This window comes from Oceanibacterium hippocampi (assembly GCF_900172325.1).
Lineage (GTDB): Bacteria > Pseudomonadota > Alphaproteobacteria > Sneathiellales > Sneathiellaceae > Oceanibacterium > Oceanibacterium hippocampi.
On sequence record NZ_FWFR01000001.1, the window covers coordinates 507,984 to 734,317 of the forward strand.

208 protein-coding genes and 3 tRNA genes (2 of these 211 cut by a window edge) are annotated in these 226,334 nt (G+C 66.5%); 116 read left to right on the forward strand and 95 right to left on the reverse strand.

Going from position 1 to position 226,334, the window contains the following annotated elements:
* The 4 genes in view from OCH7691_RS02350 to OCH7691_RS02365 are tightly spaced (at most 30 nt apart) and all read left to right on the forward strand, a layout consistent with a single transcriptional unit that may run on beyond the window.
* Positions 1–1,225: the 3' portion of an ABC transporter substrate-binding protein gene (locus OCH7691_RS02350; protein ID WP_085881812.1), read on the forward strand. Its footprint begins 698 nt before the window's first position; 1,225 of the gene's 1,923 nt are visible here — the last part of the coding sequence; the start codon falls outside the window, past its left edge; it ends in the stop codon at positions 1,223–1,225.
* Between the two features lie 9 nt (positions 1,226–1,234).
* Positions 1,235–3,199 carry an ABC transporter substrate-binding protein gene (locus OCH7691_RS02355; protein ID WP_085881813.1) on the forward strand — a complete coding sequence of 655 codons (1,965 nt, stop codon included), beginning with the start codon at positions 1,235–1,237 and terminating at the stop codon, positions 3,197–3,199.
* A 30-nt stretch (positions 3,200–3,229) separates the two neighbouring features.
* Positions 3,230–4,258 (forward strand): ABC transporter permease, encoded by a 1,029-nt coding sequence (locus OCH7691_RS02360; RefSeq protein WP_085881814.1) that lies wholly within the window; start codon positions 3,230–3,232, stop codon positions 4,256–4,258.
* Positions 4,255–5,427, forward strand: coding sequence for an ABC transporter permease (locus OCH7691_RS02365; protein ID WP_085881815.1), 1,173 nt, complete (start codon positions 4,255–4,257; stop codon positions 5,425–5,427). The genes OCH7691_RS02360 and OCH7691_RS02365 overlap by 4 nt, the downstream gene beginning before the upstream one ends.
* 9 nt (positions 5,428–5,436) lie before the next feature.
* Here OCH7691_RS02365 and OCH7691_RS02370 read toward each other — a convergent pair whose 3' ends face one another.
* From OCH7691_RS02370 to OCH7691_RS02380, 3 genes are all read right to left on the reverse strand, one after another.
* Positions 5,437–6,786, reverse strand: a complete 1,350-nt coding sequence (locus tag OCH7691_RS02370; protein WP_085881816.1) for an adenylate/guanylate cyclase domain-containing protein — start codon at positions 6,784–6,786, stop codon at positions 5,437–5,439.
* 64 nt (positions 6,787–6,850) lie between these two features.
* Positions 6,851–7,717 carry a class I SAM-dependent methyltransferase gene (locus tag OCH7691_RS02375; protein WP_085881817.1) on the reverse strand — a complete coding sequence of 289 codons (867 nt, stop codon included), beginning with the start codon at positions 7,715–7,717 and terminating at the stop codon, positions 6,851–6,853.
* Positions 7,718–7,735: 18 nt separating this feature from the next.
* A complete protein-coding gene (locus OCH7691_RS02380) occupies positions 7,736–8,572 on the reverse strand; it encodes an MBL fold metallo-hydrolase (protein ID WP_217807751.1) in 837 nt (278 codons plus the stop codon).
* A gap of 182 nt (positions 8,573–8,754) precedes the next feature.
* On the opposite strand from OCH7691_RS02380, the gene OCH7691_RS02385 reads away from it, so the two are divergent.
* Positions 8,755–9,513, forward strand: coding sequence for an enoyl-CoA hydratase/isomerase family protein (locus OCH7691_RS02385; RefSeq protein ID WP_085883453.1), 759 nt, complete (start codon positions 8,755–8,757; stop codon positions 9,511–9,513).
* A gap of 24 nt (positions 9,514–9,537) precedes the next feature.
* Here OCH7691_RS02385 and OCH7691_RS02390 read toward each other — a convergent pair whose 3' ends face one another.
* Both OCH7691_RS02390 and OCH7691_RS02395 read right to left on the reverse strand, forming a co-directional pair.
* A complete protein-coding gene (locus OCH7691_RS02390) occupies positions 9,538–10,227 on the reverse strand; it encodes a response regulator transcription factor (protein ID WP_085883454.1) in 690 nt (229 codons plus the stop codon).
* A gap of 62 nt (positions 10,228–10,289) precedes the next feature.
* The gene (locus tag OCH7691_RS02395) at positions 10,290–11,150 is read right to left on the reverse strand and encodes an alpha/beta hydrolase (RefSeq protein WP_176244895.1); all 861 of its coding nucleotides are present in this window, start codon (positions 11,148–11,150) and stop codon (positions 10,290–10,292) included.
* A 110-nt stretch (positions 11,151–11,260) separates the two neighbouring features.
* Here OCH7691_RS02395 and ribA point away from each other — a divergent pair, with 110 nt between their 5' ends.
* The 4 genes from ribA (at position 11,261) to OCH7691_RS02415 (ending at position 14,387) form a co-directional block, all read left to right on the forward strand.
* The gene (gene ribA / locus OCH7691_RS02400) at positions 11,261–12,385 is read left to right on the forward strand and encodes a GTP cyclohydrolase II (protein WP_085881819.1); all 1,125 of its coding nucleotides are present in this window, start codon (positions 11,261–11,263) and stop codon (positions 12,383–12,385) included.
* A gap of 119 nt (positions 12,386–12,504) precedes the next feature.
* Positions 12,505–13,047, forward strand: a complete 543-nt coding sequence (locus OCH7691_RS02405; protein ID WP_085881820.1) for a hypothetical protein — start codon at positions 12,505–12,507, stop codon at positions 13,045–13,047.
* 39 nt (positions 13,048–13,086) lie between these two features.
* Positions 13,087–13,878, forward strand: coding sequence for an SDR family oxidoreductase (locus tag OCH7691_RS02410; protein ID WP_085881821.1), 792 nt, complete (start codon positions 13,087–13,089; stop codon positions 13,876–13,878).
* Positions 13,878–14,387: a L,D-transpeptidase family protein gene (locus OCH7691_RS02415; RefSeq protein ID WP_085881822.1), complete on the forward strand. Its 510-nt coding sequence runs from the start codon at positions 13,878–13,880 to the stop codon at positions 14,385–14,387. Before OCH7691_RS02410 ends, OCH7691_RS02415 begins: the two co-directional genes overlap by 1 nt.
* Here OCH7691_RS02415 and OCH7691_RS02420 read toward each other — a convergent pair.
* Both OCH7691_RS02420 and OCH7691_RS02425 read right to left on the reverse strand, forming a co-directional pair.
* The gene (locus tag OCH7691_RS02420; protein ID WP_085881823.1) at positions 14,384–14,926 is read right to left on the reverse strand and encodes a 2'-5' RNA ligase family protein; all 543 of its coding nucleotides are present in this window, start codon (positions 14,924–14,926) and stop codon (positions 14,384–14,386) included. The two genes, OCH7691_RS02415 and OCH7691_RS02420, sit on opposite strands and share 4 nt — an antisense overlap.
* The gene (locus OCH7691_RS02425) at positions 14,927–15,634 is read right to left on the reverse strand and encodes a YggS family pyridoxal phosphate-dependent enzyme (RefSeq protein WP_085881824.1); all 708 of its coding nucleotides are present in this window, start codon (positions 15,632–15,634) and stop codon (positions 14,927–14,929) included.
* Between OCH7691_RS02425 and OCH7691_RS02430 the strand changes: the two genes are divergently transcribed.
* The 3 genes from OCH7691_RS02430 to OCH7691_RS02440 all read left to right on the forward strand — a co-directional run bounded on the left by OCH7691_RS02430 (position 15,633) and on the right by OCH7691_RS02440 (position 18,155).
* A complete protein-coding gene (locus OCH7691_RS02430; protein WP_139839489.1) occupies positions 15,633–16,268 on the forward strand; it encodes a thiamine phosphate synthase in 636 nt (211 codons plus the stop codon). The two genes, OCH7691_RS02425 and OCH7691_RS02430, sit on opposite strands and share 2 nt — an antisense overlap.
* 78 nt (positions 16,269–16,346) lie before the next feature.
* Positions 16,347–16,916, forward strand: a complete 570-nt coding sequence (locus OCH7691_RS02435; RefSeq protein WP_085881826.1) for a class I SAM-dependent methyltransferase — start codon at positions 16,347–16,349, stop codon at positions 16,914–16,916.
* The gene (locus tag OCH7691_RS02440; RefSeq protein WP_085881827.1) at positions 16,917–18,155 is read left to right on the forward strand and encodes a glycosyltransferase family 9 protein; all 1,239 of its coding nucleotides are present in this window, start codon (positions 16,917–16,919) and stop codon (positions 18,153–18,155) included. It abuts the gene before it with no gap.
* Here OCH7691_RS02440 and OCH7691_RS02445 read toward each other — a convergent pair.
* The 4 genes from OCH7691_RS02445 to OCH7691_RS02460 form a co-directional block, all read right to left on the reverse strand.
* Positions 18,116–18,967: a sulfotransferase domain-containing protein gene (locus tag OCH7691_RS02445; protein ID WP_085881828.1), complete on the reverse strand. Its 852-nt coding sequence runs from the start codon at positions 18,965–18,967 to the stop codon at positions 18,116–18,118. The genes OCH7691_RS02440 and OCH7691_RS02445 overlap by 40 nt on opposite strands.
* A gap of 41 nt (positions 18,968–19,008) precedes the next feature.
* Positions 19,009–20,751: a tetratricopeptide repeat-containing sulfotransferase family protein gene (locus OCH7691_RS02450; protein ID WP_085881829.1), complete on the reverse strand. Its 1,743-nt coding sequence runs from the start codon at positions 20,749–20,751 to the stop codon at positions 19,009–19,011.
* 114 nt (positions 20,752–20,865) lie between these two features.
* Positions 20,866–21,921, reverse strand: coding sequence for a porin (locus OCH7691_RS02455; protein ID WP_176244896.1), 1,056 nt, complete (start codon positions 21,919–21,921; stop codon positions 20,866–20,868).
* A 384-nt stretch (positions 21,922–22,305) separates the two neighbouring features.
* Positions 22,306–23,379 (reverse strand): porin, encoded by a 1,074-nt coding sequence (locus OCH7691_RS02460; protein ID WP_085881831.1) that lies wholly within the window; start codon positions 23,377–23,379, stop codon positions 22,306–22,308.
* A 497-nt stretch (positions 23,380–23,876) separates the two neighbouring features.
* Between OCH7691_RS02460 and OCH7691_RS02465 the strand changes: the two genes are divergently transcribed.
* Genes OCH7691_RS02465 through holA form a run of 4 tightly spaced genes read left to right on the forward strand, consistent with a single transcriptional unit; the run spans position 23,877 to position 28,626 of the window.
* Complete coding sequence (locus OCH7691_RS02465; protein WP_085881832.1) at positions 23,877–24,449, forward strand: DUF3576 domain-containing protein; 573 nt, start codon at positions 23,877–23,879, stop codon at positions 24,447–24,449.
* 45 nt (positions 24,450–24,494) lie between these two features.
* Complete coding sequence (gene leuS, locus OCH7691_RS02470) at positions 24,495–27,080, forward strand: leucine--tRNA ligase (RefSeq protein WP_370853100.1); 2,586 nt, start codon at positions 24,495–24,497, stop codon at positions 27,078–27,080.
* Positions 27,067–27,591 (forward strand): LPS assembly lipoprotein LptE, encoded by a 525-nt coding sequence (gene lptE, locus OCH7691_RS02475; protein WP_176244897.1) that lies wholly within the window; start codon positions 27,067–27,069, stop codon positions 27,589–27,591. Before leuS ends, lptE begins: the two co-directional genes overlap by 14 nt.
* Before the next feature lie 3 nt (positions 27,592–27,594).
* The gene (gene holA, locus OCH7691_RS02480; protein ID WP_085881835.1) at positions 27,595–28,626 is read left to right on the forward strand and encodes a DNA polymerase III subunit delta; all 1,032 of its coding nucleotides are present in this window, start codon (positions 27,595–27,597) and stop codon (positions 28,624–28,626) included.
* Between the two features lie 21 nt (positions 28,627–28,647).
* Here holA and OCH7691_RS02485 read toward each other — a convergent pair whose 3' ends face one another.
* From OCH7691_RS02485 to OCH7691_RS02510, 6 genes are all read right to left on the reverse strand, one after another.
* Positions 28,648–29,631, reverse strand: a complete 984-nt coding sequence (locus OCH7691_RS02485) for a ParB/RepB/Spo0J family partition protein (protein WP_085881836.1) — start codon at positions 29,629–29,631, stop codon at positions 28,648–28,650.
* Between the two features lie 71 nt (positions 29,632–29,702).
* Positions 29,703–30,524, reverse strand: coding sequence for a ParA family protein (locus OCH7691_RS02490; RefSeq protein WP_085881837.1), 822 nt, complete (start codon positions 30,522–30,524; stop codon positions 29,703–29,705).
* The gene (rsmG, locus tag OCH7691_RS02495) at positions 30,496–31,134 is read right to left on the reverse strand and encodes a 16S rRNA (guanine(527)-N(7))-methyltransferase RsmG (protein WP_085883455.1); all 639 of its coding nucleotides are present in this window, start codon (positions 31,132–31,134) and stop codon (positions 30,496–30,498) included. Before rsmG ends, OCH7691_RS02490 begins: the two co-directional genes overlap by 29 nt.
* Positions 31,135–31,144: 10 nt before the next feature.
* A complete protein-coding gene (gene mnmG / locus OCH7691_RS02500; RefSeq protein ID WP_085881838.1) occupies positions 31,145–33,016 on the reverse strand; it encodes a tRNA uridine-5-carboxymethylaminomethyl(34) synthesis enzyme MnmG in 1,872 nt (623 codons plus the stop codon).
* Between the two features lie 77 nt (positions 33,017–33,093).
* Entirely contained in the window at positions 33,094–34,416 is a 1,323-nt protein-coding gene (mnmE, locus tag OCH7691_RS02505) for a tRNA uridine-5-carboxymethylaminomethyl(34) synthesis GTPase MnmE (protein ID WP_085881839.1), read from the reverse strand.
* A gap of 31 nt (positions 34,417–34,447) precedes the next feature.
* Positions 34,448–34,699 carry a DUF6489 family protein gene (locus OCH7691_RS02510; RefSeq protein ID WP_085881840.1) on the reverse strand — a complete coding sequence of 84 codons (252 nt, stop codon included), beginning with the start codon at positions 34,697–34,699 and terminating at the stop codon, positions 34,448–34,450.
* Between the two features lie 138 nt (positions 34,700–34,837).
* On the opposite strand from OCH7691_RS02510, the gene OCH7691_RS02515 reads away from it, so the two are divergent.
* The 4 genes from OCH7691_RS02515 to OCH7691_RS02530 are packed head-to-tail and all read left to right on the forward strand — an operon-like array spanning position 34,838 to position 39,100.
* A complete protein-coding gene (locus tag OCH7691_RS02515; protein WP_085881841.1) occupies positions 34,838–36,880 on the forward strand; it encodes a thioredoxin domain-containing protein in 2,043 nt (680 codons plus the stop codon).
* On the forward strand, positions 36,873–37,367 hold the full coding sequence (locus OCH7691_RS02520) for a methylated-DNA--[protein]-cysteine S-methyltransferase (RefSeq protein ID WP_085881842.1): 495 nt from the start codon (positions 36,873–36,875) through the stop codon (positions 37,365–37,367). The genes OCH7691_RS02515 and OCH7691_RS02520 overlap by 8 nt, the downstream gene beginning before the upstream one ends.
* A gap of 32 nt (positions 37,368–37,399) precedes the next feature.
* On the forward strand, positions 37,400–38,104 hold the full coding sequence (locus tag OCH7691_RS02525; protein WP_085881843.1) for a dienelactone hydrolase family protein: 705 nt from the start codon (positions 37,400–37,402) through the stop codon (positions 38,102–38,104).
* Between the two features lie 21 nt (positions 38,105–38,125).
* Complete coding sequence (locus tag OCH7691_RS02530; RefSeq protein WP_085881844.1) at positions 38,126–39,100, forward strand: quinone oxidoreductase family protein; 975 nt, start codon at positions 38,126–38,128, stop codon at positions 39,098–39,100.
* Positions 39,101–39,190: 90 nt separating this feature from the next.
* On the opposite strand, the gene rho is transcribed toward OCH7691_RS02530, so the two are convergent.
* The 4 genes from rho to hemE form a co-directional block, all read right to left on the reverse strand.
* Positions 39,191–40,447, reverse strand: coding sequence for a transcription termination factor Rho (gene rho, locus OCH7691_RS02535; RefSeq protein ID WP_085881845.1), 1,257 nt, complete (start codon positions 40,445–40,447; stop codon positions 39,191–39,193).
* 212 nt (positions 40,448–40,659) lie between these two features.
* Complete coding sequence (gene hemJ, locus OCH7691_RS02540) at positions 40,660–41,109, reverse strand: protoporphyrinogen oxidase HemJ (protein WP_085881846.1); 450 nt, start codon at positions 41,107–41,109, stop codon at positions 40,660–40,662.
* The gene (gene hemH, locus OCH7691_RS02545) at positions 41,106–42,167 is read right to left on the reverse strand and encodes a ferrochelatase (RefSeq protein ID WP_085881847.1); all 1,062 of its coding nucleotides are present in this window, start codon (positions 42,165–42,167) and stop codon (positions 41,106–41,108) included. Before hemH ends, hemJ begins: the two co-directional genes overlap by 4 nt.
* Positions 42,164–43,243 (reverse strand): uroporphyrinogen decarboxylase, encoded by a 1,080-nt coding sequence (gene hemE, locus OCH7691_RS02550; RefSeq protein ID WP_085881848.1) that lies wholly within the window; start codon positions 43,241–43,243, stop codon positions 42,164–42,166. Before hemE ends, hemH begins: the two co-directional genes overlap by 4 nt.
* 548 nt (positions 43,244–43,791) lie before the next feature.
* On the opposite strand from hemE, the gene OCH7691_RS02555 reads away from it, so the two are divergent.
* Entirely contained in the window at positions 43,792–44,622 is an 831-nt protein-coding gene (locus OCH7691_RS02555; protein WP_085881849.1) for a pyruvate, water dikinase regulatory protein, read from the forward strand.
* An 18-nt stretch (positions 44,623–44,640) separates the two neighbouring features.
* On the opposite strand, the gene OCH7691_RS02560 is transcribed toward OCH7691_RS02555, so the two are convergent.
* Positions 44,641–45,678, reverse strand: a complete 1,038-nt coding sequence (locus tag OCH7691_RS02560; RefSeq protein ID WP_085881850.1) for a hypothetical protein — start codon at positions 45,676–45,678, stop codon at positions 44,641–44,643.
* 93 nt (positions 45,679–45,771) lie between these two features.
* Between OCH7691_RS02560 and OCH7691_RS02565 the strand changes: the two genes are divergently transcribed.
* The 4 genes from OCH7691_RS02565 to dnaQ are packed head-to-tail and all read left to right on the forward strand — an operon-like array spanning position 45,772 to position 48,551.
* Positions 45,772–46,416: a Maf family protein gene (locus OCH7691_RS02565; RefSeq protein WP_085881851.1), complete on the forward strand. Its 645-nt coding sequence runs from the start codon at positions 45,772–45,774 to the stop codon at positions 46,414–46,416.
* A gap of 32 nt (positions 46,417–46,448) precedes the next feature.
* A complete protein-coding gene (locus tag OCH7691_RS02570; RefSeq protein ID WP_370853101.1) occupies positions 46,449–47,267 on the forward strand; it encodes a shikimate dehydrogenase in 819 nt (272 codons plus the stop codon).
* Entirely contained in the window at positions 47,264–47,875 is a 612-nt protein-coding gene (gene coaE, locus OCH7691_RS02575; RefSeq protein WP_085881853.1) for a dephospho-CoA kinase, read from the forward strand. Before OCH7691_RS02570 ends, coaE begins: the two co-directional genes overlap by 4 nt.
* 4 nt (positions 47,876–47,879) lie before the next feature.
* On the forward strand, positions 47,880–48,551 hold the full coding sequence (gene dnaQ, locus OCH7691_RS02580) for a DNA polymerase III subunit epsilon (RefSeq protein ID WP_085881854.1): 672 nt from the start codon (positions 47,880–47,882) through the stop codon (positions 48,549–48,551).
* A 37-nt stretch (positions 48,552–48,588) separates the two neighbouring features.
* Here dnaQ and secB read toward each other — a convergent pair whose 3' ends face one another.
* Both secB and OCH7691_RS02590 read right to left on the reverse strand, forming a co-directional pair.
* On the reverse strand, positions 48,589–49,107 hold the full coding sequence (gene secB, locus OCH7691_RS02585; RefSeq protein ID WP_085881855.1) for a protein-export chaperone SecB: 519 nt from the start codon (positions 49,105–49,107) through the stop codon (positions 48,589–48,591).
* Positions 49,108–49,203: 96 nt separating this feature from the next.
* Positions 49,204–49,734 carry an FxsA family protein gene (locus tag OCH7691_RS02590; protein WP_085881856.1) on the reverse strand — a complete coding sequence of 177 codons (531 nt, stop codon included), beginning with the start codon at positions 49,732–49,734 and terminating at the stop codon, positions 49,204–49,206.
* Between the two features lie 192 nt (positions 49,735–49,926).
* Here OCH7691_RS02590 and OCH7691_RS02595 point away from each other — a divergent pair, with 192 nt between their 5' ends.
* The 7 genes from OCH7691_RS02595 (at position 49,927) to OCH7691_RS02625 (ending at position 55,924) form a co-directional block, all read left to right on the forward strand.
* Positions 49,927–50,583 (forward strand): Tim44/TimA family putative adaptor protein, encoded by a 657-nt coding sequence (locus OCH7691_RS02595; RefSeq protein WP_085881857.1) that lies wholly within the window; start codon positions 49,927–49,929, stop codon positions 50,581–50,583.
* Between the two features lie 5 nt (positions 50,584–50,588).
* Positions 50,589–51,827, forward strand: coding sequence for a murein transglycosylase A (gene mltA / locus OCH7691_RS02600; protein ID WP_085881858.1), 1,239 nt, complete (start codon positions 50,589–50,591; stop codon positions 51,825–51,827).
* A 92-nt stretch (positions 51,828–51,919) separates the two neighbouring features.
* On the forward strand, positions 51,920–52,684 hold the full coding sequence (locus OCH7691_RS02605) for a (Fe-S)-binding protein (protein WP_085881859.1): 765 nt from the start codon (positions 51,920–51,922) through the stop codon (positions 52,682–52,684).
* Positions 52,685–52,687: 3 nt separating this feature from the next.
* Entirely contained in the window at positions 52,688–54,109 is a 1,422-nt protein-coding gene (locus tag OCH7691_RS02610) for a LutB/LldF family L-lactate oxidation iron-sulfur protein (RefSeq protein ID WP_085881860.1), read from the forward strand.
* Positions 54,106–54,801 (forward strand): LutC/YkgG family protein, encoded by a 696-nt coding sequence (locus OCH7691_RS02615; RefSeq protein WP_085881861.1) that lies wholly within the window; start codon positions 54,106–54,108, stop codon positions 54,799–54,801. The genes OCH7691_RS02610 and OCH7691_RS02615 overlap by 4 nt, the downstream gene beginning before the upstream one ends.
* A 199-nt stretch (positions 54,802–55,000) precedes the next feature.
* Complete coding sequence (locus OCH7691_RS02620) at positions 55,001–55,414, forward strand: Smr/MutS family protein (protein WP_176244898.1); 414 nt, start codon at positions 55,001–55,003, stop codon at positions 55,412–55,414.
* 9 nt (positions 55,415–55,423) lie between these two features.
* On the forward strand, positions 55,424–55,924 hold the full coding sequence (locus tag OCH7691_RS02625) for an MmcB family DNA repair protein (protein ID WP_085881863.1): 501 nt from the start codon (positions 55,424–55,426) through the stop codon (positions 55,922–55,924).
* On the opposite strand, the gene rfaD is transcribed toward OCH7691_RS02625, so the two are convergent.
* From rfaD to OCH7691_RS02645, 4 genes are all read right to left on the reverse strand, one after another.
* A complete protein-coding gene (rfaD, locus tag OCH7691_RS02630; protein ID WP_085881864.1) occupies positions 55,915–56,910 on the reverse strand; it encodes an ADP-glyceromanno-heptose 6-epimerase in 996 nt (331 codons plus the stop codon). The genes OCH7691_RS02625 and rfaD overlap by 10 nt on opposite strands.
* A complete protein-coding gene (rfaE1, locus tag OCH7691_RS02635; protein ID WP_085883456.1) occupies positions 56,907–58,376 on the reverse strand; it encodes a D-glycero-beta-D-manno-heptose-7-phosphate kinase in 1,470 nt (489 codons plus the stop codon). Before rfaE1 ends, rfaD begins: the two co-directional genes overlap by 4 nt.
* A gap of 10 nt (positions 58,377–58,386) precedes the next feature.
* A complete protein-coding gene (locus OCH7691_RS02640) occupies positions 58,387–58,986 on the reverse strand; it encodes a D-sedoheptulose 7-phosphate isomerase (RefSeq protein ID WP_085883457.1) in 600 nt (199 codons plus the stop codon).
* Positions 58,987–59,086: 100 nt separating this feature from the next.
* Positions 59,087–60,370 (reverse strand): glycosyltransferase family 4 protein, encoded by a 1,284-nt coding sequence (locus OCH7691_RS02645; RefSeq protein WP_085881865.1) that lies wholly within the window; start codon positions 60,368–60,370, stop codon positions 59,087–59,089.
* A gap of 178 nt (positions 60,371–60,548) precedes the next feature.
* Between OCH7691_RS02645 and OCH7691_RS02650 the strand changes: the two genes are divergently transcribed.
* The gene (locus tag OCH7691_RS02650) at positions 60,549–61,739 is read left to right on the forward strand and encodes a hypothetical protein (protein WP_139839492.1); all 1,191 of its coding nucleotides are present in this window, start codon (positions 60,549–60,551) and stop codon (positions 61,737–61,739) included.
* A 30-nt stretch (positions 61,740–61,769) separates the two neighbouring features.
* On the opposite strand, the gene OCH7691_RS02655 is transcribed toward OCH7691_RS02650, so the two are convergent.
* From OCH7691_RS02655 to OCH7691_RS02665, 3 genes are all read right to left on the reverse strand, one after another.
* Entirely contained in the window at positions 61,770–62,525 is a 756-nt protein-coding gene (locus OCH7691_RS02655) for a DNA-methyltransferase (protein ID WP_085881867.1), read from the reverse strand.
* Between the two features lie 67 nt (positions 62,526–62,592).
* Entirely contained in the window at positions 62,593–63,153 is a 561-nt protein-coding gene (locus tag OCH7691_RS02660) for an ActR/PrrA/RegA family redox response regulator transcription factor (protein WP_085881868.1), read from the reverse strand.
* A 40-nt stretch (positions 63,154–63,193) separates the two neighbouring features.
* Positions 63,194–64,552: an ActS/PrrB/RegB family redox-sensitive histidine kinase gene (locus OCH7691_RS02665; RefSeq protein WP_217807753.1), complete on the reverse strand. Its 1,359-nt coding sequence runs from the start codon at positions 64,550–64,552 to the stop codon at positions 63,194–63,196.
* Between the two features lie 62 nt (positions 64,553–64,614).
* On the opposite strand from OCH7691_RS02665, the gene OCH7691_RS02670 reads away from it, so the two are divergent.
* From OCH7691_RS02670 to OCH7691_RS02680, 3 genes are all read left to right on the forward strand, one after another.
* Entirely contained in the window at positions 64,615–65,424 is an 810-nt protein-coding gene (locus tag OCH7691_RS02670; RefSeq protein WP_085881870.1) for an ABC transporter ATP-binding protein, read from the forward strand.
* Positions 65,421–66,269, forward strand: coding sequence for an ABC transporter permease (locus tag OCH7691_RS02675; RefSeq protein WP_139839493.1), 849 nt, complete (start codon positions 65,421–65,423; stop codon positions 66,267–66,269). Before OCH7691_RS02670 ends, OCH7691_RS02675 begins: the two co-directional genes overlap by 4 nt.
* A 71-nt stretch (positions 66,270–66,340) precedes the next feature.
* Positions 66,341–67,018 (forward strand): lipid-binding SYLF domain-containing protein, encoded by a 678-nt coding sequence (locus tag OCH7691_RS02680; RefSeq protein WP_176244899.1) that lies wholly within the window; start codon positions 66,341–66,343, stop codon positions 67,016–67,018.
* A gap of 16 nt (positions 67,019–67,034) precedes the next feature.
* On the opposite strand, the gene OCH7691_RS02685 is transcribed toward OCH7691_RS02680, so the two are convergent.
* On the reverse strand, positions 67,035–67,634 hold the full coding sequence (locus tag OCH7691_RS02685) for an ankyrin repeat domain-containing protein (protein WP_085881872.1): 600 nt from the start codon (positions 67,632–67,634) through the stop codon (positions 67,035–67,037).
* A 208-nt stretch (positions 67,635–67,842) separates the two neighbouring features.
* Here OCH7691_RS02685 and OCH7691_RS02690 point away from each other — a divergent pair, with 208 nt between their 5' ends.
* Both OCH7691_RS02690 and OCH7691_RS02695 read left to right on the forward strand, forming a co-directional pair.
* Entirely contained in the window at positions 67,843–69,063 is a 1,221-nt protein-coding gene (locus OCH7691_RS02690; RefSeq protein ID WP_085881873.1) for a polyhydroxyalkanoate depolymerase, read from the forward strand.
* Between the two features lies 1 nt (position 69,064).
* On the forward strand, positions 69,065–69,505 hold the full coding sequence (locus OCH7691_RS02695; RefSeq protein ID WP_085881874.1) for a YcgN family cysteine cluster protein: 441 nt from the start codon (positions 69,065–69,067) through the stop codon (positions 69,503–69,505).
* A gap of 34 nt (positions 69,506–69,539) precedes the next feature.
* On the opposite strand, the gene OCH7691_RS02700 is transcribed toward OCH7691_RS02695, so the two are convergent.
* The 4 genes from OCH7691_RS02700 to ugpB all read right to left on the reverse strand — a co-directional run bounded on the left by OCH7691_RS02700 (position 69,540) and on the right by ugpB (position 73,750).
* On the reverse strand, positions 69,540–70,613 hold the full coding sequence (locus tag OCH7691_RS02700; protein WP_085881875.1) for a sn-glycerol-3-phosphate import ATP-binding protein UgpC: 1,074 nt from the start codon (positions 70,611–70,613) through the stop codon (positions 69,540–69,542).
* 14 nt (positions 70,614–70,627) lie between these two features.
* Positions 70,628–71,473 carry a sn-glycerol-3-phosphate ABC transporter permease UgpE gene (gene ugpE, locus OCH7691_RS02705; RefSeq protein ID WP_085881876.1) on the reverse strand — a complete coding sequence of 282 codons (846 nt, stop codon included), beginning with the start codon at positions 71,471–71,473 and terminating at the stop codon, positions 70,628–70,630.
* A complete protein-coding gene (gene ugpA / locus OCH7691_RS02710) occupies positions 71,473–72,354 on the reverse strand; it encodes a sn-glycerol-3-phosphate ABC transporter permease UgpA (RefSeq protein ID WP_085881877.1) in 882 nt (293 codons plus the stop codon). Before ugpA ends, ugpE begins: the two co-directional genes overlap by 1 nt.
* Positions 72,355–72,430: 76 nt before the next feature.
* The gene (ugpB, locus tag OCH7691_RS02715) at positions 72,431–73,750 is read right to left on the reverse strand and encodes a sn-glycerol-3-phosphate ABC transporter substrate-binding protein UgpB (protein ID WP_085881878.1); all 1,320 of its coding nucleotides are present in this window, start codon (positions 73,748–73,750) and stop codon (positions 72,431–72,433) included.
* 345 nt (positions 73,751–74,095) lie between these two features.
* Here ugpB and OCH7691_RS02720 point away from each other — a divergent pair, with 345 nt between their 5' ends.
* A complete protein-coding gene (locus OCH7691_RS02720; protein ID WP_085881879.1) occupies positions 74,096–74,821 on the forward strand; it encodes a M48 family metallopeptidase in 726 nt (241 codons plus the stop codon).
* 28 nt (positions 74,822–74,849) lie between these two features.
* On the opposite strand, the gene OCH7691_RS02725 is transcribed toward OCH7691_RS02720, so the two are convergent.
* The 9 genes from OCH7691_RS02725 to mutM form a co-directional block, all read right to left on the reverse strand.
* Positions 74,850–76,910, reverse strand: coding sequence for a transglycosylase domain-containing protein (locus OCH7691_RS02725; protein ID WP_085881880.1), 2,061 nt, complete (start codon positions 76,908–76,910; stop codon positions 74,850–74,852).
* Positions 76,911–77,056: 146 nt separating this feature from the next.
* Complete coding sequence (gyrB, locus tag OCH7691_RS02730) at positions 77,057–79,489, reverse strand: DNA topoisomerase (ATP-hydrolyzing) subunit B (protein WP_085881881.1); 2,433 nt, start codon at positions 79,487–79,489, stop codon at positions 77,057–77,059.
* 17 nt (positions 79,490–79,506) lie between these two features.
* On the reverse strand, positions 79,507–80,766 hold the full coding sequence (recF, locus tag OCH7691_RS02735; RefSeq protein ID WP_217807755.1) for a DNA replication/repair protein RecF: 1,260 nt from the start codon (positions 80,764–80,766) through the stop codon (positions 79,507–79,509).
* Positions 80,763–81,881 carry a DNA polymerase III subunit beta gene (gene dnaN, locus OCH7691_RS02740; protein WP_085881883.1) on the reverse strand — a complete coding sequence of 373 codons (1,119 nt, stop codon included), beginning with the start codon at positions 81,879–81,881 and terminating at the stop codon, positions 80,763–80,765. The genes recF and dnaN overlap by 4 nt, the downstream gene beginning before the upstream one ends.
* 334 nt (positions 81,882–82,215) lie before the next feature.
* On the reverse strand, positions 82,216–83,640 hold the full coding sequence (dnaA, locus tag OCH7691_RS02745; protein WP_139839494.1) for a chromosomal replication initiator protein DnaA: 1,425 nt from the start codon (positions 83,638–83,640) through the stop codon (positions 82,216–82,218).
* A 4-nt stretch (positions 83,641–83,644) separates the two neighbouring features.
* A complete protein-coding gene (locus tag OCH7691_RS02750; protein WP_085881885.1) occupies positions 83,645–84,091 on the reverse strand; it encodes a rhodanese-like domain-containing protein in 447 nt (148 codons plus the stop codon).
* A gap of 548 nt (positions 84,092–84,639) precedes the next feature.
* Entirely contained in the window at positions 84,640–84,906 is a 267-nt protein-coding gene (gene rpsT, locus OCH7691_RS02755) for a 30S ribosomal protein S20 (protein ID WP_085881886.1), read from the reverse strand.
* A gap of 92 nt (positions 84,907–84,998) precedes the next feature.
* Complete coding sequence (locus OCH7691_RS02760; protein WP_085881887.1) at positions 84,999–85,775, reverse strand: enoyl-CoA hydratase; 777 nt, start codon at positions 85,773–85,775, stop codon at positions 84,999–85,001.
* 141 nt (positions 85,776–85,916) lie between these two features.
* Positions 85,917–86,747, reverse strand: coding sequence for a bifunctional DNA-formamidopyrimidine glycosylase/DNA-(apurinic or apyrimidinic site) lyase (gene mutM, locus OCH7691_RS02765; RefSeq protein WP_085881888.1), 831 nt, complete (start codon positions 86,745–86,747; stop codon positions 85,917–85,919).
* 17 nt (positions 86,748–86,764) lie between these two features.
* Here mutM and OCH7691_RS02770 point away from each other — a divergent pair, with 17 nt between their 5' ends.
* The 11 genes from OCH7691_RS02770 (at position 86,765) to OCH7691_RS02820 (ending at position 98,269) form a co-directional block, all read left to right on the forward strand.
* Complete coding sequence (locus OCH7691_RS02770; protein WP_085881889.1) at positions 86,765–87,574, forward strand: class I SAM-dependent methyltransferase; 810 nt, start codon at positions 86,765–86,767, stop codon at positions 87,572–87,574.
* A gap of 7 nt (positions 87,575–87,581) precedes the next feature.
* The gene (ubiB, locus tag OCH7691_RS02775) at positions 87,582–89,147 is read left to right on the forward strand and encodes a 2-polyprenylphenol 6-hydroxylase (RefSeq protein WP_085881890.1); all 1,566 of its coding nucleotides are present in this window, start codon (positions 87,582–87,584) and stop codon (positions 89,145–89,147) included.
* 101 nt (positions 89,148–89,248) lie between these two features.
* Complete coding sequence (gene coaBC, locus OCH7691_RS02780) at positions 89,249–90,454, forward strand: bifunctional phosphopantothenoylcysteine decarboxylase/phosphopantothenate--cysteine ligase CoaBC (protein ID WP_085881891.1); 1,206 nt, start codon at positions 89,249–89,251, stop codon at positions 90,452–90,454.
* Positions 90,454–90,924, forward strand: coding sequence for a dUTP diphosphatase (gene dut / locus OCH7691_RS02785; protein WP_085881892.1), 471 nt, complete (start codon positions 90,454–90,456; stop codon positions 90,922–90,924). Before coaBC ends, dut begins: the two co-directional genes overlap by 1 nt.
* Before the next feature lie 15 nt (positions 90,925–90,939).
* Positions 90,940–91,395 carry an RrF2 family transcriptional regulator gene (locus OCH7691_RS02790; protein WP_085881893.1) on the forward strand — a complete coding sequence of 152 codons (456 nt, stop codon included), beginning with the start codon at positions 90,940–90,942 and terminating at the stop codon, positions 91,393–91,395.
* Between the two features lie 78 nt (positions 91,396–91,473).
* Complete coding sequence (gene cysK / locus OCH7691_RS02795) at positions 91,474–92,454, forward strand: cysteine synthase A (protein ID WP_281251877.1); 981 nt, start codon at positions 91,474–91,476, stop codon at positions 92,452–92,454.
* Between the two features lie 8 nt (positions 92,455–92,462).
* On the forward strand, positions 92,463–93,257 hold the full coding sequence (locus OCH7691_RS02800; RefSeq protein WP_085881894.1) for a HesA/MoeB/ThiF family protein: 795 nt from the start codon (positions 92,463–92,465) through the stop codon (positions 93,255–93,257).
* A gap of 157 nt (positions 93,258–93,414) precedes the next feature.
* The gene (locus tag OCH7691_RS02805) at positions 93,415–94,428 is read left to right on the forward strand and encodes a zinc-dependent alcohol dehydrogenase family protein (RefSeq protein ID WP_085881895.1); all 1,014 of its coding nucleotides are present in this window, start codon (positions 93,415–93,417) and stop codon (positions 94,426–94,428) included.
* A gap of 42 nt (positions 94,429–94,470) precedes the next feature.
* The gene (locus OCH7691_RS02810; RefSeq protein ID WP_085883460.1) at positions 94,471–95,913 is read left to right on the forward strand and encodes an OB-fold domain-containing protein; all 1,443 of its coding nucleotides are present in this window, start codon (positions 94,471–94,473) and stop codon (positions 95,911–95,913) included.
* Between the two features lie 11 nt (positions 95,914–95,924).
* Positions 95,925–97,127 (forward strand): acetyl-CoA acetyltransferase, encoded by a 1,203-nt coding sequence (locus OCH7691_RS02815; protein ID WP_085883461.1) that lies wholly within the window; start codon positions 95,925–95,927, stop codon positions 97,125–97,127.
* Between the two features lie 218 nt (positions 97,128–97,345).
* A complete protein-coding gene (locus OCH7691_RS02820; RefSeq protein ID WP_085881896.1) occupies positions 97,346–98,269 on the forward strand; it encodes a DMT family transporter in 924 nt (307 codons plus the stop codon).
* A gap of 45 nt (positions 98,270–98,314) precedes the next feature.
* Here OCH7691_RS02820 and OCH7691_RS02825 read toward each other — a convergent pair whose 3' ends face one another.
* The gene (locus OCH7691_RS02825) at positions 98,315–99,943 is read right to left on the reverse strand and encodes a phosphoenolpyruvate carboxykinase (RefSeq protein WP_085881897.1); all 1,629 of its coding nucleotides are present in this window, start codon (positions 99,941–99,943) and stop codon (positions 98,315–98,317) included.
* Positions 99,944–100,105: 162 nt separating this feature from the next.
* Complete coding sequence (locus OCH7691_RS02830) at positions 100,106–100,840, reverse strand: HugZ family pyridoxamine 5'-phosphate oxidase (protein WP_085881898.1); 735 nt, start codon at positions 100,838–100,840, stop codon at positions 100,106–100,108.
* 233 nt (positions 100,841–101,073) lie between these two features.
* Between OCH7691_RS02830 and OCH7691_RS02835 the strand changes: the two genes are divergently transcribed.
* The 16 genes from OCH7691_RS02835 to OCH7691_RS02910 all read left to right on the forward strand — a co-directional run bounded on the left by OCH7691_RS02835 (position 101,074) and on the right by OCH7691_RS02910 (position 121,423).
* Positions 101,074–102,459 (forward strand): MATE family efflux transporter, encoded by a 1,386-nt coding sequence (locus OCH7691_RS02835; RefSeq protein ID WP_085881899.1) that lies wholly within the window; start codon positions 101,074–101,076, stop codon positions 102,457–102,459.
* Positions 102,460–102,550: 91 nt separating this feature from the next.
* A complete protein-coding gene (locus OCH7691_RS02840; RefSeq protein ID WP_085881900.1) occupies positions 102,551–103,243 on the forward strand; it encodes a response regulator transcription factor in 693 nt (230 codons plus the stop codon).
* Positions 103,244–103,252: 9 nt separating this feature from the next.
* Entirely contained in the window at positions 103,253–104,917 is a 1,665-nt protein-coding gene (locus tag OCH7691_RS02845; protein ID WP_085881901.1) for a sensor histidine kinase, read from the forward strand.
* A gap of 89 nt (positions 104,918–105,006) precedes the next feature.
* Positions 105,007–105,480: an HPr kinase/phosphorylase gene (locus OCH7691_RS02850; RefSeq protein WP_085881902.1), complete on the forward strand. Its 474-nt coding sequence runs from the start codon at positions 105,007–105,009 to the stop codon at positions 105,478–105,480.
* Positions 105,477–106,382 carry an RNase adapter RapZ gene (gene rapZ / locus OCH7691_RS02855; RefSeq protein WP_085881903.1) on the forward strand — a complete coding sequence of 302 codons (906 nt, stop codon included), beginning with the start codon at positions 105,477–105,479 and terminating at the stop codon, positions 106,380–106,382. The genes OCH7691_RS02850 and rapZ overlap by 4 nt, the downstream gene beginning before the upstream one ends.
* 62 nt (positions 106,383–106,444) lie before the next feature.
* Positions 106,445–106,852, forward strand: coding sequence for a PTS sugar transporter subunit IIA (locus tag OCH7691_RS02860; RefSeq protein ID WP_085881904.1), 408 nt, complete (start codon positions 106,445–106,447; stop codon positions 106,850–106,852).
* Positions 106,845–107,144: an HPr family phosphocarrier protein gene (locus OCH7691_RS02865; RefSeq protein ID WP_217807759.1), complete on the forward strand. Its 300-nt coding sequence runs from the start codon at positions 106,845–106,847 to the stop codon at positions 107,142–107,144. The genes OCH7691_RS02860 and OCH7691_RS02865 overlap by 8 nt, the downstream gene beginning before the upstream one ends.
* Positions 107,145–107,299: 155 nt before the next feature.
* Positions 107,300–108,595 carry an adenosylhomocysteinase gene (gene ahcY / locus OCH7691_RS02870; protein ID WP_085881906.1) on the forward strand — a complete coding sequence of 432 codons (1,296 nt, stop codon included), beginning with the start codon at positions 107,300–107,302 and terminating at the stop codon, positions 108,593–108,595.
* 139 nt (positions 108,596–108,734) lie between these two features.
* On the forward strand, positions 108,735–110,903 hold the full coding sequence (locus tag OCH7691_RS02875; RefSeq protein ID WP_217807760.1) for a PAS domain-containing sensor histidine kinase: 2,169 nt from the start codon (positions 108,735–108,737) through the stop codon (positions 110,901–110,903).
* Between the two features lie 14 nt (positions 110,904–110,917).
* Positions 110,918–111,391, forward strand: a complete 474-nt coding sequence (tsaE, locus tag OCH7691_RS02880; RefSeq protein WP_217807761.1) for a tRNA (adenosine(37)-N6)-threonylcarbamoyltransferase complex ATPase subunit type 1 TsaE — start codon at positions 110,918–110,920, stop codon at positions 111,389–111,391.
* Entirely contained in the window at positions 111,388–112,392 is a 1,005-nt protein-coding gene (locus tag OCH7691_RS02885) for an aminoglycoside phosphotransferase family protein (RefSeq protein ID WP_176244900.1), read from the forward strand. The genes tsaE and OCH7691_RS02885 overlap by 4 nt, the downstream gene beginning before the upstream one ends.
* A gap of 7 nt (positions 112,393–112,399) precedes the next feature.
* Positions 112,400–113,122 carry a nucleotidyltransferase family protein gene (locus tag OCH7691_RS02890; RefSeq protein ID WP_085881908.1) on the forward strand — a complete coding sequence of 241 codons (723 nt, stop codon included), beginning with the start codon at positions 112,400–112,402 and terminating at the stop codon, positions 113,120–113,122.
* Positions 113,119–116,115, forward strand: a complete 2,997-nt coding sequence (addB, locus tag OCH7691_RS02895) for a double-strand break repair protein AddB (RefSeq protein ID WP_085881909.1) — start codon at positions 113,119–113,121, stop codon at positions 116,113–116,115. Before OCH7691_RS02890 ends, addB begins: the two co-directional genes overlap by 4 nt.
* The gene (gene addA / locus OCH7691_RS02900; protein ID WP_217807762.1) at positions 116,112–119,504 is read left to right on the forward strand and encodes a double-strand break repair helicase AddA; all 3,393 of its coding nucleotides are present in this window, start codon (positions 116,112–116,114) and stop codon (positions 119,502–119,504) included. Before addB ends, addA begins: the two co-directional genes overlap by 4 nt.
* A gap of 86 nt (positions 119,505–119,590) precedes the next feature.
* Complete coding sequence (gene trxA, locus OCH7691_RS02905; protein WP_085883464.1) at positions 119,591–119,911, forward strand: thioredoxin TrxA; 321 nt, start codon at positions 119,591–119,593, stop codon at positions 119,909–119,911.
* A gap of 108 nt (positions 119,912–120,019) precedes the next feature.
* The gene (locus tag OCH7691_RS02910; protein ID WP_085881911.1) at positions 120,020–121,423 is read left to right on the forward strand and encodes a glutamine synthetase family protein; all 1,404 of its coding nucleotides are present in this window, start codon (positions 120,020–120,022) and stop codon (positions 121,421–121,423) included.
* Here OCH7691_RS02910 and OCH7691_RS02915 read toward each other — a convergent pair.
* From OCH7691_RS02915 to aroA, 12 genes are all read right to left on the reverse strand, one after another.
* Positions 121,408–122,739: a bifunctional folylpolyglutamate synthase/dihydrofolate synthase gene (locus OCH7691_RS02915; protein ID WP_085881912.1), complete on the reverse strand. Its 1,332-nt coding sequence runs from the start codon at positions 122,737–122,739 to the stop codon at positions 121,408–121,410. The genes OCH7691_RS02910 and OCH7691_RS02915 overlap by 16 nt on opposite strands.
* On the reverse strand, positions 122,705–123,781 hold the full coding sequence (gene accD, locus OCH7691_RS02920; RefSeq protein WP_085881913.1) for an acetyl-CoA carboxylase, carboxyltransferase subunit beta: 1,077 nt from the start codon (positions 123,779–123,781) through the stop codon (positions 122,705–122,707). The genes OCH7691_RS02915 and accD overlap by 35 nt, the downstream gene beginning before the upstream one ends.
* Before the next feature lie 10 nt (positions 123,782–123,791).
* On the reverse strand, positions 123,792–124,631 hold the full coding sequence (gene trpA, locus OCH7691_RS02925) for a tryptophan synthase subunit alpha (RefSeq protein WP_085881914.1): 840 nt from the start codon (positions 124,629–124,631) through the stop codon (positions 123,792–123,794).
* The gene (trpB, locus tag OCH7691_RS02930) at positions 124,628–125,839 is read right to left on the reverse strand and encodes a tryptophan synthase subunit beta (protein ID WP_085881915.1); all 1,212 of its coding nucleotides are present in this window, start codon (positions 125,837–125,839) and stop codon (positions 124,628–124,630) included. The genes trpA and trpB overlap by 4 nt, the downstream gene beginning before the upstream one ends.
* A gap of 11 nt (positions 125,840–125,850) precedes the next feature.
* Positions 125,851–126,510, reverse strand: a complete 660-nt coding sequence (locus tag OCH7691_RS02935) for a phosphoribosylanthranilate isomerase (RefSeq protein WP_085881916.1) — start codon at positions 126,508–126,510, stop codon at positions 125,851–125,853.
* A gap of 4 nt (positions 126,511–126,514) precedes the next feature.
* Positions 126,515–127,228, reverse strand: coding sequence for an orotidine-5'-phosphate decarboxylase (gene pyrF, locus OCH7691_RS02940; RefSeq protein WP_085881917.1), 714 nt, complete (start codon positions 127,226–127,228; stop codon positions 126,515–126,517).
* 76 nt (positions 127,229–127,304) lie between these two features.
* On the reverse strand, positions 127,305–127,670 hold the full coding sequence (locus OCH7691_RS02945) for a lipopolysaccharide assembly protein LapA domain-containing protein (protein ID WP_085881918.1): 366 nt from the start codon (positions 127,668–127,670) through the stop codon (positions 127,305–127,307).
* An 83-nt stretch (positions 127,671–127,753) separates the two neighbouring features.
* On the reverse strand, positions 127,754–128,044 hold the full coding sequence (gene ihfB, locus OCH7691_RS02950) for an integration host factor subunit beta (protein ID WP_085881919.1): 291 nt from the start codon (positions 128,042–128,044) through the stop codon (positions 127,754–127,756).
* A 69-nt stretch (positions 128,045–128,113) separates the two neighbouring features.
* The gene (gene sppA, locus OCH7691_RS02955) at positions 128,114–129,040 is read right to left on the reverse strand and encodes a signal peptide peptidase SppA (protein WP_085881920.1); all 927 of its coding nucleotides are present in this window, start codon (positions 129,038–129,040) and stop codon (positions 128,114–128,116) included.
* A gap of 40 nt (positions 129,041–129,080) precedes the next feature.
* A complete protein-coding gene (gene rpsA, locus OCH7691_RS02960) occupies positions 129,081–130,820 on the reverse strand; it encodes a 30S ribosomal protein S1 (protein ID WP_085881921.1) in 1,740 nt (579 codons plus the stop codon).
* A 171-nt stretch (positions 130,821–130,991) separates the two neighbouring features.
* Positions 130,992–131,639, reverse strand: a complete 648-nt coding sequence (gene cmk, locus OCH7691_RS02965) for a (d)CMP kinase (RefSeq protein ID WP_085881922.1) — start codon at positions 131,637–131,639, stop codon at positions 130,992–130,994.
* The gene (aroA, locus tag OCH7691_RS02970; RefSeq protein ID WP_085883465.1) at positions 131,636–132,973 is read right to left on the reverse strand and encodes a 3-phosphoshikimate 1-carboxyvinyltransferase; all 1,338 of its coding nucleotides are present in this window, start codon (positions 132,971–132,973) and stop codon (positions 131,636–131,638) included. The genes cmk and aroA overlap by 4 nt, the downstream gene beginning before the upstream one ends.
* 244 nt (positions 132,974–133,217) lie before the next feature.
* Here aroA and OCH7691_RS02975 point away from each other — a divergent pair, with 244 nt between their 5' ends.
* From OCH7691_RS02975 to OCH7691_RS02995, 5 genes are all read left to right on the forward strand, one after another.
* On the forward strand, positions 133,218–133,586 hold the full coding sequence (locus OCH7691_RS02975; protein ID WP_085881923.1) for an FYDLN acid domain-containing protein: 369 nt from the start codon (positions 133,218–133,220) through the stop codon (positions 133,584–133,586).
* Between the two features lie 115 nt (positions 133,587–133,701).
* Positions 133,702–133,777, forward strand: a tRNA-Ala gene (locus tag OCH7691_RS02980).
* 182 nt (positions 133,778–133,959) lie between these two features.
* A complete protein-coding gene (locus OCH7691_RS02985) occupies positions 133,960–135,474 on the forward strand; it encodes a hypothetical protein (protein ID WP_139839495.1) in 1,515 nt (504 codons plus the stop codon).
* An 83-nt stretch (positions 135,475–135,557) separates the two neighbouring features.
* Positions 135,558–136,196 (forward strand): maleylacetoacetate isomerase, encoded by a 639-nt coding sequence (gene maiA / locus OCH7691_RS02990; protein WP_085881925.1) that lies wholly within the window; start codon positions 135,558–135,560, stop codon positions 136,194–136,196.
* Between the two features lie 11 nt (positions 136,197–136,207).
* Positions 136,208–136,444, forward strand: a complete 237-nt coding sequence (locus tag OCH7691_RS02995) for a DUF1272 domain-containing protein (RefSeq protein WP_085881926.1) — start codon at positions 136,208–136,210, stop codon at positions 136,442–136,444.
* 23 nt (positions 136,445–136,467) lie between these two features.
* On the opposite strand, the gene OCH7691_RS03000 is transcribed toward OCH7691_RS02995, so the two are convergent.
* A complete protein-coding gene (locus OCH7691_RS03000) occupies positions 136,468–137,391 on the reverse strand; it encodes an acyl-CoA thioesterase (RefSeq protein WP_085881927.1) in 924 nt (307 codons plus the stop codon).
* A gap of 240 nt (positions 137,392–137,631) precedes the next feature.
* On the opposite strand from OCH7691_RS03000, the gene OCH7691_RS03005 reads away from it, so the two are divergent.
* The gene (locus OCH7691_RS03005) at positions 137,632–138,405 is read left to right on the forward strand and encodes a hypothetical protein (protein WP_085881928.1); all 774 of its coding nucleotides are present in this window, start codon (positions 137,632–137,634) and stop codon (positions 138,403–138,405) included.
* Positions 138,406–138,427: 22 nt separating this feature from the next.
* Here the strand turns inward: OCH7691_RS03005 and OCH7691_RS03010 are convergent, their stop codons facing one another.
* From OCH7691_RS03010 to OCH7691_RS03035, 6 genes are all read right to left on the reverse strand, one after another.
* The gene (locus OCH7691_RS03010) at positions 138,428–139,606 is read right to left on the reverse strand and encodes an ATP-grasp domain-containing protein (RefSeq protein ID WP_085881929.1); all 1,179 of its coding nucleotides are present in this window, start codon (positions 139,604–139,606) and stop codon (positions 138,428–138,430) included.
* Positions 139,603–140,202, reverse strand: a complete 600-nt coding sequence (locus OCH7691_RS03015; protein ID WP_085881930.1) for a histidine phosphatase family protein — start codon at positions 140,200–140,202, stop codon at positions 139,603–139,605. The genes OCH7691_RS03010 and OCH7691_RS03015 overlap by 4 nt, the downstream gene beginning before the upstream one ends.
* Before the next feature lie 35 nt (positions 140,203–140,237).
* Positions 140,238–140,651 carry a VOC family protein gene (locus OCH7691_RS03020; RefSeq protein WP_085881931.1) on the reverse strand — a complete coding sequence of 138 codons (414 nt, stop codon included), beginning with the start codon at positions 140,649–140,651 and terminating at the stop codon, positions 140,238–140,240.
* Positions 140,652–140,672: 21 nt separating this feature from the next.
* On the reverse strand, positions 140,673–141,449 hold the full coding sequence (locus tag OCH7691_RS03025; protein WP_085881932.1) for a phosphosulfolactate synthase: 777 nt from the start codon (positions 141,447–141,449) through the stop codon (positions 140,673–140,675).
* Positions 141,450–141,562: 113 nt separating this feature from the next.
* On the reverse strand, positions 141,563–143,476 hold the full coding sequence (locus OCH7691_RS03030; protein ID WP_176244901.1) for a hypothetical protein: 1,914 nt from the start codon (positions 143,474–143,476) through the stop codon (positions 141,563–141,565).
* A 106-nt stretch (positions 143,477–143,582) separates the two neighbouring features.
* Positions 143,583–145,556: a glycosyltransferase family protein gene (locus tag OCH7691_RS03035; RefSeq protein WP_085881934.1), complete on the reverse strand. Its 1,974-nt coding sequence runs from the start codon at positions 145,554–145,556 to the stop codon at positions 143,583–143,585.
* Positions 145,557–145,756: 200 nt separating this feature from the next.
* Here OCH7691_RS03035 and OCH7691_RS03040 point away from each other — a divergent pair, with 200 nt between their 5' ends.
* Positions 145,757–147,079 carry an oligosaccharide flippase family protein gene (locus OCH7691_RS03040; protein WP_085881935.1) on the forward strand — a complete coding sequence of 441 codons (1,323 nt, stop codon included), beginning with the start codon at positions 145,757–145,759 and terminating at the stop codon, positions 147,077–147,079.
* On the opposite strand, the gene OCH7691_RS03045 is transcribed toward OCH7691_RS03040, so the two are convergent.
* The 8 genes from OCH7691_RS03045 to OCH7691_RS03080 all read right to left on the reverse strand — a co-directional run bounded on the left by OCH7691_RS03045 (position 147,069) and on the right by OCH7691_RS03080 (position 158,884).
* Positions 147,069–149,558, reverse strand: coding sequence for a glycosyltransferase family protein (locus OCH7691_RS03045; RefSeq protein WP_085881936.1), 2,490 nt, complete (start codon positions 149,556–149,558; stop codon positions 147,069–147,071). The two genes, OCH7691_RS03040 and OCH7691_RS03045, sit on opposite strands and share 11 nt — an antisense overlap.
* A gap of 48 nt (positions 149,559–149,606) precedes the next feature.
* Positions 149,607–150,965 (reverse strand): nucleotide sugar dehydrogenase, encoded by a 1,359-nt coding sequence (locus OCH7691_RS03050; RefSeq protein WP_139839497.1) that lies wholly within the window; start codon positions 150,963–150,965, stop codon positions 149,607–149,609.
* Complete coding sequence (locus tag OCH7691_RS03055; RefSeq protein WP_085881937.1) at positions 150,962–152,092, reverse strand: DegT/DnrJ/EryC1/StrS family aminotransferase; 1,131 nt, start codon at positions 152,090–152,092, stop codon at positions 150,962–150,964. The genes OCH7691_RS03050 and OCH7691_RS03055 overlap by 4 nt, the downstream gene beginning before the upstream one ends.
* Positions 152,093–152,123: 31 nt before the next feature.
* Positions 152,124–153,716: a Gfo/Idh/MocA family oxidoreductase gene (locus OCH7691_RS23740; protein ID WP_085881938.1), complete on the reverse strand. Its 1,593-nt coding sequence runs from the start codon at positions 153,714–153,716 to the stop codon at positions 152,124–152,126.
* Between the two features lie 63 nt (positions 153,717–153,779).
* Positions 153,780–154,754 (reverse strand): glycosyltransferase family 2 protein, encoded by a 975-nt coding sequence (locus OCH7691_RS03065; RefSeq protein ID WP_085881939.1) that lies wholly within the window; start codon positions 154,752–154,754, stop codon positions 153,780–153,782.
* A gap of 89 nt (positions 154,755–154,843) precedes the next feature.
* Positions 154,844–155,923, reverse strand: coding sequence for a non-hydrolyzing UDP-N-acetylglucosamine 2-epimerase (wecB, locus tag OCH7691_RS03070; RefSeq protein ID WP_085881940.1), 1,080 nt, complete (start codon positions 155,921–155,923; stop codon positions 154,844–154,846).
* A 10-nt stretch (positions 155,924–155,933) separates the two neighbouring features.
* On the reverse strand, positions 155,934–157,820 hold the full coding sequence (gene asnB, locus OCH7691_RS03075; protein WP_085881941.1) for an asparagine synthase (glutamine-hydrolyzing): 1,887 nt from the start codon (positions 157,818–157,820) through the stop codon (positions 155,934–155,936).
* A complete protein-coding gene (locus OCH7691_RS03080; RefSeq protein WP_085881942.1) occupies positions 157,820–158,884 on the reverse strand; it encodes a glycosyltransferase family 2 protein in 1,065 nt (354 codons plus the stop codon). The genes asnB and OCH7691_RS03080 overlap by 1 nt, the downstream gene beginning before the upstream one ends.
* Positions 158,885–159,124: 240 nt before the next feature.
* On the opposite strand from OCH7691_RS03080, the gene OCH7691_RS03085 reads away from it, so the two are divergent.
* Positions 159,125–159,391 carry a hypothetical protein gene (locus tag OCH7691_RS03085; RefSeq protein WP_085881943.1) on the forward strand — a complete coding sequence of 89 codons (267 nt, stop codon included), beginning with the start codon at positions 159,125–159,127 and terminating at the stop codon, positions 159,389–159,391.
* A 15-nt stretch (positions 159,392–159,406) separates the two neighbouring features.
* Here OCH7691_RS03085 and OCH7691_RS03090 read toward each other — a convergent pair whose 3' ends face one another.
* Positions 159,407–160,918, reverse strand: a complete 1,512-nt coding sequence (locus OCH7691_RS03090; RefSeq protein WP_085881944.1) for a 3-hydroxyacyl-CoA dehydrogenase — start codon at positions 160,916–160,918, stop codon at positions 159,407–159,409.
* 174 nt (positions 160,919–161,092) lie between these two features.
* Between OCH7691_RS03090 and OCH7691_RS03095 the strand changes: the two genes are divergently transcribed.
* Complete coding sequence (locus tag OCH7691_RS03095) at positions 161,093–161,551, forward strand: Hsp20 family protein (RefSeq protein ID WP_085883467.1); 459 nt, start codon at positions 161,093–161,095, stop codon at positions 161,549–161,551.
* An 18-nt stretch (positions 161,552–161,569) separates the two neighbouring features.
* The gene (locus OCH7691_RS03100; protein ID WP_085881945.1) at positions 161,570–161,788 is read left to right on the forward strand and encodes a DUF1150 family protein; all 219 of its coding nucleotides are present in this window, start codon (positions 161,570–161,572) and stop codon (positions 161,786–161,788) included.
* Positions 161,789–161,868: 80 nt separating this feature from the next.
* Here the strand turns inward: OCH7691_RS03100 and ptsN are convergent, their stop codons facing one another.
* The 9 genes from ptsN to OCH7691_RS03145 all read right to left on the reverse strand — a co-directional run bounded on the left by ptsN (position 161,869) and on the right by OCH7691_RS03145 (position 168,768).
* The gene (gene ptsN / locus OCH7691_RS03105; RefSeq protein WP_085881946.1) at positions 161,869–162,333 is read right to left on the reverse strand and encodes a PTS IIA-like nitrogen regulatory protein PtsN; all 465 of its coding nucleotides are present in this window, start codon (positions 162,331–162,333) and stop codon (positions 161,869–161,871) included.
* Between the two features lie 30 nt (positions 162,334–162,363).
* Positions 162,364–162,954, reverse strand: a complete 591-nt coding sequence (hpf, locus tag OCH7691_RS03110) for a ribosome hibernation-promoting factor, HPF/YfiA family (protein WP_085881947.1) — start codon at positions 162,952–162,954, stop codon at positions 162,364–162,366.
* 184 nt (positions 162,955–163,138) lie between these two features.
* Positions 163,139–164,665 (reverse strand): RNA polymerase factor sigma-54, encoded by a 1,527-nt coding sequence (rpoN, locus tag OCH7691_RS03115; protein ID WP_085881948.1) that lies wholly within the window; start codon positions 164,663–164,665, stop codon positions 163,139–163,141.
* A 20-nt stretch (positions 164,666–164,685) separates the two neighbouring features.
* Positions 164,686–165,477 (reverse strand): LPS export ABC transporter ATP-binding protein, encoded by a 792-nt coding sequence (gene lptB / locus OCH7691_RS03120; protein ID WP_085881949.1) that lies wholly within the window; start codon positions 165,475–165,477, stop codon positions 164,686–164,688.
* 38 nt (positions 165,478–165,515) lie between these two features.
* Positions 165,516–166,142 carry an LptA/OstA family protein gene (locus OCH7691_RS03125; protein WP_085881950.1) on the reverse strand — a complete coding sequence of 209 codons (627 nt, stop codon included), beginning with the start codon at positions 166,140–166,142 and terminating at the stop codon, positions 165,516–165,518.
* A complete protein-coding gene (gene lptC, locus OCH7691_RS03130; protein ID WP_085881951.1) occupies positions 166,126–166,794 on the reverse strand; it encodes an LPS export ABC transporter periplasmic protein LptC in 669 nt (222 codons plus the stop codon). The genes OCH7691_RS03125 and lptC overlap by 17 nt, the downstream gene beginning before the upstream one ends.
* Before the next feature lie 38 nt (positions 166,795–166,832).
* Complete coding sequence (locus tag OCH7691_RS03135) at positions 166,833–167,813, reverse strand: KpsF/GutQ family sugar-phosphate isomerase (RefSeq protein WP_085881952.1); 981 nt, start codon at positions 167,811–167,813, stop codon at positions 166,833–166,835.
* Positions 167,814–167,974: 161 nt separating this feature from the next.
* Positions 167,975–168,589, reverse strand: coding sequence for a ribonuclease D (locus OCH7691_RS03140; protein WP_085881953.1), 615 nt, complete (start codon positions 168,587–168,589; stop codon positions 167,975–167,977).
* A 92-nt stretch (positions 168,590–168,681) separates the two neighbouring features.
* Positions 168,682–168,768: transfer RNA gene (locus OCH7691_RS03145), tRNA-Leu, on the reverse strand.
* Between the two features lie 143 nt (positions 168,769–168,911).
* Here OCH7691_RS03145 and OCH7691_RS03150 point away from each other — a divergent pair.
* Entirely contained in the window at positions 168,912–169,859 is a 948-nt protein-coding gene (locus tag OCH7691_RS03150) for a complex I NDUFA9 subunit family protein (protein ID WP_085881954.1), read from the forward strand.
* 6 nt (positions 169,860–169,865) lie between these two features.
* On the opposite strand, the gene OCH7691_RS03155 is transcribed toward OCH7691_RS03150, so the two are convergent.
* The gene (locus OCH7691_RS03155; protein ID WP_085881955.1) at positions 169,866–170,666 is read right to left on the reverse strand and encodes an undecaprenyl-diphosphate phosphatase; all 801 of its coding nucleotides are present in this window, start codon (positions 170,664–170,666) and stop codon (positions 169,866–169,868) included.
* 406 nt (positions 170,667–171,072) lie between these two features.
* On the opposite strand from OCH7691_RS03155, the gene OCH7691_RS03160 reads away from it, so the two are divergent.
* The 5 genes from OCH7691_RS03160 (at position 171,073) to queG (ending at position 179,471) form a co-directional block, all read left to right on the forward strand.
* On the forward strand, positions 171,073–172,530 hold the full coding sequence (locus tag OCH7691_RS03160) for an NAD(P)-dependent oxidoreductase (protein ID WP_085881956.1): 1,458 nt from the start codon (positions 171,073–171,075) through the stop codon (positions 172,528–172,530).
* 14 nt (positions 172,531–172,544) lie between these two features.
* Positions 172,545–177,086, forward strand: a complete 4,542-nt coding sequence (gene gltB, locus OCH7691_RS03165; protein ID WP_085881957.1) for a glutamate synthase large subunit — start codon at positions 172,545–172,547, stop codon at positions 177,084–177,086.
* 163 nt (positions 177,087–177,249) lie between these two features.
* Positions 177,250–177,525 carry a hypothetical protein gene (locus tag OCH7691_RS03170; protein WP_085881958.1) on the forward strand — a complete coding sequence of 92 codons (276 nt, stop codon included), beginning with the start codon at positions 177,250–177,252 and terminating at the stop codon, positions 177,523–177,525.
* 119 nt (positions 177,526–177,644) lie between these two features.
* Positions 177,645–178,313 (forward strand): FtsZ-binding protein FzlA, encoded by a 669-nt coding sequence (gene fzlA / locus OCH7691_RS03175; RefSeq protein ID WP_085881959.1) that lies wholly within the window; start codon positions 177,645–177,647, stop codon positions 178,311–178,313.
* A gap of 9 nt (positions 178,314–178,322) precedes the next feature.
* Positions 178,323–179,471 (forward strand): tRNA epoxyqueuosine(34) reductase QueG, encoded by a 1,149-nt coding sequence (gene queG / locus OCH7691_RS03180; protein WP_085881960.1) that lies wholly within the window; start codon positions 178,323–178,325, stop codon positions 179,469–179,471.
* Here the strand turns inward: queG and OCH7691_RS03185 are convergent.
* Positions 179,468–180,235, reverse strand: a complete 768-nt coding sequence (locus OCH7691_RS03185; RefSeq protein WP_085881961.1) for a tetratricopeptide repeat protein — start codon at positions 180,233–180,235, stop codon at positions 179,468–179,470. The two genes, queG and OCH7691_RS03185, sit on opposite strands and share 4 nt — an antisense overlap.
* 161 nt (positions 180,236–180,396) lie before the next feature.
* On the opposite strand from OCH7691_RS03185, the gene OCH7691_RS03190 reads away from it, so the two are divergent.
* From OCH7691_RS03190 to OCH7691_RS03200, 3 genes are read left to right on the forward strand one after another with little or no spacing between them, the layout of a single operon-like run.
* Positions 180,397–181,083: a hypothetical protein gene (locus OCH7691_RS03190; RefSeq protein WP_085881962.1), complete on the forward strand. Its 687-nt coding sequence runs from the start codon at positions 180,397–180,399 to the stop codon at positions 181,081–181,083.
* Positions 181,080–181,970: an SDR family oxidoreductase gene (locus OCH7691_RS03195; protein WP_085881963.1), complete on the forward strand. Its 891-nt coding sequence runs from the start codon at positions 181,080–181,082 to the stop codon at positions 181,968–181,970. Before OCH7691_RS03190 ends, OCH7691_RS03195 begins: the two co-directional genes overlap by 4 nt.
* Positions 181,971–182,001: 31 nt before the next feature.
* Entirely contained in the window at positions 182,002–182,511 is a 510-nt protein-coding gene (locus OCH7691_RS03200; protein ID WP_085881964.1) for a peroxiredoxin-like family protein, read from the forward strand.
* Between the two features lie 4 nt (positions 182,512–182,515).
* Here the strand turns inward: OCH7691_RS03200 and OCH7691_RS03205 are convergent, their stop codons facing one another.
* Entirely contained in the window at positions 182,516–183,280 is a 765-nt protein-coding gene (locus OCH7691_RS03205; RefSeq protein WP_217807764.1) for an alpha/beta hydrolase, read from the reverse strand.
* A gap of 25 nt (positions 183,281–183,305) precedes the next feature.
* On the opposite strand from OCH7691_RS03205, the gene OCH7691_RS03210 reads away from it, so the two are divergent.
* From OCH7691_RS03210 to lepA, 9 genes are all read left to right on the forward strand, one after another.
* Positions 183,306–184,493, forward strand: a complete 1,188-nt coding sequence (locus tag OCH7691_RS03210; protein ID WP_085881965.1) for a glycosyltransferase family 4 protein — start codon at positions 183,306–183,308, stop codon at positions 184,491–184,493.
* Positions 184,490–185,425 (forward strand): glycosyltransferase family 9 protein, encoded by a 936-nt coding sequence (locus OCH7691_RS03215; protein WP_085881966.1) that lies wholly within the window; start codon positions 184,490–184,492, stop codon positions 185,423–185,425. Before OCH7691_RS03210 ends, OCH7691_RS03215 begins: the two co-directional genes overlap by 4 nt.
* Before the next feature lie 229 nt (positions 185,426–185,654).
* Positions 185,655–186,173, forward strand: a complete 519-nt coding sequence (infC, locus tag OCH7691_RS03220; protein WP_217807910.1) for a translation initiation factor IF-3 — start codon at positions 185,655–185,657, stop codon at positions 186,171–186,173.
* Between the two features lie 197 nt (positions 186,174–186,370).
* The gene (gene rpmI / locus OCH7691_RS03225) at positions 186,371–186,568 is read left to right on the forward strand and encodes a 50S ribosomal protein L35 (protein WP_085881968.1); all 198 of its coding nucleotides are present in this window, start codon (positions 186,371–186,373) and stop codon (positions 186,566–186,568) included.
* 12 nt (positions 186,569–186,580) lie between these two features.
* Positions 186,581–186,943 (forward strand): 50S ribosomal protein L20, encoded by a 363-nt coding sequence (gene rplT / locus OCH7691_RS03230; protein ID WP_085881969.1) that lies wholly within the window; start codon positions 186,581–186,583, stop codon positions 186,941–186,943.
* Between the two features lie 84 nt (positions 186,944–187,027).
* Positions 187,028–188,104: a phenylalanine--tRNA ligase subunit alpha gene (gene pheS, locus OCH7691_RS03235; RefSeq protein ID WP_085881970.1), complete on the forward strand. Its 1,077-nt coding sequence runs from the start codon at positions 187,028–187,030 to the stop codon at positions 188,102–188,104.
* Positions 188,101–190,506: a phenylalanine--tRNA ligase subunit beta gene (gene pheT / locus OCH7691_RS03240; RefSeq protein ID WP_085881971.1), complete on the forward strand. Its 2,406-nt coding sequence runs from the start codon at positions 188,101–188,103 to the stop codon at positions 190,504–190,506. Before pheS ends, pheT begins: the two co-directional genes overlap by 4 nt.
* A gap of 29 nt (positions 190,507–190,535) precedes the next feature.
* Positions 190,536–191,000 carry a PaaI family thioesterase gene (locus OCH7691_RS03245; protein ID WP_217807765.1) on the forward strand — a complete coding sequence of 155 codons (465 nt, stop codon included), beginning with the start codon at positions 190,536–190,538 and terminating at the stop codon, positions 190,998–191,000.
* Positions 191,001–191,068: 68 nt separating this feature from the next.
* Positions 191,069–192,874, forward strand: coding sequence for a translation elongation factor 4 (lepA, locus tag OCH7691_RS03250; RefSeq protein ID WP_085881973.1), 1,806 nt, complete (start codon positions 191,069–191,071; stop codon positions 192,872–192,874).
* A gap of 20 nt (positions 192,875–192,894) precedes the next feature.
* Here the strand turns inward: lepA and OCH7691_RS03255 are convergent, their stop codons facing one another.
* Both OCH7691_RS03255 and OCH7691_RS03260 read right to left on the reverse strand, forming a co-directional pair.
* A complete protein-coding gene (locus OCH7691_RS03255) occupies positions 192,895–193,209 on the reverse strand; it encodes a hypothetical protein (RefSeq protein WP_217807766.1) in 315 nt (104 codons plus the stop codon).
* Between the two features lie 117 nt (positions 193,210–193,326).
* Positions 193,327–193,971 carry a TetR/AcrR family transcriptional regulator gene (locus OCH7691_RS03260; protein WP_176244903.1) on the reverse strand — a complete coding sequence of 215 codons (645 nt, stop codon included), beginning with the start codon at positions 193,969–193,971 and terminating at the stop codon, positions 193,327–193,329.
* Between the two features lie 408 nt (positions 193,972–194,379).
* Between OCH7691_RS03260 and OCH7691_RS03265 the strand changes: the two genes are divergently transcribed.
* The 10 genes from OCH7691_RS03265 (at position 194,380) to OCH7691_RS03310 (ending at position 204,707) form a co-directional block, all read left to right on the forward strand.
* The gene (locus OCH7691_RS03265) at positions 194,380–195,570 is read left to right on the forward strand and encodes an ABC transporter substrate-binding protein (protein ID WP_085881976.1); all 1,191 of its coding nucleotides are present in this window, start codon (positions 194,380–194,382) and stop codon (positions 195,568–195,570) included.
* 79 nt (positions 195,571–195,649) lie between these two features.
* Positions 195,650–196,507 carry a branched-chain amino acid ABC transporter permease gene (locus tag OCH7691_RS03270; protein ID WP_085881977.1) on the forward strand — a complete coding sequence of 286 codons (858 nt, stop codon included), beginning with the start codon at positions 195,650–195,652 and terminating at the stop codon, positions 196,505–196,507.
* Positions 196,504–197,463: a branched-chain amino acid ABC transporter permease gene (locus tag OCH7691_RS03275; protein WP_085881978.1), complete on the forward strand. Its 960-nt coding sequence runs from the start codon at positions 196,504–196,506 to the stop codon at positions 197,461–197,463. The genes OCH7691_RS03270 and OCH7691_RS03275 overlap by 4 nt, the downstream gene beginning before the upstream one ends.
* On the forward strand, positions 197,460–198,224 hold the full coding sequence (locus tag OCH7691_RS03280; RefSeq protein WP_085881979.1) for an ABC transporter ATP-binding protein: 765 nt from the start codon (positions 197,460–197,462) through the stop codon (positions 198,222–198,224). Before OCH7691_RS03275 ends, OCH7691_RS03280 begins: the two co-directional genes overlap by 4 nt.
* Entirely contained in the window at positions 198,221–198,922 is a 702-nt protein-coding gene (locus OCH7691_RS03285) for an ABC transporter ATP-binding protein (RefSeq protein ID WP_085881980.1), read from the forward strand. The genes OCH7691_RS03280 and OCH7691_RS03285 overlap by 4 nt, the downstream gene beginning before the upstream one ends.
* Positions 198,923–198,936: 14 nt before the next feature.
* Positions 198,937–200,175 carry a thiolase family protein gene (locus OCH7691_RS03290; RefSeq protein WP_085881981.1) on the forward strand — a complete coding sequence of 413 codons (1,239 nt, stop codon included), beginning with the start codon at positions 198,937–198,939 and terminating at the stop codon, positions 200,173–200,175.
* A 22-nt stretch (positions 200,176–200,197) separates the two neighbouring features.
* Entirely contained in the window at positions 200,198–201,748 is a 1,551-nt protein-coding gene (locus OCH7691_RS03295; RefSeq protein ID WP_085881982.1) for an AMP-binding protein, read from the forward strand.
* A 7-nt stretch (positions 201,749–201,755) separates the two neighbouring features.
* Positions 201,756–203,285 carry an acyl-CoA synthetase gene (locus OCH7691_RS03300; protein ID WP_085881983.1) on the forward strand — a complete coding sequence of 510 codons (1,530 nt, stop codon included), beginning with the start codon at positions 201,756–201,758 and terminating at the stop codon, positions 203,283–203,285.
* A 15-nt stretch (positions 203,286–203,300) separates the two neighbouring features.
* Positions 203,301–204,482: a lipid-transfer protein gene (locus OCH7691_RS03305; RefSeq protein ID WP_085881984.1), complete on the forward strand. Its 1,182-nt coding sequence runs from the start codon at positions 203,301–203,303 to the stop codon at positions 204,480–204,482.
* 137 nt (positions 204,483–204,619) lie between these two features.
* A tRNA-Ser gene (locus OCH7691_RS03310) sits at positions 204,620–204,707 on the forward strand.
* 18 nt (positions 204,708–204,725) lie between these two features.
* On the opposite strand, the gene OCH7691_RS03315 is transcribed toward OCH7691_RS03310, so the two are convergent.
* The gene (locus OCH7691_RS03315; RefSeq protein WP_217807767.1) at positions 204,726–205,595 is read right to left on the reverse strand and encodes a DMT family transporter; all 870 of its coding nucleotides are present in this window, start codon (positions 205,593–205,595) and stop codon (positions 204,726–204,728) included.
* 105 nt (positions 205,596–205,700) lie between these two features.
* On the opposite strand from OCH7691_RS03315, the gene OCH7691_RS03320 reads away from it, so the two are divergent.
* Together OCH7691_RS03320 and OCH7691_RS03325 are read left to right on the forward strand one after the other, a co-directional pair.
* The gene (locus tag OCH7691_RS03320; protein WP_217807768.1) at positions 205,701–207,182 is read left to right on the forward strand and encodes an aminotransferase-like domain-containing protein; all 1,482 of its coding nucleotides are present in this window, start codon (positions 205,701–205,703) and stop codon (positions 207,180–207,182) included.
* Between the two features lie 55 nt (positions 207,183–207,237).
* On the forward strand, positions 207,238–208,035 hold the full coding sequence (locus OCH7691_RS03325) for a glutathione S-transferase family protein (RefSeq protein WP_085881985.1): 798 nt from the start codon (positions 207,238–207,240) through the stop codon (positions 208,033–208,035).
* 55 nt (positions 208,036–208,090) lie between these two features.
* On the opposite strand, the gene OCH7691_RS03330 is transcribed toward OCH7691_RS03325, so the two are convergent.
* Entirely contained in the window at positions 208,091–209,635 is a 1,545-nt protein-coding gene (locus OCH7691_RS03330; protein ID WP_085881986.1) for an acetolactate synthase large subunit, read from the reverse strand.
* 473 nt (positions 209,636–210,108) lie between these two features.
* Here OCH7691_RS03330 and OCH7691_RS03335 point away from each other — a divergent pair, with 473 nt between their 5' ends.
* The 10 genes from OCH7691_RS03335 to OCH7691_RS03380 all read left to right on the forward strand — a co-directional run bounded on the left by OCH7691_RS03335 (position 210,109) and on the right by OCH7691_RS03380 (position 220,841).
* Positions 210,109–211,365, forward strand: a complete 1,257-nt coding sequence (locus tag OCH7691_RS03335) for an aromatic ring-hydroxylating dioxygenase subunit alpha (protein WP_085881987.1) — start codon at positions 210,109–210,111, stop codon at positions 211,363–211,365.
* 151 nt (positions 211,366–211,516) lie between these two features.
* Complete coding sequence (locus OCH7691_RS03340; RefSeq protein WP_085881988.1) at positions 211,517–213,142, forward strand: ABC transporter substrate-binding protein; 1,626 nt, start codon at positions 211,517–211,519, stop codon at positions 213,140–213,142.
* 92 nt (positions 213,143–213,234) lie between these two features.
* Positions 213,235–214,215: an ABC transporter permease gene (locus OCH7691_RS03345; RefSeq protein WP_085881989.1), complete on the forward strand. Its 981-nt coding sequence runs from the start codon at positions 213,235–213,237 to the stop codon at positions 214,213–214,215.
* Complete coding sequence (locus OCH7691_RS03350) at positions 214,212–215,054, forward strand: ABC transporter permease (RefSeq protein ID WP_085881990.1); 843 nt, start codon at positions 214,212–214,214, stop codon at positions 215,052–215,054. The genes OCH7691_RS03345 and OCH7691_RS03350 overlap by 4 nt, the downstream gene beginning before the upstream one ends.
* 9 nt (positions 215,055–215,063) lie before the next feature.
* A complete protein-coding gene (locus tag OCH7691_RS03355) occupies positions 215,064–216,050 on the forward strand; it encodes an ABC transporter ATP-binding protein (protein ID WP_085881991.1) in 987 nt (328 codons plus the stop codon).
* On the forward strand, positions 216,047–217,075 hold the full coding sequence (locus tag OCH7691_RS03360; protein ID WP_217807770.1) for an ABC transporter ATP-binding protein: 1,029 nt from the start codon (positions 216,047–216,049) through the stop codon (positions 217,073–217,075). The genes OCH7691_RS03355 and OCH7691_RS03360 overlap by 4 nt, the downstream gene beginning before the upstream one ends.
* 52 nt (positions 217,076–217,127) lie before the next feature.
* On the forward strand, positions 217,128–218,042 hold the full coding sequence (locus tag OCH7691_RS03365) for a LysR substrate-binding domain-containing protein (RefSeq protein ID WP_139839499.1): 915 nt from the start codon (positions 217,128–217,130) through the stop codon (positions 218,040–218,042).
* Between the two features lie 28 nt (positions 218,043–218,070).
* Entirely contained in the window at positions 218,071–219,030 is a 960-nt protein-coding gene (locus tag OCH7691_RS03370) for a PDR/VanB family oxidoreductase (RefSeq protein WP_085881994.1), read from the forward strand.
* Between the two features lie 111 nt (positions 219,031–219,141).
* The gene (locus OCH7691_RS03375) at positions 219,142–219,621 is read left to right on the forward strand and encodes a MarR family winged helix-turn-helix transcriptional regulator (protein ID WP_085881995.1); all 480 of its coding nucleotides are present in this window, start codon (positions 219,142–219,144) and stop codon (positions 219,619–219,621) included.
* Between the two features lie 20 nt (positions 219,622–219,641).
* Entirely contained in the window at positions 219,642–220,841 is a 1,200-nt protein-coding gene (locus OCH7691_RS03380; protein ID WP_085881996.1) for a 3-hydroxybenzoate 6-monooxygenase, read from the forward strand.
* Positions 220,842–220,864: 23 nt separating this feature from the next.
* On the opposite strand, the gene OCH7691_RS03385 is transcribed toward OCH7691_RS03380, so the two are convergent.
* The 4 genes from OCH7691_RS03385 to OCH7691_RS03400 all read right to left on the reverse strand — a co-directional run.
* Positions 220,865–221,596: a hypothetical protein gene (locus OCH7691_RS03385; protein ID WP_176244904.1), complete on the reverse strand. Its 732-nt coding sequence runs from the start codon at positions 221,594–221,596 to the stop codon at positions 220,865–220,867.
* Positions 221,596–224,034: a Lon protease family protein gene (locus tag OCH7691_RS03390; RefSeq protein ID WP_085881998.1), complete on the reverse strand. Its 2,439-nt coding sequence runs from the start codon at positions 224,032–224,034 to the stop codon at positions 221,596–221,598. The genes OCH7691_RS03385 and OCH7691_RS03390 overlap by 1 nt, the downstream gene beginning before the upstream one ends.
* Positions 224,035–224,209: 175 nt before the next feature.
* Positions 224,210–225,760 (reverse strand): DHA2 family efflux MFS transporter permease subunit, encoded by a 1,551-nt coding sequence (locus OCH7691_RS03395; RefSeq protein WP_085881999.1) that lies wholly within the window; start codon positions 225,758–225,760, stop codon positions 224,210–224,212.
* A protein-coding gene (locus OCH7691_RS03400) for an HlyD family secretion protein (RefSeq protein WP_085883471.1) crosses the window boundary here: on the reverse strand, positions 225,757–226,334 show its final stretch. Its footprint extends 595 nt past the window's final position; 578 of the gene's 1,173 nt are visible here — the last part of the coding sequence; the start codon falls outside the window, past its right edge; it ends in the stop codon at positions 225,757–225,759. Before OCH7691_RS03400 ends, OCH7691_RS03395 begins: the two co-directional genes overlap by 4 nt.

A 226,334-nucleotide genomic window follows, 5' to 3' on the forward strand; every position in this document is an offset into this window, starting at 1 on the left:
CCGCGTCCGCTCCTGGGCGGCGCAACACAACCAGCTCGACAATCTCTACAAGTTCGACAATCCGTCGCTGCCGACCCTGCAGCCCTGGATGAACACGACCGAACCGCCGGCAACCCGCTTCGTAGGCGAGCGCAACCCGTATTTCCACCGGGTCGACAAGAACGGCCACCAGCTGCCCTATATCGACCGCCTGATCTTCCATACCTCGGATACCAAGCTGGTGCCGCCTAAGGCTGCCGCCGGCGAGGCGGACCTGCAGGCCCGCTACCTCTACCTCAGCGACATCACCTTCCTGCGCGAGAACGAGGAGCGCTCCGGCTACCGGACCCTGCTCTGGCATACCGTGAGCGGCGCCCATCTGGCGCTCTTTCCCAATCTGACCTGCGAGGATCCGGTCTGGCATAGCCTGTTCAGGGACGTCCGCTTCCGGCGCGCCCTGTCGCTCGGCATCGACCGGAGCGAGATCAACGAGGCGCTGTTCTTCGGCCTCGCGATCGAGGGCAACAATACCGTCCAGCCGGCAAGCCCGCTCTACGAAGACAGGTACACGACGACCTGGGCAACCCACGACAGCAAGCGCGCGAATGCGCTTCTGGACGAGATCGGACTGACCACCCGGGACGGGGACGGCATCCGCAAGCTCCCCGACGGGCGTCCACTTGAGATCATCGTCGAGACCGCCGGGGAGAGCCCGGAGCAGAGCGATGTCCTCGAGCTGATCGGCGCGAGCTGGCGCAAGATCGGCGTCAAGCTGTTCACCAAGCCGTCGCAACGTGACGCGCTCCGCAACCGGGTGTTCTCCGGCGAGGCCATGATGACCATCTGGTCCGGTTTCGAGAACGGTGTCCCCAATGCGGATACCAGCCCGCGGGAACTCGCGCCGACCTCGCAGCAGCAGTATCAGTGGCCCAAATGGGGTCAGTATCACGAGACCAAGGGCGCGGCCGGTGAACCGCCGGACCTGCCGGAGGCGGTGGCGCTCGACCAGCTTTACCGCGACTGGTACGCGGCCGGCGATGAAGCGTCCCGGACCGCGATCTGGCACGAGATGCTGGACATTCATGTCGAGCAGCAATTCACGATCGGCATCGTCAGTGGCGTCGTCCAGCCGGTCGTCGTCCGGAACGGACTCCGGAACGTCCCCGAGGAAGGCATTTACAACTGGGACCCGGGGGCACTTTTCGGGATATACGGCATCGATCGTTTCTGGTTCGACAAGGGCTGATCGGTACGTATGTCTTTCCAACGCAACTCCGTTTTCCCGGGCCTGCGCCCGGCACGCGTCATTGTTGGCGCGATCGCGCTGGTACTCGGCTGCACGAATGTCACGGCCGCCGCCCGCGCGGCCGATTATCTCGAACCGCCGCTGTTCGCCGAGCGGGTAGCCGCCGGCGAACTGCCACCTGTCGCAGCGCGGCTGCCCGACATGCCGAGCGTGGCCGCGATCGACGGGCCGGGACGGGAACCCGGGCAATATGGCGGCACGCTGCGCATGCTGGCGCCAACTGCTCGTGACATCCGCCTGCTGGCGGTCTACGGCTATGCGCGGCTGGTCGCCTACAACGAGCAGCTCGAACTGGTGCCGGACCTTCTCGAAGCGGTCGAAGTCAAGGAAGGCCGCCGCTTCACCTTCCGGCTCCGGGCCAACCATCGCTGGTCCGACGGGCATCCCTTCACGACCGAGGACTTCCGCTACTGGTGGGAGGACGTCGCCGGCAACAGGACGCTGTCGCCGGCCGGCCCGCCGCGCGAACTGGCCCCGGACGGCAAGCTGCCGCAGTTCGAGGTGATCGACGACCGCACGGTACGCTTCACCTGGCCGGCGCCCAATCCGTATTTCCTGCCGGCCCTGGCCGGCGCGGCACCGCTGTTCATCTACCGGCCGGCACACTACCTGAAGCAGTTCCATGTCCGCTACGCGGCGCCGGAGGCGCTGGCCAGGGCGGTCTCGGAGGCACGCACGCACAACTGGGCGGCGCTGCATAACCGCTACGACAATCTCTACAAGTTCGACAACCCGGCCCTGCCGACCCTGCAACCCTGGCGCAACACCACGGCCTCCCCGGCTACTCGTTTCGTGGCCGAACGGAATCCCTATTTCCATAGGGTGGACGAGGCCGGCCACCAGCTGCCCTACATCGACAGAGTGATCGTGACGATCTCCGAGGGCAACCTGATCCCGCCGCGCACCAGCGCCGGGGAGGCCGATCTGCAGGCCCGCGGCCTGAGCTTCAAGGACATCACCTTCCTGAAGGAGAACGAGGAGCGTTCGGGTTACGACACGCTGCTCTGGCCTACCGCGCGCGGCGCGCACCGGGCCCTCTTTCCCAACCTGAACAACGGCGACCCGGCATTCCGCAAGCTGTTCCGGGATGTCCGCTTTCGCCGCGCGCTGTCGCTCGCCATCGATCGCGAGCTGATCAACGAGGCGCTCTACTTCGGCGTCGCGCTGCAGGCCAACAACGGCGTCCTGCCGCAGAGCCCGCTTTACGACCCCGAGGTTGCCTCCGAATGGACGACGTTCGATCCGGCGCGTGCCTCGGCGCTGCTTGACGAGCTCGGCCTCGACAAGCGCGGCGGCGACGGCATCCGCCTGCTTCCCGACGGGCGGCCGCTCAACCTGATCGTCGAGAGCGCCGGCGAGGGATCGGAGGAAAGCGACCTGCTGGAGCTCGTCGGCACGACCTGGGCCGAAGTCGGCATCAAGCTGTTCATCAAGCCGCAACAGCGCGCCAATTTCCGCAACCGGGTCTTTTCCGGCGCGACCCAGGTCTCGATCTGGTCGGGCTTCGAGAACGGCATTCCGACGGCGGAAATGAGCCCCGACGAACTGGCGCCGACCAGCCAGCAGCAATATCAGTGGCCGAAATGGGGGCAGTATTACGAGACCCGCGGCGCCAGCGGCGAAGCGCCGGATCTCGAGGCGGCGACACATCTGCTGGCGCTCAACGCAGCCTGGCGGGTAGCGACGGAACAGTCCGAACGGGCGAAGATCTGGCGGGAAATGCTGTCGATCCACGCCGAGCAGCAATTCGCGATCAGCCTGATCAGCGGCGTGCTGCAGCCGGTCGTGGTCCGCCGCGGCCTGATGAATGTGCCGACGGATGCGGTCTATAACTGGGATCCCGGCGCCCATTTCGGCATCTACCGACCCGATACCTTCTGGTTCGCCGGTGACGATGCGGCCGGGAAAGAGTAGCGTCGCCAAGGAAAGCGGACCGAGCGAGCCATGTTCAGTTACCTGATCCATCGATTGTTGATCATGATCCCGACGCTGCTGGTCATCAGCGTCCTGGTCTTCGTGATCATCCAGCTGCCGCCGGGCGACTTCCTGAGCAACCAGATGGACGAGCTCAAGGCGCAGGGCGAATCGGCCGCGGCACTGGCCAAGATCGAGTTCTACCGGGAGCTCTACAGCCTCGACAAACCGCTGATCCAGCAATACGCGATCTGGATGGGCTTCATGCCGGGGCCGGAAGGCTATGCCGGCATGCTGCAGGGCGAATGGGGGATGTCGTTCGAGCACAACCTGCCGGTCAGCGAGGTCATCGGCGACCGCATGGCGCTGACCATGCTGCTTAATTTCTCGACCATCATCTTCATCTATATCGTCGCCTTCCCGATCGGGGTCTATTCGGCGACCCGGCAATATTCGGTTGGCGATTACGGGTTCACCTTCATTGGCTATATCGGCCTGGCAACCCCGAATTTCCTGCTCGGCCTCGTCCTGCTCTACTATTTCAATGTCTATTTCGGGATTTCGATCGGCGGCCTGATGGACCCGGAATATCTCGATCAGCCGTGGAGCTGGGGCAAGGTGCAGTCGATCGTCGAGCATCTCGCGGTGCCGGTGATCGTGATCGGCACCGCCGGCACGGCGGCGATGATCCGCAAGCTCCGCGCCAACCTGCTCGATGAGCTGCAGAAGCAGTATGTCGTCACCGCGCGGGCCAAGGGGCTCGGCACCACCCGGCTGCTGATCAAGTATCCGATCCGGATGGCCCTCAATCCGTTCGTCGCCGACATCGGCAACCTGATCCCGTCGGTGGTTTCGGGCTCGGTCATCGTCTCGGCGGTGCTCAGCCTGCCGACCGTGGGCCCGACCCTGCTCGACGCGCTCAGGAGCCAGGACCAGTACCTGGCCGGCTCCTTCCTGATGTTCCTGGCGCTGCTCACCGTCGTCGGCGTCTTCATATCGGATCTGCTGCTCGCCATGCTCGATCCGCGTATCCGGCTTGGCGGAGGAACAGGGCGATGAGCGTGACCGAACAGCCCGAACGCCGCCTGAAGCACTGGGTCAACCGCGACCCGTTCGATCCCAATTCGGTCGATTCGCTTTCGGCCGAGCAGGAACGCTTCTACATGGCGTCGCAGTGGCGGATGATGTGGTGGAAGTTCCGCCGCCACAAGCTCGGCGTGATCAGCGCGGTGGTGCTGGCAATCTTCTACCTGTCCACGCTGTTCAGCGAGGCCATTGCGCCTTACGACCTGCACAGCCGCGACGCCAAGCATATCTACGCGCCGCCGCAGGCGATCCACTTGTTCCACGAGGGCGAGTTCGTCGGTCCCTTCGTCTATGGCTACAAGCGGACCCTGAACACCAAGACCTTCAAGCGCGAATACACCGACGACCCGAGCAAGGTGCAGCCGCTGCGCTTCTTCTGCCTCGGCGATTCCTACGAGTTCTGGGGTGCCATACCGGGCTCCTTCCATCTGGTCTGCCCGGCCGAGGGCGGTAATTTCTTCCTGATGGGGACCGACCGCCTCGGCCGCGACATCTTTTCGCGGGTTGTCTACGGCGCGCGGATCTCGCTCACAATCGGGCTGATCGGGATCGCCATCTCGTTCATCATCGGCATCGTGCTGGGCGGGATTTCCGGCTATTACGGCGGCTGGATCGACAGCGTCGTCCAGCGGCTGATCGAGATCATGCGGTCGCTCCCGGAACTGCCGCTCTGGCTTGCCCTGTCCGCCGCCCTGCCTGTGACCTGGTCGCCGATCATGGTCTTCTTCGGCCTCACGATCATCCTCGGCCTGCTCGACTGGCCCGGCCTCGCGCGCGCTGTCCGCTCGAAGCTGCTGGCGCTCCGCGAGGAGGATTTCTGCGTGGCCGCAGAACTCATGGGGGCGAGCACCGGCCGGGTCATCGGCCGCCATCTGCTGCCCTCCTTCGCCTCGCACCTGATTGCCTCGGCGACGCTGTCGATCCCGAGCATGATCCTCGGCGAGACCGCGCTTTCCTTCCTCGGCCTCGGGCTCCGGCCGCCGATCACCTCGTGGGGCGTGCTGCTGAACGAGGCACAGGATATCAACGCCGTGGCGGTCTTCCCCTGGCTGATGTTCCCGGCCCTGCCGGTCCTGCTGATCGTGCTCGCCTTCAACTTCTTCGGCGATGGGCTTCGCGACGCGGCCGATCCCTACAAGTAGCGTCGACGTTCAGCCGACGAAGGCGACGAGGTCGCGGGTCTCGGCCGTGCCGGGAACATTGACCGCCCGGCGTTCGTCGAGGGCGCGGGTCGGCAAGTAGCCCTGGGCTCGGGCAAGATCGAGCGCCTCCGCCGTGACGAGCGCGCGGACACCATCATTGCGGGCCTGCGCGTCGAGTTTGACGGCGAGATTGACCGGATCGCCAATGACGGTGAATTCGAGCCGGCTTTCGTCGCCGATCGCGCCGAAGACGACGGTCCCGGCGGTGACCGTGAAGCGAAGCACGAGCGGCGTTAGCCCGCGCGCTTCCCGTTCCCTCCGCCAGTCTTCGGCCGCGCCAAGCAGCGATTCCACTGCCCGCAAGGCGTCCGCGGCATAGCTGCCGGTTGCCATGGCCGCGCCGAAGCTCACCAGGATGCCGTCGCCGATGAACTTGTCGACCGATCCGCCGTGGCCCTGGATGACCGGCACCATGCGGGCCTCGTAATCGGCCAGCAGCCGCATCAGGTCGTTCGGCGAAAGCTGCCTCGACAACCGGGTGAAACCCTGGATGTCGCAATGCAGGATCGCCGCGTCGCGCAGTTCTCCCTCGCCGGGACGAAGCGGTTCGGCCGATCCGGTGATCGCCAACGCCACCTCGGGCGCGAAGAAGCGCGACAGTTCGGCCGCCGCCGCCGCCTCCTTTGCCGAGCGGACCAGCAGCGACCGGGCTCTCAGGATCACCACCGCGACGATCAGCGTGACCAGCGCGATCGGGATCATCTTGTCGATCTCCGCCCCGATCAGGAGCTTGTGGGTCAGCGTGTATTCGACGAAGTCGCGCGTGATCAGGTCGCCCACCATTGCCTCGCGGAGCGCGTAGAGGACCAGGACCAGCCAACCGGCGAGCGCCGCGACGCCGGCCAGCACGACGTAGCGGGCCTCGAAGCGGAGCGCCCCGAGGGCGATGAAGATGAAGACATAGAGCAGCGTCGTCGCCCGCAGGTAGAAGCCCGGCGGTTGCTCGTACTGCAGATGGTAGCTCCAGATCAGCAGCATCAGCAGCGTGACTTCCGCGATGGTTGCCAGCGCGATGAACCAGCCGGCCGGCCGGGCGCGCCGGACGATCAGATAACGGATGGCGGCGAAGGCGAAATAGATGGCGAGGACATAGGGCACCGGCTCCAGCATCACGTCGCCGGAAAAGCCCTTCGGCGTGAAGGTATAGAGAGCCGCGAAAACGGCGACGATCAGCAGGTGAGCCCAGGCGATGATCCGCTCAGACTGGGCCTGCTGTTCCTCGATTACGCGCTGCACGCGTGCCGGAAGAGCCCGCGTCCGGGTGACCGAGAAGAAGCGTCGCCTGAGTTCCTGCCACATGGCGGAACTCTATCACCTCGCGCGATCACCGCGTTTGAAATGGACGTGAACGGCCAACCGAACCTCAGGCGATCGCCGGCGCCCGCTTGCGCAGCCAGAGGCTGGATTCCAGCGCACCCTCCAGCAGCGGGATCCGCCCGGCCGGGCGCGCCGCGAGCGCCCCGCCCATCCGTGACCGGACATAGTGACTGGCAAAGACGAGATCGAAGCCGCCGCCCGCGAGCAGCGGCGCCACGCCCTGTTGCTCGTTGTAGCCGCGCCAGGCCCAGGCGGGCGGATAATCATCGGGCAGAAAGATGTCGTGGACATGCAGGATCAGCCCGGCCGGTAGTGTGGGCAGAACCTCGTTGAGCAGCAGATCGACATCGCTGCCCGGCATCAGGATATGGCTCGAATCGATGAACAGCAGATCGCCCGACTGGAGCGCCGCGAGCGGCGTCCGGTCGGCGGCGTGGATCGTTTCCCGGCGTACCTCGATCGGCAACGTCCCGATCGCCGCCCGGGGCGCCGGATCGATCGCCGTGAAGGCGCAGTCGAAACCGCCATCGGCAATTGCCCGGGCGAGGAAACGGGTCGAATGCCCCGAGCCGATCTCGACCGCGCGGCGCGGCCGCAAGCGCCGCATCAGCGCATAGGCCGCGGCACCGTCCAGGCCCGGGAACCAGTCCTGTCGCCAGCGTGGCTCGGGCGGGGGCGCGCTGCCGAAACCGCCGAGCACGGCCTCATGACCGTCGATCTCGTCGAGGATCTCGGTGAAGGCCGGCTCGGCAGCGCGAAACAGCCGCTCGAGCGCCGCATAGGGCCCCGCTTCGCCCGCGGCCGGCAGGCCGCCCGCATAGCGGTAGGGAATGAAATAGCCCTGTCGGCCGAGACCGGTCAGGGTCATCAGGCCCATGCGCAAACGCCGCGCCGCGATCCTCCAGTCGCCCATGTCGGAATCCTGACTCTCTCAAGGTCTGAGCACGAGACCTTCACGGGCGACGATCGAACCCGGACGCCTGGCCTCCAGAGCCTCGGCGATCCCGTCCATGAAGGTATCGTCGTGGTCCGGGTCGTGATGGAAGGCGACGAAGGTCTTCACGCCGGCGGCATCAGCGAGCCGGACCCCCTCCTGCCAGGTGGAATGGCCCCAGCCGATCTTCGGCTTGAAGGTCTCGTCGGTATACATGCTGTCGTAGATCACGATATCGGCGCCCTCGATGAGGGCAAGGATCCGCGGATCGGGATGGCCGAGCACATGTTCGGTGTCGGTCAGGTAGCAGATCGACTTGCCCTGGAACTCGACGCGATAGCCGGTCGCCCCGTCCGGGTGGTTGAGGCGCGCGGTGCGCACCGTGATCCCGGGCTTGGGCTCGACCGTTTCCCCGGCGTGAAAATCCCGGAAGGCGATATCCGCCTGCAGGATCTCGATCGGCACCGGAAACAGCGGCGCCATCATCAGCTCCTTCAGGACCCGCTTCAGCGTCAGGCGGGGCAGCAGATGGCCGCTCCAGAAGCGGAAACTGTTCCCCGGCACGAAGAAGGGCACGAAAAACGGAATGCCGCAGACATGGTCGAAATGGGTATGGGTCAGGAACAGGTCGATATCGACCGGACCGCCGCGACGCATCAGGTCGTTGCCGAGGTAGCGCATGCCGGAACCGGCATCGAACATGAGGATGTGATCGCCACAGCGGATTTCCAGCGACGAGGTGTTGCCGCCATACTTGCAGACATTCGGAGCGCTGCACGCGATCGAACCGCGGACACCCCAGAAGCGCACATGGAAATCTTCGGTCGCGGTCAACGCGCCCCCCGTTCCTTTTTCATACAATCGCCCAGCTAACCAATTACACGAAGCGCGTCGCACATGGTTATGAACCGGATCACAATGGGCGGTATCGACCTGGATCGCAATCGACTAGGATCCGCCGCGATCGCCCTGCCGGCATGCTCGGGCCGCCACGACAATACAAGCATTGGGACATCATGACCGCCAGCCATCTTCTCAACCATACGGGAAATCGCGTCACGCTGACGCTCAACCGGCCGGAACGGCATAACCTGCTGCAACTTGCCGACCTCACAGCGCTCACGGCAACCTTCGACGACCTCGCCGCACGCGACGATGTCCGCGTCCTCGTGCTGACCGGCGCCGGTGATCGCAGTTTCTGCGCCGGGGTCGATCTTGACGGGCTCGGCGACTATGATTTCGACGACAATCCGCTGGAAAAACTCACCGACCGGCTCGAAAGCCTGCCGTTTCCGACGATCTGCGCACTCAACGGCGGGGTCTACGGCGGCGGCTCGGACCTGGCCCTGGCCTGCGACTTCCGCGTCGGTGTGGACAGCATGCGCTGCTTCGTACCGCCGGCCCGCTTCGGCATCCACTATCACCCGGCCGGCCTGCAACGGATGGTGACGCGACTCGGCCTCGGGCCGGCAAAGCGTCTCCTGCTTGCCGCCGAAACGATGGAAGCGGACGAATTGCTGCGGATCGGCTTCGTCGACCAGCTCGTACCCGCCACCGATCTCGAACTTCGCGTCGACACGATGGCCAACGAGATAGCCGGGCTCGCTCCGCTCGCGGTCAGCGGCATGAAGGCCGCGCTGAACGAGATCGCCCGCGGCACGCTCGACCGGGCGGCGGCGCTGGAGCGATTGCGCGCCTGCATGCAAAGCGCCGATTTTGCCGAAGGCCGGCAGGCCCGGGCGGAGAAGCGCAAGCCGGTCTTCCGGGGCCGCTGAGCGACAGGCCGCCTCGTCCGCCCCTCAGGGCGAGAGCCGGTAGCCCCCGGGCTCGGTCAGCAGCAGTTCCGAATTGGTAGGATCCTGCTCGATCTTCTGGCGCAGCCGGTAGATATGGGTTTCCAGCGTGTGCGTGGTGACACCCGCGTTGTAGCCCCAGACCTCGTTCAGCAGGACGTCCCGGGTCACGACCTTGTCGCCGGAACGATAGAGATACTTCAGGATCGCGGTTTCCTTCTCGGTCAACCGGACCTTCTGGTTGGTGTCGTTGTGCAGCAACAGCTTGGCGCTTGGCTTGAAGGTGTAGGGACCGATCCCGAAAACCGCGTCCTCGCTCTGTTCGTGCTGGCGCAGCTGAGCGCGGATCCGGGCCAGCAGGACGCCGATCCGGAATGGCTTGGTGACATAGTCGTTCGCACCGGATTCCAGCCCGAGAATCGTGTCCGCGTCGCTTTCCAGCGCGGTCAGCAGGATGATCGGCGCCTTCACGCCGTTCCGCCGCATCAGCTTGCAGACCTCCCGCCCGTCCATGTCCGGCAGGCCGACATCGAGCAGCACGAGGTCGCAATGCTCGTGCCGCGCCATCTCCAGACCGGCACCGCCGGTCCCGGCACAGGCCGTGCTGAATTCCTCGTGCAGCTCCAGCTGTTCGGCGAGCGAGGTCCGCAATGCCTCGTCGTCATCGATCAGCAGGATCTTCTTGCTGCCACTTATGGTGCCCCGGATCGCCGTCAAGCTGTCCCCCTTCAGGTCTTTTTCGGTCGTCCGACCAACGATCAAGCGGAAATTTGCCCGATCACGGCTCGATTCAAGAGACTATCCGGCCTGGCAAGCTCGTCTATCACCGAGAAGTGATGATAGCCGGGCATCTCCAGGATGTCGACGCGACGGCCCGCAGCGCGCCAGACGCGCACGAATTCGGCCTGCTGGCGGTGATATTCGTCGGTTTCGAGGCCGCCGGTCGTGACGATCAACGGCGCGTTGCCGTGGCTGGCAAGATGGAGCGGGCTGTTCTCCGCCGCCGCCGCCGCGTCGAGCCCGAGCTTCTCGTTCAGATAGCAGAGACGGATCGGCTCCAGGTCATAGATCCCCGAGATCGAGGTTCCCGCCTTGACCAGATCCGCCGGCAGGTCCGGATCCAGCCGACTCCAGTCGGTCGCGCAGACCATCGCGGTCAGATGGCCGCCGGCCGAATGGCCCGACACGGTGATCCGCGCCGGGTCGCCGCCGAATCCGGCGATATTCTGCCAGACCCAGATCAGCGCCGCGCGCACCTGGCGGACGATCTCGCCGACGCCGACCAGCGGTGCCAGGTCATAATTCACGACCACGGTCGTCACCCCGGCCGGGACCAGCCCGTCGGCCACGTAGTCGAAGTCGCTCTTGTCCATGCTCTGCCAGTAGCCGCCATGGATGAAGACATGGACCGGCGCCGGGCCATCGCCGGCGGTGAAGATGTCGAGCTTCTCGCCCGGCCGTGGCCCGTAGGGGATGTCCAGCTTTCCTGGCAGGCGTTCCCGCGTCAGCGCGCTCTTGCGGGCATATCCGTCGAAGAAGGTCTGGAAATCGGGGACACGGGGCCTCAGGAAATACTGCCCGTCGAGCCCTTCCCGATCATATTCGCCATATAGCGCCATCCCGTGATCCCCCGTTCGCCCGTCGCCCGCTTGGGCTGGCCTTTTGCCGCGCCACCAACTACTTATCTGGTGTCTCGGACATAATTCCACCCGTTTCATAATCGGTGCCCATGGGCGAAAGCAAGGAGAGCCTCCAGACGCTCGAACGTGCGCAGCGGCGAGTTGACCGCGCCGTCGCCGAGCTTCGACGGCGAATGCCGGTGATCGTCCGCGGGCCGGACGGCGACTGGCTGGCACGCGCCGCCGAGCTGCTCGACGACCGCGGCATCGAGCGGTTCGCCGAATGGGTCGGCGAGACCCCGAAGCTCGCCCTGACCGAACATCGCGCCGCGATCCTGCATGTCCGCCCTACCGGCGACAGGGCGATCCTGCTGCCGTTGCGACGCTGGATGGACGCCGGCATGCTGCGCCAACTCGCCGACCCCGCCTTCGATCTCGCCAGTCCCGGACGCGGCCCGCTCGACAGGGTGATGGCGCCGGCCCCGGCGGCGGTTCATGGCGCGATCAAGCTCTGCAAGCTCGGCCGCCTGTTGCCGGCGGCACTGGTCGCCCCGATCCCCGGCGACCCGGCGACGCTCGCCGCGAAGGAAGATCTGCTGACCGTCGATGTCCGGGATATCGAAGGCTACGAGGACACCACGGCGGCGCTGCTCGAGCCGGTCGCGCGCGCGCATGTGCCGCTCGCCGATATCGAGAACTGCCGGATCCAGGCATTCCGCCCGACCGACGGCGGCATCGAGCATCTTGCACTCCTCATCGGCGACCCCAAGCCGCATGAACCCGTCCTCGTCCGGCTCCATTCGGAATGCTTCACAGGCGACCTGCTCGGCTCGCTGAAATGCGATTGCGGCGAGCAGCTGCGCGGCGCGATCCGGATCATCCAGGCCGATCCGAAGGGCGGCATCCTGCTCTACCTGGCCCAGGAAGGACGCGGCATCGGCCTGGTCAACAAGTTGCGCGCCTATCGCCTGCAGGAACAGGGCTTCGACACCGTCGATGCCAACGAACGCCTCGGTTTCGACGCCGACGAACGGCTCTTCCGGCCAGCCGCGGAAATGCTGAAACGTCTTGGCTTCACCGCGATCCGCCTGCTCACCAACAATCCCGAGAAGATCGAGGGCCTGGCACGTCACGGCATCACCGTGACCGATCGGGTCGCCCATGCCTTTCCCGCCAACAGCCACAACGAGGACTACCTGGCGACCAAGCGGAAACGCAGCGGCCATTATCTCTGACCGGCGAAATCTGCCGGGCAGCATTTCCCCGGCAACCGAAGGCGGCCGTCAAAAGTCGCGCAACTCCGGGCTTTCCGGGTGGCATGTCCCTTGCTTCATGATTGGCGAAAGGGGCACGGATGGCGACGGAAGTCTACGGATCGTTGTACCAGCAGGATCGCGACTGGGTCGCGCCGCGGGGTCAGACCCGCGCGGCACATGATGCCGCGCGCGTCGGCGATTCCGCCGAAGTCAGCCGCGCCACGCCCGAGAACGATACGGTCAAGACCGCCACGGCCGACGAATTCACCTTCGGCGACCTGATCGACATCATCAATCCGCTCCAGCATATCCCCGTCATATCCTCGATCTATCGCGAGCTCACCGGCGACGAGATACGCCCGGTCGCGCGGATCATTGGCGACGGCATCTATGGCGGCCCGATCGGCCTCGCCGGCAGCGTCGCCAATGCCATGCTCGAGGAGCACAGTGGCAGAGACGTGATGGGGCACGCGATGGCACTGGTCTTCGACGATGGCGCCCTGTCCGGCACCGTCGTCGCCGAACGGACGCCGGACCCGGCGCGCAGCGCGGAAGTCTACCAGCGAGCCCAGTCGCTCGCCCTGCCGGCGTCGGCGGATCCGGACCCCCGCCCGTTATCGTTCCATGGCGTCAGCCGATAGCGGCTGACGCCGGACCGCTTCTTGCGCTATCACTCGGCCATGAGCAGCGATCCTGACAAGGCGGCCCCCGCCACCGTGCCCGCGCGGAAGCTTCTGGTGACCGGCGGCAGCCGCGGCATCGGCGCGGCGATCGCCTCGCTGTTCGCCGCGCGCGGCTGGCAGGTGGCGCTGACCTACCGGGAACGGGCCGACACCGCCCGGGCCGTGGTCGCGGAAATAGAGGCCGACGGCGGCACGGCCGCCGCGTTTCGTGTCGACGTCTCCGACGAGGCCGAAATCGTCGCCCTGTTCGACGAACTCGACCGGGCCGGCTTCACGCCCGACGCTGTCGTCAACAATGCCGGTATTACCGGGCCGAGGACCGCGCTGATGGATCTCGACGGCGGGGTCCTCGACCGGGTTCTCCGCACCAACATCGCCGGGACCATGCTGATCGCCCGCGAAGCAGCCTGGCGGATGGCCCGCTCGCGTGGCGGCAAGGGCGGAGCGATCGTCAATATCTCGTCGACCGCGACGCGCCTCGGCAGCCCCGGCCAGTGGGTTCACTACGCCGCCTCGAAGGCCGCCGTCGACATGTTCACCCAGGGTCTCGCACGCGAACTCGCGGCCGAGGGAATCCGCGTCAACGCGGTCAGCCCCGGCCACACCATGACGACCGCCGATCCGGCGGAACAGGCGCGGATCGAGGCGCGTTTCGAAGGCGAGCGGCATAGCGTGCCGCTCGGCCGCATCGGCAAGGCCGAGGAAGTCGCGGAAGCGGTCTACTGGCTTGCCGACGATGCCGCGTCCTATGTCACCGGTGCGCTGCTGCCGGCGGCGGGAGGACGCTGATGGCCCGGCGCGACCTCATCGTCCGGGACGGCACCCTCGAATTCGCGGGCCGGCGCTACCGCTGCGCCATCGGTTGCGGCGGCATCGTCAGCGACAAGCATGAAGGCGACGGCGGCACCCCGGTCGGGCGCTTTCCGCTGCGCCGGGTCTACTACCGGCCGGACCGCATCGCCACCCCGGCAATACTGCTGCCGGTCCTGGCGCTGGAGCCCGATGACGGCTGGTGCGACGATCCCGCCGATCCGGCCTACAACCAGCCCGTACGCCTGCCGTTCGCGGCCAGTCACGAGCGGCTGTGGCGCGATGACGAACTCTACGACCTGATCGTCGTGGTCGGACACAACGACGACCCGGTGGTCCCGGGTGCCGGCAGCGCGATCTTCCTGCATGTGGCGCGCCGCGACTACAGCCCGACGGAAGGCTGCGTCGCGCTGGCGCGCGAGGATCTCGCGGAGCTTCTCGGGATGCTCGGTCCCGATTGCGACCTGGTGATCGCGCCGGCCGACTAGGCCTTCCTCAGATCGCCGCGCCAGAGCCGCTCGACCGGCGGGAAGCGCAGAAGTTCAACGCTCCGAAATTCCGCGTCGATCGGCCGCCAGCGCCGCCGCAGCAGCGCCAGCGCGGTGCCGAGCCGGTCATCGCCGATTGCGACGGCCAGCGTGCAATGGGGCGTCCAGATGCCCGGCCGGTAATGCTCCCGCACCGGCCCGCCGGCTGCCCCGACGATCGTCTTGTGAAGGCCGGCCAGGGTCGCGTCCGCCGCCATCGCGAGCCAGAGGACGTTCGGTTCGCCCGGAAATATGCCGAATCCCGTCAGGGTGACGCGAATTCGCGGCGTATCGGCGACGAGCCCGGCAATCGCCGCCTCGGTTCGCGACGGATCGAGTGCATCGAACAGGCCGAGACTGACATGGGGCGGGTAGCCGAGCGCGCTTTCCGCATCGCCGAGACCAGCGGCGTCGAGCGCCGCGACCATCGTTTCGATCCGCGCCGTCGTCCGTGAATCGAACCGGAGCGTCAGGGCATAGGGCAGCGGCTGAACCGACATTCAGACGGGCCTGGCGCCGAAAATCGCCGTTCCGACACGGACATAGGTCGCACCGAACTGGACCGCGATTTCGTAGTCGCCGCTCATGCCCATGCTGAGCTCGGCGAGCCCGTTGCGTTCCGCGATGACCTTCAGGAAGGCGAAATGAGGCGCCGGGTCCTCCTCTGCGGGGGGAATGCACATCAGGCCCTGGACCGGCAGCCGGTATTCATCCCGACATTGCCGGATGAAGGCATCGGCTTCCGCCGGCACGACGCCCGCCTTCTGCGTCTCCTCTCCGGTATTGACCTGGACGAAACAGGGAAGCTCGCGACCTTCGCGGTCCATCTCGTCGCGAAGCACACGGGCAAGCTTCGGCCGGTCGACCGTCTCGATCGCGTCGAACAGGCGGACCGCGTCGCGCGCCTTGTTGGTCTGCAGCGGCCCGATCAGGTGCAACCTGGCATCGGGGAAGGCGTCCTTCAGGGCCGGCCATTTGGCCTGCGCCTCCTGCACCCGGTTCTCCCCGAACAGCCTGTGCCCGGCTTCCAGGACCGGGCGGATCGCCTCCGCGTCATGGGTCTTGCTCACCGCGACCAACCGGACCGTTGCCGGATCGCGTTGCCAGCGCCTGGCCGAGATCTCGATCCGCCGGCGAACATGGTCGAGGCGGGCCGTGGCCGAGGCGGCGCCCGGCGAAACGGTGGATTGCGGATCGGGCTCGGTCATGGCAAGAGCATCGCTGGTGATGGAAACGCGGCGGACGTTAGCAGACTGGGCAGAGAGCCTCAATCGCGCAGCCGGCGACGGTTCGGGGCTGCCGCCCTGCCTGTTGCTGACCGACCGGGCCCGGATCGCCGATCCGCGACCGGCAATCGCCGCCCTGCCCCGCGGCAGCGCCATCATCTTTCGCGACTACGACCTTGCCGACAGGGCCGAGGCCGCGATCCTGATCGGACGCCATTGCCGGCAGCACGGCCACCGTTTCCTGGTCGCCGGCGACGCCCGCCTCGCCCGGACGGTCGAAGCAGACGGCATGCATTTTCCGGAGGCACTGGTCGGCGAGGCCCAGGCTATCCGTCGCCGCCATCCGGGCTGGCTGATGACCGCGGCCGCCCATGACCGCCGAGCCCTTGACCGGGCCTCGGCCTGCGGGATCGACGCGGCCCTGCTCTCGCCGGTGTTCCCGACCGAGAGTCATCAGGGCGCGCCCGCGCTCGGTCTCCGGCGCTTTGCCGGGCTTGTCCGCATGGCCCGCCTGCCCGTCTATGCGCTGGGCGGCGTCAATCGCGGCAATGCCGGCCTCCTGGTCATGAGCGGTGCTGTCGGGATCGCCGCGATCGGCGGCTGGGAGGACGACTGAGCGGGATTCCCGCCATTGCGGGGCGACAGCGGCGGCCTATAGACTGCGCGCCATTCCCAACGGCCCGGACAAAGTTGCATGCGATTGAATCTTGGATGCGGAAGCGACCGCCGCGACGGCTGGCTCAATGTCGACAGCCAGGCGGCGTGCGAGCCCGATGCCGTCGTCGACCTGGAAACATTGCCCTGGCCCTGGCCGGACAATGCCGCGGCCGAGGTCGCGATGCGCCATGTCCTTGAACATCTCGGTGCCGAAACGAGCGTTTACCTCGGTATTATCAAGGAGCTCTACAGGGTGATGAAGCCGGACGCGACCGCGACCATCACCGTGCCGCATCCGCGGCACGATCACTATCTCAACGACCCGACCCATGTCCGTCCGATCACGCCGCAAGGGCTCGAGATGTTCTCCAAGTCGCGCAATCTGAAATGGCGGGCGAGCGGCAACCCGGCGACACCGCTCGGTCTTTATCTGGATGTCGATTTCGAGATCCAGTCGGTCAACGTCCTGCCGGACGAGCCCTGGAGAAGCCGATTCCAGAAGAAGGAAATCAACGGCAACCAGCTGGCCGAGGCGGCCCGACTCTACAACAACGTGATCATGGAGACGACGATCGTCCTCCGCGCAATCAAGACGGGCGACGCCTGAATGTTTCCGACACAGGATACCGTCACCGCGCTGCTGGAATTCATCGCGCGGGCCGAGTTCCGCTTTCGCCAGCACAACTCGAGCGAGGCGGCGACCCAGGCAGGCGTCAAGGGCGAGCGCTACTACACCACCTCGCAGCAGTTCCTCGACCAGGCCGTCGCGCCCAACCCGGCCGTGTTCCGCGTCACCAGACCGCAAGCCCGGCTCGCCGCGCTCAGCCGCGCCGCCTGGGCCGATGCCGATGTGGCCGGCAAGCGGGTACTGTTCCTGCTGCCGAGCCAGGCGCTCGGCTCGAATGTCGCGACGCTCCTGTTCCTGCATGCATTCGCCGAACAGCGGAGGCCGGCGAAGATCGGCGTCTTCTGCGCCCGCTCGACCGCCGACATTTATGACCGGAGCGCGATCATCCAGAACTACCCGCTCTGGGTTTCGCGCCGCGACCTGAAGCGCTGGGACCTGATCGTCGATCTCGGCCATCTGGAATCGCGGCGCAATATCGATCTCTGGCCGGTCGACATGGAGGCCGAGCTGCTCGAGGCGTTCGGGCTCGAACCGGCCGAGGGTTATCCGGCCGATGCACGCGCGCTGCCAACCGATCGGCCGCTGCGGATCGGCATCCTGCCGCTCGCCTCCTCGCCGATCAGGACATTGCCGCCCGAAGCGACGGTTGCGCTGGCGCACTACCTGTCCGGCGAAGGCGATCTGTCGATCGCGCTCAACCGGGACCAGCAGCAGGGCCGTCTGCATGCCCAGTCTGTCGCCGGGAAGCTCCCCGAGACGGCCCATGTGATCGACGGCTTCGACAGCATCGGCGCCCTGCTCGACTATCTGTCCGGGCTCGATTACGCGGTGCTGGCAGATTCAGGCCCGGCCCATATGACAAAGCTGTTCGGGACGCCCGGCGTCGCGGTCTATTCCTCCGCCCCGGCCGACATATTGCAGGGTCGGTTCCGCAATCTTTCCGCCTGGACCGTCCCCTATTCGGGACCGCATTGCGCGACCCCCTGCGGTCTCGCGAAGATCCGCCAGACCGCGAGCGGGCGGATCGGCTGCATGGGCTCGCTCGGCGTTTCCGTCGACCAGTTGCCGACGACGCCGACCCGGCCGGACCCGGCGGCGGTGACACGGCTGATGCGCGAGCCGGTTCCCTGTATCGCCGCACTCGCCGCCGAACCGGCGGCGCTGGTCGACTTCGTCCGTCAGGATTTGTCGAGCCAGCGGCGCGCCGCGTCGAGATAGCCGAACCTGGCCATCAGGTCCTCATGCGCCTCGACGAGGGCGCGGACCTGGTCGGGGGTAAGGACACGACGCCATTCGCCGGCCCGTCCGGAGCGGAAGAAACGCTCGGCGCTTTCCGACTTTTCCTTGAATCCGTGCCGTGCCTCCTGCCCGGCCAGGACCTTGAAAGAGGCCGCGTTGATCGCCTTCCGCAATCGTTCCGGAGTCGGATTGAGGCCCAGAAACCTTGCCGCCTTGCCGAAAGTCGCCTTCGGTTTGTCGGTCATATCCTCATAGCGAACGACATGCAGGTTGGCCTTCAGATTGAGCCAGCTCCGGGCGTGGCCCGACCAGGAGCCGAAGATCTGTGGCAGATTTACGGCGTCGGGGGCGGAGCCGCCGGTCGGCGAGTTCAGCAGTTCCACCGCCCCGTCCATGTCGATCCCGAAATGGTGCGCGGCGGAAATGCAGACGTCGAGCGGGTTGCGGATCACGTAGATCGCGCCCGCCGTATATTCCATCGTGATCAGCGGAACGTCCCAGTTCAGGCCGATCATGTTGTGGGTTTTCACGAAGACCGAATCCGGAGTTGCCTCCGCCATCGCCCGATGGACAACCGGCGTCAGCGCGGCGAGTGCTTCCGGCGCCATGTCGTCGAGCGGCTTCGGCGCGATCTTTTCGTACCAGCGCTTCTGGGAATCGCCGAACGCGAACTGGTCGAGCTCGTTGATGTTCACCGGCTGGGCTGGATTGCGCAGCAGGTTGTGAAGGAAGGCGCGCAACCAGGTATTACCGGATTTCGGATAGGATGCGAGCCAGACGATACCGCCCATTATCTCTTCTTCCCGTCGTCTAGTTGGATCCGCGGCGCGATTCAGTCGACGCGTTCATAGCCGAATTCCGCGATATACGGGGAAAGGATTTCCATCAAGGGGGCGAGCGCCCTGGCATAATGGCGATGGCGCGCGACCCGGCCCGCCGTGATCGGCCGGTTGACCGCGTCGCGGCTCGGCGTCGCCACGTGCCGGGCAGCGACCTCGCCCCGCCGCTCGAGCAGGTCCGAATCCCACGCGAGCCCGAGCCATTCGAAGAGCGGCCCGAGCACGGCCTGGGGATCCCGTACCAGATCCTCGTATCGATATTCGAAGTGATCCAGGCGAAGATCGCGCCGGTAACGCAGCCAGAGCCCCATCACCCCGTCGTATAGCGCCGCGGTGGCGCCGAGGTCGGTGAAATTCGCCATCGCGTCGTTCTGGGCGAAATGCTGCATGAAGGCGCTCAGGCAGACATCCCGGGGATCGCGGAGCGCGACAATGACCTTCGCGTTCGGAAAGAGCCGCCGGACCAGCGGCAGTTCGACGATATTGAGCGGCAGCTTGTCGAGCAGCCGCCTGCCCTCCAGAGTGGCCCCGAACTCATCCGCCGCGATCTCGGCAAACAGGGCGCGGAGTCGCCCGATCGCTTCGGCTGGCAAATCCGGGACGATGTCAGGGTAGCGGGCGGAAGGGCCGGCAGTCCGCGCAATCTCCGGCCGGAGCATCTGCAACGGGCTTCGCTCGCCACTGGTCACGAGGTCCGGATGGGCGGCCAGCACCGTCTCCAGCAGTGTCGTTCCAGAACGTGGGAAGCCGACGAAGAAGATCGGCGCCACGGCAGTCCCGGCCGGTGCCTCTTCCGCTGCCAGTCCCGTCAGCCGTTTCGGCGTGAAAACCGCCGCGGCGCGGCGGAGCTCGGCCATGTAGCGACGCCGGTCGACACCGGCCCGCGCGCCCAGCGTCCGTCGACGGGCACCGGCCTCCTTGAATGCGGCGAGTGCGGCGTCGTAGTCGCCCTGGCGGTCGAGCAGGTGGCCTTTCAGGTTGATCGCCTCGGCCAGCACTGTCGGATCGGCCGCACCGGCGATCAGGGTTTCGACCGCATCCAGCGCTTCCGCCGGCTTTCCCTCGCGGAAGTCGATCTGGGCAAGCAATAGCCGCATGACCGGCTGGTCCTGTTGCACCGATAGCGCCCGCCCGGCGGCATCGCGAGCGCCGCCGAGATCGTTCAGCATTTCGCGCACAAGGGCGAGGTTCGCCCAGGCCCGCGCGTTCGTCGGGTCGTCCGCGACGATCGACTGGAAAAGTTCGGCCGCTTCGCCGGCCCGGCCGCGCTGCTGCAGGACCCCGGCCAGGTTGTTGACGGCGGCCGCGGAACCGGGTTCCAGGTCGAGCGCCCGGCGATAGGCCCGCTCGGCGATCCCAAGCGCGCCGGCCCGGGTCGCGGCGTAGCCCAGCGCGATCTGGCAGTCGGCATCGACGGGGGCGAGATCGGCAATCCGCCGGGCGGCATCGAGCGCGGCATCGGCACGGCCGGCGCGGTCCTCGATATCGGCGAGCAGACGCCAGCCGTCGAGGAGGGCCGGATCGCGTTGCAGCGCCTCGCGGACGGCATTGCGGGCGGCGGCCATATTACCCTGGCGGGCGGCGAGAATCGCGAGGCCGAGTCCGGCACGCGCGGCGATCTCGGGCGAGCCCGCCGGCTGGGTGAGCAGGGATCGATAAAGTTGTGCCGCCGCCGGGATTCGGTTCCGGGCGGCGAGGCCATCGGCCTTGGCAAGCGTCCGTGACTGGTCGGTCATGGCTTCGGCAATAGCGCCGGGCGGCGTCGGACGCAACTGTCCGGGATGGGCATGTGCCCAAAAAAGAAGAGGCGGGCCGAAGCCCGCCTCTCCCCAACCTGAAGGTCGGTTCGATCAGAACGCGAAGTGCGTACCAACGAAGCCGGCCCAAGTCTCTTCGGTCGCGATCGTGACGCCGTTGTCGCCATCCCAGTACTGGATGCCGCCAAAGAGGACCACGCCCGGGCCGAGGGTGTAGGATCCGCCAACTTCGACGGCCTTCACGTCCCGGTCGCCGCCAGCAGCCGGCTCGATCTCGAACTGGGCATACTGGATGCCGACGCCCCACGGGCCCATGGCGTAACGAACGCCAACGTTCCAGTCGGTGGTGTCGGTGTTCGCGGCGCTCTCGGCCTGGTGGAACGCACCACCAACCGTGAAGCCGGCGAAGGTCACGTTCAGACCAGCGCTCCACTCTTCCGGCTCGTTGCCAACGCCTTCATCGTCGCCCTGGCCGTAGGAACCGGAGGCCTGGATCTCGATGGCGTCCCACTTGCCGGTGTAGTTCACACCCACTTCGAAGATGTCACCGGTGGTGCCATCGGCGAAGGTGTCGAACTCGGAACCGCTGTACGTGCCGCCGCAGCCGGACTCTTCGCAGTTGTCAGGCGTGTAGGACACACCGAACTGGAAGCCGGAGAAACGCGGCGTGAAGTACGTGATCTTCTCGGAGTCGCCCGAGAGGTTCACCGGGTTCGTGTGCGGGAAGTTGCCGGTGATGCTGATGTTCGGCGAGTTCAGGCCGAATGCCCAGTAGGACGGCGCCGGGGAGGCGACGGCCATCAGGTAAGCAGCGGAGTTCTCGGAACCGATGTTCACACGACCCCAGTTGCCGGCGAGGAACACGAAGCTCTCGTCGATCTGGTCGCCGCAGGTCTCGGCTTCGAGCTGCACCTGGACACCGACCTGCAGGCCGTTATCAAGGGTGGTGGAACCACCGAAGATAATTTCAGCTTCACGCTGCAGGGTACGGGAACGACGGCCGGCGTCGTTGTCATAGTCGACAAAGACGAAGGCAGTCTGGAAATAGCCACCAACCGAGACCTGGATGGGCTCGGCAGCCTGAGAGCCGGTGGCCGCGAAAGCGCCGACAGCGACGAGCGCCGTGGTGCCGTAAAGGATCTTTTTCATGGGCTCCCCTCTAGGAACATTATGAAAATCACAATGATTCATGAGGCCTCTTGACCCCATTGATCGAGGGAATAGAGCCATTCGCGCCCTGATGGGTCAAGCGATATGCTGATGTAAGCGATGCGAAATTCGCGCACTGTGGCAATATCGGCACACCACGCCCGGCGAATTTGCCGCCAACACCGCGAAATCTTTGATTCCAGAGGGTTGCGAGTAATGGCTTCAGTAAGAACTCAGAAAGATCTGTCGTTGCGCCAGGTCTCCGGTCAGTTTGCCATGTGATGGGACACACGCGGGCATCGGATCATGGAACGATCGTGAATCGGGGCGCACCGGGAGAGAGACGAGCCAGCCCCCGTCTCTCTCCGCTGCACATGTCGACGATCAGAACGAGAACATCGTCCCTATGAAGCCGACCCAGGTTTCGTCGTCGGCGATCGTCCCCGCTCTGGCGCTGGCACTGTCGTAATCGCCTTCCCAATACTGGACGCCTCCGAACAGGACGACGCCCGGCCCGAGATCGTAGGATCCGCCAACCTCCACCGCCTGGACATCGCTTCTGTTGCCATTGTTCGGATCGATCTCTATCGCGGCATACTGAATACCGACACCCCAGGGGCCTGTTGCGTAGCGAACGCCGACATTCCAGTCCGTCGTTTCGTCACCGATAACGCTGTCGAATTCGCGGTAACCGGCACCGATGGTGAATCCCGCGTAGCCGACGCGCACACCGGCGGACCATTCTTCCGGACCGTCACCCGTGCTTTCATCGTCGGCCGTGCCATACGAACCCGAGGCTGCAAACTCGATCTCGTTCCACTTGCCGGTGTAGTTCACACCGATCTCGATCACATCGCCGACACTGCCGTCGGACCCGTCGTCGAACTCGGAGCCGCTGAAGGTACCGCCGCATCCGCCTTCCTCACAGGCGTCGGGTGCGTAGGACGCACCAAGCTGGAAGCCGGCGAAACGCGGGGTGAAATAGGTGACCTTCTCGGCGTCGCTGGTCAGCGAGACCGGACTGGTATGGGGAAAGTTGCCGGTCAGGCTGATGTTCGGCGAGTTCAGGCCGAATGCCCAGTGCGAGGGCGGCGCCGATGCGACATGCATCAGGTAGGCCGCCGAGTTTTCCGAACCGATATTCAGACGACCCCAGTTGCCCGCCAGATAGATGAAGCTTTCGTCGATCTGGTCAGCGCAGGTCTCGGCTTCGAGCTGCACCTGGACACCGACCTGCAGGCCGTTGTCGAGAGTTGTGGAACCGCCGAAGATGAGCTCGGCTTCACGCTGCAGGGTACGGGAGCGTCGGCCATCGTCGTTGTCATAATCGACGAACACGAAGGCCGCCTGGAAATAACCACCGACCGTGACCTGGATGGGCTCGGCCGCCTGGGCGCCGGTGGCCGCGAAAGCGCCGACAGCGACAAGCGCCGTGGTGCCGTACAGGATCTTTTTCATGGGCTCCCCACTCCGAAAATGAGTCGTTCCTAAAAAGTCGACTACAGCATGACCTCATGTTGCGTCGACAGTTGAGCGAACCGGGGTTGTAACGGTCAATTAACGACCTCGTGAGCCATTCTCAAGTTCTTTTCAAAAACTCGTGACTGAATGCCTAGACAAAGTTGGCATCGACAACAAACATATTCATTAGACATACGAACGAGACCGGGTTTATCCGCCATTCCTTAAGTACAACACTTTGCATGTATATACTTTGGAGTAATATTGTCTGTCGGTGACTTGCATAGCCGCCCGGACGCTGGTCCGGGAAGGTCGATCATCCGGACAGTTGCCGGTTCCGGGGATACCGGTCAGACCGGCGTCTGCGGCCTGCGCATCCTGCCCGATTATCAAGCGTTGCGACGACGAGGTTGTTGAGCGGCGACGGCACGCCATCTATAACGGCCATTGATGTTCGTCGAGAACAAGTACCCAGACACGGACCCTTTCGAATCATGACCAGTGGCACCGAGCCGGCAAAGCAAGGCCGATGGTTTTCCGTTTTGGCGATCGTCCTGGCAGTGGCCGGAACGCTGACCCTCGGCGGCTGCGAGAATTTCGACACCACCGACACCGCGCCGGCGCCGAAAGGCCGGCAGACGGCGACCGATATCAACGACCCGAACCGGCAGACGATTTTCGGGCTGGGCGGCATCCTGGGCGGCGAAAATCGCGACAAGGAACAGGGGACGGCCGGCGGGATCGGCGTCAACAGCTTCCTGTGGCGCGCCTCTCTCGACACCCTGGCCTTCATGCCCCTGACCTCGGCCGACCCGTTCGGCGGCGTGATCATCACCGACTGGTACAGCCCGCCGGAAACCCCGGGCGAGCGCTTCAAGCTCACGGTCTACATTCTCGACCGGCGGCTTCGCGCCGATGGCCTCAAAGTCTCGGTATTCCGCCAGGTCCGCGACCAGGGCGATTCCGGCTGGGTCGACAGCGCGACCAGCGAGGAAACCTCGGTCAGCCTCGAGAACGCCATCCTGACCCGCGCGCGCCAGCTCCGCATCGACCAGATCGGCGAATAGTCCCGTTACCAGTGCCGGTCCGGTCCGACCCGGACCAAGGGTCACATTTCAATTCAGGCAGCTTTTAACATGTCGCGTTACAATGCCAAGGAAGTCGAGGCCAAGTGGCAGCAGGCCTGGTCCGAGCAGCGGATATTCGAGGCCAGGGCTGAGCCCGGCCGCCCGAAATACTACGTGCTGGAGATGTTCCCCTACCCGTCCGGGCGCATCCACATGGGGCATGTACGGAACTATACCCTCGGCGACGTGGTTGCCCGCTATCGCCGCGCGCGCGGTTTCAATGTCATTCACCCTATGGGCTGGGACGCGTTCGGACTGCCGGCCGAGAATGCCGCCCGGGACAAGGGCATCCATCCGGCCCGGTGGACCTACGACAATATCGCCAACATGCGGGCCGAGCTGAAAAGCATGGGCCTGGCGATCGACTGGACCCGCGAGATCGCGACCTGCCACCCCGGTTACTATGGCCATCAGCAGAAGCTGTTCCTCGATTTCCTGAAGGCCGGGCTGGTCGACCGCAAGGAATCGGCCGTCAACTGGGATCCGGTGGACCAGACGGTGCTCGCCAACGAACAGGTCATCGATGGCCGGGGCTGGCGGTCGGGCGCACTCGTGGAGAAGCGCAAGCTGGCCCAGTGGGTGTTCAGGATCACCGCCTTTGCCGATGAGCTCCTGGAGAGCCTGGGCGAACTCGAGCGCTGGCCCGCGCGTGTCCGCCTGATGCAGGAGAACTGGATCGGCCGCTCGGAAGGCGCCTATGTGAACTTTCCGATCGTCGGGCGGGACAGCGCGCTCAAGATCTTCACGACGCGGCACGACACGCTGTTCGGGGCGAGCTTCATGGCCCTCTCGGCAGATCATCCGCTGGCCCGCCAGGCCGGCGAGAAGGATCCGGCTGTCGCCGACTTCATCGCAGAATGCCAGCGCATGGGGACCACCGAGGAGGCGATCGAGAAGGCCGAGAAGCGCGGCATTGACATCGGACTGCGGGTTCGCCATCCGATCGACCCGAGCCGCGAATTGCCGGTCTATATCGCCAATTTCGTCCTCATGGATTACGGCACCGGGGCGATCTTCGGCTGCCCGGCCCACGATCAGCGCGACTTCGATTTCGCCACCCGCTACGGCCTGCCGATCGTTCCAGTCGTGGCGCCCAAGGGCGACGCGGCGGCGGTCGCATCCCTCGATACGGCTTACGTGGGCGATGGCCTGCTGATAAATTCCGGATTCCTCGATGGCATGACGGTCGCCGACGCGAAGGCGGCGATGGCCGAGAAGCTCCGCGAACTCGACGCCGGCGAGCCGACTGTGACGTTCCGCCTGCGCGACTGGGGATTGTCGCGCCAGCGTTACTGGGGCTGTCCGATCCCCGTCATTCATTGCGAAAGCTGCGGCATCGTACCGGTGCCCGAGTCTGACCTGCCGGTGATTCTTCCCGACGACGTGACGTTTGACCGGCCCGGCAACCCACTCGACCATCATCCGACCTGGAAACATGTCGATTGCCCGTCCTGCGGCCGGGCAGCCCGACGCGAAACCGACACCATGGACACTTTCGTCGATTCGTCCTGGTACTTCGCACGCTTCTGCTCGCCGCGGGCGGATGTCCCGATCGTTCGGGAAGAAGTCGATTACTGGCTTCCGGTCGACCAGTATATCGGCGGTATCGAGCATGCGATCCTGCACCTGCTTTATTCCCGCTTCTATTCCCGGGCGATGAAGCAATGCGACTGGGTTTCGGTCGACGAACCGTTCGACGGCCTGTTCACCCAGGGCATGGTCTGCCACGAGACGTACAAGAGCGCCGACGGCGCCTGGCTCTATCCGGAAGAGCTCGAATGGCTCGAGGATGGCGGCGTGCGCGAGCGTCAGTCCGGCAAGCCGGTCACGGTCGGCCGTTCGGAATCGATGTCGAAGTCGAAAAAGAACGTCATCGACCCGGGCGCCATCATCGACAAGTACGGCGCGGACACCGCGCGCTGGTTCATGCTGTCCGACAGCCCGCCGGAACGGGACATGGAATGGACCGACGCCGGGGTCAGCGGCGCCTGGCGGTTCAGCCAGCGGCTGTGGCGGCAGATCGTCGAATCCGCGCCCCGTCACGCGGCGGCCCCGGATGCCCTGCCGAACGACATCGACGATGCCGGGCTCGCCGTTCGTCGGGCCACGCACAAGACGATCCGGGATGTCGGCGCGGCGATCGATGGTTTCCATTTCAACGTCGCGGTCGCCCGCATCCACGAATTCTCCCGCGTCCTCGGCAGCTATGAGGGTGAGGGTCCGTCGGCCGACTGGGTAATCCGGGAAGCGCTCGATGCGCTGGTTCGCCTGTTCGCGCCGATGATGCCGCATCTGGCCGAAGAAGCCTGGTCAACCCTAGGGCATTCAGGGCTTGTTGCGGAGGCGGAATGGCCGGCTTTCGACCCGCAACTGGTGGTCGACGACACGGTTACCATCGTCGTCCAGGTCGGCGGCAAGACGCGCGCCAAGCTCGAACTGGCACGCGATCTGGACGAACGTGCCGTGCGTGAAGCGGCCTTCGCCAGTGACAATGTCGTCCGGGCGATGGCCGGCAAGACGGCACGCAAGGTCATCGTCGTACCGAATCGGCTCGTCAATGTCGTGGTCTAGACGGCAGGTTCTCGGCGCTCTCGCGCTGCTGCCACTCGGCGCCTGCGGTTTCCAGCCGCTCTATGGCGAGCGTGGAATCGCCGGCGGCAAGGTGGCCCCCCTCCTCGGCGCCATCAAGATCCAGAACGTGTCGATCGCGGGCGAATTCTCGCGATTCGGCTTCGAGCTTCAGGAGCGGCTGATCGATCGGCTGACACCGAAAGGCCAGCCGGCCGCGCCACTTTATGCGCTCAAGGTGGACGCCGCGGTGTCACGGTCGAACCTGCTGATCCAGCTCGACAATACCGTGCGACGGCGAAACCTGACCATCCGCGCGAATTTCGAACTCGTCGATCTCAGCGACAACAAGGTGGTCTATTCGAGCCAGACCCGCGCGTTGTCGAGCTACAACATCGTCGATTCCGATTTTGCCAACCTGATCAGCGAACGGGATGCCGGCCTTCGCGCCGCCAAGTCGGTCAGCGAGGAAATCACCATCCAGCTCGCCAGCCACTTCTCGCGCGTCGGCTGAGCCATGCGTTTCCGGCCCGCCGACTTCAACGCCCTCCTCCGCGACGGCCGCGGCGACATTCGGGCGCTGCTGCTCTACGGGCCGGACGAGGGACTTGTGCGCGAACGCGCCCGGGCCATTGTCCAGTGGGTTCTCGGCGCCCCGGACGATCCGTTCCGACTCGCCCGTATCGACGCGTCGGAACTGGCGGACGACCCCGCACGGCTCGCCGACGAGGCGGCGGCGCTGGCCTTCACCGGCGGCCGGCGGCTCGTGCATGTCCGCGACGGCTCCAACCGGCTGACACCGCTCTTCAAGGACTTCTTCGCCGATGCGCCGGGCCAGGCCTTCGTGCTCGTCGAGGCGGGCGCGCTCAGGACGCGGGACAGCCTGCCGACCCTGTTCGAGAAGGAAGGAACGGCGGCCGTCCTGCCCTGCTACCCGGATGAGCCCGCCGACCTGGCCGAACTGCTGCGAGACGAGCTGCGGCGCGCCGGTATCGGCGCCGATCCGGATGCGCTCGCCTTCCTGCAGACCGTCCTCGGGCAGGATCGGGCCTTCGCCAGGAATGCACTGGAGAAACTCAGGCTCTACAAGCATGGCGATGACGGCCCGCTCACCCTGCAGGAAGCGCGGGATTGCGTGGCCGACTCGAACGAGTTCCGCTTCGACGCCATAGTCCGCGCGGCGATGGAAGGTGATCAGCCGGCGCTCGATCGGGCGCTCGATACGGCGTTCGGCGAAGGCATGTCGCCGGTGGCGATCTTCCGCGTTACCCAGAACCAGGTGCAGCGCCTGCTGGAACTGGCGAGTAGCGGGCGGAACCCGAGCGAGGCAATCGGCAAGCTGCGACCGCCCCTGCCGCCGCGCGCGAAGCAGGAAATGGCCCGGCAACTGCGACTATGGCCACGCGACAAGCTGGCCGGCGCGCTGCGGCTGTTGCTCGAGGCCGAGCTCGACGCGAAGTCCTCCGGACTTCCCGACCAGGCGATCTGCCGGCACGCGCTGATGCGACTCGCCACCGCAGGCCGCGTCTTCGCCAGCGGGCGCCGCTGAACCGGGCACCCGGGTCGTCGGTCAATGATCGGATTTGTCGTCCAGATCGGCGAGGTCGGCCGCGATCGCCGCCGTCGGATCGATATCGCCCAGGGCCTCTTCCTCGTATGACCCACCGTCGTTCCGGTAGTCTATGTGGCGGGAAAGCCGGCGGCAGATCTCGTCCAGATCCTCGAGCGTCTCGTAGTGAATTGTCAGCAGTCCGCCGGCCATGCCGCGATGCTCCAGCGTCACCTTCATGCCGAGCGTCGCCGACAGGTCGCCCTCGAGAGCGGCCGTATCGGAATCCTTTTGTGGCCGGGGCTTTCGCGGTGCCTTGGGCTTGTGGCCTTCCGCCAGCTTCTCGACCTGCCGGACATTCAGGCCCTTGGCAACGATCTGCCTGGCGAGCCCCTCCGGATCGTCCGCGGTAATGATCGCCCGCGCCGCGCCGGCCGAGATCTTGCCCTCGTCCACCAGCGCCAGGACACTGTCCGGCAGGCTCAGGAGCCGCAGCATGTTGGCGACATGGGAACGGCTCTTGCCGAGGCCCTTGCTCAGTTGCTCCTGGGTATACTTGAACGATTCGATCAGCGCGTGGTAGCCGCGCGCCTCTTCGACCGGGCTCAGATCCTCGCGCTGGATATTCTCGATGAGGGCGATTTCGAGGGTATCGGCATCGCTGAGATCGCGGATGACGACCGGGACCTCATGAACCTCTGCCCGTTGGGCCGCCCGCCAGCGCCGTTCGCCGGCGACGATCTCGTAAACGTCTTCCTCGTTTGCGATCCGGCGCACCAGGATCGGCTGCAGGATGCCCTTCTCGCGGATCGATTCGACGAGACCCTGCAGGCTCTCTTCCTCGAAGCGCCGACGTGGCTGATTGGCGTTCGGCCGAATCTGGCCGATCGGCACCAGTTTGCCGGAGCGGATCCGCTCGAGACTGGCCATGTCCGCCGCGTCATCGTCGCCGAGCAGCGCCGACAGGCCACGGCCCAGTTTGCGCTTTCCGATATCCTCGATCATGGATGCCAATCCTCTGCCCCGACCCGGATATATGGTCGCATTATCGGGGGAGCAATCAAATACGGGATGGTTCAGGCGGCCTGCAATGCGCCCTCGCGGCGGATCATTTCACGGGCGAGCCGAATATAGGCCTGGCTGCCGGCGCATTTGTAGTCATACACCAGTGCCGGCTTGCCGTGGCTCGGCGCCTCGGAAATTCGTACGTTTCGCGGAATGATCGTTTCGTAGACCTTGCTTCCGAGATACGCGCGAACATCTTGGGCGACCTGGTCGGAAAGATTGTTCCGGCGGTCAAACATCGTCAGGACGACACCTTGTATCTCCAGACCCGGATTGAGCGAATGGCGAACCCGCTCCAATGTCCGGATGAGAAGGCTCAGGCCTTCGAGCGCGAAGAACTCGCATTGCAGCGGCACCAGGACCGCGTCAGCCGCGACCATCGCGTTCAACGTCAGCAGGCTCAGCGACGGCGGGCAATCGATCAGGATGAAGTCGTACAGCGACCGGACTGGGTCGATCGCTTCCTTCAGACGATGGCTGCGGCGCGGCACGTCGACCAGCTCGAGTTCGGCGCCGCTCAGATCGGTGGTGGAGGGCACCACCTCCAGGTTCGGAATGCCGCAGCGGACCGTCGCCCGCGAGATCGGCGTATCACCCAGAAGGCAATGGTAGATGTTCTCGCCGACGGCGCGGCGGTCGATGCCGAGCCCCGTGCCGGCATTGCCCTGCGGATCGAGATCGACGATCAATACGCGGCGGCCGATTGCCGCCAGTCCGGTCGCCAGGTTGATGGCGGTCGTGGTCTTGCCGACCCCACCCTTCTGATTGGCAACGGCGAGCACGCGCGCGCGGGCGGGCGTCTCGTCAGGGATCCCGTCGATCGAATGCAACATTGTCATGTCGGCGAAGGCCCTTCCAGCGGAGGATGACTCCGTCCGTTGCCGTTTGGCTGGGGAGTCGGTCAGGCGTGATATTCCAATATTTAGCGGCTTCGGTCAACTCAGCGTCTACATCTTGACCCTTCGGAAAGAGAAAGATCGTGTCCTCCCGGGCAAGCGGCTCGGCCAGTTCCAGCAGGCGCGCGACCGGCGCCAGTGCCCGCGCCGATATCACCGCCGCCCCGGTTACGGGGACCTCCTCGATCCGGCAGTTATGGACCGTCACGACGGTTTCGGTCTCACGGGCTACCTGACGGAGAAAAATGCATTTCCGGAGGTCCGATTCGACAAGATGAACATCACTGGCGCCCAGGATGGCCATGACCAGACCGGGAAAACCGGCACCGCTGCCCAGGTCAACCCAGGGTCCGGCCGACATCTCGGGGACATGCGACAGGAGTTGCGCGGAGTCGAGAAAGTGACGGCGCCAGACATCCTCAAGAGTACGCTTTCCGACGAGATTGATGGCCCCCTGCCACTGCCGGAGAAGGATCTCGTAGCGCTCGAGGCGCTCCATTGTTTCACGTGAAACATCGGCGCGGGCAGAGAACGCCTCCGCCGTCAGGGACCGGACATCAGGCCGACTGGTCATAGGAGCGCTTTTCGGCGCGACGAATATGTCCGAGTATCGCCGTGAGCGCCGCGGGCGTGACGCCGGGAATGCGACCGGCCTGTCCGAGACTCGCCGGCCGGGCCGATTTCAGTTTCTCCCGCACCTCGTTGGAAAGCCCCGTAACCGCATCAAAATCGAGATCCGGGCTGAGCCGGAGCGCCTCGTCCCGGCGGAAGGCGACGATATCCGCCGATTGCCGGTTCAGATAGGTCGCGTAGACCGCCTCGATCTCCAGGCATTCGGCGACCTGGGCCGGGAGGTCTCCGAGCTCCGGCCAGATCTTGTGAAGCGCCGAAATCCCGATCCCCGGGTAGGACAGGAGCTGAAACGCCGACCGGTTGACCCCGTCCTGGTTGATCGGGAGACCCGCCCTGGCAGCAACAGAGGGCGATACCGTCAGCGAGCGCATCAGCGTCAGTGCTCCCTCGATCGCCGCCGCCTGGTCCCGAAAACGCGCCGCGCGGTCGCTCCCGACAAGTCCGAGATCGATACCCTTCTGCGTCAGGCGGCGGTCCGCGTTATCCGCCCGCAGACTGAGCCGATACTCGGCGCGGGAGGTGAACATGCGATAGGGTTCGCTCGTTCCCTTGGTGACGAGATCGTCGATCATCACCCCGATGTAGGACTCGCTTCGGTCGAATACGACCGGGTCCGACCCGGCGGCCGATCGTGCCGCGTTCAGCCCGGCGACCAGACCCTGGGCGGCCGCTTCCTCATAGCCCGTGGTACCGTTGATCTGGCCGGCAAGATAGAGGCCGGGCAGACGCTTCGTCTCCAGCGAGGGCAGCAACTCGCGCGGATCGACGAAGTCATACTCTATGGCATAACCCGGGCGGATAATCTCCGTTCGAGCGAGGCCGGGGATCGTGGCCACCAACGCCTTCTGGATCTCGGCGGGCAGAGACGTCGAAATCCCGTTGGGATAGACGGTGTCGTCGTCAATACCTTCCGGCTCGAGAAATATCTGGTGTCGATCACGATCCCCGAAGCGGACAACCTTGTCCTCGATGGACGGGCAATATCGCGGCCCCGTCCCCTCGATCTGGCCCGAATAGATCGCTGCGACATGAAGATTCGCGCGGATGATGTCGTGGGTCGCGCGCGTCGTTCCGGTTATATGGCATGGCACTTGTGGCGCCGTAACCCGCTCGGTCAGAAACGACAGGAACTCCGGGGCCTCATCGCCGTCCTGAACGTCAAGCCCAGCCCAGTCGATTGTCGACCCGCGCAGACGGGGCGGCGTCCCGGTCTTGAGACGCCCAAGGCGAAACTCGAGCCGTTCAAGCGTGAGGGCCATTCCCACCGATGGCGCGTCACCGACGCGACCGGCCGGCCAGGTTTCGGAACCCAGATGGATAAGGCCGCGCAGGAATGTCCCGGTGGTCAGAATAACCCGTTCAGCAGTGAAGCGCCGGCCATCCTCGGTGACTATACCTGTAACCCGCCCGTTCCGGATCGCCAGATCCTCTGCGGCGGCCGCCACCACCTCAAGATTCGCGGTCCCGGAGATCTCCGCCTGCATCGCCGCGCGATAGCGGGCCCGGTCCGACTGGGTACGCGGCCCGCGGACCGCTGGTCCCTTGCGACGGTTCAAGAGGCGATACTGGATGGCCGCCGCGTCCCCGATCCGGCCCATGAGGCCATCGAGGGCATCGATCTCGCGCACAAGATGTCCCTTGCCCAGTCCGCCGATAGCCGGATTGCAGGACATCTCCCCGATGGTTTCCGGCTTGTGGGTAATGAGCAGCGTGCGCGCGCCAATGCGCGCCGAAGCCGCAGCGGCTTCGGTACCGGCATGGCCGCCCCCGATGACGATGACATCATATGCACTCACCCCGGCTTTTTATGGACCTCCGTTGCCGCTGTCAAAGCCGTTGATGCCGCGCGATGTTTCACGTGAAACAATTCACGTCATTTGCCGATGCAGAAATCCCTGAACACCACATCCAGAAGCTCTTCGATATCGACCGCCCCGGTCACACGCCCTATCTCACGAACTGCCATCCGCAGATCCTCGGCCACGAGCTCCAGGGGCTTCTCCTCGGCAAGCGAGCCCATCGCCTCGACCGCCCGTTCCAGTGCCTCCCGGTGCCGGGCGCGTGTCAGGGCTGGCGCATCCCCAACGGCGAAACGAAACGCGATCGCTTCCGAAAGCCCGTCCAGCAGGGCAGATAATCCGGCTCCGCTCCGCGCCGAAATGGCAAACGCCTTCCCCGTCAGGACGTCCACCGTGTCTTCCCCGAGGCAATCGATCTTGTTCCAGACGACAATCCGGTCAGGATCGTCGCCCGACGGCGGCGGGACCGGATCGGTCGCGTCGACAACGAAAAGCCGGATATCCGACTCGGCCGCCCGCCACCGCGCCCGCCGAACCCCCTCGATCTCGACCGGGTCCGTGCTCTCCCGAAGTCCGGCGGTGTCGGTCATGAGAACCGGATAACCGCCGAGATCGAGATAGACTTCCAGGATATCCCGGGTGGTGCCGGGACGATCGGCGACGATGGCCACGTCCCGTCGAGCCAAGGCATTGAGAAGGCTCGACTTCCCGGCATTGGGAGCGCCGACGATCGTCACGCGGATCCCCTCCCGAAGCCGTTCCCCCCTGTGCCCGTCGTCAAGATGGGCGCGTATCTCCGCCTTGACCGATGCCGCATCCGATAGAGCTGAAAGAGCCGCTGTGTCCGGCACTTCCTCGTCGGGAAAATCGAGAACCGCCTCGACATAAGCCAGAACCCTGAGCAACCGTCTCCGCCAATCCTCGTAAAGACCGGCAGTCGTCCCGCTCATCTGCCGCAGGGCCTGCTCGCGCTGCCGCGCGGTTTCCGCATCCACCAGATCGGCGACCGCCTCCGCCGCCGTCAGGTCGAGTTTTCCGTATTCGACGGCCCGCCGGGTGAATTCCCCGGGCTCGGCTGCGCGCAGTCCTTCGATCGCAGAGAGCGCGGACAGGATCCCCTCGGTAACCGCCCGACCACCATGACCATGAAGCTCGACCAGGTCCTCGCCGGTAGCGCTCGCCGGACCCGGGAACCAGAGCGCAAGCCCCCGATCGACAACGCCGTCGCCGTCCCGGCCCAGGAAATCCGCAAGCACCGCCCGCCGCGGAATCGGCAACGCCCGCCCGGTCACGGTCTCAAGCGCCCGTCCGGCTGCCGGCCCGGAGATCCGAAACACGGCAATGCCGGCCCGTCCCCGTCCGCTCGACAGGGCGTATATTGTCTCGTCACGTCTCATCGAATGGCCACCGACATCGAAAGCCGGGCGCTCACTTCTCGCGCGATCCTCCACCGGCTCCACCGAACTGGGTCCAGAACGCCTTCTGCATCTGCTCCCAACCCTGGATCCCGGCCGGAAGCCAGGTCTTCAGAAGGCTCTCCGGGTCCATGCCACTCATCGCCTCGACCATGCGCTTCTGCATCTCCCGCATCACCTCCTCCTGCATCGGCTTGACGTCGGGGAGACCGAAGAAGCTCCGCGCCTCTTCCGGGGTGCAATCCACATCGACCGTGATCTTCATATCAACGCCTTTCCCGCGATTAGCCCTTGTCTGTCCGATCGAGAAAACTAGGCTAAAGAGCAGGCTGCGGCAATCGCCGCGCCGGCCTGACCCTACCCGCCGCAGCGTCGTCGGAACGCCCGGACCGAAGGACCCTCAATGCGCAACGTGCTCGACCAGGAAACCAGCCCGTACCTCCTCCAGCATGCGGACAACCCGGTACACTGGCAGGCCTGGAACGCCGACAGCCTTGACCGGGCCCGGCAGGAGAACAAGCCGATCCTGCTCAGCGTCGGCTATGCCGCCTGCCACTGGTGCCATGTCATGGCCCACGAAAGCTTCGAGAATCCGGATATCGCGGCGGTCATGAACGAGCTCTTCGTGAGCATCAAGGTCGACCGCGAGGAACGTCCGGACATCGACCAGATCTACCAGGCGGCGCTCGCCCATCTCGGCCAGCAGGGCGGCTGGCCGCTCACCATGTTCCTCACGCCCGATGGCGAGCCATTCTGGGGCGGCACCTACTTCCCGAGCGAACCGAAGTACGGGCGGCCGGGCTTTACCGACGTCCTCCGTGCCGTCCGCCGGATCTATGACGAGGAACCCGACAAGGTCGAAAGCAACCGCTTCGCCCTTCAGCATGCCTTGATCCAGCAGAACGCCGCCGGCGACGCCGAGCCGGCGAACATCGGGCCCGAGCTGCTCGACCGAATTGCCGAGCGTATCCTGCAGGAAGTCGACCCGGTGAACGGCGGGATCGGCGGCGCACCGAAGTTTCCGCAAACCTATATTCTCGAACTGCTCTGGCGCGCCTACCGCCGCACGGGACGGAACGAATTCGCGGCCGCGGTGACGCTGACCCTCGATCGCATGTGCCAGGGCGGCATCTATGATCATCTCGGCGGCGGTTTCGCGCGCTATTCCACCGACGCCGCCTGGCTCGCCCCGCATTTCGAGAAAATGCTTTACGACAACGCGCAACTTCTACGCCTTCTTCTCCTTGTCCATGACGAGACCGGCTCAAGCCTCTACGAGGCCCGGATACGCGAGACCATCGAATGGCTGCTGCGCGAGATGATTGCCGACGGCGGCGCCTTCGCCGCCACCCTCGACGCCGATTCGGAAGGCGAGGAAGGACGTTTCTATGTCTGGCGCGAAGCCGAGATCGACGCCATCCTCGGGACCGATGCCGCGCTGTTCAAGACTGCCTATGACGTGACACCGGACGGCAACTGGGAAGGCAAGACAATCCTCAACCGGAATGCCGACCCGACGGACCGGACGCCGGAAGAGGAAGCGACCCTCGCCCGCTGCCGCCAGACCCTGCTCTCCTTTCGCGATCGCCGCGTCCGGCCCGGCTGGGACGACAAGGTACTCGCCGACTGGAACGGCCTGGCGATCGGCAGCATGGCACTGGCGGCTGCGCGCTTCCGGGAACCTTCCTGGCTGGAAGCAGCGGAAGAGGCTTTCGACTTCGTCCGCACCGGAATGACCGTCGACGGCCGGATTTGCCACAGCGCGCGGGCCGGCCGGCTTCTGCGTGCCGCCATGCTGGACGATTACGCGAACATGGCAGACGCCGCCCTCCTGCTCTACGAAACCACCGGAAAGGACGGCTACCTGGAGGCCGCACAGGACTGGGCCGAGACAGTCGAAGCCCACTACCGGGACGAGGCCAATGGCGGCTATTTCTTCACCGCCGACGACGCGGAGGCCCTCATCGTCCGCAGCCGCCAGATCAGCGACAATGCGACCCCCTCGGGCAACGGGGTGATGCTTGCCGTACTCGCCCGCCTCTACCTGCATACCGGCGCCGAACGCTGTCGCGCCCGCGCGGAAACGCTCATCGATGCCTTTTCCGGCCTTGTCCGGCAGAATTTCTTCCCGCTCGCGACCTTCCTCAATGCCGTCGAATTCTTCCACGCGCCGGTCCAGGTTGCCATCATCGGAGATCCCGACGCCGCAGGCACCTGGGCCCTCCGCAATGCCGCGCTCGGTTCCGGTGAACCCAATCTGTCGCTCACCGTCATCCCACCGGACCGTGACCTGCCACCGGCGCACCCGGCCAGGGGCAAGGCGCCGAAAGACGACGGCGAACCGACCGCCTATGTCTGCGTCGGGCCGGTTTGCTCGCTGCCCGTGACCAGCGCCGCGGCACTCATCGAGGCCTTGCCCAAACCAGGACAGACAAGACATGGGTGAAAATCACGCGGTTCGCCAACGCACGGTGATGAGCCCGCTCGGGCCACTCACGATCACCGAAGAGGACGCACATATCGTCGCGCTCGACTGGGGTTCGGGGCCGCCGGAATGTCAGGCAGACACGCCTCTACTCACCCGTGCCGCCGCACAAATCAACGCTTATTTCGATAACGTAATAAAAAACTTCTCATTGCCGCTGAAACCCGCAGGCACTGCGTTCCAGCGCGCGGTCTGGGCCGCGATGCTTGAGATCCCGCCCGGGCGAACCGAAACCTATGGCAGCCTCGCCGCCCGCATCGACGGCATCGCGCGCGCCGTCGGCACCGCCTGTGGCGCCAATCCGATCCCGATCATCATCCCCTGTCACCGGGTCGTGGCCGCAAAGCATCTGGGCGGCTACAGCGGGGACGGAGGTCTGGACACGAAGCGCTATCTGCTGACACTCGAAGGCTGCGCGGACTTCTCCGATCAGCCGACATTGATCTGACACCAACGACAATCCATCCAGGGAGACAAGACATGGCCGGACAGGACATTTCCATCAAGACGGACACGGGCGAGTCCTTCGTGGGCTACCTGTCACTGCCCGCGTCGGGACAGGGCCCCGGCGTTGTCGTCATCCAGGAAATCTTCGGCGTGAACAAGGTCATGCGCGACATCGCCGACACCTACGCCGCCCAGGGCTATGTCGCCCTCTGCCCCGACCTGTTCTGGCGCATCGAACCCGGCATATCGATCACCGACCAGACCGAGGCGGAATGGAAACAGGCCTTCGACCTGTTCCAGAAATTCGACGTCCCGGCCGGCGTCAAGGATATCCAGGCAACGATCTCGCATCTCAGGAAGCAGTCCGCCTGCACCGGAAAGGTCGGCGCGGTCGGTTTCTGCCTGGGCGGCCTGCTCGCTTACTTGAGCGCCACCCGCACCGATTCCGATGCCTCCGTCGGCTATTACGGGGTCGGCATCGAGAGCAAGCTGGACGAGGCGGCGAAAATCAGCCGCCCATTGATGCTCCATATCGCCGGCGAGGACGAATATTGCGGCAAGGAAGCGCAGGCGCAGATCCATGCCGGGCTCGACAGCCATTCCAGGGTAACCCTGCACGACTATCCCGGCATGAACCATGCCTTTGCCCGGAACGGCGGCGCCCACTATGACAGCGCCGCCGCGACCCTCGCCAACAAGCGGACCGGCGATTTCTTTTCCGCCCATCTCAGCGCCTGAACCGACGGAGCAGACACGACAATGACCAAGGCATTCACCTACGACCGTTTCGGCGGGCCCGAAGTCCTGAAATGGGCCGACGTCACGATCGGCAATCCCGGCCCCGGCGAAGCCCTGGTCCGCCACGACCATGTCGGGCTCAATTTCATCGACACCTACCACCGCACCGGCCTCTACCCGGTCGAGCTCCCGTCGGGGATCGGCATGGAAGCCGCCGGAACGGTCGAGGCCGTTGGCGACGGGGTGACCGAGGTCGCGCCCGGCGACCGGGTCGCCTATGCCGGCGGACCGCTCGGCGCTTACGCGGAAGCGCGCCTGATCCCTGCCCACCGCCTGGTCAGAATGCCGGCCGTCGTTGATACGAGGACCGCGGCGGCGGCCATGCTGCAGGGCATGACCGCGGAATATCTGCTGCGCAGGACCTTTGCCGTCCAGCCCGGCCAGACGATCCTCTTCCATGCCGCGGCCGGCGGCGTTGGCCTGATCGCCTGCCAGTGGGCCAAGCATCTGGGCGCCACCGTCATCGGTACCGTCGGCAGCGACGAGAAGGCCGAGATCGCGCGGGCGAACGGCTGCGACCATGTCATCGTCTACAGCCGCGAGAATTTCACCGACCGGGTCCGCGAGATCACTGGCGGTGCTGGCGTGCCGGTGGTTTACGACGGGGTTGGCAAATCGACTTTCATGGGGTCGCTGGACTGCCTGAGCCCGCGCGGCATGATGGTCAGCTTCGGAAATGCCTCGGGTGCCGTGGAGCCGTTCAATCTCGGCCTCCTGTCACAGAAGGGTTCACTTTACGTGACCCGGCCGACGATGATGACCTATACGGCAAAGCGCGAGGACCTGGTGGCAACCGCCAGCGCGCTCTTCGACGTGATCGCGAATGGCGCGGTCAAGATCACCGTTGGGCACAGCTATCCGCTGGCCGAGGCTGCCGAGGCACAGCGCGCGCTCGAAGCCCGCGAAACCACAGGTTCCGTCGTCTTCGAAGTCTGATCGGGAAAGCAGGACGCAGGGTCCCGGCGACGGGAACGGCGGGGGCGGCAGCCGGCGAAAAACGCAAGGGCCGACCCCCGACCCGTTCGGTCAGGTATTCATCGAATCGAAGAATTCGTCGTTCGACTTGGTGTTCTTGAGCTTGTCGAGCAGGAACTCCATGGCGTCGACCGTGCCCATCGGGGACAGGATCCGCCGCAGCACCCACATTTTCGACAGCGTCGAACGGTCGACCAGCAGCTCTTCCTTGCGGGTTCCGGACCGGGTGATGTCGATTGCCGGGAAGGTGCGCTTGTCGGCCAGCTTGCGGTCGAGGATGATCTCGGAATTGCCGGTACCCTTGAATTCCTCGAAGATCACCTCGTCCATGCGGCTACCGGTATCGATCAGCGCGGTGGCGATGATGGTGAGCGAGCCACCCTCCTCGATATTCCGCGCCGCGCCGAAGAAGCGCTTCGGCCGCTGCAGGGCGTTCGCATCGACACCACCGGTCAGCACCTTGCCCGAAGACGGCACGACGGTGTTGTAGGCACGCGCCAGGCGGGTGATCGAATCCAGAAGGATCACCACGTCGCGCTTGTGTTCGACCAGGCGCTTGGCCTTCTCGATCACCATTTCCGCCACCTGGACGTGGCGCTGCGCCGGCTCGTCGAAGGTCGACGAAATCACCTCGCCCTTCACCGAGCGCGCCATGTCGGTCACTTCTTCCGGGCGCTCGTCGATCAGCAGGACGATCAGGTAGACTTCCGGGTTATTCGCCGCGATCGAATGGGCGATATTCTGCAACAGCATCGTCTTGCCGGTCCGGGGCGGCGCGACGATCAGCCCGCGCTGGCCCTTGCCGAGCGGCGAGACGAGTTCGATCACCCGAACGCTCGGAACCTTGAGCGTCGGATCGGCCAGCTCGAGCCGGATCTTCTCGTCCGGATAGAGCGGCGTCAGGTTGTCGAAATGGACCTTGTGTCGGACATTGTCCGGGTCCTCGAAATTGATCTGGTTGACCTTGAGGAGCGCGAAATAGCGTTCACCCTCCTTCGGGCTGCGGATCTGGCCTTCGACGGTATCGCCAGTGCGCAGCGAGAAGCGGCGGATCTGCGACGGACTGACGTAGATGTCGTCCGGTCCCGGAAGATAGTTCGCTTCCGGCGAGCGCAGGAAACCGAAGCCGTCCTGCAGGATTTCCAGCACGCCATCGCCAGTGATGTCGACATTCTGGTCGGCGAGCGACTTCAGGATGGCGAACATCATGTCCTGCTTGCGCAAAGTCGAGGCGTTCTCGACCTGCAATTCTTCGGCGAATTCGAGCAATTCGGTCGGCGATTTGCTCTTGAGCTCCATCAAGTTCATGACTGTGGCGTCTGTTTTTTTGGCGGGCTAAGGGAGGCGCATCAGGAGAGGGAAGACTCCAAGACGCATGCGATAAAGGCGGCGTACCGGACGCAATCCTTGCGGAAAAACGTTGATTTCAGATGAAAGGAAACGTGTTTGCCCGAAGATGACCGGCAGCGACCTTTACCATGAACGCCGAATCTTCCCGAGTCAAACGGAAAGTCCGGAGTTTAAAAGGGTTTGACGACGACCATGACGACGACAAGCACCATCAGAACGGTCGGAACTTCGTTCATCAACCGGTAGAATCGGGCGCTGTGACGGTTCCGGTCAGCGGCGAAATCGCGCCGCCAGCGGGAGAAGGCGCCATGCACGCCGGACAGCACCAGAACCGCGCCGAGCTTGGTCCAGATCCAGCCGCTTCCCCAGTCCACGACGCCCGGCGTCGCCAGCAGCATGCCGCCAAACAGAAAGGTTGCGATCATCGCCGGGTTGATGATGGCGCGCAGAAGCCGCCGTTCCATCACCTTGAAGGTCTCGAACTGGGGCGAGTTCGGTTCGGCATCGCAATGATACACGTAAAGCCTGGGCAGATAGAACATGCCGGCCATCCAGGCTATCACGCTGATGACGTGCAGCGCCTTGGTCCAGGGATAGATCCCGGCGAGAAAATCGGTCATCGCAAGGCTCCGGAAACTGCCTGAAGCGGGCATTGTCCATGATCTGCCGGGCAGCGCCGCACCCCGTCCTGGCTGGCGATCCCGGCCGGCCCGGCGAGTGAGCGTCTGACCAGCCCGGCGAGCGCCGACACATAGGTCTCCGAGGCATTCAACGCCGGAACCCGGAAATAGCCCGGCACGCCGCTTTTCCGGGCGAGTTCGCGATACTCTATATCGAGTTCGACGAGGGTCTCGGAATGCTCCGAAACGAAGGCGATCGGCACGATTACCAGGGAGGTACCGCTCTCACCCGCCCGGCGGATCTCGTCGTCGGTCGAGGGGCCGATCCATTCAAGCGGCCCGACCCGACTCTGGTAGCAGACCTTCCAGTCGAGTCCTTCCCGGTCGAGCCCGCGAACCACGGCGGCGGCTGTTTCCTCGACCTGCCACTGGTAGGGATCGCCGCCGGCGATGACCTTCTTCGGCAGCCCATGCGCGGAGAACAGGACGCGGACCGGACCATCGCCCGCCTCTCGGAGCATGGCGGAGAGCGCGTCGACGTGACCGGCGATGAAGTCCGGCTCGACCGGGTAGCAGCAGATGCCGCTGGTCGCCACGGTCAGCCCCGCCTTCGCCGCCTCGTAATGCCATTCCAGGAGCGACGAGCCGGTCGTCGTGGTGGAATATTGCGGATATAGCGGCAGCAACACGATGCGATCGGGCGCGAAGGCCTTCACCCGGGCAACCATCTCGGCCGCCCGCGGATGCCAGTATCGCATGGCGACAAAGACACCGACGTCGCCAAGTTCGCCGAGCGCGGCCTGCAGGGCCTCGGCTTGCGTTTCGGTAATCTCGCGCAGCGGCGAACGGCCGCCGATCTCCGCATAGATCGCCTGGGCTGTCCTTTCGCGCCGCGAGGATATCAGTTTCGCCAGCACCCAGCGGAACGGGTTCGGCAGCGAAATGATCGCCGGGTCATTGAAGAGATTGAACAGGAACGGCTTCACCGATTCCGGCCGGTCGGGGCCGCCGAGATTGAACAGAACGACGGCAATCCGTTCGTTCGCCCTGCCGTTCATCCGTTCCTGCCTGCCAATTCGCGCACCGTCGCGACAAGCTCGCCGACATGTTCCGGCGGCGTCGGCGGCACGATCCCGTGCCCGAGATTGAAGATGTGCGAACGGCCTTTCATGGCCTCCAGGATCGTCGCGATACCCTCCCGCATCGGCTGGCCACCTGCGACCAGCAGGGCCGGATCGAGATTGCCCTGCAGCACCCGCGCATCGTTCAGATTCTCGCGGGCCCAGGCAAGCGGCATCGCCGAATCGAGGCTCACGCCATCGACCCCCGTCTCGGCGGCATAGCCGAGCAGCAGCGGACCGGCGCCGCGTGGAAAGGCAATCACGGGAACAGTCGGACATTGTGCGCGGAAACGCTCGACAATCGCCTTGACCGGGGCAACGCACCAGCGACGGAAGGCCGCTTCCGGCAGGACGCCGGCCCAGGTATCGAAGATCTGCACCACTTCCGCCCCGGCCCGTACCTGGGCAACCAGGTAGTCGGCGGTCGCCTCGACCAGCCGGTCGATGAGGGCGGCAAAGCCCGGCTCCTCCCCGAATGCCCAGCGCTTGACAGTCAGGTAATCCTTCGATGAGCCGCCCTCGACCATGTAGGTTGCGACGGTCCACGGCGCCCCGGCAAAGCCGATCAGCGCGCACTCGGACGGCAGTTCGCGGGCCAGGATACGCAGCGTTCCCATGACCGGTTCGAGCTTCTCGAGCATGCCCTCCGGACGCAGCACTGCAAGATCGCCGGCCTTGCGGATCGGTTCCAGGCAGGGGCCCTCGCCTTGCTTGAAGGCGACATCCTGGCCAAGCGCGTGCGGGATCAGGAGAATGTCGGCGAAAACGATCGCGGCATCGAAACCGTAACGCCGGATCGGCTGGAGCGTGACCTCGGCGGACCGCTCGGAATCGTAGCAGAGATCGAGAAAACCACCCGCATCGGCGCGGACAGCCCGGTATTCCGGGAGATAGCGTCCGGCCTGGCGCATCAGCCAGATCGGCGGCGGTGTGCGCTGATCACCGGCCAGGACCCGAAGCAGTGGCTTCGCGACACGTTCGGCGGTCGATTTCACCTGTTCGGCGTTCGGCATGGGACAGGGATTCCAGCGCTTCGTGGTCCGGGCCGAGTTCCGGCCGGTGTCTCGTCTGCCATCCGGGTCTAGCCGCTAATGCGCCCAAGTTCCAGCCCGTTCTGTCATTCATCCAAGGCAACTCGATGGTTATCGCGCACGCCGGCATGGCCGGCATGAACGCGCCGTTCTACCTTTCTTGTTTTTTAGATTCTTAAGGGGGTAGAGGTAGTGAATCCCTGTGGATAACGAGGATTGTTTGCTGCCCACAGATTCGTCCCGGTCGGCGTCGGATGACGTCGGGGGCGCGCCGCGGTCTGTGCACGGATCGCTGCAAAGCGAGGCCCGGTGCCGCGTGGAAAACCGGGAATCACGGTGAGAAGTGTTCGGCGCGCGATGGCTCTGCCGGTTATCCCGGTGATGCGCACGGCGACATTCGGTATTTGCAGAAGGGGACGATGCCGACTACAGAAAATGCAAGACGTGCATCCTTTCCCCGAGCGAACGCGCGGCGGCACGGTTATCCACGTCCAGGACGTTTCATACACAGGTTCCGTGAAAATCCCGCCATGGCCCAATTCCACCTGCATCTGATCTCGGACGCGACCGGAGAGACCCTGCACGCGATTTCGAAGGCCGTTCTCGTGCAGTTCGAACAAGCGAGCGCGATCGAACATGTCTGGTCGCTGGTTCGCAGCGAACGCCAGCTCAAGGCGGTGATCGATACCATTGCCGGTCGGCCGGGCATCGTCATGTTCACGCTGGTGGATTTCAAACTGCGCGAGATTCTCGAAGAGGCCTGCAAGAAACTGGCGATGCCCTGTGTCTCGGTGCTCGATCCGGCGATGGCTGTGGTTTCCGCCTATCTCGGCGCGACAAGCCGCGGCCTGCCCGGCCGCCAGCACGAGATCGGCGACGAATATTTCAACCGAATCGAGGCGATGAATTTCGCCATGACCCATGACGACGGGCAGTTTCCCCAGCGTCTTGCGGAATCCGACATCATTCTGGTCGGTGTATCGCGGACTTCTAAGACACCGACCTCGATCTATCTCGCCAATCGTGGCGTGAAAGTCGCGAACGTGCCGTTCGTCCCGAACATCCCCCTGCCACCGGAATTGTTCGAGCTGACCCGCCCACTCATCGTCGGGCTCACGACCAACCCGGAAGTCCTCATCGAGATTCGCCGGAACAGGCTGCTGTCGCTCAAGGAACGCAGCGTCACCGATTATGTCGATCCGGAAATCGTGCGCGAGGAAGTGGCGACGGCCAAGCGTCTCTTCGCCCGTCATGGCTGGCCGACCATCAATGTCGCGCGGCGCTCGATCGAGGAAACCGCGGCGACGATCCTCAATCTTTATAATCGCCGCGCCGAGGAACGTCTCAACGGCGGCAAGTGACGCGGGGCCGGATGCTGTCTATTCGAGCCAGCTGAACGGCACCGCTTCGCCGTTTCCGTCGATCAGGTATTCGCCGGCGACCCGCAGCCAGGCGCTGGTCAAGCTATGATCGATGACGCCGCCCTTGCGCCCGAAGGCCTCGGGCGTGCGCTCCAGTTCAAGGCGGAACACGACGATCGACAGATCGTCTTCCGGCTCGCTGGCGACTGCAAGGCTGTGTCCGGTTGCCTGCTCGATCGCGGCGAGCCGCTCGCTCGGAACGGCCAGCAGCATGTGCTGGCGGATGCGCGATGTCTCGTCGAGCACGGTGAGCCGGCAATCCTCCTGGCTGGAAACAAAGACCGAAAAGCGCTCCAGATGGGCACTGAGCAATTGCGTGGCCATCGCGGCCGCGCCCTTCCGGCCCGACGCCGTCGGCCCAAAACCGTGATATTCGAAGAACTTGGTCTCCAGCGCCTCGACAAAATCCTCGCCACGCTCGAACAGGCGCCGTTCCAGGTAACCGAGCTCGATGCCGAGCTGTTTGATGGCGTTGTCGGTCAGCCGCTCGACCTTGACATGCATGTGGCTGATCCGTGCCGGACCGACCGGCTGGCCCTGGAGAATCTCGCGATCCAGCATCAGTGCATAGTCGAGGGTGGACAGCCGCGCCAGCAGGTCGTCCGCCCGGTCGTGGTCGAAGGACGCGTCTTCCGCCTTGTAATGCGGGACAATGACCGGCGAAGCGAGCCGCTTGATATTGCTCCAGGTTACGCGATTGCTGTTCCGCAGCCGGAAATGCTTGTTCAGGCTGCGCGGCATCTGGCCGTCGAGCAACAGGACCAGCGCGGTATTCTGGAAACGCTGCTCTGCAGCCGGTTGCTGTTCCCAGGGAAGGATTTGGTTCGGGGCCGGGAAGGGATAGGGCTTGCCGTGGCGACGAAAGTTGTCGTAGCTCTCAATCAGGGTGTGCTGGATCAGGCGCGAGGTGACGCGCGCCTTGGCCGCCAGGAAGTGATCCGCGACGCGTCCGGGGAAGGCGACAACCTTCGGTTCTTCTGACTGCGGATCGTCCATCGTCACCTGAGTGCTGAAGTTGCGCGACGTGTTTTGTACATAGGTTGGTTATCGCCCATTAAGGCCCTGAAATACAAGTCATATTACTGGATCATGACGGATATATCGGAACAGTTATCCACAAATTTTTCCCAATCGGGTGCAACCCGCGTCGTCCTGGCGTCGGCCAGCATCGCGCGCGCGCGCCTGCTTTCGTCGGCCGGTATCGAGGTGACCCGGCAACCGGCCGCCGTCGACGAGGAAACGATCAAGGAAAGCTTCCGTCATTCCGGCGCCGCGGCGATCGACGCGGCCCAGGCACTGGCCGAACTGAAGGCGCGCAAGATCTCTGCCCGGGAACCCGACGCGCTGGTGATCGGCGCCGACCAGATACTCCGTGCCGGCGAGGACTGGTTCGACAAGCCTGCAGATCGTGCCGCCGCGCGGGCGCAATTGCTCCTGCTCCGCGGCCGGGAACACCGCCTGGAAACAGCCGTGGCGGTTGCCCGCGGCGGCACGGTCATCTGGCATCATCGCGAAAGTCCGAAACTCGTCATGCGGGATTTCTCCGAACAGTTCCTCGACGCGTATCTCGCCCATGCGGGTGATGCGATCCTGCAAAGCGTGGGCGCCTATCACCTGGAGGGGATCGGCGTGCAGCTCTTCGGCAGGATCGAGGGCGATTATTTCAGCATTCTCGGGCTGCCGCTACTGGCTCTTCTGGGCTTTCTGCGCCAGAACCGGGTCGTCGGCCAGTGAGGTTGTCCGGAAAGGCCCGTGTCGCCGGCGTCATGGGTTGGCCGGTCGCGCACTCCCGTTCGCCGCGGCTGCACGGCTACTGGCTCGCGCATTACCGGATCGACGGCGCCTACATCCCGCTGGCGGTCAGGCCCGAAGCGCGGGAAGCCGCTTTCGCCGGTCTGCGTGCGCTGGGCCTTGCCGGCTGCAACGTGACCATTCCCCACAAGGAGGCGGCGCTTGGCCTGGTCGACGAGCTTGACGATCAGGCCCGACGGATCGGCGCGGTCAATACCGTCATCGTCGGCGACGACGGCCGGCTGATCGGGCGGAACACCGATGCCTTCGGCTTTCGCGAGGCCCTGCTGGAAGGCGCTCCTGCCCTGGCGCCGGAAGGCGGCGTCGCGACCGTGCTGGGTGCCGGCGGAGCCGCCCGGGCGATCATCGTCGCGCTGCAGGATCTCGGGCTCGGCGAAATCCGCGTCGTCAATCGCGGTCTTGACCGCGCGCGTGCGCTGGCCGCGGAATTCGGCCGGCCGGTTGAGGCGGTCGTCTGGGATGAGCGGGCCGGCGCGCTGGACGGCGCCGGTCTCCTGGTCAACAGCACCAGCCTCGGCATGGCCGGATCTGCGCCGCTCGAACTGGCGCTCGATGCCCTGCCGCCTGCCGCGACCGTCATGGATATCGTCTATACGCCGCTGGAAACACCGCTGCTGGCCGAGGCGCGGGCGCGCGGCCATCGGGCGGTCGACGGCCTCGGCATGCTGCTGCACCAGGCGCGGCCCGGGTTCGAGGCCTGGTTTGGCCACCGCCCCGAGGTGACGGCTGCGCTGCGCGCCCATGTTCTGGACGACGGGAACGAGACGGCATGAAGACGATCGGCCTGACAGGCTCCATCGGCATGGGCAAGAGCACCGTCGCCGGCATGTTCCGCGCGCTTGGCGTGCCGACGTATGACAGTGATGCCGCCGTCCACGCGATCTATGCCAGGGGCGGCACGGCGGTCGGGCCGATCGGCGCGGCCTTCCCGGGCACGATCCGCGACGGTGCTGTCGACCGCGCGGCGCTGAGCGCCTGCGTCATCGGCAAGCCGGAGGAACTTGCCCGGCTCGAGAAAATCATCCATCCGCTGCTGTCGGAGGGCCGCAAGGCCTTTCTCCGCGACGCCGAGGCGTCCGGCAAGGCGCTCGCCCTGCTCGACATCCCGCTGCTCTTCGAAACCGGCGGCGAGGCCCGCGTCGATATCGTGGTCGTGGTCAGCGCTCCGGCTGATATCCAGCGCGAGCGGGTGATGAAACGGCCGGGCATGACGGCGGAGAAGTTGGACGCCATTCTCGCCCGCCAGACACCCGACGCCGAGAAGCGGGCTCGCGCCGACTGGGTGATCGAGACCGGCGGCTCGCTCGATGATACCCTGAACCAGGTCACCTCACTCGTGCGACGCCTGACCGGCGCCGACGACCAACGGCAGGAAAGCTGACAACGTGCGCGAAATCGTCCTCGATACCGAAACAACCGGCCTCGATCCGCGATCGGGCCATCGCATCGTCGAGATCGGCTGTGTGGAGCTGGTCAACCTGATGCCGACCGGCCGGACCTTCCACCGCTATATCGACCCGGAGCGGGACATGCCGGCCGAGGCCTTCGCCGTGCACGGCCTGAGCCGGGAATTCCTGAGCCAGCACAAGGTCTTCGCTGCCGAGGTCGACGCCTTCATTGACTTCGTCGGCGATGCCCGTCTGGTCATCCACAACGCCAGTTTCGACATGAAGTTCATCAATGCCGAGCTGGAACGCCTCGCCCGGCCGCAACTGCCGATGTCCCAGGCGCTCGACACCGTCCAGATGGCGCGCGAGCGCTTCCGTGGTGCGCAGGTAAGCCTCGACGCCCTCTGCCGGCGCTTCAATATCGAGAGCTCGCACCGCGTCAAGCACGGGGCGCTGCTCGACGCCGAGTTGCTCGCCGAGGTTTACCTGGAACTGACCGGCGGCCGCCAGCCGGGCCTGTTGCTGGGCGCCAAGGCCGGCGACACTGAGACAACCACGACGGCGCCGCGCCGCGAATGGCCGCGCCGCCAGTTCGCGCCGGCCGAGGCGGAAATCGCCGCCCACGATGCCTTCGTGGAGAAGCTCAGCGATCCGATCTGGCGGCGCTGAGCCTGCCCGCGGCCGGATCCGCGTTCGCCGTTGTCTCTCAGGCGTCGGCGCTCGGCGTGCCGGCACCCGTCTGCTGGGCCTGCTGCAGTTTCTGCTGGCGATAGAGCGAGGTGAAATCGATCGTTTCCAGCATCAGCGGCGGGAAGCCGCCGTCGCGCGTGACATCCGACAGGATGCGCCGGGCGAAGGGAAACAGGATGCGCGGGCACTCGACCATGCAGATCGGCTCGATCGCCTCGTTCGGGAAATTCTCCAGCGAGAACAGCCCGGCATACTGAAGCTCGGCGAGAAAGCCGACATCGTCACCCTGCTCCGCACGGGCATTGACCGTCAGCACGACCTCGAAGGTGCTCTTGTCGTCTAGCTTCTGCGCCTTGACGTCGACATTGACGAGTATCTGCGGCTGCGGCTGGCCCTGGCGAAGGCTGTGCGGCGCCCGGGGATTCTCGAAACTCAGATCCTTGACATACTGCGCCAGAACCGCCAGCCGGGGCTGCTGCTGCGGTTGCCCGCCCGTCGCTGCCGCGGCGGCGCCGTTTGCATGCTCGTCGCTCATGGAATGGTCCGCTCCTTGTCCGTATGGATGACGCCTGCCCCGCTCGGGCGCGGCCGTTGGCTAGCATGATTGGACGCTGCTCACAAGCCGCCGGGTTCAGCCGCGGGGCGGAAGCGTCGGACGTTCGTCCGCATCGTCCTTCCCGCCGGCGCCGTCCGGCCCGGTCTCGTCGACGACGTCATACTCGCCGTCGATCACGCCCGGCCGCCGCTGGCCGTCCGGGCGTTGCGGTCCGCCCGGGCGGAATTCACCGGCCACGAACACGTTGCCGCGTGCCATCAGCCGCCGCATCAGGAAACCGCCGATCGCCTGCCGGAGACCCGGCACGAACAGCAGTAGGCCGAGGGTGTCGGTAACGAAACCCGGCGTGAGCAGCAACGCGCCGGCGAAAATCAGGCAAAGCCCGTCGAAAACCTCGCGTACCGGCATCTCGCCGCGGGCGATCACGGCCTGCGCCTTGCCGAGCGTCGCCAGACCCTGGTGGCGCAGCAGCGCGGTCCCGACGACGGCGGTCGCGATGACGATGGCAAGCGTCGGCCAGAGGCCGATCCGCTCACCGACCTGGATGAATGCGGCGATCTCGATCAGCGGCACCGCGACAAATGCCAGCAGAATGATGGGTGCCACGCTTGTTGAACCTCACTTTTCGATTATCTATCAACTGTCTGCCGATGGTGTTGTACGGTGCGCGCCACTGGACCGCTATCGACGGAAGAGATAGGCTTTCCAGTAGCAGACTAGGGGTCGCCAGTCGTCTTTCGCAAGGGCGGCCGGGATCTCTCTGCCGGATCAAGGGCATAGGGACGCAAGGGCCAAGCTTTGCAATATCTCGACATCATACTGCTGGCCATGGTGGCGGCATTCATCTTTCTTCGCCTGCGCAGCGTCCTCGGCAAGCGGACCGGTCATGAGCAGCCGCCTCCGGAGCGTTATTCCGGCAAGCCGCTGGAGGATGACGCGGCCACGGACGAGAAAGTCGTCAAGCTGCCGCATCGCAAGGGATCGCAGGATACCCTGTCGCCCGAACTCCGTGCCGTGCTCACCCGCGTCCATGTCGCCGACCGCGGTTTCGACGAGGCGCATTTCATGCAGGGCGCCCAGTGGGCCTATGAAACGATCGTCAACGGCTTCGCGAAAGGCGACCGGGAAGCGCTTCGGCCGCTGCTGACCGACGATGTCTTCGCCAGCTTCAACGCCGCGATCGAGGCTCGCGAGGCGGCCGGACATGACATGCATACCGAGATCACCGACTATCGTTCGGCCGAGATCGAGGAAGCCACTTTCGAGGACAATGTCGCGGATATCACGGTACGTTTCGTTACCGAAATGGTGACCTTCACCAAGAATAGCGACGGTGTCGTGATCTCCGGCGATCCGACGACCGGAAAACCGGTCATCGACATCTGGACCTTCCGGCGCGATACCGGCAGCAAGGATCCGACCTGGTATCTGTCGGCGACCCGTTCCGAGACCTGACACCGATGCGCCAGAGACTGCGCCGCTGGCTCTTTCCGGTCTTCAACCTCGCCATCGTCATCGCCATCGTCTACGGCTTCCTGCTCTGGTTCGAGAAACCGGAAGTACCCGAACCGGTCGAGGCGATGCTGACCCTGGTACCGGTTTCCTTCGCCGATCTGCCGGGCTGGGACGACGATGACGGCGTAGGCGCGCTCGATGCCTTCGGGCGCTCCTGCGCCAGGCTGATGGCGCAGCCGGCCGACCGAAGCATGGGCGGCACGGGCGAGGCCGGGACGCTGGCCGACTGGCAGCCGGTCTGCGCCGCCCTCGACACGGATCCGCCGCCGCAGGCAGCCCGGGCGTTCTTCGAAAGCCATTTCACGCCCTACATGGCCCGGTTCGGCGATGATCCGGAGGCCCAGCTTACCGGCTATTTCGAGCCGACCTATCCCGGCAGCCTGACGCGTTCGGAAACCTTCGACGTGCCGCTCTATCGTCGTCCGCCGGATCTGGTGAATGTCGATCTGGGCGCGTTCCGCGAGGAATTGCGCGGCGAACGTATTGCCGGTCGCGTTGTCGGCGGGGAATTGCGGCCTTACGCCGACCGGGCCGCCATCGATACCGGCGCGCTCGCCGAGAAGGGTCTCGAACTCGCCTGGCTTGCCGATCCGGTCGATGCCTTCTTCCTGCAGATACAGGGGTCGGGACGGGTCGCGTTCGACGACGGCACGGAAATGCGGGTCGGCTACGCGGCCCAGAACGGACATCCCTATTTCGCCATCGGCCGGGAGCTGATCGCCAGTGGCGCGATCCCGAAGGAAGAGATGTCGATGCAGGCGATCAGGGCCTGGCTGGCAACGCACGGCACCGAGGCGGCCCGGGTCATGCAGCTCAACAAGTCCTACGTGTTCTTCCGCGAACTCGAGGGCGAGGGGCCGATCGGCGCCCAGGGAGTCGCGCTCACGGCGGAGCGGAGCCTCGCCGTCGACCGCAAGTGGCTGCCGCTCGGCGTGCCCCTGTGGCTCGAGACGACGATCCCGGCCGAGGCCGTTCCCGGGTCCGCGCCGGCTTCCGGCGAGCCCTATCGGCGGCTCATGGTTGCCCAGGATACCGGCGGCGCGATCCGAGGTGCGCTGCGTGGGGACATCTTCTTCGGTCACGGCCCGCTTGCCGCCGACCGGGCCGGGCGGATGAATGCCACGGGCCGGTTCTGGCTGCTGCTCCCGAAGACCCTCGCGGCGCGGACGGCGCCGAGCGGCTGAACGGCTGCTGTGCCCCGGGCCCGTCTGGTCAAGCGGGAGGCGGCATCCTATAGTCGCCGCATCACCGGAACGCGCATGAAACGGGGCGACAGATGACGAAGCAATCGGTACGGGTCGGGCTGTTTGTCACCTGCCTTGTCGACCTGTTCCGGCCGAGCGTCGGTTTCGCCGCGGTGAAGCTCCTGGAAGCGGCCGGATGTGTAGTCGAGGTACCGGCGGCACAGACCTGTTGCGGCCAGCCGGCCTACAACAGTGGCGACCGGGCAGATACCGCGGCGCTCGCCCGCAACGTCATCGCCGCCTTCGAGGGCTTCGACCATGTGGTTGCGCCGTCCGGTTCCTGCGCCGGCATGCTGAAACATCATTATCCGCGCCTGTTCGACGATGACCCGGCGATGAAGGCGCGCGCCGAGCGTTTTGCCGACAAGGTCCATGAACTGGTCTCCTTCCTCGTTGACGTGATGGAGATGCCGGACCAGGGAGTGCGCTGGGAAGCGACCGCGACCTACCACGATTCCTGCAGCGGCCTGCGCGAACTGAAGGTCAGGGAGCAGCCCCGCGCGCTGCTCGGCAAGGTCGAGGGCCTGACCCTCACGCCGTTGCCCGGCGCCGAGACCTGCTGCGGCTTCGGCGGGACCTTTGCGGTCAAGTACGGCGAGGTCTCGACCGACATGGTGAGCCGGAAATGCGACGATGTCGCCGCGACCGGCGCCGACCTCTTGCTGGCGGGCGATCTCGGCTGCCTGATGAACATCGCCGGCCGCTTCCGCCGCGAGGGAAAGCGCGTCGAATGCCGCCATGTCGCGGAAGTGCTGGCTGGCCTCCGCGATGTGCCGGCGATCGGCGAGGGGGGCTGAGCGATGCAGACGACCAGTCACGCCTTCAAGGACAATGCCCGCAAGGCCATGGCCGACGTCGATCTCCGGACGGCGCTGAAGCGAGTCGAGACCGGGTTCACGACGGCGCGCCGAAAGGCCGCCGACCGATTGCCGGAGTTCGAGGACCTGCGCGACGCCGGGCGCGACATCAAGAACCATGTGCTGGAGAATCTCGACTTCTATCTCGAGCGTTTCGAGGAGCGCGTGATCGCCCAGGGCGGCAAGGTCCATTGGTGCAGCACGCCGCGCGAGGCCCGGGAGACGATCCTCAAGCTTTGCCGCAGCGTCGATGCCCGGACCGCGACCAAGGGCAAGTCGATGATCGCCGAGGAAATCGCCCTCAATCCCTTCCTCGAGGCGAACGGGATCGAGCCGATCGAGACCGATCTCGGCGAATATATCATCCAGCTCGCCGACGAGCCGCCGAGCCATATCATCGGACCGGCGGTGCACAAGACCAAGGACCAGGTCTCGGACCTGTTCCTTGAACATCACTGGAAATACGGCCGCACCGAGCGTCAGACCGACCCGCAGGCGCTGGTCAACGAGGCCCGCGAGATCCTGCGCCAGAAGTATGTCGATGCCGACGTCGGCATCACCGGCGCCAATTTCCTGGTCGCCGAAACCGGCTCGACGATCATCGTGACCAACGAGGGCAACGGCGATCTGACGCAGATGCTGCCGAAGATGCATATCGTGATCGCCAGCCTGGAAAAGATCGTCCCGACCCTCGATGACATGGCGACCATCATGCGGGTCCTGGCGCGCTCCGCGACCGGGCAGGAAATGTCGGTCTATACCACGCTGTCGACCGGGACCCGGCGCGAGGGCGATCTGGACGGGCCGGAGGAATTCCACGTCGTGCTGCTCGACAACGGGCGCAGCGAAATGGTCGGGACCGAGCTCCAGGAACTGCTGCGCTGCATCCGCTGCGGCGCCTGCATGAACCATTGCCCGGTCTATCACACCGTCGGCGGCCATGCCTACGGATGGGTCTATCCGGGCCCGATCGGGGCGGCGCTCGATCCGCATTTCCTCGGTATCGAGGAGGCCCGTCACCTGCCCAGCGCCTCGACCTTCTGCGGCAAGTGCGAGGAGGTCTGCCCGATGCGCATCCCCTTGCCCCGGATCATGCGCTACTGGCGGGAACAGGCCTTCGAGCGTCGGGTCGGACCCCCGCTCGAACGCGCCGGGATCCGTTTCTGGGCCTTCTTCGCGCGCCGTCCGGCGCTCTACCGGCTCGCGACACGGCTGGCGATCCGTGTTCTCCGACGCCTTGCCGGCCGGCGAGGCGTGCTCACCGCCCTGCCCTTCGCCGGCGGCTGGACCGACGGTCGCGACCTGCCGGCGCCCGAGGGACGGACCTTCCAGGAACTCTGGAAAAGCGGCCGGAGGAGCCCGTGACCGTGTCGAGCCGCGAGAAGATCCTGTCCGGCATTCGGCGCGGACTGAAACGGGGACCGCTCGAAGGGTCGGCGCGCGACGCGGTCGAGGCCCGGCTTGCCGACCTGAAACGAAACCTGATCCCGGCCCGTGGTCAGCTCGACAGGGCGGGCCAGCTTCGGCTGTTCCGGGAAATGGCCGAGATGCTCGATGCGACCGTCGAGATCGTCGACGGGCCGGATGCGGTGCCGGCGGCGGTCGACGGCTTTCTCGGTCGCCACAACCTGCCGAAAACGCTGCGCATGGCGCCGCACGAGACCCTCGAGGCACTGCCCTGGGCGGAGAAGGCGCCGCTCCTCGAACTCAATCGTGGCGCTGCCCGGGTCGAGGACCAGGCGGGTCTCGGGATGGCCTTCGCCGGCGTTGCCGAGACCGGGACGCTGGTCTTCCTGTCCGGCGGCAACTCCCCGGCGACGGTCAATTTCCTTCCGGACAATCATGTCGCGGTGCTGCGCGCCTCGGACATCGCCGGTGCCTACGAGGAGGTCTGGACGCGGATCCGCGCCGATCGCGAGCCCGGCACCCTGCCGCGCACCGTGAACCTGATCAGCGGTCCCTCGCGAACCGCGGATATCGAACAGATGCTGATCAAGGGTGCGCACGGACCCCGGCGGCTCCACATCATCATCGTTCCGGATGACGAGGCCGCCTAGGCGCCGGCTGCCGACGGCCGCCGAGTACGAGCTCTGGCTGCGCGCAATGCGCGACACGCAGCCATTGCCGAAGCGGTCGCCCGAGCCTGCGTCGGAAAAACCTGCCCTGCCTGACCGGGAGGGGCCAACAAGCACCGCCCGCCCGGCGCGTGAGCCCGGTCCGCCGCCGCCGGCGCCGCGGCTGCCGGCCGGCGCTTCCGTGCCGGACGGGCCCGAACCCGGCACCGCGGGTGTCGACCGGCGCACTGCAGACCGGCTGCGCAAGGGCAAGATGACCGTCGAGGGCGTCGTCGACCTGCACGGCCTGACCCGCGACGAGGCGCACCAGATGCTGACCCGTTATCTCGCCCGCGCCCAGGCTACCGGCAAGCGCTGCATCCTGGTGGTCACGGGCAAGGGCGGTGCGCGCAAGGATTTGTCCGACGCGGAGAATGCCGACTGGATGAGCGCGCGGGAACGCGGGGTGCTGAAGCGCGAGGTGCCGATCTGGCTCAGCCAGTCGCCGAACCGCGAACGGATCGTGATGACGGCCGCCGCCCGGGCCGGGCATGGCGGTTCCGGCGCGATATATGTCCTCCTGCGCCGCCGCCGCGCAACCGGGGCCGGGAAGTGAGCCAGGACAATGGGTGACGAAACCACGGTTCCGGACTGGGATGGGCTCGGCGGCCGCGAGGTCGCGCCGGCGCTGGCCCGCGCGGTGCTCCGGCTGCTCGCTGCGCTCGGCGCGCATGGGATCGCCGAGGTGCCGCTGCGCAGCGGCCGGCGGGTCGATGTCATGGCGCTCGACCGGAACGGCGCGATCACCGTGGTCGAGATCAAGTCGAGCATCGCCGATTTCCGGAGCGACCGGAAATGGCCGGAATATCTCGATTACTGCGAGCGCTTCTTCTTCGCCGTGCCGGCCGGCTTCCCCGTGGAGATCCTGCCCGCCGAACAGGGCCTGATCGTGGCCGACCGCTTCGAGGCCGCCATCGTCCGGGAGGCGCCGCTCCGTGTCCTGAACCCGGCGCGGCGGAAGAACCTGACGCTCCGCTTCGCCCGGACAGCGGCCGAACGGCTGCGCCAGCGCGACGATCCGGGACCGGCTTTCCAGGGTGCTACCCTGTCCGGGGTTCAGCGATAGGGGTCGTCTGCCTCCAGGTAGCGCCGGACATAGTCGGCCACGCCGTCCTCCAGACTGGTGAAGGGCGCGTTGTATCCCGCCTTGCGAAGCCGCTCCATGCGCGCCTCGGTGAAATACTGGTATTTCGGACGGATTTCCTCGGGCATCGGGATGAAGCGGATGTCCGCCGGCAGGCCAAGCGCTGCGTAGACCGCGTTCGCGAGATCGTGAAAGCTGCGCGCCCGGCCGGTCCCGACATTGAAGAGCCCGCTCGCGGCGGGATTATCGAGCAGCCAGAGCACGATATCGACGCAATCCCCGACGTGGACGAAATCACGCCTCTGGCCGCCGTCCGGATAATCCGGATGATGCGAGGTGAAGAGTTCGACCGGGCCGCCGTCCCGAATGGCGCGGTGGGCCTTGGCGACGACAGACTGCATGGCGCCCTTGTGGCCCTCGTTCGGGCCATAGACGTTGAAGAATTTCAGGCCCGCCCAGCGCGGCGGGGTCGGTCCGCCATCGGCGACGATGCGGGCGACGCGGCGGTCGAAGAGATGCTTGCTCCAGCCGTAGACATTCATCGGGCGGAGCGTCGCCAGGCCTTCGATCGAGCCGTCGTCGTCGAAACCGCGGCTGCCGTCGCCGTAGGTCGCCGCCGACGAGGCATAGATGAGCGGGGCTTCCGCCTCCGCGCACCATTGCCAGAGCATCAGCGAGAGCGAAAAATTGCTGTCGACAACGAGATCGGCGTCGCGCTCGGTGGTCGACGAGATCGCGCCCATATGGACAACGGCCTCGACCCGGTCGCCTTCGACATCCAGCCAGTCGCCGAGCAGTTCCGGCAGGACGAAATCGGCCAGCTCCCGCTTGGCCAGGTTCCGCCACTTGTCGTCGGTGCCCAGGCGATCGCAGATCGCGACCCGACGGCCGCGATCGACGAGGCCGGCGACGATGTTGGAGCCGATGAAGCCGGCACCGCCGGTGACGAGGACGAGTTTGTCGTTCATGGGCTCTGTCTGTTCATCCGCGCGATGGTTCGGGTCGTGCTGTAGCCGTCCTCGAGCCGGGCGAGCATCACCTTGCCGCCATTGGCGCGGACGATGTCGCCACCGACGACCTGATCGGGAGCATAGTCGGCTCCCTTGACCAGCACGTCCGGCTTCAGCGTCTCGATCAGCCGGATCGGCGTGTCCTCGGCGAAGACGATCACGAGGTCGACGCTGGCCAGCGAGGCCAGCACGATGGCGCGCGCCGCCTCCGCCTGGATTGGCCGGTCCGGGCCTTTCAGGCGGGCGATGCTCTGGTCGCTGTTGAGGCCGACGATCAGCCGGTCGCAGGCCGCCCTGGCCTGGCCGAGCAGCGAGACATGGCCCGGGTGGACGAGGTCGAAGCAGCCATTGGTGAAGCCGACGCGCAGGCCCTGGGCGCGCCACTTCCGGACCCGTTCGAGCGCGCTTTCCAGGCCGACGATCTTGATCTCGGCCGCGTGCATGTCGGCGGCATGGACGGCCGCGCCGAGCTCGTCGAGGCCAACCGTCGCGGTCCCCGCCTTGCCGACCGCGATACCGCCCGCGAGATTGGCGATCGCCGCCGCCTCCGGCGAACCGACGCCGGCGGCGAGCGCGATGGCGAGTGCCGCCGCCACCGTGTCACCGGCACCCGACACATCGAACACTTCCCGCGCCTGTGTCGCCACGTGACGTACTTCGCCTTCCGTGACGAGGGTCATTCCGGCACCGGATCGTGTTACCAGGAGCGCCGGGATGTTCAGCCGGGCGCGCAGCATCTCGGCCGCATCGGCGACCTCGGCATCGCTGCCGCAGGGCGCGCCGGTGAAGTCAGCGAGCTCCTTGAGGTTCGGTTTCAGCAGGGTGACGCCACGATAGCGTTCCACGTCGGCGCCCTTCGGATCGGCGATCACAGGGATCCCGGCGGCACGGCCGAGACGGATTGCCTCGGCCAGCACCGGCGCGGACAGGACACCCTTGCCATAATCGGAAAGCACCATCGCCTGCACCGTTGGCAGCGCGGCGCGCACCGCCTCGATCAGCGCCCCGGCGGTTGCCTCATCGACCGCGCCGGCCTCTTCCCGGTCGGCCCGGAGAAGCTGCTGGGCACCCGCGACGAAGCGGGTCTTGAGCGTCGTCGGCCGCTTCGGGGACACGATGAAACGAGTTTCGAGTCGGGTGTCGGCCCGGGCCGCCTCGCGCAACGTTTCCGCCGCCTGATCCGCGCCGACGGCGGCGATCAGGGTCGCTGAGGCGCCGAGTGCGGTGATGTTGCGCGCGACGTTGCCGGCGCCGCCCATCATCGCCTCTTCGCGCTGGACATGGACCACCGGGATCGGTGCCTCGGGCGAGATCCGCGAAACCCTTCCATAGACGAAGCGGTCGAGCATGACGTCGCCGAGGCAGAGGACGCGGAGTCCCGGGGCGGCCTCCTCGAAGGCCGCGAACGCGGCGAATTCGTTCATCGGTCCCGTCTCACAGCAGGCCGAGGCGGCGTTCGAGCGCACCGCAGAGGATATGGCCGATCAGGATATGCATCTCCTGTATGCGCGCGGTGTCGTCGTCCGGAATGACCAGCAGCGGATCGGCGAGCCCGGTCATGGCGCCGCCGTCGCGGCCAGAAAGGCCGGCCGCAACCATGCCGCCGGTCTTCGCCGCGCTCAGCCCGGCCAGGATATTGGGGCTGGAGCCTGAGGTCGAAATCCCGATCGCGAGATCGCCGGGCCGGCCGAGCGCCGCGATCTGGCGGGCGAACACGGCCTCGAATCCGTAATCGTTGGCGATCGCCGTCAGCGCCGAACTGTCGGTCGTCAGCGCGATCGCCGGGATCGGCGCGCGGTCGGCCGCCAGCCGCCCGACCAGTTCGGCGGCAATATGCTGGGCGTCCGAGGCGCTGCCGCCATTGCCGAACAGGAGGATCTTGCCGCCCTTCCCGATCGTCCGGGCGGCGATATCGACCAGCGCGGGGAGGCGGTGTTGAAGGGCGCTCCGGGTGGCGGAAAAGGCGGCCTGGTGGGCGTCGAAGATCGTCGCGCAGTAAGCAGCGATGGCGTCCGGGTCGCTCGGCGGGGTCATGCGGGGGGCATCCATGATCGCCGGGTTTTAGACCAGCAATCGTCCGGCCGCAACGGAACGACGGGCGTGCGGGCCGGGCTCGTCGCCTCGGCGGCCGTGTTCATTCCGCGCCGCCGGTACCGGTCGCCATCGTTTCCTGCTCCGGCGCCAGCGGCACGCGGGGCGGAATGCGTCCGGCGGCGATCTCGCCGATCAGCGACAGATGGCGCGGCAGCAGCCTGGAAAGGGCGTATTGCTCGACGATCGTCCGCCGGGCGTTGCGGCGGAGACGTTCGAACTCGGCCTTCTTCTCGAGTGCGAGGTCGATCCCTTCGGCCAGTGCCTCGACGTCGAAGAAATCGACGAGCAGGCCGTTGTGGCCGTCGCGCAGCACCTCGCGAACCGGCGGCGTGTCGGACGCGACGATCATGCAGCCCGTGGCCATCGCCTCCATCAGTGACCATGAGAGCACGAACGGCACCGTCAGGTAGACATGCACGGTCGAGGCCTGCAGGACCTTCAGATAGTCGCTGTAGGGCAGGAGCCCGGTGAAATGAATGCGCTTCGGGTCGAGCTCGAGTTCGAGTTCGCTCAGCATGCGCTTCTTCCAGCTTTCGCCGTCGGGCAGGCGTTTGCCATAGGCGACCCGGTCGTCGCCGACCACGACCACATGGGCGCCCGGGCGCATTTCCAGTAGCTGGGCGGCGGCACGCATGAACTCGGGAAAGCCGCGGTAGGGCTCCATTCCGCGCGTCGCGTAGGTGATGATCTCGTCGACCCCGCTGAGGTCGAGGCCGTCAAGCTTGAGGGTGGCGTCGCGTGCCGGGCGGAAGAAATCGGTGTCGACCCCGTCATGCAGCACCGACATGCGCGGGCGGAAAATGTCGGGAAACTGCGACTGCTGCCACATAGTCGGGGTCAGGCCCCAGTCGCACTGGGCGAGGTCGAGCAGGATCGGTGCGTTTCGCGTGCGGATCCGGCAGGCGTCGTCGTGGGTGATCACCGAATCGATCAGGAAGTCCGCATCGCTGCCGCGGGCGTGGTAATACCACTCGAAGTAGCAGAGCAGCCGGGCTTCCGGGAAGATATCCTTCACGTAGAGCGTCGGGCCCCAGCCCGAATGACCGCAAATCACATCCGGTATGAAGCCGCGCTTGCGCAGTTCGATGCAGGCGCGAAAGACCGCCTGGCCGTTCAGGACCGCCGATTCCGTGCCGCGAAGATAGTGATGGGTCTCCTTCGCCGGCTCGCGGCTGGGCTTGAACAGCAGCTTGCCGACGCCCGGCAGGTTGCCCTGCCGGTTATGCGTCGCGAAGACCACGGAATTAGCCGGATCCTGCGCGAGCGCTGCCGCGACATGCCGATACTGGGCGGGAAAGTTGTTATGGAGAAACAGGACCTTCATCGCACCGCTTCTGCAAAACCGTCATTGCTCCATACCTGTATAACGCCAATCGGAAGGGGGCGGCAGCCCGATTGCGGGAAAGTTTTCACGGTTCACTAACTCTTTGCCATTACGGTGATGGCCGTTGGACAGAAGGCCGGTTTCAGTAAGGTACGTCAAGGACGGGACGGAACGCTCCATGTTGCCCAATCAGGATTCAGTTCTCGAAGAAGTGACCCGCAGGCTGGCCAAGGCACCTTCCGGCTTCCGCGCCGTACAGGTTCATCTGGCACGGCTCGACCCGTGGAATTGCCGCGACCATCATCGGCGGATCGCCGCCGAGTGCTTCGATGTCCTGAAACGACACCGGGATGGCCAGCTCTTTCACCTGTCCAACAGCGATATCGTCTTTATTTGCCGGCGACCCGCCGACGGCGAGCTCGAGGCTGTCATCGGCCACCTCTCGAAACTCTTTGCCGACGACCCGCTGCTCGAGCATCCCGAACAGTTCCGGACCTTCTTCAATCTGGAAACCAATATCGGCGCTTTCGCGCTCATTCCGGTGAAGCTCCGGGAAGAGAACCTGGCGCGTGGCGGCGCGGTCGCGAATGCGATCGAGCTCGAGCCGCTCGATCCGCGCCGCCTCGGACTGCTCGAGGATCAGCTCATGGGAGTTGATCTGGAGAATATCGTCCGGCGACAGGCGGTCTGCTCGGTCGACGAGGCCGGCGTGGTCAAGCCGCTGTTCAACGAACTTTACGTGGCGATCGCGGAGCTGGCGCGCTCGCTCATGCCGAATGTCGACCTGGCCGCCGATCCGTGGCTGTTCCGCCGGCTCACCGCCACACTCGATCGTCGGATGCTCAAGCTCATTCCCAAGCTGCAGAGCGTCACGTCGATGCCGACGTCGATCAACGTCAACGTCTCCTCCGTGATCACCGAGGATTTCCTGGCCTTCGACCAGGTCATGCGGTCCCGCAACGAACAGCGGATGATCATGGAATTCCAGCCGGTCGACGTCTGTGCGGACTACCAGAGCTTTTCGTTTGCCTGCGCCTTCCTGCGGGAGAAGCAGTACCGCGTCTGTCTCGATGCATTGACCAGCAAGAACCTTCCGTTCCTCCGCCCCGGGCGCCTTGGCGTCGACATGTGCAAGCTGTTCTGGAGCCCCGAGCTCGAGGGCAAGACGCCGGAGACCCTGGCCAAGGATCTGCTCGGCGCGATCCAGGAAGTCGGCAAGCAGCGCCTGATCCTTGCGCGCTGCGACGGGCCGGAGGCGATCGCGTTCGGTCACACGCTCGGACTCAGGCTGTTCCAGGGCCGCCATGTCGACGTGCTGCTCCGGAAGCATCTTGCCGAACAGCGCGTGAAGCAGGCGGCGAACGGCTGAGCCGCGGGTCGGCGCCGGACTTTCCTGTCTTCAGATCAGGTCCGCCTGCCGGTCTTCGCCCGGCTGGTCGCGAGACACCCGGCCGGCGCGCGGGTCTTCCGAATCGAAGCCCGTGAAGGGACGCGCGAGCCGCGCCTCGGTCAGCGCGACATAGTCCGGATTGATATCGAAGCCCAGATAATCGCGGCCGAGCGCCTTGGCGACCCGCGCGGTCGTGCCGCTGCCGACGAAGGGGTCGAGGACCAGTTCGCCCGGCCGCGAGCTCGCCCGAACGATCCGGGCGATCAGCGCCTCCGGTTTCTGGGTCGGATGGGGCTCCCGCTCCTCGGCGCAATAATGCACATGGCTGAACTGCCAGACGTCGCCAGGATTGGCGCCGGCCATGTTGTTCCGTTTGCGGAAATATTTCTGCGGGATCCGGACATCGTCGAGATTGAAGGGCGGCCGCTCGGCCGGCGAGAACCACAGGATATCCTCGTGGCGCGGCGAGAAACCGCGCTTGCGGCCCATGCCCTGCGTGTAGTGCCAGGTGATCCAGCCCTGCGGATGCAGGCCGAAATCCTCTTCCAGCATCAGATAGAGCCGGGCGATGAAACGCACGCCCATGAAGACGTAGATCGAGCCGTCCGGCCGGATCACGCGGGTCGCCTCGGCCAGCCAGTCGCGGCAGAAGCCGGTGTAGGCGTCGCGTTCGCGGAGGTCGATGTTGTTGCCGAAATTCTTCCCGAGATTGTAAGGCGGGTCGGCGATCAGCAGGTCGACCGAGGCATCGGGCAGGGTCTTCATGAGTGCCGCCGCGTCGCCGACAAGAACGCGGTTGCGGGGCGGAGGTGCGGTAGCGGTCGGCACCGGTTCAGCGCGGCGAATGCTTGGCGAGGATCCGCTGGAGGGTCCGCCGGTGCATGTTTAGCCGTCGCGCGGTTTCCGAAACGTTGCGGTCGCAGAGCTCGAACACGCGCTGGATATGTTCCCAGCGGACCCGGTCGGCGGACATCGGATTCTCCGGCGGGACCGGCATCTCGCTGTCGGATTCGAGCAGCGCGGCCTCGATCGCATCGGCATCGGCCGGCTTGGCGAGATAGTCCACCGCGCCCGCCTTGATCGCCGCGACCGTGGTTGCGATGTTGCCGTAGCCGGTCAGCATCACGATCCGCATCGACGGATTGATGGCGCGGAGCTCCGGCACCATGTCGAGGCCGCTAGCCTGGCCGAGCTTGAGGTCGATGACGGCGAAGTCCGGCTGCTCCCGCCGTGCCGCGCCAAGGGCCTCCTCGACCGAACTGGCAAGCGCCACGGTGAATTCCCGACGTTCCATGGCGCGGCCGAGGCGGCGCAGGAAGATCTCGTCGTCGTCGACGATGAGCAGCCGGCGCTCGCCGATCGCCCCGTCGTCTGTCGCCTTGCCCTCAGACATTGCCTCTCCACTTGCAAAGACGGCACAACCCATAGTCGCCTCAGGGGCTGCCCGGCTCCTCTAATATCCCACGCGGCCAGACGATGACAACCTTGGCGCCCCGGTCCCTTTCGTTGCCGAAACGGATCTCCGCGCCGGTCCGCTCCAGCAAGGTCTTGGCGATGAAGACGCCAAGACCCATGCCGCCGTTGCCGGTTCGCGTCGAGACATAGGGCTCGCCGAGCTTCTGCATGATGTCGAACGGGATGCCGGGCCCGTCGTCGGCGATCTCGATGCGGGCCTCCCGATCGTCCCAGGACAGGCGGATCTCGACCAGGCCGGCGGCGAAATCGAGCGCATTCTCGATCAGGTTTCCGAGCCCGTGCTCGGTCTCGGGCAGGCGGACGAAGCGGGGTTCGGGTCCCTGGTTGTCGGCAGCGGTGACGATCCGGAGAACGATGCCGTTCGGCTGATGGCGTTCGGCCGCGCTGGCCACCAGGGCCCTGAGGCCCAGGACGGCAAGCGGGCGCTCGTGGCCGCTCTCCGGCTGTTGCGTGAGCTCCGCCAGCAGCCGGGCGCAACGGTCCGCCTCGGTCGCCAGTATGGAGATGTCCTCGCGATAGGGACTTCCCGGTTCCACATCGCGGACCAGTTCGTGGCTGATCAGCTTGATCGTGCCGAGCGGCGTGCCAAGCTCATGCGCCGTTGCCGCCGCCAGCGCGCCGAGCGCGGAGAGTTGCTGTTCGCGGGCGAGCGCGAGGTGGGTGGCGGCCAGCGCGTCCTGCATGCGCCGGGCCTCGGCCGCGACCCGCCAGGCATAGACGGTGATGAAGACCACGCCGAGGGTAAGCGCCGACGCGATTCCGGCGACATAGAGCCCCGGCAGCGCGAAGCCCTCGGCGACCCAGGGAAGCGGCTGGTGGCGGACCGAGAGCAGAAGAATGATGGCGACCGCGATGGTGACCAGGAGGAGCGTCGAGGAGAACGACAGCACGGTCGCGGAAATCGTCACCGGGACGATGAGGAGAAGCGCGAACGGGTTGTCGAGACCACCGGTCAGGTAGAGCAATGCCGCGAGCTGCAGCACGTCGTAGCAGAGCGAGAGCGTGGCGCCGCGGTTGCTGAGCCGGGCGCCGGTCGGATAACTGAGCGAGACCGCGAGGTTCAGCACCGCGCTCGCGGCGACGATGCCGAGGCACAGGAAGAAGGCGAACTCGAACTCGAGGGCGACGCGCACGAACAGCAGCGCGAAGGTCTGCCCGGCGACGGCGATCCAGCGGCTGATGACAAGTGTCTGCAGACGGACGCGACGCTCGTGGTCGGGCAGAGGCGGCGAACCGGAGCGCGTACCCGACTGATCGGGCCCGGCGAGCGAAGGCTGGCCGCCGCCGGGATCGCCAGATGTCGACGGGTCGCTCACGTTCCCTCCTGTGCTGCGGACGATGCTTGGCAACGGCATAGAACCCGAACCATATTAGGTCAATGTCCACAAACGAACCTATTCCGCCCTCGGCGGTCGCCGTCGACCGACTGAGCAAGAACTACGACGGCATTCTCGCGGTCGACGAGATTTCCTTCACCGTCCCCGCGGGCAGCGTGATGGCGCTGCTCGGCGGCAACGGCGCCGGCAAGACGACGACGATCTCGATGCTGCTCGGGCTGCTGACCCCGACCAGCGGTGGCATCACCGTGCTCGGACACGACATGCTGGCCGATCGCTATGCGGTGCTGCCGCGGATGAACTTCTCCTCGCCCTATGTCGATCTGCCCCATCGCCTGTCGGTGCGCCAGAACCTGCTGGTCTATGCCCGCCTTTATGGCATCGCCAGGCCGCGGGAGCGGGTCGAGCAACTTGCCGAGGCGCTCGACCTGACCGGCTTTCTCGGTCGCTGGACCGGTCAGCTCTCGGCCGGCCAGAAGACCCGGGTGGCGCTGGCCAAGGCGCTGATCAATCAGCCCGACCTGCTCCTGCTCGACGAGCCGACGGCGTCGCTGGACCCGGATACCGGCGACTGGGTGCGGCAGTATCTCAAGGATTACCAGGCCAAGACCCGGGCGACGATCCTGCTTGCGAGCCACAACATGGCGGAGGTCGAGCGGCTTGCGGACCACGTCCTGATGATGCGGGCGGGGCGGATCGTCGATCGCGGGGCGCCGGCGGCCCTGCTCGCGCGCTACGGCCGCAACAACCTGGAGGAGGTCTTCCTCGACATTGCCCGCGACCGGCGGCGCGCCGTCGCGACGGTCTCCGCGGCCGGGCTGGCGGCGGACGACGACGTGAGCGTGCTATGAGTGCCGGAGCCCCCGAATATACCCCGCAGGCGCTGCGACAGAACAATCCCGCCTTCAGCGCCGGCCGCGTGCTCGCCATGGTGTCGCGGCATGTCTACCTGATCAGGAGTTCCTGGCCGCGGCTGCTGGAGATGGCCTACTGGCCGACCGTGCAGATGATCATGTGGGGCTTCATGACCCAGTATCTGGCCGGGCATGCGAATTTCTTCGCGCAGTCGTTCGGGTTGTTGCTTGCGGCGGTGCTCCTCTGGGACGTGCTGTTCCGTGGCCAGATCAGCTTCTCGGTCTCGTTTTTCGAGGAAATGTGGTCGCGCAATCTCGGTCATCTGTTCGTCAGCCCGTTGCGTCCGGCGGAGATGGTCGCGGCGCTCATGACGATGAGCCTGCTCCGGACGATCCTCGGCGTCGTCCCGGCGAGCCTGCTCGCGATCGCCTTCTTCGGGTTCTCCATCTACGAACTCGGCCTGTCGCTGGCCGCCTTCTTCTTCTCGCTGATCATGTTCGGCTGGGCGATCGGAATGGTGGTTTCGGGCCTCGTGATGCGCTTCGGTCTCGGCGCGGAGAACCTCGCGTGGGCGGCGATTTTCGCGCTGCTTCCGATCAGCGGAGTCTATTATCCGATCGCGATACTGCCGGAATGGGTGCAGCATGTTTCCTATGCCCTGCCGTCGGCCTATGCCTTCGAGGGCATGCGGAGCGTTATGATCGACGGCACGGTGCCCTGGGGCCTGATGCTTCGGGGCTTCCTGCTGAACGCGGTCTATCTCGCGATCGGCGCATGGATTTTCTCGCTCTTCTTCCAGGCCGCCCGGCGACGCGGCCTCTTGCTGCAGATCGGAGAATGAAGCCCGGGCCTTTCTTCCGACATCATTGGACATTAAATGCCGACGAACCGGCACCGAAAGGGAGCGACACGATGCTTAGAGCGTTGACCACCGCCATCGCCGCGATGGCCGTCCTGATATCCGGCGCCATATCGGCGCAGGCCAACGATCAGCAGGTCCTGATCGACCAGTCCAAAGCGACCATGGAAAGCCTGGCCGGCCAGTCGGACCTGGAAGGCATGCGGATCCTGCTGAAGCAGGCCAAGGGTGTTCTCATCGTCCCGCAGCTCCTCAAGGCCGGCTTCATCATCGGTGGCGAGGGCGGCAGCGGCGTGCTGCTGGCCCGACAGGCCGACGGCAGCTGGTCGGCCCCGGCCTTCTATACGCTTGGCGCCGCGAGCCTCGGCCTGCAGATCGGCGCGGAGGCGAAGGAAGTCGTGCTCCTGATCATGAATACCGAGGCGCTGAACGCGGTCATCAACAACCAGGTGAAGCTCGGCGCGGACGCCAGCGTCGCGGTCGGCCCGGTCGGCAAGAATGTCGAGGCGGCCACGACCACCAACCTGAATGCGGATATCTATTCCTACGCGCGCGCCAAGGGGCTGTTCGGCGGCGTCTCGGTTGAAGGCGCGGTCATTGCCGCCCGTGACAAGTGGAACCAAGCCTACTACGGGCAGGCGGTCACGACCGGCGATATCGTGGCCCGCGGCAAGGTCGATGCCGAAGGCACGAAGGCGCTTCGCATGACGGTCAGGAATTCGGAACTCTGATCCGGCGGCCGATGCGCTAGTTCTTCAGTCTCTCGAGCAGCTTGGCGACCCGGTAGCGGCGTGCCGCGGCGGCATAGTCGAGTGCGGTCCGGCCGGTGAAGTCGGCCGCGTCGATATCAACCCCGGCCTCGACCAGAAGCTTGGTCACGTCGACCGCGCCGAACCGGGCGGCGCGGATCAGCGCGGTTTCGCCCTGGCGATTGGTGCGGCGCGGATCGGCGCCCTTGGCGATCAGCAGCGAAACGCTTTCCGCCTGGCCGCGACCGGCGGCGCGGATGATCGCGGTATTGCCTTCCCGGTCCTGCAGGTCGACGGCCGCGCCGCGCTCGATCAGCAGCTTGGCGATGTCCACCAGACCCGCCTCGGCGGCCAGCACGAGAGCCGGGGAACCGTCGGAATTGCGGACGTTGACGCTCGACCCCCGGAGCAGCGCCTGCAGCGCCTCGTTCTTGCTGCCGTCCTGGATCGCCTCGAGAAGGGGGTCCTGGCCGAAGAGCTGGGCAAGGAGAACCGGCCCCGCTTCGTCCGCCCGGGCGCCGGAAGAAGGCGTGAATCCGCCGGCCACGAAGAGCAGCGTGGCAGCGAGGCCGAGGCGAATGATAGTGCGGTGCCGCATCGCTCCCCTCCCTTGCAAGCGAACGCCGACGAAGGAACATGATCGCCGATCCTGCCCGTCGCACTCAAGACCTTATCGTAAATGAAAGCTTAGCGAATATGTCCGATGATGCGAGGGCCAGAATATCTGTGCTATTGTTTTCGCAATTGCGAAGGTCAATGTTAACATTGGTGCGTTGCGAAATCGGAAAGTGAGTGGGATAGTGGGTATGCTTTATCAGATGCATGAGTTCCAGCGTGTTGCCCTCGAACCCCTGAGGCTGATGGCCGGAGCGCAGCAGCAGTTCCTCCAGAATCCCTTCAATCCCGTGTCTTACCTGCCACCGGCGCGCGCGATGTCGGCGGCCTTCGAACTGTTCGACGATGTGACGCGGGCTTACGGAAAGCCGGCATTCGGCCTCGATCGGGTGACCGACGACGGCATCGTCTACCCGATCCAGGAAACGATCGTCGCCCGCAAGAATTTCTGCCAGCTCAAGCATTTCGAACGTCCGAATGCCGGGCGCCATCCGCGCATGCTGGTGGTCGCACCGCTGTCCGGTCATTACGCGACGCTGCTGCGCGGCACGGTCGAGGCCCTGCTCCCCGATCACGACGTCTATATCACCGACTGGCGGGACGCCCGGATGGTGCCGGTGATGAAGGGTCATTTCGACCTCGACGATTACATCGATTACGTGATCGAGTTTCTCCAGGTGCTGGGTCCGGATACCCATGTCATGGCGGTCTGCCAGCCGAGCGTGCCGGTTCTTGCCGCCGTTGCGCTGATGGCCGAGGCCGGCGATCCCTGCGCACCGGCCAGCATGACACTGATGGGTGGCCCGATCGATACCCGGCGCAACCCGACGCAACCCTGCAAGCTCGCCGAGGAGCATTCGATCGAGTGGTTCGAGAACTCGGTCGTGCAGCGCGTACCGTTCGCCTATCCGGGTTTTCTCCGGCGCGTCTATCCGGGCTTCCTGCAGCTTTCCGGTTTCATGGCGATGAACCTCGACCGCCATGTCGACGCCCACATGCAGTTCTTCCAGCATCTCGTCGAGGGCGACGGCGAAAGCGCCGACAAGCATCGGGAATTCTATAACGAGTACCGCTCGGTCATGGATCTGCCGGCGGAATATTACCTGCAGACCGTCGAGGCGGTTTTCCAGCGCCAGGCGCTGGCCAAGGGCGAACTGACCCATCGCGGACATCGCGTCGATACCGGCGCCATCGAGAAGACCGCGCTGATGACCGTCGAGGGTGAACTCGACGATATCTCGGGAGTCGGCCAGACCCAGGCCGCCCATGACATCTGCACACGGATTCCCGACAAGAAGCGCGTCCACTTCCTGCAGGAGAAGGTCGGCCACTACGGTGTCTTCAACGGATCGCGCTGGCGCACCTCGATTTATCCGCGCATCCGCGAGTTCGTGAAGAACAACGTCGGCTGACATGGACGGCGAGGAACCGTTCTGGCGCCGGAAGGGGCTCCGCGAACTGGACGCGCAGGAATGGGAAAGCCTGTGTGACGGCTGCGGAAAATGCTGTCTGCACAAGCTCGAGGATGTCGACAGCGGCGAGATTGCCTTCACGAACGTCGCCTGTCGGCTGCTCGACCTGGGAAGCTGCCGCTGCAGCAACTATCCGGAACGCCGGCGACTGGTTCCCGATTGCCTCGTGCTCACCCCCGACATGTTCGATGACCTGAGCTGGCTGCCCGGTACCTGTGCCTATCGGCTGATTGCCGAAGGCAAGGATCTCGCCTGGTGGCACCCGCTGGTCTCGGGCGATCCGGAAACCGTGCACCAGGCCGGGATCTCGGTTCGCGGCCGGGTCGTCTCGGAACGCCGGGTGCGCGATCTCGAGGACCATATCGTCGACTGGCCGGCCTGAGCGAGCGGCCGAGGTCGCACGGTGCGCCCGCCGATCAGAGGCGTCGCCCGCTCTCCGAATCGAAGAGATGCAGAAGCTCCGCCCGGGTGTCGAGCAGCACGCTCGCGCCGGCGGCGATATGCCGGCCGCCGGGCAGCCGCGCGGTCAGCGGAGTGTCGCCGAGGCGGCCATGGACCAGGGTGTCTGCGCCGAGCTCCTCGGCGATCTCGACCTCGACCTGGAAGGTTTCCGGCCCCCTTTCCTGCACGACCGAGAGATGCTCGGGCCGGATGCCGAGCGTCACGCGGCCGCTGGCATGGTCCGGCACGCCGCCGTTGGGTAGGGCGATGGTCTCGCCCGATGGCAGGCGCACGGCCTTGCCGCCCTCGACCGCCTGGCATTCGATCAGATTCATCGATGGCGAGCCTATGAAGCCGGCGACGAAGGTCGTGGCCGGCCGCTCGTAGACCTCCATCGGCGTCCCGACATGCTCGGCGACACCTGAATTCATGACCACCAGCCGGTCGGCGAGGGTCATCGCCTCGACCTGGTCATGGGTGACATAGACCGAGGTGACGCCGAAGGTGCGATGCAGCCGCTTGATCTCGATCCGCATCTGCACGCGCAGCTTGGCGTCGAGATTGGAGAGCGGTTCGTCGAACAGGAACACCGACGGCTGGCGGACGATCGCCCGGCCCATTGCCACGCGCTGGCGCTGGCCGCCGGAGAGCTGGCGCGGCTTGCGCTGCAGATAGTCGCCGAGCTGCAGCGTTTCGGCGGCGACATTCACCCGCGCCTCGATCTCGGCCTTCGACATGCCGCGAATCTTCAGCCCGTAGGCCATGTTGTCGTAAACCGACATATGCGGGTAGAGCGCATAGTTCTGGAACACCATGGCGATATCGCGGTCGCCGGGCTCGACCTCGTTGACCACGCGTTCGCCGATCATGATCTCGCCGGCGCTGATCCGCTCCAGCCCGGCGATCATGCGCAGGAGGGTCGACTTGCCGCAGCCGGACGGCCCGACGATCACCACGAATTCGCCGTCGGCGATCCGCAGATCGACGCCGTGGATCACTTCCAGTTCGCTGTACGATTTTCGAACGCCCGCCAGGGTCACTTCGGCCATGTTCTGAATCCCTGTTATTTCTCGACTTCGACGAGGCCCTTGACGAACAGCCGCTGCATGAACACGACCACCGCGACCGGTGGCAGCAGCGCGAGGATCGCCGTCGCCATCGTCAGGTTCCATTCGGCAACCGTGTCGGCAACGTTCACCATGCGCTGGATGCCCATCACGATGGTGTTCATGCTTTCATCGGTGGTGACCAGCAGCGGCCAGAGATACTGGTTCCAGCCGTAAATGAAGAGAATGACGAACAGCGCCGCGATATTCGTCCGCGACAGCGGTATCACCACATCGAAGAAGAAGCGCAGCGGCCCGGCCCCGTCGATCCGCGCTGCCTCGGTCAGCTCGTCCGGGATCGTCAGGAAGAACTGCCGGAACAGGAAGGTCGCCGTCGCCGAGGCGATCAGCGGCAGGATCAGGCCGGCGTAGGAATTCAGCATGTTGAGCTGGGCGACGACTGCAAAGGTCGGGATGATCCGGACCTCGACCGGCAGCATCAGCGTAATGAAGATCAGCCAGAAGCAAAGCATGCGGAAGGGGAACCGGAAATAGACGATTGCATAGGCCGACATCAGCGAGATGATGATCTTGCCGACGGCGATGCCGATCGCCATGACCAGGCTGTTCAGCATCATGATGCCGACCGGCGAGCCGCCGGCGGACACCATGCCCTGCCCGAGCACGGTCGTGTAGTTCTCGTAGGCATTGCTCCCGAACCAGCCGGGCACCCGCGCGATCAGGTCGTTGGCCTCGTGTGTCGAGGCGACCAGCGCGATGTAGAGCGGGAAGCAGACGATCCCGATGCCGCCGATCAGCACGGCATGGGAGAGGAAGGTGAGCCAGGGGCGGTTCTCGACCATCAGTATTCCACCCGCCGTTCGATGTACTTGAACTGCACCACCGTCAGCGTGATGACGATCGCCATCAGGATCACCGACTGCGCCGCCGAGCCGCCCAGATCCTGGGCGATGAAGCCGTCGTTGAAGACCTTGTAGACAAGGATCTCGGTCGAGCCCGCGGGCCCGCCCTGGGTGATGCCGTGGATGATCCCGAAGGTGTCGAAGAAGGCATAGACGATGTTGACGACCAGCAGGAAGAAGGTCGTCGGCGAAAGCAGCGGGAAGACGATCGTCCAGAAACGCCGCGACGGCGAGGCGCCGTCGATCGCCGCCGCCTCGATCAGGCTTTTCGGGATCGCCTGCAGGCCGGCAAGGAAGAACAGGAAATTGTAGGAGATCTGTTTCCAGGTGGCCGAGATGATTACCAGCACCATCGCCTGGTTGCCGTTCAGCACATGGTTCCAGTCAACCCCAACCGCGCGCAGCGAGAGCGCCAGAATGCCGTTGCTCGGGTTGAACATGAAGAGCCAGAGCACGCCGGCGATCACCGGGGCGACCGCGTAGGGCCAGATCAGCAATGTCTTGTAGATCGTCGCGTTCTTGATGGCGCGGTCGGCCATGACGGCGAACAGCAGCGACACCAGGAGACCGAGCGCGGCGGTCGAGACGCTGAACACCACCGTGTTCTTGAGTGCCCGCAGGTAGTAGGGATCGTGAAACAGGAACTCGAAATTCTCGAACCAGACGAATTCCCGGTTCAGTCCGAAGGCGTCCTCCAGCAGCAGCGACTGATACAGCGCCTGGCTGGCCGGCCAGAGGAAGAAGATGAAGGTTACCAGAAGCTGCGGCGCGACCAGCATGAAGGCCAGGCCGTTATTCTGAAAGCTGACCCGTTTCAGCATATATCCCCGCCCGTGTGGCGCGACGAGACGAAGCCGGGCCGCCCCTTCCGGAGCGGCCCGTGCGACGACGTCATGGTCAGTTCATGCGCTCGAACTTGCGGAGCAGTTCGTTGCCGCGGGCAACAGCGCTGTCCAGCGCCGTCTTGGCGTCCTTGTCGCCGGCCCAGACGCCTTCCAGCTCTTCGTTGATGATGTCCCGGATCTGCACGAAGTTGCCGAGACGGAGGCCCTTCGAGTTGGCCGTCGGCGCCTTGTTGGTCATCTGCAGGATGGCCGTCTCGGTGCCGGGGTTCTCCTCGTAGTAGCCGGACTTCTTGGTCATCTCATAGGCCGCCTTGGTGATCGGCAGGTAGCCCGTGAAGGTGTGCCAGTCCATCTGCACTTCCGGCTGCGAGAGATAGCTCAGGAACGCCGCGACGCCCTTGTACTCTTCCGCCGGATGGCCTTCCAGGACCCACAACGTGGCGCCGCCGATGATCGAATTCTGCGGTGCGCCCGCGACTTCCGGCCAATAGGGCAGCCGGCCGACGCCGAACTCGAAGCCCTGCACGCCGCGCTTCACGCCGGCATAGGCGGCCGAGGAGTTCATGTACATCGCGCATTCGCCGTTCAGGAACTTCGGCGCGGAATCGGAGCGGCGTCCGCCGTAATCGAAGATCTTGCTCTTCTGCCAGTCGGCAAGCTGCTGGATATGCTTGACGTGGGTCGGGCTGTTGAAGGTGAACTCGGTATCGGTGCCGTCGAAGCCGTTCGACTGGGTGGCGAAGGGAATGTTGTGCCACGCCGAGAAGTTCTCGAGCTGCACCCAGGACTGCCAGCCGCTGGTGAAGCCGCAGGGATATCCGGCCGCCTGCAGCTTCTTCGCCGCCTCGCCGAGCTCCGGCCAGGTTTTCGGCGGGCTCTCCGGGTCAAGGCCGGCCTTCTTGAAGGCGTCCTTGTTGTAATACATCACCGGCGTCGAGGAATTGAACGGCATCGACAGCATTTTGCCGTCCGAGGTGGTGTAGTAGCCGACGACCGACGGCAGATAGGCGTCCGTGTCGAAGTCGCCGCCAGCCTCGGCCATGACCTCGTAGACCGGCTTGACGGCGCCCTTGGCGGCCATCATCGAGGCGGTTCCGACCTCGAAGACCTGCACGATGTGCGGCTGTTCCTTGGCGCGGAACGCGGCGATCGCGGCGGTCATCGTCTCGGTGTAGTTGCCCTTGTAGACCGGCACGACCTTGTAGTCGGCCTGCGAGGCATTGAAGCCGTCGGCGATCTCGACGACCTTCTCGCCGAGCGCGCCGCCCATGGCGTGCCACCATTCGATCTCGGTCGCGGCCTGGGCCTGGGCCACCTGGCCCATGGCGAAGGCGGCTACCGCGCCTGCCAGGATCTTGCGATAAGCTGTCATGTGAGAAACCTCCCGGGTAGTGGTTGAGTCCTGCTCTCGTCGTTGCTTGGTATGGGGCAGGATCAAGACGGTTCGTTTGCGCCTCTATGACATATTTATTGCAGCTAGAACCGGCAAATTGAAGCGCGGAATCGCCGGACTGTGTAGGAATGCGAACAAGAGTGAACCGGAACCGGACGGAATCTGTCGCTTGTCCTTCGTTCGGCGGGTGCGCGGCAGGCGTTCCGGCTCTCTCGATCGGGCGCCGGAATACGCCTGAACTTTCTGCCGGAACCCTTATTGTCCTGTACAACAGCGTCCCGGCCCGGGAATGTCTGTCCGGGCATTCCGTGAACGAAGACAAAAGTGACTGAGCGGAAACAGGTCATTCTCCTCGACAGCGACGACGGTGCGGTCGAGATCCGTATCCGCCGCTCGACCCGGGCCCGGCGGATGCGCCTGTTGCTGCGCCCCGGTGAGCCAATGGTGACGCTGGTGCTGCCGTCCGGTACGGACGAACGACGCGGCCGGGCCTTCGCCGAACGCGAACGGTCCTGGATCATGGCCCGCCTGGCCGAACGGGATCTTCCAGTCGCCTTCGCCGACGGCGCCGAGATACCCTATCTGGGGCGCCCGCACGCAATCCGGCACCTGGGCGAACGGCGCGGCGTGGTCAGGCTGGAAGAGGACCGGATCGTCGTCCCCGGCGACCCCGCCCACCTGCCGCGGCGGGTGGGTGACTGGCTGCGCGGCCAGGCCCGTGCCGCGGTGTCTCCGCTGGCGCTCGACTTCGCCGCCAGGCTGGATCGCCGTGTCACCGGGATCTCGATCCGCGATCAGCGAAGCCGCTGGGCGAGCTGCAGTTCGAGCGGGCGGCTGAATTTCTCCTGGCGGCTGATCCTGACGCCGCCCGAAATCCTCCGTTACGTGGTCGCTCACGAAGTTTCGCATCTGGTCGAGATGAACCATTCGCCACGCTTCTGGGCTGTGGTCGGACGCCTCGATCCCGGTTACCGGAAGGCACGCGACTGGCTGCGGCGAAACGGACCGGCGCTCCATCGCTTCGGCGGACATCCGGACGGCGCGGACTGAACTTCCCGCGCCGGGTCATCGCCGGCGTCTAACGTCGATTGTCGGCCGGGAAGTCGCTCGGGGCGGGGCGATTCGCCGGCGCGGTGCGGCTGCCGCTCCCCGCGCTGCCGCTGCCGGCCGCGTTGCCGCCGCCCGAGATTGCCGAATCGATCGCCGACCGGATCGTTTGCCAGATCGATTCCCGCCAGTCGCCGTCGCCGCCACCGTCGGCGAGCAGCGGGCCCGCATCGAAGTCGTGAACGGGTTTGCCCTCGAGCGCGGCCCTGACGAAGCGACCCCAGGTCCGCGCCGGGGCGCCGCCGCCGGTGACATTCTTCATCGGTGACGCATCGTCGTTGCCGAACCAGACTCCGGCGACCAGCTCCGGCGTGAAACCGATGAACCAGGCGTCGCGGAAATCCTGGCTGGTCCCGGTCTTGCCGGCGGCCGGCCGACCCGGATCGGCGCCCCGGCCGGTGCCGCTGACGATCACCGACCGCAGCATGTCGCGAAGCTGGTCGTCGATTCGCCGGTCGACCACCCGGCCGAGCCCCGAGCCACGCCGCCGGTACAGCACGCGGCCGCTTTCCGCGCCACGGATCTCGACGATACCGAACGGCAGCACGGCGCGCCCGTCCGCCGCGACCGTCCCATAAGCGGCGGTCAGTTCGAGGAGCGATACCTCCGAGGTGCCGAGCGCGATCGAGGGATGGTTGCGCAATTCGCTCCGGATCCCGAGCCGTTCCGCCGCATCGATCACGTTCTTGCGGCCGGCGCGCTCGGAAAGCTGGACGGCGACGGTATTGACCGACTGCGAGAAGCTCTCCTTCAGCGTCATCTCGCCCTTGTAATCGCCGCGATAGTTCTTCGGTTTCCAGCCGTCGATGCTGATCGGACCGTCGACGACCCGGTCGCTCGGCCGCATGCCGTTCTCGAGCGCCGCCGTATAGACGAAAAGTTTGAAGGCGGAGCCGGGCTGCCGGCGGGCCGAGACCGCCCGGTTGTAGGAGGATGCGGCATAGTCGCGGCCCCCGACCATGGCACGGACGGCGCCGTCCGGGGTCATTGCCAGCAGCGCGCCCTGGCCGATCGCCTGCTTCTTGCCGCTTTCGCCGAGCGTCGCGGCGACCGCCGCTTCCGCCGCCCGCTGCATGGCCGGATCGAGCGTCGTGACGATCACCAGGTCGTCGTCGGTGGTGCTGATGTAATCGGCAAGCTCGTCGACGATCCAGTCGGCGAAATAGCGCGTGTTCCGGGTAACGTCGCGGGGCGCTGACAGCTTGATCCGGCGGGCATCGCCGCGTTTCGCGTCGGCGTCGCTGATGAAGCCCGCGTCGACCATGTTGGCGAGCACCTGTTCCGCGCGGGCCCGGGCGAGGGCGAGATCGCTGGTCGGCGCATAACGCGACGGCGCCTTGACGAGCCCGGCCAGCATCGCCGCCTCGCCGAGCGTCAGCTCCCCCACATCCTTGTCGAAATAACGCGCCGCGGCGGCGCCGACGCCATAGGCTCCTGCGCCGAAATAGACCCGGTTGAGATAGAGGGCCAGGATTTCGTCCTTGGTGTATTTCACCTCGAGCCAGAGCGCCAGGACCACCTCCTGGATCTTCCTGCGAACCGTCCGCTCGGGCGACAGGTAGAGATTCTTGGCAAGCTGCTGGGTGATCGTGGAACCGCCCTGTACCACGCGTCCGGCGCGATAATTGGCCAGGGCGGCCCGGAGCAGACCGATCGGATCGACACCGAAATGACTGTAGAAGCGCCGATCCTCGGTCGCCAGGAGGGCGATCGGCAGATAGGGCGGCATGTCGGAAAGCGGTACCGAGCCGGTGAAATAGCGGCCGAAATGCGCGACGGTCGAGCCGTCCTCGGCGAGCAGCGTGAGCGCCGGGCCGGCCTTCGGGCTTTCCAGCGCCTCGACGTCCGGCAGGTCGTAGGCATAGAAGGCGAGGATCGCGAATCCGGCAACCGCGAGCCAGATCAGCGCGATCGCGGCGAACCGGGCAAGCCAGAACAATCGCCGCCAGACCGACGTCCGGGGCGTTTTCTTGCGGTCGGTCCTGCCGGCCTTGGCCTTGCGCGTCGGTGCGGCTTTCGGTTTCTTCGCCATGTCTTTCGGTCGTCGGTTTCGGAGCCGCCGGTCGATCCTGTCAGACGGGCGCAGGTCCCGGACCCGGGATAGTCCTCGCAAACTGTGCGGCGGTCATGGCCAAAATGTGGCCGCGACCGCCGCTGTTCTCTCAGACAGCCCCGTGGTCAAACATCCAGGAACTGCACGTTCAGCGCGTTCTTCTGGATGAACTCCCGCCGCGGCTCGACGACATCGCCCATCAGGGTGGAGAAGATCTCCTCCGCCTCGTCGGCATGGTCGACGCGAACCTGGAGCAGGGTGCGCAGGTTCGGATCGAGCGTGGTTTCCCAGAGCTGTTCGGCGTTCATCTCGCCAAGACCCTTGTAGCGCTGCATGGTCAGGCCCTTCTTGCCCGACGCGAAGACATGCTCGAGAAGTTCGGATGGCGACGAGACCCGTTCCTCGCGGTCCTTGAAGATCAGCGTCGCCGCTTCGCGATAGGTCTGCTCGAGCGACTGGTGCAGGGAGCGCAGCCGCCGCGCCTCGGCCGAGGAGAAGATCTTTGCATCGATGACGACCGTCTCGGTGACGCCGCGAACATCCCGGCTGAACTTGAGCCCGCCGTCCGAGGCAAGCTCGCCACGCCAGCCGCGCTCGAACTCGTCGGCGATGGCGTCAAGCCGCCGGGCGACGGTTTCCGCAGCGGCCAGGGCTCTTTCCGGGTCGCCCAGCAGATCCGGATCGACCACGCCGGCGATCGCCATCTGCTCGAGAGCCGAGGCTTCCTGCGGGCGCGCGATGCTCTGGATGAGATCGCGGCAGGAGAGCGCCTGGTCGAGCAGGCGGCGAAGATCCTGCCCGCCCTGCTGCTCGCCGTCGGCCAGCCGAAGCACGACGTCGGCATGGCCCTGGTCGATCAGGTAATCCTCGAGCGAACGTTCGTCCTTCAGGTAGACCGAGGTCTTGCCGCGCATCACCTTGTAGAGCGGCGGCTGGGCAATATAGAGATAGCCCGCGTCGACCAGTTCGCGCATCTGCCGATAGAAGAACGTCAGCAGCAGGGTCCGGATATGCGAGCCGTCGACGTCGGCGTCGGTCATGATGATGATCTTGTGGTAGCGCGACTTGGCGAGGTCGAAATCTTCCCGCCCGATACCGGTCCCGAGCGCCGTGATCATGGTCCCGATCTCGGCCGACGACAGCATCTTGTCGAAGCGCGCGCGCTCGACGTTGAGGATCTTGCCGCGCAGGGGCAACACCGCCTGGTGGGCCCGGTCGCGGGCCTGCTTGGCGGAGCCGCCGGCGCTGTCGCCCTCGACGAGGAACAGCTCGCATTCCGACGGATCGCGCGACTGGCAGTCGGCGAGCTTGCCCGGCAGGCTCGAGATGTCGAGGGCGCCCTTGCGCCGGGTCAGTTCGCGGGCCTTGCGCGCCGCCTCGCGCGCGGCGGCCGCCTCGTAGACCTTGCCGATGACCAGCCGGGCCTCGTTCGGATGCTCCTCGAACCACTGGTTGAGCTGGTCGTAGACCAGGCTCTCGACCACCGGGCGGACCTCGGAGGAAACCAGCTTGTCCTTGGTCTGGGAGGAGAATTTCGGATCCGGCGCCTTCACCGAGAGGATGCAGCTCAGGCCTTCCCGGGCATCGTCGCCGGTAATCGTCGTCTTGTCCTTCTTGGCGATGCCGCTCGACGAGGCATAGCCGTTCACCGCCCGGGTCAGCGCGGCGCGCAACCCGGCCAGATGGGTACCGCCGTCTCGCTGCGGGATGTTGTTGGTGAAGCAGAGAACGTTCTCGTGATAGCTCTCGTTCCACTGCAACGCGACCTCGACCTGGACATTGTCGCGCTCGCCGGAGAGCGTGATCGGCTCCTTGATCAGCGGCTGCTTGCTGCGGTCGATGTAGCGGACGAAAGCGCCGATGCCGCCCTCGTAGTAGAGGTCGATCGATTTGGGTTCCGCCTCCCGCTTGTCGGCCAGGCAGATCCGGACACCGGAATTCAGGAAGGCGAGCTCACGCAGGCGATGCTCGAGCGTGCCGTAATCGAACTCGGTATTTTTGAAGGTCTCGGTCGACGGCAGGAAGGTGATCTCGGTTCCCGACATGTTCGGCGCGTCGGCGACGACAGCGAGCGGCGCTTCCGCGACCCCGTGGACAAAGCGCATCCAGTGCTCCTTGCCGCGGCGCCAGATGCGCAGGTCCAGCCGTTCCGAGAGGGCGTTCACCACGGAGACGCCGACCCCGTGAAGGCCGCCGGAAACCTTGTAGGAATTCTGGTCGAACTTTCCGCCGGCATGGAGCTGGGTCATGATGACCTCGGCCGCCGAAATGCCTTCCTCCTCGTGGATGGCGACAGGGATGCCGCGACCGTTGTCGCGAACGGTCACCGATCCGTCCGGGTTCAGCGAGACGTCGATGCGGTCGCAGAATCCGGCCAGCGACTCGTCGATGGCATTGTCCGTCACCTCGTAGACCATGTGGTGCAGACCCGAGCCGTCCTCCGTGTCGCCGATATACATTCCCGGCCGCTTGCGCACGGCGTCGAGCCCGCGCAGCACCTTGATGCTATCGGCGCCATATTCGGCGGCGCCCGCTTCGTTTCGCATGGAATCGGCCATTACTTCCTACCTTCCACTCACTCGTCAGTGACGACACGCGTGACGCTGCCGTCCTCTACCTTGAAAAATTGCGCGGCGCCGTCGAAACCCTCGAACAGCGACCGGTCGGTCCCGGTCAGCCATGCCTGGGCGCCGAGCGCGATGATTTCGTCGAGCAGCGCGGCGCGTCGGCCGGCGTCGAGATGGGCCGTGACCTCGTCGAACAGCAGCAGCGGCACGGCGCGCCGCCGTTCGACCAGAAGCCGGGCGTCGGCGAGCACGATGCTGACGAGCAGCGCCTTCTGCTCGCCGGTCGAGCAATGTTCGGCCGGCATGTCCTTGACGACATGGCGGACCAGGAGGTCGCTGCGATGTGGCCCGGCGGCGGCGCCGCCGCTCTCACCATCGCGTGACCGGGCATCGGCGAGCGCGGCCCTGAGACGATCCTCGGCGGCGAGCGCCGGACCTTCATCGAGCCAGCCCTCGACATCGCCGGCAAGGGCCAGGCCGGCGCGCGGAAACGGGCCGCTCGCCTGGGCCATGACGCCGGCAAGCTCGCGCAGCAATTCCCGCCGGGCCGCGGCGATCGCCACCGCGAGCTCCGCCATGCCGGCTTCCAGCGCGTCGAGCCAGGTACGGTCGCCCCGCGACTCGCGGAGCAGGCGGCTCCGTTCGCGCATGGTGCGCTCGTAGGCGTTGACCCGGCGGGCGTGGTCCGGATCGATGCCGTAGACCAGCCGGTCCAGGAACCGGCGCCGGCCGGACGGCCCGTCCAGGAACAGGCGATCCATCTGTGGCGTCAGCCAGGTCGCCGCGAGCACGCCGCCGAGCGCAGCCGGACCGGATGCGGTCTCGCCGTCGATGCGGACAATCCGGCGCTCGCTGGCGGCGCCTTCGCCCTCGGCCGGGCGGAGACCCGATCCGATGCGATGCTGGCCGTCGAAGCCGGAGACGTCGGCGGCGATCGCCCAGCCACCGTCGCCGCCCTGCCGGGCCAGGTCGACCAGCCGCGCGCCCCGCAATCCGCGGCCGGGGACGAGCAGCGAAAGCGCCTCCAGCAGGTTCGTCTTGCCGGCCCCGTTCGGCCCCGTCAGCACCACCGGGCGCGGCTCGACCTCGAGGGTCAGCGCACGGTAGGAGCGGAAATCGGTCAGCCTGAGCCGTTCGGCCGCCAGCCTGCGGGCAGGCCGAACGGTGTCGGGCGCATGCAATGCGGCCGCTTCGTCATCCTCCCGCCCGGCCGGCATCAGGGCCGGCCCGCGAGCCTGGACGCTGGACGTCAGGGTACTTCTCCTCAAACGCGCATCGGCATCAGGACGTAGAGCGCGCTTTCCTCGGTGCCATCCCGTACCAGCGTCGGGGACGACGCGTCGGCAAAAATGAACTGGGCGTTCTCGCCCTCGATCTGGGCCGCGATATCGAGCAGGTAGCGGGAATTGAAACCCACTTCCAGCGGATCGGAGCTGTAGTGGACGCTGATCTCCTCGGTCGCCGTGCCAGCATCCGGGCTGGTCGCCGACAGCGTCAGTTTCTCGCCCTGGACCGCCAGCTTCACCGCGCGCGAGCGCTCCGTCGAGATCGTCGAGACCCGGTCGACCGCCTTGGCGAAGACCTTGCCGTCGACCTCCATGACCTTGTCGTTGCCCGACGGGATGACGCGCTCGTATTCCGGGAACGTGCCGTCGATCAGCTTCGAGGTCAGAACGGCGTTATCGAACGTGAAGCGGATCTTGCCGTCCGACAGCTCGACGCGGACATGGTCCTCGCTGCCATCGATCAGCTTGCGGATCTCGGCCACCGTCTTGCGCGGGACGATGATGCCGGGCATCCCGGCGGCGCCTTCCGGCAGCGGTGTCTCGACCCGGGCCAGCCGGTGACCGTCGGTCGCGACCGCGCGCAGCATCGGCACGCCGGCCGATTCCGCGGCATGCAGGTAGATGCCGTTCAGATAATACCGGGTTTCCTCGGTCGAGATCGCGAAGCGCGTCTTGTCGATCAGCCGGCAGAGCTCGGCCACCGAAAGCTTGAAGGAATAGGGCAGGTCGCCGCTCGTCATCAGCGGGAAGTCATCCTGCGGCAGGCAGGCGAGCGTGAATTCGGACCGTCCGGCCCGCAGGGTGAGCCGGCCGCTTTCGCTGGAATAGGCAAGCTCGATCTGCGCACCCTCCGGGAGCTTGCGGACGATGTCGTAGATCATGTGTGCCGGCACGGTGGTCCCGCCGGCGGTGACGATCGACGCCTCGACCCGTTCATTGATCGCCAGGTCGAGATCCGTCGCCGTCAGGGCGAGCGTGCCCGCATCGGCCTCGAGCAGGATGTTCGACAGGATCGGGATGGTATTGCGCCGCTCGACGGCACTCTGGACATGTCCCAGCGCATTGAGCAGCGCGGCGCGTTCGATCGTCAGTTTCATAATCGCTACGGAGTCCCGGCCTTTGTTGCGAAGGGCCGCCCCCGGACTGGTGTCTTGCCGTCCGGCCAGGCGCCGCCTTGCCGAAAGATCCTGACACCGATCCGCGTTCGCGGCCCGACTGTGTTGCAGTCTCCCCCGAGGGATCGGAATTCGACGGAAGTACGCCCCCTGGCGGCCCGTCGATCCAGGCGCAAAAGCACGCCGCTTCCCACAGCCGCCACTATAACAGAATCGATCAGATTGGACGACTTTTTAGCGACAAACAAAGCCTTGCCGCGGCGCGTCGGGCAGCGCGGCTTCGGGCATCTTGTGCGGACGGCGCGCAGGACGCCGTTCAATTCTCCAGCATGCGCCGGAGAAGCTCGAGATCTTCGGCGATTGTCGCGTCGAGACCGCGCAATTCCTCGATCTTTCGCAGCGCATGCATGACCGTCGTGTGGTCGCGGCCACCGAACTGACGGCCGATCTCGGGCAGGCTTCGCGAGGTGAGTTGCTTGGCCAGATACATCGCCACCTGCCGTGGCCGGGCGACGGCCCGGGCCCGGCGCGCCGACTGCATTTCGGCAAGGCGGATATTGTAATGCTCGGCGACCCGCTTCTGGATCTCCTCGATGGTGACCCGCCGGTCGTTGGCGCGCAGCAGGTCGCGCAACACTTCCTGGGTGCTCTCGAGGGTAATCGGCCGCTTGGTCAGGTCGGAATAGGCGACCACGCGGTTGAGCGCGCCCTCAAGCTCCCGGACGTTCGACACGATCTTGCGGGCGAGAAACTCCAGAACCTTCGGCGGCACTGCTTCGGCGCGCATCTGCTCCTGCTTCGATTGCAGGATCCCCAGCCGAAGCTCGTAGTCGGTCGGATGGATGTCGGCGACCAGTCCCCAGCCGAGGCGGGACCGCATTCGCTCCTCGATACCCTCCAGATCGGTCGGCGAGCGGTCGCCGGAAATGATGATCTGGCGGTTCTGGTCGACGAGCGCGTTAAACGTGTGGAAGAATTCCTCCTGGGTGGAGTCCTTGCCGGCGATGAACTGGACATCGTCGATCATCAGCACGTCGACCGAGCGGAACTGCTCCTTGAAGGTCATCGTGTCCTTGTATCGGAGTGCCCGGATGAACCGGTACATGAACTTCTCGGCGGACAGGTAGAAGACCCGCTTTTCCGGCGCGCTCTCGCGAAGCTGCAGGCCGATCGCATGCATCAGATGGGTCTTGCCGAGACCCACGCCGCCATAGAGATAGAGCGGGTTGAAGGGCACGGTCTTGGCCTCCGCGACCCGACGTGCGGCCGCGTGGGCAAGCTCGTTCGACTTGCCGACGACAAAATTATCGAAGCTGAGCCGGGCGTCGAACGGCGCGCCGATCTCGTCCGGATCGTCGCCGGACCGGGCTTGCGCCGCCGGGGCCTGCTGGGCGGTTTTTGCCGCCGCCGGCGTCGCGTTCACCCGTGCGGTCTTGCCGGCAGCCTTGTCCGGCGCCGCACCCTGCCGTTCGCGGACGCCCAGGGTGACCTCCTGCACGGCGCTGTTTTCGTCACGCCAGAAGCCGAGGATCCGTTCGGCGTAGTGGCTGGAGACCCAGTCGCGCATGAAACGGGTCGGCGCCACGATCACGGCCCGCCGGTCGGCCAGCCCGTTGAAGGCAAGCGGCCGGACCCAGGAATTGTAGGTGGCCTCGCCCAGGTCCTTCTTGAGCCGGGCCTGTACGGCTGACCACTGACGCGCCGCCTCGGGATCCGGGGCGCAGACGTTACGACGGTTCATCGCGCTACCCCTGCGTCCAGGGAAGGCCTGCGACTTTCCAGCCGTTGACCGTGCCGCGGTGGCCGCGGGCATCGCGATCGCCCTCGAACCCCTCGGCGATATTGTAGCAGCGCCGGTAGCCGGCGGCGGTCATCTCGATCGCCGCGTCGCGCGAGCGGGCGCCCGAACGACAGAGAAAGAGGATCGGCGCGTCGCGCTCGGCGACCAGCTTGGAGACCTCATCCACGAAACGTCCGTTGGGGCTCATGCTGGGAAACAGCTTCCAGGAAATATGCGTCGCCCTGTTCGGCAGGCCGGACAGGTCCGCGATGCCGACGAAGGACCACTCGGCGTCCGTCCGAACATCGACCAGCGTCGCCCGATCGTCCCCCTTCAGCATCTCCCAGGCATCCCGCGGCGATACGTCCCCTGCATATGCCACGGCATCCGCGCCGTCATGTCCCCGCGCCATTTCCTACGAGCCCTTTTGTTTCTTCATGAAGTTAGAGAGCAAGACTGCCTAAACAACTCGATACGCGTACAAAATGACACCCATATGTCTTGAACTGATCTGCATCCACACACAAACAAATCAGGCGATTTCTCGCGCAGTTCATCGACCGAGTACTTTCCAGTAACCGTCGAATACATCCGGATTTTAGTCTGAGGACTGTCTCTGGCGTGCCCCGCCGCCTCGTGGCACAGGTTAGTCAGAGTGTCATGGCCTTGCAATAGGCTGCGCGGGACTCGCCGCGATTTCTACCCTGCGGTGGTTATCAGGCCACGCTATTACACCCGACGTAGGGCGTATGTCGTATCTCGCGGATGGCCCGATACCAGATTTCGAATGAATCAATTTGTTACAGATTCATGCAACTGAACATCCGGATCCGGGTCTCCGTCCGGCGAGAGAATCACCTCGCAGGGCGCCAGTGCCGGGCCGGATCGCATGCCGTCCGCCGACACGAAAAAGCCGCGCCCGGAAGGCGCGGCGTCATCGAATCCGGCGTCGAACCGAAGTCAGGCCGAGAGGCTCTTGACCCGCGCGGCGAGCCGCGAGGTCTTCCGCGACGCGGTATTCTTGCGAAGGATGCCCTTGCTCACGCCACGGGCCAATTCGGCCTGCGCGACACGCAGTGCCTGCGAAGCGGCATCCTTGTCGCCGGTCGTGATCGCCTCTTCGACCTTCTTGACGTAGGTCCGGATACGGCTGCGACGGGCACCGTTGACTTCGGTGCGTCGTGCCGTCTGGCGAATGCGCTTGAGCGCTGATTTGTGGTGCGCCATCGTTGGTCACGCTCCAAGGGAAATCGGAAGGCGGCGTTATAGCGACGCCGCGTCAAGCCGTCAACCGGTGTTCGCCGGTCGAGAGCGGTGAATTAGCGATTCTTGAACTGCGGCTTCCGCTTTTCGGCGAAGGCCGCCATTCCTTCCTTCTGGTCTTCGGTCGAGAAGGTCGAGTGGAAGATCCGCCGCTCGAACAGGATGCCCTCCCGAAGCGTCGTCTCGAAGGCCTTGTTGACCGATTCCTTGGCCATCATCACCGACGGCCGCGACAGGCTGCAGATCCGCTCGGCCACCTTGATCGCCTCGTCGATCAGGCTGTCGGCGGGGACGATGCGGCTGACGAGGCCGGCGCGCTCCGCCTCCTCGGCATCCATCATGCGGGCGGTCAGGCACATCTCCATCGCCTTGGCCTTGCCGATCGCGCGGGTCAGTCGCTGGGTGCCGCCGGCGCCCGGCAGGGTGCCCAGATTGATCTCCGGCTGGCCGAAACGAGCGTTGTCCGCGGCGAGGATGAAGTCGCACATCATCGCGACTTCGCAGCCGCCGCCGAGCGCGTACCCCGCGACCGCGGCGATGACCGGCTTGCGGCAGGTCGTGATCCGCTCCCAGTTGGCGGTGATGAAGTCTTCCTTGTAGACGTCCATGTAGGACTTCGACTGCATCTCCTTGATGTCCGCGCCCGCGGCGAAAGCCTTCTCGGAGCCGGTCAGGACGATAGCGCCGATGGCGTCATCCGCCTCGAACACGTCGATGGCCTCGGCCAGCTCGGTCATCAGCGCCTTGTTGAGGGCGTTGAGCGCCTCCGGGCGGTTGAGGGTGATCAGGCCGACCGGCCCCTTGGTGCTGACAAGGATATTCTCGTAAGCCATGGAACGGTTCCGTTTCCTTCTGCCGACGCCACCGATACGGGGCGGCATCATGTCATGCGTGGCCGACTGTTTACGCCTACCGGGCCGGCGAGATCAACTGCCGTGACCGCCCGGCACGGCGTATCGATACTGGCGCCGTGCTCAGCGCTGGTGCACCGGACAATAATAGGTCGAGCGGCCGGACTGCACGATGCGGCGGATCGTGCCGCCGCAGCCGGGCGACGGACAGGCCTCCCCGGCGCGGTCGTACACGGCGAAGCTGTGCTGGAAATAGCCGAGTTCGCCGGACGCCTGCCGGTAGTCCCGAAGGCTCGATCCGCCAGCGGCGATCGCCCGGTTGAGAACGTCGCGAATCGCTGCCGCGAGGCGTTCGGCGCGGGCCGGCCCGACATTGGCGGCCAGCCTGCGCGGCGAGATCCCGGCCTGGTGCAGCGCCTCGGAGACATAGATGTTGCCAAGCCCGGCAACGACACGCTGGTCGAGAAGCACGGCCTTGATCGGGCTATGCCGCCCGGCCAGCGCGGCAGCCAGGGCCTGGCCGTTGAACGCGTTGCCGAGCGGCTCCGGTCCCAGTCCGGCGAGGAACCGGTAGCCGGCCAGGTCGGGTTCCGCCACCAGGTCCATGAACCCGAAGCGGCGGTGATCATTGAAGGTCACGATCATGTCGTCTTCGGTGACGAAGACGATGTGGTCGTGGCGGCCAGGCGTCGGCTCCGGCGGCGGCTGCACGTCGAAGCGGCCGGACATGCCGAGATGGACGATCAGCACGGTGCCGTCATCGAGATCGACGAGGATGAACTTGGCGCGCCGCCGCATGGTCACGACACGGCGTCCGGCGAGCCGTTCGGCGAACCGCTCGGGCAGCGGGAAGCGCAGGTCCGGACGGCGCTGGACGACGCGCGCAAGGCGACGTCCGACCATCACGGCGGCAAGGCCGCGGCACACCGTTTCGACTTCGGGAAGCTCGGGCATGGGCGGCACTGTAGCTTATGGCAAATCGCTGCGCTATCTTGCCGCGAACCCAAGGCTCAGGCGCATCGAGGGCAGGCGTGACGGACAGGCAAACGGCCGATTTCGGCTTTCGCACGGTGGACCGGGAGGAGAAACCCTCGCTGGTCCGCGGCGTGTTCGACAGCGTCGCGCCCAAGTACGACCTGATGAACGATCTGATGTCCGGCGGCGTGCATCGGCTCTGGAAGGCCGACATGGTGACCAACCTGGCGCCGCGCCCGGGTCAGCATCTGCTCGACGTGGCTGGCGGGACCGGCGATATCGCCCGGCGCTTCCTGAAGGGGCTGGACGGTGACGGCCGGGTGACGATCGTCGATTATACGCCACGCATGCTGGAGGTCGGCCGCGACCGGGCGATCGACGCGGGCATCGTGGAGGGTATTGGCTGGGTTGCCGGTGACGCTGCGCGGCTGCCGGTCGCCGACAATAGCGTCGACGCCTATACCATCGCCTTCGGGATCCGCAACGTGACCGACATCCCGGGCGCGCTGCGCGAGGCCCGCCGGGTAGTCCGGCCCGGCGGCCGCTTTCTCTGCCTTGAGTTCAGTCACGTCGCGGTGCCCGGCCTGGACCGGCTTTACGAAGAATTCTCCTTCCGCCTGCTGCCCCGTCTCGGCGGCCTCGTCGCCGGCGACCGGGACTCCTACCAGTATCTGGTGGAAAGCATCCGCCGCTTTCCCGATCAGGAGACTTTCGCGACGATGATCCGGGAGGCCGGGCTTTCCCGCGTCAGCTACCGGAATCTCTCCGGCGGTATCGCCGCGCTCCATTCCGCCTGGGTGGTCTGACACCGCCATGCTGCGCTCGACGCGCCATATCGCACGGCTGATCGGCATTGGCCGGACGCTTGCCCGCCACCGCGCGCTCGAGCCGCTGGAGAAGGCCGACATCCCGCGCCCGTTCCTGTGGCTGCTGCGCCTGCTCGGCGGGCGAGGCAGACCGGTCGCGGGCAAGCGCCCCGGCGAGCGGCTGGCGGCGGCGCTGCACGAGCTTGGACCGAGCTTCATCAAGCTCGGCCAGGCGCTCTCGGTGCGCGCCGACCTGCTCGGCGAGGAGATCGCCAGCGATCTCGGCAGCCTTCGCGATCGCCTGCCGCCCTACCCGGCCGAGATCGTCCGCAGCGCGATCGAGAGCGAGCTGGGCAAGCCCGTATCCGCGCTGTACATCGATTTCTCCGACCGGCCGGTCGCGGCCGCGTCGATCGCCCAGGTTCACTTCGCGACCGTCGCCGATCCGGAGACCGGCGAGACCAACGAGGTCGCGGTGAAGGTCCTGCGTCCGGGGGTCGAGGCCGCCTTCCGTCGCGACCTGGCGCTCTTCCGCTGGCTCGCCCACCAGCTCGTCCGGTTCGTGCCGGATGCGCGGCGGCTGCGGCCCGTCGAGGTCGTCGAGACGCTTGCCGCCTCGGTCGAGATCGAGATGGATCTGCGCCTCGAGGCGGCCGCCGCCTCGGAACTGGCGGAGAATTTCGCCGACGATCCGAATTACCGGGTGCCGACGATCGACTGGGAACGGACCGGGCGCCGCGTGATGACGATGCAGCGTGTCCAGGGCCTCGGGATCGGCGATCGGGACGCACTTGCCGAGGCCGGCCACGACCTGCCGGCGATCGCCACCAACGTGATCCGGGTTTTCCTGCTGCAGGCCCTTCGTGACGGCCTGTTCCATGCCGACATGCACCAGGGCAACCTGTTCGTCGGCGAGGACGGGGCCTTCATTCCGGTCGATTTCGGCATCATGGGCCGGATCGACCGGCGCACCCGGCTGTTTCTCGCCGAGATGCTGCACGCCTTTCTGCAGGGCGATTACCGGCGTGCCGCCGAGGTCCATTTCGAGGCGGGCTACGTCCCGGCCAGCCAGTCGGTCGAGATCTTCGCCCAGGCCTGCCGGTCGATCGGCGAACCGATACGGGGCAAGCCGGTCAGCCAGATCTCGATCGCCCGCCTGCTTCTGCAGCTGTTCCGGGTCACCGAGACCTTCGCCATGGAGACGCAGCCGCAGCTTCTGCTGTTGCAGAAGACCATGGTGACCGCCGAAGGCGTCGCCCGCGGCCTCGATCCCGACGTCAATTTCTGGGAGGCGGCAGAGCCGGTGATCGTCCGCTGGTCGGAAGACAATCTGGGCCCCGAGGGCCGGCTCAGGGACGCCGGCGACGCGGGCGCGCGACTGCTCCGTCGCCTGCCGGCGCTTGCCGACGAGGCCGAGCGCACCCTTGCGGCCCTGGTCGCCAGCCGCAACGGGCCGACGACGGAAAAGTCCGAGGCCGCGGCGCTCGCCCGGCTCGATCGCGGCCGCTGGCAGCGGGCGCTGGTGATTGCCGCGGCGATCCTCGTGCTCGCCGTATCCATCGCGGTGGGATGAGGCCGTCTGGCCATCTCCCGAATCGGCTTGTATCGTCGAACATGTGTGACTACTTTATCCACAGCTCTATTACGTGAATTCAAACATTAGCGCCTAAGGTTATGGACAAGACGGTATTGTTGATCGTTGGCGGCGGCATCGCTGCCTTCAAGGCGCTGGAACTTGTCCGTCGCCTGAAGGAGCGCGGCGTCCGCGTGCGCGGCGTGCTCACCGGCGCCGGGAGCCAGTTCGTCACCCCGCTGTCGCTGGCCGCGCTCAGCGGCGAGAAGGTGCATATGGACCTCTTCTCGCTGACCGACGAAGCCGAGATGGGCCATATCGAGCTCTCGCGGGCGGCCGACCTGCTGGTGGTCGCGCCGGCGACCGCCGACCTGATGGCGAAGATGGCGCACGGGCATGCCGATGATCTGGCCTCGACGCTGCTGCTCGCCACCGACAAGCGGGTCATGGTCGCGCCGGCGATGAATGTCCGGATGTGGGAGCATCCGGCCACGCGCCGCAACCTGGAGACGCTCAAGGGCGACGGCGTTCTGGTCGTCGGGCCCGAGGAAGGGTCCATGGCCTGCGGCGAGTTCGGCTATGGCCGGATGGCCGAGCCGGAGACGATTGCCGACGCCGTCATGGACTTCCTGCAGTCCGGCGGCCGCAAGCCGCTCGCCGGCCGGCGCGCCATCGTCACTTCCGGCCCGACGCACGAGCCGATCGACCCGGTGCGCTACATCGCCAATCGTTCATCCGGAAAGCAGGGTCATGCGATCGCCGCCGCACTCGCCCGTCTCGGCGCCGAAACGATTTTGGTGAGCGGCCCGTCCGGGGAGCCCGTGCCGTCCGGTGTTTCCATGGTCCGTGTCGAGACGGCGCGCGAGATGCTGGCTGCCTGCGAGGCGGCGCTGCCGGCCGATATCGCGGTCTGCGCCGCCGCGGTCGCCGACTGGCGGATCGATTGCGAGGCCGTCCAGAAGATCAAGAAGGAAGGCGGCGCGTTGCCGAGTCTCGCGCTGACGGAGAATCCCGACATCCTGGCCACCCTGAGCCGGCTGGCATCAGGCCGGCCGTCGCTGGTCGTGGGCTTTGCCGCGGAAACCGAGAAGGTCGTCGAACATGCGGTTGCCAAGCTCGGCCGCAAGGGCTGCGACTGGATTGTTGCCAACGATGTCGCGCCGGCGAGCGGGACCTTCGGCGGCCATGACAACCGCGTCCACCTGATTTCCGCGGACGGGGCCGAGGACTGGCCGAAGATGAGCAAGCAGGAAGTGGCCGGGCGACTGGCTGGCCGTATCGCCCGTTATTTCGAGGACCGAACGTGATGAAGAGCATAGAGATCATCGTCCAGCGGCTGCCGCATGGCAGCGACCTGCCGCTTCCCGCCTACGAAACCGCGGGCAGCGCGGGGATGGACCTGATCGCCGCGACCGAGACCGAGATCGAGCTGCTGCCCGGCGCGCGCGTGCTGGTGCCGACCGGTCTCAGCATTGCCCTGCCGGCGGGCTTCGAGGCGCAGGTCCGGCCGCGCTCGGGTCTTGCACTGAAGAAGGGGATCACCGTGCTCAACAGCCCGGGCACGATCGATTCCGATTACCGGGGCGAGGTCGGCGTGATCCTGGTCAATCTCGGCAAGGAACCCCATCGCATTGTTCGCGGCGACCGCATCGCGCAAATGGTGATCGCCCCGGTGCTCCAGGCGACCTTCACCGAGGCCGCCTCGCTTCCCGACAGCGCGCGTGGCGCGGGCGGTTTCGGCTCGACCGGAACCGGTGCGGCCGGTCGCCGGACATGAACTAACGGAAGCCTCATGCTGAAACTCCCGAAAAAAACACTCTTCGCCCTCGAGGCCGTCGTCGACATCGCCTACAACGCCCGGCCGGAACCGGTCCAGTCGAAGGAGATCACGCGTCGCCAGGGCATTCCGCAACGCTATCTCGAGCAGGTGATGCAGCAGCTTGTCCGGGCCGGAATCCTGAAAGGCGTCCGGGGTCCGCGTGGCGGTTACACGCTGGCCCGCGAAAGGCGCCGCATCTCGGTCGGCGAGATCCTCCGGGTCGTCGACGGCTTCGCCGAGGACGAGGCGGATGCACGCGAGCCGCTCGGCTCCGCGATCGGCCGGGAAGTGGTCTATCCGCTATGGGACGAGTTGCGTGCCGACCTGGTGCGGCGGCTGGACGAGGTGACGCTCGAGGAACTCTGCCGGCGCGCCGGCAAGGTGGGAATCAGGGCGGAGAATCGCAACAAGCTGGATTTCACCATCTAGCGACCGGAACAATGAGCCGGCCGCCCGCGTCAGCCCGGGTGGCTATCCAAGGAAATTCTGACAAGCGGGGCTCCCGAAGTGACGAAGAACGAGAAACCACTGACCGGCCGCAAGGCGGCGCCACGCGGACGGATCTACGATTCGATCATCGACACGATCGGCGGGACGCCGCTCGTCCGGCTCAACCGTTTGGCGGCCGAAGAGGGCGCCAAGGCGCAGGTGCTGCTCAAGCTCGAATTCTTCAATCCGATCGCTTCGGTCAAGGACCGGATCGCGGTCAGCATGGTCGAGGCGATCGAGGCCGCCGGCCGCATGAAGGCGGACACGGTGCTTGTCGAACCGACTTCCGGCAATACCGGGATCGGGCTCGCCTTCGTCTGCGCGGCCAAGGGTTACCGGCTGATCCTGGTGATGCCGGAAAGCATGTCGGTCGAGCGGCGCAAGATGCTGAAGCTGCTCGGTGCCGAACTCGAGCTGACGCCGGCCGAGAAGGGGATGGGCGGGGCAATCGCCAGGGCCGAGGAACTGGTGGCCTCGCTGCCCGACGCGCTGATCCCGCAGCAGTTCAAGCATCCCGCGAACCCGGTCATTCACCAGGTCACGACCGGGGCCGAGATCTGGACCGACACCGGCGGCAAGGTCGACGCGGTGGTCTCCGGCGTCGGCACCGGCGGCACGCTGACTGGTGTCGGGCGCTACCTGAAGGAAAGGAATCCGGCGATCCGCATGATCGCCGTCGAGCCCGAGGACAGCCCGGTGATTTCCGGCGGCAAACCGGGACCGCACAAGATCCAGGGGATCGGCGCCGGTTTCGTGCCCGACAATCTCGACACCAGCCTGATCGACGAGGTGCTGACGATCGGTAACGAGACCGCCTTCGAGACTGCGCGTCGCGTCGCCCGGCTGGAGGGCATTCCCTGCGGTATCTCGTCCGGCGCCGCGGTCGCCGCCGCCCTCGAGGTTGCCGAGCGTGACGACATGGCCGGCAAGACCATCGTCGTGATCATCCCCTCCTTCGCCGAACGCTATCTCTCGACGGCGCTCTTCGAAGGACTCTGAGGCGGATCATGGCGTTCACCGACGATCAGCTCGAACGCTATGCCCGCCACGTGATCCTGCACGAGATCGGTGGCGCCGGGCAGCAGCGGCTGCTTGGCGCCTCGGTCCTGATCGTCGGTGCCGGCGGGCTCGGCTCGCCGCTTGTGATGTATCTCGCAGCGGCCGGCGTCGGGCGGATCGGCATCGTCGACGACGATACGGTCAGCCTGTCCAACCTGCAGCGGCAGATCGCGCATGGCACCGAGCGGATCGGCATGACCAAGACGGCGAGCGCCGGGGTCACCGTCGCCTCGCTCAATCCCGATGTCGAACTGGTCGGCCATACGGTTCGCCTCGATGCCTCGAACGCACTCGACCTCGTCGGTGCCTACGATATCGTCGCCGACGGCTCGGACAATCCCGAGACCCGGTTCCTCGTGAACGACGCCTGCTACCTCGCGCGCCGGCCGCTGGTCTCGGGCGCGATCCTCCGCTTCGACGGCCAGCTCACCACCTTCAAGGCGCATGAGCCAGGCGACAATCCCTGCTATCGCTGCCTGTTCCCGAGCCCGCCGCCGGCAGACGTTGTGCCGAGTTGCGCCGAGGCCGGGGTGCTCGGCGCGCTTGCCGGCATCATCGGTTCGATGCAGGCGAACGAGGTGATCAAGGAAATCACCGGCGTTGGCGAGAGCCTGTCGGGCCGCCTGCTGATCTTCGATGCCCTGGCGACGGCGTTCCGCACCGTCCGGGTGCGCCGGGATCCGGCCTGCGCGCTTTGCGGCGAGGCGGCGACGATCCGCGATCTCCGCGCCCACGCCGCCTGACCGGCCCTGCCCGGGCCGGCCGCGCTCGCCTATCCGCGGCAGATTCGGCATGATAATCGGCCGGACACGGCCTATCCTTTCGCCGGCCCTTGTTGGCGGTTCGGCCGAGGGCTAGTCTCGATACCGAATTCGACCAAACGACCGTTAGGGAAGCGTGATGAAGGCCGCGATACTCAAGAGCCCCGGGATCGATAACCTGGTCGTCGAGGATCGTCCGGTGCCGAAGCCGGGTCCCGGCGAGGTGCTCGTCCGGCTGCGCTTCGCGACGCTCAATTTCCGCGACCTGCTGGTGATCAACGGCGGTTACGGCTCGCAACAGCGCCAAAGCGATCTCGTGCCGCTCTCCGACGGCGCCGGGGAGGTCGAGGCGGTCGGTGCCGGTGTCACCGGCTACAAGGCCGGCGATCGGGTGGTCGGGCATTTCTTCCCGGCCTGGCAGTCGGGCGAGCCGAGCGAGGCCAGGTTCTCGGTCAACCTCGGTGGCCGGATGGATGGTGTTGCCTGCGAATACCGGCTGTTTCGCCCGGACGCGATCGCGCATGTCCCTGAACATCTGAGCCTCGCCGAGGCCGCCGCCCTGCCCTGTGCCGGGTTGACGGCGTGGAACGCGGTGATCGCGCAGGGCGAGACCAAGCCCGGCGACTGTGTCCTCGTTCAGGGTACCGGCGGGGTCTCGTTGTTCGGACTGCAGTTCGCCCATGCCGCCGGCGCGACGGTGATCGCGACCTCCTCGTCCGACGCCAAGCTGGAGCGCTGCAGGGCGCTCGGCGCCGATCACCTGATCAATTATGTCGACGTCAAGGATTGGGGCGATCGCGCGCGGGCCCTCAGCAGCGAGGGCCAGGGCGTCGACCATGTGGTCGAGGTGGGCGGCGCCGGCACGATGAAGCAGTCGCTCCGGGCGGTTCGCGTCGGCGGCCGGATCAGCATGATCGGCGTGCTGGCCGGCAACCGGCACGAACTGAACGTGCCGATCATCGTCATGAGGAGCATCCGTTTGCAGGGCGTGACCGTCGGCTCCTACGAACATTTCACGGCGATGCTTCGGGCAATCGCGCAGAGCCGGATCAAGCCGGTGCTGGACCGGACCTTCCCGCTCGCCGAGATCCGCGCGGCATTCGACCACCTGCAATCGGGCGGTCATTTCGGAAAGATCGTGATCGAGATCTGAGCAAGATGAAGACAACAGCGCCTTGTGGAGGAAACGCGTCCGATGGTTAGCATCCTGGCCTATGGCGGCTATGTCCCGCGGCTCCGGCTGTCGCGCGAAGCGATCGTCACCGCCAATTCCTGGTTCAATCCGGCGCTCAAGGCGCACATGGCCGGCGAACGGTCGATCTGCAACTGGGACGAGGACCCGCTGACCATGGCGGTCGCGGCCGCCCGAGACTGCCTGACCGGCGTGGCGAAGGAGTCTGTCACCGCCTGCCATCTTGCCTCGACCACCCTGCCCTTCGTCGACCGCCAGAATGCCGGCGTCGTGGCCGCGGCCGCCGGCCTGCCCGAAACGGCGACGACGATGGACGTCACGGGTTCGCAACGGGCGGCGACCACGGCGCTCGCCGCCGCCTGCCGGGACGGCAGCGGCCGCACCCTTCTGATCGCCAGCGAGAAACGCGAGGCCCGTTCGGGGGCGCCGCAGGAGGCGCTTTACGGAGACGGCGCGGCGGCACTGCTGATCGGGCCCGGCCCGGGCATCGCTCGCCTGGTCGCCAGCGCCGGCGTCGCGGTCGATTTCGTCGATCATTACCGCGCGCCCGACCATCGCTTCGAATATGGCTGGGAGGAACGCTGGATCCGCGACGAGGGCTATCAGAAGATCGTACCCCGGGCGCTGGAACCGGCCCTTGCCGAGGCCGGGATCAGCGGCGCCGAGATCGATCATTTCGTAATGCCCTGTGTCTATCCGGCGGTAACCCGCAGCTTCGCGCGGACATACGGCATCCGGCCCGAGGCGGTCAGCGACACGCTGCAGGCGGTCATGGGCGAGGCCGGCGCGGCGCACCCGCTGGTCATGCTGACGCGTGTGCTGGAACAGGCAAGGCCCGGCCAGAAGATCGTGCTGGTCGGCTTCGGCCAGGGCGCCGACGCGCTCGTTTTCGAGGTCGAGGAGGGGATCGCCCGCCTCGAGCCCCGGATCGGCATCGGCGGCCACCTGGCGCGCGGGCGGCCGGAAACCAACTACCAGAAATATCTCGCGATGAACGGCCTCGTCGATCAGGAGCACGGCAAGCGCGCCGAGATCGACGGCCAGACCGCGCTGTCCACGCTCTATCGCAAGCGCGACATGGTCACCTCGCTGATCGGCGGAGTCTGCCGGACCTGCGGTACGCGGCAGTTCCCGAAAAGCGCGCTCTGCGTGAACCCGAACTGCGGCGAGTACGACAGCCAGGACGATTATCCCTTCGCCGACGAGCCGGCCAGGGTCCTGACCTGGTCCGCCGACCACCTGGTCTTCGTACCGACCCCGCCGGCCCATTACGGGATGGTGCAGTTCGACGGCGGCGGCCGCTTCATGGCCGACTTCACCGATGTCGCCGAAGGCGAGGTCGAGGTCGGCATGGACATGCGGATGGAGTTCCGCATCAAGGAAATGGACAGCGATCGGGGCTTCCGGAAATATTTCTGGAAGGCTGCCCCGGCGCGGCAGGGTTGAGGGAGGAGACGATGGCTACCGGAATCAAGGACAAAGTCGCCATTCTCGGCATGGGCTGCTCGAAGTTCGGCGAACGCTGGGACATGAGCGCCGACGACCTGATGCTCGAGGCCTTCCGTGAGGGACTTGCGGACGCGGGTATCGAGAAGAACCAGATCGACGCCGCCTGGCTCTCGACCTGCTTCGATGAGGTCAGCGTCGGGAAGTCGGCGGTGCCGCTCTCGGAAGCCCTCCGCCTGCCCTATATCCCGGTCACCCGGGTCGAGAATTACTGCGCTTCCGGAACCGAGGCGTTCCGTGCCGCCGCCTATGCGGTGGCCTCGGGGGCTTGCGATTTCGCCCTCGCCCTCGGCGTCGAGAAACTCAAGGATACCGGCTATGGCGGCCTGCCGGTGCAGGGCCGCGGCCCGCTGGTGCCGATGTGGTGGGCCAATGTCACCGCGCCCGGCAGCTTCGCCCAGCTCGCCTCCGCCTACCGTGCCAAGCACGGCATCGACAAGGAGACCTTCAAGCGCGCGATCGCCCATGTCTCGGTCAAGAGCCACGACAATGGCACGAAGAACCCGAAGGCCCATCTGCAGAAGGCGATCACCGAGGAACAGGCGATCAATGCGCCGATGATCGCCGAGCCGCTCGGCCTGTTCGATTGCTGCGGCGTCTCCGACGGCGCGGCCTGCGCCATCCTGACCCGCCCGGAGATTGCCGAGAGCCTCGGCAAGAAGGATCTTGTCTCGGTCAAGGCGCTCCAGCTCTCGGTCTCGAACGGCGTCGAATCCCAGCACAATTCCTGGGACGGCAGCCATTTCAAGACGACCCGGATCGCCGCCAAGCGGGCCTACCAGGAAGCCGGGATCGAGACGCCGCGCGAGCAGATCAGCATGTTCGAGGTGCATGACTGTTTCTCGGTCACCGAGCTGGTGACGATGGAGGACCTGTTCATCTCCGAGGAGGGTCAAGCGGTCAGTGACGTGCTCGACGGCTTCTACGATGCCGACGGCGGTGTCCCCTGCCAGATCGACGGCGGCCTGAAATGCTTCGGCCACCCGATCGGTGCCTCGGGGCTCCGCATGATGTACGAGATGTACCTGCAGATCCAGGGTCGGGCCGGCGCGCGGCAACTCGCCGATCCGGTCTTCGGCATGACCCACAACTTGGGTGGCTCGCCCTGGCGGAATGTCTCCTCGGTCTCGATCGTCGGCCGCTACGGCGCCTGACGGCCGGGTCCCGGCGACCGGTCGGGCCAGGCAAAACTGCTTCCCGTCCGGCCACGGCTTCCGGGGCTGCGCGGCCACGGCGCGATCGATAGGATGGCGGCGGCCGGCGCTTCCGCCGGCGGAAGCGGGGTTCCCGATGCGGCGTAACGACGGACTGAGAGACGGCAGCGACCCGATGCGCGAGGACCGGCCGCGCGCGCCGGCGCGACGCTGACCGCATGCGCTGGCCCCTCCTTGATCGCCTCTGGCGGCTGCCCTATCTGCTGCTCACGCTGACGGCGCTGTTCTGGTCGGGCAATTTCGTCGTCGGCCGGGCCGTCAACGAGGCGGTACCGCCGATCGGCCTGGCCTTCTGGCGCTGGGCGATCGCCTCGCTGATCATCCTGCCGTTCGCCTGGCCGCACCTGGTGCGCGCCTGGCCGGAAATCCGCCGCCACTGGGCGGTCATACTGCTTCTCTCGATCTTCGGCGTCTCGTGCTTCAACACGATGGTCTATGTGGCGCTGACGACGACCACGGCGCTCAACGCGACGGTGGTGAACTCGTCGATGCCGGTGCTGATCGTCCTCTTCTCCTGGCTGTTCTTCCGCGACGGGGTCGGACTTCGCGGCGGGCTCGGCATCCTGATGTCGCTGATCGGCGTGCTGACGCTGATCTCCAAGGGGACGCTGGCGATCCTGCTCGGCCTATCGTTCGGCGCCGGCGATCTCTGGGTGGTCGCCGCCGCGGCCTCCTACGCGATCTATTCCGCCTGCTTCCGGCTCCGTCCGGCGATCCATCCGCTGGCCTTCGTCGCCGCGTCCTTCCTGATCGGGGATTTCTTCCTGCTGCCGTTCTACGGCTGGGAGATCGCCTCGGGCTCGGTCATGCACCTGAACACGGTCACGGTCGCGAGCGTGCTCTACGTCGCGATCTTCCCGAGCCTGCTCGCCTATCTTTTCTGGAACCGCGGTATCGAGCTGGTCGGCGCCAACCGGACCGGCCTGTTCATTCACCTGATGCCGGTTTTCGCCGGGCTGCTGGCGATTCTGCTGCTTGGCGAAACCCTGCACGCCTACCACGTGATTGGCATGGCGCTGGTCCTGTTCGGCGTCTGGCTGACCGCGACCGGACGGCGCAAAGCGAAAACGCCCCGGGCCTGACGGCCGCGGGGCGCTTCTCGATCGACGAAAGCTGGCGGAATCGTATCAGGCCGCGTCCGGCGCCGCCGCCAGCACGTTGGCGTCCACGTAATCCTCGAACTGGGTGAAGTTGGCGATGAAGCGGTCGACCAGTTCGCGCGCCTTGGCGTCATAGGCGGCCTTGTCGGCCCAGGTCTCGCGCGGATTGAGGATTTCCGAGGGCACGCCCGGGCAGGATTGCGGCACGGCGAGGCCGAAATGCGGGTCCTGCGCGGTCGGGGCGTCCTTCAGCTCGCCGGCCAGCGCCGAATTGACAAGCGCCCGGGTATACTTGATCGGCATGCGCTCGCCGGTGCCGAATTCACCGCCGGTCCAGCCGGTATTGACCAGCCAGCAAGTCACGCCATGCTCGGCGATCTTCTTGCCGAGCAGTTCCGCATAGACGGACGGATGACGCGGCATGAAGGGGGCGCCGAAGCAGGTCGAGAAAGTCGCCTGCGGCTCCTTGCCGAGACCTTTCTCGGTACCGGCGAGTTTCGCCGTATAGCCCGACAGGAAGTGGTACATCGCCTGTTCCGGGGTTAGCTTGGAAATCGGCGGCAGCACGCCGAAGGCGTCCGCCGTCAGCATGATGATGTTCTTCGGATGGCCGGCGATGCCGTCGACGCTGGCGTTCGGGATGAAGTCGATCGGGTAGCAGGCCCGGGTATTCTCGGTCAGCGTCGCGTCGTCTAGGTCGAGGTCGCGCGCTTCCGGATCGAAGATCACGTTCTCCAACACGGTACCGAAGCGCCGGGTGGTCTCGTAGATCTCCGGCTCCGCCTCTTCGGAGAGGCGGATGACCTTGGCGTAACAGCCGCCTTCGAAGTTGAAGGTGCCGTTGTCCGACCAGCCATGCTCGTCGTCGCCGATCAGCATGCGGCTGGAATCGGCCGACAGCGTCGTCTTGCCGGTGCCCGAGAGGCCGAAGAAGATCGCCGCATCGCCCGCGTCGCCGACATTGATCGAGCAATGCATCGGCATGACGTTCCTCGCCGGCAGCAGGTAATTGAGGATCGAGAAGACCGACTTCTTGATCTCGCCCGCGTAGGAGGTGCCGCCGATGAGCACCAGCTTCTCGGCAAAATTGATCAGAACGAAGACGTCGGACCGGGTGCCGTCGGTTTCCGGATTGGCCTTCAGGCCCGGGGCCTGGAGGATGGTGAAGGCCGGCTCGAAGGACTGATGCTCGTTACGGTCCGGGACCAGCAGCATGTTGCGCGTGAACAGGCTGTGCCAGGCGGTCTCGGTGACCACGCGGACCGAGAGCCGGAAATTCGGGTCGGCGCCGGCAAAGCAGTCCTGCACGAACACGTCGCGGCCCTGGTAATAGGCAAGTACCCGGCGATGCAGCTCGGCGAAGCGGGTTTCTTCGAACGGCTTGTTGACCGCACCCCACCAGACGGTGTCGGCGCTTTCCTCGTTCTTGACGATGAACTTGTCGTTGGCGGAGCGGCCGGTATGCTGGCCCGTCTCGACGACCAGCGGGCCGCCGTCGGCGATGATCCCCTCGCCGCGCCTGACGGCCTCCTCATAGAGTCGGGGCGCGTTCAGGTTCCAGTAAACGGATTTGACGTTTACCAGGCCCTGTTTCTCGAGCCCGTACTGCTTGTTGAAAATGCCGATTTGATTCACCAGGCGTCTCCCGAATGCCATGTTCCTGCCGTTAACAGGCACGAATTTGCCGCGTTCCCGACCGTTACATCAAGCAACGCAAATATTTGCGAAATCGTTTCGCGACGATCGACCGCCGTTGCCCGGTGGAGCATGGTCAATGAAAAATAGATAGCCGGTCGGGGGGGTGCAACCGAAATCCCCTCAATCGGCCGTGGCGCCCCGGCTCTGCGCCTCTCCCACCAGTTCGACCAGGACGGCCCGGGCGTCCGCCGCATCAGCGATCCGGCGGGGGAAGGCGAGTCGAGCGGTTTCACCGGCCAGCGCGAGGTCGATTCCCTCGCCGTCGATACCGGTCATCCGCCAGCCCCGGCCGGAGCGGCCGAGCAACCGGGTCGCGTAGAGATCGAGGGCGTCCGCATGATCGTCGTTCATGTGCGCGACGATTCCCTCTTCCGCCTCGGCCAGCGGATCGGCCACCGGCGCCAGCAGTTCGGCGGCCGCGATCGCGACGATCCGCCCGAAGCCGGCCACTAGATGGGCTTCCGCCGGTTCGACCTGGTAGAGCGCGAAATCGCCGAAGCCGACATAACCGGCGGCGCCCGGGTGGCGACGGAGGAATCGCTCCGCTCCGGCCCCGCTCTTGTCGATCCGCGCGATCCCGCCCTGCAGGCTGAGACGGGGCCCGGTCAGGCGTTCGGCAAGGCCGGCGGTCCCGTCGAACAAGAGCGAGACGCGGGGATCGGCGATCAGGTTGGCGGTGTGGCGGGCGAGGCCGGACAGCAGCAGCAAGGGTCGCCCGGCCAGGTCGGTCGCGACCTGGACGAGCGAGGCATAGGGTCCGCCACCGGCCACGTCCAGTGTCGCCAGTGTCGCCGTCCCGGTACCGCGCAACAGGCGCCGCGCCTCGACCGCCGCCGCGTCGTCGAAATCCGTCATTCCGTCACCCGATAAGACCGCCGTGGCGATACCGCCACGGAGCAGACCCTAGCCGACCGGGCGCGGGAGGCAAGGGCGCGGGTACCGATCGAAGTGGGCGATTCCGCGAACGGAATCCAGTATGGTCAATTCCCGCGCTGTCGGTGGCGCCAGTAGCCCGATGCGTCTGGACCCCTCCACGAATGTGATTGATCGACGATGACGTTTCCCAGGCAATCCGACCGGTGGCGCCCATGGCAAGTCCGCAACTGAACATCCGGCAGGGTACGGTCGGTCCGCCGGCGCAGGGCCTGGCCGAGCACCTCGGCCGGACGGCCCGTCTCGCCGCGCCGGTCGTGGTCAGCCGCATGGGGATGCTGGTCCTCGTCTCGGTCGACACCATGATGACCGGGCTGCATGCGAGCAACGAGCTCGCCTATCTCGCGCTCGGCTCGGCGCCGATGGTCATGCTGCTGTTGCTCGGCGTCGGCATGCTGATGGGCACCGCGGTGATGACCGCCCAGGCCTGGGGCGCCGAGGAATACGGGCGCTGCGGGGCGATCTGGCGGGTCGGCCTGAAACATGCGCTCGGCATCGGCATCGTCTGGGGCGTGATCTGCCTGTTCGGCGAATTCTTCTATGCCGCGATCGGCCAGGAGGCCGATCTCGCGGCGGGCGCCGGCCGGGTGCTCGCCACCTTCGCCTGGCAGATGCCGGCACTGCTGCTCTACGTCGTTACAACGATGTTCCTGGAGGCGCTGAACCGGCCGCTGCCCGGGCTCGTCGTCATGGTCGTCGTCAACATCCTGAACATCGGCCTCAATCATGTCCTGATCGGCGGCGGCTTCGGCGTCCCGGCGATGGGAGCGGTCGGTGCGGTCGCCGCGACAGGGATCCTTCGCTGGCTCGCCGCGATCCTGCTGATTCTCTATGTGCTGACGATGGCCGGGCGAGACCGTTACGGCATCTTCGCGCCGTCCGGCGAGATCGCGGAGCTCGGCCGGAGTCTCCGCCGGATCGGCTATCCGATGGCGCTGGCCCAGGGGTCGGAAACCGCCGCCTTCATGATGATCATGATTTTCGCCGGCTATCTCGGAACCGAAACGACCGCGGCCTACCAGATCTGCATCAACCTGCTGTCGCTCGCCTTCATGGCCGCCGTCGGCACCGGGGCAGCGACCGGAATCCGCGTCGGCAACGCCGTCGGGCGCCGCGACCCGCGCGGCATGGCGATCGCGGGCTGGGCGGGCCTTTTCCTGAACGGCATCGTGACCTTGCTGCTGTCAGTGGTGTTCCTGACCCTGCCCGATCGGCTGGCCGGCTTCTATTCGGCCGACCCGGCCCTGCTTGCCGTGGCCGTCCCGGCGGTCTTCCTCTGCGCCTTCGTGCTCATCCCGGACGGGGCACAGGGCGTTCTGATCGGCGCGCTGCGCGGAGCCGGCGACGTCTGGGTGCCGCTGGTCATGCAGGTCACCGCCTTCTGGCTGCTGACGGTTCCGATCGCCGCCTACATGTGCTTCGTCGTCGAGAGCGGCGCGCGCGGGCTGGTCATGTCGATCCTGCCGGGCGTGATCGTCGCGACGCTTCTTGGCGCGTTGCGTTTCCACTATGTTACGAAACGGGGCGGGCGCCGCATTTAGGCCCATCTTCGGCCCCAATTCGGCCGGAACGGCGGGATTACATGGGCCGGGCGCGCCGCAGACGGATATCCGGGGGTGAAGTGTGAAACCAATGATCGCCCTGGTCGACGACGACCAGAACATCCTGACCTCGGTCTCGATCATGCTCGAGGCCGAAGGTTACGATGTGCGGACCTATCCGGACGGCGAACAGGCCCTTAACGGGGTCGCCGATCATCCACCGGACCTGATGGTGCTCGATATCAAGATGCCCCGGATGGACGGCATGGAGACGCTCAACCGTCTGCGCCGGAACTCGGCCCTTCCGGTGATCTTCCTGACCTCGCGCGACGACGAGATCGACGAGGTGCTGGGGCTGAAACTGGGTGCCGACGATTACATCCGGAAGCCGTTCTCCCAGCGTCTCCTGCTCGAGCGGATCCGCGCCGTGCTCCGCCGCGCCCGCCCGCGCGAAGAGGGTGTGCCCGAGGACGGCGATTCCAAGCCGCTGGTTCGCGGCAACATGACGCTCGACCCGAATCGTCATCTCTGTACCTGGAAGGGCGAGGAGATCACGCTCACCGTCACCGAGTTCCTGATTCTACAGGCGCTCGCCCAGCGTCCCGGTCACGTGAAGACGCGCGACCAGCTGATGGATACCGCCTACGACGACAATATCTATGTCGACGACCGGACGATCGACAGCCACATCAAGCGACTGCGCAAGAAGTTCAAGGCGGCCGACGACAGCTTCAACGCGATCGAGACGCTTTACGGCGTCGGCTACCGCTACCGGGTCGAGTAGGGAGACCGGATGACAGCGTCGCCGCCGCTACGGGCGGACGGGCCGGGCACCGGCTCGGCCAGCGCGGTCCGCCGGCGCTGGCCGTTCTCCTCGCTGACCGGCCGGATTCTCGCGATCAATGTCGTCGCGCTCGTCCTCATGGTCGGCGGCATCTTCTATCTCGACCAGTTCCGCTCCGGCCTGATCGAGGCGCGCATCCACTCGCTCAGGACCGAGGCGACGCTGATCGCCGGGGCGCTCGGCGAGGCGGCACTCCGCCATACCTCGGAATCCAGTGCCAGCACGGAGCTGACGCTGCGCAACGAGGCGACCCCCGGCATCCTGCGGCGGATGATGGTGCCGCTGCGCAGTACCGCCTTCCTGTTCGACGAGGATGGCGTGCTGGTTGCCGACAGCCGCCGGCTGATCGCCGCCGGACGCGAGGTGCTGATCGAGCCCTTGCCGCCGCCGGAGGAATCGAGCTGGCCGACCGAGGTGGCCGAGGAGGCCTATGACGCGATTGCCGAGGTACTTGGCTCGGACGACGATCTGACGCCCTACATCGACCGGCTGACGCCGCGCTTCGAGGATTTCGAGGAGGCGGTGCTGGCGCTTTCGGGCGAAAGCGCCGAGCGTCTGCGGCGGCATATCTCGGGTCGCACCATGATCAGCGCGGCGATCCCGGTACAGGGCCTGAAACAGGTCCTCGGTGTGCTCGTGATCGTCACCGACAGCCGTCAGATCGACGAGACGGTGCGCTCCGAACAGCTTACGACACTCATGGTCCTGGCCGGCACGCTCGGCGTGACCGCGCTGCTGTCGCTGTTCTTCGCGAGCACGATCGCGCGACCGATTCGCCGTCTCGCGCTGGCTGCTGAGCGGGTCCGCAAGGGCATTGGCAGGCGCGCCGACATCCCCGATTTCCGCCGCCGCGGCGACGAAATCGGGGACCTGTCCGGGGCGCTCCGCGAGATGACCCGGGCGCTCTACCGGCGGATCGACGCGACCGAGAGTTTCGCCGCCGACGTCGCCCACGAGCTCAAGAACCCGCTGACCTCCCTGTCGAGCGCCGTCGAGACGCTGCAGCGCGACGTCGACCCGGACAAGCGCGCGCTGCTGCAGAAGATCATCCGCGACGATGTCGGCCGGCTCGACCGGCTGATCAGCGACATCTCCAATGCCTCCCGTCTTGACGCCGAACTCTCGCGGTCGGAAACAGAGGATGTCGACATGGGCGAGCTGCTCGACCGGGTGGTCGAGGTCTATCGCGCGACCCAGCCGGCCAGCCTGCCGCCGATCACCGTGGATGTCGGCAACGGCGACCCCCTGATCGTCGCCGGTCTCGAGATCCGGCTGGGCCAGGTGATCCGGAACCTGATCGACAATGCCCGCACGTTCACGCCCGAAGGGGGCTCGATAAGGCTGCGCGGCTATCGCGACGACGACGACGTGATCATCGAGGTCGAGGACGACGGGCCCGGCATTCCCGAGGCCAAGCGCCAGGCGATCTTCGACCGCTTCTATTCCGAACGTCCGCGGGGCGAGGCATTCGGCACCCATTCCGGGCTCGGGCTCAGCATTTCCAAGCAGATCATCGAGGCCCATGGCGGCGCGATATCGGCGGAGAACCGCCGCAGGCCCGGTGGTGGCGTGATCGGCGCACGGTTCCGGATCGTTCTGCCGGCCCGATCCTGAGCGGACCGGCCAGGGGCGCTGCCCGGGCCCCGCGCGATCCGACGATCCGGTCATTGACTGGGCCGGTCCGATAGCGCACCTTCCGGGCCATGATGGCGCTTCATGGCACCTGTGTCGCGATCGAGGAACGGGGCATCCTGCTGCTCGGGCCTTCCGGTAGCGGAAAATCGGATCTCGCGCTGCGCCTGATCGACGGCGGCGCGTTGCTGGTCGCCGACGACCAGGTGACGATCACGCGCCGCGCAGGCCGCCTGTTCGCCGCCTCTCCGCCCACGATTGCCGGACTTCTCGAGCTTCGCGGTGTCGGCATCGTCCGGATGCCGGCGCTGGCGGAAGTCGAACTGGCACTGGCGGTTTCGCTCGTCGATCCGGCCACGGTCGAACGGTTGCCTGGGAACGCCGACTACGAGATTGACGGCATCGCGCTGCCGCTGCTCCTTCTGGCGGCCTTCGAAAGCGCGACGCCAGCCAAGATCCGTCTCGCCCTGCCCCGGCTGGCCATGCTTCGCGCGGATGACGAACCCTTGACAGCGGCACCGGTAACGGTGCTTCGGGGACGATGAGCAACATCGCTGCAACGGCTGCCGGATCCGAGGGCGACCGCCCGGAACGGGCGCGGGTGCTGCTCGTGTCGGGCCTCTCGGGCGCCGGCAAGACCTCGGCCCTGAAGGTTCTCGAGGATCTCGGCTGGGAGGTTGTCGACAATCTGCCGCTCAAGCTCATCGACGAGCTTCTCAACCCGCAATCGCTGACCCGGGAAAGCGCGATCGCCGTCGGCATCGACAGCCGGACGCGGCAGTTCAGCGCCGAGGATTTCACCCGCCACGCGGCAACGCTCGGCCGGCGCGACGACATCGACTGCAAGATCCTCTATTTCGATTGCGACGACGAGGTCCTGAACCGGCGCTTCATGGCGACCCGACGCCGCCACCCGCTTGCCGTCGACCGCCCGGTGATGGAGGGAATAGCGAGCGAGCGCGCGCTGCTGCGCGAGGTCCAGGCCCATGCCGACCACGTGATCGACAGTTCCGCGCTCACCCTGCCCGAATTGCAACGTCGGCTGAGCGACAACTTCGCGCTGGTCGGCCGGCACGACATGCATGTCACCGTGCTGTCCTTCTCCTACCGCCAGGGCGTGCCGCGCGATGCCGACATGGTCTTCGACGCCCGCTTCCTGAACAATCCGTTCTACAGCGAATCCCTGCGGGCCAAGGATGGGCGAGACCCGGAAGTCGCCGAATTCATCCGCCGCGAAGCGGTGCTGGAGGAGTTCATGTCCGGGCTCAAGCGCTTTCTCCTGCCGCTGCTGCCGCATTACGTGCGCCAGGGAAAAACCTATCTCACCATTGCCGTCGGATGCACCGGCGGCCAGCATCGGTCGGTGTTCGTGGCCGGCCTGATTTCCGAGCTGCTGGACGAGGCGGGATACAGGCCACGTGTCCGGCACCGGGACTTGCAGGTCTAGACGCGGCGACATGGCCATGCGAACAATGCGCAATCAGAGCCGCTGATACGGACGGAAACTCGATGATCGGCATGGTACTGGTAACCCACGGGCGGCTGGCCGAGGAATTCATTGCCGCGACCGAGCATGTCGTGGGGCCGCAGGAGAATGTGCGCGCCGTCTGCATCGGCGCGGACGACGACATGGAGGAACGCCGCAAGGAGATCCTCGAGGCGGTGAGTGCCGTGAACAGCGGCGCCGGCGTCATTCTGCTGACCGACATGTTCGGCGGGACGCCTTCCAACCTGGCGATCTCGATCATGGACAAGGCGAATGTCGAGGTGATCGCCGGCATCAACCTGCCGATGCTGATCAAGCTGGCCAGCGTTCGCGGCGACGACGACATGCAGGCGGCGGTCACTGCGGCCCAGGAGTCCGGGCGCAAATACATCAACGTCGCGTCGCATCTCCTGGCCCTGGACCGTGGCTGACGGCAGTCCTGACAAATCCGGGGAGACTCTCGTCCGCCATGCGGTAATCGACAACCAGCGCGGCCTGCATGCCCGCGCGGCGGCGAAATTCGTGAAGTGCCTGAACGAGTTCGAGGCCGACGTGACGGTCGTGAAGGACGGTCAGCAGGTTTCCGGATTCTCGATCATGGGCCTAATGATGCTGGCGGCGGCGAAGGGTACCGCGCTCGAGATCCGGGCCAGGGGTCCGCAGGCGGCCGAGGCAATCGACGCGCTCTGCCGGCTGATCGCGGATCGCTTCCACGAGGACTGATCGCCGGTGTCTCCTGATTGCTGATATCAAGATATAAAGATTTCTTTATATCGATCTTGAATCCCGCATTCGAGCCTGTTAAACACCCGACCTGCAGTTTCAGGCATCGTGCCCGCCGGCCGAGGCCTCCGCTCCGTCAAGACAGGTGAAAATCGATGAGCGAGAATCAGGACTACAAGGTCGCCGACATGTCCCTGGCCGAATGGGGCCGCAAGGAAATCGCGATCGCCGAATCCGAGATGCCCGGCCTGATGGCGCTGCGCGAGGAATTCGGCGATAGCCAACCGCTCAAGGGCGCGCGGATCGCGGGCTGCCTGCACATGACGATCCAGACCGCGGTGCTGATCGAGACGCTGATCGATCTCGGCGCCACGGTCCGCTGGTCGTCCTGCAACATCTTCTCGACCCAGGATCAGGCCGCCGCAGCCGTGGCCGCCGCGGGTGTGCCGGTGTTCGCCTGGAAGGGCGAGTCCGAGGAGGAGTTCTGGTGGTGTATCGAGCAGACCATTCATGGTCCGGACGGCTGGACCCCGAACCTGATCCTCGATGACGGCGGCGACCTTACCCAGGTGATGCACGAGAAGTATCCCGAGATGATGGAGGAGGTCCGCGGCCTGTCGGAGGAGACGACGACCGGCGTGCACCGTCTCTACCAGATGGAACGGGCCGGAACCCTTCTGACCCCGGCGATCAACGTCAACGATTCGGTGACCAAGTCGAAGTTCGACAATCTCTACGGTTGCCGGGAAAGCCTGGTCGACGGCATCAAGCGGGCGACCGACGTGATGCTGGCCGGCAAGCTCGCCGTCGTGGCCGGATATGGCGATGTCGGCAAGGGCTCGGCGGCCGCGCTGCGCAGCCAGGGCGCGCGGGTCGTGGTGACCGAGATCGACCCGATCTGCGCGTTGCAGGCGGCGATGGAGGGCTACGAGGTCTCGACCATGGACGACGCGGTCGCCTCCGGCGACATCTTCGTCACCTGCACGGGCAATATCGACGTCATCACGCTCGACCACATGCGGCGCATGAAGGATCGGGCGATCGTCTGCAACATCGGTCATTTCGATTCCGAAATACAGATTGCCGCGCTTCGCAATTACACCTGGGAGAATGTGAAGCCGCAGGTCGACGAGGTCGTTTTCCCCGACGGCAAGCGGCTGATCGTCCTCGCCGAGGGGCGGCTGGTCAATCTCGGCTGCGCGACCGGCCATCCGAGCTTTGTGATGAGCGCCTCCTTCACCAACCAGGTTCTGGCGCAGATCGAGCTGTGGAACCGTGCCGACCGGTACGAGAACAAGGTCTATGTGCTGCCCAAGCATCTCGACGAGAAGGTCGCGGCGCTGCATCTCGCGAAGCTTGGCGCCAAGCTGACCAAGCTCACGCCGGAGCAGGCCAGCTACATCGACGTGACCGAGGCCGGCCCCTACAAGCCCGACCACTACCGCTACTGAGCGGCCGGTTCGTCCCGATCGCCCAAGTCCCGGTAAAGGCAGGCTTTCTAGGCATGACCGGCGCACTCTGCTACAGTGCCGCGCAGGGGATTTTCTGAACGGCAAGGCGAGGCGTGAAGCGGTGTATCGGATCGCCGTAATGGCCGGCGGCCTGACCTTTGCGGGGGTCGGGGCCAGTCTGGCAGCGGACGGCACCGGGGCGGCCTGGGATGGCAACATCATGTTGCTGGCCCTGGCGCTTGCGATCGCGCTGGCGTTGGCGCTCGCGGTGCTCTGGTGGCGCGAGCGCACCAAGGCCGCCGAGGCCCAGGTCGCCGCGAAGGCGGCCGAGGACACCCTGCGGGGGCAACTGGCGGAACAGGGCGAAGAGCTTGCACGGATCCGGCTCCGGGTGTCCGGCCTCGAGGAGATGCTGCGCCATTCCGAGCATGAGCGCGATGCCTTCGAAGCGCTTCTTGAGGCGGCGCCGATCCCGATCTGGCAGCGCGACGCCGATCTGGAGATCGCCTGGCGGAACGCCGCCTATCGGCACATCGTCGAGGGGAACAAGCCGGACGGCGCGCCGGCCGAGCTGGTCTCGGCGCTCGACCCGGAACAGGCCCGGCGGCTCGCCCGTCGCGCACTCGATGCCGGGCAGGAGCAGCGCGAGAGCCGCTATTTCGTGGTCGACGGCGACCGCCATGCCTTCGAGATCACCGAACGACCGGTGCGCCGCGACGAGACCGTGCTGGCCGGCTTCGCGATCGACTTCACCGCCCTCGACGAGGTCCGAGCCGAGCTCAACCGGCATATCGACGCCCATGCCGAGGTGCTGGAGAACCTGCGCACCGCGATCGCCATCTACGGGGCGGACCAGCGTCTGGAATTCTACAACAAGTCCTATGCCCGGCTCTGGCGCTTCGACGAGGCATTTCTCGACGAGCGTCCGACCTTCGGCGAGGTGCTGGAGCGCCAGCGAGAGGAACGCCGCCTGCCCGAGCAGGTCGACTTCCAGGCCTACAAGGCAAAGCGTCGGCAACTGTTCACCTCCGTCCTGCAGCCGATGGAGGAACTGGTCCAGCTACCCGACGAGACGATGCTGCGTACGGTGATCACGCCGCACCCGTTCGGCGGCCTGCTGTTCCTGTTCGAGGACGTGACCGACAAGCTCGTTCTCGAGCGGGCGCGGAACACGCTGATCGCGGTCCAGCGGGCGACCCTCGACAATCTCTACGAGGGAGTCGCGGTGTTCGGTGCCGACGGCTGTCTGAAGCTGTCGAACGCGGCCTTCCGCCGGCTCTGGGACCTGCCCGAGGAGTTCCTCGCGGGTGAACCCCACATCGCGCAGATCTTCGACGAATACCTGGCGAGAACCGCCCTCAGCGGAAACGACGAATTGCGCAGCCGGGTGATCGCCTCGGCCACCGACCGGAACGCCAACAGCGGGCGGATGCGCGCCTCGGGCGACATCGTGCTCGACTATGCCTCGGTGCCGCTGCCGGACGGCAACGTCCTCTTCATTTACTTCGATGTCACCGATTCGCTGCGTATCGAGCATGCCCTGCGGGAGCGGAACGAGGCGCTGGAGGCAGCCGACCGGATGAAGTCGGAGTTCGTCGCCAATGTCAGTCACGAGCTGCGCACCCCGCTCAATTCGATCATCGGTTTCGCCGAGATCATGGTGAACCGCTATTTCGGCGAGCTCAATCCGCGCCAGATCGAGTATGCCCAGGGCATCCTGGACAGCTCGAACCACCTGTTGCTGCTGATCAACGACATCCTCGACCTCGCCCTGATCGAGGCCGGGCGGATGTCGCTCGAGCCGGCGCCGGTCGACCTCCATGCGATGCTGGCCGGGTTGCTCACGCTGATCCGGGAACGGGCCCGCAACCGCAACCTGAAACTCGAGTTCGACTGCCCGCCGGATATCGGCTGGGTCGAACTGGATGAGCGCCGGATCAAGCAGGTGATTTTCAACCTGCTCGGCAACTCACTGAAATTCACCCCCTCGGGCGGCCGCATCACGCTCCGGGCGGAGGAACGCGAGGGCGAAGTCGCGATCGTTGTTGCCGATACCGGTATCGGCATTCCCGAATCGGAGCAGGCCAGCGTCTTCGACAAGTTCAATGTCGGCCGGGGCGTGCGCCAGACCGGCGCCGGTCTCGGCCTCGCGCTGGTACGGAGCTTCGTCGAGTTGCATGGCGGCCGGATCGACCTGGTCTCCTCGCCCGCCGACGGCACGCGGATCACCTGCATCCTGCCGCTCACCCGGGCCGATGCGCCGCCGTCCGAGGACAGCGACGCATCGCTTCGATCCGCCTCGGCCTGACCGTCGGCGATGCCGTGACCACGATCATGATTCGCGAACTTGCCGACCAGGAGGAGACGGAGGCCGTCGCGCGCGCGCTGGCGGCCCATCTCCGGAACGGCGACGTACTGGCGCTGGAAGGCACGCTCGGCATCGGAAAGACCGTGCTCGCCCGTGCCATCATCCGCGTCTGCATGGGCGCCCCAGTCGAGGTTCCGAGCCCGACCTTCACCCTGCTCCAGAGCTACGAGGCGAAGGACGTCACCATCCATCATTTCGATCTCTACCGCATCGAGGCGCCCGAGGAAGCCTACGAACTAGGTATCGAGGACGCCTTCGAGGACGATGTCTCGCTCGTCGAATGGCCGGAGCGTATCGCCGGCCTGTTGCCGGCCGGCACGCTCGTCCTGCGCCTGGAACCGGGTCGCGGCGGCGACGGAAGCCGCCGGCTCGCGATCTCGTCCGGGGATCCCGACTGGGTTGCCAGGCTCGCGGGGCTCGACACGTGACCCCGGATGAGGCTGCGATCGAGGGCTTTCTGGCTGAATGCGGCTGGGCCGTCGCCGAGCAGTCGGTGCTGGCCGGCGATGCCTCGAGCCGGCGTTACCGGCGCCTTACGGCCGGCGATGGCCGTCGCCGGATTCTCATGATCGCGCCGGCCGACAGTCCGATCGGCGATTTCCTGACGATCGCAGGGATGCTCCGCGCCGGTGGCTTCAGCGCGCCCGAGGTCGAGGCCGCCGATCCGACGGCCGGACTGGCGCTGATCGAGGATCTGGGCGATGACCTGCTGGCGCGCGCCGTCGATGGCGGTGCCCCGGCGGACGCGCTCTATGGCGCCGCCTGCGACATCGCGGCGGCGTTCGACCGGGTGCCCGGCGCCGATACCTTGCCGGCCTTCGATCCCGCCCACCTGGTCGCGCTCGTCGATCCCTTCGTCAGCGACTACCTGCCGGCGACCGGATTTCGCGGCGATCCCGAGGCGACGCTCGCCGGCTACCGGGACCTCTGGCGGGACCTCGCACCGCTGGCCGACACTCTGCCCCGGCGCTTCCTGCACCGGGATTTCCACGCCGAGAACCTGCTCTGGCTGCCCGACCGCGCCGGGCTGCGCCGGGTCGGCCTGCTCGACTTCCAGGATGCCCGCTTCGGCCCGCCGGCCTATGACCTCGTCTCGCTGCTGCGCGACGCGCGCCGCGACGTCGATCCGACGATGGCCGAGCGTCTCCTGAAGATCTATGCGACGGCTACCGGACTCAATCGTTCCGCATTGGAAACAAGCTTTGCGCTGCTTGTGGTGCATCGCCAGGCGCGGATTCTCGGGATATTCGCCCGCCTCGCCCGGCTGTCCGGAAAGACACGCTATCTGGTACATATCCCCCGGCTCTGGCGCCATATCGAGGCGGCGCTCGGCCATCCGGCGCTGCAACCGCTGGCGACATGGTATGACGCCCATGTCCCGGCGCCGCGCCGTGGCGTGCTTACGGAAGATGCGTTCGTCGGGGAGTAGCGAAACGATGCAGGGCAAGGGACCCGCGCAGGCAATGATTCTGGCCGCCGGACGCGGCGAGCGGCTCCGGCCGCTGACCGATTCGACCCCGAAGCCGCTGGTCCGGCTGGCCGGGCGGCCGGTCATCGACCGGGTGATCGATCGTCTGGTCGCCGTCGGCGTCCGCCGCCTCGTGGTCAATGTCCACCATCTCCCGGACCAGGTGATCGACCATATGGGCAAGCGCGAGACGCCGACCGAGATCATCATATCGGACGAGCGCGACATGCTGCTCGATACCGGCGGCGGGATCGCCCGGGCACGGCACCATTTCGACGGAGAACCCTTCTATGCGGTCAACGGCGACGTCGTCTGGCGCGACGCGCTCGGTGATTCGCTTGCCGCCCTCGCCACTGCATACGATCCGGCGCGGATGGATGCGCTGCTGCTGCTTGTCCCGACCGTTTCCGCCCGGAACTATCAAGGGCGCGGAGACTTCCTGATGGCCCCCGACGGCCGTCTGATCCGCCGTCCCGAACGGAAACTGGCGCCCTTCGTCTATTCCGGCGTGCAGATCCTGTCGCCGGCGCTGTTCGACGGTTGCCCCGACGGCCGCTTCTCGCTCAATCTGCTCTATGACCGGGCGGCCGAGGCGGGCCGGCTGTTCGGCCTGCGCCACGACGGTGACTGGTTCGACGTCGGCACCCCGGAAACCCTCGCCCAGGCGGAGAAGGCACTGACAAGACAATGAGCGGCGAGGCCGAGACGCAGAGACTGGCGCCGTCGGCCGCGGCCCGACCCGCGGCGCGGAACGTCTTCGCGATCCCGGCCCATGTCCCGTTCGTCGATGCGCTGGCGCGCGGCCTGCTCGCCCGGCATGGCGACGATCCGCTGACGCTCTCGCGGGTGACGCTTTTCCTACCGACCCGCCGTGCCCTTCCCGCCCTCCGCTCCGCCTTCCTCCGGCAAATGGACGGCAAGGCGACCCTGCTGCCGCAGATGCGCCCGCTCGGCGACGTCGACGACATGTTCGAGGCGCCTGGTCTGCCGGCGGACGGTCCGGAACTGGCCGATCTGGCGCCGCCGATCTCGCAATTGCGCCGCCTGTTGATGCTGACCCGGCTGGTCCGCGCGCGGCCGCCGTCGCCGGGCTCGGCCCAGGCCGCGGCGCTCGCGGCCTCGCTCGCCCGCCTGCTCGACCAGATGCAGACGGAGGGCCGACGCTTCGACGACCTGGCACGGATCGTCCCGGCCGAGCTTGCCGTTCATTGGCAGGAGATTCTCGAATTCCTGACCATCGTCAGCGCGCGCTGGCCGGAAATCCTTGCCGAGCAGGGACTGACCGATCCGGCCCTGCATCGCGATGCGCGGCTCCGCGCGCTGGCCTCGCGCTGGTCCGCAACGCCGCCCGGAGACCCGGTCTACGCCGCCGGTTCGACCGGTTCGATCCCGGCGACGGCCGCCCTGCTCGGCATCATCGCCGGGCTGCCCGGCGGCGCCGTCGTCCTGCCGGGCCTCGATCGCGGGCTGGACTGGGCCGATGCCGCGCTGATCGCCGCCGACCCGGCTCACCCACAGCATGGCATGGTCAGCCTGCTTGCCGGTTTCGGCATGGCGCCCGAGGAGGTTCGCGACTGGCATCCCTGGCCGGGCGAGGAGCACGGCGCAGGGCGCACGGCGCTGGTCGCCGCGGCTCTCCTTCCGGCGGCGGCGACCGATCGCTGGCGAACGCTCCGGATCGCCGGCGATCCCGGGCTCGACCGGGTCAGCCGAATCGACTGCCCCGGCGCGCGCGAGGAAGCGGCGGTCATCGCCCTGCTGTTGCGCGGGGCGCTGGAAACGCCGGGCCGGACCGCTGCCCTGGTGACCCCCGATCGCGGCCTGGCGCGCCGGGTCGCGGCCGAACTGGCGCGCTGGCAGATCGACATCGACGATTCGGCCGGACAGCCGCTCGCCGCGAGCCCGGTCGGAAGCTATCTCCGGCTGGTCGCGGCGATGGCCGCCGAGCGGGCCGCGCCGGTGACCCTGCTGGCGACGCTCAAGCATCCGCTCGCCGCCGGCGGCGAACGGCCGGCCGATTTCCGGCGCGGCGTTCGATTGCTCGAACGACGGCTGCTGCGTGGCCCGCGTCCGGCGGCCGGTGTCGGGACGCTGCTCACCCTTGCCCGCGAGGATGGCGATGCCGGACGGCTGGTGCCGCAACTCGAACGGCTTGCCGCGGCGCTCGCGCCGCTCGACGACCTGATAGCGCGCCGGACGGTGCCTCTCGGTGCGCTGATCGATGCCCATCTCGCCCTCGCCGAATGGCTCGCCGCGAGCGATCAGGAGGCCGGTGCCGAGCGACTCTGGCGCGGCGACGACGGCGAGACGGCGGCCGATTTCCTGCGCGAGCTGCGCGAGGCGGCCGAGGTCCTGCCCGAGGTCGAGCCCCGGCAATGGCCGGCGCTGTTCGAGGTCCTGCTCGACGGGCAGGTCGTCCGCGCCGCCTATGGCCGGCATCCGCGGCTCTCGATCTGGGGGCCGCTGGAGGCCCGGCTGCAGCAGGCCGACCTGCTGATCCTGGGGGCGCTCAACGAGGGTAGCTGGCCGGCCGAGACGAGCGCCGATCCGTGGTTCAGCGCGCCCATGCGGGCCGCCCTCGGACTGCCGCCGGCGGAGCGCGGGATCGGGCTCGCGGCGCATGACTTCCAGCAGGCGATGGGCGCCCCGGAGGTCGTCCTGACCCGGGCCGAGAAGGTCGATGGCACACCGACCGTGCCGTCCCGCTGGCTGCTCCGCCTCGACATGCTGATGCAGCGGCATGGTCTCCGCTTCGACGAGGTCCGGGCCCGTGACCTGCTCGCCTGGCAGGCCCGACAGGACGCCGCCGATAGCGTGCGCCCGGCCGCGCCGCCGGCGCCCCGGCCACCGGTGGCGGCGCGGCCGACCCGGCTCTCGGTGACCCGGATCGAGGCATGGATGAAGGATCCCTACCAGATCTTCGCCCGCGACATCCTGAAGCTGAAGCCGCTGGACGCGATCGCGGCCGAGCCGGACGCGGCGGCCCGCGGCAGCATCATCCACGATGCCCTCGATCGTTTCGTCGCTGCCTGTCCGGACGTCCTGCCGCCGGATGCCGAGACCCGGCTGCTGGCTCTCGGGCGGGACGCCTTCGGCGCGCTGCTGCTGCGGCCGGCGGTCTGGGGCTTCTGGTGGCCGCGCTATGTCCGCATCGTCCGCTGGTTCGTCGAATACGAGCGGGAGCGCCGCAAGGGCGCGCGAACCCTGGCTACCGAGGTCAAGGGCCGGCTCGAGATCGCGGGCGGCTTCTGCCTGACCGCCACCGCGGACCGTATCGATCGTTTCGATCATGGCACGATATCTATCGTCGACTACAAGACCGGGAGCCCGCCCTCGAAACCGATGGTCGATGCCGGCCTCGCCCCGCAGCTTCCGCTCGAGGCGGCGATCGCCGCGGCCGGCGGCTTCGACGGTATCGAGGCGCTCCCGGCCGAGGAGCTGCTTTATATCCGGCTCGGTGGCGGCGAGCCGCCGGGCGAGGCGCTGCCGGTCAAGAGCCCGACCGACGAGCTCGTCGCGCAGTCGCTCGCCGGGCTCGAACGGCTGGTCGCGCTGTTCGCCGATCCGGCGACGCCCTATCTCTGTCGGCCGCGCCCGGAACTGCCGAATGCCTTCAGCGACTATGATCACCTGGCGCGGGTCCGGGAATGGGCGACGCCGGGCGGCGACGGGAGCGAGGGATGACGATCGAGCAACGGCGCGCCGCCGATCCCGCCTCCTCGGTCTGGGTGTCGGCTTCCGCCGGGTCCGGCAAGACCCGGGTCCTGGTCGACCGCACGCTCCGCCTGCTGCTCGAGGGGGTGGCGCCCGAGCGCATCCTCTGCATCACCTTCACCAAGGCGGCGGCGGCCGAGATGGCGAACCGGCTGAGCGCTGAGCTCGGCCGCTGGACCGCCTGGGACGACGACCGGTTGGGGCAGGAGATCGAGGCGCTGGAAGGCGACCGGCCCGGTCCCGAGCGGCTCGCTTCGGCCCGTCGCCTGTTTGCCCGTGTCCTCGACACGCCCGGCGGGTTGAAACTGCGCACCATTCATTCCTTCTGCGAATCGATCCTTGGACGCTTTCCGGTCGAGGCCGATCTGGCGCCCCATTTCGAGGTCCTTGACGAACGCGGTGCGGCGGAGCTCATGTCCGAATCGCTGGACGGCGTGCTGGCCCGCGCGAAGGACGACCCGGACGGTCGGCTCGGCACGGCGCTCGCCGCGATCAGCGCCCGGGTGAGCGAGCAGGACTTCCATGCGATCGTCCGCGACTTCCTCGGCCAGCGCGGCCGTTTCGGCGGGCAGTTCGCCGACGAACAGGCGCTTGCCGGCTCGGTCGACCGTCTGCGCCGGTATCTCGGCCTGGCGGAGGGCGAAGACGCTGACAGCCTGCGCCGGGACGCCTGCCGGGATGACGCCTTCGATCCGCCGGCGCTCAGGCGTGCGGTCGAGGCGCTTCTGCAGGGCGGCAAGACGGACGGTGAACGGGCCGCCGCGATGGCCGACTGGCTCGCCGCCGACACCGAGGGCCGGCTCGACCGGCTCGACGGCTATCTCGACCAGTTCTTCACCCGGGCCGGCGCCGCGCGCGCCAGGCTTGCCACCGCCGGCGCGCTCAAGGCCGATCCGGGCGTCGCGGACATCCTGTCGACCGAACTCGCCCGGCTGGAGACCCTCCGGGAACGGTTGCGGGCGGCTTCCGTCTTCGCCTCTAGCGCGGCGTTGCTCGAACTCGGCGCCACGATCGTCCGGCTGTACGAGGCCGAGAAGAGCCGCCTCGCCCGCCTCGACTTCGACGACCTGATCCTGAAAACGCGCGACCTTCTGGCCCATCCGGGACGGGCCCCCTGGGTGCTCTTCAAGCTCGACGGCGGCCTCGATCACGTGCTGATCGACGAGGCCCAGGATACCAGCCCGGCGCAATGGGAGATCGTCCAGCATCTGGTCGAGGAATTCTTTGCCGGCGAGGGCGTTCGCGGCACCGAACGCACGCTGTTCGTCGTCGGCGACGAGAAGCAGTCGATCTATTCCTTCCAGGGCGCCGACCTGGCCGCCTTCGAGGCGCGCCGGCGCTTCTTCTCCGATCGGGTGCGCGAGGCCGCGCAGCGCTGGGACGAGGTCCCGCTCAGCCGCTCCTTCCGTTCGATCCCGGTCGTGCTCGATCTCGTCGACCGCTGTTTCGAGCCCGCTGCCGTGCGCGAGGGCGTGATCGCCCGTGGCGACTGGGTCCGCCATGTCGCCCATCGCGCGACCGATGGCGGGCTGGTCGAGCTCTGGCCGCCGGTGGTGCCGGGGCCGGCCACCCCGACCGAGCCCTGGGCACCGCCGCTGGAACAGCAATCGGCGCGCTCGGCCGACGCGGTGCTCGCCCGCCGTATCGCCGAGCGGATCCGGGGTTGGCTCGAGAGCGGCGAGCCGTTGGCCGCCAAGGGTCGCCCGGTGCAGCCGGGTGACATCATGATCCTGGTGCGCCGGCGCAGCGCCTTCTTCGAAGAGATGGTGCGCGCCCTGAAGCTTGCGCGGGTGCCGGTCGCCGGCGCCGATCGCATGGTGCTGACCGAACAGCTCGCGGTCATGGATCTCCTGTCGCTCGCCCGCTTCCTGCTGCTGCCGGAGGACGAATTGTCGCTGGCCGAGGTCCTGAAGGGTCCGCTTGTCGGCTTCGATGACGATGCGCTGTTCGACCTCGCCTACGGGCGGACCGGGAAGCTCTGGCCGACCCTCGTCGGCCGGCGGGAGGAACGGCCGGATTTCGGCGCCGCGCACGACCTCCTCGCCGGACTTCTGGCACGCGTCGACTACGATCCGCCCTTCGAGCTGTTCGCTCGCCTGCTCGGTGCCGGCGGCGGGCGTCGACGCCTGCTCGCCCGGCTCGGTCCAGAGGCGAACGATCCGATCGACGAATTCCTCAACCTGGCGCTGCTCTACCAGCGCCGGGAAACGCCGTCGCTGCAGGGCTTTCTGCACTGGATCGAGGCCGGCAGCGCCGACGTCAAGCGCGACCTGGAACAGGGCCGGAACGAGGTCCGCGTGCTTACCGTGCATGGCGCCAAGGGCCTGCAGGCGCCGATCGTCTTCCTGCCCGACACATGCGGGACGCCGCCGCACGATCCGCGCCTGCTCTGGGACCATTTCGAGGGCCGCCCGGTGATGCTCTGGCCGGTCAGGAGTGCCGACCGGGATGTCCGTGCGACCGCCTTGATCGAGCAGTCACGGACGGCCCGCGACGAGGAATACCGGCGGCTCCTGTATGTCGCGATGACGCGGGCCGAGGACCGGCTCTATGTCTGCGGCTGGGAAGGCAAGCGCGGCCGGCAGGAGGGCTGCTGGTACGACCTGATCGCGCCGGCCTTCGATACCGCCCGGACGGAAGAGCTGACGCTGCCCTCCGGCGATACGGTGCGCCGGATCACCCAATCGCAAAGCCGCGAGATCGAGGGGTCCGGGGCCGCGGACGAGGTTGCCGAGGCGGCACCGATGCCGGACTGGATCGACCGGTTGCCGGCGGCGGAACCGCGGCCGAGCCGGCCGCTGGCGCCGTCGCGAAGCCCGTCGGCCGAGCGCGCGGCGCGGTCCCCGGTCGGCGCGGAATCCGAGCGTCGTTTCCGTCGCGGCCGGATCGTCCATACCCTGCTGGAGCGGCTGCCCGAACTGCCGGCGGAGACGCGTGCCGAGGCGGCGGCGCGCTGGCTGGCGATGCCCGGGCACGGTCTCGACGGGGACGAACGGCGCGAGATCGCCGACGAGGTGCTGGCCATCCTTGGCGCCGCCGAGTTCGCGCCGCTGTTCGCGGCCGGCAGCCGGGCCGAGGTGCCACTGATCGGGCTGGTTGGCGGCGAAGTGGTCGCCGGCCAGGTCGACCGCATCGTTGTCGAGGCGGAACAGATCCTGATCGTCGACTACAAGAGCAACCGGCCATCGCCGCGGCGGATCGAGGACGTGCCAGCGCTGTATCTCCGCCAGATGGCGCTATACAGGGCGTTGCTGGGGGAAATCTATCCCGGCCGGCGGATCCGCTGCCTGCTGCTCTGGACCGACGCGCCGCATCTCATGGAACTGCCGGCGGACCGTCTCGCGAGCGCCCTCCCTTGACCTCGCGGGGGGGCGCCCATAGATTCGCATGACAGCCGGGCTGACCGGCTCCGGTAATGACGGCGCAGGCCGCGAGAGAGGACGACATGACCACCCAACACGTCAGCGATGGATCGTTCGAAGACGACGTCCTGAAGGCGAAGGGCGCGACCCTGGTTGATTTCTGGGCGGAATGGTGCGGCCCCTGCCGCCAGATTGCCCCGTCGCTGGACGAGATCGCGACCGAGATGAACGGCAAGCTGACGCTCGCCAAGATCAATATCGACGACAACCCGATGACGCCGAGCCGCTATGGCGTGCGCGGCATCCCGACTTTGATGCTGTTCAAGGACGGGCAGGTTGCCGGCACCAAGGTCGGTGCGTTGCCGAAGAGCAAGATCGTCGAGTGGATCGAATCGGTTCTCTGACCGGTTCCCGGCCAAAGCCGTGACAATCCATCAGACAGACGACGCCGCGGCGGGAAGCCGCGGCGTCTTTCGTTTCGACCCGGTGACCCTGGCAAGCGAGTTTTCCCGATGACCCAGCGACCTGGATGGCCGGATCCCGAAGCCGGCCGGCGGGCCGCCGAGGCTTACCTGGCGGAACATCCGGACCTCGAGACCGTCGAACTGATCGTCGTCGACAACAACGGTTTGCTGCGCGGCAAGCGCGTCGGGCCCGATCGCCTCGTCTCGGTGATGAGCGAGGGGATGCGGTTGCCGGGCTCGATCTTCGCCCTCGACGTGACCGGCGAGAACGTGACCGGCACGGGCCTGATCTGGGCGGTCGGCGATGCCGATCACCCGGTGCTGCCGGCGGACGGCGCCGTCCGGCCGGTGCCCTGGGCGAGCTTCCCGACCGCCCAGGTCCTGATGACCATGATCGACGACGACGGCACGCCGTTCCATGCCGACCCGCGCCAGACCCTGTGCCGGGTCGTCGAGCATTACACCGAGATGGGCCTGACGCCCGTGATGGCGCTTGAGCTCGAATTCTACCTGCTGGACAAGGAACGCGGCCCCGACGGCCGGCCGCAGCCGCCGCGTTCGCCGCACACCGGGCGGCGGGAACATGCGATCCAAGTCTACAGTCTCGACGATCTCGACGCCTTCGCCGAACTCTGGCGCGATATCTCGCGCGCGGCGCGGGCCCAGGATGTCCCGGCCGATACGGTGGTCTCGGAATATGCCCCGGGCCAGTACGAGTTCAACCTGAAGCATGTCGCCGATCCGGTCGCGGCGGCCGATCACGCGGTGCTGCTGAAGCGCATCATCGTCGAAACCGCCTGGCGTCACGGCGTCGAGGCGAGCTTCATGGCCAAGCCTTACGTGGAGCTCGCCGGTTCGGGCATGCACCTGCATATGAGCGTGCTGGACGAACAGGGCCGGAATGTCTTCGACGGCACCGGATCGAAGGCCGACGAACTGATCGCGCCGACGCTGGCGCATGCCATCGGGGGCCTGCAGAAGGGCATGCCGGAATCGATGGCGGTCTTCGTGCCGAACGTGAATTCCTTCCGACGCCTGCAGCCCGGCTCCTACGCGCCGCTCGCGCCGACCTGGGGGATCGACAACCGCACGGTGGCGCTGCGCGTGCCCTCCGACGGCGGGCTGGCCCGCCGGGTCGAGCATCGCGTCGCCGGTGCCGATGCCAATCCCTATCTGGCGACCGCCGCGGTGCTGGCCGCCGCTCACCGCGGCATCACCGAGGAGATCGAGCCGAGCGAACGCATCGCCGGAAATGCCTACGAGCAGGTTCCGCCCAGCCTGCCGACGACCTGGCCGGAGGCCCTGGCGGCCTATGACCGGGGCGAGATCCTGCCGGAGTATTTCGGACGGGAGCATTGCAGCGTCTTCTCGGCCTGCAAGCATTTCGAGCGCCACAAGTTCGAGGCGATCATCACCGACCTCGAATATCGCTGGTATTACGGCTGCATCTGATCGTTGGCGCGGAGCACCCGCCCGGCAAGGTAGAGCGAACCCGCGATCAGGACGCGCGGCGCCGGGCCGCCGGCATGTGCGGCGGCAATCCGCCCGAGCGCCGATTCGACGTCGTCCGCCGGCACCATTGCAAGACCGGCCTCGCGGCCATGGCGGGCCAGCTCGTCCGGCGGCGTGCTGGCAGCCTCGCCCTCGATCGGAACCGCGTAGGCGCTTTCGGCGAGGCCGCTGAAATGGCGGAGGAAGCCCTGGCGGTCCTTGACCTGCAACATGCCGGCGATCAGGTGGAACGGGCGCGGATCGCGCCCCTGGATGTCCCGGAACAGGGTTTCCAGCACGTTGCCGGCATCCGGGTTATGGCCGCCGTCGAGCCAGAGCTCGGCGCCCGCCGGTAACCGATCGAGGAGCGGCCCCGACGCCAGGCGCTGCATGCGGGCCGGCCATTCGACGCCGGCCAGTCCCTGCCGGCGAGCCCGGTCATCGACCGAATAGCCTTCCAGGCAGTCGAGAACGGCAAGCGCGATGCCGGCGTTGCCAAACTGGTGCCGGCCGAGCAGGCCGGGCGGCGGATAGCCGGTCGCGTGGTCGCCGTTGCGGTAGACGAAACCGTCAGCCGTCGCCTCGACCTCCCAGTCGGCTCCGCAAACATGGAGCGGCGCGCCGCGCCTGGCGGCCTGCTCGCGGATCACGGCAAGGGCGTCCTTGACCTGCGGCCCGACGATCGACGGCACGCCGGCCTTCAGGATGCCGGCCTTCTCGAAGGCGATCTGCGCCAGCGTGTCTCCCAGATAGTGCTGGTGGTCGAGCGAGATCGGCGTGAGCGCGGTCGCGGCCGGGCGGGCGATCACGTTGGTCGCGTCGAGGCGGCCGCCGAGGCCGGTTTCCAGCAGCAGGATATCGGCCGGGTGATCGGCGAAGGCGTCGAAGGCGGCCGCCGTCGTGATCTCGAAGAAGGTGATCGGCGCGTCGCCGTTGACCGCCTCGCAGCGGGCGAGCCGGGCGCTCAGCGCCGCCTCGTCGATCAGCGTGCCGGCGAGCCGGATGCGCTCGTGGAAGCGGACCAGGTGCGGCGAGATATAGACATGGACGCGATAGCCGGCAGCCTCCAGCATGGCGCGGAGGTAGGCGATGACCGAGCCCTTGCCGTTGGTGCCGGCGACATGGACAACCGGCGGCAGTCGCCTCTCGGGATTCCCGAGACGGTCGAGAAGCCGCCACAGGCGTTCCAGCGAAAGGTCGATGACCTTGGGGTGAAGGGTCAGGAGCCGGGCGAGGATCCGGTCACTTTCGAAGGTCGGTCTTGCCGTCGGCGTCACTGCCGCCCTCCGTCGCGCCAGCGCCCGCGTTGTCGGCTTTCCCGGTCTCGGCGACCGTCTTGTCGCCGGCCTTCCTGGTGGCGGCGGTGGGCGCCGGAATGTCGAGCTCGTTGCCACCCGACGGCGCGGGCGCGATCGCCTTCTCCTCGGTCTGCTTCGCCGGTTTTGGCGCCGGCGTCGTCACGGTCTCGGTGACCGGAACCGTCAGCAGGACGATCAGCCGGATCAGCGTGTCGCGCAGGTCCTGGCGATGCACGACCATGTCGACCATGCCGTGCTCCAGCAGATACTCCGCGCGCTGGAAGCCTTCCGGCAGCTGCTCGCGGATCGTCTGTTCGATCACCCGGGGGCCGGCGAAGCCGATCAGCGCGCCCGGTTCCGCGATATGGACATCGCCGAGCATGGCATAGGAGGCGGTCACGCCGCCGGTCGTCGGGTCGGTCAGCACGACGATGAAGGGCAGCCCGGCCTCCTTGACGATACTGACGGCAATCGTCGTCCGCGGCATCTGCATCAGCGACAGGATGCCTTCCTGCATGCGCGCCCCGCCGGCGGCGGCAAAGACGATCAGCGGCGCCTGCTGCTTGACGGCGGTCTCGGCGGCAACGACCAGCGCCTCTCCGGTGGCGATACCCATCGAGCCGCCCATGAAGGCGAAATCCTGCACCGCGATCACTGCCCGGGCACCACCCATCCGGCCGTGCGCGACAAGTACCGCGTCGGATTCCCCGGTCTTGGCGCGCGCCTCCTTCAGGCGGTCGGTATAGCGCTTGGAATCGCGGAACTTGAGGGGGTCGGCCGGCACCTCCGGCAGCTCGACCCGCTCATAGGCGGCATCGTCGAACAGCGCCTCGAAGCGGGCCTTGGCGCCGATCCGCATGTGATGGCCGCAATGATGGCAGACGAACTGGTGCTCCTCGAGTTCGCGCCGATAGATCATGGACGCGCATTTCGGGCATTTGTCCCAGAGATTGTCCGGCGTTTCCCGGCGTTGGCCGAGGCTCCGGATGCGGGGCAGGACGGTGCTGGTAAGCCAGTTCATCGGTTCGTTCCTATTCGCCAGCGACGGCGCGTTTGTCGGTGCGGGCGCCACGGACGCCATCGGCGAGCTCGGCGACGAGGCCGAGCAGCGCCTTGAGGCCGGCCTCCGCCGTGGCGCCGTTGGCGAACTTCTCGACCAGCGCGCTGCCGACCACGGCGGCGTCGGCGAATCGGGCGATGGCGGCCGCCTGTTCGGCGCTGCGGATGCCGAAGCCGACGCCGATCGGCAGGTCGGTATGGCGGCGGATCTCGGCGATCCGCGCCGCGACCTTGCCGCTATCGGGAGCGGCGGCACCGGTGATGCCGGCGATCGAGACATAATAGAGGAAGCCCGAGGTGTTCGTGAGGACCCGGGGCAGACGCTTCTCGTCGGTCGTCGGGGTCGCCAGACGGATGAAATTGAGGCCGGCGCGAAGCGCGGGAATGCACAGTTCGTTGTCTTCCTCAGGCGGCAGGTCGACGACGATCAGGCCGTCGACGCCGGCCGTCCGGGCGGCGTCGAGGAAGGCTTCGACGCCGTAGGAATAGATCGGGTTGAAGTAGCCCATCAGGACGATCGGGGTGTCGTCGTCCCCGGCCCGGAAGTCACGAACGAGGTCGAGGGTCCGCCGCAGCGTCGCGCCGGACTTGAGGGCCCGCAGGTTGGACGCCTGGATGGCCGGCCCGTCGGCCATCGGATCGGTAAAGGGCATGCCCATCTCGATGAGGTCGGCGCCGGCCGCGGGCAACCCCTTCAGGAGCGCCGCCGAGGTCGCGTGATCCGGGTCGCCGGCGGTGACGAAGGTAACGAGCCCGGCCCGGCCCTCGGCCTTCAGCGCGGCAAAGCGCCGTTCGATCCGTGTCTCGCTCATATCGTGGTCCCCAGAGCCTCGGCGATCGTGAAGATGTCCTTGTCCCCGCGACCGCACAGATTCATGACCATCAGGTGGTCGCCCGGCAGCGTCGGCGCGAGCTTGATGACATGGGCGAGCGCGTGCGAGGGCTCGAGTGCGGGCAGGATGCCCTCGAGCCGGCTGAGCAGCTGAAAGGCCTCGAGCGCCTCCTTGTCGGTCGCGGAGACATAGGTGACCCGGCCGGTATCGTGCAGCCAGGCATGCTCGGGCCCGATGCCCGGATAGTCGAGTCCCGCGGAGATCGAATGTGCCTCGGCGATCTGGCCGTCGTCGTCCTGCAGCAGGTAGGTCCGGTTGCCGTGCAGGACGCCGGGCCTGCCGCCGGTGAGCGAAGCCGCATGCGCGCCGCTTTCGAGCCCGTGCCCGGCCGCCTCGACGCCGTAGATCGCCACGTCGGGATCGTCCAGGAAGGGGTGGAACAGCCCCATCGCGTTCGAGCCGCCGCCGATGCAGGCGACGAGGCTGTCGGGAAGCCGGCCTTCGCGCGCCTGCATCTGCTCGCGCGTCTCGTTGCCGATCACCGCCTGGAAATCACGCACCATGGCCGGGTAGGGATGTGGCCCGGCGACCGTGCCGATGATGTAGAACGTGTCGTCGACGTTGGTCACCCAGTCGCGCAGCGCCTCGTTCATCGCGTCCTTCAGGGTGCGCGAGCCCGAGGTGACCGAGCGGACCTCGGCGCCCAGCAGGCGCATGCGGAAGACGTTCGGCTTCTGCCGCTCGATGTCGGTCTCACCCATGTAGATGACGCAGGGCAGTCCGAAGCGCGCCGCCACGGTGGCGGTCGCCACGCCGTGCTGGCCGGCGCCGGTCTCGGCGATGATCCGGCGCTTGCCCATGCGGCGGGCAAGCAGGATCTGCCCCATGCAGTTGTTGATCTTGTGGGCGCCGGTGTGATTGAGCTCGTCGCGCTTCATGTAGATCTTGGCGCCGCCGAGATGTTCGGTGAGCCGTTCGGCGAAATAGAGCGGCGAGGGCCGCCCGACATAATGGGCGAGATAGTCGTCGAGCTCGGCCTGGAAGGACGGGTCGGCCTGCGCGGCCTCGTAGGCCTCTTCCAGTTCGAGGATCAGCGGCATCAGTGTTTCGGCAACGAAACGACCGCCATACATGCCGAAATGCCCGGTTTCGTCGGGCCCGGCACGGAAGGTGTTGGGATTGTTCATCGTCGCTCCGTTCAGCGCCGCGCCGAGCCGTCGGCGTTGCGCACCTGTTCAACAAACTTCCGGATCAGGGCCGGGTCCTTCCGGCCCGGCGCCGTTTCCACGCCCGACGAGACATCGACCGCCGTGGCATGCGCGATGCGGATCGCATCGCCGACATTGTCGACCGTGAGTCCGCCCGACAGCATCCAGTCCGCGCCGGCGAAACTGCCGAGGAGATGCCAGTCGAACGCGACGCCATTGCCGCCGGGCAGGGCATCGGCGAGGGTCTTCGGCGGTTTCGCGTCGAAGATAAGCCGGTCGGCGACGCCGGAATAGGCCTTCGCCTGGTCAAGGTCGGCGGCGGTGGCGATCTTCAGGGCCTTCATCACCGGCAGGCCGAACCGGGCCTTGATCGCGGCGACCCGGGCCGGGCTTTCGGAACCGTGCAACTGCAGGAGGTCGAGGTCGAGACGATCGAGAACCGCGGCGATCGCCGCATCATCGGGATCGACGAACAGGCCGACGCGCCTGACCGTCGCCGGCAGCCGGGCGGCCAGCTCGCGCGCCTGGTCCGGGGTCACCGCCCGTGGCGAGGGCGGATAGAAGACGAAACCGACAAGATCGGCGCCGGCTGCCGCTGCGTCGATAGCCGCGCCGTCCGTCAGGCCGCAGATCTTGATTTCGACGCTCATCGGGTCAGGCCGCCGGCCGCAGCGCCTGGCAGATCGCGCGCGCCGCCGCCGGCGGGTCCTCCGCCGCCGTGATCGGCCGGCCGATGACCAGATAGTCCGCGCCGCCGGCCAGCGCGGCTTCGGGCGTCATGACCCGCTTCTGGTCGTCGGCGATGCTGTTCGAGGGGCGGATGCCCGGCACCACTAGCTTGAAGTCGGGGCCGCAGGCGCCGCGCAGGCGGCCGATCTCGTGCGGGCTGCAGACGGCGCCGTCGACGCCGCAATCCAGCGCCAGTCGGGCCAGTCGCTCGGCAAGGTCGCCGCTGTCGAAAGCGAACCCGACGGCCTTCAGGTCCGCGTCGTCAAGGCTCGTCAGGACCGTGACGGCGATGATCCGGGGCCGGGAAGGGCCGAAGGCGGCGGCGGCCTCGACTGCCGCGCGAAGCATCGCCGGTCCGCCCGAGGCATGCACCGTGATCAGGGTGGGGCGGAGCCGCGCTGCGGCGGCGCGCACGGCGCCGGCCACCGTGTTCGGAATGTCGTGCAACTTGAGATCGAGGAACAGCGGCAGGCCCTGGCCCGCCTCCTCGACGCCTGCCGGGCCGTTCGCGGCGAAGAATTCCTTGCCGAACTTCAGGCCGCCGACTTCGGCGCGCAGACTCGCGGCAAGCGCCCGGGCACTCGCGATGTCGTCGCGATCGATGGCGCAGAAGACCGGATTGTTCGTCATCTGGAGCATGGCGGCGTTATAGCAGATCGTGCGGCTTGTACACCATGCAATGGGCGTCGTTTTCGCCCGCTTTCGCGTCTTGCCGTCAGGCGGCGCCGGAACGGGCGGTGAGCTGCAGCGTTTCGGACTGTTCGGCGGCGCGGACCGCCTTCGCAGCTGCCTCCCGGCGGGCCTGTTCCTCGCGCAGCCGGGTGACCTCGGTTTCCAGCCGCTCGATCGCCGCCTGCCGGCGCTTCGCGGTCAGCTTGGCGCGGAAGGCGGACAGCCAGAAGGCCGGCCCGGCGATCAGCAGGCCGAGCAGGACGCCGCCGAGCAGCACGTAATAGAGCGGCAGTTCGAGCATGTAGGGCAGGGGGTCGAGGCTGACCGTCACGGCGGCCCGGTTGGCGATCGCGAAGGCGGCGGCCACGATGGCCACCGGCAGGACCACAACGATGGTGACAAGTTTCACGGGCGACTCCCGGATTGCTGGATGGCGGCAGCGACGGTCATCGCGCCGCTCTGGTCTTCGTCGTCGACCCGGTCTTTGCCGGCCTAGTTCTCGTCGTCGGTATTCAGCCGCTCGCGGAGATCCTTGCCGGCCTTGAAGAACGGCACGTGCTTCTCGGCGACCTGAACTGCCTCGCCGGTTCGCGGGTTCCGGCCTACACGGGGCGGTCGTTCCTTCACCGAGAAAGCCCCGAAGCCGCGCAATTCGACCCTGTCGCCGCGAGACAGCGCATCAGCGATTTCCTCGAAGACCGTCGTGACGATCCGTTCGACGTCCCGCTGGAACAGGTGCGGATTGCGCGAGGCCAGTCTGGCAATCAGCTCCGATTTGATCATCCTACTGGGCCCCAATACGGTCACGTCGATCGTACAAGACTACCGCCGCTTGTGCAGACGGGATTACTTTCAGTCTACGATCGGAAGGTCAGGGTGCCAAACGGAGACCAGTCCGTCAAGGGTAAGCCGTTCAGTTAAAAACGATTTTCCGGTTACCTTGCCGACCAGACGGTCGACGATCGCCTCCGGCTCCAGATAGGAGACGCCGCGGCTCGGCAGCGATGTCGAGATGTCATGCTCGGATGCCAGCCAGTCGCGCGCCTCGCGCTCGCCGCCGATGGCGTCGATCAGGTCCGCCTGCAGGGCGCCGCGACCGATGAAGACCTGGCCGTTCGCGAGGCGGCGGGCGGTCGCGAGATCGAAGGGCCGGCGTGTCGCGACGAGGCCGACGAACCATTCGTGGGTCTGGTCGATCAGCGACTGGGTCGCCACGCGGGCGAGCGGCGAGAGCGGCTTGACCGGTGACGGTTCGCCCTTGAGCGGGCCGGAGGTGAGCTGTTCGGCCCGTATGCCAAGCGTCTCCAGTAACTCGGAGAATTCCGCGAACTGCATCAGCACGCCGATCGAGCCGGTCAGCGAGCTTTCGCCGGCGAACACGCGGTCGGCGGCAATCGCCGCCATGTAGCCGGCCGAGGTGCCAAGTGTGCCGATGACAGCGACAACGGGCTTGTTCTCGGCGACCCGGCGCAGGCCCTGGTAGAGCCGTTCGCCGCCATAGGTCGAGCCGCCGGGCGAATTGATGTGAACGAGCAGGGCGCGCGCGTTGTCGTTGTTGCGCACCGCCTCCAGCGCGGCGTCGAGGCGCGGATCCTCGACGATCACCCCTTCGACGGAAAGGCGGGCGACATGCGCCCGCCCCAATCCGTCAACATTGACGAAGCTGCCGCTGGCATAGACGACCAGGGCGATACCGATGACGACCGCGAGCAACCGCCAGATCGACAGGCGCCGCTTGAGGCGGCGCCTGTCCACGATCGCATCGGATTCGAGGGACATGCCCTGCTCCGTCAGTGCGTCGGCCGGGTTTCAGGAGAGGTCAGGAATTGTCCTCGCCATCGCCCTGGTCCTTGTCCTGGTTGGCACGGCGCATGGCCGCGCCCAGGATCTCGCCGAGGCTGGCCCCGGAATCGGACGAGCCGTACTGTGCCACTGCTTCCTTCTCGTCAGCGACCTCACGGGCCTTGATCGAGAGCGTGAAGCGACGGGACTTGGGGTCGATCTGGGTGATCTTGGCATCGACCTTGTCGCCGACCGCGTAACGCTCCGGACGCTGCTCGGAACGATCGCGGGAGAGCTCGGCCTTGCGGATGAAGCCCTGCAGCGAATCGCCGACCATCACCTCGATACCGTTCTCCTGAACCTGCGAAACGGTGCCGGTCACCACGTCGCCACGCTTGTAGTGGGCGGCGTCGGCGAACGGATCGCCGTCAAGCTGCTTGATGCCGAGCGAGATGCGCTCCTTGTCGACATCGACGTCCAGGACCTTGGCGCGCACGGTGTCGCCCTTGGCGAACTGCTTGATCGCTTCCTCGCCCGACAGGTTCCAGTCGATGTCGGACATGTGCACCATGCCGTCGAGGCCTTCTTCCAGACCGACGAACAGACCGAACTCGGTGATGTTCTTGATCTTGCCCTCGATCACGGTATTGGCCGGGAAGCGGTCGACGAAGCTCTCCCACGGGTTGTCCATGCACTGCTTGAGGCCGAGGCTGATGCGGCGCTTCGCCGGATCGACCTCGAGCACCTGCACTTCGACTTCCTGGCTGGTCGAGACGATCTTGCCCGGATGGACGTTCTTCTTGGTCCAGCTCATCTCGGACACGTGGACGAGGCCCTCGACGCCCGGCTCCAGCTCCACGAATGCGCCGTAATCGGTGATGTTGGTCACGCGGCCCTTGAAGCGGGTCGCCACCGGATACTTCGCCTCGATGCCGTCCCACGGATCGGCTTCGAGCTGCTTCATGCCCAGGCTGATGCGCTGCGTCTCGCGGTTGAGGCGGATGACCTGAACCTTGACGGTCTGGCCGATCGCCAGCGCCTCGGTCGGGTGATTGACGCGGCGCCAGGAGATGTCGGTGACATGGAGCAGGCCGTCGACACCGCCGAGATCGACGAATGCGCCGTAGTCGGTGATGTTCTTGACGACGCCTTCCAGGACCTGGCCTTCCTCGAGGCTGGAAACCAGCTCGGAGCGGGCCTCGGCACGGGATTCCTCGAGCACCGCGCGGCGCGAGACCACGATGTTGCCGCGCCGGCGATCCATCTTGAGGATCTGGAAGGGCTGCGGGATGTTCTTTAGCGGGGTGATGTCACGCACCGGCCGGACGTCGACCTGGCTGCCCGGCAGGAACGCAACGGCGCCGGAGAGGTCGACGGTGAAGCCGCCCTTGACGCGGCCGAAGATCTGGCCCTCGACACGCTCGTTGGCGTTGAACGCCTTCTCAAGCTTCTCCCAGGCTTCCTCGCGGCGTGCCTTGTCGCGCGACAGAACGGCCTCGCCCTGGGCGTTCTCGATTCGCTCGAGATAGACCTCGACAACGTCGCCGGCCTTCAGCTCGGCATCCTTGCCCGCGGTCCAGAACTCGCGAAGCGGAACGCGACCCTCGGACTTCAGGCCGACATCGATGACGGCGAGATCATTCTCGATCGCGACGATCGTGCCCTTAACGACGGTACCTTCCAAGCTTTCCTGGGCACCATAGGATTCGTCGAGCAGCGCCGCGAAATCTTCAGTGGAAAAGGGGACTTCTTCAGCCGTGGCTGGCGAATTTGACATGCGTTTTCCCTAGGTGGCTCGCCCCTTGTCATGAGCATCGGGCAACCGGTCCAACCGGCGGGCGAGCGGCCTCTTCATCATCCCGGCCATCTATATGGCCCGTGCGGGACGGCAGGTTAAAATATGCCCCGGCACGATCGGGGCCATGTGAATGCGTGCGGGACCGGCGATTCAGCTACCCGAACCGCTGCCCACACGCGCCAGTTTTCGCGAAACGACCGCGATCGCTTCACTTTCGGCGCTTTCTATATCCAATTTCGTGGTGTCAAGCAAGTAAGCGTCGGGCGCCTGGCGAAGCGGTGCCGCGGCACGCCCCGCATCGCGACGGTCGCGCTCGGCAAGGTCGGCGGCGACCTGTTCCAGCGTACCCGGCAGGCCGCGCGCCTGCAATTCCTCGTGACGCCGGCGGGCGCGCGCCTCGATGCTCGCGGTCACGAACAGCTTGGCATCCGCGTCGGGGCAGATCACCGTGCCGATGTCGCGGCCGTCCAGAACGGCGCCCGGCGGCTTCGCCGCGAAGCGCCGCTGGAAGTCGATCAGGGCGGCCCGGACGCCGGGCATGGCGGCGACGATGCTTGCCGCCTGGCCGGTTTTCTCGTGGCGGAGCGCCGCGTCGTCGAGGTCGGGATCCTCGAGTGCCGCCGCTGCCGCGACCGCAGCCGATTCGTCGGTCGGGTCGGTGCCGGCCCGCAGCAGGGCGAGTGCCACCGCGCGGTAGAGCGCGCCGGTGTCCAGGTGACGCAGGCCGAAATGTCGCGCAAGGCCGCGGGCCAGCGTGCCCTTGCCGGCGGCAACCGGTCCGTCGACCGCGATGATCATGTCCGGATGTCGGCGCCGACGCTGTTCATCAGCGCGACGAAGCCGGGGAAGCTGGTATCGATCATCGCCGCGTCGTTGACCGTGACGGCGGCTTCCGCGGCGCTGCCGAGGACGAGGAAGGACATGGCGATCCGGTGATCGAGATGGCTTTCGATCGCCGCGCCACCCTTCGGCGGCCGGGCCCGGCCATGCACGGCAAAGCCGTCGTCGAATTCCTCGACCTCGACGCCGGCGGCCCGGAGGCCGGCGGCCATTGCCGCGATCCGGTCGCTTTCCTTGACCCGGAGCTCGCCGATCCCGCGCATGGTCGTCGTTCCCTCGGCGAATGCCGCAGCCACGCTGAGTACCGGATATTCGTCGATCATGGTCGCCGCCCGTTCCGGCGGCACGGTGACGCCCCGAAGCGCGCCGCCGCGGACACGGATGTCGCCGACGAGCTCGCTGCCCTGCTCGTCGATCCCCAGGATCTCGATATCGGCACCCATCTCTTTCAGCGTCCGGAACAGCCCGTCGCGCAGCGGATTGAGGCAGATCCCGCGGACCATGAGTTCCGAACCCGGCCGCAGGCAGGCGGCGACGATCGGAAAGGCGGCGGACGACGGATCGCCCGGCACGGCGATTGCCCGGCCCTGCAATTCAGGCTGTCCGTCGAGGCTGACGGCAATCGCGCCATCCGCCTGCTCGGCAACCTCCACGGTCGCACCGAAATGCCGCAACATGCGCTCGGTATGATCGCGGCTCGGCCGGCTTTCGATGACCGTCGTCCTGCCCGGCGCGGCCAGCGCGGCGAGCAGGATCGCGGATTTGATCTGGGCTGATGCGACCGGCGTCCGGTAGTCGATCGGAAGCGGCTCGCCGCAGCCATCGATGACCAGCGGCAAGCGTCCTTCCGAACGCGAAACGATCCTTGCGCCCATTTGCTCGAGGGGCTCCGTAACGCGCCGCATGGGGCGGCGGCGGAGGGAAGCGTCGCCGGTGAAGAAGACGCGATGCGGTTGACCCGTGACAGCGCCCATCAGCAGCCTGACGCCGGTGCCCGAATTGCCGAGGTCGAGCACCTGGTCCGGTTCGGCAAGGCCGCCGACCCCGCGCCCGAAGACTCGCCAGGAACCGGGGCCGAGACGTTCGACCTCGGCGCCGAGAGCGGCCATCGCGGCGGCGGTCGCGTGCACGTCCTCGCCCTCGAGCAGGCCCTCGATGCGGGTCTCGCCGACTGCCATGCCGCCGAGGATCAGCGCGCGGTGCGAAATCGACTTGTCGCCGGGTACGGTGATGTCGCCCTTCAGGGTCGCCGCGGGGTGGGCCGTCAGCGTTGCGGAGCTCTTGTGAGGCACGTCGAATCCGGAAATTTGCGGGTATCGGCCCAACCGTTCGGGGTCAGGCCACAATTCCTGTTGACAGAGCCGAGCGCTTTACCACAATCCCGCAACTCTCGCCAGCCCGTGCGGCGGGGACAGGACGGCATGGCGCATTGATCCGGTCGGGGCCGTCGGCATCAGGACGGTCGCTCGCGTCACAGGCGGTCGATGGTGTCCGGTTTGTAGTTGCCGGTTTACTGAATTGGAACGCGAGGCAGTAATGGCGAAACCTGAATGGGGAATCAAACGACGCTGCGGAGGCTGCAGTGCCGCCTTCTACGATTTCGGCAAGAGCCCGATTGTCTGCCCGAAATGCGGTGTCCCCTATGTTGACGAGTCGCCGTTGCGCTCCCGGCGCAAGGGTGCCGAAGCGAAATCGAAGCCGGCGGCCGAACTGAAGCCGAAGGCGAAGAAAGTGGCCCCGGAGGCCGACGACGACGACGATGATGATTTCGACGCCCTCGATGTGGATGTCGATATCGAGGATGAGGACGAGGACGACGACGCACTGCTGGCCGACGACGAGGACGACGATGTCAGCGACATCGTTCCCGGCAAGGCATCGGGGGATCAGGAGGACAAGGTCTGAGGGGCGGCGCGGGCGACGAATTTTTCGCCGGCCGATGCAAGATTGATCTTGAATCGGCCGCGTCCCGCGCCTAGTTTCTCGGCTCGCCCGACCGCCTTGGCGGCGGGCCTCCTCTGGGGCCATAGCTCAGTTGGGAGAGCGCTTGAATGGCATTCAAGAGGTCGGCGGTTCGATTCCGCCTGGCTCCACCAGAATCCAGAAAGGCCCGGATCGCAGGATCCGGGCCTTTCGTCTTTCAGGACTGGCGGACGGTGGCTATCGTAGCGGCGGCCCGCCGGCACGGAACCTCCGGCAGCCTTGCGGCATTCGATGGTTGCGGCCGTCGTTTGGGGCGGTCAGTCTTCGTGTGGGATCAACGATGAGGAATGTCGGGATGCGCTCATTGAGGCTTCCGGTCGGGGTCGCGATCATCTTCCTGTTGTCGCTTCCGGCGGTCCGGGCCGAAGCGCCGGCGGTCTCTCCGGCCGCGGGCGCAACGGAAATCGTGGCCGCGCGTGGTGGCGATGCCGACGAATGGCGTTTCGACGTCGAGATTCGCGACGGCGACGCGCCGGCCGACGAGGCGGAACTCGCGCTTGGCCCGGACTATTTCCGGCTGACCGACGCGGCACGTTCGATGATCGTCGACTTCCGCCTGCTTCGGGTGATCGAGATCGACCGGGCGGCACGGCGCTTCACCAATCGATCGCTCTATCTGTTCCCCGGTTTCGGGGAACTCCAGTATTTCGCCCGCCTGAGCAAGGCCAACCCGCCCGGCGCTGGCACCGGAAGCGACGGGGCGGCGGCAGAGGTCGCGAAGGACCCCTTCTGGATCGAGGCCGATCTCGGCATTCGCAAGGACGCGCCGCGCACCGATCTCGTTTTCGCCGACGGCGGCGACGGAACCATGACGGTGACCCGGAGCGGCAAGCCCTATGCCACGATCCGCGGCGAGGTTGTTGACCTTCCGGCCGACCGGCGGGCTGTCCTGTTCCGTTACTTCCGCTTCCTGTCGGAACTGCATCCGAACGTGATCGATGCGCTGGAGAAGGGGGCCGCCCTGCCCGTCGCGCTCGATTACCGGGTCCTGAAGGACGGGGATATCGCGCGTCGGCAGGTCCGATTGCGCGCCGCCGGTCGGGTCACGACACCCTATCCGCTCGATCCGGCGCTCCGGCCGGCGGACGAAGGACATTACACGAACGACGTCCCGGCGATCGACGATCTGGTCGGGATGATGGCGAAGGTCGCGCGCGGCGACTGGCCGACCGGGCCGCTTTCGCCCGACGACTACTGGCGCGAGGTCGAGCGCCAGTTCAAGGACGAGAACGCGCTCGGAACCTTTCTGAACGTCCAGGGCATGGCCATGCAGTACGGCGCCACCGTGCTCGACGGCTGCCCGAAGAGTCTCCGCAAGCCGGACGGCTGCGCGCCGGTGCTCTTCATCCGCGACCAGTCGGGGACCGATCGCCTGCTCACGCTTGCCATCGGCGGGACCCGGGCGGAGGTCGAGGGCAAGCAGGAAGCGGGCCTGAAGGCGATGGGCATCGTCGTCAATGAAGTCGAAAGCCGGGATCTCCCGGGCGGCTATGTCGCCCAGGCGCTCTATGCCAACATGCTGGCCCGCCCGACCCTGCCCGAGAACGGTTCGATGACCCTGCTGCGCGAGCGCCAGGAGGAAGCCTTCGAGCGCTTCCGCAAGGCGATCGCCGGCAACCCCTATATCGGTTTCTTCTATCGCGACCTGGGCAAGTTGCTGTTCAACCAGCTGCGCGCCGACGTCGCCTGGGATGTCTGGGATTTCGGCCGTCTGTTGCCCGGCAGCTACCAGCGCCACGCCTTCCAGACGATCGACGAGCTGGAAGCGCGGCTCAGGGCCGACTACCCGCAATTCTTCCTGCAACCCTGACCGCTGTCCCGGCGGACGGTCGAGAGGCGCGGGTCGGGCGGCAGGAGATCATTCGGACAGGACAGAAGATCGGGAGGGGAAGAATGCGCCTGCACAGCTATTTCAGAAGCTCGACATCCTATCGGGCACGGATCGCGCTCAACCTGAAGGGCCTCGACTACGAGACCGTCACCCATCACCTGCGCAAGGGCGAACAGCGCGCGGCCGACTACCTGGCCCTCAACCCGCAGGGCCTCGTCCCGGCGCTGGAAGTCGACGGCATGGTGATCCCGCAGTCGCTCGCCATCATCGACTATCTGGAGGAGCGCAAGCCCGATCCGGCGCTGCTGCCGGCCGATCTTCCGGGCCGCGCCCGGGTTCGCGGCATCGCCTATGCGCTGGCCTGCGACGTGCATCCGTTGAACAATCTCCGGGTGCTGTCCTATCTCGCCGATCCGCTGGGCCACGATCAGCCGACGGTCGCGACCTGGTTCCGTCACTGGTGCGTGGTCGAACTGAACGCTCTCGAGACCCGGCTTGCGCGCGAGCCCGAAACCGGAAGCTTCTGCCACGGCGAGACGCCGACGCTCGCCGACGTCTGCCTCGTGCCGCAGATCCGGAACGGCCAGCGTTTCGATGTCGACATGGCGCCCTATCCGACCCTGCAACGGATCTACGACCGCTGCATGACCTTCGACGCCTTCGTCCGTGCCGCGCCGGAGAACCAGCCGGACGCGGAATAGGAGGAGAACCGATGCTCGAGATAAGACCGAACTGCGAGGCCTGCGACCGGGATTTGCCGAACGGCGACCCGGCGGCGCGGATCTGCACTTTCGAATGCACGTTCTGCGCCGATTGTGCGACCGGACGGCTGTCAGGCCGCTGCCCCAATTGCGGCGGCGACCTGGTTCTGCGGCCGACCCGGCCCGCGGCGCTGCTGGAGAAATATCCGCCGAGCACGAAACGGGTCGTTCGCCGCCACGGCGATTGACGCCGGCACCAGGTTTCGCTGCTTCAGGCCTCCAGGCCCGGCACCCGCAGCGCCGCGAGACTTGCCCGGGCGGATTCCGGCAGCCGGATTATGCGACGCGCCTTCAGGTCGAGCAGGGCGCCGACATTCTCCATTGTCGCCAGGCATTCGCCGGTCGCCCGGTCGAACAGCCAGTGAACCCAGATGAAGGTCTTGTCGGTGATCTCCCGCAGTCCGCTGCGCAGCTCGACCAGATCGCCGGCCATGGCGGCGCGGCGATAGACCAGCCGGTATTCCAGCGCGGCCCCGCCGACGCCCTCGGGCATCTGTCCGGTCGAGCTGAGCGCGACCGTCGCGCCGCCGACCGAATCGGAGACGCAGCCGATATAGCCGGGGGTGCCGAGACGACCGTCGCGATCGCAGGCCTTGTCGGCGATCCGGCCGACATAGGTGCGCAACAGGCCGAGCGCCTCGGCCTCGGCGAGGTCGGGAGCGGATCGCGATGTGCCGAGCGACAGGCTGCGCGGCTCGGCGTGCGGCGGAACCGCCACAACATGGGCCGTGCCGTCGCCCAGATGGTCCGAAAGCGGCAGCCGGGCGCCGTCACGCCGCCGGGTGACGGCTGCGTCGGTGAGAATGGTGGCGGAAATCGCCTGGTCATCGAGACCGATGATTTCCTGGACGACGCGGACCGTATCGGTGCCGGGCGCTATCGGTGCCGCGAGGCCGGTTCTGACCGAGATCGGCTGCCCGGCGCGGCGTTCGCGCAGGAAATGTACGTGGCTCGTGACCGGCATGAACTCGAGGCCGGCGTCGCGCGCCTTGCGTGGATCGAGGCCGAGCGCGAATGTCAGGGCGTCGAGGCCGTCCCGGGCATGCCCGACATAGCCGCGCACGTTCATATGCCCGACGAAGTCGCAATCCCAGGATTCCACCATCCCGCGGTAACTCTCCAGCCAATCGCCCATCAATCCGTTCCTTGCCGTTTCCTGCCGTGATCCTCGAGGCCGCTTTCCGCGCCGGGACTCCATCGCCCGCCGGTTGCGTCATGTGGCGGCCGCCATGATGGCCGAGCCGGCGCGACCGCGCCATGGGCGATCGACGCCCTGGGCGGCGATACAGCCATGTCCGGATGCGTCGGCCCGTCCGGTTCGTGGTCGGCCGGCGGGGTGGACGGGCGGCTGCTGATCCTGTAACAGGCCCCGATCATGAAAGATTTCAGTCACCAGAGTTACCGGGCCCTGCTGGACGCGTTGAAGCGGTCGGGCTTCGCCTTCCGGCGCTTCGACGACGCGCCGGTTCCGGCCGAGGAGGCCGGGGCGCGCCACGTGATCCTGCGCCACGATGTCGATCGCCTGCCGGCGCGCTCGCTGGCGATCGCCAGGCTGGAAGCCGACGCGGGCGCCGTCGCCAGCTACTTTTTCCGCACCATGCCCTGTTCCTTCGACGGCAGGGTGATCCGCGAGATCCGGGCGCTCGGGCACGAGATCGGCTATCACTACGAGGATCTGGCCGAGGCGGGCGGCGATGCCGCGCTCGCCTGGGCCTCGTTCCGCCGCAACCTCGCCCGTTTCGAGCCGTTCGGCGGCGTCTCCTCGATCGCCATGCATGGCCGGCCGCTCTCCCCCCATGACAGCCGCGATCTCTGGAACAGCCACGATTACCGGGAGGCCGGCGTCGCGCGCGAGGTCTATGCCGATATCGACTGGCGGAAATACTATTATTTCACCGATGTGGGCCGCTCGTGGAACAGTGCCGCGAACCTGCGCGACTGTCCGCCCGATTACAGCCCGCACCTGGGGCAGGCGAAGATCGCCGGCACCGCGGCGCTGATCGACTTCGTCGCCGGCAGCGATCGCGATCTGATCATCTCCACCCATCCTGAACGCTGGGCGGGCAGCTTCGCCGGCCAATGCCAGGTGCTCGCGACCGACGGTGCGACAAACCTGGTCAAGCGCGCACTGAAGGTCGTGCGGGGCTGATCCGGACGGTCGGGCGGTCCGTTCACGCCGCCTTGTTGAGGATCAGGCCGATCAGGTGGCGAATGTTCTCCGGCCGCAGATTGCCTTCGACCCACCGGGCGCCGTGGCGCGACAGCACTGATTTCAGTCGTTTCAGGAAACGCCCCGGCGTCAGCGGCTTGTGGATCAGGTGGAACAGGCATTCCGGCAGCCAGTAGCGGTAGAGCAGGCCGACGCGATAGCCTTCGAGCGGCGCCGGCTTCTCCCCGCTCGCGAACAGTTCCAGATGCTGGCGCACCATGTTGATCCCGGCCCGGGTGGTGAGTTCGGTGGTGCCCCAGACCTTCGGATTGCATTCGATCATGACGAAGCTGCCGTCCCGGGCCCGCATCATGTCGAATAGCGCCAGGCCGTTCCAGCCGACCTCGCGGACGAACGGGCGAACCAGTTCGATCGCCGCCTTCTCGTCGGTCGTCAGGTTGATGATGCCGCCACCGCCGAAGTCGTAAAGCGAAACGACGCGGGCCTGCGTCATGGCGGCGACGATCTCGCCCTGGTACGCACAGAGCACGACGTCGTGCAGATCGCCGTCGACCGCTTCCTGGATGATCAGCGCCGGCCCGTCGCCGAGCCGGGCGGCGTAATAGTCCGGGCGGGCGGCGACCGCCCGGCGAAGGGCGCCGGCATCGTCGAAGAATTCAACGCCGTGGGCGGCGAAGGATATCCGGGGTTTCACCACGACCGGATAGCTCCAGCCGAAGAAGCCTTCAAGAGTCGCCGGATCGGTGTCGAACAGCGCAGTGCGCGGGATCGGGGTCCCCGCCTTGCGGGCGATCTCGGCGGCGTGCCACTTGTCGGTGACCGGTCCGAGACGGGCGAAATCCTCGACCGCGAGCTTCGCCCCGGTCGCCGCCGTCACCCGCTCCTTCATTTCCGACAGGCAGTTCGTCGTCGTCGTGCCGGTCGGGATGACCAGGTCGACCTCGTATTGCCGGCAGATCTCGGCGATCCGGTCGGCGAAGGCTTCCGGTTCGGCTTTCGGGTCCGGATAGCGGATCACCGCGGCCAGCCGCGCGCTCCTGAAATAGCGGTCCGGACGGCCGAAGCGGAAGCCCGGCTTCTCGGCGTCGGCGCCGATGATGTGCCAGTCGGCCGGCGCGCTGTTGATCACGGCGAGCGCGTTGCGGCTGTAGCAGTTGAGGATCAGGAGTCGGGTGGTCATCGGCTGTCTCCGGCGGACCGTATCGCCCGCCAGCGCGCCGGATCGACCGGGTGGCGCGACAGGTTCTCGATGCGCATGTCGTGAAAGGCACTGAGCGGGCGTCCCTCGAGGGCGAGCCGGACCAGCCGGATCGGCCCGCCATGGGTGACGACCAGCGTGGTCTCGTCGCCGGCAGCCGCGACGATATCGTCCAGCGCGGCGAAGACGCGGGCCTGCATTTCAGCGAGGCTCTCGCCGCCGCCCGGCCGGGTTTCATGCGGCCGTTCCAGCCAGTCCCGGTAATGCTCGGGCTCCTCGGCCATGATCGCGCTTTCCAGCCGGCCGGAAAACCGCGCGTTGTCGATCTCCCAGAGCCGTTCGTCGAAGGTCGTGGGCGGATGCGGCGGGGCCACGGCTGCCTCCAGCGTTTCCCGACAGCGACGGGCCGGGGAAACCGCGATCCTGGCCGGTGCGCCGATCTCGGCGGCGAGGACGCTCGCCAGGGCCGCCGCGGCGGCCCGGCCGCCGGGCGACAGCGGCACATCCTCGCGGCCCTGCATGCGGCGCGGCGGGCCGTTATAGATGGTGTGTCCGTGACGCATCAGGATGATCGGCATGGCGGGATCCGGATCGGGCGGCAACGGGCGAGCGGTCAGTAGATGTACCGCTCGGCCTCGTAATGCTTGAATTCAAGGAGGTTGCCGGTCGGATCGGCGAGGAAGAAAGTCCGGTGCCGTTCGGGCAGATCGCCGAAGCGGTTGGCCCAGGGCCGGAACCAGTGCCATCCGGACCTGGCGCAGCGCTCGTGGAAGGCGTCGAAATCGTCGCCGTTCCGGAAGGTCAGCCCGAAATGCCGGGGATAGATATTCGCGAACGGGTCGAGGTCCGCGGCCGGGGCGAACTCCGGGTCGAGATGGCAGACGACCTGGTGCTCGAAGAACCGGAAGGTCACGCGATCGTCATAGCGCCGGGCACGCGTCGCCCCGACGACGTTCGTGTAGAAGGCCTCGGTGGCGTCCAGGTCATGCGTCGGTATGGCCAGGTGAAAGACGTCGAGCGTCGTCATGTCGGGTCGTTCCCCCAAGAGTCAGTCACGGATTTTCGGCAGCGAGAACTTCACCGTGTCGCTGCGCAGGCCGAGCCGGAGCGTTTCCAGGCCGATCACGTCGCGGGGCGCGATATTGGCCATGTTCACGTTCGGCCCGAGGTGCGACAGGAACCAGACCTGCTGTACCTTCTGCGGGGTCTCGAAGAACATCTTGTCGAAATCGATGCCGCCTTCTTCGAGTTCCTGGATGAGTCCGAGCCGGACGTCGCCGGTATCGCGGTAGATGCCGGCGGTGCCGCTTTCCCGGCCCTCGGCGATCACCCGCCAGGCGCCGGCATCGAGTTCGGCGCGGATCTGGCGGATCCACTGCGACGGGCTCATCACTTCGGCGGCATCCTTCGAGCCGACTTCGGAGAGGACCAGGAAATCCGCCGAAAGCCGTTCGATCAGGCGCGCCTTTTCGACCGTCTTCATCTGGATCGTGCCGTCTGACACCTCGAAATGGCTGACCCCGAGATCCTTCGCCCAGGCGACCATCTCGTCGAGCTTGCCCTGCGCGTAGGCGATCTCGAACAGCGTGCCGCCGAACCAGAACTCGATGCCGTGCTGGCGCAGGATGGCGATCTTCTCGTCGAGCGTCGGCGTCACGACCGCCGTGCCCCAGCCGAACTTGACGAAGTCGACATAGGGATGGGCCGATTCCAGGAAGTCGCGAAAGCCGCCGAGGGTGAGGCCGCTGTCGATGACCGCGGTGACGCCCTTCGGTCTCGGCTTCGATTCCCGGTCCGGGAGGTTGAGAAAGGTCGGTACGGCCATGGCGGTTGCTCTGGAGCTGCGTTGCGGACGGCGATCTGGGGACGGCTGGTTGTGCCCTAACTAGCGATTTCGGCGGCCGTTGGCCACCGTGAATGCGCCGGCATCGGACGTCGTCAGTAGGCTTTCGGGATCGAATTGATCACGCTCATCGCCTCGTCGAAATCGAAACCGATCAGATGGGCATATTCCTCGATCGAATCGTAACGCGGCTGGTTGTCGACCTCGACGGCCCGCAAGGCCTCCTCGCGCCCGATCATGCCCTCGCGGATCTGGTTCGACCGGAAGGTGTCGTGCTCGGAAAATCCCACCACGGTGTAGTAGATGTAATTGTAGAAGGAGGCGGTGCCGTCACCGATCCGCCAGGTATTGTCGGTGTCGCCGGCGATCTCCCAGTCGTAGACGTCCCGCAGGGTGCGATCGATCAGCGTCTCGTCCCAGGGGATATAGTCGTAGAGCCAGACGAAGTCGTGCGGCATGAGGTAGGAGACCCGGAAGGCATTGACGGTATCCAGGAGCGAGCGGTTGATGTAACGCGGATTGGCGAGGATTTCCTTCAGGTAATAGAAGGCGAGCTGCGCCTTCTTGGTCCAGTGGACGCCGTAGAGCCGCCATCCGCCCTCGTTGGAGACGCCGCAGAAGCCGGTCTTGAAGTTGGTCTTCTCGAGCCGGTTGCCGCCGATGAAGGCGAGGTCCACGTTGTAGCGCTGGCGGGTCTGCTGCAGGTAATAGAAGTAGAACTTGTCGCCCGCCATGAACAGCGGGACCATGCCGAGCCGGGGCCGGTGCAGCCAGGCATCGACATTCTGGCGGATATTCTGGCGCTTCTCCTTGATGTCGGCGGCGACGATGACATGCTCGACGCCGAGCTTGCCGCACATGCGCGCCTGGTTCCGTCGGCCAAGGTCGGTCACCAGTGCCCAGTCGTAGGTATAGGCGACCGGGTTGAGGCCGAGTTCCTCCTTCAGGTAATGCAGGGCGTAGCAGCTGTCCCGGCCGCCGCTCAGGCCGACCACGCAGTCCGGCTCGCCGTTCCGGCTGCGATGCGGCGCGACGAGTTTTTCCAGCTCTTCCGAGCCGTATTGCTTCATGCGGTCATAGTCGTGGCAGAAATTGCACACGCCGTCGCTGTCGAAGCGGATCATCGGCATCGTTTCGGGCAGGATGCAGCGGCTGCAGCGGCGAAGGTTGGTGCGCCGGGCTTCCGACTCGCTGTCGAGGTCGCGGACCCGCACGCGGGGCGCCTTGCGGGTTCCGGTCGCCGTCGCGCTCTCCGCCGGCAGCGGCATCGGCTCGCCGGTTTCCTTCAGGGTGAAGGGGTGGCGGTCCAGCGTGTCCAGATCGACCAGAATTCCGCTGCCTGCGGCAACGCGCTCGACCGTCCTGGCATCGAAACGGTCCCGGACCAGCGCCGAACCGGCAATGAACGTTTCGAGGAAATGCCGCTCGGAGGCGAAGATCAGCATGTCGCCGTTCTTCGACGACGCGACATAGAGCGAGCCGGTGTTGGTGGCGAGCAGGAGCCGGTCCTCGTCGTCGAAGAAGACCGCGACAGAGGCCGTACCGTAGATTTCCCGATAGACCTCGCGGGCCGCGGCCTCGATCGAGCCCGTTTTCCGCTTGCCGCGGGCAAGCAGCGCCATCAGCAGCTCGGTATCGACGTCGGCCTGGCGATGAATGTCGCCATAGCGCTGCCAGAGCGCCGCATCGTTGACGACGATCCCGTTGTGGATGCCGACGGCGCCGTCCTTGACGACCGGCTGGTTGTTTTCCTTGATGCCCTGCCGGCCGTTCGTCATCAGGCGGGCATGGCCGATCGCCGCGAAGGCGCCGTTGGCCCGGGCGCCGGCGAACGCATTGCGGAGCAACGGTTCGACGAAGTCGCGATAATCCGCCTGCCGGGTCATCGCGTGGGCGGCGAGGGGGCGCTTGAAGACGGAGATCTCGCCGCCGGAGCGGACCGCGAGACCGGCCGATTCCTTTCCGCGTTCCTCTGAAATCACCGCGAGGTCGCGAATCGCCCGTTGCATGCCGCCCGCGTCGGCCGCCGCGCCGTCACGTACCAAAACGCCGAATATTCCGCACATTGAGGGGAACTACCTTCCGATCAAGGCCAAGAATTGTGGATAGATACCGTTACTGGCTGTCCGCTGTCACGGGGCAATCGGCCGCGCCAGCGTTCAGCCGGTAGATTGCGAAGCGATCGTCGGTGGCCAGGAAGGTCGCGAGGGCGGGATCGTTCACGATCGCCTCGGCCTGCGAATTGATGTAGGTCGCCGGCGGATCGTGCAGCGGCGCGATGATATGGTCGACGCCGAAGCGCCGCAGGAAACAGAACGCGCCGTGGCGGTCTGCGATGCGATAGAAGCCGATGAGGCGCGGATCGAGGTCGCGGATCGAGGGGCGTCCCGTATAGGCCAGGTACTCCGGCTGGCGGAAAACCAGCGGGAGCGCGCTTTCCGGAAGTTCGTCGCGAACGTAAAGGAGGCTCGGCCCGAAACTTTCCGTGGCGCCGGCCAGGGCGGTCAGCGGGTCGCCGGCGAGGAAGGCCGGCAAATCGAAGAAGCGCCCGAACTCGTGCAGGCGGCTGCCGGTCCGGCCCGCCGAGGCGATGAATAGCGCGATGGCTAGCGCGACGAAGGTACCCTGGGCAACGCGGCGAACGGCGAGCCGCGCACCGTTGCTCGTGCCGGGGGGCGGTTGCAGCCGGTTCCAGCAGATCGCCAGCGAGACCGTTCCCAGATAGATCATGAAGGGCATTACGGTCAGGCTGTAGCGCGGGTTCTTGATCGCCAGCAGGGAATCCGCGAGCATCGAGGCGATGATCATCGCGAGGAAGAAGGCGATCGCAAGCACGGACAGGCGGGCCATCGGATCCCGGCGCAGGCCGGCGATGGCGAACGGGACCAGAACCGGGACCAGCCAGAAGATGAAGCCGAAGGGCCGGCGCTTGCTGTAGATCTGCAACACCCCGCCGATTACCAGCCGGTCGAGGCTCTCGTAGTTCCGGGCCTGGCGGAGATACTCCTCCTGGCCCACTTCCGGCAGTTCCCAGACCGGGTTGCTGTCGCCGATCGGGCGGCCGGTGCGAAGCGTGTTCTCGGCGAACTGCCAGCCGCCGATCAGCAGGGCCAGCGCGGTGAATCCGGCGACGGGAATGAGGCTCCGCCAGCGGTTCCGCGACAGCAGTCGTCCGGGCGCAAGCAGGAAATAGGCCGCCGCGACGAAGGGCAGGGCGAGCAGGCCGATCGAATGCGAGAACAGCGCCAGCCCGACGCTGGCGCCGAGCGCGGCATGGCTGCCTAGGCCGGGTTTCTCGAGCGCGTATTTCAGCGTCACGAAGGCGGTCCAGAAGGTGTAGAGGCGGAGCGGCTCCACATGCGCGTTCAGGACCATCTCAAGATATAGCGGCACCACGGAGATGCCGAGCGCGCCGAGCAGTGCGACCAGCCGACCGCGGTCGATCAGCAGCGCCGCGATCGAGGCGCATTGCGCGACCCAGATGAATATCGTGATTGCCCGGAGCGGCAGGTAGCTCTCGGTACCGCCCTGCCAGAGAAACGACCAGACGAAGAGCAGAATATGGCCGGGCGGATGCGAGGCGCCCATGAACAGGCCGGTTTCCTGCACCGCCGGGTTCGGCGGGTAATGAAGCAGGGAACCGTCCCGGTAAATCTGTTTCGCGACCGTAATGTATTGCAGCGGATCGTATAGCGTCACCGGGATGACGATCATGTAGAGGCCGAGCACGATCACGAAAAGGGCAAGGGAAATGGTGCCGAGCCGGGCGCCGGTCGAAAGCGCCCGCCATGCGGCCCGGAAGTCGGCGAGCAGGGCGCAACAGTAGCGCCGCTCGGCAACCAGGATGCAGAGAACCGGCAGGGACGCCGCGATCATGTGAACGGCCGGCCCGGCCCCCGGCAGAAGGGTCAGCGAGAGCCAGAGCAGCCAGGCGACGGCAATCGGCCCGAGTCCGAAAAAGACCGCGAAATCGCGTATCCGCCGTTCGGCCGGCTCACCGAGCAGGCGCGCCATCAGCGCGGCCATGGCCAGCGGCGCGGCGCCGTAGAGCATGAGGCCGCCGAGGAGCGACCCGGTCACGAGCCACATGATGCCGATACCACGACAGGGTCAGTCGAACGCGCCGTCACCGAGACTTCTCCGAACCACAGCGGGAAACCAGCCGTCGCCGCCTTCGTACCGGAAGGAACCTGGCCTCGGCGCGGCGATGCCCGCATTTGATAGCTTTGTTGTCGACACCTGTCACGGGGCGATGGCAATAAGGGCGCGCATCGGGAGGAGCGACCACATTGGCGGACCGACAGGGCGAGAGCAGCGACGGGGGAGAGGGCGGCGCCGGCGGCGGACAGCGCAGCTTCGGGCGCGACGTCGTCTGGAACATGGGCGGCTTCGCAGCCCTCGCGCTCAGCGGCGTACTGGTCAACCTGGTCATCGGGCGCTTCTACGGGCCGGCAGTGCTCGGGGTCTTCAACCAGGTCCTAGCCTTCTACATTCTCGCTGCGCAGTTCGCGGTCTTCGGCGTCCATTTCTCGGTATTGCGGCGGGTCTCCGTGCTGTCCGCCGCCGCCGGGACCGAGGCGCGCCAGGAAATCGCCGCGGAGGTAGGATCGGCGCTCGTCGCGGTGGCCGGCGTGGCGAGCTTCGTCGTGCTGGCCGGTTTCCTGTTCACGCCGGCGATCGGGCTGATCGTCGGCAGCGATGACGTGATGACCGGCTGGCTATTCGTGCTGCCCGGCCTCTGGCTCTATTCGGTCAACAAGGTGCTTCTGAATACGGTGAACGGCCTGCACCACATGCGGGCCTTCGCGATATTCCAGAGCTCGCGCTTCCTCCTGGTCCTGGCTTTCGTCTTCCTCTGGATGGCGATGGACTACTCCGGGCCGAGCATCGCCGCCTCGATCAGCCTCGGCGAGGTCGTACTGAGCGTCGGGCTGGCGGGTTATCTCGGCCGCCATGTCGCCCTCAGGGCGGTGCTGGAGTTCGAGCGGATCCGGACCCATCTGGTCTTCGGATTCCGGTCGGCGCTGTCCGGCTCGCTCTCGGAACTCAACACCCGTGTCGATGTCCTCGTCCTTGGCATCTTCCTGTCCGATACTGCCGTCGGGATCTATTCGATTGCCGCGCTGGTGATGGAGGGAATTTCCCAACTGCCGATCGTCGTCCGCAACGTGCTGAACCCGACGATCGCACGCCTGCTGGAGGCCGGCCGCCAGGCCGAGCTCGAAGTCGAGATCCGCAAGATCGCCCGCCTGACCTACGGGGGCGTCGCCGTCGCTGCCCTGATCGCCTGCCTGGTCTTTCCGTTCTTCGTCGAGATCGTGCTCGGCAATCCGCGCTACCTCGACGGTCTGCCGTCGGCGATCATCCTTGCCCTCGGCATTGTCGCCGCGGCCGGCTACCTGCCGCTCGACATGCTGCTTGTACAGGGTAACCGGCCCGGGACGCAGACCATCTTCAAGGCGCTGGTCGTTCTTTCGAACCTGGTACTGAATTTCGCGCTGGTGCCCTTCCTCGGGATGGAGGGGGCGGCGCTCGGGACCGCCGGCGCCTATGTTCTCTATGTGGTCTGGATGAAGATCCTGGCGCGCCGGACCCTCGGTCTCACTGTTTGAGGGCGGTTCCGGCACCATCCCCTTCCGCCGGATGGATGACACAGAGCCGGAACGCCCGCAATTCGACGTCGCCCCTGATCGAGCCGTCGTTCCGGAGTGCGAAGCGAATGATCGCGGCGGACGGCGGGACGATGAACTGCAGATCGATCGCACGCTCGCTCGAGATCACCCGGCCCTGCCAGACCGGCCGCTCCTCCAGCTCGTAGCCGGCGTCGGTATAATTCAACTGATCGACCCGGACCCATCCGTCGCCCCGCACGGCGGACGTCAGACGGAGGACCAGCGGGCGCGCCGCCAGTTCCGGTGGCAGGTGCTCGCGGATCGGGGCCATTTCGACCGCCTGGGACATGACCCTGATCCTGCCGTCCTCGTCCCAGATCAGCCGGCGAACGGTTTCGCCGTCGGCGTTATGGTCCCAAATGATGTTGGTATCGTCACCGTTCTGCAGAAGGTCCGTGGTCCAGCCGGAATCGAATCCCGGAACCGGTTCGCAACGGACCCGAACCGGGCTGTCATGTAAGCGGAATACCTGGTTCCGGTTGTCCTGGTAGAGCAGCTCCGAATAGTGCGGGTCCGCGACCAGTTCCTCCATCGCCGAATTGCCGAGCGTGAGCGGCAGGTAGTTGCGCGGCGTGATCACATGGTCGATTCCGAGCCGCCTGAGCCGTTTGATCGCGCCGGCTGCGTCGCGGCTGCGGTAGAAATCGGCGAGTGTGGGATCGATGGCGCGGATCGAGGGATGCCACGCGTAAACCGAGAACTCCGGTTGCCGATAGACCAGCGGCAACGCATTGCCCGCCAGATGCTTTCTCGCGAAGCTGATCGTCGGGCCGAAGGTTCGCGGATCGTCGGCGATCGCGCGGAACGGATCACCGGCCAGGGTCGCGATCGGCGCGAGAAAATGCCGGTAGCTGCTGAGGCGTTCGCGCGTCGCGGCGAGCGATGTGAAGAAGACCGCCACGACCGCAACGGCGAAGGCGCCCTGCGCCATGATCCGGAACTCGGGCAGCTGGACGGGCAGGCGGTCGAGCAAGGCCATTACCCGGTCCGGCGGCTTGAACGACCCGAATCCGGCGCCGAGGCGCTGCCAGGCGAACAGGATGGCGAGGATCCCCGAATAGGCGAAGAACGGGGCGAGGGTCAGAAGGTAGCGGTTGTTCTTGACGATCAGAACCGAATCGACGGCCAGCGTCGCCGCGACCAGAAGATAGAAAAGCCCGATGAAGATGAGCGACGACAGGCCGACCCTGTCCTCGGCGAAGCGCCGCCAGGTGAAGGGCAGCAGGACGGGAAGGATCCAGAAGATCAGACCGAAATAATTGTCCGCGACGAACAGCCGGAGGGCGCCGAGGACGATCAGTTCCCAGAGGCCCGAGAGGTCACGCAGTTCCCGCAGCTGATCGTCGTAGTTCAGCTCGGCAAGCTCCCAGATCGAGGCCGTGTCGCCGACCGGGAAGCCGGTATTGATCGTGTTCTCGAGATATTGCCAGCCGCCGATGGCCAGAGCCGCGACGGTCAGCAGGATGACCCCGGCGAGCCGCCTGCCGAAGGCGACGCGCCAGAAGGCGCCCGGTGTGACCAGGAAATAGGCGGCGGCGGCAAACGGCAGCGCCACGATGCCGATCGAATGGCTGAACATGGCGAGCCCGATGGCCGCGCCGGCAAAGGCGAGGGCGGCGGGGTTCCACTGCCGCGCCGCCCAGGCGGCCAGCACGACGGCGGTCCACAGCGTGTAGATTCGGTAGGGATCGATATGGGCGATCAGCACCGTCTCGACATAGAGCGGGGCGCAGAAGACGCCGAGCGCGCCGAGGAGGGCGACGAGCGGGCCGCGCGGCCGGAGCAGCGCCCACAGGCTGGCGGACTGGGCCAGCCAGTAGAAGACGCTGAACAACCTGAGGAAGGCAATCCCTTCCCGGTCACCCTGCCACAGGAAGGTCCAGAGCAGGTGCATCAGGTGGCCGGGCGGGTGGGTGGCGGCGACGAAGACACCGAGTTCCGGATCGGCCGGGTTGGGCGGGTAGCCGGCAAGCGAAAGGTCGCGAAAGATGATCTGCGCGACCGAGACATATTGCAGCGGGTCGTGCGCCATCATCGGCACGGTGACCAGGTAGCCGACGACGACGATCAGGAGGAGCAACAGTCCTGCCGCGAGCCGGCGCCGGAGCCGGGTCCCGAGCATGACGGTGACATCCCGGCGAAGCGGCGCGAGCGCCTCGCGCGTCGCCCACAGGAGTGCGAGGCAGGGCAGTGTCGTGATCGCCGGGTAGAGCGCGCCGGGCTGGCCGGGTGCCAGCGCGAGGCCGAGCCAGAGCAGCCATGTCAGCGCGGCGGGGCCGAGCCCGCCGACCACGAGAAGCAGACGCAAGTGGTCGCCGGACGCGGGCCGGAAAATCCGGGCGGCAAGACCGTAGACCGCCAGCGGGGCGAGCCCGAAAGCAATCAGGCAGCCGGTGATGGCGCCCAGATAACCGATCATCGGGCGGTCGGCGCCGCCCCCGGCGACTGCCGGGACCTGCGGGCGGTGTCAGGCAAGTTCGATATTGTCGTAGGTCCCCTGCAGGTCGCGCGTGACGTTCCGCGTGTCGATGACCAGGGGAACGCAGCGGACCACGGCCTCATAGTCGACATCGTCGTGATCGGTGCAGATCAGCGCGACAGCGTAGCCGGCCAGCGCCTCGGTCGTCAGGGAGACGCTTGTCCGGCCGGCGAATTCCGGATGCTCCCGCGTCTCGGGAATCTGCGGCACGAACGGGTCGTGGAAATCGACAAGGGCGCCGCGCGCCTCGAGCAGTTCGAACAGCTTCAGCGCCGGGCTCTCGCGCATATCGTCAACGTTCTTCTTGTAGGCGACGCCCATGAGCAGCACCGGCATGCCTTTCAGGCTCTTGCCCTGGCGCCGGTTGAGCGCCTCGATCAGCCGCTCGACGACCTGGTAGGGCGCCATCGTGTTGATCTCGCCGGCGAGCTCGATGAAGCGCGTGCGCAAGTCGAACTCGCGCGCCTTCCAGGTCAGGTAGAAGGGGTCGATCGGGATGCAGTGCCCGCCCAGCCCGGGGCCGGGATAGAAGGGCATGTAGCCGAACGGCTTCGTCTTGGCGGCATCGATCACTTCCCAGACATTGACGTCCATCGCCCGGTAGATCGTCTTCAGCTCGTTGACGAGCGCGATATTGACCGACCGGAAGATGTTCTCGGTCAGCTTCACCGCCTCGGCCGTGGCAGTCGAGGAAACCGGAACGACCCGGTTGGTGATCGCCCCGTAAAGCGCGCAGGCGAGGCTGAGGGCGTCCGGGCCGTCGCCGCCGACGACCTTCGGGATCGTCGAGGTGGTGAAGTTGATGTTGCCGGGATCCTCCCGCTCGGGCGAGTAGGCAATGAACAGGTCGGTGCCGGATTTCAGTCCGTCCTTTTCCAGGATCGGTCGCAGGACCTCGTCGGTGGTGCCGGGATAGGTCGTCGATTCCAGCGCCACGAGCTGGCCCGGACGGAGATGCGGCTGCAGGCTCGTGGCGGTGCCGACCACATAGGACATGTCCGGCTCGCGATGCCGGGTCAGCGGCGTCGGCACGCAGATCAGGATCGCGTCGACCGAGGCGATCTCGGTGAAATCCGCGCTGGCGCGGAAACCGTCGCCCTTCCGCATTTCGGCGATCTTGTTGGCCGGGATCGTCTTGATGTAGGAGCGCCCGGCGTTCAGGTCCGCGACGCGCTCGGGCGAGATGTCGAAGCCGATCGACCGGAATCCGGCCCCGGTCACGGCGAAGGCCAGCGGCAACCCGACATACCCCATGCCGACGATGCCGATGACCGCGGACCGATCCTCGATGCGGGCAAGCAGCGTCTTGCCGACGCTTGTGACGGGTGCCGGGATCTCGTTCATCATGCCGCCTTCCGGACACCCTGGAGAAGCAGGTCGCAGATGCGCTCGATATCGGCGCTTTCCAGGTAGGGATGCATCGGCAGGCTGAGGACGCGTTCGGAAAGCCGCTCGGAAACCGGCAGCGAACCCTCGCCGTCGCCATAGTCGCGATAGGCCGGCTGCAGGTGCATCGGCCGGGGATAGTAAACCGCGCTTGGGACGCCCTGCTCGGCGAGGCTCTTCTGGAGCGCCTCCCGGTCGTCGACCAGCACGGTGTACTGCGCCCAGGCGCTGCGATAGCCGGCCGGGCGAAGCGGGGTCTGCAGGGTGCCGGAAAGCCACCGGTCATATTCCAGCGCGACCGCCTCGCGACGGTCGAGTTCGTCGGCGAAGATGTCGAGCTTGGCCAGCAGGATGGCCGCCTGCATGGTGTCGAGGCGCCCGTTAACGCCGATCCGGACAACATCGTATTTCGCCGTACCCTGGCCGTGCACGCGGATCGAACGGCAGACCTCGTAGAGCGCCTCGTCGTCGGTGAGGATGCCGCCGCCGTCGCCGTAACAGCCGAGCGGCTTGGCCGGGAAGAAGCTGGTCGCGGTCGCGTGGCCAAGGGCGCCGACCCGGCGGTTGCCGAGGCCGCCGCCGATGCTCTGGGCGCTGTCGGCAAGCAGGAACAGGTTCTCCTGCTCGGCGATCGGCATCAGCGCCTCGTAATCGGCCGGCAGGCCGAACAGGTCGACGGCGATGATTGCGCGCGGCTCGAGCAGGCCGGCGGCCCGCGTCGCCGCGATCTTGGCCCCCAGGTCGGCTGGATCGATGTTGAAGGTCCGCTCGTCGACCTCGACAAAGACCGGCGTCGCGCCGAGCAGCAGGATGACCTCGGCCGTCGCGGTAAAGGTGAAACTCGGCACGAACACGGCGGCGCCGGGGCCGATCTCCTTGGCCATCAGCAGCATCTGCAGCGCATCGGTGCCGTTCGAGACGCCGAGCGCGTGGCGGGCGCCGCAGAAATCGGCCAGTCGTTTCTCGAACTCGGCCACTTCCGGGCCGAGAATATACTTGCCGTGCGTCAGCACATCCTGGATGCGCCGGTCGACTTCGGAGGCGATCCGCGCGTGCTGTGTCTTCAGATCGACGAACGGAATGGCCATGAGCCTTCTCCCTGGCTAGCGATGCTGCAATTCAGCCGTTACATGCTTCGAGTGTGCCGTCGGCGGTCTCGCGATAGCGCTGGCCGCTGCGCGGGCAGACGAGATCGTCGCCCAGTCGCTCCCCGCTCTCGCTGACCCAGCCGATCCGCCGCGCCGGATTGCCGACGACCAGCGCATGGTCGGGGACGTCCCTGGTCACCACCGCGCCTGCGCCGATCATGCAGTAGCGGCCAAGCGTGACGCCGCAGATGATTGTCGCGTTGGCGCCGATGGTCGCGCCGCGTCGCACCAGGGTCGGCAGGAACTCGTCCTTGCGCTCGACATGGGCGCGTGGCGTCAAGACGTTGGTGAAGACCATGCTGGGGCCGCAGAAGACGTCTTCCTCCAGCGTCACGCCCTTGTAGACGGCGACGTTGTTCTGCAGCTTGCAGCCGTCGCCGATCGCGACATCGGGGCCGATCATGACGTTCTGGCCGATGACGCAGCGCGCGCCGAGCCTGCTGCCGCCGAGCACGTGCGAGAAATGCCAGATCTTGCTGCCGGCGCCGACCGAGACGCCGTCGTCGACGAGCGCGCTCGGATGGACGAAATAGTCGGACCTGGCCGTGGCGGCCGGTTTCGCCGCCGCCTCTGCTGCTGCCGCGGGCGAGGCGGGTCGTCCCGCATCCATGCTTTGCTGCGCCGCGTGGAGGATGGAAAGCACGTCGATCCCCTCGCGGGCATCGGTGCGCGGCGTCCGGCGGGTCGCGACGCAGTCGAGGAAATGACTCATCTCGGCGGTCAGCGGCTCGCCCTCGCTGAGCACGACACGCTCGGCATTGGCCTTGTTGGCGACCGGGACGCCGTTCTTCCACTCGATGCCGTGACGGTAGAGCAGCAGCTTGTCGTCCCAGCCAAGGGTGTCGTCGAAGACCAGCATGCCGCTTTCGCCGACGGCGACCAGCTTCTGTTCCTTGAACGGATGCAGCCACGAGACGAAGACATGGCCATGCAGGCCGGACGGGAAGTCCAGATGGGTCAGCGTGGTGTCGGCGATCGTTTCGTGCAGGTAACAGTGGCCGACCGCGGAGACGCGGTTCGGACGCTCGCCTGCAAGCGCCAGGATCATCGAGATGTCATGCGGCGCGAAACTCCAGAGAACATTCTCCTCGCGCCGCAGCTTGCCGATGTTGAGCCGGTTCGAATAGACGTAGCGAAGCCGCCCGAGCTCGCCTTCGCGGACCGCTTCCAGCATCCGCAGGAAAGCCGGGTGATAGTGCAGCAGATGGCCGACCATCAGCACGCGGCCTTCCGCCGCGGCGATCCGGGCGAGGTCCTCGGCGTCCGACAGCTCGAGCGCGATCGGCTTCTCGACGAACACGTCCTTGCCGGCCAGCAGGGCGTCGCGGGCGACCCGGTAGTGGGTGCCGGCCGGCGTTGCCACGGCGACCGCCGTGATCGCCTCGTCGGCGAGGATGTCGCCGAGCGAGCCTATCAGCGGCACGTCGAACTTCTCGGCGATCGGGCCGGCGAGTTCCGGATCGCTGTCGCAGATCGCGGCCAGCGCGCCGAGCTCGGAAAGAACGCGGGCGAGATTCTTGCCCCAATAGCCGCTGCCGACCAGCGCTACATGCCTAGCGGTCATAGATGGATCCCGGGATTTTCAGGGTGGCGGCCGTACCGTACATGCGAGAAGCCTCGATCGGTCCTACTTGTCGTCGCCGGACTTTTCGCCGACCCGCAGATGCTGGTTCGTGATCATGTCGAACCACATGGCGAAGAAGGTCGATTGCAGCCCGATCGAGAAGGCGAACAGCATCGCCATCATCGTCATGTCCGGGGCGTCGCCCTCGGCGATCCAGACAACGATGAGGCGGACGAACAGGATCAGGCTCATGGCCAGCAGGAACATGCCCAGGCCATAGAACAGGATCAGAGGATGGAAATCGCGGATCAGGTATTTCGTGCCGAGCCGCCACATGAAGCGCTTGAACAGCAGCCAGCCGATCGTGAACACGACCTTGTGGATGCGGATGCCGCTCTTCTCGCCGACATTGTAGACCGGGCGAACCGGCACATCCTTGACCCGGCATTCGTGGACATTCAGCGTCACCAGCAGGTCGTTCGGCTGGCCGTAGCGCTTGTACATCCGGTCCCAGTCGATCTCCGCCAGCGCCCGCTTGCCGATCGCGGTATAGCCGGTCTGGCTGTCGGCGATATGCCAGTAGCCGGAGGCGATCTTGGTCAGCAGCGACAGGATGGCGTTGCCGAAGAAGCGGGTCTTCGGGATCGTCGTGTAGGCGTCCGCGTAGATCAGCCGGTTGCCCTTCGAATAGTCGAACCCGCCGGTCGCGACTGGCTCGACGATGCGCGGCAGGTCGTCCGGATCCATCTGGCCGTCGCCGGCCATGACCACGGCGATGTCGATATCGTTGTCGCGCGCCCATTTGTAGCCGGACGCGATCGCCCCGCCGACGCCCTGGTTGACCGCATGCTCGACCAGGACCACGCGGGGGTTGTCCTTCTGGTAGGCGCGGACGCGGTCGGCGGTGCCGTCCCGGCTCTTGTCGTCGACGATGACGATCGAATCGACGATGTCCGGCATGGTCTCGATGACCCGGCCGATCTGTGTCTCTTCGTTGTAAGCAGGGACGACGACGGCAATAGTCGCGGACTTGTACAAGGACGGCTCCTCGCCCGATGAAATGATGTTCCGGGGATCCGCGCTACCTATCAGAGGCTCCGGTCCGGGGCAACTATATTGCCCGAAACTCATATCCTGAAATGGTGTCGGATCGCCTCGACGGCGCGCGCCGCCGCAGTCCCGGTGCCGTAGTCGGCGATCTCGCGCTGGCCGGTCCGGGGCCCGCCCTGCCACAGCCGGTTCCAGCCCGCCTCGACCGTTTCGACCCATTCGGTTTCGTCGCGGAGCGTCGTGCAGGGCACCCGGTGAAAATAGGCTTCCTTCTGCATGCCGCCGGAATCGGTGAACAGATGCGCCGCGCCGGCAAGCAGGCGGGTCATTTCCAGGTAGCCGAGCGGCGATGTCAGCAACAGACCGGTCGTGTCGACGTCAAACCGGGACAGCCGCTCGCGGGTTCGCGGGTGCAGCGGCAGCACCACCGGCTGCTCCTTCGCCTCGGTCCGGAGATAATCGACAAGGCGGCGGAGCCGGTCGCCGTCATCGACATTCTCCGCCCGGTGCAGGGTCGCGACCGCGTAGTTCCGGTCCCGGAGCCCGAGGCGGTCGAGCGGCGCCAGACGGTCCCGGACCCGTTCGAGCGCGAACAGCGTCGCGTCATACATCACGTCGCCGACATGACGGATCTCGCCGGGCACGTTCTCGCGTTCCAGGTTGGCGATCGCGGCCCGGGTGGGGCAGAGCAGCATCGTGCTGAGCCTGTCGGCGACGACCCGGTTGATTTCTTCCGGCTGGCTGCGTCGGTTGGAACGCAGGCCGGCCTCGACATGGATGACCGGGATAGCCAGCTTGGCCGCGGCCAGTGCGCCGGCCAGCGTCGAGTTGGTATCACCGTAGACTAGCACGGCGTCGGGCGCGAACCCGGTCATCGCGGTTTCGAGTGCGGCCAGCATCCGCCCCGTCATCGCGCCATGCGAGCCGCCGCCGATCTCGAGATTGCGAACCGGTTCCGGCAGTTCGAGTTCCTCGAAGAAGAGGGCGCTCATCTCGCGGTCGAAATGCTGTCCGGTGTGGACGAGAAGCTCTCGCATTCCGGATTGCCCGCGCAAGGCCCGGCTGACCGCGGCCGCCTTGACGAACTGCGGCCTCGCGCCGACCACGGTCAGGATCGTGAAAGGCTGTCCCCGGGACTGCCTGGCCGTCTGGGTCATCGTGCGATCCTCATGATCCGAGACGGATGCCGTATGAGCCTTCGAGGCCGCGCAGCCAGCTGTCGAGCGACAGCAGCGCCCAGATCCGTCGCGTCGGCAATTCGTCGAGGATGCGATGTCGCGGTTCGCGGGGTGCGAGATAGCGCCGGGTGAGCGCATCGACGGCGGGCGCGGCGAGAAGCCGGCGGACGGGCGCTTCCGGGTCGAGCAGGCGGGCCTCCACGAAGCTCCGCAGCTCGCCACGGAACCAGCGCGCGAGGGGTGTCGGGAAGCCCCGTTTCGGCATCCGGTAAAGTCCTTCGGGCAGGCGGCCCCGCATGGCGCGCTTCGGGATCGCCTTGAGCACGCCGCCGGCGAGCTTACGGTCGGGCGCGATCGACAGCGCGAAATCGACCAGGTCATTGTCGCAGAGCGGGGTCCGCGATTCCAGTGAATGGGCCATCGAGATCTTGTCCTCGACCATGAACAGGCCGGGCAGATAGGCTCCGACATAGATCGCCATCAGCCGCCGGTAGGGATCGTCCTCTCCGGCTGTCATGCGCGCGAGCGCCGCGTCCGGCGCCTCGCCGGGATCCTCGCCCCCCATGAGCCGCCTGCGGGCTGCCTTGTCGAACAGCACCGGCAAACCGTGGCGGGTTTCCCCGCCGGCCAGCGAGCGCAGCAGGAAATAGCCGAGATGGGGCCATTCGCTGGCCCGGAAAGAGGCGAGCAGCGCCGCCGCCGCAAGCGGGTTCCGCGTCATCCGGCGTTTCAGTTCGGCGATCTTGAAGACCGGATAGCCGGAAAAGAACTCGTCGCCGCCATGACCGGTCAGGATGACCTTGACGTCGGACGCGGCGCGTCGGGCGACGACATACTGGGAGAAGGCCCCCGGTCCCATGCGTGGCTCGTCAAGGGCGGCGACCACCGCGTCGAAATGGGCGGCGAAATCGCCGGCGTCGATCGTGACCGTCTCGTGCCGGCTGCCGATGGCGGCGGCGACCTCGGCCGCGCCGCCTGCCTCGTCGTACCAGCCGCCGGCGCCGAAGCTTCCGGTGAAGGTCCGCAACGGACCCTCGCCGGCAGCGAAATGCGCCACGGTCGTCGAATCGAAGCCGGCGCTCAGATAGGCGGCGACCGGGACATCGCTCATCAGGTGGCGGTGCACCGCTCCGCCGGCCTCGCGAACAAAGCGGTCGGCGAGTCCCTCGTCAGTGGCGGCGACGGCGCCCGCGTCCGGTTCCCCGGCAAAGGCGAGCGACCAAAAACGCGTACGCTGCCGGCCGCCATCGGCGTCGAAGACGCGGATCTCGCCGGGCTGGACCATCTCGATACCGGCCAGCAGGCCGCGCCCCTCGAAACAATTCTCGAACGCGAGATACTGCCCGAGACCGGTGGGGTCGATCGTCAGGTCCTCCGGCATTGCCGCAAGAATCGCTTTTATTTCGGAGGCGAAAAGAACAAGCCCCTTATGCTCCCGGACATAGAGCGGCTTGATGCCGAGCCGGTCGCGGGCGAGCACAAGACGCCGCCGCTCGGTATCCCAGATCGCCGCGGCGAACATGCCGTTGACGGTCGGGAACGCGGCCAGTCCCTCCTGGCGGTAGCCGTGTAGCAGGACCTCGTTGTCGCTGCGCGAGTGGAAACGGGCGCCGCGGGCACGTTGGCGCTCGGCCAGCGCCGGTGCGTTGTAGATTTCGCCGTTGCAGACCAGGATCGTGTCCCCGTCGTCGTTCCGCATCGGCTGGTTCCCGGCCGGCGAAAGATCGACGATCGACAGCCGGCGATGACCGAGGGCGATCCCGGGTGCCTGCCAGATGCCTTCGTTATCGGGGCCGCGATGGACCATCGCCGAGAGCATCCGGGCGAGCATTGGCCCTGGCTCCCGGGCGCCGAGGATGCCGGCGATACCGCACATCAGTCTTTCTTGCCTTCCAGTGCCTTCACACGCGCATTGACGACGGAGAGCAGGTAATAGAGCTCCTCGTAATGCTTGCGGTTGACCTTGGCGAGATAGACTAGGGAGACGAGCTGGATCGCGAACAGGGCGGATATCGCGACGATCGACAACGTGACCTGGCCGTCGACGATGCTGCCGCGTATCGCCGCGTAGAGGCTCTCGTCGGGGACCCCGCCGAGGCCGGCGAGACGGGCGACGAAATTGTAGAGGAACAGCAGGCTGCCGGCGATCACCAGCGCGCCGAGCACATAAAGCGGTGCCCGGGCGATCAGGCCCGGCTGCATCATGTAGCTGTAGAGCAGGTGGCTCGAGATCGTTTCGGTCATCCGGAAGATGGCGCCGATACCGGTGCCTGACGCCCGGTCGCGGTCGCGCCAGCGGAGTCGGGCCGGCACCTCCTCGACGCGGAAGCCGAGCAGCATGCCCTTGGTCAGAATCTCCAGGTGGATATCCTTGTCGCCCGAAGTGAGCACCAGGGTCTCCAGCACCTCGCGACGGAAGCCCCGGACCAGGCAGGTGACGGTGTGGAAGCGCCGCCGGAGGCCCCAGGTCAGGATTCGGTTGCCGAGCCTGGAAACCGCGAGCCGCAGTCCCGGCACATTCTCGATCGAACCGTCCGGATGATAGGCCGAGGCGAGCGTGATGTCGGCCGTGCCGTTTGCGAGCGGCGCGAGCAGTGCCGGAATATGGTCCGGCGAATAGGAAAGATCGGAATCGAGGTAAATCACGTAGGCGCCGCGCGACGCCGCAAATCCGGTGCGGACGCCGAAGCCGCGGCCCAGATTGACCGGGTGGCTGGCGACCCGGAGCGGCAGGCCCTCGGCTGCCAGCCTGGCCAGGATCTCGGCGGTTCCGTCCCGGCTGCCGTCGTCGACGACCACGATCTCGTAACCCTGACCCGCGTTCATCGTGGTCGCGAGATAGCTCGCGAGTTCGCGCAGGTTGCGTTCCGCGATCTTGGCCTCGTTGTACATCAGCATGACAACGGACAGGTGACATGGTTCGATGGCGGAAGCGGTCATCGGTCTCGTCGGGCAGGGAATAGGGCCGGGCCGGCGCTTGTCCCGTTTGTCTTACGAGCGCCGCTGTCGTTCCGCAACCCGCATTCGCCCGACGGCGCGGCCGGATATTATCACAGGGATGGAACCGTCCCGGGCACGGTTCGGTTTTCCCTGCCTGCGCCGCCCGGTTCGGTTATATCTCTCAGCCACGGGGCGGCCTCGAGCCGCCAGCGGGCTCGACCCGGCGAACAGGAGAACGACATGGCACAGGATTCGGACAGCCCGATCGCGGCCCCGGACGAAGCGACCCAGGCGCTGTTGCGGCAGGCGGCCGAGATCATCACCGGTCATCTCGACCAGGCCTGGACCGATTGCGAACGCGCCGGTCTCGACCGCGGCGTTTTCACGGCGGCGATGATGGCGACGCTGATGCAGGCGATGCAGTCGAGCCTCGGCGAGCGGACCGGTGACGCGCTCCGCGAGATGGTCGAACTGGCCGAACAGGCCGCGACCGACCGCCTGCAATAGTGCCTCGGTAGCGCCTCAGTCCGGGGTCTTGGCCGGGAGGCCGAGCATCGCCCGGCGCCGCAGCCAGAGACTGGGTCGATAGCGGTCGTCCCCGGTGATCGCCTGGATCTGCGACAGGATCGCCTGCACCGTCCCGGCGCCGATCCGGTCGGTCATGTCCAGCGGCCCTTCCGGATAATTCAGGCCGAGGGTCATTCCCTTGTCGATATCGTCCGGCGAGGCGACCCCGATCTGCGCCATCTCGCAACCCAGGTTGGCGATCATGGCGCGGATCCGCTGGGCGACGAAGCCCGGCGAGTCCTTGATCCGCACGACCTCGCCGGCGACATTCGCGAGCCGTGCCGCGACCCCGTCGAGCAACGCCTGGTCGGCGCCGGGCGCCGCCATCACGGTGGCGCAGCGGGCGACCCCGGTTACCATGTCGATGCCGATCAGGCGTTTCGGGTCGCAGCCGAGGCGAACCGCCATCGTCGTGCAGTCCTCGCCGACCGGGGCGGCGACCAGGGGTGCCTGGCCGTCGTCGGCCGCCAGGATCTCGGCCCCGGCCCGACGGAACAGGTCAGACAGCCGGCTGTCCGGTTCGGCCAGCGCGATCCGCTCGACCGGTGCCGCGTCGGGCTTGGCGACCTGCGGCGGGTCGATCGCATTGCCCTTGTCGTCATAGCGGTAGAAGCCGATTCCCTTCTTGCGCCCGAGGCGACCGGAAACCTGCATGCTTTCGTGGATCGGCGAGGTTGCGAGCCGGCGGTCCTGGAAGTAACCGTTGAAGATCACCATGCTGACGGGGAAATTGACGTCCATCCCGGTCAGGTCGGCCAGTTCGAATGGCCCCATCCGGAAACCGCAGGCATTGCGCATGATGGCGTCGACCTCGTGGGGCTCCGCAACCCCCTCACTGACGATCCGCATCGCCTCCGTCGTGTAGGCGCGGCCGCCGAGATTGACTAGAAAGCCCGGCGCGTCCTGGACCACGACCGGGACCCGGCCCATCCGCTTCGAGATCGCCGTGAGCCGCTCGATCACCGCCGGCGAGGTCGCCGGGGCGCGGATCACCTCGACCAGCTTCATCAGCGGTACAGGGTTGAAGAAATGCAGACCGGCAACGCGCTCGGGCCGGGTGCAGTTCGTGGCGATGCCGGCAATGCGCAGGCTCGAGGTGTTGGAGACGAGGATGGCGTCGTCGCCGACCACCGCTTCGAGGTCGCGGAACAGCGCCTGCTTGACGTCGAGCCTCTCGACCACCGCCTCGACAACGAGGTCGCAGTCGGCGAGATCGGCGATCGACGCGGCGACGCTGATACGGTCGAGCGCGGCAGCCTGTTCGTCCGCCTCCATCCGGCCCTTCTCGACGGCACGCTGCAGCATGCCGGCGACGAAATCGCGCGCCTTGGCGGCGGCGCCGTCGGCCACGTCGAAAAGCTTCACCCGCATCCCGCCGGTGGCGGAGACCTGCGCGATGCCGCGACCCATGGCGCCGGCACCGACGATGCCGACGGTAATCGCGTCGGAATTCTGCTCGTTTTTCATTGTTTCCTCGTTCTTCGGACCGGCGCATCGTGCCGACGCGGCCCCGCATAGGCAACCTTGATCAAGCGTCGGCAATCCCTAAATCTAGGGATGCGGTCCGGGTCGGGACCGCGAACGGCATGCGGTGCCATTGCGGGCCGCGCCGTCAAGGCTCGCTCGTCGGAGGAGTTCTCGATGTCCAGAATGTCCATGTTCAACAGTCCGCTGCTGCTCGGATTCGATCATTTCGAGCAGCTCGTCGATCGCGCCGCGAAGGCGTCGAACGACGGTTATCCGCCCTACAACATCGAACAGATCGGCGAGGAACGACTGCGCATCACGCTGGCGGTCGCGGGTTTCGCCGAGGGCGATCTGCAAATCACGCTCGAGGAGAACCAGTTGATCGTGCGCGGCCGGCAGCGCGAGGAGACGGAGCGCATCTATCTGCATCGCGGCATCGCCGCCCGGCAGTTCCAGCGCGCCTTCGTCCTTGCGGAAGGCCTCGAGGTTACCGGCGCGGAGCTCGAGAACGGCCTGCTCCATGTGGAGCTCCGGAAGCCCGAGCCGACATCGGTCGTCCGCGAAATCAAGATCGGTCTGGGCAAGCCCCGCCATCAGTCGACGGCCGTTGCCCCCGAGATCGAACGTACCTGATTTGCAGGAGTCTCAGTGATGAACACAGGTGAAATGTTGCGGCGAATCACGCCTGCCGGCCTTGCGGCCCTCGGTCTTCCCCATCTCGCTTACGTGCGGCGGGAACAGGGCGAGAACGGCCGCGTCTTCCATGTCCTCTATTCGGCTGACGGCATCCGGCTGCTGGCCGCCGAAAGCCATATCGCCGCCCTAGCGGCCGCCCACGAGAACGAGCTGCAGACGGTCGCGCTGCACTGAGCGACGGAAACCGTTCGAGGACGCTCTCCGGATCGGGCCCGCCGGCCGGGTGCGGCCGGCGCGGTCGCGCGGGGTCCGTGTCAGGAAACGTGTTCTGTCGTGCTGTCGTGCAGCAGCGCGTAGATGGCGTCGCGGTCGTCGCTGCCGCGCAGCTTCTCGCACATCGCGCGATCCCGCAGCGTCCGGGAAATCCGGGCCAGCGCCTTCAGGTGATCGGCCCCGGCGTTCTCCGGTGCCAGCAGCAGGAAGATCAGGTCCACCGGCTCGCCGTCCACGGCGTCGAAATCGACGGCCTTGGTCAGTCGGGCGAAGAAGCCGAAGATCCGGTCGATGCCGGCGAGCTTGCCGTGCGGAATGGCGATGCCGTGGCCGACGCCCGTCGTGCCCAGACGTTCGCGCTCCAGCAGGGTGTCGAACACGGTACGTTCCGGAAGCGCGGTCACTTCCGCGGCGGTTGCGGCCATTTCCTGCAGCGCCTGCTTCTTGCTCGTCGCTCTCAGGGCGGGAATGACCCGCTCCGGAGTCAGGAGGTCTTGGATCTCCATGGTGCCTCGCTTGTCACACGGAACCGCGCCTCAGGCGCGTCCCGTCTCGACCCTGGCCGGTTCGATCCAGCCGATATTGCCGTCCTTGCGGCGATAGACGACGTTCAGCGCGCCATTGCCGATATTGCGGAACAGGTAGACCGGCTCGTCGGCCAGGTCCATCCGCATGACTGCGTCGCCGACCGTGCACTGGACGATGCTGGTTCTTGATTCCGCGACGATGAGCGGCTGGAACTCTTCCGCGACCTCGCCCTCGGCGCCTTCCTCCTCGGCCGCCAGCACGTAGCGCTGGGCCAGGCTCTCGGCGCCGTCGGCGCGTTCGTTGCCGCGGTGGCTGCGCAGCCGCCGCTTGTAGCGCCTGAGCTGCTTCTCGATGCGTTCGGCGGCGAGATCGAAGCTGCCATAGGCGTCCCCTGCCGCCGCCGACGCGGCGACGTCGATGCCGGCGCCGACATGGACGCTGCATTCGGCGCGGAACTGATGGCCGTCGCGCCGGAACGTCACACTCGCTTCGAGCGCGTTGGCGAAGTATTTCGCCGTGCCCGAGGTGAGCCGTTCTTCAACGTGGGTGCGCAAAGCGTCTCCCACGTCAATTTGCTTGCCATTGACGTGAATCTTCATTGTTCAGACCGGAAATAAAGCGGAAGGGGAGCTGCCGCGGTCGCGAAGCCATTTGGCCAATACGCACCTTTTCGTGGCCGGACCTCCCAATGGGGGCGGGAACATAGGGCCGGCGATTGACGCTGTCAACAGTGGCCGGCGTTATCGACTCGCGACATGCGTTCACGTCGCCGACTATAGCACGTCACGCCAGTCTTTTCTTCAATCGTCGGCGCTGCACGGAAGAGGGGATGCGCATCGCCTCGCGATACTTGGCGACCGTGCGCCGGGCAATGTCGACGCCGTCGCTTTTCAGCAGATCGACGATCTTGTCGTCGGAAAGAATCGACTTCGGCGGTTCTTCCTCGATGAGCTCCCGGATCTTCTGGCGGACCGCCTCGGCCGAATGGCTGGCCTCGCCGTCGACCGCCGCGATCGCCGTGGTGAAGAAGTATTTCATCTCGAAGATGCCGCGCGGGGTGGCGATATACTTGTTCGCGGTGACCCGGCTCACCGTGCTCTCGTGCATCGAAATGGCGTCGGCAATGGTCCGCAGGTTGAGCGGCCGCAGATGGGCGACGCCGTGATCGAGGAAGGCCGTCTGCTGGCGAACGATCTCGCTGGCGACCCGGAGGATGGTATTGGCGCGCTGGTCGAGCGACTTGATGAGCCAGTTCGCCGAGGCCAGGCAGTCGCTGACAAAGGCCCGCTCGGCCTTGTCGCGCGTGCTGCCGTTGACGGTCGCCAGATAGCGCTCGTTGATCAGCAGGCGCGGCAGGGTCTCGCTGTTCAGCTCGATGATCCAGTCGCCGCCGGGGCCGCGCCTGAGGAAGATGTCGGGAATGACAGTCTGCGCGATCTCGGTGCCGTATTGCAGGCCCGGTTTCGGATTGAGCCGGCGCAGTTCGGCGACCATCTCGGTCAGATCCTCGGCGTCGACCTGGCAATGGCGCATCAGGCCGTTCAGGTCGCCTTCCGCCAACATGTCGAGGCGCTCGAGCATGGCCTCCATCGCCGGGTCGAGCCGATTGAGCTCGCGCAGCTGCAGGGCCAGGCATTCCGAGAGGTTGCGCGCGAACACGCCGGTCGGCTCGAAGGTCTGGAGAGTGGCCAGGGTCGCCTCGACCTCGGCAGCCGGAGCGCCCAGCCGCTCCGCAACCTCGTCGACCGATTCCGTCAGATACCCGGCGTCGTCGAGGCACTCGATCAGGTGGGCGCCGATCAGCAGCGCCTTCGGTTCGGTGAAGGTGACCGTCAACTGGTCGTGCAGATGCTGGCGAAGATCCTTCTCCTCCGTCAGCCCGGCCATCGGGTCGTAGTCGCCGCCGGCGCCGGCGCTGCCGCGGCTCTCGCGGAACGCGTAATCGCCGCCCCCGGCCTCGCCGTTCGCCGGCTGGTCGCTGGCGCTGTCGCCGGAATACAGATTGTCGTAATCGGTGTCGAGCGGCTGGCTGTCGTCGGAGGTATCGCCGGAGCCGGCCTGGAGGCCGGTGAGCGAGTCGCTGTCGGCGGTGACCTCGACCCGATCGCCGCTGCTGCCGGGATCGCTTTCCGCGGCTTCCGGGCGATCGCCCTCGTCATGCTCGAGCAGCGGGTTCTTTTCGAGCTCCGCCTCGACATAGTCGACCAGTTCCAGATTGGAGAGCTGCAACAGGCGGATCGCCTGCTGCAGTTGCGGCGTCATGACCAGGGTTTGGGTCTGGCGCAGCTCCAGTCGTGGGGTGATGGCCATGGCCTTGAGGTCCCGCTCCGTTACAGACTGAAGCGGTCCCCGAGATAGACGCGGCGCACATCCTCGTGGGCGACGATCTCGCTGGGCGGACCTTCCATCAGAACCTCGCCTTCGTTCAGGATGTAGGCGCGGTCGATCAGGTCGAGCGTCTCGCGGACATTATGCTCGGTAATCAGCACCCCGATGCCGCGATCCTTGAGATGGAAGACCAGCTCGCGGATCTCGTTGACGGCGATCGGATCGATGCCGGCGAGCGGCTCGTCGAGCAGCATGAAACTCGGTTGCGAGGCCAGGGCGCGGGCGATCTCGACGCGGCGTCGCTCGCCGCCGGACAGGGCGATGGCCGGCGTGTTGCGCAGGTGGCCGATCGAGAATTCCGCCAGCAGGTCGTTCAGCATCGCTTCCCGCTTGTCGCGTTCGGGCTCGACGATCTCGAGGACGGCGCGGATATTGTTCTCGACCGACATGCCACGGAAGATCGACGCTTCCTGCGGCAGATAGCCGATACCGGCGCGGGCGCGTCGATACATCGGCAATTCGGTGACATCCTGGCCATCCAGCTTGATCGTCCCGTAGTCGGCCCGAATGAGGCCGGTGATGATGTAGAAGCAGGTCGTCTTGCCGGCCCCGTTGGGGCCGAGCAGTCCGACCGCCTCGCCGCGATTGACGGAGACGCTGACGCCGCGCAAGACCGGACGCTTCTTGAAGCGCTTTCCGATGTTGATGGCTTCGAGGCCCTGATTGCTGCTCACAAGACGAGGCCCCGCAATCCCTTCATTTCCTTCAGTCGCAGCATCATGGTTATCGGTCATTTCGATTAATAATCCGTATCGGCTGGCTAAGGCGTGCCCTACTGGGTCTTCTTCTTCGGCTGGATGCGGACCTTTACCCGCTCCTGCTTCTCCGTCGTCGCCTCGCCGCGGCCGGTACTTTTCGCCGCGTCGACGACGATCCGGTCGGTGTCGAGATTCCAGACCATGCGCTGTCCGCGCAGGACGTTGTCGCCCTGGTTCAGCACCACGTTGCCTTCGAGGATGAAGACCCGCTTCTCCAGGTCGTAGATTCCGAGGTCGCCCTGCGCCGTCTCGCCGGTCGTCGAGAGGAAGACGTCGCCGTAGGCTTCCAGGCGCTTGACGTCGCCCGAGCCCAGGCCGCCCCCGGTCGTGCCGTCGCTGTTCTTGCCCACGTAATAGACGTCGAGACGGGACGAATTGAGCAGCATGTCGCCCTGGGTGGCGCGGACATTGCCGGTGAAGATCGCGAGCTGCTTGTCCTGCTGGACCTCCAGTGTATCGGACGTGATGTCGATCGGGGCGTCGCTGGAGCCGATGCCGCTCATCTGCGATTGCGCGGCCGCCGGCCCGAGCCAGAATGCCGCAAGAAGCGCAAGCGGGGCGATCAGCGCGAGCCGCAGCCGTGCCGTACTCAAACCATGGACCATCGCGGCCGCCTTCCGTTCATCACCCGCCCTTGTCATTGCCCTTGCCGTAGATCAGCACATGCACGTTGCCGTCGAAGCGGGCGATATTGGCGTCCCGGTCGATGAAGAGCCGGTCGCTCTGTATCTCTCCGCTCGGGCCATGCCCCTGGACCGGTGTCTTGCTCCAGGCGCGGCCGTTCGCGAGGTCGATCTCGGCTGTCTCCGAATGGAACTGGTAGCCGGTATCGGAAAAGATCTCGATGTTTCCCGTGAGGTCGAGCCATTTCTTCTTCTGCCGGAACAATCCATTGTCGGCGGAAAGCGACATCCAGGCGCCGTCCTCCATCGTCGTGTCGGCCTGCAGGCTGGCGAGCTTGATGATCTGGGGGTCGTCCGGATTCCGGCTCGCGCTCGAGGCGGTCACGGTGAACGGTCGCTGCTCGCTGTCGAGGCCGACGAAGCGGGCGTTGACCATGGTGAGGCCCTCGTCGCCGACTTCGATATCCGCCTGCTCGATGACGATCGTGCGATCGCGCGGGACCAGGCTCGGCCAGGCGAGCAGGGCGACCGCGAGCACGACCGCCAGTGTCGGCAGAAGGAGCTTCATGACCAGCACGAAGCGCGTGTAGGCAGGACTGACCCGGGCACGCTGGCGCTGCGGACCCTCGATCCGCCAGTGCCGCCTTCCTTCCAGATCTGTGGCTGCCATTGTCGTCGCTCTTCCTCGCCCGGGCGAGCCGCGCGCCGTCAGGCGACGCCGGCGCTCAGGCAGTCATGGACGCGGATGATGCCGACCGGTCGTCGGCCTTCGGTCACAAAGAGACAGGAAATCTTGGTCGCGTTCATCTGTCCCAGCGCTTCAGCCGCCAGTGCCCCCGGCCGGATCGTCTTCGGCGCCCGGGTCATGATTTCCTCGGCCCGGCGATTGAGCAGGTCGTTGTCCATGTGGCGCCGGAGGTCGCCGTCGGTGATGATGCCGAGCAGGTCGCCTGCCGCATCGACGACGCCGACACAGCCGAAGCTTCGCGCGGTCATAACGATCAGTGCCTCACGCATCGACGTGTCCGGCCGGGCGACCGGCAGTTCGTCGCCAACATGCATGATCTCGGAAACCTTGATCAGCGAGGCGCCAAGGCTGCCGCCCGGGTGCAGTACCTGGAAATTGTCCGGGGAGAATCCCCGCCGCTGCAGCAGCGCCACCGAGAGCGCGTCGCCGAGTGCCAGCATCATGGTCGTCGAAGTCGTCGGGGCGAGGCCCATCGGGCAGGCTTCGGGCACCGTCGGCAGCACCAGCGTCACATCGGCGGCGTCGCCCAGGGATGACGTCGGGCGCCCGACCATCGCCAGCAACGGGATCGAGAAGCGCCGGGTGAAGGCGATGATGTCGGCCAGTTCGTTCGTGTTGCCCGAATTGGAAAGGCAGAGCACCGCGTCCGACTGGGTGATCATGCCGAGGTCGCCGTGGCTCGCCTCGCCGGGATGCACGAACAGGGCCGGCGATCCGGTCGATGACATGGTCGCGGCGATCTTCCGCCCGATGTGCCCGCTCTTCCCCATGCCGCTGATGACGACGCGTCCGGTGACCGCATGGAGCAGGTCGACGGCCCGTTCGAAACTGTCGTCAAGGCTGTCGCCGAGCGCCCGCAGCGCCTCCGCCTCGATCGACAGGACACGGCCGGCGGCCTCGAGATCGGGCGAGAGGGGCGCCGACTTTTCCTTTACTTTCATGAGTTTGGGCTTCTTTCCGACGGTTACTGCGGGGCCGAACCCGGCTCCTAACAAAATCTGTGCCAAAGTATGGTCATTCCACCCTGCAATTGCAATTGCAGGTGCGGAACGTCCTTCGAAAGCCGGCCGTTGGGCCAAGGCTCGGCGGAGAGCTGGACGGTTCAGGAATGCGCGAAGATATCGATATCCGGCCAGCCCGCGAGATCGAGCTCGGCCCGGGTCGGCAGGAAGGCGAAACAGGCGGCGGCGAGGTCGGTCCGCTTCTCGCGCGCCAGCATCACGTCGAGGCGTTCCGCCAGACGATGCAGGTAGAGGACGTCCGAGGCTGCGTACTCGCGCTGCGCCGGGCTGATTTCCTCGGCGCCCCAGTCAGAGGATTGCTGCTGCTTGGACAACTGTACGTCGAGCAGCTCCTGGCAGATGTCCTTTAGGCCGTGCCGGTCCGTATAGGTGCGGCAGAGCCGGGAGGCGATCTTCGTGCAATAGATCGGGGCGCAGAGCACGCCCAGGTACTTGCGCAGCACCGCGACGTCGAAGCGGGCAAAATGGAACAGTTTCAGCACAGCCGGGTCGGCCAGCAGGCGCTTCAGGTTCGGCGCGGCATATTCGCCCGGGGCGAACTGGACCAGATGTGCGTCGCCGTCGCCGGCGGACAACTGGACCAGGCACAGGCGATCGCGGTGCGGATCGAGACCCATGGTCTCGCTGTCGATCGCGACGCTGTCGCCGAAGCTGACATCGGCCGGCAGATCGCCCTGGTGGAGGAATATTGCCATTATCGGTCGCGAACCCGTCGGCGTTGCCGTGGCCGGAATGAGGTTCCGCCGGGGCCGGCCGGGACCGGTTCACGCAACGGAGCATCTTGGAATGGTGCCCAGGAGAAGACTCGAACTTCCACGACCTTACGGCCACTAGCACCTGAAGCTAGCGCGTCTACCAATTCCGCCACCTGGGCGCCTTCCAAGGATGGCGGTTTTAATACGCCCGGCTATCATGTCAACAGGGAAATCGGGATCCGGCGAAGCTGGACACGGCGCGGCCTTTGCGGCAAAACCCGAAACGCGACGGCAGAGGTGCGCGACTTGAAGGAATGCGGCAATGACAGCACGACTGGTAACGATTTTCGGCGGCGCCGGCTTCATAGGCCGTCATCTCGTGCAGCGGCTGGCGCAGAAGGGCTATCGCATCCGTGTGCCGGTGCGTGATCCGAACGCGGCCGCCATCCTGCAGCCGCTCGGCAATGTCGGACAGATCGTCTCCGTGCAGGCCAATCTGCGGAACGCGGAATCGGTTCGCGCCGCCGTCACCGGCTCGGACGTCGTCATCAATCTTGTCGGCATCCTTTACGAGAGCGGCGCGCAGACCTTCGCTGCCGTGCATGAGCGCGGCGCCCGAATCGTCGCCGAGGCGGCGCGTGATGCCGGTGTCGGATCCTTCGTGCAGATGTCGGCGCTGGGCGCGGCCGCCGATTCGCCGTCGCGCTACGGGCGCAGCAAGGCCGCGGGCGAGACGGCGGTTCGTGCCGCGCTGCCCGACGCGGTCATTGTCCGCCCGAGCATCGTTTTCGGTGCCAACGACACCTTTTTCAACCGCTTTGCCGCCATGGCGCGGATTTCGCCTGCGCTGCCTCTGATTGGCGGCGGTCACACCCGCTTCCAGCCGGTCTGGGTCGGTGATGTCGCCGAGGCGATCGTCCGGGCGGTCGAGGACGAGGATTGCCGTGGCCGGACCTTCGAGCTCGGCGGGCCGCGGGTCTACAGCTTCCGCGAGCTGATGCAGGTCGTGCTGACGGCGACCGGGCGCAAGCGGCTGCTGTTGCCGCTGCCGTTCGGACTGGCGCGGTTCGAGGCGATGTTCCTGCAGATGTTGCCGGCCCCGCCGCTGACCGTCGACCAGGTCGATTCGCTGACGGTCGACAATGTCGTCGCCGACGGCGCCGAGGGCTTCGCCGCGCTGGACATCCGGCCGGCCAGCGTCGAGGCGGTGGTGCCGTCCTATCTGGCCCGTTATCGCCGCGCCGGGGTTCTGCCAAAGAAGCTCGCCTGACCGGCCTCAGGCATAGAGCCAGTAAAGCAGCAGGATGCCCAGCCCGAGCCGGTAGATCACGAAGGGCGTGAAGCTGGCGTTGCGCAGCCAGCGCATCAGCAGCCAGATCGCGCCGAGTGCGGTCAGGAAGGACAGCGCCGCGACCAGCACAGCGTCGCCGGCAATCTGCAGATTTCCCTGGTCGTGCAATTCCAGGCCGCCAAGCAGGCCGGCGCCGAGCACGGTGGGGATCGACAGCAACATCGAGAAGCGGGCCGCGTCCTGGCGTTCGAAGCCGGCGAAGCGGGCCGCCGTCATGGTGATGCCCGACCGGCTCGTGCCTGGAATGAGCGCGAGTATTTGCGAGGCGCCGATCATGAGGCCGGTGCCGAACGTCATGTGCTCCATGCGCTTGAGCGTGAGGCTGCTCTTGTCGGCCAGGTAGAGCAGGACCCCGAAGCCGATCGTCGCCCAGGCGATCACATCGGGCCGGCGCAGCATCGGTTCGAGGTCGAGTTTGACCACCAGGAAACCGGCGATCACCACCGGCACCGTGCCGATCGCGAGATACACGAGAATGCGGGCGGGTTCCGTGTAACGACCGCGCATCAGGGCGCCGAGCCCGGTCAGCAGCCACCAGAGGTCGCGCCAGAAATAAAGCAGCACCGCGCCGAGCGTGCCGACATGAACGGCGACGTCGATGAGCAGGCCCTGATCGGGCCAGGTGCCGAGCGTGCCGATAAGTGCGAGATGACCGGAGGAGCTGATCGGGAGGAACTCGGTGACGCCCTGAACGACAGCGAGGACGATGATTTGCAGAGGCGTCAACGCGAATGGTACCCTGATTCCGGGCGCGAAACTGGGCGCTGTATAGCATTCGGGTCCTTTGCCTCGCCAGTCCGAAAAAAGATCCGAAACGGAACTATTTCGCGCCGAAATCGCCGAGATGAATGCTGCGTTGCGGCGTGGTCGGCGGTTCCTTGAAAAAATAGGTCACGAATGTTGACCAATAATCGACTTTTTTCTAGAACGGCTGCCCGGCATTCTGTATAAGCGAGTTCCCTGGCCTGCCGGCGACCAGCCGGCAAGGCGTGTCGCGTGCCCGGCTGTCAGACAGCCGTGGGTCGCGACGACCGGATCGGCGCAGATCGCCGACCGCCCGTGCCGGGGCAGGTGTCGTAAGTCGCTAAGTCATTAAGTCACAGAGTCGAATATCCTTCTGAAGGTTGGGGCCATGGCCGAACGAATGCTCAAGTTCGTCAATATCGAGCAGCGCATGCCGGACAAGCGTGGCGCCGACGAACGGCGAACCGATTTCCACGAGATCTACGCGGAATTCCAGGAGAATGCGGCGCGCGAGCAGTCGGCCCGCTGTTCGCAGTGCGGCATACCCTTCTGCCAGGTGCATTGCCCGGTCCAGAACAACATTCCGGACTGGCTGAGGCTGACCGCCGAGGGGCGGCTTGAGGAAGCCTACGAAGTCAGCCAGGCGACCAACAACTTCCCCGAGATCTGCGGCCGGATCTGTCCCCAGGACCGGCTCTGCGAAGGCAACTGCGTGATCGAGAAGGACTTCAACTCGGTCACCATCGGCTCGGTCGAGAAGTACATCACCGACACCGCCTGGGAGCAGGGCTGGGTCAAGCCGGTCGCGCCGAGCGTCGAGCGCGCGGAATCGATCGGCATCATCGGCGCCGGACCGGGCGGCATGGCCGCCGCCGAGGAGCTGCGGCGGCGCGGTTACCAGGTCGTCGTCTACGACCGCTACGACCGCGCAGGCGGCCTGATGATGTACGGCATTCCGAGCTTCAAGCTGGAAAAGGACATTGTCGAGCGGCGGACCCGGCTGCTCGCCGATGCCGCGGTCGAGTTCCGGCTGAACTTCGAGGTCGGCCGCGATGCCAGTCTCGGCGAACTTCGCGAGAAGCATGACGCGATCCTGATCGCGACCGGCGTCTACCGGGCGCGCGACATCTCGGTTCCCGGCGCCAGCCTTGGCAATATCTTTCCGGCGATGCGGTACCTGACCGCCTCGAACCGCAAGGGCCTCGGTGATTCGGTGCCGGATTTCGACGACGGCACCCTGAACGCGAAAGGCAAGCGCGTCGTCGTGGTCGGCGGCGGCGACACCGCGATGGACTGCGTCCGTACAGCCGTGCGCCAGGGCGCGACCTCGGTCAAGTGTCTCTACCGGCGCGACCGGGACAACATGCCCGGATCGATGCGCGAGGTGCGCAACGCGGAGGAGGAAGGCGTCGAATTCGTCTGGCTGTCCGCGCCCAAGGCGTTTCTCGGAAACGAGACGGTCGACGGCGCCCTGGTCGCCCGCATGCGTCTCGGCATGGCGGATGCCAGCGGTCGCCAGACGCCGGAGCCTATCGACGGTGCCGACTACCGGATCGATGCCGACATGGTGATCAAGGCGCTCGGCTTCGATCCCGAGGATCTGCCGCAGATCTTCGGAGAGCCCGGGCTGGAGGTCAGCCGCTGGGGCACCATCAAGGCCAGTTTCCGCAACCAGATGACCAGTCTCGAGGGCGTCTTCGCGGCCGGTGACATCGTCCGCGGCGCCTCGCTGGTGGTCTGGGCGATCCGCGATGGCCGCGACGCGGCCGCGAGCATTCACAGTTTCATCCAGCAGCGACTGGCGCCGCCCGCCGAGGGCGAGGCGCCGGAAGCCCTGGCATCCTGACGGGGGAAATCGTCATGTCGAACGCCGAGCCGCAAAGCTGGAGCGAAATCGTCCGCCGGCAGGAAGAGGAGGCCGCCCGTCTCGCCCGCGACGGCCTCTATGACCCGGCCGAGGAACACGACGCCTGCGGCGTCGGACTGGTCGCCTCGCTCGACGGCACGCCGCGCCGCGACGTGGTCGAGGCCGGAATCGCCGCGCTGCGGGCCGTCTGGCACCGGGGCGCCGTCGACGCCGACGGCAAGACCGGCGACGGCACCGGCATTCATGTCCAGATTCCGCACGACTTCTTCGAGGAGCATGTCGCCCGGACCGGGCACGAACCCCGCCATGGCAGCATCGCCGTCGGCATGGTGTTCCTGCCGAAGACCGACCTGGTCGCCCAGGAGACCTGCCGGACCATCGTCGAGGCGGAAATCCTGCGCTTCGGCTACCGCATCTACGGCTGGCGCCAGGTGCCGGTCGACGCCACGATCATTGGCGAGAAGGCCAACGCGACCCGGCCCGAGATCGAGCAGATCATGATCGACAACCGGAAGCGGGCATCCGGCGACAAGTTCGAGCGCGACCTCTACATCATCCGCCGTTCGATCGAGAAGCGGGTGCTGGCGGCCCATATCACCGATTTCTACATCTGCTCGCTGTCATGCCGTTCGATCATCTACAAGGGCATGTTCCTGGCCGAGCAACTGACGTCCTTCTATCCGGACCTGCTCGATCCGCGCTTCATCTCGAATTTCGCGATCTATCACCAGCGTTACTCGACCAACACCTTCCCTACCTGGCGCCTCGCCCAGCCGTTCCGCATGCTCGCCCACAACGGCGAGATCAATACCGTGCGCGGCAACATCAACTGGATGAAGAGCCACGAGATCCGCATGGTCTCGGACGCCTTCGGCCATCATGGCGACGATATCAAGCCGATCGTGCAGGCAGGCAGTTCGGACTCGGCGGCGCTCGACGCGGTCTTCGAGGTACTGGTGCGCGCCGGCCGCGACGCGCCGATGGCGAAGACCCTGCTGATCCCGGAAAGCTGGTCGAAGAGCACCGACATGCCGGACGCGCATCGCGCGCTCTACGCCTACTGCAACACCGTGATGGAGCCCTGGGACGGTCCGGCGGCGATCTGCGCCACCGACGGGCGCTGGCTGGTCGCCGGCATGGACCGGAACGGCCTGCGGCCGATGCGCTATACCGTGAGCGCAGACGGTCTCCTGGTTGTCGGTTCGGAATCGGGCATGGTGCCGCTGCCCGAGGACCGCGCGATCGAGAAGGGCCGTGTCGGCCCCGGCCAGATGATCGCCGTCGACCTCGCCGAGGGCCGGCTCTACCACGATCGCGAGATCAAGGACCGGCTGGCCGGGCTGCGCCCCTTCGCGCAGTGGGTGAAGAACGTGGTGCCGCTCGACGAGGTCATCGCCAGCGCGCCCGAGCAGGCGACGCTCGAGCGGGCCGAACTCAGGCGCCGCCAGATGACCGCGGGCTGGAGCCTCGAGGATCTCGAGATGATTCTCCAGCCGATGGTCGAGGAGGGCAAGGAGGCGGTCGGCTCGATGGGCGACGACACCCCGGTCGCCGTGCTCTCGAACCACTTCCGCGGCCTGCAGGACTATTTCCGCCAGCGCTTCAGCCAGGTGACCAATCCGCCGATCGACAGCCTTCGCGAATCGCGGGTGATGAGCCTGAAGACCCGGCTGCTCAACCTCAACAACGTTCTCGACGAGGATCCGAGCCAGACCCAGGTGCTGCAGCTCGAATCGCCGCTGCTGACCACCGGCGAGTTCGAGGCCATGCTCGATTATGTCGGCAAGGCGGTCGCGCGGATCGACTGCACCTTCCGCAAGGACGGGCCGAACGCGCTCAATCAGGCGATCAACCGGATCCGCGAGGAGGCCGAGGATGCCGTTCGCGGCGGCGCCACGCAGCTCGTCCTGACCGACCGCGCGATCGGCCCGGATCAGATCCCGGTTCCGTCGATTCTCGCGGCCGGCGGCGTGCACAGCCATCTGGTTCGGCGCGGCCTGCGGACCTTCACCTCGATCAACGTGCAGGCCGGAGACGTGCTCGACGTTCATCATGTCGCGGTGCTGATCGGCGTCGGCGCAACGACCGTGAACACCTATCTGGCGCAGGAGACAGTTCTCGACCGTCATGCCCGCGGGCTGTTCCCCGGCATGGACGCGAAGACCTGCCTGCAGCGCTACAAGAAGGCGGTCGACCAGGGCCTTCTCAAGATCATGTCGAAGATGGGCATCTCGGTCATTTCGTCCTATCGCGGCGGCTACAATTTCGAGGCGCTCGGGCTCAGCCGGGCGATGGTCGAGGACCTGTTCCCGGGGATGCCGTCGCGGATTTCCGGAATTGGCCTGAACGGCATCGAGAAGAAGGTCGTCGATCAGCACGAAACCGCCTATCGCGAGGGCGTCGTGGCGCTGCCGGTCGGCGGGCTCTACAAGTCGCGCGCCAACGGCGAGGCGCATGCCTTCGATGGCCAGCTCGTGCACATGCTGCAGCACGCGGTCGCAACCGACGCCTATTCGCTCTACCGGAAATATTCCGAGGGCGTGCGCTCGATGGCGCCGGTCAACCTGCGCGATCTGATCGACTTCCAGTCCGACCGTGAGGCGATCCCGATCGAGGAAGTCGAGAGCATCACCCAGATCCGCAAACGCTTCGTGACCGGCGCGATGTCGCTCGGCGCGCTCGGCAAGGAGGCGCACGAGACGCTGGCCATCGCGATGAACCGGATCGGCGCGAAGTCCGATTGCGGCGAGGGCGGCGAGGCCCAGGAACGCTATCGTCCGCGCGCCAACGGCGACAACGCCAACTCGGCGATCAAGCAGATCGCCTCGGGCCGCTTCGGCGTGACGGCGGAGTATCTGAACAACTGCGAAGAGATCGAGATCAAGATCGCGCAGGGGGCGAAGCCCGGCGAGGGCGGCCAGCTTCCGGGCTTCAAGGTCTCGGAGATGATCGCCACGCTGCGCCATTCGACGCCGGGCGTGACGCTCATTTCGCCGCCGCCGCATCACGACATCTATTCGATCGAGGATCTCGCGCAGCTCATCTACGATCTGAAGCAGATCAATCCGGACGCCCGGGTCTGCGTGAAGCTGGTGGCTGAATCGGGCATCGGCACGGTCGCCGCCGGCGTCGCCAAGGCGAAGGCCGACGTGATCATGATCTCCGGGCATTCCGGCGGCACCGGCGCGAGCCCGCAGACATCGGTGAAATATGCCGGCGTTCCGTGGGAAATGGGCCTGTCCGAGGTCAACCAGGTGCTGACCCTGAACCGGCTCCGGCACCGGGTCCTGCTGCGCACCGACGGCGGCCTGAAGACCGGGCGCGACATCGTCATCGCGGCCATGCTGGGCGCCGAGGAATACGGCATCGGCACGCTCGGCCTGATCGTCATGGGCTGCATCATGGTCCGGCAATGCCATTCCAACACCTGCCCGGTCGGGGTCTGTACGCAGGACGAGGAACTGCGCAGAAAATTCACCGGCACGCCGGAGAAGGTCGTCAACCTGATGAGCTTCATCGCCGAGGAAGTGCGCGAGATCCTGGCCTCGCTCGGCTATCGCTCGATCGAGGAGATCGTCGGCCGTTCCGACCTGCTGCACCAGGTCGGCCGTGGTTCCGAGTATCTCGACGATCTCGACCTCAATCCGCTGCTGACCCAGGCCGACGCCGGCGGACATCCGCGGGTCAACCAGGTGGTCGGTCCGAACCCGGTCCCGGAAACCCTCGACGCGCAGATGATCCGCGATGCCGAAACGGTTTTCGCCAAGGGCGGCGGCCGCATGCAGCTCGCCTACTCGATCCGCAATACCCATCGGGCGATCGGCACCAAGCTGTCGTCCAAGATCGCCCGCCTGCACGGCAATTCGGGCCTGGCGCCGGGCCATATCACGGTGCGCCTGCGCGGTTCGGCCGGCCAGTCGCTCGGCGCCTTCGCGGTGCAGGGCCTCAAGCTCGAGGTCTTCGGCGACGCCAACGACTATGTCGGCAAGGGATTGTGCGGCGGGACCATCGTGGTGCGGCCGATGCCGTCCTCGACGCTGGTCTGGCACGAGAACACGATCGTCGGCAATACGGTGCTCTACGGGGCCACGGCGGGCCAGCTCTTTGCCGCCGGACAGGGCGGCGAACGCTTCGCCGTGCGCAATTCCGGCGCGATCGCCGTGATCGAGGGCTGCGGCGCCAACGGCTGCGAATACATGACCGGCGGGACGGTGGTGATCCTCGGCTCGATCGGCGACAACTTCGCGGCCGGAATGACCGGGGGGATGGCCTATATCTACGATCCGGCGGGCACCATGGGGCACCATATCAACGGTGATTCGGTGGTCTACCAGCGTATCGCCTCGTCCCATTGGGAAAACGATCTGCGCTCGATCGTCGAACATCACCATCAGGAAACGCAGTCGCCGCTGGCGGAATCCCTGCTGACCAACTGGGATCGCGCGGTCGGCAAGTTCTGGCAGGTCTGCCCGAAGGAGATGCTGGCGTTGATCCCCTATCCGTTGAGCGAAACCGCCGGCGCGGAAAGCGCCTGACCGGCGAATGCTGCCGACCGCCGCCCGGCGAATCTTGCCGGGTGGCGGGGGCGCTTCGCTGCGATGGACGAAACAATCTAATAAAATCAGGATGTTAGGGCGGCGCCCTGACTGGCGCGCTCCTTGCGAGGTTGATAGTCGAACCTGCACAAGGATGCCACCGATGCAACGCACCGCCCCCCGTACCGACTTCGCCCTCCCGGGCCTCGAGATGTGGACCGACCCGTCGCTGATTGCCGCCGGCACGCTCGACTGGGCCGCCGAACTGGTCGTTGACGCCTATGGCGTCGATTCGATCGCGATCGTCGAGGACAAGGCCCGCCGTCTCGACTGGGCCGGCAAGAGCGAACTGGCGGCTGCCTTCCGCCATGTCGCCCGGGCCGCCCGCGTCCTCCTTGGCGATGCCGCGCCGCCGGCCTCGCGCCGCATGCTCAACTGACTTCCGGCGCTGTCGTGGCGTTCCCCGGCTCCTGGGACACGGCCGGCCGGGCCCGCAGGCCTTGACCGCCGCCGACCCCACCTTTATGTGACGAGGCTGTCTTCATCCTCGTCCGCGACATGCGCCGTCTCTATCATTTTGCGTTATCGCCCCATTGCCGGAAGGTCAGGCTAGCGCTCAAGGAAAAGGCGCTGGATTTCGAGCTTGCGCCGATCGAGCCCTGGGCTGCCGATCCCGACTTCCTGGTCCTCAACCCGGCCGGCGAGGTGCCCGTGCTTGTGGAGGACGACGGCACGGTTCTGGCCGAGAGCCAGGCCATCTGCGAGTATCTCGACGAAGCCTACCCGGATCGCCCGCTGATCGGCTTCGACCCGGTTCACCGGGCCGAGACCCGACGCCTCGTGGCCTGGTTCGACCTCCGCTTCCACGCCGACGTGACGAACTATCTGGTCGGCGAGAAGGTGATCAAGCGGCTCAAGGGCGAGGGCTATCCGGAAAGCGCGGTGATCCGCGCCGGCCAGCACAACATCCGCTATCATCTCGACTATGTCAGCTTCCTCAGCGAACGGCGCAACTGGCTCGCAGGCGAGGAATTCTCGCTCGCCGATATCGCCGCCTCGGCACAGATCGCCTGCGTCGACTATCTGGGGGCCATTCCCTGGGACGACTTCCCGCTCGCCCGGGACTGGTACGCGCGAATCAAGTCACGGCCGACCTTCCGCTCGCTGCTTGCCGACCAGGTGCGCGGCCTGCCGCCGCCCAAGCACTACGCGGACCTCGATTTCTGAGGCCGGGCGATGAGCGGGGCCGAGGCGACAACGGACGGCGTGACGCCGTCCGACCGGTCCGAGGCGATCCGGGTTGAGGCGCGCCGGCTCGGCTTCGATGCGGTCGGCGTCACCGACGCGGACGCCATTCCCGATGCCCGGGCCCGTCTCGACGCCTACATCGCCCTTGGCCGCCACGGCGGCATGGACTGGCTGGCCCGCGATCCCGATCGACGGGGCTCGCCGAGAGGGCTCTGGCCGGACGCCCGCAGCGTCGTCGCGGTCGCGCTCAACTACGGGCCGGCGGGCGATCCGATGGCGCTGCTCGACCATCCCGACCGCGGCATCGTCTCGGTCTATGCCCGCAACCGTGACTATCACGACATCCTGAAGCGTCGCCTCAAGGAACTCGCCCGCTGGATGGTGGGGCGGTTCGGCGGCGAGCTGAAGGTCTTTGTCGATACGGCGCCGGTAATGGAGAAGCCGCTTGCCGCCGCCGCCGGCCTCGGCTGGCAGGGCAAGCACAGCAACCTGCTGAGCCGGGAGCACGGGTCCTGGCTGTTCCTCGGGACCCTCTACACGAGCCTCGAACTGGCCCCGGACCAGCCCTCGGACGGTCATTGCGGGAGCTGCCGGGCCTGCCTCGACATCTGTCCGACGAAGGCCTTTCCGGCGCCCTTCCAGGTCGATGCCCGGCGTTGCATTTCCTATCTCACGATCGAGCACAAGGGCCATATCGAGGTCGAGTTCCGTGCCGCGATGGGCAACCGGATCTATGGCTGCGACGATTGCCTCGCCGTCTGCCCGTGGAACAAGTTCGCCCGGTCGACGAAGGAGCCCGGCTTCCTGCCGAGGGCGGAGCTGACGGCGCCGAGGCTCCGCGATCTGGCCGAACTCGACGATGCGTCCTTCCGGGCGCTGTTCGCCGGTTCCCCAATCAAGCGCACCGGGCGTGACCGCTTCGTCCGGAACGTCCTCATCGCGCTCGGAAACAGCGGCGATATCGACGCCGTTCCGCTGCTGGAACGATTGACCGGAGACGCCTCGCCACTGGTCCGGGCGATGGCCGTCTGGGCATTGTCGAGATTGCTTCCGGCCGACGCCTTCGCGGCCCGGCGGGACGATCTGATGGTTCGCGAGACCGACCCGGAGGTTCGCCGCGAATGGCGAGACGGTTAGTCCGCCCTGACGTCCATCTGTTCGATATTGGCGCGGGCCAAGTCGCTCGCCGGCGTGTTCGCCGCGATCTCGATGATCGTCATCCAGTCGTGCCGGGCGCCGTCGCGGTCGCCTTCCATGCGGCGCAGGATGCCGCGTTCGAGCAGGGCGTCGACCGAGCCAGGATTGATCACGAGTGCCGTTTCGACATCTTCGAGCGCCAGTTCTGTCTGCCCGAGATGGCGTCGCGCCGCGGCCCGGAAGGCGAGCGCGTCTGCCCGTGTCGGGTCGAGGGAGAGGACAAGGTCGAGGTCCGAGACCGCCTCGTCGAGAATGCCCAGTTCGGCGCGGGCGCGCGCCCGATCGATGAGCAGTTCCGGATCTTCCGGTGCCCGCTCCAGGGCCGCCGTCAGAACCGCCTCGGCGCGGCCGGAGGCGTCGGCCAGCATCCAGGCATTGGCCGCCTGGGCCAGGGTCTGGGCGACTAGGTCCGGATTGCTCCGGACCATTTCGTCGGCCAGCGCCTCGAGCCGGGTCGCCGCCTCGCCGTATTCGCCGAGCGCGACGAGGGCCATCGCGGCGCAATGATCGGCCGGCGTTCCGCCGCCTTCGTCGTGCCAGGCAAGGGCGGATTCGAAGGCGTTCTCGGGGTCGCGCTGGGTCAGGTTGATGCAGGCGGCATACTGATGCGCCGAATCGTCGACCTCGGCCTGCACGGGGAGTGCGGCCGTGACCGCGAGGGCCGCGATCGCGATCGCGGCGCCGGGACGATGTTTCCGTGGCATGGCCGGAAAGTGTCCATTTCCGCGTCGCGATGCAAGTGACAACTTTCGGGCGCCCGCTGTTGCGTGCCATGACATATTGTTGCCGCGTTCCGTACCTAAGTGGCAGGACTGTATGCGGCCGGCATGACCGGCGATGTGCGGTAACGAACGAGAGGACGACGATGCGCTATCTCACGCCCCTTGCAGCCCTGATGCTGATACTCACTGCCGCCGTCGCGACGGCGCAGCCCGCCGGTTCCCCGAACCCGCCCCCGTCCGATGAAATCGTGCTCCGGATGGTGTCGGAACGCTGGGTGGAATCGACGGACGCAACGGTCCGGGTGGCGATCGCCGCCGCCTTCCAGGCGAGCGACAGCAGCGACGTGCGGGGCCGGGCGCTTGCCGCGCTCGACGCCATGGCGCCGCAGGCGAACTGGACGATCACAAGTTTCGACCAGAGCGAAGACAGCTCCGGGCTGGAGCGCTGGAACATCCTCGCCGAGGCGCGGATCGCGGAGAATGCCCTCGGCGGCATGCGGGACCGCGCCACGAAGGCGAGCGAGCCCGGCCTGAAGCTGACGCTGGCCGGGATCGAGTTCACGCCCACGCTGGCCGAGCGTGAGGCGGCGACGGCCGCCGTCCGACGCGAGATCTACGGTCGCGTGACGCAGGAGATCGCTGCTCTGAACGAGACCTTCAAGGATCGCTCCTTCACGGTATCCAGGGTCAATTTCGTACCCGAAACGAGCTATGCCGCGCAGCCGCGCATGGCCCTGATGAAGGAAAGCGACGGCGCAATGGCGGTGTCGGCCAAGCTGGTCGTCAATGCCGAGGTGGTGATCCGGGCGCGGCCGCTGGCGGTCGAATGACCCGGTCGCCGACCAAGCGCGGTCCGGGGCTTTTCGTCTTCGGGCTCGGCTTCTCGGCCCTGGTTCTCGTCAGACGCGTGGCCACACGCGGCTGGCGCGTCGGCGGAACCTGTCGGGACGCGGAGAAGGCTGCCGCACTCCGGGACCGGGGCATCGCGGCATCCTGTTTCGGCCCCGGTATCGCGCCGCCGCCGCTCGCCGATCTGGCCGGCTACAGTCACCTGCTGCTCTCGATCCCGCCGGTGGCGGAGGGCGACCCGGTGCTTGACGCCTATGGCGATTCCCTTGCCGGTCTTCCGGACGTCTCCTGGGTCGGATACCTCTCGACGACCGGGGTCTACGGCGACACGGGTGGCGCCTGGGTCGACGAAACCGCGCCCTGCGATCCCGGACCGGGCCGAAGCCTGCGCCGGCTCGAGGCCGAAACGGCGTGGCGCGACTTTCACCGTCGTCTCGGGCTGCCGGTCCATGTCTTCCGGCTGGCCGGGATCTACGGCCCCGGACGGAACCAGCTCGAAAGCCTGCGGAACGGCACGGCGAAACGGATCGAGAAGCCGGGACAGGTATTTTCCCGCATTCACGTCGACGATATCGCCGAGGTGCTGGAAGCCTCGATCGCGCGGCCGGATCCCGGCGCTGTCTACAATGTCTGCGATGACGAACCGGCGCCGCCCGGCGAGGTCATCGTCTATGCCGCGAGCCTTCTCGGCCTCGAGCCGCCGCCCGCGATCCCCTTCGAGGCTGCCGATCTGAGCCCGATGGCCCGGAGTTTCTACGCCGACAACCGGCGGGTCCGGAATACCCGGATCAGGAAGGAACTTTGCGTCGACCTCCGGTACCCGACCTATCGCGAGGGATTGAAGGCATTGCTGCGGTCCCTAGATTGAACAGACATTCCAAATCAAGGAGACGGCAAGAATGGTCAAACCCCGCCAGCAGGCCCCCGCGCTCGATCTGGCTCTCGTCTCCGGTGGCCGCTGGTCGCTTGCCGAGCAGTCCCCCGAAGCCTTCACCCTGATCGTCTTCTATCGCGGGCTGCATTGCCCGATCTGCTCGCGCCAGCTTGCCGAGCTGACGCGCAAGCTGCCGGAGTTCGAGAAGCGCGGCATCGGCGTGATCGCGGTGAGCGGCGACAGCCGCGAGCGGGCCGAGAAGACGGTCGCCGACTGGGATATCGATGGCCTGACGCTCGGCTACGGGCAGAGCGAGACGTCGATGCGGGAATGGGGCCTGTTCGTCTCGAACGCGATCAGCGACAAGGAGCCCGCCCGCTTCGGCGAACCCGGCCTGTTTCTCGTGCGTCCGGACGGCGAGATCTATTTCGCCCAGATCGCCTCGATGCCCTTCGCCCGACCGAAGCTCGACGAGATCCTGTCCGCGATCGACTTCGTGACGGCCAGGGACTATCCGCCGCGCGGCGAGGCCTGAGGGATTATTCCGCCAGTCCCTGGGCGAGCGATTCCACCTCGCTGATCAGGCGGGACAGGTCCTCGTCCCGGGACAACCGGTGATCGCCGTCCTTGATGAAGGTGACGACGACGTCGTCGGATTCGAGCCGATCGACCAGTTCGAGCGAGCGCCGCCAGGGCACGTCCGGATCCGCCATCCCGTGCAGGATCCGGACCGGCCCGCCGAACGGCACGGCGCGATCGAGGACCCGGTTCCGCCGCCCGTCGCGGAACAGCTTCTCGGTGAAGACGTAGGGTTCGTCGGCATACTGGGAAGGCTGTTCGAGGCGGCCGTCGCGGGTGATCGCGGCCTGTTCCTCGGGCGCCAGGTCCTCCCACATCCAGTCGGTGAAATCCGGCGCGGGCGCGATCCCGACGAGGCCGGCGACGCGCTCGGGTCGCGTCATGGCGGCCAGCAGCATGATCCAGCCGCCCATCGACGAGCCGACCAGGATCTGCGGCCCGGACGTCGCCTCGTCGAGGATCGAGATCGCGTCGTCGGTCCAGCGGCTGATAGTTCCGTCGGCGAAGTCGCCGGTCGACTGGCCGTGCCCGAGATAGTCGAAACGGGTGAAGGCGCGACCGAAGCGACGGCAGCATTCCTCGAGCGCGGTCGCCTTGGTCCCGGTCATGTCCGAGCGGAAGCCGCCGAGGAAGATCACGCCGGGTGACAAGCCCGGAAGATGGTGATAGGCGATAGCCTGGCCGTCCGGGCGCGGAAGGTAGTCTGGGGCGGTCGCGTCGTTCATCTGGCCAGCCATCACAATCATCATCATGGAAAACGAGCCGCAGTCTAGCACCGGGCAGTCGGCCGGCAAACGCCGTGCGCCGACCGTGCTGCAGGTGGTGCCGGCGCTCGATGCGGCCGGCGGCGGAGTCGAGCGCGGCACCGTCGAGATTGCGCGTGCGCTCGCGGCCGGCGGATGGCGGGCGATCGTGGCCTCGGCCGGCGGAGAGATGGCCTACCAGATCGAGCGCGCGGGCGGTGAACATGTCACCCTGCCGGTCGACAGCAAGCAGCCCTGGACGATGTGGCGCAACGTGGCGCGGCTGGCCGACCTCGCCGCCGCCCGCCAGGTCGATCTGATCCATGCACGGAGCCGGGCGCCGGCCTGGAGCGCCCGTCAGGCGGCGCGCCAGGTCAAGGCCCCCTTCGTGACCACGGTTCATGCGCCGTATCCGGCGAACAGCGGTTTGAAGCGCCTCTACAACGGGATCATGGGCAAGGGCGATCGGGTGATCGCGATCTCCGACTTCGTCGCCGATTATGCCCGCACGGCGCTGCATGTCCCAGCCGAGAACCTGGCGACGATCCATCGCGGCGTCGACACGGGTTATTTCAACCCGGCGGCGGTAAGCGCCGAGCGGTTGTTCGCCCTGGCGCGCCGCTGGCGCCTCCCTGACGGCCTGCCGACGGTCCTGATGCCGGGCCGCCTGACCCGGCTCAAGGGCCACCATGTGCTCATCGAGGCGCTTTCCAGCCTGCAGGGCATGGATATCCTGACCCTGATCGTCGGCGGCGACCAGGGACGGCGGCAATATCGCGAGGAACTGGAGGCGGCGATCCGCAGTCATGGCCTCGAGGGGTCGGTGCGCCTGCTCGACGCCTGCAACGACATGCCGGCCGCGTACATGCTGGCCGACGTGGTGGTTTCGCCCTCGACCGTGCCGGAAGGCTTCGGGCGGGTCGCGGCAGAGGCGCAGGCGATGGGACGGCCGGTGATCGCCAGCAACCATGGCGGGGCGCGGGAGACCGTACTGGAAGGCGAAACCGGCTGGCTGGTGCGGCCGGGCGACGCGGCCGACCTGGCGGCGGCGCTCTCGGTGGCGATTACCCTGTCGGCCGGCGAGCGGGCCGCGGTTGCCGAACGGGCGCGGCGGCATGTCGCCGAGAATTTCACGGTCGAACGGATGTGTGCCCGGACGCTGGAAGTCTACGCCTCGCTGATCTGGCCGTCATGAGCGGCAGAACGCGGATCCTGGTCATCCGGCACGGCGCGCTCGGCGATGTCGTGATGGCGCTCTGGCCGGCGACGGCGATCCGCCGCGCCCATCCGGATGCCCATATCACGCTGCTGACCAGTTCGCCCTACCGCGCGCTCGCCGAGCGGTCGGGCCTGTTCGATGCCGTCTGGATCGACGACCGTCTGCGGCCGTGGCATGTCGCCAGCCACCTGAGGCTCGCGCGGCGTCTCCGCCAGGGCGGGTTCGCCCGGGTCTACGACCTGCAATGCTCCGGCCGCACCGATTTCTATTACCGTTTCTTCATGGCCGGTCGCCGGCCGGAATGGTGCGGCACCGCCGCCGGCGCCTCGCACCGGCACGACAATCCGCAGCGAAAGCGCCTGCATGCCCTCGACCGCTTTGCCGAGCAGCTCGCGGTCGCCGGGATCGGTCTCGGCGAGCGGCCGGCGCTTGCCTGGCTGGATGACGACGTGAGCGCCCTCGACCTGCCATCCCGTTACGCCGCGCTGATCCCGGGCGCGGCGCCGCACCGCCCGGAGAAGCGCTGGCCGGCGCCGCGCTTTGCCGAACTCGCGCGGGCGCTGGCCAAGAGTGGTCTGGCGACCGTGATTCTCGGCGCCTCCGCCGACCGGCCGCTGGCGGCCGAGATCGCCGGTATGGTGCCCGGTGCGCGCGACCTGGCGGGACGGACCGACCTCTTCGCCCTTGCCGGCATCTTGCGCCGGGCAGCCTTCGCCGTCGGCAACGATACCGGGCCGATGCATCTCGCGGCGGCGGTCGGAACGCGCTCGCTGGTGCTTTTCTCGGCCGCCTCCGATCCGGCCCTCTCGGCCCCGCGCGGGGCCGCGGTCGAGCTGCTGAGGGAGGACGATCTCGGCGATCTGGACAGCCAAAGGGTGCGGGCCCGGCTTTCCGTCTGGGCGCCATGAGGGGACCCCGGAAAGCGACGGAAAGCGCCACCCTTGCGGCCCGGTTCCAGCGAATTATCCTTTCTGAATCGGGGCTTTGGTGATTAATATTTCATTGACTGCCGATATGTTATCGGCTAACCGCCAACGTCCCGCGGTCCGCCGCCGATTCGCCCTGTCAGGCGCAATTCCGGCACGGCCGCAATGGAAATGCGAAAGGAGGTTCTAAATAGCACGTCCACCTAGGGTTCTGACTCCCCCGTCCCGCGAGGGGCCGAGGGTTAACGACGAGATCGACGTCCCGAGCGTCCGCCTTATCGACGACAAAGGCGACAACCACGGTGTTGTGACCAAAGTGAAGGCCATGGCGATGGCCGAGGAGGCCGGTCTCGACCTCGTCGAGGTATCGCCGAACGCCGCACCGCCGGTCTGCAAGCTCATGGACTACGGCCGCTTCAAATACGAGGAACAGAAGAAGGCGAACGAGGCGCGCAAGAAGCAGAAGACCATCGAGATCAAGGAGATCAAGATGCGTCCGAACATCGATCAGCACGACTACGACGTGAAGATGCGCGCGATCGACCGCTTTCTGTCCGAGGGCGACAAGGTCAAGGTCACGCTGCGCTTTCGCGGTCGCGAAATGGCGCATCAGGATCTCGGCATGCGCGTTCTCGACCGGGTCCGCAACGATACCGAGGAACAGGCCAAGGTCGAGCAGCTTCCGAAGATGGAAGGCCGCCAGATGACCATGGTGATCGCCCCTCGCTGAGCCGCGTTCCGCGGCTCTTGCGGGGGACCGGGCAGACCGACCTGGCGGATGTCTCCGCGCCTTGCGCAGGCTTGCATTCGCCAATACAGACAGCTATAAGCATCGCCTTCATCGGGCGGTCCGGCCAGCACAGGGCATGCCGTGGCCGCCCCGAATGCTTCGCGTTGCGATGCGATGTGACAGACCAAGGAAGCAAAATGCCCAAAATGAAGACGAAGAGCGGCGCCAAGAAGCGATTCCGCCTCACCGCGACGGGTAAGGTTCGCCGTCAGCTTGCCGGCAAGCGCCATGGCATGATCAAGCGAACCAACGACCAGATCCGCAATCTGCGCGGAACGACGATCATGGCCGATGCAGACGCCAAGATCGTCAAACGCTACATGCCCTACGGTTGAGGAGAATAGACAATGGCCCGCGTTAAGGGAGGTCCGCGCGCGCACGCCCGGCACCTCAAGGTCATCAAGGCCGCCAAGGGTTACCGTGGCCGCCGCAAGAACACGTTCCGCACGGCGGTACAGGCGGTCGAGCGCGCCGGGCAATACGCCTATCGCGACCGTCGCGTCCGCAAGCGCAATTTCCGCGCCCTGTGGATCCAGCGCATCAACGCCGCGAGCCGCCTGCACGGCGTGACCTACGGCCGATTTATGTGCGGCCTCAAGGCCGCCGGCATCGAGCTTGACCGAAAGGTCCTCGCCGATATCGCCGTTCACGAGCCCGAGGCCTTCAAGTCCCTGGTCGACCAGGCGGAAAAGGCCATGGTCGCCGCCTGACCGGATCAGGCCCGAACCGGATAGCCACAGACGGAATAGAGAAAGGGGCCTGATCGTTCGGCCCCTTTTTTTTGGTGAGATGCCATGGCGGATTTGCAGCAGCTAGAAGTCGAACTGATTGCCGATATCGACGGCGCCGAGAACCTCGAGGCCCTGGAAGCCGTGCGCGTCGCCGCGCTCGGCAAGAAGGGCCGGCTCAGCCAGATGATGCGCGGCCTCGGATCGCTGTCGCCGGAGGAGCGGAAGGCCGTTGCCCCGGGTCTCAACCGGATCAAGGACGAGGTCAACGAGGCGCTGCTGCGCCGCCGCGCCGCGCTCGGACGGGCGGCGCTCGACGCCCGCCTGGCGAGCGAGCGGGTCGATGTCACGTTGCCGGTACGGCCGGAGCGCAGCGGGCGCATCCACCCGGTCAGCCAGGTGATGGACGAGATCGCCGAGATCTTCGCCGACATGGGCTTCAACATCGCCGAGGGTCCGGACATCGAGGACGATTTCCACAATTTCACGGCGCTCAACATCCCGCCCGAGCATCCCGCCCGGCAGATGCATGACACGTTCTATTTCAACGAGAAGGCGGACGGCGAGCGGATGGTCCTCAGGACCCACACCTCGCCGGTGCAGATCCGCACCATGCAGTCCGAGAAGCCGCCGCACCGCATCGTCGCGCCCGGCCGTACCTATCGGAGCGATTCGGACCAGACGCACACCCCGATGTTCCACCAGATCGAGGGCCTGGTCATCGATCGCGGCATCCACATGGGCCATCTCAAGGGCACGCTGCAGGAATTCGCCCGGGCCTTCTTCGAGCTCGACGATGTCGAGATGCGCTTCCGCCCCTCGCATTTCCCGTTCACGGAACCCTCGGCCGAGGTCGACATCCGGTGCCGCTTCGAGGGCGACAGCATCGCCATCGGCGAGGGTGACGACTGGCTCGAGATCCTCGGCTGCGGCATGGTGCATCCCCGCGTGCTCGAACATGTCGGCCTCGACCCCGAGGAATACCAGGGCTTCGCCTGGGGCATGGGGATCGACCGGATCGCGATGCTGAAATACGGCATTCCCGACCTGCGCGCCTTCTTCGACAGCGATTTGCGCTGGCTTCGCCACTACGGCTTCCTGCCGCTCGACATGCCGACGCTCGGTGGAGGGCTCAGCCGATGAAATTCACCCTTGGCTGGCTGAAGAGCCATCTGGAAACCGATGCGACCCTCGACGAGATCGTTCTCAAGCTGACGGAACTCGGCCTCGAGGTCGAGGATGTGCGCGATCCCGGCGCCGAACTGGCGCCCTTCACGATCGCCCATGTGATCGAGGCGAAGCAGCACCCCGATGCCGACCGCCTGCGTGTCTGCACGGTTGATACAGGGTCCGGAACGGTCCAGGTCGTGTGCGGCGCACCGAACGCGCGGACCGGCATGAAGGGGGTCTTCGCGGCGAGCGGCCTGACGATCCCGGGGACCGGGCTGCTGCTCAAGCCGAGCAAGATTCGCGGCGTCGAATCGAACGGCATGCTGGTCTCCGAGCGCGAGATGGGCATGTCGGACGAGCATGATGGGATCATCGAACTTGCCGACGACGCCCCGGTCGGACAGCCCTTCGCCGCCTATGCCGGGCTGGACGACCCGGTCATCGATGTCGCGATCACGCCGAACCGGCAGGATGCGCTCGGCGTGCACGGGATCGCCCGCGATCTCGCCGCCGCCGGTCTCGGCCGCCTGAAGCCGGTCGAGGCGACGCCGATCCCCGGCCGCTATCAGAGCCCGGTTTCGGTTCGCCACGAGCTCGCGCCCGGCCAGGCCGACGTCTCGCCGCTCTTCGTCGGCCGCCATGTGCGCGGCGTGAAGAACGGGCCGAGCCCGAAATGGCTGCAGGACCGGCTGCGCGCGATCGGTCTCCGGCCGATCTCGGCGCTGGTCGACATCACCAATTTCGTGACCTTCGACCTCGGCCGGCCGCTGCATGTCTTCGACGCCGACCGGCTGAGCGGCGGCATCCATGTCCGCCTCGGACGCGCCGGCGAGCGCTTCCTGGCGCTCAACGGCGAGGAATATGCCGTCGACGGGACGATGTGCGTGATCGCCGACGACAGCGGCGCGCTCGGTCTCGGCGGTATCATCGGCGGCGAATCGACCGGCTGCACCGAGGGCACCGTCAACGTGTTCATCGAGTCCGCCCTGTTCGATCCGATCCGCACGGCGATGACCGGCCGCAAGCTCGGCATCGAATCGGACGCCCGCTACCGCTTCGAGCGCGGCGTCGATCCGGCCTTCGCCCGTCCCGGCATGGAAGTCGCGACCCGGCTGGTCATGGAGCTCTGCGGCGGCGAACCGAGCGAGCTGGTGATATCGGGCGCCGAGCCGGACTGGCAGCGTCGGGTGACGCTGCGGCCGGAACGGCTCGCCGCGCTGACCGGCATCGCCATGTCCGAAAGCGAGATGGTCGCGATCCTCGGAAAACTCGGCTTCACCGTCGCCGCCGACGGCGGCGCTCTGCTGGTCGACGTCCCGTCATGGCGCCAGGACGTCTCGATCGAGGCGGACCTGATCGAGGACCTGGCCCGCGTCAGGGGCTACGACGCGATACCCGCGGCACCGCTGCCGCGCCTGTCGGTGGTTGCCCGGCCGGCGCTCAGCCTTGCGCAGCGCCGGGTCCGTATCGCGCGTCGCGCGCTGGCCGCGCGCGGCCTGATGGAGGCGGTCACCTGGTCCTTCCTGCCGCGCGCCCAGGCGGCCCTGTTCGGCGGCGGCGGCGACGATCTGTTGCTGGCCAACCCGATTTCCAGCGACCTCGACTGCATGCGCCCCTCGCTGTTGCCGAACCTGCTGACCGCGGCCGGGCGGAACGCCGATCGGGGCTTTGCCGATACCGCGCTGTTCGAGATCGCGGCCGACTACCAGGGCGACCGTCCCGAGGACCAGCGGCGGGTCGCCGCCGGCATGCGGCGCGGTCGCGAGGGCGAGCGTCACTGGGCGGAAGCGGCGCGGGCCGTCGATGCCTTCGATGCCCAGGCCGATGCGCTGGCCGTGCTGGAGGCCGCCGGCGCTCCGGTCGGCAACCTGCGGATCGTCGCCGACGCGCCCGACTGGTACCACCCGGGCCGTTCGGGGCGGATCATGCTCGGACCGAAGACCTGCCTCGGCCAGTTCGGCGAGATCCATCCTGGCGTCCTCGAGGCGCTCGACGTGAAGGGTCCGGCGGTCGGCTTCGAGGTTTTCCTCGACCAGATCCCGGTGCCCAAGGCCAAGGGCAAGACCCGGCGGCCGCCGCTTCGGGTGTCCGATTTCCAGCCTGTGGAGCGGGACTTCGCCTTCCTGGTCGACCGCGACGTCGCGTCCGGCGATTTGGTGCGCGCGGCGGCCGGGGCCGACAAGGCGCTGATCGAGGATGTCCGCGTCTTCGACCTGTACCAGGGCGACAGGATGCCCGACGGCAAGAAGTCGCTGGCCATCGCCGTTCGCCTTGCGCCGAAGGATCGCACCCTGACCGACGCGGAGATCGACGCGGTCGGGCAGAAGATCGTCGACGCGGTGGCGAAAGCGACCGGCGCGACGTTGCGCGGCTGAGGACGGGAATGAGTAACGGGGAAGCGGCCATGTCGGACCTGGCGAGAACAGATGCGATCCCGGTGCCGGAGGGATTCGTACCCTTCGCGCTCTACGAGGGTTTCCTGGAGACGGTCGGACCGCTCTTCTGGAGCACCGAGGGTGGCCGGGGCCGGATGGGAATCCGCATCGAGAAGCGCCATTGCAACGTCGCCGGGATCTGCCACGGCGGCATGCTGATGACCATCGCCGACATGCAGCTCGGCATGGGGACGCGGGTGCAGGCGGGCATCGACAAGTTCCTGCCGACGATCAATATGAGCTGCGATTTTGTCCGCGGCGCGCCGCTCGGCTCCTGGGTCGAGGGCGAGACCGACGTCATACGAACGACCCGCAACCTCGCCTTCGCGCGCTGCATCCTGCGTGCCGACGGCGAAGAGGTCTTCGCTGGCAACGGGATCATGAAGATCCCCTCGCGCGACGATCACGTGCGGATCAATCTTGCCGACCTCTGAGCGACCGATGTCGTCGGAGGCGGAATTCTCCGGGCCGGGAATCGGACCGCGCTGACAGGTAGCATGTGATGAACGAACAGTCGTTGATCCGCAATTTCGCGATCATCGCCCATATCGACCACGGAAAATCGACGCTCGCCGACCGGCTGATCCAGCTGTGCGGCGGCCTCGACCAGCGCGAAATGCATGCGCAGGTGCTCGATTCCATGGATATCGAGCGCGAGCGCGGGATCACCATCAAGGCGCAGACCGTGCGGCTTCGTTACACCGCGAAGGACGGCCAGACCTATACGCTGAACCTGATCGACACGCCGGGCCACGTCGACTTCGCCTACGAGGTCAACCGCTCGCTCTCGGCCTGCGAGGGTTCGCTGCTGGTTGTCGATGCGAGCCAGGGGGTCGAGGCGCAGACGCTCGCCAACGTCTACCAGGCGATCGAGGTCAACCACGAGATCGTCGTGGTCCTGAACAAGATGGACCTGCCTGCCTCCGAGCCTGAGCGGGTCAAGGAGCAGATCGAGGACGTGATCGGGATCGACGCCTCCGAGGCAGTCGGGATCTCGGCCAAGACCGGCGAGGGCGTTCCGGAGGTGCTCGAGGCGCTGGTCCGCCGGGTGCCGCCGCCGACCGGCGATCGCGAGGCGCCGCTGAAGGCGCTGCTCATCGATTCGCGCTACGACCCCTATCTCGGCGTCGTCGTTCTGTTCCGCGTGCGCGAGGGCGTGATCCGCAAGGGCCAGCGCATCCGCATGATGCAGACCGGGGCCGCCTACCAGGTCGAGCGGGTCGGCGTCTTCACGCCGAAGCCGCTGCTCGTCGATCAGCTCGGCCCGGGCGAGATCGGCTTCTTCACCGCCTCGATCAAGGCGGTCGCCGATACCAACGTCGGCGACACGCTGACCGACGACCGCAAGCCGGCGAGCGCGCCTCTGTCTGGCTTCAAGCCGAACCAGCCGGTGGTCTTCTGCGGCCTGTTCCCGATCGACGCCGCCAATTTCGAGGAACTGCGCGACAGCCTGGGCAAGCTACGGCTGAACGACGCGAGTTTCAGTTTCGAGGCGGAAAGCTCGGCCGCGCTCGGCTTCGGCTTCCGCTGCGGCTTCCTCGGCCTCCTGCACCTGGAGATCATCCAGGAGCGGCTGGAGCGGGAGTTCAACCTCGACCTGATCACCACCGCGCCCTCGGTCGTCTACCGGCTCCATCGCCGCGACGGCACGATGGTCGAACTGCACAATCCCGCCGACATGCCCGACCCGATGCAGATCGAGCGGATGGAGGAGCCGTGGATCAAGGCGACGATCCTGGTTCCCGACCAGCACCTGGGCTCGGTGCTCAAGCTCTGCGAGGAGCGCCGCGGCCGCCAGGAGACCCTGACCTATGCGGGCAGCCGGGCGATGGTGGTCTACAAGCTGCCGCTCAACGAGGTGGTGTTCGATTTCTACGACCGCCTGAAGTCGGTGACCCGGGGCTATGCGAGCTTCGACTACGAGATCGTCGGCTACGAGGAGGCGCCGCTGGTCAAGCTCGGCATCCTCGTCAACAGCGAGCCGGTCGACGCGCTTGCCATGGTCGTCCATTCCAGCCGGGCCGAGCAGCGCGGCCGCCAGCTTTGCGAGCGGCTGAAGGACCTGATCCCGCGCCAGCTGTTCAAGATCGCTATCCAGGCGGCGATCGGCGGCCGCGTGGTCGCGCGTGAAACGATCTCGGCGCTGCGCAAGGACGTGACCGCCAAATGCTACGGTGGCGACGTCTCCCGGAAGCGCAAGCTGCTGGAGGCGCAGAAGCGCGGCAAGAAGCGGATGCGCTCGATCGGTAACGTGGAGATCCCGCAGGAAGCCTTCCTCGCCGCCCTCAAGATGGGCGACGACCGCTAGCACCGGTCAGGGTCGTTCCGTCAGCGGAATGAGCGCCGGCGTTCGCCATCGCGGCGCCGGCAGACGACCAGCAGCAAGATCCCGGGCACCAGGAAGACCAGCCAGGCCGGCTTCAGCAGGATCCAGGTGATCCCCGGATCCCAGAGCTCCGGAAGCAGGAAGCGCTGGACCACAGCCTGGGTGACATTGAGGCTGTCGGGGGCGAATTCGTACCACAGCAGGCCGAGCGCCTGGGGCGCCCATGCGCCCGCCTCGAGCGAGCGCAGCGCCTCCAGCCCCATGGCGACAAGCGCGACGGCAATCCACAGCCAGCCGATCAGACGTCCGACGAACATCCGCGGACTTCCCCCTCGATACGGCGGCACCGGATGCCGCGTCCGGGCCATTTGACGGATTTCCCGGGGCCCTGTCAAACCGCTGCCGGGGACGCCCGGGTCCAGATGCCGGGGGCGTCAGTCCGGGCAGAAGATCTCGATGAAATACTCGACGATCTCGTCGAGATTGGTGCGGCCGTCGTCCGAATACCATTGCGGCATCCAGTTGAAGGCGCCGAACAGTGCGAAGGTGAAGAGGCGCGGATCCTTGACCGGTATCGTTCCGTCGTCGAGCCCCGCCTCGATGATCCGGCGAACCCGCAGCTCGAATTCCTTCTTGTACCGGCGCAGTTCCGCCCGGGTGGCCGGCTTCAGGACATTGTCGGACACCAGCGCCATGCAATTGCCGAAGTCGCTGTTGATGATCCGGCCATAGATCCAGAAGAACAGCTTGAGCCGCTGGCGGGCGGTGAAATCGTCGGTCTGGCTCTCGGCGATCTTCCGGTCAAGATCGTCGAGCGCGGTCTGAACGATCTGGAAGAGGATCTCGTCCTTGTTCTTCACATAGTAGTAGATGGTCGGTTTCGTCACCTGCAGCAGCGACGCGATCCGGTCGATCGAGGTCTGGTGGTAGCCGTTCCGGGCGAAGGCGCGGGCGGCGGTCTCGAGAATCAGCCGCCGCTTGCGGGCATGCAGTTCCTCCCGCTCGTCGGCCAGGCGCCAGGCTTCGTCCGACGGCTGTCCGGGGTTCCTGTCCTGCGGTGCGTCCGGCGGAGGTTTCATGGAGCGGGGTGTTCGCATGTCTGTCGAGACCTCGGCTGCATCAACTGGCTGAAACCGGCCGTTCCCGGCCGGGGGAACGATACCGATCGAAACCGCCAACCCGTTGCATGCGCCCGGGAATCCTATTCCCGGGGGACAGCCACCACCATTCTTTTGTCAGGATACTCATTACGCCAGCGCCTCTGTTCGTCTCGTCAATTGGTATTCAAATCGAACTCTACATACAACCGAAAGACTGAAGGCGCGGGCTCTCTTGCGGTTCGCCCGGCTCGGTACAACGCGTCAGGACAGAGAATTTCATCCCGCCTCATGATTCTAGTTGGATAAACCTACTGTTCGGTATATGCAACATACTCTGTGAAGTAACGGCGTGCTTGTCGGCCGCCGAAGTTTGCCCTGGGAGGGATCATGAACCGCCTTCGCACGACTATCCTCGGCCTCGCCTGCGCTACCAGTTTCGGTGCCGCCGCGATGCTGCCGGCCCATGCCGATGAGCCGGATGCCTTCAAGATCGGTGCCGTCATTTCGTTCTCCGGACCCTACGGGATCATCGGCGAAGGGATGAAGCGCGGCGCCGAACTCGCCATCGAGCACCGTGGCGGAACGGTGCTCGGCAAGCCGATCGAGGTCACCTGGGAAGACAGCGAGACCAAGCCGCAACCGGCCGTCCAGAAGGCGTCGCGCCTGCTGGCGAACGGCGCGCACATGATCTTCGGCGCCGTCAGTTCGGCCTCCACGGTGGCCCTTCAGGGGCTCACCGACCAGCGCAAGGTGCCGCTGCTGGTCACCATCTCGGCGGATGACCGGATCACCCGCCCGAACGGCTCGCGCTACACGTTCCGGACGTCGAACACGCTCGGCATGGAAATGCGCATGGCGCTCGAATTCACCAAGGCGCGCGGCCTGAAGAAGATCTACGGCGTCGGCGCCGACTATGCCGTGACTCGCGAGGGCTGGGATTTCTACCGCGCCGAGGCCGAGAAGATGGGCGTCGAGATCGTCGGCATCGACTATCCCCCGCTCGGCAACCGCGACTACTCGGTCATCATCGACAAGATCTCGAAGACCGACGCCGAGGGCGTGATTCTCGTGGTCACCGGCAGTGACGGCGTGACCTTCCTCAAGCAGGCAGGCCAGGCCGGTCTCGGCAAGGACAAGCTGCTGTTCGGCCCGGTCCTGCAGGACGAGTTGCTGGCGGCCGCGGTTGGCCCCGCCGCGATCGGCGCCAACTCCGGCGTCCGCTATCACTTCTCCTACGATTCGCCGGCCAACCGGAAGTTCGTCGAGGCCTATCGCGCCAAGTATGGCGAATGGCCGAACAGCTTCGCCGGCGAAGCCTATGACGGCATGAGCTGGTTCCTCGACGTGGTCGACGGCACCAAGTCCTGGGACAAGGAGAAGTGGGTCGACGCCTTCGCCGGCAGCACCCGCGAGAACTCGGTGGAAGGCACCAAGGTGATGCGCGCCTGCGACCACCAAGCGATGCAGGTCGGCCTCTGGGGCGTTGTCGAGAAGGGCGAGGCTCCGCTGCCCGAACTGACCATGAAGATCACCGACGTGTTCCAGCCGGAGGCGCTGTTCCCGCCCTGCGCGGAATAGCTGTTCCATCGCGTGGCGGCCGTTGCCCGGCTTCGGCCGCCACGCCTTCCTGTCGTAACGAAATCAGGCGGATAGCCCTGTGTCCACGATCGTCATCGGTCTTTCGATGGGACTGCTGCTGTTTCTGCTGGCGGCGGGACTGACCCTCATATTCGGCATGCTGCGGGTGATCAACTTCGCCCACGGCTCGCTCTACATGCTGGGCGCATACTGCGCCTACCAGATCGTCCAGACGACCGGGAGCTTCTGGCTCGGGCTGCTCGTCGCGCCGTTCCTCGCGGCCGCCATCGGGGCCCTGATGGAGCGCGTGGCGCTCCGCCCGGTCTATGCCCGCGACCATGTCTACCAGCTGCTGCTGACCTTCGGTTTCATCCTTGTCATCGACGAGGCGGTGCGGCTGTTCTGGGGCCTGGAGTACAAGCAGATCGCGCCGCCGGACCTGTTTTCCGAGCCGGTCGCCATTCTCGGCAGCCAGGTGCCGACATATCGCCTGTTCATCATCGGTTTCGGAGCGCTGATCGCCGCCGGCCTGTTCTTCATGCTGGAGCGCAGCCGCTACGGAATGGTCATCCGGGCCGCCAGCGGCGACCCGGAGATGGTCCAGACGCTCGGTATCAGCGTCTCGCGCATCCGGACCTTCGTGTTCGCCTTCGGCTCCGGGCTCGCGGCGCTCGGCGGGGTCGTCGCCGCGCCGCTGCTGCCGATCGAGCTCGGGATGGGCTTCAGCGTGATCATCGACTGCTTCATCGTCGTGGTCATCGGTGGGCTGGGCAACATTCGCGGCGCCGTCCTCGGGGCGCTGCTGATCGGCATGACCCGGGCACTCGGCTATACCTATGCGCCGAGCTGGGTCGAGTTCCTCACCTTCGTGCTGCTCATCGCGACGCTCGTGCTGCGCCCCGAGGGTCTCTTCAGTCGCAAGGGTCGTGCCGCATGAGCAAGCTCCAGCCATATTCGGTCGCGCTGGCGCTGATCGTCACCGCCATCGCGCTCTCGCCGCTGGTGCTGTCCGGCGGCAACGCGCTGAACCTGGTCAACCTGATCCTGATCTGGTCGATCTTCGCGATCGGCTACGACCTGGTGTTCGGGGTCGCGGGCATGCTGTCGTTCGGCCATGCCGCCTTCTTCGGTGTTGGCGCCTATGTGTTGACCCTGCTTACCACCCGCCTCGGCTGGGATTTCCTGCCGGCGCTTGGCGCAGCCGGCCTGGCCGGCGGCGTGCTGGCGCTGCTGTTCAGCTTCTTCGCGATGCGGGTTGCCGGGCTGTTCTTCGCCCTCCTCACGCTCGCGCTGGCCCAGCTCATCTACATCCTGGCCGGCAGCAAGCTGCGCGACCTGACCGGCGGCGTCGACGGGCTTTCCGGCGTGCCGCGCCCCGACCTCTTCGGCATCGATTTCTTCAGCGACGCCAACTACTACTATTTCCTGCTGGCGATGTTCGTGCTCGCGATTGCGATCGCCGGGCTGCTGCGGGTCTCGCCCTTCGGCCAGGCTCTGAAGGCGATCAAGGGCAACGAGCTCCGGGCCGAGCAGATCGGCTTCAACGTGCAACGGCTGCGCAAGTCGATCTTCTTCGTCTCGGGTATCTATGCCGGGATGAGCGGCGCCCTGCTCGCCTCGCTGATCTTCTATGTCAGCCCGCAGATGCTGCACTGGACCACGTCCGGCGACGTCGTGATCATGGTCCTGCTGGGCGGCATGGGGACACTGTTCGGCCCGGTGCTCGGCGTCGCCCTGTTCGAGGTGCTGCGCGAATGGCTCTCGACCGTGACCTCGCACTGGTACGGGATCCTCGGGCTGATCTTCATCGTCTGCACGATCTTCATGCCGAACGGCCTTGCCGGGATCGTGCAGCAAATCTGGCAGCGTTTCTCGCGGGAGGACAGGCGATGACGGCGGAGGCAACTGTCGGCGCCGCGCTGAGCTGCCGCGACATCGAGGTCTCGTACGGCGCCTTCAAGGCCGTCGCAGGGGTCACGTACGACTTCCGCCCGGGACGGCTTTACAGCCTGATCGGCCCCAACGGTGCCGGCAAGACGACCCTGATGAATGCCCTCTCGGGCGGCGTCCCGCTCAGTCGTGGACAGGTCACCCTGGGCGGGAAAGACATCACCGGGCTCGCGCCCCACGCCCGCACCCGGGCCGGTCTCGGGCGCAGTTTCCAGATCACCCAGATCTTTCCCGGCATGACCGTGTTCGAGAACCTGCGCTTGGCAGCGCAGGCCCACCGCTACCGGCTGCAGCCGTTCTGGAATGCGGTCGGCGGTTTCCGGGAAATCGCCCGCGAGGCCGAGCGGGTCCTCGCCGAGGTCGGCCTGGAGCAATTCGCCTCGGTCAATGCGGGCAACCTCTCGCACGGCGACCAGCGCGCGCTCGATGTTGGGCTGACGATGCTGGGCGATCCCGGGGTCGTGCTGCTCGACGAGCCGCTGGCGGGCGTCGGCCATGGTGACGCGGCGAAGGCCGTGGCGCTGATCCGGCGCCTGGCGGAGGGCCGCACGGTGCTCCTGATCGAACACAACATGGACGTCGTGATGGACATCTCCGACGAGATCATCGTGATGCTCGCCGGGAAGATACTGGCGGCCGGGCCGCCGGAGGAGATCCGGCACGATCAGCGCGTCCGCAACGCCTATCTGGGGGAAGACGAATGAGCCTTCTGCAGATGCGCAACTGCGATGTCTATTACGGCAAGGCCAAGACCCTGCACGACATCTCCCTGGACGTGGAAGAAGGCGAGATCGTCTCGCTGATCGGCCGCAACGGCGCCGGCAAGAGCACGCTGATCAAGGCGATCATCGGCCTGATGGGACTCGAGCGTGGTGAGCGGCTGTTCGACGGCCGGGACGTCACCGGTCTCGCGCCCGAGGCGCTCAGCCGGCTCGGCATCGCCTTCGTGCCCGAGAACCGCCGCATCTTCGCCGCCCTGAATGTCGACGAGAATCTCCGTATCGCGACCGTCATGGGGCGGACCGGGGCCTGGGATCTGCGGCGCATCTACAGGCTGTTCCCCCGCCTCGAGGAGCGCAAGGACACCCCCGGCGACGCTCTGTCCGGCGGCGAGCAGCAGATGCTCGCGGTCGGACGCGGCCTGCTGACCAATCCGCGCCTGCTGCTGCTCGACGAGCCGACCGAGGGGCTGGCCCCGCTGATCGTCCAGGACCTGGTCGCGGCGATGGCGGCGATCAATGCCGAGGGGGTGGCGATCCTGCTGGTCGAGCAGAATCTCAAGGTCCCGCTCAAGCTGGCGCAGCGCCAGTATGTCATCGACAACGGCCGGATCCAGTGGCACGGCCAGACCGGCGAGCTGCTGGAAAACCAGGAAAAGATCGAGGCCCTCATCAGCCTCTAGCCGCGGAGTAGCGTATGTCTAACGTCTATATCATCGGGGTCGGGATGACCCGCTTCGGGAAGTTTCCCGATCGTTCCGTAAAGGACCTGACCCGGCAGGCGGTCGAGGCGGCACTGGACGATTGCGGACTGGCCCGGAAGGACGTTGAGGCGGCCTACTTTGCCAACGCGGCTCAGGCGGCGGTCGAGGGGCAATATCTCGTGCCCGGCCAGATCGCGCTCCGCGCCGCGGGATTCGAGGGCATCCCGGTGACCAACGTGGAGAATGCCTGCGCCAGCGCCAGCACGGCGCTGAACGCCGCCTGCGCCTATATCGGCTCCGGCCAGGGCGACATCGTGCTGGCGATCGGCGCCGACAAGATGAATGCCGAGGAGCGGGCGCGTTCCTTCGCGGTGTTCGACGGCGCCTGGGATGTCCACGAGGCCGAGCGGGCGGCGGCGCAACTGCTGTCGATGGGGCAGGATCTGCCGCGGCCGCCCGGCGCCGGCAGGAATTCCGGCCAGCGCAGCGTCTTCATGGATATCTATGCCGCGCTCGCCCGCCATCACATGGAGACCTTCGGCCTGACCCAGACCGAGATCGCCATCGCCTCGGCGAAGAACCACACCAATTCCCAGCACAACCCGAACGCCCAGTACCAGCGCCCGATGTCGGTCGAGGAGGTGCTCGCCGATCGCGAGGTCGCGTGGCCGCTGACGCTTGCCATGTGCGCCCCGATCAGCGACGGCGCCGCCGTCGCGATCGTCTGTTCCGAACGCAAGGCGCGCGAACTGGGCCTGGGTCGGGCCGTGCGGGTCGCGGCGTCGGTACTGCGCTCCGGCAGCGGGCGGGGGCCGGACGAGTTCGACCGGCAGGTCACCCATCTGGCCGCCAACAGCGCCTACGAGAAGGCCGGCCTCGGCCCGGAGGACATGGATGTCGCCGAGGTTCACGACGCCAGCGCCTTCGCCGAGATCCTGCAGACCGAGGCGCTCGGCTTCTGTGCGTTCGGCGACGGCGGGCGCTGCGCCGCCGACGGCGACACGGCGATCGGCGGCCGCATTCCGATCAATCCGTCCGGCGGGCTGGAATCGCGCGGCCACCCGATCGGGGCGACGGGCCTCGCCCAGGTCCACGAACTGGTGACCCAGCTTCGCGGCGAGGCGGGGGCGCGGCAGGTCGACAACGCCCGTGTCGCGATCGCCGAGAACGGTGGCGGCTTCGCCGGCTACGAAGAGGCGGCCGCCTGCATTACCATCCTGCAGCGGGCGTAGGACGCACGAGGGGGAGACGATCATGCGCGTTATCGACTTTTTTGACCGCGGCGTGGCACTGGATCCGGAGCGGATCTGTCTGAAGGATGCGTCGGTGACGCGCACCTATGCCGAGGTGCACCGGCAGTCCTGCCTGATCGCCAACGCCCTCATTCGCGACGGGCTGGCGCCGGAAGCCAAGGCCGCGGTCTACAGCCCGAACGCGGCGGCGCCCTTCGAATGCGTGCTCGGGATCTTTCGCGCCGGCGGCGCCTGGGTTCCGATCAACGCCCGGAACGCGGTGCCGGAGAATGCCTATATCCTCGACAATTGCGACGTCGAGGTGCTGTTCTATCACAGCGAATTCGAGGCCAATGTCGCACGCTTCGCCGAGCAGTGCCCGACGATCCGCCAGTATGTCTGCATCGACAGGGCCGGCGGCCGTGGCACCTGGCTGGACGATCTGATCCGCGACGTCCCGGCGACCGATCCGGACGTGCCGGGGGGCCGGGACAGCCTCGCCTCGATCTTCTCCTCCGGCGGCACTACCGGGCGGCCGAAAGGCGTGATGTGGACCAACCTGGTCTGGGAAATCATGCTCGCCAACTTCTACACCAGCATGCCGCGCCGCAAGCCGCCGGTGCATCTGGTCGTGGCGCCGATGACGCACGCCGCCGGCGGCCTCGCCATCCTGATGATGGCGCAGGGCACGACGCACGTTATCCTGCCGCAGTTCCACGCTCAGGCGGTGGCCGAGACGATCCAGAACGAGGGCGTGACGCACCTGTTCCTGCCGCCGACCGCGATCTACGTCCTGCTGGCGCACAAGGAGGTGGCGAAATACGACTACAGCAGCCTCGAGCATTTCATCTATGCCGCGGCGCCGATGTCGGTCGAGAAGCTCAAGGAATGCCTGGCGGTGTTCGGCCCGGTCATGAGCCAGACCTTCGGCCAGGCCGAGGCGCCGATGCTCTGTACCTTCCTGTCGCCCGAAGGGCACCAGGTGATCGGCGATCCGGAGAAGGAGAAGCGGCTGGCGAGCTGCGGCCGGCCGACGCTCCATACCGCCGTCGCGATCATGGACGACGACGGCCACCTGCTGGGGCCGGACGAGCGCGGCGAGATCGTCGTGCGCGGCAATCTCGTGATGCCCGGCTATTACAGGAACCAGGCCGCCACCGACGAGGTCTCGACCTTCGGATGGCACCATACCGGCGACATCGGCTACCGCGACCGCGACGGCTACGTCTATATCGTCGACCGCAAGAAGGACATGATCATCTCCGGCGGCTTCAACATCTATCCGAGCGAGATCGAGCAGGTGATCTGGAGCCATCCGGCGGTCCAGGATTGCGCGGTCGTCGGCGTCCCGGACGAGAAATGGGGCGAGGCGGTCAAGGCGGTGATCGAGCTCAAGCCCGGCGCCAGTCTCGGCGAGGATGAGGTCATCCGGCTCTGCAAGGAAACGCTCGGCAGCGTGAAGGCGCCGAAATCGGCCGAGTTCTGGCCGGCGCTGCCGCGCAGCCCGGTCGGCAAGGTGCGCAAGAAGGACATCCGCGAATCCTTCTGGGCCGGTCGCGACCGGGCAATATGAGGCAGCCATGAATATCGCCACGCTTCTTACGAACGCCGCGAAACCGTTCGCCGACAGGCCGGCGATCTTCAGCGGCGAACGCCAGCTCGCGACCTATGCCGAACTGCTCCGCAATGCCGACGGCATCGGTGGTTGGCTGCGCCGCCAGGGCGTCCGGCCGGGCGACCGCGTCGGCCTGTTCATGAGCAACGTGCCGGAGTATTTCGAGGCGCTGTTCGGCATCTGGATGGCCGGCGCCTGCGCCGTGCCGGTCAATGCCAAGCTGCATGCGAAGGAGATCGCCTACATCCTCGGCAATTGCCAGGCCGGGATCCTGTTCGCGACCGGGGACAGGCTGGAGACGGTCGCCGCCGCCGGCGAGGGCGCCGAGGCCTATGTGCCGCGGCAGGTGCTGGTGCCGGGCACCGACGCCTGGCAGGAGGCGGTTGCCGGCCCGGCGGCCGGCATGGCCGAGGTCGCGCCGGACGATATCGCCTGGCTGTTCTACACCTCCGGCACCACCGGCCGGCCGAAGGGAGCGATGCTGACCCATCGCAATCTCTTCAACATGACGCTCAGTTTCCTTGCCGACCTCGATCCGATCGACCAGTTCGACTGCTGTCTTCACCCGGCCCCGATCTCACACGCCGGCGGTCTCCTGAGCCTGTCGTACCTGGCGCGCGGCGCGGCCAACGTGGTCCCGGTTTCGGGCGGGTTCGAACCGCCGGAGATCGTCTCGCTGGTCAACCGGTTCCCGGGCAGCTCGCTGTTCGCGGCGCCGACCATGGTCAAGCGCCTGCTGCTCTCGCCGGCCATCGCGGATCTCGATCTCGAGCATCTGGACAGCATCATCTACGGCGGCGCGCCGATGTATGTCGAGGAGCTGAAGCAGGCGCTGGCGGCGTTCGGGCCGCGGCTCTGGCAGGCCTTCGGCCAGGGCGAGGCGCCGTGCACCATCACCTACCTGCCGAAGAAGCTGCATCTCGATATCGGCGACGGCCGGCTGGAACAGCGGCTGGCCTCGGTCGGGATCGCCCGCACCGGCGTCGAGGTCCGTGTCGTCGACGGCGATGACAACGATGTGCCGCCCGGCGAGACGGGCGAGGTGATCGTTCGCGGCGACGTGGTGATGGTCGGCTACTGGAACAATCCGGAGGCGACGGCGGCGGCCTTGCGGAACGGCTGGCTGCATACCGGCGATGTCGGCAGCTTCGACGAATGCGGTTATCTGACGCTCAAGGATCGCGCCAAGGACATGATCATCTCCGGCGGCTCGAACATCTATCCGCGCGAGGTGGAAGAGGTGCTGCTCACCCATCCGGGCATCGTCGAGGCGAGCGTCATCGGCCGCCGACACGAGGAATGGGGCGAGGAAGTCGTCGCCATCGTCGTCCGGCGCGACGGCCACGAGGTGACCGAGGCCGATCTCGACAAGCTCTGCATCGACAACATCGCCCGGTTCAAGCGGCCGAAGCGCTACCACTTCGTCGACGGGCTGCCGAAGAACAACTACGGCAAGATTCTGAAGACCGAGCTCCGCAAGACGTTCGGCAAATAGGGAAGGGAAAACCCGATGAGCAAGGTTCTGGTCGCTGGCGTCGGCATGATTCCGTTCGTCAAGCCGGGCGCCTCCGACAGCTACCCGGTCATGGGCGCCCGCGCGGCGCGGCTGGCGCTGGACGATTCCGGCCTCGATTACGATGCCGTCCAGCAGGCCTACGCGGGCTATGTCTACGGCGATTCCACGGCCGGCCAGCGGGCGCTCTACGACGTCGGCCTGTCGGGTATCCCGATCGTCAACGTGAACAACAACTGCTCGACCGGCTCGACGGCGCTCTACTTGGCCCGCCAGGCGGTCGAGGCGGGCATCGTCGACTGCGCGCTGGCGCTCGGCTTCGAGCAGATGGTCCCGGGCGCGCTCGGCACCGTGTTCACCGACCGGCCGTCGCCGCTTGAGCGTTTCGACGCGGTGACCGACGAACTCGCCGGCCATCCCGAGGTCCCCATGGCGATCCGCTATTTCGGCGGCGCCGGCCAGGAATACATGGACCGTCACGGCGTCGGCTTGGAGCTGTTCGCGGAGGTTCGCGCGAAGGCCAGCCGCCATGCCGCCCGCAACCCGCTCGCCGTGTTCCGCAAGGAAGTCACGGCGGGCGAGGTCCTACAATCCCCGGTGCTGTGGCCGGGCGCGATGACCCGCCTGATGGCCTGCCCGCCGACCTGCGGGGCGGCGGCCGCGCTGCTCGTCTCCGAGGCCTTCGCCCGGCGGCACGGTCTCCGGACCGATGTCGCGATCCTCGCGCAGGCCATGACCACCGATACCCGCAGCAGCTTCGAAAGCGGCGAGATGCGCCATGTCGCGGGCTACGACATGACGGTTGCGGCCGCCGGCCAGGTCTATGAGGCGGCCGGCATCGGGCCCGGGGATATCGGCGTTGTCGAACTCCACGACTGCTTCGCGCAGAACGAGGTCCTGACCTACGAGGCGCTCGGGCTCTGCCCGGAAGGCGGGGCCGCCGGCTTTGTCGCGGGCGGCGACAACAGCTTCGGCGGGCGCTGCGTCACCAATCCGTCCGGCGGGCTGCTGTCCAAGGGCCACCCGCTCGGCGCGACCGGGCTCGCGCAATGCTACGAACTGGTCTCGCAACTTCGCGGGCGGGCCGAGCAGCGCCAGGTCGAGGGCGTGGACATCGCCCTGCAGCACAATGTCGGCCTCGGCGGGGCCTGCGTCGTGACGCTTTACGGCAGGGCCTGACGGCATACGGCAGCGGGCAGGCGCGGGGCCGCTCCCGGGTCGCGCCACGGGCCGGAAACGCGGTGCCGAAATCTTGCGCAGGTCGCGCTTTCCGGTGGTTGCCCAGGCCGGTCAGTTCGATTATCTTGCGCGGCTCCGGAGGGGTGGCCGAGTGGTCGATGGCGCACGCTTGGAAAGCGTGTATACCGAAAGGTATCGTGGGTTCGAATCCCACTCCCTCCGCCATCTTCCCCCGATCACGCCTCACGCATGGCGCCGGGCGAAGGCGACGCAGACCACGATCAGCGCCGTTGCCACGATCATCGTCCAGGCGACCGGTTCGCCCAGCAGCAGGCCGGCGAGAGCGAGACCGAAGAACGGCTGCAGCAGCTGCAGCTGTCCGACGCTGGCGATGCCGCCGACAGCCAGGCCCCGGTACCAGAAGATGAAGCCCACCAGCATGCTGAAGACCGAGATATAGGCGAGTCCGAGCCAGGCCGGCAGGTCGATGCCGGTGAGCGTCGACGGAAAGGTCGCGACCGTGAGCAGCAGCATCGGCGCGGCCGCCAGGACCAGCGCCCAGGAGATGACCTGCCAGCCGCCGAGCCGGCGGGAAAGCGCCGCCCCTTCCGCGTAGCCGAGCCCGCAGACGACGATTGCCGCGACCATCAGCGCGTCGCCGGCGAGCGAGCCCGACTCGCCGGCAGATAGGGCGAAGACGACGACCGCGGCGCTGCCCAGGCAGGAGAATAGCCAGAACAGCGGCCGGGGCCGTTCGCCGCCGCGGAGGACGCCGAACAGCGCGGTCGCAAGCGGAAGCAGGCCGATGAAGACCAGCGAATGGGCGGAGGTGATGGACTGCAACGCCAGCGCGGTCAGCAGCGGGAAACCCAGCACGACGCCGAGCGCGACGATCCCCAGCGAGAACAGGTCTCCGCGCCCCGGCCGCGCCTGCTTCAGCAGCAGGAGCATGGCCGCCCCGAGCAGGGCGGCGATTAGCGCCCGTGCCGAGGTCAGGAAGAGCGGCGGAAACCCGGCCACGGCAACCCGCGTCGCCGGCAGGGAACCGCTGAAGATGACGACGCCGAGGAGACCGCTGCCCCAGCCTTCGATCGATGTTTTCACGTCCCGCATGGCACCTCGCTTTCGGGGCGCGAGGATAGCCCGGTGCCTCTGGCCAGGGCAGTTACAGTTCCATACAATAATGCGGAACTGTATTGATAATGGTGGCGATACAATATGGCTGACACCGCGTTGCCGAGCCGGCGGAAGGAGACCCGCACCGATGCCGTCATGCAGGCGGTGCGCGCCAAGCTGGCGAGCCGCGCGCTGGCTGCCGGCGACCGATTGCCGTCGATCCGCCGTTTCGCGGCGACCATGGGGGTTTCGCCCTCGACCGTGGTCGAGGCATATGACCGGCTCGCCGCCGAGGGATTGATCCGGGCCCGGCGCGGCTCCGGCTTCTATGTCGCGTCGGCGGCCCTGCCGCCGCTCGCACTGGCCGACGACCGCCCGCGGCGCGATCGCGCGGTCGATCCCTTCTGGGTCTCGCGGCAATCGCTTGACGCCGGTCCGGAGGCGCTGAAACCCGGCTGCGGCTGGCTGCCAGCCGACTGGATGCCGATCGCGGCGTTGCGTCGGGAATTCCGCGCGCTGTCGCGCGCCGGGGACGCGGTTCTCGCGGATTACGGCAGCGCGCGCGGCTCGCTGCCGCTCCGCCGTCTCCTCATGGGCCGGTTCGCGGAGGAAGGTCTAGAGGTATCCTCCGACCAGCTCCTGCTGACGCCGTCGGGCACGCAGGCGATCGACCTGATCTGCCGCTTCCTGCTCCGACCCGGCGACACGGTCCTGGTCGATGATCCCTGCTACTTCAATTTCCGGGCCCTGCTGCGCGCGCACCAGGTGAAGCTCGTCGGCGTGCCCTACCGGGCGTCCGGGCCGGATGTCGGGATATTCGAGGCGGCTCTCTCCGCCGAACGACCGCGGCTCTACATCACCAACTCGGCGCTGCACAATCCGACCGGCGCGACGTTGTCGGCGCATACCGCGCATCGCCTGCTGAACGCGGCCGCGGCGCATGACCTGACCGTGGTCGAGGACGACATCTTCGCCGATTTCGAGCCGGAGGCCTCCGCGCGGCTCGCCGCCCTCGACGGGTTCGAGCGAGTCATCCGGATCGGCAGCTTTTCCAAGACACTGTCGGCCTCGGTCCGGTGCGGCTATATCGCGGCCCGCGCCGACTGGATCGAGGACCTGGTGGACCTTCAGATCGCGACCGGGTTCGGCGGCCCGGGCCCGGTTGCCGCCGGTCTGGTTGCCGGGGTGCTGTCCGGCGGCGGCTATCGCAAGAATATGGAGGAAATGCGTCGGCGGCTGGCGCGCGCCCGGAGGGAGGTCGCCGCGAAGCTCCGCGAGCTCGGAATTGAGCCCTGGCTGATGCCGCGCGGGGGCTTCTACCTCTGGTGCCGCCTGCCGGACGGATGCGATTCCGCCGAGGTGGCACGCACGGCGCTTGCCGACAACTTGGTGCTCGCGCCCGGCGACGTCTTCAGTGTCTCGCAATCGGCCGCCGCATTCATGCGCTTCAATGTCGCGCAATGCGGCGATCCGCGTGTCATGGCGGCACTCGGGCGGGCGCTTGAGCGAGGTGGGGAGAGCCGCCGCGCGAGGGCGCGCGGAAAAGCGGCATTCCCCGATCCGACACCCGGCGATAACCTGTGATGGCGCGGCCCGCGCGGCCAGCATTGGTGACAGAACCGACGGAAGGCACAGGATCATGACAGGACGACCGATCGTCTACCACATCCCGGTCTGCCCGTTCTCGCAGCGGCTGGAAATCCTGCTCGCGCTGAAGGGCCGGCCCGATGCGGTCGAGTTCCGCGTCGTCGACATCACCCGGCCGCGCGATCCCGATCTGCTGCGGAAGACGCGGGGGACGACGGCGCTCCCGGTCCTCGAGACGGCCGACGGACGGATCCTGAAGGAAAGCCTGGTGATCCTCGAGTATCTCGACGAGACGGTGCCGGGTGGACGGCAGCGCCGCGCCGACCCGTTCGAGCACGCGGTCGAACAGATGCTGATCGCGAAAGAGGGCCCGTTCACCATGGCGGGGTATCTCTTCGTCATGAACCGCGATCCGGACCAGCGCGAGCGCCATCGCGAGAAGATGCTCGGCCTTTACCGGGACCTGTCCGGGTTCCTGGACGAAAACAATCCCGACGGAACCTGGCTGTTCGACGATTTCGGCCTCGCCGAGGCGGTCTTCACGCCGATGTTCATGCGGTTCTGGTTCCTCGGCTATTACGAGGGCTTCGAATTGCCGGAGGGGGCGGAATTCGACCGGGTGCGGCGTTGGCGAGAGGCCTGCCTGGAGCATGCGGCCACCCGGCAGGTCAGCCGGGAAGAGATCGTGAAGCTCTATTACGACTACGCGCTCGGCGCCGGCAACGGCGCGCTGCCGCCCGGGCGAACGAAATCGAGCTTCGCCTTCGAGCCGCCCTGGCAGGACCGGCCCTGGCCGCCGGCCGACAAGTACCGGCACGCCGCCTCCGACGCCGAACTCGGCCTGGTCTGACGGCGAGCGGGTCCGATTGACCCAATGCGGCAGTTCGCGGTCGTCGCGATGCGCGTCAGAGCATGACCTCGATCAGCTTCGGCCCGGACGAGGCGACGGCGTTCTCGAGTGCCTGGTTCAGTTCCTCCAGCGTGGTGGCCTTGCGCGCGGGCACGCCCATGGCGCGGGCCAGGCCGGCGATGTCGAGGTCCGGCCGGTCGAGCTCCAGCATGTCGAGCGCGTTCCGACCCGGATTGCCGGCGCCGACCATCGCGAGCTCGTGCTTCAGGATGTTGTAGCTGCGATTGGCGAAGACGATCGTGGTGACGTCGAGATTCTCGCGCGCCTGGGTCCACAGGCTCTGCGGCGTATACATGAAGGAGCCGTCGCCCTCGAGGCAGAACACCTTGCGGTCCGGTGCCGCGACCGCCGCGCCGGTCCCGACCGGGGGGCCGAAGCCGATCGAGCCGCCGAGATTGCTGAGCCAGCTATGCGGTGCGGCGCCGGCCATGGCGGCGTAGAAGCCGCGCCCGGTGGTGATCGCCTCGTCCACGACAATGGCATTCTCGGGCAGGGCGGCGGCGAGTGCCTGGGCGATTCCGTCCGGCGTGATCGGCCCCCGCGGCGCGGCGGGCCGCTCCGGTGCTTGCAGCCTCGCCGCTGACGGATCGGCGCCGAGCCGGTCGATCAGCCGCGCGAGGGCGTCACCCGCATCCTCGCCGGTGGCGACCATGCGGTGGAGGGTGCAGCCGGGCGGGTGCAGCTCGCTCGGGCTCTCCGGATAGCCGAAGAAGGAGACCGGCGGCGGCGCGCCGACCAGGATGATCGTCCGGTAGGGGGCGAGCGCCGGCAGGGCCTGCGCGACCGGGTAGGGCAGCCGCGGTATCGACACCCGGCCCGCCCCGCGAGCCATGTTCCGCATGTAGGTGGTGGCCATCAGGTCGGCCCCGCTATGGGCCGCGATCGCGCCGGCCGCACGGAGATTCTCCTCTGTAAGCGCGTCGCCGCCGAGCAGCAGAAGGGTGCCGGCGCCGCGCCGAAGCAGCCGGGCGCTTTCCGCCACGACGCTGTCGTCGACCTTGCGCGGCGGGTCCACGAGGGGTGGCCTGCCGATCGCCCGGGCCGGGTTCCAGGCCGTGTCGGCGGGCAGGATCAGGGTCGCGATCTGACCCGGCGCGGCGCGCGCCGCGGCCACGGCGTCGGCGCCGTCCTGGGCCACGGACGCCGCGTCCCGGCTGGTCCGGACCCAGTGCGACATCGGCCTTGCCACGCCCTCGATATCGGAGGTCAGCGGGGCGTCGTAACGCAGGTGAAAGCTGGCATGTTCGCCGACGATATTGACCACCGGCGAGCCGGCGCGCCGGGCGTTATGCAGGTTTGCAAGACCGTTGGCGAGGCCGGGACCGAGATGGAGGAGCGTCGCCGCCGGCTTGCCGGAGAGCCGCGAATAGCCGTCCGCGGCGCCCGTGACCACCCCCTCGAACAGGCCGAGGACGCAGCGCATGCCTGCCACGCGGTCAAGCGCCGCGACAAAATGCATCTCGGACGTTCCGGGATTGGCGAAACAGGTGTCGACGCCACAGGCAAGCAGCGTCTGGACCAGGCTCTCCGCGCCGTTCATTTCTGTCACCATTCCCGTTCCTCGAGCCTTTCGTCCGACGCCGGCGGTGGCGGCGGCATTCGCCACGCCTGCAATGCGCCCGAACGTAAGGCCGTGGCCGAATCGGTCAAGTTCGGAAAGACCGGGTGCCGCCGGTATCGTCCCGCGCCCGTCCGGGTTTCTCGGCCGCGGCCGACCGGAATGCGCGATAAAAGGGAGAAAATGGGAGAAGACATCGCCTTTCTGTCGACTATCGGGAACGACATCAATCGGGTGGAGATGATTATCCGTTGTTCGCTACCATTGCTTCCGATAAATATCGAAATTATTATCGAAAAACCGGATATTTGATATTAGACGACCCTCCGATATTGCCTGAAGCTATACGTGTGACAGGCGAGTTGCCGAACCCGTGATCCTGTCGCCGCAGCGGATCCCCGACGGTTTCCCTGTGTGTTTCGCCAGCGATTTCCTGGCTCAACGGAGGAATTCTGATGTCCGATGAAGCTCTGACGCGCGGCGCGGAAGATGCCCGTTCGCTGCCGACCGACGACAGCGCGGGATCTGCGTATTCGCCCGACAAATCCGATACGAACGGCGCCGCCGGTTCGCGCATCGAAGCGAGCCTTGCCGATATCGAACAGATCGGACCCGGCACGCTGAACGGCCGCTACATGCGCCGCTTCTGGCATCCGGTCTATCATGCCGACGACATCAAGCCCGGCGAGATCAAGCCGCTGCGGATCCTCGGCGAGGATTTCGTCCTGTTCCGCGGCGAGAGCGGCCGTCCGCAGGTGCTGGCGCCGCGTTGCATGCATCGCGGCATGTCGCTGGTCCCCGGCTGGATCGAAGGCGATACCATTCGCTGCTTCTATCACGGCTGGCGTTTCGACCAGACCGGCCAGTGCGTCGAGCAGCCGTCGGAGAAGAACTCCTTCTGCGACAAGATCAAGACGCCGGCCTATCCGACCGAGGAATATCTCGGCCTGATCTTCGCCTATTTCGGCGAAGGCGAAGCGCCGCCGCTGCCCCGCTACCCGGCGTTCGAGGACGAGAATGTCGTCCTGCATACCGATTCCTACACGCGTGCCTGCGGCTTCTTCAACAACATGGAGAATGCCGGCGATCTCAGCCACATCGCCTTCGCCCATCGGGACGCGGCGGTTTCCTGGGACGAGACGGTCGATGGGCCGGTGCTGACCCCGGTCGAAACGGAATGGGGCGTCGAGAACCGGGCGATCCGTCCGAGCGGGCGGCGCAATGTCGGCCAGGTCGGCTTCCCGAACATCTATCATGTGCGCGGCGTCCCGGACGACGAGGAGGTCGAATATCGTGAGTTCATCGGCTGGTGGGTGCCGCATGACAATGACCGGCATACCCAGTTCACGGTCGTCATGAAGGACCGCTCGGCACCGAATCTGGAGGCCTACCACCAGCGGCGAATCGAGGCGTACAAGCGTCACGATCTCGACCGGGAGGCGGTCGCACGTGAGATTCTTGCCGGCCGCATGCGCCTTGAGGACGTCGATCCGAAGCGCGCCCACATGATCTTCCTGCAGGACGATATCGCGCAGGCCGGCGTTGGCCCGATCGCCGAACGCCCGAAGGAGCATCTCGGTCGCGGCGATGCGGCGGTCATCCTGTTCCGCCGGATCTGGCTGCGCGAGCTGACGAAATTCGCCAACAACGAGCCGGTGAAGGAGTGGCATTACGATCCGGCGAAGATCCGGGTCCACTCCGACTTCCGCTAATCGCCCGCACGACGGGCGGCACGAACGGCCCGGCGACCCTCGGATGCGTAACTGAGTTGATCCGAGGGTCGCCACCAACAAGAAACGACGTCCCGCACCACTACGAGGACGATCCTTTATCAGTAATGGCCAATATCAGGGGGCTGACATCATGACGAAAATCTCAAATCGCGACCGGCTGCGCCTTATCGGCGGCCTGGGCGCTTTCTCGGCGATGAATGCGATCGCCGTGCCGGCGGCAGTTCTGGGCGGCTCTTCCGCTGCCAGCGCCCAGGGCCAGCGGACGCTCTCCTGGTCAGTCAATCCCGAGCCGCCGTCACTCAATGCAGCCTTCACGAGCGCCTCCATCGTGCAGCAGGTTTCCTCGAAGATGATGGAAGGCCTCTGCACGTACGACCATGAGCTCAATCCGTTGCCGGGCCTGGCCAAGTCGTGGGAGATTTCCCCGAACGGCGAAACCATCGTCTTCAAGCTTCGTGAGGGCGTGAAATGGCACGACGGCAAGCCCTTCACGTCGGCTGACGTGAAATTCACCTTCGAGGAGATCCTCAAGAAGCGCCATCCGCGCGGGCGCGCCACCTACGCCAACCTCGAGGCCGTGGAAACGCCGGACGCGATGACGGCGGTCTTCAAGCTGTCCGGCCCGTCGCCCTATATCATGTCATCGCTCGCGGGCGCGGAATCGCCGATTCTCCCGAAACATATCTATGACAAGGCCGATCCCTCGAAGGTTCGCGAGGTCAATGCCCCGATCGGCACGGGACCGTTTAAGTTCGTCAACTGGGAACGCGGCAGCCACCTGATGCTCGAGCGCAATCCCGACTACTGGGATGCCGGCAAGCCGGGTATCGATCAGCTGATCGTGCGGTTCATTCCCGACACCGGCGCCCGCGTCGTCGCCTTCGAGACCGGCGAACTCGATCTCGCCGGCGGATTCCCGGTCGGCCTCGACGATATCGTCCGCTTGTCCAAGGAACCGAATATCGGCGTCACCAGTTTCGGTTTCGCGATGCTGGGCGCGATGCATTATTTCGAATTCAACATGCGCGACCCGCAGTTCCAGGATGTCCGGGTGCGCCAGGCGATGGCCCATGCCATCGATCGTGACTTCCTGATCAAGAACGTGTGGTTCGGTTTCGCCAGTGCCGCGACCGGTCCGGTCTCGCAGAAACTGGCGAATTCCTACTCCGCCGATGTGCCGGCCTATCCGTTCGATCCGGCCAGGGCGGAAGCGTTGCTCGACGAGGCGGGCTTCCCCCGGAAGGACGACGGCATCCGCTTCCGGATTACCCACGATCCGTCGCCCTACAACGACCGCTTCAAGCGCTTCGGCGAGTATTTCAAGCAGGCCATGGCGACGATCGGCGTCGCGGTCGACTTGCGGATCGGCGATGTCGGTACCTGGCTCAGGCGGGTCTGGACCGACAACGATTACCAGACGACGTCCTACGGTATCTACAACACCACGGATCCGTCGATCGGCGTCCAGCGCATGTACTGGTCGAAGAACATCCGGAAGGGCGTGCCATACACCAACGGGTCGGGCTACAGCAATCCCGAAATGGATCGCATCATGGAGGCCGCGCAGGTCGAGCCCGACCCGATGAAGCGCAAGGCGCTGTTTGCCGACATGCAGCGCAAGGCGATGACCGACCTGCCGATCATTCCCATCCTCAACGAGGATTACGTCACCGTTTACAACAAGCGCGTCCAGAATGTCGAAGGCGACGTCGCCGGCGTGTACGGTACCTTCGCCGATATCAGTATCGCTTCGTAAGGGCGAGGGCGTACGGTCGGCGCGCGCCGGCCGTACGCCTCAGCTTTCAGTGCGGACCGGGGCCGGCCGCCTGCCCGCTACGGGGATGTTAGATGAACAGTCTGGTACGCTATCTGGGATGGCGCACCACCCAGTCTATTGGGGTGGTGATCGCGATCGCCTGCATCAATTTCCTGATTCTGCATATCGCGCCGGGTGATGCCGTCGATATCATGGCCGGCGAAGCCGGTGCGGGCGATCCGGAATATATGGAGGCGCTGCGAAAATCGTTCGGTCTTGACCAGCCAGTCCATATTCAGCTTTTCCACTATCTGTGGAACCTGTTCCAGTTCAACCTGGGATATTCGTTCCATTACGGCATTCCGGTCTCGGAACTGATCTTCGACAAGCTGCCGGCGACGCTTCTCCTGATGGTCGCCAGCCTGCTCATCGCCCTGCTCGGCGGGATCGTGCTCGGCGTTACCGCCTCCCGGCGGCCCGGTTCGATTTACGACACCACGATTTCCCTCGTCTCCCTGCTCGGCTATGCCACGCCGCTCTTCTGGCTCGGCCTGATGCTGATCGTCGTCTTCTCGCTGAAACTCGGGCTGCTGCCCAGCAACGGCATGTACACGATCGGCAAGAACTATTCGGTGTGGGGCGCCGCACTCGACGTGCTGCATCACCTGATCCTCCCGGCCGTGACCCTGGCCCTGTTCTTCATGGCAACCTACACCCGGATCATGCGGGCCCAGATGCTGCAGGTGTTCGGCCAGGAATTCGTCCGCACGGCCCGTTCCAAGGGCATCTCGGAACGCCGGGTCGTGTATCGCCACGTCCTGCGCAACGCGGTATTGCCGCTGGTCAGCCTGTTCGGCGTCCAGGTCGGCGGCGTGCTCGGCGGCGCGGTGGTCGTCGAGGTGGTCTTCGGCTGGCCCGGTCTCGGACGCCTGGCGTTCGATTCGATATTCCAGCGGGACTTCAACCTGCTGATGGGAATCCTGTTCTTCAGTTCGGTGCTCGTGGTGATCGTCAATCTTCTGGTCGATTTCCTCTACGCGCTGCTGGATCCGAGGATCGAGGTCGTGGCATGACGCAGAAGCCTTCCTTCCTGTCGCTGCTGTTGCGCAACAAGGCTGCCGCCATGGGACTGGTCGTGCTCGCGGTGGTTCTGCTGACGGCGATCATCGGTCCGTTCCTCTACCAGGTCGATCCCTGGGCGATCACCGGCCAGACTCTGCTCTGGCCCGGTGTCGATCCGGCCCATCCACTGGGTACCGATGTCCTCGGCCGAGACGTGCTGAGCGGCCTCATCAGCGGCGCGCGTATCTCGCTCCTGATCGGCGTGTCGGCAACCGCCGCCTCGGTCATGGTCGGGATCGTGATCGGCGGCCTGGCGGGCTATTTCCGGGGCCAGGTCGACAACGTCCTGATGCGCCTGACCGAGATCTTCCAGACGATCCCGAGCTTCATCTTCGTCATCATGCTGGTCGCGGTCTTTCACCCCTCGATCACGGTGGTGGTCCTCTCCATCGCCACCGTGTCATGGCCGCCGGTCGCCCGCCTCGTGCGCGGCGAGTTCCTGTCGCTTCGCCAGCGGCCCTACGTGCAGTCCTGCATCGTCGTCGGGATGGGCGAACTGCGGATCATCTTCACGCAGATCCTGCCGAACGCGATGGCACCGATCGTCGTGACGGCGTCGATCATGGTCGCCTCGGCGATCCTGATCGAGGCGGGTCTGGCGTTTCTCGGCCTGCAGGATCCGAACGTCATGAGTTGGGGGGCGATGATCGGCTTCGGCCGCACGGTGCTTCGAACCGCGTGGTATCTGTCGGCCATTCCGGGCATCGTCATCTTCTTTACCGTTCTCGCCATCAGCCTGGTCGGGGAAGGCCTCAACGACGCGCTCAACCCGCGCGGCACCGGTCAATAGGAGGGGCGGATGTCCATTCTGAAAGTCGACTCGCTCGTGACCGAACTGCGCATCGCCGATCGCCATTTTCCGGTCGTGAACGATGTCAGCTTCACGCTGGAGAAGGGCGAGACGCTTGCCATCGTGGGCGAATCCGGTTGCGGCAAGTCGATGCTGGCGATGTCGTTGCTCCGGATCCTGCCGGAGCCGTTGGCGCGGATCGGCTCGGGCCGGATCCTGTTCGACGATCGCGACCTGGCCGAGGCCGGCGTCGACGAGATGCGGACGATCCGCGGCAAACGGATGTCGATCATCTTCCAGGACCCGATGGCGTCGCTCAATCCGGTCGAGACCATCGGCAACCAGATCGCCGAGATGATTTGCGAGCATGAGGACATATCCCGACGCGATGCCCGGAAGAAGGCGATAGAGCTCCTGCGCATGGTGCGCCTGCCCGACGCCGAGAAACGCGTCGACGAGTATCCGCACCGGCTGTCGGGCGGCATGTGCCAGCGGGTGATGATCGCGATGGCGCTGGCCTGCCGGCCGGAAATCCTCATCGCCGACGAGCCGACCACGGCACTCGACGTCACGATCCAGGCGCAGATCCTGGCCCTTCTGAGCAATCTGCAGTCGGAGACCGGCGCGGCCGTGATCCTGATTACCCATAACCTGGCGATCGTCGCGCAGATCGCCGACAGGCTGCTGGTCATGTATGCAGGCGAGATCGTCGAATCCGGAACCGTCGCCAGTGTCTTCGGGAATCCGCGCCATCCCTATACGCGGCAGCTGATCGATGCGATTCCGAAAGGAACCGGCCCGATCGAAGGCGAGATCGGGCGCCTCGCGGAAATCCGCGGCAGCGTTCCCGCCCTCGACCAGCGCGAACGGGGTTGCAATTTCTCGCAGCGATGCGATTGCGCGGTCGCCCGTTGCCGGACCGACAAGCCGGTCCTGAAGCAATCTTCCGGCGATCATTCGGTCGCCTGTTTCGTCGCGCAAAGCGAGGCAGCATGATGGGAGCGCCGTTGCTTTCCTGCAAGGACGTGGTGGTCGAGTACAAGACCCGGCGTGGCGCCCTGCGCGCGGTCGACACGGTCAGCCTGGACATCCGCGAAGGCGAGACGGTTGCCCTGGTCGGCGAGTCGGGCTCGGGCAAATCGACGCTCGGCAAGGCCATCGTCGGGCTGGAGCCGATCCGCAGCGGCTCGATCAAGCTCAACGGAACGGAACTCGGCGGCCTCTCGCGCCGTGCCATGCGGCCCTATCGCCAGGCGTTGCAGATGGTTTTCCAGGACCCGTTCGGGTCTCTCAACCCGCGCCTGTCGATCGGTCGCATCATCGAGGAGCCGATGCTCGTTCACCGGATCGGGACGGCGGAGGAGCGCAGGCGGCGGGTCGCCGAACTGCTTGAGCGGGTTGGCCTCAGCGCCGAGATGATGACGCGCTATCCGCACGAATTCTCCGGCGGACAGCGTCAGCGCATCGTCATCGCCCGGGCGCTCACCCTCAACCCGAAACTCATCATCTGCGACGAACCGGTCTCGGCCCTCGACGTATCCGTCCAGGCGCAGGTTCTCAACCTGCTGGCCGATCTGCAGCGCGACCTCGGCCTGTCCTATCTCTTCGTGTCGCACGACCTTTCGGTGGTCCGCCATATCGCGCACCGGGTCGTGGTCATGTATCTGGGCAAGTTCGTGTCGACCGGCGAGCGGGCGAACTTCTGGGACAGCCCGATTCACCCCTACACCCGGCGCCTGCTTGAATCGACGCCGAGCGTGGACGCGGTCGGGGCGCCGCTCGTCATCGGTGCCGGCGACAACGACGAGATCCCGAGCGCGATGAATCCGCCGTCCGGCTGCCGCTTCCGCACCCGGTGCGACTTTGCCGCCGATATCTGCGCGCAGTCGGAGCCCGCTCTCCGGCCGGTCGGGGCCTACGGCATGTCCGCCTGTCATCGCGTCGAGACCCTGGCCTCCGGCGCCGTTCGCTACGGCGCCGACGAGAACGAGAACATCGTACCGATCAGAACCGTGGCATGAGCCCGTGCCGGCGCCGCTCGCGGGCGCCGCGGAGCGGGCCCGAAAGACGCCGATGCGCATAAACCTGCATCATATCCGCTATTTCATCGTCGTCGCCGAGGAGCTGCATTTCGGCCGCGCCGCGGCCCGCCTGAACATGGCTCAACCTGCCCTCAGCCAGCGGATCCAGTCGCTCGAGGCCGAGCTCGAAGTGAAGCTCATCGACCGTTCGAAACGCCAGATCGAGCTGACCCGGGCCGGCCAGGTCTTTCTCAAGCGGTCGCGGCAGATGCTGATCGATTTCGACGAATCCGTGCTGGTGACCCAGCGCACCCATCGCGGCGAAACCGATCAGCTCGTCGTCGGGACGATCCCGGCCGGGATGGGCGGCACGCTGTTCCGGGAAATCCTGCCGGCGTTTCAGCGCTCGCATCCCCAGGTCAGCGTGATCGTCCGCAGTCTCAGCACCGCGCGGCAGATCGAGTTGCTGCATACCGGCCAGATCGATGTCGGGCTCTTGCGGCTGCCGGTGAGCGACCCGCGCCTTACCCTGCAGGCGATCTCCAGTGACACCCTGGTGGTGGCGATGCGGGAGGATCATCCGCTGGCAAGCCTCGACAAGGTCTCGCTCGCGGCGGTCGCGGAAGAACCTCAGATCATCTTCCCGCGCGTCCTGGCGCCCGACTTCTACGATTTCATCATCGGACTGCTGAAGGCGACGAGTGCGCCGTTCACGATCGCGCACGAGGCCGAGCATCTGGAAATGCACCTGGGCCTGGTCGCCGGCGGCCTCGGCGTGGCGGTCGTCCCAGCCACGCGGGACACGTACTACAGGGGGGTGGTTTACCGACCCCTGGAAGAACAGGACATCTACGTCGAAACCGCACTCGCCTTCCTGCGCGGGCGGGAGACGAAATTCATCCGGGCATTCGTCGATATTGCCGGTGACATCGTCCAGGCCCGGATGGCCGAAAACCCCGATTCGTAACGCTTACCCCGACAAGACGACCTGTATCATGACAGTATGGACTTCCGACGAGTGCGTGGATGTGGAAATCGCGTCCATCACGACTTCAGCCAACGATATCAAGTTGTTCGAGCTGGCCCCTGCGGGCGGCGACAGGCTGCCGGCCTATAATCCCGGGGCGCATGTCGACGTCCACCTGCCGAACGGCATGCGCCGGCAATACTCGATGGCGGTGCCGGACGACAACGGCCGGCGCTATCTGATCGGGGTCAAGCGGGATCCGGCCAGCAGGGGCGGCTCCGCCTGCATGCATGACGATCTGCGGATCGGTCAGGCGCTTCGCATCAGCCGGCCGCGCAACCATTTCCCGCTGGTCGAAAGTGCGGAACGCTCGGTCCTGATCGCCGGCGGCATCGGCATCACGCCGATCTGGTGCATGGCCCAGCGACTGGCCGCGATCGGCCGGCCCTGGCGCCTGGTCTATGCCGCCCGCCGTCGGGCCGAGGCCGCCTTCCTCGACGATATCGCGGCGCTCGGCGGCGACGTGCGGCTTCACTTCGACGAACAGGCCGGCGGCCCGCTCGACATCGCCGAAGCTGTTGGCGAACTGCGCGGCGACACGCATGCCTATTGCTGCGGCCCCGCGGGCATGCTTTCGGCCTTCCGTCAGGCCTGTGCCGGTCATTACGACGACTGCGTCCATGTCGAGTATTTCAGTTCCGATTCCGCGCCCGACACCTCGGGCGGCTACGAGGTCGAGCTGGCCCGGAGCGGCCGCACCCTGCCGATTGCTGCCGGGCAGACCATTCTGCAGGCGGTCCTGGACGCCGGTATCGACCACCCCTATGCCTGCGAGCAGGGCATCTGCGGCGCCTGCGAGGTCCGTGTGATCGACGGGGAGCCGGATCACCGCGACATGGTCCTGACCCCGGACGAGCGCGCCGCCGGCCGGACCATGATGATCTGCTGTTCCGGCAGCCGGGGCCCGAAGATCGTCATCGATATCTGAACGCGCGGACAGGCGTCAGCCGGCGGTCTGGCGGTTCCGATCATATTGACAGTATACTGATAGACAGCATACTGTCGAAAACGTCGCGACCCATGGCATTGGAGTGTCCGGATGAGTGCAACGACGGTCGGCGATCTCTACGGGATGCCCGGTCACCTCATCCGGCGGGCACAGCAGATCGCTGTCGCGATCTTCCTCAAGGCATGCGCGACCGTCGATCTCACGCCTGTGCAATATGCCGCGCTGGTGGCGATCCGCTCGACCCCGGCGCTCGATGCGACCCGTCTTTCCGCGCTCGTTGCCTTTGACCGCTCGACACTCGGTAACGTGCTCGACAGGCTGGAGGGCAAGGGGCTGATCGCGCGTGGACCGAGCCCCGACGACCGGCGCATCAAGCGGATAGCGCTGACGCCAGCAGGTGCACAGCTGCTCGACCGGGCCGAGCCGCTGGTGGCGGAGGCCCAGGCCCGCATTCTCGAACCCTTCTCGGACGGCGAGGCGGCCCTCTTCATGCGCCTGATGACCCGCTTCGTCGACAGCCATAACGCCGCCTCGCGAGCGCCGCTCCGGCGCGCCGGAGGAACGGATTGAACGGACAAGGGGGGAGCGCGATGCAGCAACGGTTCGTGATTGCCGGTGGCGGGATCGGCGGCCTCGCCACCGCGCTCGGCCTGGCCCGCGCGGGCATCGCCTCGGTTGTTCTGGAGAAGGCGGCGGCGCTTTCGGAAATCGGTGCCGGCATCCAGCTCGGCCCCAACGCCTTTCACGCCTTCGACCTTCTCGGCGTTGGCGAGGCGGCCCGCGCCATGGCGGTCTATATCGACAGACTGCGCCTGATGGATGCGATCAGCGCCGAGGAAATCGCCCATATCCCGCTTGACGAGGCCTTCCGGGCGCGTTTCGGCAATCCTTACGCGGTCGTGCACAGGGGAGACCTGTTCAAGGTCTTCCTCCGCGCCTGCGAAGCCAACCCTCTGGTCGAACTCCGCACGCATGCCGAGGTCACCGGTTATGTCCAGGACGGCCGCTCGGCCGGCGCCCGGCTTGCCGGGGGCGAGATCGTGCGTGGCGCCGCGCTGATCGGCGCCGACGGGCTCTGGTCGGCGATCCGCCAACAGCTTGTCGGTGACGGCCCGCCGCGCGTGTCCGGTCACACCACCTATCGCTCGGTGATCCCGACGGAACAGATGCCGGAAGACCTGCGCTGGAACGCGGCGACGCTCTGGGCCGGGCCGAAATGCCATCTCGTGCATTACCCGTTATCCGACTGGAAGGCCTTCAACCTGGTCGTGACCTGCCACAACGACGCCCCCGAACCGGTCGCCGGAAAGCCGGTGGCCCATGAGGAAGTCATGCGGGGCTTCCGCCATATTCACGACCGGGCGCAGTCGATCATCCGGATCGGTGTCGACTGGAAGCTCTGGGTGCTGTGCGATCGCGACCCGGTTTCCGAGTGGGTCGACGGCCGGGTCGCGCTGCTCGGCGATGCCGCCCATCCGATGATGCAATACATGGCCCAGGGCGCCTGCATGGCGATGGAGGACGCCGTCGCGCTCGCGCATATGGTCGCGCGCCATCCGGACGATATCGAGGCGGCGCTCCGGGCCTACCGGGACCACCGTCTGCTTCGCACTGCCCGCGTCCAGCTGCAGTCCCGGGCGATAGGCGAGCATATCTACCATCCGTCCGGCCCGCACGCGGCGCTTCGCAACGCATTGGCGCGGGCGAAAACGGCCGAGGACTGGTACGAGACACTGGGCTGGCTCTATGGTGGCGACCGCCTGGACGATTCCGGCGCGCCGACGGGCTGAGGGGATTCGTCCGGGGCCGTTCGTCAGCCGTCGGTGAGAATCAGGAACGGGCAGGGCGCGCGATCGGCCATCTCGGACAGCGCTTTCAGCCGAGCCGGATCGCTGTCCACATGCACGACAAGGAGCGCCGCCCGCGCCATGGCCAGGTGGTGCAGCAGGCGCTCGTCGCCGGCCCGGCCCGCGCCGGGCACCGCCCAGGTCTCGAGACGCCGTCCGAGCTGCGCGGCAAGCGTCGCGGCGGTCTCGGCGATCGCCCGACGGTTTCGTTCCGCCACCAGAACGACAGGCCCGGCACCGAGCCTCTGTCCCCGACGTCCGTAAAGCAGTACGGCCGCCGAGGCTGGCAGTCGCTCGGGGAAGTCGCAAGTCAGCGCGACCAGGTCGCCTTCCCGGCTGAGGGCCACGATGTCGGCCTCGCGCCGTATCCTGTGCGTCGTTAGTGTCCAGTGGAGCCGGGCGCCCTGCCCGAGCCGTTCGAGGGCGAGTCGGGCGGTCGCCTCGCGGTGACGGAGGGCCCGACCGAGAGTGCCGGAGGTGAACCGGGTGGTCGTCCCGCCGCTGCGGCTGACCTCGCTGGCAAACGGCAAGGCCGCGAGGTCGAACAGGGCCTGGTCCTCGCAGAGGATGGCGGCAAGTTCGGCCTTCAGGCTGATCGCCAGACCTGCCGCGACCTCGAGCTTCACGGCGGAGTCCCGTGGGTCCTCTATCGACAGCAGGATCCGGCGGATGGCCGGCGTCGACGCCTTTTCCGCCATCATTCGCTCCCGGGCTTCCCGGTTCCGGCCGCCGCACTGGCCCCGAAGTGGCGGCGCGCATCCGCGAAGCGGCGCAGGCGGTCCTCGACCAGCCGGTTGACGCTGCCTTCCGGGTAGGCCCCGTCGGGCCCGCGGGCGCCGGCCGGCCGGCCGGTCAGGATCTCGATGCCCTGGTCGATGCTGGCGACCGGATAGATCCGGAACCTGTCCTTACGGACCGCCTCCACGACATCGTGACGGAGCATCAGGTGGGTGACGTTCGCCGCCGGGATCAACACGCCCTGTTCACCGGTCAGGCCGCGCGCCTTGCAGATGTCGAAGAAGCCCTCGATCTTCTCATTGACGCCGCCGATCGCCTGGACATGGCCATGCTGGTTGACCGAACCGGTTACCGCGAGCGACTGGCGGATCGGCAATTCGGCGAGCGCCGAGAGCAGCGCGTAGAGTTCGGCCGAGGAAGCGCTGTCGCCGTCTACGCCGCCGTAGGATTGCTCGAAAACCAGGCTGGCGCCAAGCGAGAGCGGCATGGCGCCGCCATAGCGCTGGCCGAGAAAACCGGACAGGATCAGGACGCCCTTCGAATGCAGGGGACCGCCCAGATCGACTTCGCGCTCGATATCGACCACCTTGCCGGTGCCGAGCCAGACCCGGGCAGTGATCCGCGTCGGCTTGCCGAAGGCATGGGCGCCGAGCTGGTAGACGCTGAGGCCGTTGACCTGGCCGACCGCGTCGCCTTCGGTATCGACCAGCACGATGTTGCGCTCGATCGATTCATGCATCCGTTCCCGCAGCTTGTCGGCGCGGCGGATCTGGCCGGCGATGGCAGCGCGCACATGGCTTGCCCGGACCGCCGGGGAGCGTTCCTCCCGGGCGATGAAATCGGCTTCCCGCAACAGGTCGGTGACCCGCTGCAGGTCGAGCGACAGTTTCTCGCTGTCGCCGGCGAGGCGGGTCGCGCGCTCGATCACCGCGGCCACGCCCGAGCGGTCGAACGGGCGAAGCCGCGCGCGGATGATCATGCCGGCGAGCAGCCGCGCATAGGCGGTCATGCCGATCGTGCCGCGCTTGCCCTCGGCGTCGAAATCGGCGGCGATCTTGAACAAGGTTTCGAATTCCGGGTCGGCCTGGCTTAGCAGGTAATAGATCCGCGGCTCGCCGATCAGGACGACCTTGGTCGCAAGTGGAATCGGCTCCGGCGTCAGCGAGACCGTGTTGATCAGGGCCAGGCCCTCGCCTGGCGTCTCGAGGCGGATCTCGCGGGCCCGAAGGACACGTTTCAGGGCCTCCCAGGCGAAGGGCTCGGTCAGGAGCTTGCGGGCGTCGAGGACCAGGTAGCCGCCGTTCGCCCGGTGCAGCGCGCCCGGCTTGATGAGCGAGAAATCGGTGACCAGGGCACCCATCCGCGAGACATGCTCGACCCGGCCGATCAGGTTGCCGTGCGTCGGGTGGTCCTCGTAGACAACCGGCGCGTTGGCGGTGTCGCCGTTGTCGACGATCAGGTTGACCGCGTAGCGGGCGAAGCCGTTCGCCTCGTGCCGGCTGCCCTCGCCGGGCGTCGCCGCGCCGGACGCTGCCGCCGCCTCCTGGCCGAGCAGGCCGTGGACATTCTCGACGAGATCCTGGCGAATAACCTCGAGATGCTCCTGTACCGCCGGCAGATCGCCGAAGGCGGCCTTCATCTCGTCGATCGGGTGGCCGATCGCGAAGGCGATTGTTTCCTGGCCGATCTCGCGGAGCGCCTGGCGGCGCTCCTTGTCCCATTTCGGCATCTGCTGGAGGGAGGCCTGCAGCTTCTTCTGCTGTTCCTCGATCGCCTTCTCGATTTCCTTGCGACGTTCCTCGGGCAATTCGTTGAACGCCTCGGGCTTGATGATCTCGCCATCGGCGACCGGCGCGAAGGCGAAACCCGACGGCGTGCGAAGGATGGTGAGCCCGTGTCCCTCGGCTTCCGCCTGGGCCGCCTCGAGCACCTTCTGCTGGCGTTCGCGGAACGCTTCCTCGATCGCCTCGACCCGGTTGCGGAAGTCATCGGTGTCGAAGGCGGCCGGTATCGCCTGCCGGATATCCTCGATCAGCGCATCCATCGCCGTGGCCAGGGCCCGCCCGCGCCCGGCCGGCAGGGCCATTGCCTTCGGGCAGTAGGGGTCTCGGAAATTGTTGAGATAGACCCAATCGTCGGGCACCGGTTCCTTGCCGGCACGTTCGCGGAGCAGCGATTCGACCACCGTGTGTCGGCCGGTGCCGCTCGGCCCGTGCACGAAGATGTTGTAACCGTTGTGCTTCATGGCGGCGCCGAAGCGGATCGCCTCCAGCGCGCGTTCCTGGCCGAGCACGCCCTCGAGTGGCTGGAGGTCCGCGGTGGTTTCGAAATCGAGGCTGTCGGGATCGCAATCCCGGCATAGCTGGTCGGCGCTGAGATAGGGCAGGCTACTGGTCACGATGCTCTCCTGGGCGATGCCCGAAAGTGACGGTCCGTCGAGGCCGGCGCCTTGATCCCGATCAAGGATCCGCCGGCGGCCCGGTCGCTCCGGCGCGCCGCATGGCCGTCATCCCTATCTTTGTCGTTGCGTTGTCGAAATCAATCGCCGGTGGGTCGGCCGGCCTTCCCCGCGATCAGTCGGTGGCGGCCGTGGTGGTCGCAGCGACGGAGCGTTTTCGCGTGATTTCCGGTCGGCGCATCAGGAGCAGGAGCGGGGCCGCGCCCAGCATCACCCACATCATCAGGGTGAAATCGCCGAGGAAGGCGATGGTCGCGGCCTGGCGGGTGACCTCGCCGTTCAAGGCCATCACACCTTCGGTCGTGTGCCAGTTCCAGGCCCGCGGCGTGAAGGGATAAAGCATCGCGTCCCGGAACGGCGTCATCAGCGCGGCAAAGCCGGCATGGTTCGCCTGGGTATTCTGCGACAGGAGCGTGAAGACGATCGAGATGCCGATGGAGGAGCCGATATTCCGCATCAGGCTGAACATCGCCGTGCCCTCGGTGCGGTAGCGTTGTTCCAGGGTCGTGAAGGCGGTCGTGGTCAGCGGCACGAAGATGAAGCCGAGGCCGAAGCCCTGGATGATCCCGGTCCAGACGATAAGGTGCACGGGAACGTCGATGGTGAAGCGCGACATCTCGGCCAGCGAGAGCGCCGTCAGTCCGATCCCGAGCAGGATCATCAGGCGGGGGTCGACCCGTCCGATCAGCCGGCCGACCAGCATCATCGCGACCATCGTGCCGAAGCCGCGCGGCGCGAGGACATAGCCCGTGGTCAGCACCGGGAAGCCGATCAGGTTCTGCAGGAAGGGCGGCAGGAGGGCCAGGGTCGCCAGCAGGACGATGCCGACAACGAAAATCAGCAACAGCCCGACGGTGAAGTTACGATCCCGAAACAAGCCTGGTTCTATGAAGGGATTGCGGGCTGTGTACATCTGGACGATGAACATGTAGAGGAACAACCCGGCCAGCACCGCCTCGATGACGATCTCCGGCGACGAGAACCAGTCCTGTGATTCGCCGCGGTCGAGCATCATCTGCAGGGCGCCGATGGCGAGGCTGAGCAGGGCGAAGCCGAAGAGGTCGAAGCGGCGCGAGCTGTCCTTCGGCGTCGCCGGCACGAAGGCGAAGATGCCGAGCAGGGCGAGGATGCCGAACGGCAGGTTGATGTAGAAGACCCAGCGCCAGTTGTAATATTCGGTCAGGTAGCCGCCGAGGGTCGGACCGAGGATCGGTCCGATCATCACGCCGATGCCCCAGATCGCCATCGCCCCGCCGTGCTTCTCGCGCGGATAGGTGTCGAGCAGGATCGATTGCGACAGCGGCACGAGGGCCGCGCCGAACGCCCCCTGCAGCATGCGGAAAAGGACGATCTCGGACAGCGAGGCCGCCGCGCCGCAGAGCATGGACGCGACCGTGAAACCGGCGACGGCGATCAGGAACAATCGCTTCCGGCCGAGCCGTGCGGCCAGCACGCCGGTCGGCGGCGTCATGATCGCGGCAACGACGATGTAGGAGGTCAGCACCCAGGCGATCTGGTCCTGGGTCGCCGACATCGAGCCCTGCATGTGCGGCAGCGCCACGTTGGCGATGGTCGTGTCGAGGGTCTGCATGACCGTCGCCAGCATGACCGACACGGTGATCAGGCCGCGCCCGAGAGGCGTGCTCCCGGCGCCCGCGTCGCTCATTTCAGGTCACCGGCCCCGGCCCCGGCCCCTGATGCGGCAGCGGCCTTGCCCGAGCTGGCAGCGAGCGCCCTCGGCGCGATGCCGATCCAGGACAGCGCGGTCCTGAGGAACCCCGGCATCTCGCGCTCGTGGCCGGTATCGATCTCGACGATGGCGCTCATTCCGGCACGCAGCGGATGCGCGGCGTCGGCGCCGGGCAGGGCGATGCGAACCGGAATGCGCTGCACCACCTTGATCCAGTTGCCGGTCGCGTTCTGCGGCGGAATGACCGAAAATTCGGCACCCGTCGCCTGGCTGATGCTGGCGACCGTGCCCTCCCAGACAGCGTCCGGATAGGTGTCGACCCGGATTTCGACCGGCTGGCCGGGCCGGACATGGGTCAGTTCGGTTTCCTTGAAATTGGCCTCGATCCAGAAGCCGTCATCGGCGACCACGCTCATGACCGGGCTGCTCATCGGGCCGCTGCCGACGACGACCTGGCCGGGATCGGGGGTGTTGCTGGCGATTCCGGCGAGCGGCGCCACGACGACGGTGCGCGCGAGTTCGAGCGCGGCGCGGTCGCGCTCGGCTACGG

What these genes read in the sequence shown, in the direction of transcription:
- OCH7691_RS02770 (WP_085881889.1), top strand. Translation starts at nt 86,765, where the DNA reads ATGGCAAATCGCTGCGCTATCTTGCCGCGAACCCAAGGCTCAGGCGCA.
- mutM (WP_085881888.1), bottom strand. Translation starts at nt 86,747, where the DNA reads ATGCCCGAGCTTCCCGAAGTCGAAACGGTGTGCCGCGGCCTTGCCGCC.
- OCH7691_RS23740 (WP_085881938.1), bottom strand. Translation starts at nt 153,716, where the DNA reads ATGACCGCTAGGCATGTAGCGCTGGTCGGCAGCGGCTATTGGGGCAAG.
- OCH7691_RS02810 (WP_085883460.1), top strand. Translation starts at nt 94,471, where the DNA reads ATGGTTAGCATCCTGGCCTATGGCGGCTATGTCCCGCGGCTCCGGCTG.
- OCH7691_RS02820 (WP_085881896.1), top strand. Translation starts at nt 97,346, where the DNA reads ATGCGCTGGCCCCTCCTTGATCGCCTCTGGCGGCTGCCCTATCTGCTG.
- ugpE (WP_085881876.1), bottom strand. Translation starts at nt 71,473, where the DNA reads ATGGTCGAGAACCGCCCCTGGCTCACCTTCCTCTCCCATGCCGTGCTG.
- OCH7691_RS02420 (WP_085881823.1), bottom strand. Translation starts at nt 14,926, where the DNA reads ATGTCGGTTCAGCCGCTGCCCTATGCCCTGACGCTCCGGTTCGATTCA.
- OCH7691_RS02440 (WP_085881827.1), top strand. Translation starts at nt 16,917, where the DNA reads ATGTTTCCGACACAGGATACCGTCACCGCGCTGCTGGAATTCATCGCG.
- OCH7691_RS02455 (WP_176244896.1), bottom strand. Translation starts at nt 21,921, where the DNA reads ATGAAAAAGATCCTTTACGGCACCACGGCGCTCGTCGCTGTCGGCGCT.
- OCH7691_RS03015 (WP_085881930.1), bottom strand. Translation starts at nt 140,202, where the DNA reads ATGCCGATCATCCTGATGCGTCACGGACACACCATCTATAACGGCCCG.
- ugpB (WP_085881878.1), bottom strand. Translation starts at nt 73,750, where the DNA reads ATGACAGCTTATCGCAAGATCCTGGCAGGCGCGGTAGCCGCCTTCGCC.
- OCH7691_RS03360 (WP_217807770.1), top strand. Translation starts at nt 216,047, where the DNA reads ATGATGGGAGCGCCGTTGCTTTCCTGCAAGGACGTGGTGGTCGAGTAC.
- OCH7691_RS03325 (WP_085881985.1), top strand. Translation starts at nt 207,238, where the DNA reads ATGACAGGACGACCGATCGTCTACCACATCCCGGTCTGCCCGTTCTCG.
- OCH7691_RS03205 (WP_217807764.1), bottom strand. Translation starts at nt 183,280, where the DNA reads ATGAACGACGCGACCGCCCCAGACTACCTTCCGCGCCCGGACGGCCAG.
- OCH7691_RS02975 (WP_085881923.1), top strand. Translation starts at nt 133,218, where the DNA reads ATGGCGAAACCTGAATGGGGAATCAAACGACGCTGCGGAGGCTGCAGT.
- OCH7691_RS02690 (WP_085881873.1), top strand. Translation starts at nt 67,843, where the DNA reads ATGCTTTATCAGATGCATGAGTTCCAGCGTGTTGCCCTCGAACCCCTG.
- OCH7691_RS03085 (WP_085881943.1), top strand. Translation starts at nt 159,125, where the DNA reads ATGGCACAGGATTCGGACAGCCCGATCGCGGCCCCGGACGAAGCGACC.
- OCH7691_RS02405 (WP_085881820.1), top strand. Translation starts at nt 12,505, where the DNA reads ATGGCGACGGAAGTCTACGGATCGTTGTACCAGCAGGATCGCGACTGG.
- OCH7691_RS02650 (WP_139839492.1), top strand. Translation starts at nt 60,549, where the DNA reads ATGTTGCCCAATCAGGATTCAGTTCTCGAAGAAGTGACCCGCAGGCTG.
- coaE (WP_085881853.1), top strand. Translation starts at nt 47,264, where the DNA reads ATGAAGACGATCGGCCTGACAGGCTCCATCGGCATGGGCAAGAGCACC.
- rapZ (WP_085881903.1), top strand. Translation starts at nt 105,477, where the DNA reads ATGAGCAACATCGCTGCAACGGCTGCCGGATCCGAGGGCGACCGCCCG.
- OCH7691_RS03355 (WP_085881991.1), top strand. Translation starts at nt 215,064, where the DNA reads ATGTCCATTCTGAAAGTCGACTCGCTCGTGACCGAACTGCGCATCGCC.
- OCH7691_RS03090 (WP_085881944.1), bottom strand. Translation starts at nt 160,918, where the DNA reads ATGAAAAACGAGCAGAATTCCGACGCGATTACCGTCGGCATCGTCGGT.
- lptB (WP_085881949.1), bottom strand. Translation starts at nt 165,477, where the DNA reads ATGACCGATAACCATGATGCTGCGACTGAAGGAAATGAAGGGATTGCG.
- OCH7691_RS03010 (WP_085881929.1), bottom strand. Translation starts at nt 139,606, where the DNA reads ATGACCACCCGACTCCTGATCCTCAACTGCTACAGCCGCAACGCGCTC.
- OCH7691_RS03395 (WP_085881999.1), bottom strand. Translation starts at nt 225,760, where the DNA reads ATGAGCGACGCGGGCGCCGGGAGCACGCCTCTCGGGCGCGGCCTGATC.
- gltB (WP_085881957.1), top strand. Translation starts at nt 172,545, where the DNA reads ATGTCGAACGCCGAGCCGCAAAGCTGGAGCGAAATCGTCCGCCGGCAG.
- OCH7691_RS02645 (WP_085881865.1), bottom strand. Translation starts at nt 60,370, where the DNA reads ATGAAGGTCCTGTTTCTCCATAACAACTTTCCCGCCCAGTATCGGCAT.
- lepA (WP_085881973.1), top strand. Translation starts at nt 191,069, where the DNA reads ATGAACGAACAGTCGTTGATCCGCAATTTCGCGATCATCGCCCATATC.
- hemJ (WP_085881846.1), bottom strand. Translation starts at nt 41,109, where the DNA reads ATGACCGATTTTCTCGCCGGGATCTATCCCTGGACCAAGGCGCTGCAC.
- OCH7691_RS02760 (WP_085881887.1), bottom strand. Translation starts at nt 85,775, where the DNA reads ATGGCTTACGAGAATATCCTTGTCAGCACCAAGGGGCCGGTCGGCCTG.
- OCH7691_RS03000 (WP_085881927.1), bottom strand. Translation starts at nt 137,391, where the DNA reads ATGGGCGATTGGCTGGAGAGTTACCGCGGGATGGTGGAATCCTGGGAT.
- hemH (WP_085881847.1), bottom strand. Translation starts at nt 42,167, where the DNA reads ATGAACGGCAGGGCGAACGAACGGATTGCCGTCGTTCTGTTCAATCTC.
- OCH7691_RS03350 (WP_085881990.1), top strand. Translation starts at nt 214,212, where the DNA reads ATGACGCAGAAGCCTTCCTTCCTGTCGCTGCTGTTGCGCAACAAGGCT.
- OCH7691_RS02935 (WP_085881916.1), bottom strand. Translation starts at nt 126,510, where the DNA reads ATGAGCGTCGAAATCAAGATCTGCGGCCTGACGGACGGCGCGGCTATC.
- OCH7691_RS02625 (WP_085881863.1), top strand. Translation starts at nt 55,424, where the DNA reads ATGGGTGACGAAACCACGGTTCCGGACTGGGATGGGCTCGGCGGCCGC.
- OCH7691_RS03045 (WP_085881936.1), bottom strand. Translation starts at nt 149,558, where the DNA reads ATGATCGGTTATCTGGGCGCCATCACCGGCTGCCTGATTGCTTTCGGG.
- OCH7691_RS03055 (WP_085881937.1), bottom strand. Translation starts at nt 152,092, where the DNA reads ATGGCCATTCCGTTCGTCGATCTGAAGACACAGCACGCGCGGATCGCC.
- OCH7691_RS02355 (WP_085881813.1), top strand. Translation starts at nt 1,235, where the DNA reads ATGTCTTTCCAACGCAACTCCGTTTTCCCGGGCCTGCGCCCGGCACGC.
- OCH7691_RS02385 (WP_085883453.1), top strand. Translation starts at nt 8,755, where the DNA reads ATGACCGCCAGCCATCTTCTCAACCATACGGGAAATCGCGTCACGCTG.
- secB (WP_085881855.1), bottom strand. Translation starts at nt 49,107, where the DNA reads ATGAGCGACGAGCATGCAAACGGCGCCGCCGCGGCAGCGACGGGCGGG.
- fzlA (WP_085881959.1), top strand. Translation starts at nt 177,645, where the DNA reads ATGCGCCGTCTCTATCATTTTGCGTTATCGCCCCATTGCCGGAAGGTC.
- pheS (WP_085881970.1), top strand. Translation starts at nt 187,028, where the DNA reads ATGGCGGATTTGCAGCAGCTAGAAGTCGAACTGATTGCCGATATCGAC.
- OCH7691_RS03185 (WP_085881961.1), bottom strand. Translation starts at nt 180,235, where the DNA reads ATGCCACGGAAACATCGTCCCGGCGCCGCGATCGCGATCGCGGCCCTC.
- rpoN (WP_085881948.1), bottom strand. Translation starts at nt 164,665, where the DNA reads ATGGCCATCACCCCACGACTGGAGCTGCGCCAGACCCAAACCCTGGTC.
- OCH7691_RS02515 (WP_085881841.1), top strand. Translation starts at nt 34,838, where the DNA reads ATGCGCAACGTGCTCGACCAGGAAACCAGCCCGTACCTCCTCCAGCAT.
- OCH7691_RS03030 (WP_176244901.1), bottom strand. Translation starts at nt 143,476, where the DNA reads ATGCAACGGGCGATTCGCGACCTCGCGGTGATTTCAGAGGAACGCGGA.
- mnmE (WP_085881839.1), bottom strand. Translation starts at nt 34,416, where the DNA reads ATGAGACGTGACGAGACAATATACGCCCTGTCGAGCGGACGGGGACGG.
- rpsT (WP_085881886.1), bottom strand. Translation starts at nt 84,906, where the DNA reads ATGGCGCACCACAAATCAGCGCTCAAGCGCATTCGCCAGACGGCACGA.
- OCH7691_RS02570 (WP_370853101.1), top strand. Translation starts at nt 46,449, where the DNA reads ATGGGTTGGCCGGTCGCGCACTCCCGTTCGCCGCGGCTGCACGGCTAC.
- OCH7691_RS03380 (WP_085881996.1), top strand. Translation starts at nt 219,642, where the DNA reads ATGCAGCAACGGTTCGTGATTGCCGGTGGCGGGATCGGCGGCCTCGCC.
- rplT (WP_085881969.1), top strand. Translation starts at nt 186,581, where the DNA reads ATGGCCCGCGTTAAGGGAGGTCCGCGCGCGCACGCCCGGCACCTCAAG.
- dut (WP_085881892.1), top strand. Translation starts at nt 90,454, where the DNA reads ATGAAGAGCATAGAGATCATCGTCCAGCGGCTGCCGCATGGCAGCGAC.
- OCH7691_RS03215 (WP_085881966.1), top strand. Translation starts at nt 184,490, where the DNA reads ATGAGCGGCAGAACGCGGATCCTGGTCATCCGGCACGGCGCGCTCGGC.
- OCH7691_RS03080 (WP_085881942.1), bottom strand. Translation starts at nt 158,884, where the DNA reads ATGACCGCTTCCGCCATCGAACCATGTCACCTGTCCGTTGTCATGCTG.
- OCH7691_RS03195 (WP_085881963.1), top strand. Translation starts at nt 181,080, where the DNA reads ATGACCCGGTCGCCGACCAAGCGCGGTCCGGGGCTTTTCGTCTTCGGG.
- OCH7691_RS03305 (WP_085881984.1), top strand. Translation starts at nt 203,301, where the DNA reads ATGAGCAAGGTTCTGGTCGCTGGCGTCGGCATGATTCCGTTCGTCAAG.
- OCH7691_RS02725 (WP_085881880.1), bottom strand. Translation starts at nt 76,910, where the DNA reads ATGGCGAAGAAACCGAAAGCCGCACCGACGCGCAAGGCCAAGGCCGGC.
- OCH7691_RS02660 (WP_085881868.1), bottom strand. Translation starts at nt 63,153, where the DNA reads ATGTCTGAGGGCAAGGCGACAGACGACGGGGCGATCGGCGAGCGCCGG.
- OCH7691_RS03295 (WP_085881982.1), top strand. Translation starts at nt 200,198, where the DNA reads ATGCGCGTTATCGACTTTTTTGACCGCGGCGTGGCACTGGATCCGGAG.
- OCH7691_RS03335 (WP_085881987.1), top strand. Translation starts at nt 210,109, where the DNA reads ATGTCCGATGAAGCTCTGACGCGCGGCGCGGAAGATGCCCGTTCGCTG.
- OCH7691_RS03265 (WP_085881976.1), top strand. Translation starts at nt 194,380, where the DNA reads ATGAACCGCCTTCGCACGACTATCCTCGGCCTCGCCTGCGCTACCAGT.
- OCH7691_RS03245 (WP_217807765.1), top strand. Translation starts at nt 190,536, where the DNA reads ATGTCGGACCTGGCGAGAACAGATGCGATCCCGGTGCCGGAGGGATTC.
- ugpA (WP_085881877.1), bottom strand. Translation starts at nt 72,354, where the DNA reads ATGCTGAAACGGGTCAGCTTTCAGAATAACGGCCTGGCCTTCATGCTG.
- OCH7691_RS02815 (WP_085883461.1), top strand. Translation starts at nt 95,925, where the DNA reads ATGGCTACCGGAATCAAGGACAAAGTCGCCATTCTCGGCATGGGCTGC.
- OCH7691_RS03290 (WP_085881981.1), top strand. Translation starts at nt 198,937, where the DNA reads ATGTCTAACGTCTATATCATCGGGGTCGGGATGACCCGCTTCGGGAAG.
- OCH7691_RS02560 (WP_085881850.1), bottom strand. Translation starts at nt 45,678, where the DNA reads ATGGACGATCCGCAGTCAGAAGAACCGAAGGTTGTCGCCTTCCCCGGA.
- asnB (WP_085881941.1), bottom strand. Translation starts at nt 157,820, where the DNA reads ATGTGCGGTATCGCCGGCATCCTCGGCGCCCGGGAGCCAGGGCCAATG.
- ihfB (WP_085881919.1), bottom strand. Translation starts at nt 128,044, where the DNA reads ATGATCAAATCGGAGCTGATTGCCAGACTGGCCTCGCGCAATCCGCAC.
- OCH7691_RS02890 (WP_085881908.1), top strand. Translation starts at nt 112,400, where the DNA reads ATGCAGGGCAAGGGACCCGCGCAGGCAATGATTCTGGCCGCCGGACGC.
- ptsN (WP_085881946.1), bottom strand. Translation starts at nt 162,333, where the DNA reads ATGGAGATCCAAGACCTCCTGACTCCGGAGCGGGTCATTCCCGCCCTG.
- OCH7691_RS02450 (WP_085881829.1), bottom strand. Translation starts at nt 20,751, where the DNA reads ATGACCGACCAGTCACGGACGCTTGCCAAGGCCGATGGCCTCGCCGCC.
- OCH7691_RS03320 (WP_217807768.1), top strand. Translation starts at nt 205,701, where the DNA reads ATGGCTGACACCGCGTTGCCGAGCCGGCGGAAGGAGACCCGCACCGAT.
- OCH7691_RS03315 (WP_217807767.1), bottom strand. Translation starts at nt 205,595, where the DNA reads ATGCGGGACGTGAAAACATCGATCGAAGGCTGGGGCAGCGGTCTCCTC.
- OCH7691_RS02875 (WP_217807760.1), top strand. Translation starts at nt 108,735, where the DNA reads ATGGCCGGCGGCCTGACCTTTGCGGGGGTCGGGGCCAGTCTGGCAGCG.
- OCH7691_RS02750 (WP_085881885.1), bottom strand. Translation starts at nt 84,091, where the DNA reads ATGGCGCGGGGACATGACGGCGCGGATGCCGTGGCATATGCAGGGGAC.
- OCH7691_RS02995 (WP_085881926.1), top strand. Translation starts at nt 136,208, where the DNA reads ATGCTCGAGATAAGACCGAACTGCGAGGCCTGCGACCGGGATTTGCCG.
- OCH7691_RS02640 (WP_085883457.1), bottom strand. Translation starts at nt 58,986, where the DNA reads ATGACCCCGCCGAGCGACCCGGACGCCATCGCTGCTTACTGCGCGACG.
- OCH7691_RS02830 (WP_085881898.1), bottom strand. Translation starts at nt 100,840, where the DNA reads ATGACGGATTTCGACGACGCGGCGGCGGTCGAGGCGCGGCGCCTGTTG.
- OCH7691_RS02685 (WP_085881872.1), bottom strand. Translation starts at nt 67,634, where the DNA reads ATGCGGCACCGCACTATCATTCGCCTCGGCCTCGCTGCCACGCTGCTC.
- OCH7691_RS03050 (WP_139839497.1), bottom strand. Translation starts at nt 150,965, where the DNA reads ATGATGAACGAGATCCCGGCACCCGTCACAAGCGTCGGCAAGACGCTG.
- OCH7691_RS03100 (WP_085881945.1), top strand. Translation starts at nt 161,570, where the DNA reads ATGAACACAGGTGAAATGTTGCGGCGAATCACGCCTGCCGGCCTTGCG.
- OCH7691_RS02835 (WP_085881899.1), top strand. Translation starts at nt 101,074, where the DNA reads ATGGCAAGTCCGCAACTGAACATCCGGCAGGGTACGGTCGGTCCGCCG.
- OCH7691_RS03275 (WP_085881978.1), top strand. Translation starts at nt 196,504, where the DNA reads ATGAGCAAGCTCCAGCCATATTCGGTCGCGCTGGCGCTGATCGTCACC.
- pyrF (WP_085881917.1), bottom strand. Translation starts at nt 127,228, where the DNA reads ATGCTCCAGATGACGAACAATCCGGTCTTCTGCGCCATCGATCGCGAC.
- OCH7691_RS02425 (WP_085881824.1), bottom strand. Translation starts at nt 15,634, where the DNA reads ATGACCGAGCCCGATCCGCAATCCACCGTTTCGCCGGGCGCCGCCTCG.
- ahcY (WP_085881906.1), top strand. Translation starts at nt 107,300, where the DNA reads ATGAGCGAGAATCAGGACTACAAGGTCGCCGACATGTCCCTGGCCGAA.
- OCH7691_RS03025 (WP_085881932.1), bottom strand. Translation starts at nt 141,449, where the DNA reads ATGGCCGTACCGACCTTTCTCAACCTCCCGGACCGGGAATCGAAGCCG.
- OCH7691_RS02840 (WP_085881900.1), top strand. Translation starts at nt 102,551, where the DNA reads ATGATCGCCCTGGTCGACGACGACCAGAACATCCTGACCTCGGTCTCG.
- OCH7691_RS03095 (WP_085883467.1), top strand. Translation starts at nt 161,093, where the DNA reads ATGTCCAGAATGTCCATGTTCAACAGTCCGCTGCTGCTCGGATTCGAT.
- OCH7691_RS03020 (WP_085881931.1), bottom strand. Translation starts at nt 140,651, where the DNA reads ATGACGACGCTCGACGTCTTTCACCTGGCCATACCGACGCATGACCTG.
- OCH7691_RS03190 (WP_085881962.1), top strand. Translation starts at nt 180,397, where the DNA reads ATGCGCTATCTCACGCCCCTTGCAGCCCTGATGCTGATACTCACTGCC.
- gyrB (WP_085881881.1), bottom strand. Translation starts at nt 79,489, where the DNA reads ATGGCCGATTCCATGCGAAACGAAGCGGGCGCCGCCGAATATGGCGCC.
- OCH7691_RS03345 (WP_085881989.1), top strand. Translation starts at nt 213,235, where the DNA reads ATGAACAGTCTGGTACGCTATCTGGGATGGCGCACCACCCAGTCTATT.
- OCH7691_RS03285 (WP_085881980.1), top strand. Translation starts at nt 198,221, where the DNA reads ATGAGCCTTCTGCAGATGCGCAACTGCGATGTCTATTACGGCAAGGCC.
- OCH7691_RS02510 (WP_085881840.1), bottom strand. Translation starts at nt 34,699, where the DNA reads ATGAAGATCACGGTCGATGTGGATTGCACCCCGGAAGAGGCGCGGAGC.
- OCH7691_RS02415 (WP_085881822.1), top strand. Translation starts at nt 13,878, where the DNA reads ATGGCCCGGCGCGACCTCATCGTCCGGGACGGCACCCTCGAATTCGCG.
- OCH7691_RS02430 (WP_139839489.1), top strand. Translation starts at nt 15,633, where the DNA reads ATGGCAAGAGCATCGCTGGTGATGGAAACGCGGCGGACGTTAGCAGAC.
- rpmI (WP_085881968.1), top strand. Translation starts at nt 186,371, where the DNA reads ATGCCCAAAATGAAGACGAAGAGCGGCGCCAAGAAGCGATTCCGCCTC.
- mltA (WP_085881858.1), top strand. Translation starts at nt 50,589, where the DNA reads ATGCGCCAGAGACTGCGCCGCTGGCTCTTTCCGGTCTTCAACCTCGCC.
- OCH7691_RS02360 (WP_085881814.1), top strand. Translation starts at nt 3,230, where the DNA reads ATGTTCAGTTACCTGATCCATCGATTGTTGATCATGATCCCGACGCTG.
- addB (WP_085881909.1), top strand. Translation starts at nt 113,119, where the DNA reads ATGAGCGGCGAGGCCGAGACGCAGAGACTGGCGCCGTCGGCCGCGGCC.
- addA (WP_217807762.1), top strand. Translation starts at nt 116,112, where the DNA reads ATGACGATCGAGCAACGGCGCGCCGCCGATCCCGCCTCCTCGGTCTGG.
- OCH7691_RS02435 (WP_085881826.1), top strand. Translation starts at nt 16,347, where the DNA reads ATGCGATTGAATCTTGGATGCGGAAGCGACCGCCGCGACGGCTGGCTC.
- maiA (WP_085881925.1), top strand. Translation starts at nt 135,558, where the DNA reads ATGCGCCTGCACAGCTATTTCAGAAGCTCGACATCCTATCGGGCACGG.
- OCH7691_RS03280 (WP_085881979.1), top strand. Translation starts at nt 197,460, where the DNA reads ATGACGGCGGAGGCAACTGTCGGCGCCGCGCTGAGCTGCCGCGACATC.
- hpf (WP_085881947.1), bottom strand. Translation starts at nt 162,954, where the DNA reads ATGAAGATTCACGTCAATGGCAAGCAAATTGACGTGGGAGACGCTTTG.
- OCH7691_RS02485 (WP_085881836.1), bottom strand. Translation starts at nt 29,631, where the DNA reads ATGATCGAGGATATCGGAAAGCGCAAACTGGGCCGTGGCCTGTCGGCG.
- OCH7691_RS02365 (WP_085881815.1), top strand. Translation starts at nt 4,255, where the DNA reads ATGAGCGTGACCGAACAGCCCGAACGCCGCCTGAAGCACTGGGTCAAC.
- OCH7691_RS02845 (WP_085881901.1), top strand. Translation starts at nt 103,253, where the DNA reads ATGACAGCGTCGCCGCCGCTACGGGCGGACGGGCCGGGCACCGGCTCG.
- OCH7691_RS03125 (WP_085881950.1), bottom strand. Translation starts at nt 166,142, where the DNA reads ATGACAAGGGCGGGTGATGAACGGAAGGCGGCCGCGATGGTCCATGGT.
- OCH7691_RS02655 (WP_085881867.1), bottom strand. Translation starts at nt 62,525, where the DNA reads ATGAAGACCCTGCCCGATGCCTCGGTCGACCTGCTGATCGCCGACCCG.
- OCH7691_RS03150 (WP_085881954.1), top strand. Translation starts at nt 168,912, where the DNA reads ATGACAGCACGACTGGTAACGATTTTCGGCGGCGCCGGCTTCATAGGC.
- lptC (WP_085881951.1), bottom strand. Translation starts at nt 166,794, where the DNA reads ATGGCAGCCACAGATCTGGAAGGAAGGCGGCACTGGCGGATCGAGGGT.
- OCH7691_RS02465 (WP_085881832.1), top strand. Translation starts at nt 23,877, where the DNA reads ATGACCAGTGGCACCGAGCCGGCAAAGCAAGGCCGATGGTTTTCCGTT.
- trpA (WP_085881914.1), bottom strand. Translation starts at nt 124,631, where the DNA reads ATGAGCGAGACACGGATCGAACGGCGCTTTGCCGCGCTGAAGGCCGAG.
- OCH7691_RS03135 (WP_085881952.1), bottom strand. Translation starts at nt 167,813, where the DNA reads ATGAAAGTAAAGGAAAAGTCGGCGCCCCTCTCGCCCGATCTCGAGGCC.
- OCH7691_RS03160 (WP_085881956.1), top strand. Translation starts at nt 171,073, where the DNA reads ATGGCCGAACGAATGCTCAAGTTCGTCAATATCGAGCAGCGCATGCCG.
- OCH7691_RS02985 (WP_139839495.1), top strand. Translation starts at nt 133,960, where the DNA reads ATGCGCTCATTGAGGCTTCCGGTCGGGGTCGCGATCATCTTCCTGTTG.
- OCH7691_RS03170 (WP_085881958.1), top strand. Translation starts at nt 177,250, where the DNA reads ATGCAACGCACCGCCCCCCGTACCGACTTCGCCCTCCCGGGCCTCGAG.
- rfaD (WP_085881864.1), bottom strand. Translation starts at nt 56,910, where the DNA reads ATGAACGACAAACTCGTCCTCGTCACCGGCGGTGCCGGCTTCATCGGC.
- OCH7691_RS03260 (WP_176244903.1), bottom strand. Translation starts at nt 193,971, where the DNA reads ATGAAACCTCCGCCGGACGCACCGCAGGACAGGAACCCCGGACAGCCG.
- OCH7691_RS02695 (WP_085881874.1), top strand. Translation starts at nt 69,065, where the DNA reads ATGGACGGCGAGGAACCGTTCTGGCGCCGGAAGGGGCTCCGCGAACTG.
- OCH7691_RS02670 (WP_085881870.1), top strand. Translation starts at nt 64,615, where the DNA reads ATGTCCACAAACGAACCTATTCCGCCCTCGGCGGTCGCCGTCGACCGA.
- OCH7691_RS03300 (WP_085881983.1), top strand. Translation starts at nt 201,756, where the DNA reads ATGAATATCGCCACGCTTCTTACGAACGCCGCGAAACCGTTCGCCGAC.
- OCH7691_RS02675 (WP_139839493.1), top strand. Translation starts at nt 65,421, where the DNA reads ATGAGTGCCGGAGCCCCCGAATATACCCCGCAGGCGCTGCGACAGAAC.
- OCH7691_RS03330 (WP_085881986.1), bottom strand. Translation starts at nt 209,635, where the DNA reads ATGAACGGCGCGGAGAGCCTGGTCCAGACGCTGCTTGCCTGTGGCGTC.
- OCH7691_RS02445 (WP_085881828.1), bottom strand. Translation starts at nt 18,967, where the DNA reads ATGGGCGGTATCGTCTGGCTCGCATCCTATCCGAAATCCGGTAATACC.
- OCH7691_RS03005 (WP_085881928.1), top strand. Translation starts at nt 137,632, where the DNA reads ATGAAAGATTTCAGTCACCAGAGTTACCGGGCCCTGCTGGACGCGTTG.
- OCH7691_RS02700 (WP_085881875.1), bottom strand. Translation starts at nt 70,613, where the DNA reads ATGGCCGAAGTGACCCTGGCGGGCGTTCGAAAATCGTACAGCGAACTG.
- OCH7691_RS03370 (WP_085881994.1), top strand. Translation starts at nt 218,071, where the DNA reads ATGACAGTATGGACTTCCGACGAGTGCGTGGATGTGGAAATCGCGTCC.
- coaBC (WP_085881891.1), top strand. Translation starts at nt 89,249, where the DNA reads ATGGACAAGACGGTATTGTTGATCGTTGGCGGCGGCATCGCTGCCTTC.
- OCH7691_RS02395 (WP_176244895.1), bottom strand. Translation starts at nt 11,150, where the DNA reads ATGGCGCTATATGGCGAATATGATCGGGAAGGGCTCGACGGGCAGTAT.
- cmk (WP_085881922.1), bottom strand. Translation starts at nt 131,639, where the DNA reads ATGATCATCGCGGTCGACGGACCGGTTGCCGCCGGCAAGGGCACGCTG.
- OCH7691_RS03200 (WP_085881964.1), top strand. Translation starts at nt 182,002, where the DNA reads ATGGTCAAACCCCGCCAGCAGGCCCCCGCGCTCGATCTGGCTCTCGTC.
- OCH7691_RS02490 (WP_085881837.1), bottom strand. Translation starts at nt 30,524, where the DNA reads ATGTTGCATTCGATCGACGGGATCCCTGACGAGACGCCCGCCCGCGCG.
- lptE (WP_176244897.1), top strand. Translation starts at nt 27,067, where the DNA reads ATGTCGTGGTCTAGACGGCAGGTTCTCGGCGCTCTCGCGCTGCTGCCA.
- OCH7691_RS02370 (WP_085881816.1), bottom strand. Translation starts at nt 6,786, where the DNA reads ATGTGGCAGGAACTCAGGCGACGCTTCTTCTCGGTCACCCGGACGCGG.
- ubiB (WP_085881890.1), top strand. Translation starts at nt 87,582, where the DNA reads ATGCTGCGCTCGACGCGCCATATCGCACGGCTGATCGGCATTGGCCGG.
- OCH7691_RS02605 (WP_085881859.1), top strand. Translation starts at nt 51,920, where the DNA reads ATGACGAAGCAATCGGTACGGGTCGGGCTGTTTGTCACCTGCCTTGTC.
- OCH7691_RS02610 (WP_085881860.1), top strand. Translation starts at nt 52,688, where the DNA reads ATGCAGACGACCAGTCACGCCTTCAAGGACAATGCCCGCAAGGCCATG.
- OCH7691_RS03140 (WP_085881953.1), bottom strand. Translation starts at nt 168,589, where the DNA reads ATGGCAATATTCCTCCACCAGGGCGATCTGCCGGCCGATGTCAGCTTC.
- OCH7691_RS02800 (WP_085881894.1), top strand. Translation starts at nt 92,463, where the DNA reads ATGGCGTTCACCGACGATCAGCTCGAACGCTATGCCCGCCACGTGATC.
- accD (WP_085881913.1), bottom strand. Translation starts at nt 123,781, where the DNA reads ATGAACTGGCTTACCAGCACCGTCCTGCCCCGCATCCGGAGCCTCGGC.
- dnaN (WP_085881883.1), bottom strand. Translation starts at nt 81,881, where the DNA reads ATGAAACTGACGATCGAACGCGCCGCGCTGCTCAATGCGCTGGGACAT.
- OCH7691_RS02530 (WP_085881844.1), top strand. Translation starts at nt 38,126, where the DNA reads ATGACCAAGGCATTCACCTACGACCGTTTCGGCGGGCCCGAAGTCCTG.
- holA (WP_085881835.1), top strand. Translation starts at nt 27,595, where the DNA reads ATGCGTTTCCGGCCCGCCGACTTCAACGCCCTCCTCCGCGACGGCCGC.
- OCH7691_RS02555 (WP_085881849.1), top strand. Translation starts at nt 43,792, where the DNA reads ATGGCCCAATTCCACCTGCATCTGATCTCGGACGCGACCGGAGAGACC.
- OCH7691_RS02910 (WP_085881911.1), top strand. Translation starts at nt 120,020, where the DNA reads ATGACCCAGCGACCTGGATGGCCGGATCCCGAAGCCGGCCGGCGGGCC.
- dnaA (WP_139839494.1), bottom strand. Translation starts at nt 83,640, where the DNA reads ATGAACCGTCGTAACGTCTGCGCCCCGGATCCCGAGGCGGCGCGTCAG.
- OCH7691_RS03340 (WP_085881988.1), top strand. Translation starts at nt 211,517, where the DNA reads ATGACGAAAATCTCAAATCGCGACCGGCTGCGCCTTATCGGCGGCCTG.
- wecB (WP_085881940.1), bottom strand. Translation starts at nt 155,923, where the DNA reads ATGACCCAGACGGCCAGGCAGTCCCGGGGACAGCCTTTCACGATCCTG.
- OCH7691_RS02790 (WP_085881893.1), top strand. Translation starts at nt 90,940, where the DNA reads ATGCTGAAACTCCCGAAAAAAACACTCTTCGCCCTCGAGGCCGTCGTC.
- OCH7691_RS02850 (WP_085881902.1), top strand. Translation starts at nt 105,007, where the DNA reads ATGATGGCGCTTCATGGCACCTGTGTCGCGATCGAGGAACGGGGCATC.
- queG (WP_085881960.1), top strand. Translation starts at nt 178,323, where the DNA reads ATGAGCGGGGCCGAGGCGACAACGGACGGCGTGACGCCGTCCGACCGG.
- pheT (WP_085881971.1), top strand. Translation starts at nt 188,101, where the DNA reads ATGAAATTCACCCTTGGCTGGCTGAAGAGCCATCTGGAAACCGATGCG.
- ribA (WP_085881819.1), top strand. Translation starts at nt 11,261, where the DNA reads ATGGGCGAAAGCAAGGAGAGCCTCCAGACGCTCGAACGTGCGCAGCGG.
- hemE (WP_085881848.1), bottom strand. Translation starts at nt 43,243, where the DNA reads ATGCCGAACGCCGAACAGGTGAAATCGACCGCCGAACGTGTCGCGAAG.
- OCH7691_RS02520 (WP_085881842.1), top strand. Translation starts at nt 36,873, where the DNA reads ATGGGTGAAAATCACGCGGTTCGCCAACGCACGGTGATGAGCCCGCTC.
- OCH7691_RS02460 (WP_085881831.1), bottom strand. Translation starts at nt 23,379, where the DNA reads ATGAAAAAGATCCTGTACGGCACCACGGCGCTTGTCGCTGTCGGCGCT.
- OCH7691_RS02680 (WP_176244899.1), top strand. Translation starts at nt 66,341, where the DNA reads ATGCTTAGAGCGTTGACCACCGCCATCGCCGCGATGGCCGTCCTGATA.
- OCH7691_RS03365 (WP_139839499.1), top strand. Translation starts at nt 217,128, where the DNA reads ATGCGCATAAACCTGCATCATATCCGCTATTTCATCGTCGTCGCCGAG.
- OCH7691_RS02860 (WP_085881904.1), top strand. Translation starts at nt 106,445, where the DNA reads ATGATCGGCATGGTACTGGTAACCCACGGGCGGCTGGCCGAGGAATTC.
- trxA (WP_085883464.1), top strand. Translation starts at nt 119,591, where the DNA reads ATGACCACCCAACACGTCAGCGATGGATCGTTCGAAGACGACGTCCTG.
- OCH7691_RS02805 (WP_085881895.1), top strand. Translation starts at nt 93,415, where the DNA reads ATGAAGGCCGCGATACTCAAGAGCCCCGGGATCGATAACCTGGTCGTC.
- OCH7691_RS03375 (WP_085881995.1), top strand. Translation starts at nt 219,142, where the DNA reads ATGAGTGCAACGACGGTCGGCGATCTCTACGGGATGCCCGGTCACCTC.
- rpsA (WP_085881921.1), bottom strand. Translation starts at nt 130,820, where the DNA reads ATGTCAAATTCGCCAGCCACGGCTGAAGAAGTCCCCTTTTCCACTGAA.
- OCH7691_RS02565 (WP_085881851.1), top strand. Translation starts at nt 45,772, where the DNA reads ATGACGGATATATCGGAACAGTTATCCACAAATTTTTCCCAATCGGGT.
- OCH7691_RS03385 (WP_176244904.1), bottom strand. Translation starts at nt 221,596, where the DNA reads ATGGCGGAAAAGGCGTCGACGCCGGCCATCCGCCGGATCCTGCTGTCG.
- OCH7691_RS02525 (WP_085881843.1), top strand. Translation starts at nt 37,400, where the DNA reads ATGGCCGGACAGGACATTTCCATCAAGACGGACACGGGCGAGTCCTTC.
- trpB (WP_085881915.1), bottom strand. Translation starts at nt 125,839, where the DNA reads ATGAACAATCCCAACACCTTCCGTGCCGGGCCCGACGAAACCGGGCAT.
- OCH7691_RS02410 (WP_085881821.1), top strand. Translation starts at nt 13,087, where the DNA reads ATGAGCAGCGATCCTGACAAGGCGGCCCCCGCCACCGTGCCCGCGCGG.
- OCH7691_RS03210 (WP_085881965.1), top strand. Translation starts at nt 183,306, where the DNA reads ATGGAAAACGAGCCGCAGTCTAGCACCGGGCAGTCGGCCGGCAAACGC.
- OCH7691_RS03255 (WP_217807766.1), bottom strand. Translation starts at nt 193,209, where the DNA reads ATGTTCGTCGGACGTCTGATCGGCTGGCTGTGGATTGCCGTCGCGCTT.
- OCH7691_RS03035 (WP_085881934.1), bottom strand. Translation starts at nt 145,556, where the DNA reads ATGTGGCTCGTGACCGGGTCGCTCCTCGGCGGCCTCATGCTCTACGGC.
- OCH7691_RS02375 (WP_085881817.1), bottom strand. Translation starts at nt 7,717, where the DNA reads ATGGGCGACTGGAGGATCGCGGCGCGGCGTTTGCGCATGGGCCTGATG.
- rho (WP_085881845.1), bottom strand. Translation starts at nt 40,447, where the DNA reads ATGAACTTGATGGAGCTCAAGAGCAAATCGCCGACCGAATTGCTCGAA.
- rfaE1 (WP_085883456.1), bottom strand. Translation starts at nt 58,376, where the DNA reads ATGAACGAATTCGCCGCGTTCGCGGCCTTCGAGGAGGCCGCCCCGGGA.
- sppA (WP_085881920.1), bottom strand. Translation starts at nt 129,040, where the DNA reads ATGTCCCTCGAATCCGATGCGATCGTGGACAGGCGCCGCCTCAAGCGG.
- OCH7691_RS02825 (WP_085881897.1), bottom strand. Translation starts at nt 99,943, where the DNA reads ATGGCATTCGGGAGACGCCTGGTGAATCAAATCGGCATTTTCAACAAG.